235 protein-coding genes, 2 pseudogenes and 1 riboswitch (2 of these 238 running past the window's edge) are annotated in these 230,686 nt (G+C 40.8%); of the genes and pseudogenes, 112 read left to right on the forward strand and 125 right to left on the reverse strand.

What is annotated here, in order from left to right; translation table 11 throughout:
• Together MKY20_RS17650 and MKY20_RS17655 are read left to right on the forward strand one after the other, a co-directional pair.
• On the forward strand, positions 1–204 hold the 3' portion of the coding sequence (locus MKY20_RS17650; protein WP_026041563.1) for a hypothetical protein. The gene continues 39 nt to the left of window position 1, outside the view; the window shows 204 of its 243 coding nt (coding positions 40–243); its start codon lies off the left edge, out of view; the stop codon is at positions 202–204.
• A gap of 46 nt (positions 205–250) precedes the next feature.
• Positions 251–454, forward strand: coding sequence for a DUF6501 family protein (locus tag MKY20_RS17655; protein ID WP_019379842.1), 204 nt, complete (start codon positions 251–253; stop codon positions 452–454).
• A gap of 41 nt (positions 455–495) precedes the next feature.
• Here MKY20_RS17655 and MKY20_RS17660 read toward each other — a convergent pair whose 3' ends face one another.
• Both MKY20_RS17660 and yidC read right to left on the reverse strand, forming a co-directional pair.
• Positions 496–1,050, reverse strand: coding sequence for a YhcN/YlaJ family sporulation lipoprotein (locus tag MKY20_RS17660; protein ID WP_019379843.1), 555 nt, complete (start codon positions 1,048–1,050; stop codon positions 496–498).
• 115 nt (positions 1,051–1,165) lie between these two features.
• Entirely contained in the window at positions 1,166–1,954 is a 789-nt protein-coding gene (gene yidC / locus MKY20_RS17665) for a membrane protein insertase YidC (protein ID WP_019379844.1), read from the reverse strand.
• A gap of 539 nt (positions 1,955–2,493) precedes the next feature.
• Here yidC and MKY20_RS17670 point away from each other — a divergent pair.
• On the forward strand, positions 2,494–3,423 hold the full coding sequence (locus MKY20_RS17670; RefSeq protein WP_251175633.1) for a lysylphosphatidylglycerol synthase domain-containing protein: 930 nt from the start codon (positions 2,494–2,496) through the stop codon (positions 3,421–3,423).
• A gap of 246 nt (positions 3,424–3,669) precedes the next feature.
• On the opposite strand, the gene MKY20_RS17675 is transcribed toward MKY20_RS17670, so the two are convergent.
• Positions 3,670–4,746: a glycoside hydrolase domain-containing protein gene (locus MKY20_RS17675; RefSeq protein WP_034297049.1), complete on the reverse strand. Its 1,077-nt coding sequence runs from the start codon at positions 4,744–4,746 to the stop codon at positions 3,670–3,672.
• A gap of 414 nt (positions 4,747–5,160) precedes the next feature.
• Here MKY20_RS17675 and MKY20_RS17680 point away from each other — a divergent pair, with 414 nt between their 5' ends.
• Positions 5,161–6,618 carry a nicotinate phosphoribosyltransferase gene (locus MKY20_RS17680; protein ID WP_341002201.1) on the forward strand — a complete coding sequence of 486 codons (1,458 nt, stop codon included), beginning with the start codon at positions 5,161–5,163 and terminating at the stop codon, positions 6,616–6,618.
• A 27-nt stretch (positions 6,619–6,645) separates the two neighbouring features.
• Positions 6,646–7,467, forward strand: coding sequence for an ammonia-dependent NAD(+) synthetase (gene nadE / locus MKY20_RS17685; protein ID WP_341002203.1), 822 nt, complete (start codon positions 6,646–6,648; stop codon positions 7,465–7,467).
• Positions 7,468–7,506: 39 nt separating this feature from the next.
• Here the strand turns inward: nadE and MKY20_RS17690 are convergent, their stop codons facing one another.
• Together MKY20_RS17690 and MKY20_RS28715 are read right to left on the reverse strand one after the other, a co-directional pair.
• On the reverse strand, positions 7,507–8,568 hold the full coding sequence (locus MKY20_RS17690) for a hypothetical protein (protein WP_341002204.1): 1,062 nt from the start codon (positions 8,566–8,568) through the stop codon (positions 7,507–7,509).
• A 533-nt stretch (positions 8,569–9,101) separates the two neighbouring features.
• Positions 9,102–9,342: pseudogene (locus MKY20_RS28715) on the reverse strand (pyruvate formate-lyase-activating protein); the annotation flags it as partial.
• Between the two features lie 76 nt (positions 9,343–9,418).
• On the opposite strand from MKY20_RS28715, the gene safA reads away from it, so the two are divergent.
• Positions 9,419–10,045, forward strand: a complete 627-nt coding sequence (gene safA, locus MKY20_RS17700; protein WP_157380239.1) for a SafA/ExsA family spore coat assembly protein — start codon at positions 9,419–9,421, stop codon at positions 10,043–10,045.
• A gap of 236 nt (positions 10,046–10,281) precedes the next feature.
• Here safA and MKY20_RS17705 read toward each other — a convergent pair whose 3' ends face one another.
• Entirely contained in the window at positions 10,282–10,734 is a 453-nt protein-coding gene (locus tag MKY20_RS17705) for a hypothetical protein (RefSeq protein WP_019379850.1), read from the reverse strand.
• A 148-nt stretch (positions 10,735–10,882) separates the two neighbouring features.
• On the opposite strand from MKY20_RS17705, the gene MKY20_RS17710 reads away from it, so the two are divergent.
• The 8 genes from MKY20_RS17710 to MKY20_RS17745 all read left to right on the forward strand — a co-directional run bounded on the left by MKY20_RS17710 (position 10,883) and on the right by MKY20_RS17745 (position 21,801).
• Entirely contained in the window at positions 10,883–12,367 is a 1,485-nt protein-coding gene (locus tag MKY20_RS17710; protein WP_252246421.1) for a response regulator transcription factor, read from the forward strand.
• 172 nt (positions 12,368–12,539) lie between these two features.
• A complete protein-coding gene (gene hutU / locus MKY20_RS17715) occupies positions 12,540–14,201 on the forward strand; it encodes a urocanate hydratase (protein WP_009334564.1) in 1,662 nt (553 codons plus the stop codon).
• 221 nt (positions 14,202–14,422) lie between these two features.
• Positions 14,423–15,709: an imidazolonepropionase gene (gene hutI / locus MKY20_RS17720; protein WP_252246419.1), complete on the forward strand. Its 1,287-nt coding sequence runs from the start codon at positions 14,423–14,425 to the stop codon at positions 15,707–15,709.
• Positions 15,694–16,674: an agmatinase family protein gene (locus MKY20_RS17725; protein WP_252246418.1), complete on the forward strand. Its 981-nt coding sequence runs from the start codon at positions 15,694–15,696 to the stop codon at positions 16,672–16,674. Before hutI ends, MKY20_RS17725 begins: the two co-directional genes overlap by 16 nt.
• 46 nt (positions 16,675–16,720) lie before the next feature.
• On the forward strand, positions 16,721–18,064 hold the full coding sequence (locus MKY20_RS17730) for a YjiH family protein (protein ID WP_341002213.1): 1,344 nt from the start codon (positions 16,721–16,723) through the stop codon (positions 18,062–18,064).
• A gap of 102 nt (positions 18,065–18,166) precedes the next feature.
• Positions 18,167–19,357, forward strand: coding sequence for a DHH family phosphoesterase (locus MKY20_RS17735; protein ID WP_019379855.1), 1,191 nt, complete (start codon positions 18,167–18,169; stop codon positions 19,355–19,357).
• A gap of 101 nt (positions 19,358–19,458) precedes the next feature.
• A complete protein-coding gene (locus MKY20_RS17740) occupies positions 19,459–20,415 on the forward strand; it encodes a hypothetical protein (RefSeq protein ID WP_019379856.1) in 957 nt (318 codons plus the stop codon).
• 216 nt (positions 20,416–20,631) lie between these two features.
• A complete protein-coding gene (locus tag MKY20_RS17745; protein WP_251175639.1) occupies positions 20,632–21,801 on the forward strand; it encodes a D-alanyl-D-alanine carboxypeptidase family protein in 1,170 nt (389 codons plus the stop codon).
• A 60-nt stretch (positions 21,802–21,861) separates the two neighbouring features.
• Here MKY20_RS17745 and MKY20_RS17750 read toward each other — a convergent pair whose 3' ends face one another.
• Positions 21,862–22,107 carry a YkuS family protein gene (locus MKY20_RS17750; protein WP_009334572.1) on the reverse strand — a complete coding sequence of 82 codons (246 nt, stop codon included), beginning with the start codon at positions 22,105–22,107 and terminating at the stop codon, positions 21,862–21,864.
• 103 nt (positions 22,108–22,210) lie between these two features.
• Here MKY20_RS17750 and MKY20_RS17755 point away from each other — a divergent pair, with 103 nt between their 5' ends.
• Positions 22,211–22,348, forward strand: a complete 138-nt coding sequence (locus tag MKY20_RS17755) for a YuzL family protein (protein ID WP_019379858.1) — start codon at positions 22,211–22,213, stop codon at positions 22,346–22,348.
• A gap of 42 nt (positions 22,349–22,390) precedes the next feature.
• Here the strand turns inward: MKY20_RS17755 and MKY20_RS17760 are convergent, their stop codons facing one another.
• Positions 22,391–24,010 (reverse strand): ABC-F family ATP-binding cassette domain-containing protein, encoded by a 1,620-nt coding sequence (locus tag MKY20_RS17760; RefSeq protein WP_019379859.1) that lies wholly within the window; start codon positions 24,008–24,010, stop codon positions 22,391–22,393.
• A 180-nt stretch (positions 24,011–24,190) separates the two neighbouring features.
• On the opposite strand from MKY20_RS17760, the gene MKY20_RS17765 reads away from it, so the two are divergent.
• The 4 genes from MKY20_RS17765 to MKY20_RS17780 all read left to right on the forward strand — a co-directional run bounded on the left by MKY20_RS17765 (position 24,191) and on the right by MKY20_RS17780 (position 27,647).
• Complete coding sequence (locus MKY20_RS17765; RefSeq protein ID WP_251175640.1) at positions 24,191–24,637, forward strand: FAS1-like dehydratase domain-containing protein; 447 nt, start codon at positions 24,191–24,193, stop codon at positions 24,635–24,637.
• Positions 24,637–25,020 (forward strand): MaoC/PaaZ C-terminal domain-containing protein, encoded by a 384-nt coding sequence (locus MKY20_RS17770; protein ID WP_251175641.1) that lies wholly within the window; start codon positions 24,637–24,639, stop codon positions 25,018–25,020. The genes MKY20_RS17765 and MKY20_RS17770 overlap by 1 nt, the downstream gene beginning before the upstream one ends.
• 30 nt (positions 25,021–25,050) lie before the next feature.
• Entirely contained in the window at positions 25,051–27,408 is a 2,358-nt protein-coding gene (locus MKY20_RS17775) for a penicillin acylase family protein (protein ID WP_251175650.1), read from the forward strand.
• Between the two features lie 104 nt (positions 27,409–27,512).
• Complete coding sequence (locus MKY20_RS17780; protein WP_256816508.1) at positions 27,513–27,647, forward strand: hypothetical protein; 135 nt, start codon at positions 27,513–27,515, stop codon at positions 27,645–27,647.
• Between the two features lie 39 nt (positions 27,648–27,686).
• On the opposite strand, the gene MKY20_RS17785 is transcribed toward MKY20_RS17780, so the two are convergent.
• The 3 genes from MKY20_RS17785 to MKY20_RS17795 form a co-directional block, all read right to left on the reverse strand.
• On the reverse strand, positions 27,687–28,286 hold the full coding sequence (locus MKY20_RS17785) for an SCO family protein (protein WP_251175642.1): 600 nt from the start codon (positions 28,284–28,286) through the stop codon (positions 27,687–27,689).
• Between the two features lie 142 nt (positions 28,287–28,428).
• Complete coding sequence (locus MKY20_RS17790; RefSeq protein ID WP_009334578.1) at positions 28,429–29,913, reverse strand: aldehyde dehydrogenase family protein; 1,485 nt, start codon at positions 29,911–29,913, stop codon at positions 28,429–28,431.
• Positions 29,914–30,132: 219 nt separating this feature from the next.
• The gene (locus tag MKY20_RS17795) at positions 30,133–31,350 is read right to left on the reverse strand and encodes a NupC/NupG family nucleoside CNT transporter (protein WP_009334579.1); all 1,218 of its coding nucleotides are present in this window, start codon (positions 31,348–31,350) and stop codon (positions 30,133–30,135) included.
• Positions 31,351–31,722: 372 nt separating this feature from the next.
• Between MKY20_RS17795 and MKY20_RS17800 the strand changes: the two genes are divergently transcribed.
• The 3 genes from MKY20_RS17800 (at position 31,723) to MKY20_RS17810 (ending at position 32,365) form a co-directional block, all read left to right on the forward strand.
• The gene (locus tag MKY20_RS17800; RefSeq protein WP_019379865.1) at positions 31,723–31,824 is read left to right on the forward strand and encodes a YjcZ family sporulation protein; all 102 of its coding nucleotides are present in this window, start codon (positions 31,723–31,725) and stop codon (positions 31,822–31,824) included.
• A 146-nt stretch (positions 31,825–31,970) separates the two neighbouring features.
• Positions 31,971–32,180 carry a YozQ family protein gene (locus tag MKY20_RS17805; RefSeq protein WP_009334580.1) on the forward strand — a complete coding sequence of 70 codons (210 nt, stop codon included), beginning with the start codon at positions 31,971–31,973 and terminating at the stop codon, positions 32,178–32,180.
• 23 nt (positions 32,181–32,203) lie between these two features.
• On the forward strand, positions 32,204–32,365 hold the full coding sequence (locus MKY20_RS17810) for a hypothetical protein (protein WP_009334581.1): 162 nt from the start codon (positions 32,204–32,206) through the stop codon (positions 32,363–32,365).
• Between the two features lie 128 nt (positions 32,366–32,493).
• Here the strand turns inward: MKY20_RS17810 and MKY20_RS17815 are convergent, their stop codons facing one another.
• Positions 32,494–33,552: a sulfite oxidase gene (locus MKY20_RS17815; protein WP_019379867.1), complete on the reverse strand. Its 1,059-nt coding sequence runs from the start codon at positions 33,550–33,552 to the stop codon at positions 32,494–32,496.
• Between the two features lie 143 nt (positions 33,553–33,695).
• On the opposite strand from MKY20_RS17815, the gene MKY20_RS17820 reads away from it, so the two are divergent.
• The gene (locus tag MKY20_RS17820) at positions 33,696–34,445 is read left to right on the forward strand and encodes a YqjF family protein (protein ID WP_019379868.1); all 750 of its coding nucleotides are present in this window, start codon (positions 33,696–33,698) and stop codon (positions 34,443–34,445) included.
• A 41-nt stretch (positions 34,446–34,486) separates the two neighbouring features.
• Here the strand turns inward: MKY20_RS17820 and MKY20_RS17825 are convergent, their stop codons facing one another.
• Positions 34,487–34,624: a hypothetical protein gene (locus MKY20_RS17825; RefSeq protein ID WP_019379869.1), complete on the reverse strand. Its 138-nt coding sequence runs from the start codon at positions 34,622–34,624 to the stop codon at positions 34,487–34,489.
• An 89-nt stretch (positions 34,625–34,713) separates the two neighbouring features.
• Here MKY20_RS17825 and MKY20_RS17830 point away from each other — a divergent pair, with 89 nt between their 5' ends.
• Entirely contained in the window at positions 34,714–34,896 is a 183-nt protein-coding gene (locus MKY20_RS17830) for a cold-inducible protein YdjO-related protein (RefSeq protein WP_026041562.1), read from the forward strand.
• Positions 34,897–34,952: 56 nt separating this feature from the next.
• Here MKY20_RS17830 and MKY20_RS17835 read toward each other — a convergent pair whose 3' ends face one another.
• A complete protein-coding gene (locus MKY20_RS17835) occupies positions 34,953–35,195 on the reverse strand; it encodes a transcriptional regulator SplA domain-containing protein (RefSeq protein WP_009334586.1) in 243 nt (80 codons plus the stop codon).
• A 17-nt stretch (positions 35,196–35,212) separates the two neighbouring features.
• A complete protein-coding gene (locus tag MKY20_RS17840) occupies positions 35,213–35,401 on the reverse strand; it encodes a hypothetical protein (RefSeq protein ID WP_019379871.1) in 189 nt (62 codons plus the stop codon).
• A 129-nt stretch (positions 35,402–35,530) separates the two neighbouring features.
• On the opposite strand from MKY20_RS17840, the gene MKY20_RS17845 reads away from it, so the two are divergent.
• Positions 35,531–36,808, forward strand: a complete 1,278-nt coding sequence (locus MKY20_RS17845) for an erythromycin esterase family protein (RefSeq protein WP_251175644.1) — start codon at positions 35,531–35,533, stop codon at positions 36,806–36,808.
• A 186-nt stretch (positions 36,809–36,994) separates the two neighbouring features.
• On the opposite strand, the gene pepF (MKY20_RS17850) is transcribed toward MKY20_RS17845, so the two are convergent.
• Together pepF (MKY20_RS17850) and yhfH are read right to left on the reverse strand one after the other, a co-directional pair.
• Positions 36,995–38,809, reverse strand: coding sequence for an oligoendopeptidase F (gene pepF, locus MKY20_RS17850; protein ID WP_251175645.1), 1,815 nt, complete (start codon positions 38,807–38,809; stop codon positions 36,995–36,997).
• 191 nt (positions 38,810–39,000) lie between these two features.
• Positions 39,001–39,135, reverse strand: a complete 135-nt coding sequence (gene yhfH / locus MKY20_RS17855) for a protein YhfH (RefSeq protein WP_009334590.1) — start codon at positions 39,133–39,135, stop codon at positions 39,001–39,003.
• Positions 39,136–39,308: 173 nt separating this feature from the next.
• Here yhfH and MKY20_RS17860 point away from each other — a divergent pair, with 173 nt between their 5' ends.
• The 4 genes from MKY20_RS17860 to MKY20_RS17875 all read left to right on the forward strand — a co-directional run bounded on the left by MKY20_RS17860 (position 39,309) and on the right by MKY20_RS17875 (position 43,186).
• Entirely contained in the window at positions 39,309–39,470 is a 162-nt protein-coding gene (locus MKY20_RS17860) for a hypothetical protein (RefSeq protein ID WP_251175646.1), read from the forward strand.
• Positions 39,467–39,664, forward strand: a complete 198-nt coding sequence (locus tag MKY20_RS17865) for a hypothetical protein (RefSeq protein ID WP_251175647.1) — start codon at positions 39,467–39,469, stop codon at positions 39,662–39,664. Before MKY20_RS17860 ends, MKY20_RS17865 begins: the two co-directional genes overlap by 4 nt.
• 129 nt (positions 39,665–39,793) lie before the next feature.
• The gene (locus MKY20_RS17870; protein ID WP_251175648.1) at positions 39,794–41,950 is read left to right on the forward strand and encodes a PAS domain S-box protein; all 2,157 of its coding nucleotides are present in this window, start codon (positions 39,794–39,796) and stop codon (positions 41,948–41,950) included.
• 285 nt (positions 41,951–42,235) lie between these two features.
• The gene (locus MKY20_RS17875; RefSeq protein ID WP_009334592.1) at positions 42,236–43,186 is read left to right on the forward strand and encodes a LysM peptidoglycan-binding and 3D domain-containing protein; all 951 of its coding nucleotides are present in this window, start codon (positions 42,236–42,238) and stop codon (positions 43,184–43,186) included.
• A 40-nt stretch (positions 43,187–43,226) separates the two neighbouring features.
• On the opposite strand, the gene MKY20_RS17880 is transcribed toward MKY20_RS17875, so the two are convergent.
• Complete coding sequence (locus MKY20_RS17880; RefSeq protein ID WP_251175493.1) at positions 43,227–44,264, reverse strand: hypothetical protein; 1,038 nt, start codon at positions 44,262–44,264, stop codon at positions 43,227–43,229.
• A 292-nt stretch (positions 44,265–44,556) separates the two neighbouring features.
• On the opposite strand from MKY20_RS17880, the gene MKY20_RS17885 reads away from it, so the two are divergent.
• Positions 44,557–45,045: a hypothetical protein gene (locus MKY20_RS17885; RefSeq protein ID WP_019379879.1), complete on the forward strand. Its 489-nt coding sequence runs from the start codon at positions 44,557–44,559 to the stop codon at positions 45,043–45,045.
• A 50-nt stretch (positions 45,046–45,095) separates the two neighbouring features.
• Here MKY20_RS17885 and MKY20_RS17890 read toward each other — a convergent pair whose 3' ends face one another.
• Positions 45,096–45,998, reverse strand: coding sequence for an aldo/keto reductase (locus tag MKY20_RS17890; protein ID WP_019379880.1), 903 nt, complete (start codon positions 45,996–45,998; stop codon positions 45,096–45,098).
• Positions 45,999–46,148: 150 nt separating this feature from the next.
• Positions 46,149–47,078 (reverse strand): 3'-5' exonuclease, encoded by a 930-nt coding sequence (locus tag MKY20_RS17895; protein WP_251175495.1) that lies wholly within the window; start codon positions 47,076–47,078, stop codon positions 46,149–46,151.
• A gap of 246 nt (positions 47,079–47,324) precedes the next feature.
• On the opposite strand from MKY20_RS17895, the gene MKY20_RS17900 reads away from it, so the two are divergent.
• From MKY20_RS17900 to MKY20_RS17915, 4 genes are all read left to right on the forward strand, one after another.
• Positions 47,325–47,906: a TerD family protein gene (locus MKY20_RS17900; protein ID WP_009334597.1), complete on the forward strand. Its 582-nt coding sequence runs from the start codon at positions 47,325–47,327 to the stop codon at positions 47,904–47,906.
• Between the two features lie 116 nt (positions 47,907–48,022).
• Complete coding sequence (locus MKY20_RS17905; RefSeq protein ID WP_009334598.1) at positions 48,023–48,601, forward strand: TerD family protein; 579 nt, start codon at positions 48,023–48,025, stop codon at positions 48,599–48,601.
• A gap of 152 nt (positions 48,602–48,753) precedes the next feature.
• Entirely contained in the window at positions 48,754–49,440 is a 687-nt protein-coding gene (locus tag MKY20_RS17910) for a hypothetical protein (RefSeq protein WP_009334599.1), read from the forward strand.
• Between the two features lie 223 nt (positions 49,441–49,663).
• Positions 49,664–50,926, forward strand: a complete 1,263-nt coding sequence (locus MKY20_RS17915; RefSeq protein ID WP_019379881.1) for a glycosyl hydrolase family 18 protein — start codon at positions 49,664–49,666, stop codon at positions 50,924–50,926.
• Between the two features lie 6 nt (positions 50,927–50,932).
• On the opposite strand, the gene MKY20_RS17920 is transcribed toward MKY20_RS17915, so the two are convergent.
• The gene (locus MKY20_RS17920; protein ID WP_019379882.1) at positions 50,933–51,106 is read right to left on the reverse strand and encodes a hypothetical protein; all 174 of its coding nucleotides are present in this window, start codon (positions 51,104–51,106) and stop codon (positions 50,933–50,935) included.
• A gap of 179 nt (positions 51,107–51,285) precedes the next feature.
• Between MKY20_RS17920 and MKY20_RS17925 the strand changes: the two genes are divergently transcribed.
• The 5 genes from MKY20_RS17925 to MKY20_RS17945 all read left to right on the forward strand — a co-directional run bounded on the left by MKY20_RS17925 (position 51,286) and on the right by MKY20_RS17945 (position 57,857).
• A complete protein-coding gene (locus MKY20_RS17925; RefSeq protein WP_251175496.1) occupies positions 51,286–53,523 on the forward strand; it encodes an AAA domain-containing protein in 2,238 nt (745 codons plus the stop codon).
• Positions 53,524–53,754: 231 nt separating this feature from the next.
• Positions 53,755–54,729 carry a ring-cleaving dioxygenase gene (locus tag MKY20_RS17930; RefSeq protein WP_019379884.1) on the forward strand — a complete coding sequence of 325 codons (975 nt, stop codon included), beginning with the start codon at positions 53,755–53,757 and terminating at the stop codon, positions 54,727–54,729.
• Positions 54,730–54,860: 131 nt separating this feature from the next.
• Positions 54,861–56,939, forward strand: coding sequence for a transglycosylase domain-containing protein (locus MKY20_RS17935; protein WP_009334604.1), 2,079 nt, complete (start codon positions 54,861–54,863; stop codon positions 56,937–56,939).
• A 177-nt stretch (positions 56,940–57,116) separates the two neighbouring features.
• A complete protein-coding gene (locus tag MKY20_RS17940; protein WP_071159139.1) occupies positions 57,117–57,311 on the forward strand; it encodes a hypothetical protein in 195 nt (64 codons plus the stop codon).
• Positions 57,312–57,332: 21 nt separating this feature from the next.
• Positions 57,333–57,857 (forward strand): HD domain-containing protein, encoded by a 525-nt coding sequence (locus MKY20_RS17945; protein WP_009334606.1) that lies wholly within the window; start codon positions 57,333–57,335, stop codon positions 57,855–57,857.
• A 346-nt stretch (positions 57,858–58,203) separates the two neighbouring features.
• On the opposite strand, the gene MKY20_RS17950 is transcribed toward MKY20_RS17945, so the two are convergent.
• Positions 58,204–58,860 (reverse strand): MtnX-like HAD-IB family phosphatase, encoded by a 657-nt coding sequence (locus MKY20_RS17950; RefSeq protein WP_251175497.1) that lies wholly within the window; start codon positions 58,858–58,860, stop codon positions 58,204–58,206.
• Between the two features lie 164 nt (positions 58,861–59,024).
• On the opposite strand from MKY20_RS17950, the gene MKY20_RS17955 reads away from it, so the two are divergent.
• The 5 genes from MKY20_RS17955 (at position 59,025) to MKY20_RS17975 (ending at position 62,430) form a co-directional block, all read left to right on the forward strand.
• A complete protein-coding gene (locus tag MKY20_RS17955) occupies positions 59,025–59,462 on the forward strand; it encodes a peptidylprolyl isomerase (RefSeq protein WP_019379934.1) in 438 nt (145 codons plus the stop codon).
• A gap of 100 nt (positions 59,463–59,562) precedes the next feature.
• On the forward strand, positions 59,563–60,075 hold the full coding sequence (locus tag MKY20_RS17960) for a mismatch-specific DNA-glycosylase (RefSeq protein ID WP_019379935.1): 513 nt from the start codon (positions 59,563–59,565) through the stop codon (positions 60,073–60,075).
• Positions 60,076–60,274: 199 nt separating this feature from the next.
• Positions 60,275–61,240 (forward strand): S8 family peptidase, encoded by a 966-nt coding sequence (locus MKY20_RS17965; protein WP_251175498.1) that lies wholly within the window; start codon positions 60,275–60,277, stop codon positions 61,238–61,240.
• A complete protein-coding gene (locus MKY20_RS17970; RefSeq protein WP_251175499.1) occupies positions 61,237–62,046 on the forward strand; it encodes an endonuclease I family protein in 810 nt (269 codons plus the stop codon). The genes MKY20_RS17965 and MKY20_RS17970 overlap by 4 nt, the downstream gene beginning before the upstream one ends.
• Positions 62,047–62,112: 66 nt before the next feature.
• On the forward strand, positions 62,113–62,430 hold the full coding sequence (locus MKY20_RS17975; RefSeq protein ID WP_251175500.1) for an MGMT family protein: 318 nt from the start codon (positions 62,113–62,115) through the stop codon (positions 62,428–62,430).
• Between the two features lie 49 nt (positions 62,431–62,479).
• Here MKY20_RS17975 and MKY20_RS17980 read toward each other — a convergent pair whose 3' ends face one another.
• The gene (locus MKY20_RS17980; RefSeq protein ID WP_009334613.1) at positions 62,480–62,737 is read right to left on the reverse strand and encodes a YpbS family protein; all 258 of its coding nucleotides are present in this window, start codon (positions 62,735–62,737) and stop codon (positions 62,480–62,482) included.
• A 261-nt stretch (positions 62,738–62,998) separates the two neighbouring features.
• On the opposite strand from MKY20_RS17980, the gene dacB reads away from it, so the two are divergent.
• Entirely contained in the window at positions 62,999–64,483 is a 1,485-nt protein-coding gene (gene dacB, locus MKY20_RS17985; protein ID WP_009334614.1) for a D-alanyl-D-alanine carboxypeptidase/D-alanyl-D-alanine endopeptidase, read from the forward strand.
• A 185-nt stretch (positions 64,484–64,668) separates the two neighbouring features.
• On the opposite strand, the gene MKY20_RS17990 is transcribed toward dacB, so the two are convergent.
• On the reverse strand, positions 64,669–65,202 hold the full coding sequence (locus tag MKY20_RS17990; protein ID WP_009334615.1) for a YceI family protein: 534 nt from the start codon (positions 65,200–65,202) through the stop codon (positions 64,669–64,671).
• 207 nt (positions 65,203–65,409) lie between these two features.
• On the opposite strand from MKY20_RS17990, the gene MKY20_RS17995 reads away from it, so the two are divergent.
• The gene (locus tag MKY20_RS17995; RefSeq protein WP_251175501.1) at positions 65,410–67,986 is read left to right on the forward strand and encodes a DEAD/DEAH box helicase; all 2,577 of its coding nucleotides are present in this window, start codon (positions 65,410–65,412) and stop codon (positions 67,984–67,986) included.
• A 3-nt stretch (positions 67,987–67,989) separates the two neighbouring features.
• Entirely contained in the window at positions 67,990–68,847 is an 858-nt protein-coding gene (locus MKY20_RS18000; RefSeq protein WP_009334617.1) for a deoxyribonuclease IV, read from the forward strand.
• 45 nt (positions 68,848–68,892) lie between these two features.
• Here MKY20_RS18000 and MKY20_RS18005 read toward each other — a convergent pair whose 3' ends face one another.
• On the reverse strand, positions 68,893–70,026 hold the full coding sequence (locus MKY20_RS18005; RefSeq protein WP_251267424.1) for a zinc-dependent alcohol dehydrogenase: 1,134 nt from the start codon (positions 70,024–70,026) through the stop codon (positions 68,893–68,895).
• Between the two features lie 209 nt (positions 70,027–70,235).
• Between MKY20_RS18005 and MKY20_RS18010 the strand changes: the two genes are divergently transcribed.
• Positions 70,236–71,228, forward strand: coding sequence for an LLM class flavin-dependent oxidoreductase (locus MKY20_RS18010; RefSeq protein ID WP_019379942.1), 993 nt, complete (start codon positions 70,236–70,238; stop codon positions 71,226–71,228).
• 86 nt (positions 71,229–71,314) lie between these two features.
• Entirely contained in the window at positions 71,315–71,776 is a 462-nt protein-coding gene (locus MKY20_RS18015; RefSeq protein WP_009334620.1) for a CoxG family protein, read from the forward strand.
• Positions 71,777–71,822: 46 nt separating this feature from the next.
• Here the strand turns inward: MKY20_RS18015 and MKY20_RS18020 are convergent, their stop codons facing one another.
• Complete coding sequence (locus MKY20_RS18020) at positions 71,823–72,347, reverse strand: ribonuclease H-like YkuK family protein (RefSeq protein WP_009334621.1); 525 nt, start codon at positions 72,345–72,347, stop codon at positions 71,823–71,825.
• Between the two features lie 206 nt (positions 72,348–72,553).
• Here MKY20_RS18020 and MKY20_RS18025 point away from each other — a divergent pair, with 206 nt between their 5' ends.
• The 5 genes from MKY20_RS18025 to MKY20_RS18045 all read left to right on the forward strand — a co-directional run bounded on the left by MKY20_RS18025 (position 72,554) and on the right by MKY20_RS18045 (position 77,523).
• Positions 72,554–72,997, forward strand: coding sequence for a YndM family protein (locus tag MKY20_RS18025; protein ID WP_009334622.1), 444 nt, complete (start codon positions 72,554–72,556; stop codon positions 72,995–72,997).
• Between the two features lie 176 nt (positions 72,998–73,173).
• Positions 73,174–74,565 (forward strand): DEAD/DEAH box helicase, encoded by a 1,392-nt coding sequence (locus MKY20_RS18030; protein ID WP_009334623.1) that lies wholly within the window; start codon positions 73,174–73,176, stop codon positions 74,563–74,565.
• A 22-nt stretch (positions 74,566–74,587) separates the two neighbouring features.
• Positions 74,588–75,169 carry a hypothetical protein gene (locus MKY20_RS18035; RefSeq protein WP_009334624.1) on the forward strand — a complete coding sequence of 194 codons (582 nt, stop codon included), beginning with the start codon at positions 74,588–74,590 and terminating at the stop codon, positions 75,167–75,169.
• A gap of 115 nt (positions 75,170–75,284) precedes the next feature.
• Positions 75,285–76,643 (forward strand): IS1182 family transposase, encoded by a 1,359-nt coding sequence (locus MKY20_RS18040; protein WP_009336809.1) that lies wholly within the window; start codon positions 75,285–75,287, stop codon positions 76,641–76,643.
• A gap of 223 nt (positions 76,644–76,866) precedes the next feature.
• Entirely contained in the window at positions 76,867–77,523 is a 657-nt protein-coding gene (locus tag MKY20_RS18045) for a spore coat protein (RefSeq protein WP_019379943.1), read from the forward strand.
• Positions 77,524–77,578: 55 nt separating this feature from the next.
• Here MKY20_RS18045 and MKY20_RS18050 read toward each other — a convergent pair whose 3' ends face one another.
• On the reverse strand, positions 77,579–77,863 hold the full coding sequence (locus MKY20_RS18050) for a hypothetical protein (protein ID WP_009334626.1): 285 nt from the start codon (positions 77,861–77,863) through the stop codon (positions 77,579–77,581).
• A 257-nt stretch (positions 77,864–78,120) separates the two neighbouring features.
• Here MKY20_RS18050 and MKY20_RS18055 point away from each other — a divergent pair, with 257 nt between their 5' ends.
• The 3 genes from MKY20_RS18055 to MKY20_RS18065 all read left to right on the forward strand — a co-directional run bounded on the left by MKY20_RS18055 (position 78,121) and on the right by MKY20_RS18065 (position 80,992).
• A complete protein-coding gene (locus tag MKY20_RS18055; RefSeq protein WP_019379944.1) occupies positions 78,121–79,164 on the forward strand; it encodes a fatty acid desaturase in 1,044 nt (347 codons plus the stop codon).
• Positions 79,165–79,259: 95 nt separating this feature from the next.
• Complete coding sequence (locus tag MKY20_RS18060) at positions 79,260–80,396, forward strand: sensor histidine kinase (protein ID WP_251157023.1); 1,137 nt, start codon at positions 79,260–79,262, stop codon at positions 80,394–80,396.
• Positions 80,393–80,992: a response regulator transcription factor gene (locus tag MKY20_RS18065; protein WP_009334629.1), complete on the forward strand. Its 600-nt coding sequence runs from the start codon at positions 80,393–80,395 to the stop codon at positions 80,990–80,992. The genes MKY20_RS18060 and MKY20_RS18065 overlap by 4 nt, the downstream gene beginning before the upstream one ends.
• Positions 80,993–81,029: 37 nt before the next feature.
• On the opposite strand, the gene MKY20_RS18070 is transcribed toward MKY20_RS18065, so the two are convergent.
• Positions 81,030–81,335, reverse strand: a complete 306-nt coding sequence (locus MKY20_RS18070) for a hypothetical protein (RefSeq protein ID WP_009334630.1) — start codon at positions 81,333–81,335, stop codon at positions 81,030–81,032.
• A 434-nt stretch (positions 81,336–81,769) separates the two neighbouring features.
• Between MKY20_RS18070 and MKY20_RS18075 the strand changes: the two genes are divergently transcribed.
• The 3 genes from MKY20_RS18075 (at position 81,770) to MKY20_RS18085 (ending at position 84,289) form a co-directional block, all read left to right on the forward strand.
• The gene (locus MKY20_RS18075; RefSeq protein WP_009334631.1) at positions 81,770–82,867 is read left to right on the forward strand and encodes a branched-chain amino acid aminotransferase; all 1,098 of its coding nucleotides are present in this window, start codon (positions 81,770–81,772) and stop codon (positions 82,865–82,867) included.
• 115 nt (positions 82,868–82,982) lie between these two features.
• Positions 82,983–83,249, forward strand: coding sequence for a DUF1292 domain-containing protein (locus MKY20_RS18080; RefSeq protein WP_251175502.1), 267 nt, complete (start codon positions 82,983–82,985; stop codon positions 83,247–83,249).
• A gap of 128 nt (positions 83,250–83,377) precedes the next feature.
• A complete protein-coding gene (locus MKY20_RS18085; protein ID WP_034297065.1) occupies positions 83,378–84,289 on the forward strand; it encodes a CBASS cGAMP-activated phospholipase in 912 nt (303 codons plus the stop codon).
• 47 nt (positions 84,290–84,336) lie between these two features.
• Here MKY20_RS18085 and MKY20_RS18090 read toward each other — a convergent pair whose 3' ends face one another.
• Complete coding sequence (locus MKY20_RS18090; protein ID WP_251175503.1) at positions 84,337–85,500, reverse strand: glycosyl hydrolase family 18 protein; 1,164 nt, start codon at positions 85,498–85,500, stop codon at positions 84,337–84,339.
• A gap of 209 nt (positions 85,501–85,709) precedes the next feature.
• Here MKY20_RS18090 and MKY20_RS18095 point away from each other — a divergent pair, with 209 nt between their 5' ends.
• Positions 85,710–86,741 carry a DUF438 domain-containing protein gene (locus MKY20_RS18095; RefSeq protein WP_009334635.1) on the forward strand — a complete coding sequence of 344 codons (1,032 nt, stop codon included), beginning with the start codon at positions 85,710–85,712 and terminating at the stop codon, positions 86,739–86,741.
• Positions 86,742–86,768: 27 nt separating this feature from the next.
• On the opposite strand, the gene MKY20_RS18100 is transcribed toward MKY20_RS18095, so the two are convergent.
• Positions 86,769–87,566: a hypothetical protein gene (locus MKY20_RS18100; RefSeq protein ID WP_019379952.1), complete on the reverse strand. Its 798-nt coding sequence runs from the start codon at positions 87,564–87,566 to the stop codon at positions 86,769–86,771.
• Between the two features lie 132 nt (positions 87,567–87,698).
• Between MKY20_RS18100 and pepF (MKY20_RS18105) the strand changes: the two genes are divergently transcribed.
• The 9 genes and pseudogenes from pepF (MKY20_RS18105) (at position 87,699) to htpG (ending at position 98,231) form a co-directional block, all read left to right on the forward strand.
• A complete protein-coding gene (gene pepF, locus MKY20_RS18105) occupies positions 87,699–89,486 on the forward strand; it encodes an oligoendopeptidase F (RefSeq protein WP_009334637.1) in 1,788 nt (595 codons plus the stop codon).
• A gap of 406 nt (positions 89,487–89,892) precedes the next feature.
• Positions 89,893–90,609, forward strand: a pseudogene (locus MKY20_RS18110) (glycosyltransferase); the annotation flags it as partial.
• 78 nt (positions 90,610–90,687) lie between these two features.
• On the forward strand, positions 90,688–91,737 hold the full coding sequence (gene selD / locus MKY20_RS18115) for a selenide, water dikinase SelD (RefSeq protein WP_226280773.1): 1,050 nt from the start codon (positions 90,688–90,690) through the stop codon (positions 91,735–91,737).
• Between the two features lie 344 nt (positions 91,738–92,081).
• Positions 92,082–92,984, forward strand: coding sequence for a phosphate/phosphite/phosphonate ABC transporter substrate-binding protein (gene phnD, locus MKY20_RS18120; protein WP_009334640.1), 903 nt, complete (start codon positions 92,082–92,084; stop codon positions 92,982–92,984).
• 11 nt (positions 92,985–92,995) lie between these two features.
• Positions 92,996–93,751: a phosphonate ABC transporter, permease protein PhnE gene (gene phnE, locus MKY20_RS18125; protein ID WP_019379953.1), complete on the forward strand. Its 756-nt coding sequence runs from the start codon at positions 92,996–92,998 to the stop codon at positions 93,749–93,751.
• Positions 93,752–93,763: 12 nt separating this feature from the next.
• Positions 93,764–94,537, forward strand: coding sequence for a phosphonate ABC transporter ATP-binding protein (phnC, locus tag MKY20_RS18130; protein ID WP_009334642.1), 774 nt, complete (start codon positions 93,764–93,766; stop codon positions 94,535–94,537).
• 38 nt (positions 94,538–94,575) lie between these two features.
• Positions 94,576–95,187 carry a polysaccharide deacetylase family protein gene (locus MKY20_RS18135; protein WP_019379954.1) on the forward strand — a complete coding sequence of 204 codons (612 nt, stop codon included), beginning with the start codon at positions 94,576–94,578 and terminating at the stop codon, positions 95,185–95,187.
• Positions 95,188–95,299: 112 nt separating this feature from the next.
• Entirely contained in the window at positions 95,300–96,235 is a 936-nt protein-coding gene (locus MKY20_RS18140; RefSeq protein ID WP_251175504.1) for a phosphotransferase, read from the forward strand.
• A 118-nt stretch (positions 96,236–96,353) separates the two neighbouring features.
• The gene (htpG, locus tag MKY20_RS18145) at positions 96,354–98,231 is read left to right on the forward strand and encodes a molecular chaperone HtpG (protein WP_251175505.1); all 1,878 of its coding nucleotides are present in this window, start codon (positions 96,354–96,356) and stop codon (positions 98,229–98,231) included.
• A 49-nt stretch (positions 98,232–98,280) separates the two neighbouring features.
• Here the strand turns inward: htpG and MKY20_RS18150 are convergent, their stop codons facing one another.
• The gene (locus tag MKY20_RS18150; protein ID WP_019379956.1) at positions 98,281–98,661 is read right to left on the reverse strand and encodes a hypothetical protein; all 381 of its coding nucleotides are present in this window, start codon (positions 98,659–98,661) and stop codon (positions 98,281–98,283) included.
• A 184-nt stretch (positions 98,662–98,845) separates the two neighbouring features.
• Here MKY20_RS18150 and MKY20_RS18155 point away from each other — a divergent pair, with 184 nt between their 5' ends.
• The 3 genes from MKY20_RS18155 (at position 98,846) to MKY20_RS18165 (ending at position 101,161) form a co-directional block, all read left to right on the forward strand.
• A complete protein-coding gene (locus MKY20_RS18155; RefSeq protein ID WP_251175506.1) occupies positions 98,846–99,298 on the forward strand; it encodes a YndM family protein in 453 nt (150 codons plus the stop codon).
• A 33-nt stretch (positions 99,299–99,331) separates the two neighbouring features.
• Complete coding sequence (locus MKY20_RS18160; protein ID WP_009334648.1) at positions 99,332–99,673, forward strand: hypothetical protein; 342 nt, start codon at positions 99,332–99,334, stop codon at positions 99,671–99,673.
• A gap of 123 nt (positions 99,674–99,796) precedes the next feature.
• Positions 99,797–101,161, forward strand: coding sequence for an amino acid permease (locus tag MKY20_RS18165; RefSeq protein WP_019379959.1), 1,365 nt, complete (start codon positions 99,797–99,799; stop codon positions 101,159–101,161).
• 218 nt (positions 101,162–101,379) lie between these two features.
• Here the strand turns inward: MKY20_RS18165 and MKY20_RS18170 are convergent, their stop codons facing one another.
• The 3 genes from MKY20_RS18170 to MKY20_RS18180 all read right to left on the reverse strand — a co-directional run bounded on the left by MKY20_RS18170 (position 101,380) and on the right by MKY20_RS18180 (position 102,736).
• The gene (locus MKY20_RS18170) at positions 101,380–102,237 is read right to left on the reverse strand and encodes a DUF421 domain-containing protein (protein WP_217034967.1); all 858 of its coding nucleotides are present in this window, start codon (positions 102,235–102,237) and stop codon (positions 101,380–101,382) included.
• A 20-nt stretch (positions 102,238–102,257) separates the two neighbouring features.
• Positions 102,258–102,464 carry a DUF1657 domain-containing protein gene (locus MKY20_RS18175; protein WP_009334652.1) on the reverse strand — a complete coding sequence of 69 codons (207 nt, stop codon included), beginning with the start codon at positions 102,462–102,464 and terminating at the stop codon, positions 102,258–102,260.
• Positions 102,465–102,532: 68 nt separating this feature from the next.
• Positions 102,533–102,736 carry a DUF1657 domain-containing protein gene (locus MKY20_RS18180; RefSeq protein WP_009334653.1) on the reverse strand — a complete coding sequence of 68 codons (204 nt, stop codon included), beginning with the start codon at positions 102,734–102,736 and terminating at the stop codon, positions 102,533–102,535.
• A gap of 252 nt (positions 102,737–102,988) precedes the next feature.
• Here MKY20_RS18180 and MKY20_RS18185 point away from each other — a divergent pair, with 252 nt between their 5' ends.
• The 3 genes from MKY20_RS18185 to MKY20_RS18195 all read left to right on the forward strand — a co-directional run bounded on the left by MKY20_RS18185 (position 102,989) and on the right by MKY20_RS18195 (position 105,052).
• On the forward strand, positions 102,989–103,546 hold the full coding sequence (locus MKY20_RS18185) for a YkoP family protein (protein ID WP_009334654.1): 558 nt from the start codon (positions 102,989–102,991) through the stop codon (positions 103,544–103,546).
• 77 nt (positions 103,547–103,623) lie between these two features.
• Positions 103,624–104,445, forward strand: a complete 822-nt coding sequence (locus MKY20_RS18190) for a metallophosphoesterase (RefSeq protein ID WP_009334655.1) — start codon at positions 103,624–103,626, stop codon at positions 104,443–104,445.
• 205 nt (positions 104,446–104,650) lie between these two features.
• A complete protein-coding gene (locus tag MKY20_RS18195; RefSeq protein WP_341002269.1) occupies positions 104,651–105,052 on the forward strand; it encodes a hypothetical protein in 402 nt (133 codons plus the stop codon).
• Between the two features lie 70 nt (positions 105,053–105,122).
• Here MKY20_RS18195 and MKY20_RS18200 read toward each other — a convergent pair whose 3' ends face one another.
• A complete protein-coding gene (locus MKY20_RS18200) occupies positions 105,123–105,755 on the reverse strand; it encodes a TVP38/TMEM64 family protein (protein ID WP_009334657.1) in 633 nt (210 codons plus the stop codon).
• 160 nt (positions 105,756–105,915) lie between these two features.
• On the opposite strand from MKY20_RS18200, the gene MKY20_RS18205 reads away from it, so the two are divergent.
• The gene (locus MKY20_RS18205) at positions 105,916–106,143 is read left to right on the forward strand and encodes a hypothetical protein (protein WP_034297074.1); all 228 of its coding nucleotides are present in this window, start codon (positions 105,916–105,918) and stop codon (positions 106,141–106,143) included.
• 93 nt (positions 106,144–106,236) lie between these two features.
• On the opposite strand, the gene MKY20_RS18210 is transcribed toward MKY20_RS18205, so the two are convergent.
• From MKY20_RS18210 to MKY20_RS18335, 26 genes are all read right to left on the reverse strand, one after another.
• Entirely contained in the window at positions 106,237–107,802 is a 1,566-nt protein-coding gene (locus MKY20_RS18210; RefSeq protein ID WP_341002271.1) for an alkaline phosphatase family protein, read from the reverse strand.
• A 740-nt stretch (positions 107,803–108,542) separates the two neighbouring features.
• Complete coding sequence (locus MKY20_RS18215) at positions 108,543–108,680, reverse strand: hypothetical protein (protein WP_019379966.1); 138 nt, start codon at positions 108,678–108,680, stop codon at positions 108,543–108,545.
• 111 nt (positions 108,681–108,791) lie between these two features.
• Entirely contained in the window at positions 108,792–109,265 is a 474-nt protein-coding gene (locus tag MKY20_RS18220) for a staygreen family protein (RefSeq protein ID WP_019379967.1), read from the reverse strand.
• 78 nt (positions 109,266–109,343) lie between these two features.
• Positions 109,344–110,105 carry a hypothetical protein gene (locus tag MKY20_RS18225; RefSeq protein WP_251175508.1) on the reverse strand — a complete coding sequence of 254 codons (762 nt, stop codon included), beginning with the start codon at positions 110,103–110,105 and terminating at the stop codon, positions 109,344–109,346.
• Positions 110,106–110,211: 106 nt separating this feature from the next.
• The gene (locus tag MKY20_RS18230) at positions 110,212–111,657 is read right to left on the reverse strand and encodes an alanine/glycine:cation symporter family protein (protein ID WP_251175509.1); all 1,446 of its coding nucleotides are present in this window, start codon (positions 111,655–111,657) and stop codon (positions 110,212–110,214) included.
• A 271-nt stretch (positions 111,658–111,928) separates the two neighbouring features.
• Entirely contained in the window at positions 111,929–114,379 is a 2,451-nt protein-coding gene (parC, locus tag MKY20_RS18235; protein WP_341002278.1) for a DNA topoisomerase IV subunit A, read from the reverse strand.
• Positions 114,376–116,358 carry a DNA topoisomerase IV subunit B gene (parE, locus tag MKY20_RS18240; protein WP_009334671.1) on the reverse strand — a complete coding sequence of 661 codons (1,983 nt, stop codon included), beginning with the start codon at positions 116,356–116,358 and terminating at the stop codon, positions 114,376–114,378. The genes parC and parE overlap by 4 nt, the downstream gene beginning before the upstream one ends.
• A 314-nt stretch (positions 116,359–116,672) precedes the next feature.
• On the reverse strand, positions 116,673–117,086 hold the full coding sequence (locus MKY20_RS18245; RefSeq protein WP_251175511.1) for a CoA-binding protein: 414 nt from the start codon (positions 117,084–117,086) through the stop codon (positions 116,673–116,675).
• Positions 117,087–117,157: 71 nt separating this feature from the next.
• Complete coding sequence (locus MKY20_RS18250) at positions 117,158–118,018, reverse strand: GNAT family N-acetyltransferase (RefSeq protein ID WP_251175512.1); 861 nt, start codon at positions 118,016–118,018, stop codon at positions 117,158–117,160.
• Between the two features lie 72 nt (positions 118,019–118,090).
• Positions 118,091–119,428: a 5'-deoxyadenosine deaminase gene (locus MKY20_RS18255; protein ID WP_251175513.1), complete on the reverse strand. Its 1,338-nt coding sequence runs from the start codon at positions 119,426–119,428 to the stop codon at positions 118,091–118,093.
• A complete protein-coding gene (locus MKY20_RS18260; RefSeq protein ID WP_251175514.1) occupies positions 119,425–120,597 on the reverse strand; it encodes a M20 family metallopeptidase in 1,173 nt (390 codons plus the stop codon). The genes MKY20_RS18255 and MKY20_RS18260 overlap by 4 nt, the downstream gene beginning before the upstream one ends.
• The gene (locus tag MKY20_RS18265; RefSeq protein ID WP_019379973.1) at positions 120,597–121,220 is read right to left on the reverse strand and encodes a DUF1989 domain-containing protein; all 624 of its coding nucleotides are present in this window, start codon (positions 121,218–121,220) and stop codon (positions 120,597–120,599) included. Before MKY20_RS18265 ends, MKY20_RS18260 begins: the two co-directional genes overlap by 1 nt.
• 20 nt (positions 121,221–121,240) lie before the next feature.
• Positions 121,241–121,924: a cyclase family protein gene (locus tag MKY20_RS18270; protein WP_192908569.1), complete on the reverse strand. Its 684-nt coding sequence runs from the start codon at positions 121,922–121,924 to the stop codon at positions 121,241–121,243.
• Between the two features lie 66 nt (positions 121,925–121,990).
• The gene (locus MKY20_RS18275) at positions 121,991–123,802 is read right to left on the reverse strand and encodes an adenine deaminase (protein WP_251175515.1); all 1,812 of its coding nucleotides are present in this window, start codon (positions 123,800–123,802) and stop codon (positions 121,991–121,993) included.
• A gap of 3 nt (positions 123,803–123,805) precedes the next feature.
• On the reverse strand, positions 123,806–124,081 hold the full coding sequence (locus MKY20_RS18280; RefSeq protein WP_009334684.1) for a EutN/CcmL family microcompartment protein: 276 nt from the start codon (positions 124,079–124,081) through the stop codon (positions 123,806–123,808).
• Between the two features lie 13 nt (positions 124,082–124,094).
• Positions 124,095–124,802, reverse strand: coding sequence for a hypothetical protein (locus tag MKY20_RS18285; protein WP_341002283.1), 708 nt, complete (start codon positions 124,800–124,802; stop codon positions 124,095–124,097).
• Between the two features lie 26 nt (positions 124,803–124,828).
• On the reverse strand, positions 124,829–125,113 hold the full coding sequence (locus tag MKY20_RS18290; protein ID WP_009334686.1) for a BMC domain-containing protein: 285 nt from the start codon (positions 125,111–125,113) through the stop codon (positions 124,829–124,831).
• Positions 125,114–125,136: 23 nt separating this feature from the next.
• Positions 125,137–125,550, reverse strand: a complete 414-nt coding sequence (locus tag MKY20_RS18295; RefSeq protein WP_306576774.1) for a BMC domain-containing protein — start codon at positions 125,548–125,550, stop codon at positions 125,137–125,139.
• Positions 125,551–125,655: 105 nt separating this feature from the next.
• The gene (locus tag MKY20_RS18300; protein WP_217025004.1) at positions 125,656–126,615 is read right to left on the reverse strand and encodes a hypothetical protein; all 960 of its coding nucleotides are present in this window, start codon (positions 126,613–126,615) and stop codon (positions 125,656–125,658) included.
• Between the two features lie 16 nt (positions 126,616–126,631).
• Positions 126,632–126,895, reverse strand: coding sequence for a BMC domain-containing protein (locus MKY20_RS18305; RefSeq protein ID WP_009334689.1), 264 nt, complete (start codon positions 126,893–126,895; stop codon positions 126,632–126,634).
• A gap of 25 nt (positions 126,896–126,920) precedes the next feature.
• A complete protein-coding gene (locus MKY20_RS18310; RefSeq protein ID WP_251175516.1) occupies positions 126,921–128,258 on the reverse strand; it encodes a UbiD family decarboxylase in 1,338 nt (445 codons plus the stop codon).
• Positions 128,255–128,800, reverse strand: coding sequence for a UbiX family flavin prenyltransferase (locus tag MKY20_RS18315; RefSeq protein ID WP_009334691.1), 546 nt, complete (start codon positions 128,798–128,800; stop codon positions 128,255–128,257). Before MKY20_RS18315 ends, MKY20_RS18310 begins: the two co-directional genes overlap by 4 nt.
• Before the next feature lie 34 nt (positions 128,801–128,834).
• Positions 128,835–129,425, reverse strand: coding sequence for a cysteine hydrolase family protein (locus tag MKY20_RS18320; protein WP_256814591.1), 591 nt, complete (start codon positions 129,423–129,425; stop codon positions 128,835–128,837).
• A 27-nt stretch (positions 129,426–129,452) separates the two neighbouring features.
• Positions 129,453–130,913 (reverse strand): allantoinase AllB, encoded by a 1,461-nt coding sequence (gene allB, locus MKY20_RS18325; RefSeq protein WP_341002295.1) that lies wholly within the window; start codon positions 130,911–130,913, stop codon positions 129,453–129,455.
• A gap of 71 nt (positions 130,914–130,984) precedes the next feature.
• Positions 130,985–132,313: a nucleobase:cation symporter-2 family protein gene (locus MKY20_RS18330; protein ID WP_009334694.1), complete on the reverse strand. Its 1,329-nt coding sequence runs from the start codon at positions 132,311–132,313 to the stop codon at positions 130,985–130,987.
• Between the two features lie 254 nt (positions 132,314–132,567).
• Complete coding sequence (locus tag MKY20_RS18335; protein WP_009334695.1) at positions 132,568–132,918, reverse strand: Na-translocating system protein MpsC family protein; 351 nt, start codon at positions 132,916–132,918, stop codon at positions 132,568–132,570.
• A 164-nt stretch (positions 132,919–133,082) separates the two neighbouring features.
• A riboswitch (purine riboswitch) is annotated at positions 133,083–133,180 on the forward strand.
• A gap of 179 nt (positions 133,181–133,359) precedes the next feature.
• Between MKY20_RS18335 and MKY20_RS18340 the strand changes: the two genes are divergently transcribed.
• The 8 genes from MKY20_RS18340 (at position 133,360) to ade (ending at position 141,982) form a co-directional block, all read left to right on the forward strand.
• Positions 133,360–133,848, forward strand: a complete 489-nt coding sequence (locus MKY20_RS18340; protein WP_341002298.1) for a (2Fe-2S)-binding protein — start codon at positions 133,360–133,362, stop codon at positions 133,846–133,848.
• A gap of 3 nt (positions 133,849–133,851) precedes the next feature.
• Positions 133,852–134,436, forward strand: a complete 585-nt coding sequence (locus tag MKY20_RS18345) for a nucleotidyltransferase family protein (RefSeq protein WP_217025009.1) — start codon at positions 133,852–133,854, stop codon at positions 134,434–134,436.
• A gap of 16 nt (positions 134,437–134,452) precedes the next feature.
• Positions 134,453–135,328 carry an FAD binding domain-containing protein gene (locus tag MKY20_RS18350; RefSeq protein WP_341002301.1) on the forward strand — a complete coding sequence of 292 codons (876 nt, stop codon included), beginning with the start codon at positions 134,453–134,455 and terminating at the stop codon, positions 135,326–135,328.
• Positions 135,325–137,613: a xanthine dehydrogenase family protein molybdopterin-binding subunit gene (locus tag MKY20_RS18355; protein ID WP_341002303.1), complete on the forward strand. Its 2,289-nt coding sequence runs from the start codon at positions 135,325–135,327 to the stop codon at positions 137,611–137,613. Before MKY20_RS18350 ends, MKY20_RS18355 begins: the two co-directional genes overlap by 4 nt.
• An 8-nt stretch (positions 137,614–137,621) precedes the next feature.
• Positions 137,622–138,455: an XdhC family protein gene (locus MKY20_RS18360; protein ID WP_009334700.1), complete on the forward strand. Its 834-nt coding sequence runs from the start codon at positions 137,622–137,624 to the stop codon at positions 138,453–138,455.
• Positions 138,434–138,748 (forward strand): XdhC family protein, encoded by a 315-nt coding sequence (locus tag MKY20_RS18365; RefSeq protein ID WP_009334701.1) that lies wholly within the window; start codon positions 138,434–138,436, stop codon positions 138,746–138,748. Before MKY20_RS18360 ends, MKY20_RS18365 begins: the two co-directional genes overlap by 22 nt.
• Positions 138,749–138,838: 90 nt before the next feature.
• A complete protein-coding gene (locus tag MKY20_RS18370) occupies positions 138,839–140,206 on the forward strand; it encodes an NCS2 family permease (RefSeq protein WP_341002305.1) in 1,368 nt (455 codons plus the stop codon).
• Positions 140,207–140,245: 39 nt separating this feature from the next.
• Complete coding sequence (gene ade, locus MKY20_RS18375) at positions 140,246–141,982, forward strand: adenine deaminase (RefSeq protein WP_192908564.1); 1,737 nt, start codon at positions 140,246–140,248, stop codon at positions 141,980–141,982.
• 475 nt (positions 141,983–142,457) lie between these two features.
• On the opposite strand, the gene MKY20_RS18380 is transcribed toward ade, so the two are convergent.
• From MKY20_RS18380 to MKY20_RS18390, 3 genes are all read right to left on the reverse strand, one after another.
• A complete protein-coding gene (locus MKY20_RS18380; RefSeq protein WP_256814598.1) occupies positions 142,458–144,179 on the reverse strand; it encodes a glycosyl hydrolase family 18 protein in 1,722 nt (573 codons plus the stop codon).
• Between the two features lie 129 nt (positions 144,180–144,308).
• Positions 144,309–145,751 (reverse strand): phospholipase D family protein, encoded by a 1,443-nt coding sequence (locus MKY20_RS18385; RefSeq protein ID WP_009334706.1) that lies wholly within the window; start codon positions 145,749–145,751, stop codon positions 144,309–144,311.
• A 131-nt stretch (positions 145,752–145,882) separates the two neighbouring features.
• On the reverse strand, positions 145,883–146,206 hold the full coding sequence (locus MKY20_RS18390) for a DUF3243 domain-containing protein (RefSeq protein ID WP_341002312.1): 324 nt from the start codon (positions 146,204–146,206) through the stop codon (positions 145,883–145,885).
• 196 nt (positions 146,207–146,402) lie between these two features.
• Here MKY20_RS18390 and plsY point away from each other — a divergent pair, with 196 nt between their 5' ends.
• The 4 genes from plsY to MKY20_RS18410 all read left to right on the forward strand — a co-directional run bounded on the left by plsY (position 146,403) and on the right by MKY20_RS18410 (position 150,532).
• Positions 146,403–146,987 (forward strand): glycerol-3-phosphate 1-O-acyltransferase PlsY, encoded by a 585-nt coding sequence (gene plsY, locus MKY20_RS18395; protein WP_009334708.1) that lies wholly within the window; start codon positions 146,403–146,405, stop codon positions 146,985–146,987.
• A gap of 273 nt (positions 146,988–147,260) precedes the next feature.
• Positions 147,261–148,337, forward strand: coding sequence for a sensor histidine kinase (locus tag MKY20_RS18400; RefSeq protein WP_071159003.1), 1,077 nt, complete (start codon positions 147,261–147,263; stop codon positions 148,335–148,337).
• A gap of 157 nt (positions 148,338–148,494) precedes the next feature.
• A complete protein-coding gene (locus MKY20_RS18405) occupies positions 148,495–149,652 on the forward strand; it encodes a CapA family protein (RefSeq protein ID WP_251175525.1) in 1,158 nt (385 codons plus the stop codon).
• Between the two features lie 67 nt (positions 149,653–149,719).
• The gene (locus tag MKY20_RS18410) at positions 149,720–150,532 is read left to right on the forward strand and encodes a CPBP family intramembrane glutamic endopeptidase (RefSeq protein ID WP_071159001.1); all 813 of its coding nucleotides are present in this window, start codon (positions 149,720–149,722) and stop codon (positions 150,530–150,532) included.
• A 95-nt stretch (positions 150,533–150,627) separates the two neighbouring features.
• Here MKY20_RS18410 and MKY20_RS18415 read toward each other — a convergent pair whose 3' ends face one another.
• Positions 150,628–150,888 carry a hypothetical protein gene (locus tag MKY20_RS18415; RefSeq protein ID WP_071158999.1) on the reverse strand — a complete coding sequence of 87 codons (261 nt, stop codon included), beginning with the start codon at positions 150,886–150,888 and terminating at the stop codon, positions 150,628–150,630.
• A gap of 98 nt (positions 150,889–150,986) precedes the next feature.
• Here MKY20_RS18415 and MKY20_RS18420 point away from each other — a divergent pair, with 98 nt between their 5' ends.
• Positions 150,987–151,280: a HesB/YadR/YfhF family protein gene (locus MKY20_RS18420; protein WP_009334713.1), complete on the forward strand. Its 294-nt coding sequence runs from the start codon at positions 150,987–150,989 to the stop codon at positions 151,278–151,280.
• Positions 151,281–151,308: 28 nt separating this feature from the next.
• Here the strand turns inward: MKY20_RS18420 and MKY20_RS18425 are convergent, their stop codons facing one another.
• From MKY20_RS18425 to acnA, 9 genes are all read right to left on the reverse strand, one after another.
• Complete coding sequence (locus MKY20_RS18425; protein ID WP_009334714.1) at positions 151,309–151,608, reverse strand: hypothetical protein; 300 nt, start codon at positions 151,606–151,608, stop codon at positions 151,309–151,311.
• 33 nt (positions 151,609–151,641) lie between these two features.
• Positions 151,642–152,079, reverse strand: a complete 438-nt coding sequence (locus MKY20_RS18430) for an acyl-CoA thioesterase (protein ID WP_009334715.1) — start codon at positions 152,077–152,079, stop codon at positions 151,642–151,644.
• 2 nt (positions 152,080–152,081) lie between these two features.
• Complete coding sequence (locus MKY20_RS18435; protein WP_341002317.1) at positions 152,082–154,394, reverse strand: AAA family ATPase; 2,313 nt, start codon at positions 154,392–154,394, stop codon at positions 152,082–152,084.
• A 143-nt stretch (positions 154,395–154,537) separates the two neighbouring features.
• Entirely contained in the window at positions 154,538–154,780 is a 243-nt protein-coding gene (gene tlp, locus MKY20_RS18440) for a small acid-soluble spore protein Tlp (protein ID WP_251266505.1), read from the reverse strand.
• A 153-nt stretch (positions 154,781–154,933) separates the two neighbouring features.
• Entirely contained in the window at positions 154,934–155,077 is a 144-nt protein-coding gene (locus tag MKY20_RS18445) for an acid-soluble spore protein N (protein WP_009334718.1), read from the reverse strand.
• Positions 155,078–155,139: 62 nt separating this feature from the next.
• Positions 155,140–155,271 carry an FbpB family small basic protein gene (locus tag MKY20_RS18450; protein WP_026041570.1) on the reverse strand — a complete coding sequence of 44 codons (132 nt, stop codon included), beginning with the start codon at positions 155,269–155,271 and terminating at the stop codon, positions 155,140–155,142.
• A 233-nt stretch (positions 155,272–155,504) separates the two neighbouring features.
• Complete coding sequence (locus tag MKY20_RS18455; RefSeq protein WP_009334720.1) at positions 155,505–156,026, reverse strand: peroxiredoxin family protein; 522 nt, start codon at positions 156,024–156,026, stop codon at positions 155,505–155,507.
• A gap of 55 nt (positions 156,027–156,081) precedes the next feature.
• On the reverse strand, positions 156,082–156,498 hold the full coding sequence (locus tag MKY20_RS18460) for a hypothetical protein (protein WP_019380002.1): 417 nt from the start codon (positions 156,496–156,498) through the stop codon (positions 156,082–156,084).
• Positions 156,499–156,598: 100 nt separating this feature from the next.
• Positions 156,599–159,307, reverse strand: a complete 2,709-nt coding sequence (acnA, locus tag MKY20_RS18465) for an aconitate hydratase AcnA (protein WP_009334722.1) — start codon at positions 159,305–159,307, stop codon at positions 156,599–156,601.
• A gap of 353 nt (positions 159,308–159,660) precedes the next feature.
• On the opposite strand from acnA, the gene sspO reads away from it, so the two are divergent.
• Positions 159,661–159,810, forward strand: a complete 150-nt coding sequence (sspO, locus tag MKY20_RS18470) for a small acid-soluble spore protein O (protein ID WP_009334723.1) — start codon at positions 159,661–159,663, stop codon at positions 159,808–159,810.
• Between the two features lie 157 nt (positions 159,811–159,967).
• On the opposite strand, the gene MKY20_RS18475 is transcribed toward sspO, so the two are convergent.
• On the reverse strand, positions 159,968–160,225 hold the full coding sequence (locus tag MKY20_RS18475) for a hypothetical protein (protein ID WP_009334724.1): 258 nt from the start codon (positions 160,223–160,225) through the stop codon (positions 159,968–159,970).
• 264 nt (positions 160,226–160,489) lie between these two features.
• Here MKY20_RS18475 and MKY20_RS18480 point away from each other — a divergent pair, with 264 nt between their 5' ends.
• On the forward strand, positions 160,490–160,636 hold the full coding sequence (locus MKY20_RS18480) for a small acid-soluble spore protein P (protein WP_009334725.1): 147 nt from the start codon (positions 160,490–160,492) through the stop codon (positions 160,634–160,636).
• Positions 160,637–160,682: 46 nt separating this feature from the next.
• Here MKY20_RS18480 and selA read toward each other — a convergent pair whose 3' ends face one another.
• On the reverse strand, positions 160,683–162,086 hold the full coding sequence (gene selA, locus MKY20_RS18485) for an L-seryl-tRNA(Sec) selenium transferase (RefSeq protein ID WP_341002331.1): 1,404 nt from the start codon (positions 162,084–162,086) through the stop codon (positions 160,683–160,685).
• 93 nt (positions 162,087–162,179) lie between these two features.
• Here selA and MKY20_RS18490 point away from each other — a divergent pair, with 93 nt between their 5' ends.
• Entirely contained in the window at positions 162,180–162,581 is a 402-nt protein-coding gene (locus MKY20_RS18490) for an Hsp20/alpha crystallin family protein (RefSeq protein ID WP_009334727.1), read from the forward strand.
• A 240-nt stretch (positions 162,582–162,821) separates the two neighbouring features.
• On the opposite strand, the gene MKY20_RS18495 is transcribed toward MKY20_RS18490, so the two are convergent.
• On the reverse strand, positions 162,822–163,055 hold the full coding sequence (locus tag MKY20_RS18495; RefSeq protein WP_341002335.1) for an Rdx family protein: 234 nt from the start codon (positions 163,053–163,055) through the stop codon (positions 162,822–162,824).
• 131 nt (positions 163,056–163,186) lie between these two features.
• Here MKY20_RS18495 and MKY20_RS18500 point away from each other — a divergent pair, with 131 nt between their 5' ends.
• Complete coding sequence (locus tag MKY20_RS18500) at positions 163,187–163,930, forward strand: arylamine N-acetyltransferase family protein (RefSeq protein ID WP_341002337.1); 744 nt, start codon at positions 163,187–163,189, stop codon at positions 163,928–163,930.
• A 33-nt stretch (positions 163,931–163,963) separates the two neighbouring features.
• On the opposite strand, the gene MKY20_RS18505 is transcribed toward MKY20_RS18500, so the two are convergent.
• Positions 163,964–164,908, reverse strand: coding sequence for an L-threonine 3-dehydrogenase (locus MKY20_RS18505; RefSeq protein WP_009334730.1), 945 nt, complete (start codon positions 164,906–164,908; stop codon positions 163,964–163,966).
• 54 nt (positions 164,909–164,962) lie between these two features.
• Positions 164,963–166,153, reverse strand: a complete 1,191-nt coding sequence (locus MKY20_RS18510) for a glycine C-acetyltransferase (protein ID WP_071157747.1) — start codon at positions 166,151–166,153, stop codon at positions 164,963–164,965.
• 348 nt (positions 166,154–166,501) lie between these two features.
• Between MKY20_RS18510 and arcA the strand changes: the two genes are divergently transcribed.
• From arcA to MKY20_RS18535, 5 genes are all read left to right on the forward strand, one after another.
• Positions 166,502–167,737: an arginine deiminase gene (arcA, locus tag MKY20_RS18515; protein WP_071157749.1), complete on the forward strand. Its 1,236-nt coding sequence runs from the start codon at positions 166,502–166,504 to the stop codon at positions 167,735–167,737.
• 295 nt (positions 167,738–168,032) lie between these two features.
• Positions 168,033–169,490, forward strand: a complete 1,458-nt coding sequence (gene katA / locus MKY20_RS18520) for a catalase KatA (protein WP_341002342.1) — start codon at positions 168,033–168,035, stop codon at positions 169,488–169,490.
• Positions 169,491–169,694: 204 nt separating this feature from the next.
• Complete coding sequence (locus MKY20_RS18525) at positions 169,695–169,892, forward strand: hypothetical protein (RefSeq protein WP_341002344.1); 198 nt, start codon at positions 169,695–169,697, stop codon at positions 169,890–169,892.
• Between the two features lie 225 nt (positions 169,893–170,117).
• On the forward strand, positions 170,118–171,671 hold the full coding sequence (locus tag MKY20_RS18530; protein WP_009334734.1) for an ABC-F family ATP-binding cassette domain-containing protein: 1,554 nt from the start codon (positions 170,118–170,120) through the stop codon (positions 171,669–171,671).
• Between the two features lie 308 nt (positions 171,672–171,979).
• The gene (locus MKY20_RS18535; protein ID WP_341002347.1) at positions 171,980–172,834 is read left to right on the forward strand and encodes a DegV family protein; all 855 of its coding nucleotides are present in this window, start codon (positions 171,980–171,982) and stop codon (positions 172,832–172,834) included.
• Between the two features lie 43 nt (positions 172,835–172,877).
• On the opposite strand, the gene MKY20_RS18540 is transcribed toward MKY20_RS18535, so the two are convergent.
• The 29 genes from MKY20_RS18540 to MKY20_RS18680 form a co-directional block, all read right to left on the reverse strand.
• Positions 172,878–174,032: a homogentisate 1,2-dioxygenase gene (locus tag MKY20_RS18540; protein WP_009334736.1), complete on the reverse strand. Its 1,155-nt coding sequence runs from the start codon at positions 174,030–174,032 to the stop codon at positions 172,878–172,880.
• Positions 174,033–174,042: 10 nt separating this feature from the next.
• Positions 174,043–174,966: a fumarylacetoacetate hydrolase family protein gene (locus MKY20_RS18545; RefSeq protein ID WP_019382978.1), complete on the reverse strand. Its 924-nt coding sequence runs from the start codon at positions 174,964–174,966 to the stop codon at positions 174,043–174,045.
• Between the two features lie 4 nt (positions 174,967–174,970).
• On the reverse strand, positions 174,971–175,591 hold the full coding sequence (locus MKY20_RS18550; protein ID WP_019382977.1) for a flavin reductase family protein: 621 nt from the start codon (positions 175,589–175,591) through the stop codon (positions 174,971–174,973).
• A gap of 5 nt (positions 175,592–175,596) precedes the next feature.
• Positions 175,597–176,691 carry a histidinol-phosphate transaminase gene (gene hisC, locus MKY20_RS18555; RefSeq protein ID WP_071157761.1) on the reverse strand — a complete coding sequence of 365 codons (1,095 nt, stop codon included), beginning with the start codon at positions 176,689–176,691 and terminating at the stop codon, positions 175,597–175,599.
• A gap of 149 nt (positions 176,692–176,840) precedes the next feature.
• Positions 176,841–177,956: a 4-hydroxyphenylpyruvate dioxygenase gene (gene hppD, locus MKY20_RS18560; RefSeq protein ID WP_341002354.1), complete on the reverse strand. Its 1,116-nt coding sequence runs from the start codon at positions 177,954–177,956 to the stop codon at positions 176,841–176,843.
• 114 nt (positions 177,957–178,070) lie between these two features.
• Positions 178,071–179,513: a dihydrolipoyl dehydrogenase gene (gene lpdA, locus MKY20_RS18565; protein WP_341002357.1), complete on the reverse strand. Its 1,443-nt coding sequence runs from the start codon at positions 179,511–179,513 to the stop codon at positions 178,071–178,073.
• Positions 179,514–180,737, reverse strand: a complete 1,224-nt coding sequence (locus tag MKY20_RS18570; RefSeq protein WP_341002360.1) for a dihydrolipoamide acetyltransferase family protein — start codon at positions 180,735–180,737, stop codon at positions 179,514–179,516.
• Between the two features lie 11 nt (positions 180,738–180,748).
• Positions 180,749–181,744: an alpha-ketoacid dehydrogenase subunit beta gene (locus tag MKY20_RS18575; RefSeq protein WP_341002362.1), complete on the reverse strand. Its 996-nt coding sequence runs from the start codon at positions 181,742–181,744 to the stop codon at positions 180,749–180,751.
• Positions 181,744–182,811, reverse strand: a complete 1,068-nt coding sequence (gene pdhA, locus MKY20_RS18580; RefSeq protein WP_019382973.1) for a pyruvate dehydrogenase (acetyl-transferring) E1 component subunit alpha — start codon at positions 182,809–182,811, stop codon at positions 181,744–181,746. The genes MKY20_RS18575 and pdhA overlap by 1 nt, the downstream gene beginning before the upstream one ends.
• A 74-nt stretch (positions 182,812–182,885) precedes the next feature.
• Entirely contained in the window at positions 182,886–183,995 is a 1,110-nt protein-coding gene (locus tag MKY20_RS18585) for a Leu/Phe/Val dehydrogenase (RefSeq protein WP_009334746.1), read from the reverse strand.
• A gap of 87 nt (positions 183,996–184,082) precedes the next feature.
• On the reverse strand, positions 184,083–184,472 hold the full coding sequence (locus MKY20_RS18590) for a thioesterase family protein (RefSeq protein WP_009334747.1): 390 nt from the start codon (positions 184,470–184,472) through the stop codon (positions 184,083–184,085).
• A gap of 166 nt (positions 184,473–184,638) precedes the next feature.
• A complete protein-coding gene (locus MKY20_RS18595) occupies positions 184,639–185,433 on the reverse strand; it encodes an ABC transporter ATP-binding protein (protein ID WP_009334748.1) in 795 nt (264 codons plus the stop codon).
• Entirely contained in the window at positions 185,408–186,439 is a 1,032-nt protein-coding gene (locus MKY20_RS18600) for an ABC transporter permease (protein ID WP_251175232.1), read from the reverse strand. Before MKY20_RS18600 ends, MKY20_RS18595 begins: the two co-directional genes overlap by 26 nt.
• Positions 186,440–186,633: 194 nt before the next feature.
• Positions 186,634–187,644, reverse strand: coding sequence for an ABC transporter substrate-binding protein (locus MKY20_RS18605; RefSeq protein WP_009334750.1), 1,011 nt, complete (start codon positions 187,642–187,644; stop codon positions 186,634–186,636).
• A gap of 260 nt (positions 187,645–187,904) precedes the next feature.
• Positions 187,905–188,855 (reverse strand): NAD(P)H-dependent flavin oxidoreductase, encoded by a 951-nt coding sequence (locus MKY20_RS18610; RefSeq protein ID WP_251175231.1) that lies wholly within the window; start codon positions 188,853–188,855, stop codon positions 187,905–187,907.
• A 144-nt stretch (positions 188,856–188,999) separates the two neighbouring features.
• The gene (locus MKY20_RS18615) at positions 189,000–189,500 is read right to left on the reverse strand and encodes a hypothetical protein (protein WP_341002370.1); all 501 of its coding nucleotides are present in this window, start codon (positions 189,498–189,500) and stop codon (positions 189,000–189,002) included.
• Positions 189,484–189,966: a hypothetical protein gene (locus MKY20_RS18620; RefSeq protein WP_251175229.1), complete on the reverse strand. Its 483-nt coding sequence runs from the start codon at positions 189,964–189,966 to the stop codon at positions 189,484–189,486. Before MKY20_RS18620 ends, MKY20_RS18615 begins: the two co-directional genes overlap by 17 nt.
• A 130-nt stretch (positions 189,967–190,096) precedes the next feature.
• Positions 190,097–190,972 carry a phenylacetic acid degradation operon negative regulatory protein PaaX gene (gene paaX / locus MKY20_RS18625; RefSeq protein ID WP_009334754.1) on the reverse strand — a complete coding sequence of 292 codons (876 nt, stop codon included), beginning with the start codon at positions 190,970–190,972 and terminating at the stop codon, positions 190,097–190,099.
• A 189-nt stretch (positions 190,973–191,161) separates the two neighbouring features.
• Positions 191,162–192,358: a thiolase family protein gene (locus MKY20_RS18630; protein WP_009334755.1), complete on the reverse strand. Its 1,197-nt coding sequence runs from the start codon at positions 192,356–192,358 to the stop codon at positions 191,162–191,164.
• The gene (locus MKY20_RS18635) at positions 192,355–193,221 is read right to left on the reverse strand and encodes a 3-hydroxyacyl-CoA dehydrogenase (RefSeq protein WP_019382969.1); all 867 of its coding nucleotides are present in this window, start codon (positions 193,219–193,221) and stop codon (positions 192,355–192,357) included. Before MKY20_RS18635 ends, MKY20_RS18630 begins: the two co-directional genes overlap by 4 nt.
• A 114-nt stretch (positions 193,222–193,335) precedes the next feature.
• Positions 193,336–194,109 (reverse strand): enoyl-CoA hydratase-related protein, encoded by a 774-nt coding sequence (locus MKY20_RS18640; protein ID WP_251175228.1) that lies wholly within the window; start codon positions 194,107–194,109, stop codon positions 193,336–193,338.
• Positions 194,110–194,127: 18 nt separating this feature from the next.
• Positions 194,128–194,907 carry an enoyl-CoA hydratase-related protein gene (locus MKY20_RS18645; RefSeq protein ID WP_251175227.1) on the reverse strand — a complete coding sequence of 260 codons (780 nt, stop codon included), beginning with the start codon at positions 194,905–194,907 and terminating at the stop codon, positions 194,128–194,130.
• The gene (locus tag MKY20_RS18650) at positions 194,900–195,208 is read right to left on the reverse strand and encodes an EthD family reductase (protein WP_009334759.1); all 309 of its coding nucleotides are present in this window, start codon (positions 195,206–195,208) and stop codon (positions 194,900–194,902) included. Before MKY20_RS18650 ends, MKY20_RS18645 begins: the two co-directional genes overlap by 8 nt.
• Before the next feature lie 184 nt (positions 195,209–195,392).
• Entirely contained in the window at positions 195,393–195,890 is a 498-nt protein-coding gene (gene paaD / locus MKY20_RS18655; protein WP_019382966.1) for a 1,2-phenylacetyl-CoA epoxidase subunit PaaD, read from the reverse strand.
• A 21-nt stretch (positions 195,891–195,911) separates the two neighbouring features.
• Entirely contained in the window at positions 195,912–196,733 is an 822-nt protein-coding gene (gene paaC / locus MKY20_RS18660) for a 1,2-phenylacetyl-CoA epoxidase subunit PaaC (protein ID WP_019382965.1), read from the reverse strand.
• A complete protein-coding gene (paaB, locus tag MKY20_RS18665; RefSeq protein ID WP_009334762.1) occupies positions 196,726–197,076 on the reverse strand; it encodes a 1,2-phenylacetyl-CoA epoxidase subunit PaaB in 351 nt (116 codons plus the stop codon). Before paaB ends, paaC begins: the two co-directional genes overlap by 8 nt.
• A 25-nt stretch (positions 197,077–197,101) precedes the next feature.
• Positions 197,102–198,061 (reverse strand): 1,2-phenylacetyl-CoA epoxidase subunit PaaA, encoded by a 960-nt coding sequence (gene paaA, locus MKY20_RS18670; protein ID WP_009334763.1) that lies wholly within the window; start codon positions 198,059–198,061, stop codon positions 197,102–197,104.
• 34 nt (positions 198,062–198,095) lie between these two features.
• A complete protein-coding gene (locus tag MKY20_RS18675) occupies positions 198,096–199,403 on the reverse strand; it encodes a phenylacetate--CoA ligase family protein (RefSeq protein ID WP_341002386.1) in 1,308 nt (435 codons plus the stop codon).
• A gap of 345 nt (positions 199,404–199,748) precedes the next feature.
• Positions 199,749–203,135: a hypothetical protein gene (locus tag MKY20_RS18680; protein ID WP_285856472.1), complete on the reverse strand. Its 3,387-nt coding sequence runs from the start codon at positions 203,133–203,135 to the stop codon at positions 199,749–199,751.
• 360 nt (positions 203,136–203,495) lie between these two features.
• Between MKY20_RS18680 and MKY20_RS18685 the strand changes: the two genes are divergently transcribed.
• Together MKY20_RS18685 and MKY20_RS18690 are read left to right on the forward strand one after the other, a co-directional pair.
• On the forward strand, positions 203,496–204,680 hold the full coding sequence (locus tag MKY20_RS18685) for a processed acidic surface protein (RefSeq protein ID WP_009334766.1): 1,185 nt from the start codon (positions 203,496–203,498) through the stop codon (positions 204,678–204,680).
• Entirely contained in the window at positions 204,677–205,273 is a 597-nt protein-coding gene (locus MKY20_RS18690; protein WP_009334767.1) for a class D sortase, read from the forward strand. The genes MKY20_RS18685 and MKY20_RS18690 overlap by 4 nt, the downstream gene beginning before the upstream one ends.
• 53 nt (positions 205,274–205,326) lie before the next feature.
• On the opposite strand, the gene MKY20_RS18695 is transcribed toward MKY20_RS18690, so the two are convergent.
• The 3 genes from MKY20_RS18695 to MKY20_RS18705 all read right to left on the reverse strand — a co-directional run bounded on the left by MKY20_RS18695 (position 205,327) and on the right by MKY20_RS18705 (position 207,757).
• Complete coding sequence (locus tag MKY20_RS18695; protein WP_009334768.1) at positions 205,327–205,518, reverse strand: hypothetical protein; 192 nt, start codon at positions 205,516–205,518, stop codon at positions 205,327–205,329.
• 374 nt (positions 205,519–205,892) lie between these two features.
• Positions 205,893–206,612 carry a YebC/PmpR family DNA-binding transcriptional regulator gene (locus MKY20_RS18700; RefSeq protein ID WP_251175224.1) on the reverse strand — a complete coding sequence of 240 codons (720 nt, stop codon included), beginning with the start codon at positions 206,610–206,612 and terminating at the stop codon, positions 205,893–205,895.
• Positions 206,613–206,803: 191 nt separating this feature from the next.
• Entirely contained in the window at positions 206,804–207,757 is a 954-nt protein-coding gene (locus tag MKY20_RS18705) for a Gfo/Idh/MocA family protein (RefSeq protein WP_009334771.1), read from the reverse strand.
• Positions 207,758–207,925: 168 nt separating this feature from the next.
• Between MKY20_RS18705 and MKY20_RS18710 the strand changes: the two genes are divergently transcribed.
• Entirely contained in the window at positions 207,926–208,156 is a 231-nt protein-coding gene (locus tag MKY20_RS18710; protein WP_009334772.1) for a hypothetical protein, read from the forward strand.
• A 268-nt stretch (positions 208,157–208,424) separates the two neighbouring features.
• The gene (locus MKY20_RS18715; protein WP_251175223.1) at positions 208,425–209,678 is read left to right on the forward strand and encodes a cytochrome P450; all 1,254 of its coding nucleotides are present in this window, start codon (positions 208,425–208,427) and stop codon (positions 209,676–209,678) included.
• A gap of 115 nt (positions 209,679–209,793) precedes the next feature.
• On the opposite strand, the gene MKY20_RS18720 is transcribed toward MKY20_RS18715, so the two are convergent.
• The 5 genes from MKY20_RS18720 to MKY20_RS18740 form a co-directional block, all read right to left on the reverse strand.
• Positions 209,794–210,909: a thermonuclease family protein gene (locus MKY20_RS18720; RefSeq protein WP_251175222.1), complete on the reverse strand. Its 1,116-nt coding sequence runs from the start codon at positions 210,907–210,909 to the stop codon at positions 209,794–209,796.
• A 113-nt stretch (positions 210,910–211,022) separates the two neighbouring features.
• Positions 211,023–211,898 carry an L-serine ammonia-lyase, iron-sulfur-dependent, subunit alpha gene (gene sdaAA, locus MKY20_RS18725; protein ID WP_251175249.1) on the reverse strand — a complete coding sequence of 292 codons (876 nt, stop codon included), beginning with the start codon at positions 211,896–211,898 and terminating at the stop codon, positions 211,023–211,025.
• 34 nt (positions 211,899–211,932) lie between these two features.
• On the reverse strand, positions 211,933–212,595 hold the full coding sequence (gene sdaAB, locus MKY20_RS18730; protein WP_009334776.1) for an L-serine ammonia-lyase, iron-sulfur-dependent subunit beta: 663 nt from the start codon (positions 212,593–212,595) through the stop codon (positions 211,933–211,935).
• 85 nt (positions 212,596–212,680) lie between these two features.
• Positions 212,681–213,385 (reverse strand): helix-turn-helix transcriptional regulator, encoded by a 705-nt coding sequence (locus MKY20_RS18735; RefSeq protein ID WP_009334777.1) that lies wholly within the window; start codon positions 213,383–213,385, stop codon positions 212,681–212,683.
• A 142-nt stretch (positions 213,386–213,527) separates the two neighbouring features.
• Positions 213,528–213,761, reverse strand: coding sequence for a hypothetical protein (locus MKY20_RS18740; RefSeq protein WP_009334778.1), 234 nt, complete (start codon positions 213,759–213,761; stop codon positions 213,528–213,530).
• 161 nt (positions 213,762–213,922) lie between these two features.
• Between MKY20_RS18740 and MKY20_RS18745 the strand changes: the two genes are divergently transcribed.
• From MKY20_RS18745 to MKY20_RS18755, 3 genes are read left to right on the forward strand one after another with little or no spacing between them, the layout of a single operon-like run.
• On the forward strand, positions 213,923–215,317 hold the full coding sequence (locus MKY20_RS18745; RefSeq protein WP_019382957.1) for a sensor histidine kinase: 1,395 nt from the start codon (positions 213,923–213,925) through the stop codon (positions 215,315–215,317).
• Positions 215,295–215,972 carry a response regulator transcription factor gene (locus MKY20_RS18750; protein WP_071157798.1) on the forward strand — a complete coding sequence of 226 codons (678 nt, stop codon included), beginning with the start codon at positions 215,295–215,297 and terminating at the stop codon, positions 215,970–215,972. The genes MKY20_RS18745 and MKY20_RS18750 overlap by 23 nt, the downstream gene beginning before the upstream one ends.
• Positions 215,973–215,975: 3 nt before the next feature.
• Positions 215,976–216,536 carry a TVP38/TMEM64 family protein gene (locus MKY20_RS18755; protein ID WP_009334781.1) on the forward strand — a complete coding sequence of 187 codons (561 nt, stop codon included), beginning with the start codon at positions 215,976–215,978 and terminating at the stop codon, positions 216,534–216,536.
• Between the two features lie 40 nt (positions 216,537–216,576).
• On the opposite strand, the gene MKY20_RS18760 is transcribed toward MKY20_RS18755, so the two are convergent.
• The 3 genes from MKY20_RS18760 to MKY20_RS18770 form a co-directional block, all read right to left on the reverse strand.
• Positions 216,577–217,176 carry a YdhK family protein gene (locus MKY20_RS18760; RefSeq protein WP_341002395.1) on the reverse strand — a complete coding sequence of 200 codons (600 nt, stop codon included), beginning with the start codon at positions 217,174–217,176 and terminating at the stop codon, positions 216,577–216,579.
• Positions 217,177–217,365: 189 nt separating this feature from the next.
• A complete protein-coding gene (locus tag MKY20_RS18765) occupies positions 217,366–217,695 on the reverse strand; it encodes a four-helix bundle copper-binding protein (protein ID WP_009334783.1) in 330 nt (109 codons plus the stop codon).
• Positions 217,696–217,825: 130 nt separating this feature from the next.
• Positions 217,826–219,793 carry an LTA synthase family protein gene (locus MKY20_RS18770; RefSeq protein ID WP_019382952.1) on the reverse strand — a complete coding sequence of 656 codons (1,968 nt, stop codon included), beginning with the start codon at positions 219,791–219,793 and terminating at the stop codon, positions 217,826–217,828.
• 329 nt (positions 219,794–220,122) lie between these two features.
• On the opposite strand from MKY20_RS18770, the gene MKY20_RS18775 reads away from it, so the two are divergent.
• Positions 220,123–220,749 carry a YczE/YyaS/YitT family protein gene (locus tag MKY20_RS18775; RefSeq protein WP_009334785.1) on the forward strand — a complete coding sequence of 209 codons (627 nt, stop codon included), beginning with the start codon at positions 220,123–220,125 and terminating at the stop codon, positions 220,747–220,749.
• Positions 220,750–220,783: 34 nt separating this feature from the next.
• Here MKY20_RS18775 and MKY20_RS18780 read toward each other — a convergent pair whose 3' ends face one another.
• Complete coding sequence (locus MKY20_RS18780) at positions 220,784–223,075, reverse strand: ATP-dependent DNA helicase (protein ID WP_341002399.1); 2,292 nt, start codon at positions 223,073–223,075, stop codon at positions 220,784–220,786.
• Between the two features lie 159 nt (positions 223,076–223,234).
• On the opposite strand from MKY20_RS18780, the gene MKY20_RS18785 reads away from it, so the two are divergent.
• Together MKY20_RS18785 and MKY20_RS18790 are read left to right on the forward strand one after the other, a co-directional pair.
• The gene (locus MKY20_RS18785) at positions 223,235–223,669 is read left to right on the forward strand and encodes a hypothetical protein (RefSeq protein ID WP_009334787.1); all 435 of its coding nucleotides are present in this window, start codon (positions 223,235–223,237) and stop codon (positions 223,667–223,669) included.
• A gap of 105 nt (positions 223,670–223,774) precedes the next feature.
• The gene (locus MKY20_RS18790; RefSeq protein WP_009334788.1) at positions 223,775–223,960 is read left to right on the forward strand and encodes a hypothetical protein; all 186 of its coding nucleotides are present in this window, start codon (positions 223,775–223,777) and stop codon (positions 223,958–223,960) included.
• A gap of 71 nt (positions 223,961–224,031) precedes the next feature.
• Here MKY20_RS18790 and MKY20_RS18795 read toward each other — a convergent pair whose 3' ends face one another.
• The gene (locus MKY20_RS18795; protein WP_192908548.1) at positions 224,032–225,066 is read right to left on the reverse strand and encodes a mechanosensitive ion channel family protein; all 1,035 of its coding nucleotides are present in this window, start codon (positions 225,064–225,066) and stop codon (positions 224,032–224,034) included.
• Between the two features lie 138 nt (positions 225,067–225,204).
• On the opposite strand from MKY20_RS18795, the gene MKY20_RS18800 reads away from it, so the two are divergent.
• Positions 225,205–226,290: an AI-2E family transporter gene (locus MKY20_RS18800; RefSeq protein WP_341002405.1), complete on the forward strand. Its 1,086-nt coding sequence runs from the start codon at positions 225,205–225,207 to the stop codon at positions 226,288–226,290.
• A 111-nt stretch (positions 226,291–226,401) separates the two neighbouring features.
• Positions 226,402–227,451, forward strand: a complete 1,050-nt coding sequence (locus MKY20_RS18805; protein ID WP_009334791.1) for a M42 family metallopeptidase — start codon at positions 226,402–226,404, stop codon at positions 227,449–227,451.
• A gap of 44 nt (positions 227,452–227,495) precedes the next feature.
• On the opposite strand, the gene MKY20_RS18810 is transcribed toward MKY20_RS18805, so the two are convergent.
• The 4 genes from MKY20_RS18810 to MKY20_RS18825 form a co-directional block, all read right to left on the reverse strand.
• Entirely contained in the window at positions 227,496–228,053 is a 558-nt protein-coding gene (locus tag MKY20_RS18810) for a M15 family metallopeptidase (protein ID WP_019382948.1), read from the reverse strand.
• 128 nt (positions 228,054–228,181) lie between these two features.
• On the reverse strand, positions 228,182–228,649 hold the full coding sequence (locus tag MKY20_RS18815; RefSeq protein WP_009334793.1) for a Mov34/MPN/PAD-1 family protein: 468 nt from the start codon (positions 228,647–228,649) through the stop codon (positions 228,182–228,184).
• Positions 228,609–228,812 carry a hypothetical protein gene (locus MKY20_RS18820; protein ID WP_009334794.1) on the reverse strand — a complete coding sequence of 68 codons (204 nt, stop codon included), beginning with the start codon at positions 228,810–228,812 and terminating at the stop codon, positions 228,609–228,611. The genes MKY20_RS18815 and MKY20_RS18820 overlap by 41 nt, the downstream gene beginning before the upstream one ends.
• A 28-nt stretch (positions 228,813–228,840) precedes the next feature.
• Positions 228,841–230,268 carry a hypothetical protein gene (locus tag MKY20_RS18825; RefSeq protein ID WP_019382946.1) on the reverse strand — a complete coding sequence of 476 codons (1,428 nt, stop codon included), beginning with the start codon at positions 230,266–230,268 and terminating at the stop codon, positions 228,841–228,843.
• 124 nt (positions 230,269–230,392) lie between these two features.
• Here MKY20_RS18825 and MKY20_RS18830 point away from each other — a divergent pair, with 124 nt between their 5' ends.
• Positions 230,393–230,686, forward strand: the start of a protein-coding gene (locus MKY20_RS18830; protein ID WP_009334796.1) for a hypothetical protein. Its footprint extends 309 nt past the window's final position; the window shows 294 of its 603 coding nt (coding positions 1–294); it begins with the start codon at positions 230,393–230,395; its stop codon lies off the right edge, out of view.

Genomic DNA, 230,686 nt, shown 5'->3' on the forward strand with positions numbered 1-230,686 from the left:
TATGATAACGAACATTATGACAATTTAGAGTTTGTACGAATAGACCAAATCTGTGAAATTAACTATGTAACAATGAAAAACACAATAACGGGAGAAGTGTATACCTTTGAAGCGGATAAAATCAGGAGATTCCGGAAATTAATGAAGTTAATGCCAGAAGTTAAAGAGAATCTTATTGCAGACAGCAGTTCGTATTCTTTATAATAAATACTAATCAATAAAGTATGCAGACTGTGAAGGAGTGGCAATTATGATTCATTTAAAATGGCATGAACGAGAAACATTGAAAAAAGTAAAATGCGTGCATACAGATGCAGCAAAATACATTGTAAACCGGGCTTTAACAGCAGGGAATATCTATAACGTAAAAAATGAAACTGAAGAATTCTATTTCATCGAAGACAATTCCGGAAAAGTAAGCGGATTTTATAAAGACTATTTCCAGGATGCTTAATTCATTAAAGAAAACGGCCTTATGAAGGCCGTTTTCTTTTTTTACCTTTGTGCAGGGAAAATTCTGCGGACAGTTTCTGTAAATTCATCAAAAAATCCTTCGATTGGCTGACCAGCTCGAATGTCCTCTGTATATCCTGTCATTCGATCATAAAAGTCGGGGTTAACAGAAACGTATACATTATCAATATCCTGATCGACTGCTTTAACCTGATCTGAAATCTTCCCCTCGACATCCTTAGTCAAATCTCCATTTCCATCACTCAAGCGTGCGGCAACATAGGCATTATTATCTGTCACGATTACATTCGCAGTCTCAACCTCTGGAATGGAAGTAATTTTATCGGCAGCTTTATCAGCAACCTTCATTCGCGGGGATTCATTTTGATTTTCATTGTCCGTTCCTGTGCGGGTAAGATCAATCCCCGGTTCAGTTGTGCGTCCATTTTCGCCATAGTTGCTGTCGTTTACTTTTGTAGGCTCTGTCAAGTCTCTGTTTCTTTGAGCTGTTTCATTCATATCCGCGTCATTCATGCCGCAGCCTGCAAGCAATGCAGCTGACAAGGCCCCTGCCAAAAATAATTTCCTCTTGATCATTCACTTTCCTCCTTCCGTTTTCCCCCTTATCTTTCCATGAATAGGTGCTCTTATACAGATTCTTTAATAAAATAAACAAAAAAGGAGCAGGGCATTAAGCCCGCTCCTCATATAATTATGATTCTGACATGATCTGCACAGCATCAGGTTTATCTTTTGTATATAATCTTCTGCCAAGCCATGATTGAAAAACTAAAAATATTCCGCCCGCAGTCCAATATAGCGGCAAAGCTGCAGGTGCATTTAAAGAAACCAGCATAATCATTACAGGAGATAATAAACCAATCAATTTCATTTGCTTTGGCGTTTGAGCAGTCATATTAGTTAGAGTGAACCGGTACTGAAGATAGTACACAATTCCTGCAATGATTGTGATCCAAATATCAGAATGACCAAGATTGAACCAGAGAAACGAATGTGCAGCAATTTCCTGATTTCCTCTTATGGCATAATAGAACCCCATCAGAATGGGCATTTGTATAAAGATTGGCAGACATCCTGCAGCATTCAAAGGATTTACTCCATGAGATTGATACAAACCGAACATTTCCTGCTGCAGCTTTTGCTGCTCCTGTGGTTTTTTCGCTGTTTTCAGCTTTTGCTGGATTTTTTCAAGTTCAGGTTTTAACTTATCCATTTTTTCTTTCATTAAGCTTTGATTTTTATATTGTTTGAGCATTAATGGCATTAATATCAGCCTAATCATTATGGTAATGAAGATAATAGCCAGGCCGAAATTGCCATGAAAGAAAACAGCTGTTCCATGTATTGCCAATGCAAACGGATCGACAAAATAATGATGGAAAAAGCCTGTTCCTTCTCCTCCTTGTGCCTGACAGGCAGATAAGAATATAGGCAGTACAGTAATCATGGTAATGGCTAGCAACAGTTTAATTTTTCTCATACAGGTCAAACCTCCCGCTATAATTTTTTTAAAATAGGGGAGAGACCTTCTGGCTCATCACTTTGTTCACCTTTTTTCAGTATAAGTTTTGCAATCCAGGACTGAATCGAATCGCAAATAAAGCCCCGATCCATGCGGAACTCTGGAAGGCTTTCATATTCTCTTTGTTCATTCTCAATATATCTGCTACTGTATAAAGTCGGCTCTATTTTCCAAATGATTAACAGCTTGGCAGCTAAACCAATGATATATGTTAAATACAGAGTATATTCTGATGAAATAAAAGACGATTCAGTTATTATTTCAAAGATATTATTTCACCTCTATTCACAGATTTAAGTATAATTGAATGCTCTATTGAAAACAATTGCAGATGTAACCAATTGCAAAAAGTTATCGTTTGTCCATTCTATTGTACCTATACAGGAATATAATAGGAGAAAGTATATATATTATCGGCTTAGTTTGATACACTCTATCAGGGAGATTAATTAATCATTATCTCTAGTTCAATACATGAATGGTGGGGTATTTTGTCTTTGTTAAAACAAAAAACAATTATAACACTTTCCAAACTCCTCGTACCCTTATTCATTTTGCTGATTGTCATGGTGGAGGCAAAAGGGATATTCATTGATTTTAATTGGGCTCTCCTTGAGCTTTATATTGACCGGCTAACCTTCCAAAGGCTATTTTTTATCGTTTTATTGGGACTGGCTGCACTTTTTCCAATGTATTTTTATGATGAAATACTCCAAAGGCTTTTCAGAATTAGAGTGCCTAAAAAAAAGCTATTATTTTATTCTTTATCTGCCAATGCATTCTCTAACTTTCTCGGATTTGGGGGTGTGGCCGGAGCTACACTCAGGTCCTATTTTTATAAGGATTACCTGACTGCCAATACTCCGTATATCAAAATAATTGCCAAGCTGTCGCTTTTTTACCTAACCGGCTTGTCCATATTGTCATGGATCGTCCTTTTTACAGATTTACATTTATACGATGATGTTAAACTTATAAAGATTGCAGTCTGGGCCGTTGCAGCTTATACACCTCTGCTGCTGTGCGTTTACTTTTTTAAGTCGTCTTTTTGGAATACGAAGCACATCAAAAAAGGATTTGCAGGGGAATTGCTGGCTGTTTCTTTATCAGAGTGGCTATTTATCATCATTTGTATCTGGGGAATAGCCCGGGCACTTGAAGTATCGATTTCATTTTTTGTTCTGTTTCCCATTGTCATCATTTCAGCTTGCGCTGGCATTGCGAGTATGATCCCTGGAGGAATTGGTTCATTTGATTTTGTATTTTTGATCGGACTGGAATCACAAGGTGTTCCCACCGAATTGGGGCTCTTGATTCTCATGTTCTACCGTCTCAGCTATTATGTAGTTCCTGTGTTTATTGGCACTCCCTTTGTCATGAACCAGTTTTGGAATAACAGAATGCCGAAAAACAGCTTCAAAATATAAAAGAGCCTTTGTGGGCTCTTTTTTTGCTGTCTAGCTCCAGCGGCTCCTAGAAACTCGGGATCATAAGCCGATTCCTTTCAGAAGGAAAAACGCCTTCTCACAGGGAGCGGCTTATGCCTGAGGCACGCAGGACAAGGAAGGCTTCGTCAGCATAAACATCGCACAACCGAAAGCGGCAGCTTTTGGGAGGACGTCGCGATCTTAGTCTGCATTCCTTCGTGGGCAAGGCGCTTCCGCTTTTCTTACTCACCAAAGAACATCAAGTATATCTTTGTTGAATAAATTTGTATCAATATTGCATGCCTTCGCATCAATTCCGTACTGCCAGCCTGCAATCAATGAATTTGCAGGAGCTTCTGGTTTATATCCAGGCGCCTGTTCCTGCTTAGTAATTCCTGCATTTGGCGCAGCTGTCCATATGAATGTATTTTCAAGAAGGGAAGAATTTTCGGCTGCTGCTTGACTGAAAGATTTAGTCAGGTCCTGTTCCTTATCAAAAATCCCATATATGCCAGGATGATAGGGTGACTCCTCCATTGCTTGATACCAGCCTTCAATGAAGGCAGAATCAACAGGATAATCGGGCTCAATATCCGCGAAAATCGCTACACCCTCCGGGATTCCCAGCTCCTTTGCCAATTGGACAGCTGCATTCGCCTCACTCTGTCCATTTTCCAGGCCAGTTGCCTCATTAAATCGATTCCAAATCACGAGTAATTTAATATCATTCCTTTGCAGAAGTTCAGCCTCTTGGGGTGTAATGCCTGCAGATACACCTTCTTTTTCACCTAAATAGCGTCCCCACACTTTAGGTGACCCGAAGTTTTCCCGAACGCATGAAAGCAAGTCGCTTGTGGTGAGACTTGCAGAGTCTACACCCCAAACGACTTCATCATCCTCTGACTTGCCATCCTGGTCATTTTTCGCACCTTTATCTCCGCTGCTGTCTTTGGTGCCGCTATTTTCATTTCCATTACCTGTTTGATTGGAGTCCTGATTTTTATCAGCCTTATTTTTGATTGTATTTGTTACATTAACATCCACATTTACCTCAATGTCATTCGTAACATTATTGTCGATTTGACTATCTTCACCATTATTCAAATCGTTGTCGATTGAGTTATTTACATTAGCTTTATTTCCTTTTATATTATTTTTTACTTGATTACTGATATCACTGTCATTGCTTTTGCTTTGGCCATCTGTAGTAGTCTGGGTTTTTGGCGCGTCATCCTTTGAATCCATGAGGGAGAAAGCAAAGAGCGAAATCATTACGGCAAAAAATGCGGTCACAACGAAAGGCAAAAGGCCCCGTCTTTCCATATCCCACAGTCCTCCTTGTCAGTTCATGACATCCTATGCGGAGGGCAGAAAGTTGGTGATTGCCTAATAGGCAAGTGCAGTCCGAGGGAATATTCCTGCATCTTATCTCAATATAATATCCCAGCATGTGACACTCGGGAAATAATTTCAAAGCGTTATAACAGGATAATATCATCATTCAATATAACGAACAGCCGCAGAAGAATGTGTAAAAAAATCCTTAACGGGTAAATAACCGTATGCCTGGAGGTTGAAAAATTTGATAAAGACGGTAAACTTCACTACTATAAAAATAATAGCCAAATTTTTCATCCATTTAAGAGGATAAAAAATTGAATGGGGGATAATGGGGATAATAGCAGATAACAGATTTTCAAAAGGAATTGTTATATTTGTCACAGGAGGTTTTCGATAATGCAGAGGGAATTTGCGGATGATAGTATAGCCTTGCATACTGATCTGTACCAAATAAATATGGCCCAGACCTACTGGGAAGACAACATACATAATAAAAAGGCGGTCTTTGAAGTGTTCTTCAGGAAGCTGCCCTTTGGCAACGGCTATGGAATTTTTGCCGGCCTGGAAAGAGTTATAGAGTATATAGAAAACTTTAGATTTACAGACAGTGATCTGCAGTACTTAAAAAACGAATTGAATTATGAAGAAGGTTTCCTCGAATACTTGAAAAATATGAGGTTTTCAGGGACCATCAAATCAATGGAAGAAGGTGAGCTTGTATTCGGCAATGAGCCCATTTTGCGTGTAGAAGCCCCGCTGGCTGAAGCACAGATTATTGAGACAGCTATTTTGAATATCATTAACTACCAGACATTAATTGCTACAAAAGCAACCCGAATCAGAGAAGTAATTGGCGATGGAACAGCCATGGAATTCGGTTCAAGAAGAGCCCATGAAATGGACGCAGCTATCTGGGGAACAAGAGCTGCCTATATCGGCGGCTTTGACGCAACATCTAATGTTAGAGCAGGCAAGAAGTTTGGCATTCCTGTTGCAGGGACACATGCCCATTCATTTGTACAGGCTTACCGGGACGAGTATACAGCTTTTAAGAAATATGCCCAGACCCATAAGGACTGTGTTTTTCTCGTCGATACGTATGACACTCTTAAATCCGGAGTACCGAACGCAATTAAAGTGGCGAAGGAAATGCAAGGTCAAATTAACTTTAAAGGTATAAGGCTTGATAGCGGGGACTTGGCTTATCTTTCTAAAAAAGCAAGAAAAATGCTGGATGATGCAGGTTTTCCTGAAGCAAAGATTATTGCTTCAAATGATCTGGATGAATACACCATCATAAACCTGAAAGCTCAAGGAGCGAAAATCGATATTTGGGGCATTGGCACAAAACTCATTACAGCGTACGAACAGGCTGCATTAGGGGCTGTTTATAAACTCGTTTCAATAGAAGATGAAAATGGCAAAATGGCTGACACCATAAAAATAAGCGGCAACCCAGAGAAAGTGACAACTCCCGGATTAAAGAGGGTTTATCGGATTATTAACAGAGATAACCATAAATCAGAAGGGGACTACATTGCTCTGGATCATGAAAATCCTCAAGCTGAGCCAAAGCTTAAGATGTTCCATCCTGTTCACACATTTATAAGCAAGTTTGTTACAAATTTCGAAGCCAGGGAACTGCATAAAGTGATATTTCAGGAAGGCAAGCTTACCTATAAAATTCCATCTTTAAAAGACATGCAAATCTTTGCAAAGGATAATCTCAATGTATTATGGGATGAGTACCGCCGTTCCTTAAATCCAGAGGAATACCCAGTCGACCTTAGCCAGGAGTGCTGGGATAATAAGATGAAAATGATCAGCCAGGTGAAAGAAAATATAAAAGGCTGAAGCTTTAAGAAGAGGGAGGAACCTGCAATGAATCTGCAAAAAGAAATTATGGAAAGTTTAAATGTAAATCCGAATATCGATCCAAAGGAAGAAATAAAGAAAAGAATTGAGTTTCTAAAGGATTATCTTGTTAAAACAAATTCAAAAGGTTATGTACTAGGCATAAGCGGCGGCCAGGATTCCACTCTTGCCGGAAGACTTGCGCAGCTTGCGGTTGAAGAGCTTCGAAAAGAAGGGAAGGAGGCAACATTCATAGCAGTCCGCCTTCCGTACGGCGTTCAGCAGGATGAGAAGGATGCACAGCTTGCCCTTTCCTTTATTCAGGCCGACAAAGAAGTGGTCTTTAATATTAAAAATGCAGTCGATGAAGTGAAAACCGAGTATGATCGTATAATTCCGGAAGAACCCCTGAAGGATTATCATAAAGGCAATGTTAAAGCCCGCATGAGAATGATTGCCCAATATGCAATTGGCGGCCAATACGGCTTGCTGGTCATTGGCACGGATCATGCTGCAGAAGCAGTGACTGGATTCTTCACAAAATACGGCGATGGCGGCGCAGATGTCCTGCCGCTGTCCGGACTGACAAAAAGACAGGGAAAAAAACTTCTTAAAGAGCTTGGGGCAGAAGAAAGACTATACTTAAAAGTACCTACAGCCGATCTTCTTGACCAGAAACCCGGACAGGCTGATGAAACTGAATTAGGTATCTCATACGATGAATTGGATGACTACCTTGAAGGGAAATCAGTAAGTCCGGAAGCTGCAAAAAAAATCGAAAAACGCTATATGGTTTCTGAACACAAGCGCCAGCTGCCTGCATCGATGCACGATAACTGGTGGAAATAAGCACACTTAAAAAGGAAAATCCATTTAGGGATTTTCCTTTTATTTTTGGTTCAGCCTATTCAGCATTTCCCGATAAAACCGTTCTGGTTCATCCACATTCAGCACGATGCGGCTGGCCTTTCTTTTTAAGCCATACATTAATTCATAAACCTGGGGATCTTTCAGCAGAATTTCTAACATCGGCTTTTCTTGAATTAAATCAGGCACTCTGGCATCAAATAGATCATTCATTTCTTGTCTGCTGAACTTTTCAGGGCCATCATAGTACATGATTTCTTTAACATTTTCCAATGGAAGGTACATGCTTTTTGAGAATCCGGACTGCAGCAGCAAGTGAGAATCAGTAAGCACGAAAGGTGTTAAGCGAGTGGCGTTTATCTCGGCCAGAAAGTACAAAATACCATAAATATTTGCTATTAATACGATAAATGCTGCAATAGCATTCCATGAATGAAGCCAATAATGCAGTCCGATTGATTCAATGGCAATCGCATGGATCAGCATGATATAAACGGCATTCACACTTGTTTTTTGATGGTAGGTAAAAGAATCGCCATACTTTATCGAAGTTTTCTTTTTCCATGAAAACAGGGCGTAATTTACCATGGCGAATTCAGTCACAAAAACAGACCCTATTTTATGGTTGGGTAAATGCTTTTCCGCAGATCTCTTGGCATTAAAGAGAAAAAGTGAATTGTTTCCACTCAGCCTGCGATATTCTCTTAAAAGTCCTGGCAGTTTAGTTAGAATCTTATAGGCAATAAACAGCTCCAACCCAATAAAAAGCATTTCGAAAAAAACAATTAAATAGGGCAAAAAGGGAAATTGCGGGAAATGCCTGGCAGGGATAATAAGATAAGCGGCAGCGTATCCTGCTAAAATGACTGCTCCTAAATACTTCAACGAATATCTCTTGCGCAGTACGAGGAAATACGCCAATAGCGGTACAACGACCAGAAAATCAAGCAGGGAGCCCAACGCCGCTACGTCTGGAACCGGATCAAAAAGGGTGGTTCTATATAGAGTATAGTTGGAAAGCAGAATCAAGCATGTAAGTACACCAAACCATAGCCATTTAGGCCTTTCCAAGGAATTTGTCATAATTATCCACCTCAATTAAATTATAGCTTAGAAAGAGGGTGAAATGATACTGAAATCAAGCTAAATTCGGACTCAGCGTGTATCTGATTACGATTTTGTGTCCGAACACCAGTCAATTTCGGACTCAACGACCAGCCGTTTGCGGTTTTGTGTCCGAACACCAGTCAACTTCGGACACTACGACCATCCCTTCGCGATTTTGAGTCCGAACACCAGTCAACTTCGGACTCAACGACCATCCGTTCGCGGTTTTGTGTCCGAACCCATGCCAACTTCGGACTCAGCGAGCATCCGTTCGCGATTTTGAGTCCGAACACCAGTCAACTTCGGACTCAACGACCATCCGTTCGCGGTTTTGAGTTCAAACACCAATCAACTTCGGACTCAAAGACCATCTGTTCGCGATTTTGAGTCCGAACCCGACACCTATACTGCAAAAACCAACAAATACAAGATACAAACAAAGCCCCAACAGCAATTGGGGCAACCCACGTAAAACGCTGTATCTAAAATCATAAATCAAAACCAACTTTTTAAAACCCAGTCAAAAGCTGATATGCCCATTCTGCCATTTCCTCACTTGGCGGCTGAATCTCCTTCAGCGGATATTCCAATCCGAGTGCTTACCATTTGTATACACCAAGCTTGTGATAGGGAAGGACCTCAATTTTTTTTACATTCTTCAGCTTTTTAATGAACCCCCCCAGCTGTTCCAGATCACTATGATCATCAGATATTGCAGGCACAAGAAACGTGCCGGATCCATACAGGCACCTAATGAAGAAATTCTTACAATCAGCGCCAACAATTACCTGTTTAATAGAATAAGAGATTTTGATTAAATATAAATATGAAAACATTATCAAAAATTTCATTCATTCTAATGTTGTCTGTCGCACTTGTCTTTGGATTCAATTTCGATGCAAAAGCATCAACAGTACATACCGTTCAGCCAGGGGATACAATGTGGAAGATCGCCCTGAAGTATCAGGTGGGAGTTCCTGAAATCATTAATGCCAATGGGCAGATTTCGAATCCGAACTTCATTTATCCTGGGCAAAAGGTGAATATCCCTGCATTATCAAAAGCTACCACAAGTGTGGAAGAGCAGGTAGTTCAGCTTGTAAACCAGGAAAGGGCAAAGTATGGATTAAAGCCCTTAAAATCAAATTGGGAGCTTGCGAGAGTGGCAAGATACAAATCTCAGGATATGATCAATAAGAAGTATTTCGATCACAACTCTCCTACATACGGAAGCCCGTTTGATATGATGAAGAGCTTTGGAATTACTTACAGAACCGCTGGAGAAAACATTGCTGCAGGTCAAAAAACACCTCAGGAAGTTGTAACAGCATGGATGAACAGCGAGGGCCACCGCAAGAACATCCTATCAGCCAATTTCACAGAAATCGGAGTGGGATATGCACAGGGCGGTTATTATGGACATTATTGGACACAGATGTTTATTGGGAGGTAAGAGAAGAAGAAAAGCGGAAGCGCCTTGCTCACGAAGGAACGCAGACTAAGAACGCCACGTCCTCCCAAAAGCTGCCGCTTTTGGTCGTGCGATGATTATGCTGACGAAGCCTTCCTTGTCCTGGGACCTCATCCCGAGGGGACAGGCTGCTTGCGCTAGAAAGTTTTCGAAGTACAAAGTTTTCTTTTTATTTAGAAAAGCACCGGATTATCCGGTGCTTTCCCTTTTCCCATTAGTTAGTCTACTACAATATAAGCAATCATTGGTCCGCTATTATCCTTATCCGGATGAGTAAGACACACTAGACGGTAAACGCCCTCCTTATCAAATTGAAGTGGGACAACCGTTTCTTCTGCTTTTTTTACCACACCTTTAATATCAGTCCCTTCTATGATGTATGGATGTTCCATTCCATTAACTCCCCAAATCTTCAAATTTACCTTTTCATCTTTTTCCAGAAAAATAGTTCCCGGATCCCAGCGATAAGCTTCAAATTCTTTGCCATCAGGCAGCTTGGCTTTAAATTCTCCTGTAACCATATGAATTTCCCGGACTTTTTCGCCCTCCGTCTGGTTGAATACTGTCAAACTATCAGATTTTGAAAAAAACCATACTGATGCAGAAACGATGACTGAAAATATGATGACAAATGCAATGATGCTGCGTTTCTTTAATACAAGAAAAGGCATGCTCATACTCCTTCCTAATTGGTTGTCCATATATAGATATGCAGGAAGGGCATCATAACTTGTCTAATATTTCTGAGATTTTTACGATAATTTCTTTACAACTGTCAAAATATTATTTCATAATAGAATTAAAAAAGGATGTGGCAGCATGTACAAAGTACTTGTGGCCAATCGGGATGAGTACGATACGAAAGGCATAGAGTGGCTTCTTAAATCTTCTATGAACGCATGGCAGGTAGAGTCAGCACAAAATGAATCAGGGCTTATTAAGAAGCTTGAAACTTTTCAGCCAGACCTATTGATTTTTGAACTTGATCTGATAAATGAAGAAAGTTATGGTTCATTTTTAAAAACCACTCAGATCATAGGGCCGGATTTGATTGCCTTAACAATGGAAGCGACCTTTTCACAAGCAAAAAGAGCCATCGACATGGGTGTATCTGATTTAATACTTAAGCCGATTTCAGCAGATATTTTATTAAAATCAGCGCGAAAGATTCATAGGCGCAATCAGATGATTAGTCGGACTGCAGCAAAAAAATCCAGTCAGAAAGCTGAAAAAGACTTCAATTACCAGGATTTATTTATAGAAGAATCTAATTCGGCTGAACCACTTGTATCTATCGGAATTAAGACCAAAAATCCTCTGGAGCTTCCAAAGCTGTTTAAATTTCTTGAAAGCTATACTTTCCAAAAAACAGTTCACTATTTTATTTTGAATGATATGATTTTGATTATTGCTGAGAAATCTGATGTGGCCTGGAAAGAGGAGAGCCTGAGATTTATGAGAGATTGGCAGGAAACGTCGGCAGAACAAATTGCGATCAGCATTTATACTGGTAAGGAGGGCAGCGGAACCGTCAGAAGCCACTATCTTGCGAACAGGAAGCTGATGGAGTTAACTTTTTACAGGGGATTTAATCAGGTAATTGAGGAGAGCTCATTGCCTAAATGGCTATCAATTGATCCATTCTTAACCCCCGAGGAACAGAGCAGGTGGATTGATTTCCTGAATCAGTCTGATTTAGAAGCACTGAAGTCATGGTTTTACGAGGAGTTTCTTATTTTGGCAGACCCTTATCCGGAACCAGGACTCATCAGAATTCGGCTGACCAGTATTCTTGCGCAAATTCGCAGGCATATGAAGACTTTCCGGCTGGCAGACGGGGATATGGAGAAAGAATATCTTCGTTTATTCCAGACTATCCTTTATTCCCCCTTGATCTACCAGGTCATTAACGAAATGATTAGCTTCATTTCCTTTGTTTTTGAAACCATACGCTCTGATAAAAAGCTGAAGCTGGAACTTACTGACAGAGTCCTATTCTTTATTGAGACGAATTACTGGGACCCTAAGGTTACTCTTGAAAGGGCAGCTGAATATGCAGATCGAAACCCGAATTATATCAGCTCCATGCTCGCAAAAAAATGCGGCAAGTCGTTCCGGGAGCTGCTTAATGAAACCCGGATTAGGCAATCTGCGAAGCTTTTGATGGAATCAGAAATAAGCATTAAGGAAATCGCATCTGTCTGCGGTTTTCGCAATCAGCAATATTTCAATAAAGTTTTCAGTAAGATTAAAGGAATGCCGCCAAATCAATTTAGAAAGAGCATGCATAAAACCTCCGTGTAACCGGAGGTTTATTTTTTTGTTCTAATTATAAAAATACTAATATTTATATAAAATTCATAAAAATACACTATGAAAATATAACAAAATTATAAAAAATCAAACTTAATTATTATACTTTTCAGATAGTTCTCATTATAAAATCTAAATATGAGATAACATTGGAGGGATAACAATGAAAGCGGAAACAAAAAGAGAAATAAAAAACTATCAAGGCAGTGAGCTTCATGCTAAGGGCTGGATTCAGGAAGCAGCACTCCGCATGCTTATGAATAACTTAGACAAAGAAGTTGCAGAGATTCCTGAAGAGCTGGTTGTTTACGGTGGGATTGGGAAAGCAGCACGAAATTGGGACTGCTATGACGCGATTGTCAAAACATTGCATGAATTAGAAGACGATGAAACACTTCTTGTCCAATCCGGCAAGCCGGTTGCGGTCTTTAAATCACATAAAGATGCACCGAAGGTATTGATCGCCAATTCGAATCTTGTGCCTGCCTGGGCGAATTGGGATACCTTCCATGAGCTTGATAAGAAAGGCTTGATGATGTACGGCCAAATGACAGCTGGAAGCTGGATTTATATCGGAAGTCAGGGAATCGTGCAAGGAACCTATGAAACCTTTGCTGAGCTTGGCAGACAGCACTTCTCCGGTTCACTGAAACAGACCATTACTTTAACAGCAGGACTTGGAGGAATGGGGGGCGCTCAGCCGCTTGCAGTAACAATGAATGATGGTGTCTGCATTGCTATTGATGTAGATGAACACCGCATTGACCGCAGACTTGAAACCAAATATCTGGATACAAAAGTTTATTCAATTGAAGAGGCTATTAAATTAGCAACAGAGGCAAAACACGAGGGCCGCCCGCTTTCTATCGGCCTCTTAGGCAATGCAGCTGAAATTCTGCCAAAAATGCTGGAAATGAACTTCATCCCGGATGTCCTGACTGACCAGACTTCTGCACATGATCCTTTAAATGGCTATGTTCCAATCGGCTATTCTTTAGAAAATGCAGCTGTTCTGCGAAAGGAAAATGCTGCTGAATATGTTCAGAAGTCAAAGGCCAGCATGGCTGTCCATGTTCAGGCTATGCTGGACATGCAAAAGAAAGGTGCAGTCACATTTGATTACGGAAACAATATCCGTCAGGTGGCAAAAGATGAAGGTGTTGAGAAAGCATTTGATTTCCCTGGATTCGTGCCTGCCTATATCCGGCCGCTATTCTGTGAAGGAAAGGGACCTTTCCGCTGGGTAGCACTATCGGGAGATCCTGAAGATATCTACAAAACCGATGAAGTGATCCTGCGCGAATTTGCTGATAACGAACACCTTTGCAAATGGATCAGGATGGCACAGGAGAAAATCCAATTCCAGGGCCTGCCTTCAAGAATTTGCTGGCTTGGATATGGGGAGCGCGCCCGATTTGGAAAAATAATTAATGATATGGTGGCAAAAGGTGAATTGAAAGCACCTATCGTTATTGGCCGCGACCATCTCGATTCTGGTTCCGTTGCATCACCGAACCGTGAGACAGAGAGCATGAAGGACGGCAGTGATGCAGTGGCAGACTGGCCGATCCTGAATGCACTGATCAATGCGGTCGGCGGTGCAAGCTGGGTATCCGTCCACCATGGAGGCGGTGTAGGAATGGGCTACTCACTTCATGCTGGAATGGTCATCGTGGCAGACGGCACAAAGGAAGCAGAACAGCGCCTTGAACGGGTGCTTACATCTGATCCGGGCATGGGAATTGTGCGCCATGTTGATGCAGGCTATGACCTTGCTATCAAAACAGCAAAAGAAAAAGGCGTAAACATTCCGATGATGAAATAAAGATTTTTTAATGTATTTTATAAACTTTGCAAATGATGGCGGAAAACAAGCAAAGAAAACACCAAATCAGCAAATAAGCCATGCAATTTGCAAATAAGCCAGTCAATTCAGAAAAGAAAACTCTTAAACTGGCAAATAGCCTTTTATATTTTCTAATAGGAAGCACTCCAATCCGTTATTATTTCGGATTGGAACTTCCATTTTTTAAGGAGGAGCACATTATGCACTCAAAACCTATTTTTATCAAACATGCAAATCAAATGATTACATTAAAGGGCAGCTCCGCACAGCCCTTGACGAAAGAAAAAATGAGTGAACTTCACATCATAGAAGACGGGGCGGTATGGATCGAAGAAGACATTATCAAATCAGCAGGTACAACAGCGGAACTGGAAGCTGACTATCAAAGCCGGCTTCATGATGCTGAAATCATTGATGCCTCTGGGAAAATTCTTCTCCCAGGACTTGTTGATCCGCATACACATCTAGTTTATGCAGGCAGCAGGGAAGAGGAGTTCAATATGCGCCTGAACGGGGCGACGTATATGGAAATTATGAACAATGGCGGCGGAATTCACGCCACCACTTCAATGACCAGAAAAGCATCTGAAGAGGAATTGGTAGAAGCGAGTCTTGTCCGTCTGGATCGCTTTCTTAAACACGGAGTAACAACAATAGAGGCAAAAAGCGGATATGGCCTGGATTGGGAAACGGAGCGCAAGCAGCTGACTGCAGCCCAGAAAGCTGATGAACTGCATCCGGTGGATATTGTCCGCACCTTTATGGGTGCACATGCGGTTCCTGCAGAATACAAAGAGAATCCAGACGCTTTTGTTGATTTGGTCATTGAAGAAATGCTTCCGAAAGTAGCGGAAGAAAAGCTTGCCGAATTCAACGATATTTTCTGTGAAAGGGGCGTATTCACTCCAGAACAGTCCAGAAAGCTGCTTGAAGCAGGGAAGAAGCTTGGCCTGATTCCAAAAATCCATGCTGATGAAATCGAACCATATGAGGGAGCGGAACTTGCCGCGGAAGTCGGTGCCATTTCTGCAGATCATTTGCTTAGAGCATCTGATAAAGGCATGGAAATGATGGCTGAAAAGAGAGTAATCGGTGTGCTTCTTCCAGGCACAGCTTTCTTCTTGATGGCCGAAGCCGCCAGAGGACGCCGGATGATCGATAAAGGTGTGCCGGTTGCTTTATCAACGGATTGCAACCCCGGCTCTTCTCCAACCTGCTCCATGCCTTTTATGATGAATCTTGCTTGTATGCACATGGGTTTAACGCCGGCAGAAGCCATTACTGCCGCTACAATTAATGCAGCACATGCCATCAATCGGGCAAAAGAAGTGGGAAGCATTGAAGCGGGGAAAAAGGCTGATCTGCTGCTGCTCAATGTACCAAACTACATGCAAATGCAATACCACTACGGAATGAACCATACAGACACCGTGATTAAAAATGGGAAAGTGGTCGTTAAAGGAGGAAGCTTATGCTGCCAACAATAAATTCTCCCGGGTTCTTTTGGCCGCAAGCCGAATTAGGAACTGACGTTAAGGTTAATGAATGGATACGCCAAATCCAGAGGGAAGAGGAGTTGAAAAAAGAAAAATGGGATGTCGTGCTATTTGGTGTCCCTCTTTCCCGCTCATCCATAAGCCCATCAGGAGCATCTGAATTCCCTGAATCATTCAGGAGATCCTGGAAAGGCTTTTCCACATACAATCTGGATTTTGAAAGTGATCTTCAAAAGATGAAGGTTGCAGATCTTGGCGATGTAAAAATGCATTTCACGGATATTCCGCAATGCCATTCCAATATCAAACAGACAATGAAAGATATAAGAAAACAGTTTCCTGATTCATTTCCAATTGCGATTGGAGGAGACCACTCCATTACAGCCATGCTTGTCAGCGGTCTGAAAGAACTGGAGCCAGAAAAAGAAATCGGCATACTTCAGCTCGATACTCACCTTGATCTCAGAAGCCTTGAAGACCATGGGCCGACTAATGGGACACCAATCCGCAACCTGATTCAGAACAGCATGATTAAAGGGGAAAATGTCTATAATATTGGCCTTCATGGCTTTTTTAACAGCCAGTCACTTATCAGTTATGCAAAAGAGCACAAACTCAATTATATTACGCTGAAAGAAGCCAGAAGACGGGGAATTGAAGAAACGGTTAAAGAAGCACTTTTACAGCTGGAGTCAAAAGTGGATAAAATTTACGTCACGATTGACATGGACGTGCTTGATATCGGCTTTGCTCCTGGGGTTCCTGCATCCACACCAGGCGGCATGAGCACCGAAGAATTATTCAGTGCGGTATATGCTGCAGGACTTTCTTCCAAAACTGCAGCCATGGATATAGTTTGCCTCGATCCAACAAGAGATCACCAGGCACAGCCAACGGTGAAAGCAGGCACTTACACTTTTCTGACCTTTTTGACAGCATTAATGAACAGGAGGTAAGGGGCTGATTTTGCTCCTTACCGCTAAATTACTAGGGGGAATGAGAATGGAAAAAGAAACTGCAGTGTATCAATCTCACCAGCCTGAGCTCAAGAATCCAAATGCAGCTTTGAAAAATAAGGTTAAATTTTTTCTTTTCAGCGCAATTGGCCTATTTATGTTTTTTGTTCCCGTCACCGTTAATGAGAAATCCTCCATTATGCTTGACCATATTGTCACAGCCATTCAGACTTCCATACCTGCAGCTGTCCCTTATTATGCCTTACTCGTCATCCTGCTTGGCGCCATTTATCCTTTCTATACAAAATCCTGGAACAAGAACAAGGTAAATATTGTATTTTCCATTTTTAAAGTGAGTGGGTTATTTGTCGCCATAATGATCGTCTCCGGCTATGGCCCTGACTGGCTATATGACCCGAGTATGGGGCCGTTTTTGTTTGACAAACTCGTCGTGCCTGTCGGGCTGCTCGTTCCAATCGGCTCCGTTTTTCTTGCACTGCTGGTTGGATATGGTCTCCTTGAATTTTTCGGTGTCATAATGCAGCCGATTATGAAGCCGATCTGGAAAACACCCGGGAAATCTGCAATCGATGCAGTGGCTTCTTTTGTAGGAAGCTATTCAATCGGGCTGCTCATTACAAACAGGGTATTCAAAGAAGGAAAATACAGTATTAAGGAAGCTGCCATTATAGCTACCGGATTCTCAACGGTCTCCGCAACGTTCATGATTGTTGTTGCCAAAACACTTGGATTGATGGAAATCTGGAACACATATTTTTGGACGACCTTTGCTGTAACCTTCATCGTAACGGCTATTACGGTAAGAATCTGGCCTCTTAGATCAATGAGCGAAGAATATTACAATGGACAGCTGCCTCCAAAGGAAACCTTTTCAGGGAGCCGTCTGCAGGCAGCCTGGAAAGAAGCGATGGATACAGCCGCTCAGTCCCCGGGATTATGGAAAAACATCAGAGATAATTTAAAAGATGGGTTTGTCATGACGATGTCCATTTTGCCATCCATTATGTCAGTAGGTTTATTAGGCTTGGTTCTTGCAGAATTCACTCCTGTTTTCGACTGGCTTGGATATATCTTTTATCCTTTTACGGCTCTAGTGCAGCTGCCTGAGCCATTATTAGCAGCAAAAGCAAGTGCAGTGGGGATTGCTGAAATGTTTTTGCCGGCATTGCTTGCAGCAGAGGCAGCACTGGCCACTAAATTTGTTATCGGAGTCGTTTCAGTATCAGCTATCATTTTCTTTTCTGCACTTGTCCCGTGTATTCTATCAACAGAGATCCCGATCACCATTCCTCAGCTGCTTGTCATCTGGGCAGAAAGAACAATTCTAACGATACTGATTGCTGCGCCTCTGGCCTATATATTGCTTTAACTGGAAAATCCCCGATTAATGCAGCGGGGATTTTCCGCATAGAATTTTCCTGCACAACCAAACTAGTAGAGGAATGAGTCTAAGAATAGCAGGTGATTGATATTGTACAGGCTGTATACACATAATGACCTTGATGGCGTCGGATGCGGCATCGTTGCAAAGATTGCTTTTGGAAAAGATGTCGAGGTACGCTATAACTCTGTAATGGGACTTGATCATCAGATTGAAAAATTGTTTGAAAATGAAAAGAAATTGAAGGATGACTTTTTAATTATCACGGATTTATCTGTTAATGATGAAAACTTGATAAGGCTTGATGATCTGGAAAAAGGCGGCGGCAAAGTCAGATTAATTGACCATCACAAAACAGCCCTGCACTTTAATGATTATAACTGGGGCAGAGTGAAGGTTCAATATGATGATGGCAGGCTCACAGCTGCAACCTCTTTGCTGTATGAATATCTCTTGGAACATGAACTGATTAAATCATCCCAGGCCCTGGACGAATTCGTTGAACTTGTCCGCCAGTATGATACTTGGGAATGGGACCAAAATGATAATATTAAAGCAAAGAATCTGAACGATCTATTCTTTATGGTTTCCATTGAAGAATTCGAAGAAAAAATGACGGAAAGAATCATAAACTCAGATCATTTCGAATTTGATGATTTTGAACAAAAATTACTGGAAATGGAAGAGGAAAAGATTGAGCGTTATGTTAGACGGAAGAAGCGGGAAATTGTCCAAACGTTCATTGGTGAATATTGTGCTGGCATCGTCCATGCTGAATCCTATCATTCTGAATTAGGAAACGAACTTGGCAAAGATTTTCCCCATTTGGATTATATCGCTATCTTAAACCTTGGGGGCAAAAAAATCAGTTTCAGGACAATTCATGACCACGTTGATGTATCTGCCGTCGCCGGAAAGTTTGGAGGAGGAGGACATGCAAAAGCGTCAGGCTGTTCGATGGGAAAAGATGCTTATAAACTATTCGTTCAGGATATTTTCCCTCTGGATCCCATGAGGCAGGATGCATTCAGGAACAAATACAATAATAAAAGTTCTATGCAGGGATCACTATACGAAAATAAGAAAGGAGACAAATTTTTTATTTTTGCTGCAGGCGAGGACAATTGGATTCTGGAAATGAACGGAAAGCCCGTCCGCGAACCCTATCAGAACTTTCAGCAGGCAGAAAATTATATTAAAAGAAAATACCAGGCATGGCTTGTTCATGATGATATTTATGTAGAATTTTTAAAGCGTTATTATATAAAGACAAAAAATTAGCTATCCCGCCTTATTTGGCGGTTTTTTTTGAAAACTACCCCTGCTAAATATTGTAAATTTCATATATAATTGAAACATATATATAGATTGGGGGAGGTTCTATGGAAATATTTTTGTTTATTTTTGGTGTGATTTTTGCTGCCATTTTCATTAAAGTTATAGTTACTGGTTCGAAAAGAGATCCATTTATTAAAGATGAGCCATTTCCTGAACATTTGGGAATTCAGTCCGACGACTATCTTCCAATGATTCGAAATTTAGAAAAATCATTACCTGAAGGGTACAGGGAGAATATAAAAAATCGTGTACTGAGGGAGCACCCCAAATGGAAAGACTACGCATATGATTGGACATTTTTTGAACTAAAAAGATATTTTGTGATGAATGCCATACTGAAAACAGTGCCTATGTTCAGCAGTAAAGCGGATGATATTTGGCATGAAATGCTCATGTTCACCCGTGATTATGAGCATTTTTCAAAAAACTTCTTTGGTGAATACCTGCACCATTCCCCAAATATGGACAGCACCCCTATACCAGGTGAAAGGGCTTTTTTTGACTGGGTGTATTTAAGTCTTTTTGAAGCAGGCCATAATAGCAGAAGAATTTGGGGAAGCTTTTTGCAAAATCCGATTAAAAAGGAAATACTTGATGATTTTAGAAGCATGAATGAGACTGAACTGTTAAATAAGTATTTCAGGGCAGGAAATGATTGGCTTGAACTGAAAAAGAAAATGATAGAAAAACTGAAGCATGAAATTTCTGAATCAGAATCAATGAAGCTTGGGAAGAAGGCGCTGGAATTTACGAAGCCCGCATCTGTCAGCCAATATTCCTATCTGTTGTTTCCAGCCGTGTATTTTTCGGTTTATGAACCAGATGGGTTCGAGGACAATATGAACGAACTTCTTCCCCCCGAACTCGCAAAAGACAGTGCTTCCGGAATGGTTTACTGCTCCGGCTTCTCTTGCAGCAGCCATAGTGATCATGATTCAGGAGGAGGACATGATTCAGGCGGCTCCAGCTGTTCGAGCTGCGGAGGCGGATGCTCTAGCTAAAAAGCAGTCCAATTGGATTGCTTTTTTGTTTTTCAAAATTTTAAGTTCTTGTTGTTTTGGAAAAGATAAAAGCAGGTCATTTCCTTTCATTATCAATCTTCTCAAATTACGGCATTAAATTTTCAATTATGTAACAATTGATAAACACCATATAAGTATGCATGAATTGTCTGGTACAATCAGTAATGATTATCGGTTTGAATAGGATGTGTATTCATGAAGAAATTGCTTGTATTCATCCTGCTTTTATTCAGTTTTCCAACTGCATATGCAGCAGCAGAGGAACCAAAAGACCCTGCAATTATCAGTGAAGCCGCAATTGTAACAGATTCTGAATCAGGTGCAGTTCTGTATGCAAAAAATGCGGATAAAAAGATGTACCCGGCCAGTTTGACGAAAATAGCAACTGCCATATATGCCATTGAAAATGGAGACTTAAAGGACATAGCAACTATAAGCAAAAAAGCAGCAGAGGTTGAAGGAACACGAGTTTATTTGGAGGAAGGAGAAAAATTGCCTTTAATAAAACTCGTTCAGGGAATGCTGATTAATTCAGGAAATGATGCTGCATGGAGCATTGCTGAGCATCTGGACGGCAATATGAAAGCATTCTCAGAGAACCTTAATCACTATCTTGAAGAGAGTGCAGGCTTAAAAAATACTCACTTTGTTAATCCTCACGGTTTGTTTGATGAAAACCACTATACAACGGCAGGGGACCTTGCAAAATTAACTAATTACGCCCTGAAAAATGAGACCTTCCGAGAAATCTACGGAACAAAGGAAATGAAGTGGGCAGGAAAGTCATGGGACACCACCATCTTTACTCATCACAGGATGCTTAAAGGTGAGGTTCCATTCGAAGGAGTGACAGGGGGAAAAACCGGTTTCGTAGATGAAGCTAAGCAGACCCTCGCCACTTCTGCCGAAAACGATTCAATAAAGTTAACGGCCATTGTATTAAAAGCTGAATTCAAGCGGGATATTTATAATGATACAAAAAACCTTTTGAACTATGGGTTCAGCAACTTTGAAACCTCGACACTGAGCAGCACTGACGTTTTTCCTTCTGATGGAAAAACCTATACAACTGGCGGTGAAAATGTAGCCATAACATTGCCAAAAGGAATCTACGAAGAAGACATTACATCAAAAGGAAAGCTGCAGATTAAGAATGAAAACGGAAGGATCATTCAATCTGTAAAGCTTCTGGAAGACAAACAGGATGAAGTGGTTTCCAGCCAGCTGAAAACAGAAAAGGAGACTGGGAAAGAGACAACTGGATACTATGGCAGAGCAGGCTTAATAATATTTTTATTTGTAATCTTTATACTAATATTAAGGAAAAATCTAAAAGCAAAAGCCAGAAGAAGAAGACGGGTTTAATGCATGTCTTTTTTTATGAAAAAAGACTAAAGAAATTCTCTTTAGTCTTTGGACAATCTTTTATTGCATTCTTTGCTCCACCTGACGGCATACCTCATCAGCCGATAGGCCGCTAGCTTCAATGACAGAAGCTTTTGTAGAAACATCCTGCATACCCATCACATTTGAATCAACACCGCTCACTACACAGCAGGAGCAGTTCTCAGCATCATGCGCCGTCTTCATATCAACCACTTCATAACCTTTTTCGCGAAGCGCTTCCGAAACATTTGTTAAGGATTGTTCAACCGCTACTCTTTTCGTCAATGTTAACACCTCCTCCGTTTGTTAGATTGGCTTTTGTACTCCATTTTTATTCCATGGATAAAATTAGCCATAACACGAAACAGTAAGAAAGGAGGTGTTTAACATGAGCAAACGCAAAAAAGACCCTTCAAAGGCTGGACTAAGTTCCCCAAACATCGAAGGTCAAGGTACAACCAATATGGAAACGGGCAGCAGAACAGCTTCTTCTGCACGCCATAAAAAGAAAAAACAAGACTTTTAACAAAAATTAAAAGCAGGAGGTTATTCCTCCTGCTTTTACTGTCTACTGATACATATCAGCAACTTGTTTTTGAATGGATGAATCTTCTAAATACTCATCATAAGTCATTTGCTTATCGACGATGCCAGCCGGTGTAATTTCAATAATGCGGTTGGCAATGGTTTGAATGAACTGATGGTCATGTGATGCAAAAATCATAGACCCTTTGAAGTTAATTAGCCCATTGTTCAATGCTGTAATGGATTCCAAATCAAGGTGGTTGGTTGGCTCATCCAGCATAAGTACATTTGCACCGCTAAGCATCATTTTGGAAAGCATGCAGCGGACTTTTTCTCCACCTGAGAGAACGCTTGCTTTCTTTAGAACTTCCTCACCAGAGAATAGCATTCTTCCAAGGAAACCTCTCAGGAAGCTTTCACTATCATCAGCAGGTGAGAATTGGCGCAGCCAGTCTACAAGATTCAAATCAGAGTTTTCGAAGAACTCCGAGTTATCTTTCGGGAAATAGGATTGAGATGTTGTAACACCCCACTTATACGTTCCTTCATCCGGCTCCATTTCACCAGTCAATATTTTAAATAATGTAGTCTTCGCCAATTCGTTTGGGCCAACTAACGCAATTTTATCATCTTTGTTCATGATAAAGCTGACATTATTCAGAACCTTTACGCCATCAATTGTTTTGCTGATGCCGTCTACTCTTAGCAAATCATTCCCGATTTCACGGTCAGGCGAAAATCCGACATACGGATATTTTCTGGAAGACGGTTTGATGTCGTCCAAAGAAATCTTATCAAGAAGCTTTTTACGTGAAGTTGCCTGCTTGGATTTTGATGCGTTCGCACTAAAGCGGGCAATAAAGCTTTGAAGTTCCTTGATTTTTTCTTCCTTTTTCTTATTGGCATCCTGAGCCATCCTTTGTGCAAGCTGGCTCGACTCATACCAGAAGTCATAGTTCCCGACGTAAATCTGAATTTTCCCAAAGTCAAGGTCGGCAATATGAGTACATACTTTGTTTAAGAAGTGACGGTCATGGGATACAACAATAACAGTATTTTCAAAGTTGATCAGAAATTCCTCAAGCCATTGAATTGCTTTGATATCCAAGTGGTTTGTCGGCTCATCCAGCAAAAGAACATCCGGCTTGCCGAAAAGGGCTTGCGCAAGAAGAACTTTCACTTTTTCAGAACCGGAAAGGTCAGCCATTTTTTTGTCATGAAGTTCTTCTTCGATGCCCAGCCCTTTCAGCAAAATAGCTGCTTCAGATTCCGCTTCCCATCCGTTCAGTTCTGCAAACTCACCTTCAAGTTCAGCAGCCTTCATTCCATCTTCATCAGTGAAATCGGCTTTCATATAAATCGCATCTTTTTCCTGCATTACTTCATACAGGCGGGCATGTCCCATGATGACTACTTTTAATGCTTCAAACTCTTCGTATTCAAAATGATTCTGTTTCAGGACAGCAAGGCGCTCGCCGGGACCTAAATGAACACTTCCCGATTGTGCCTCGATTTCACCGGATAAAATCTTTAGAAAAGTTGATTTACCGGCACCATTTGCTCCAATCAAACCATAGCAATTGCCAGGTGTGAATTTAATATTAACATCTTCGAATAGTTTGCGGTCGCCGTATCGAAGACCTACATTACTGACAGTTATCATATTATTTTTATTCCTCCAAATACATAATCCTTAAAAGTATACCACTTTTAGCGCTTAATCGCGAATTCTTCATAATGCAATTTGCCGTCTTCTTAAAAGTTCAGAAAATTAAAAGGAAGCAGAAGGTAAAAGTCGAATACATAAAGATTATAAACATGATGAGAGGAAGTGCTTTTTGTAATGGAATCTCTTTTAAAAGAAGATGTAAAACTAAAACCTTTCCGCTTCACAATTGAGAGGGGGAAAATCAAGGAATTTGCTATGGCAATTGGAGACAGAAATCCTATTTATTTTGATGCGGACATCGCGAGAAAAGAGGGATACCGTGACATCCCCATTCCGCCTACATTTCCGACGGCCATAGAGATGTGGGGAGGATTGGATTTCGAAACCCTAATCAGCCTATTCGGCCTTGACCCGCTTAAGGTTCTTCACGGAGGACAGGAATATCGCTATATGGGGGAATTATGCGCCGGCGATACAATAACTGCCGCTCCTCAGTTAATCTCAGCATTTGAAAAGAGGAATCTGCGTTTTATCACTATAGGAATTCATTATAAAAACAGTGAAGGAATCAAGGTTCTATATTCGGAATCTACCATTATCGAAAGAAGGAGAACAGAATAATGAGCGAATTAACAGTGATTCATAAACCCGAGATCACACATACACAGCTGGTCAAGTATGCAGGCGCATCCGGGGACTTTAATCCAATTCATACAGTAGTACCGATTGGGGAAAAAGCGGGATTGGACGGTGTGATTGCCCATGGGATGCTCATTATGGGAATGGCAGGCGAAGCACTGGCTGATTGGTTTCCGAGAAAAAACCTGAAAAAGTTCAAAGTGCGCTTCAGCAAAATGACGCGTCCTGGCGAGAAACTGACAATAGAAGGAAAAGTGACAGGGGAGAGAATGGAAAAAGATGAGAAGAGACTGACAGGAGAAGTTTCAGTTAAAAATGAAGCTGGTGAAGTGAAGCTTTCCGGACAGTTCGAAGTAAAAATATAATATAAAGGAAGGATTTCTATGGGAGGTCATATTGGGGTCCAGCTCAAGCCAAAATCAAAGTGGAAGAAATATTCACTATGGACCTTTGCAATCATATTAGTGTTATTGGCTGCGGCATTTTTCGTTATGTTTGGTTATTTATCGCGCTCAATCCCTAAAACTGAAGGAGAGATCAAAATTGGATCCATCTCTGCTGATGTCAGGGTGAATCGCGACGGCAATGGCGTTCCCCACATACTTGCGGATAATGAACGAGACCTTTTTATTGCACAGGGATATGTGCAGGCTCAGGATCGCCTATTTCAAATGGATTTAAGCAGGCGGCAGGCATCTGGCAGATTAAGTGAAGTGATCGGGGAAGGGGCGGTTGAAAATGATAAATACTTTAGGACACTTGGACTGAGAAGGGCCGCAGAAGCATCCTATGAAGCATATTCCCCGGAAGCAAAAAAGATTTTAGGCTGGTTTGCGGAAGGAGTAAATCTTTATATTAAAGAGGTGAAAGATACCGGAAAATGGCCGCCTGAATTTTCCATACTTGGCTATAAGCCTGAAGAATGGACTCCCGTGGATTCACTTACTATCGGCAAATATATGGCATATGATCTTGGAGGACACTGGGAAAGCCAGGCATTCCGATATTATCTCCTTCAGCATTTTCCGGAAGATAAAGCGTATGAATTATTCCCCTCATATCCGGAAGAAGCCCCTTACATAATAGGAAAACACAACTTAAATATTGAAGAAAGCTTTGCAAATGCAATCACTCCACCGGAATTCAACGGAAGCAATAACTGGGCTGCAGCAGGCAGCAAAACGGCATCCGGGAAGCCAATTCTTGCGGATGATCCGCATTTATCACTCAGCACACCTTCCATCTGGTATCAGATGCATTTGCAATCCCCGGAGATGAACGTCAGCGGAGTCATTTTTGCCGGTATTCCGGGCATTATTCTCGGTCACAATGAGAACATTGCATGGGGAGTAACCAATACAGGACCAGATGTCCAGGATTTGTATATTGAAAAAAGGAATCCTGCCAATAAAAATGAGTTTCTATTCAATGAAAAATGGGAAAAGGCAGAAATAATTGAAGAACCAATTAAGGTAAAAGACAAGGAGACAATTAGCTATCAAGTAACGATTACACGCCACGGACCTGTAATTTCGGAATTTGCTGCAGACAGCGGCAAAGATACAGTTCTTTCTTTGCAATGGACTGCCCTTGAACCTTCAAAAGAACTGGAAGCCATTCTAAAAATGAATAAATCATCGGACTGGCATCAATTTGAAGAAGCATTGGAGTTATTTCATACACCCGCACAGAACTTTGTATTTGCCTCGCCAGATGGAACAATAGCTTATAAAGCAAACGGTAAAATCCCCATCAGAAAGAAAGGAGACGGGCTACTGCCAGTACCTGGCTGGTCGGATGAATACGGCTGGGAAAGCTATATACCTTATGATCAACTGCCAAAAGCGATTAATCCAAGAGAAGGATACATCTCAACTGCAAACAATAAGGTTATGGATGACAGCTACCCTTACCATATAAGTCATGATTGGGCACAGCCGTATAGGCAAATGCGCATCCAGGAATTCCTGAAAAGCAAGGATGAACTTACAGCAGAAGACATGATGTCTCTGCAGATGGATCAGAAAAACCTGCAGGCCGAGGAATTTATACCCATTTTCCTGTCTAAAATTAGAGAACCATCTTCCAATCTTGAAAAGGAAGCTTTATCCGCCCTGAGTAAATGGGATTATAACGACAGCAAAGATGGAGCAGCCCCTCTCATTTTCAATCTTTGGATGAAAAGCATATCCGATGTTCTTTTTGAAGATGAGATAACACCAGAAATGAGGAAGCTCTTTAAAGGACAAAAGCAGGCAGTGGATGAATTATTGAGAAATGCAGCAAAAGGCAGGGTAAGCCGCTGGATAGAAGAAAAGGGAGGACTGGAGGAAGTCCTTTCACGATCATTGAGTTCAGCCGTAAAGAAAGCTGCAGATCTTCAAGGAAACAACCTGTCTGAGTGGAAATGGGGAGACTATCACCAATTAGCCTTTTCCCATCCGCTTTCAAGTGTAAAACCTTTAAACTTCTTGTTTAATAGAGAAGGGCGGATTCCTGTTGGAGGAAGCTCAGTCACTGTCCAGGCAGCAGCTAATAAAGAAGATGGCACAGTAAATCATGGGGGCTCGTGGAGATTTGTAATGGATACGCAAAACATGAATACTGCCTATCACCTTGTGGGACCAGGACAATCAGGACATCCTCTAAGCCAGTGGTATCATGACCAGATGAACGGCTGGGCAGAAGGGAACTATCATAAGACAGCTCTCAATGAAGAGAGGACCAAGCATACACTTTTATTAAAACCTTGAAAAAGCTTCCCAAAAATCATAAAATGTTCCTTTTTGTTCATAGTTTTTTCATATTTTTCATGTACAATATTAATCATACAGGCAGGGAAAAAGGAGTTTTTCAAATGGCTAAAAAGCAGCTGGTTGATTTGGTAAACAGATTAAAGAAATCCGGTATTAAAGTAAGCTTTTCAAAGCCAAGATCAAAAACTTTAATACTCATTAACCAAAACAAAAATTTATCTTCTTCTGCGAATTAGGTTAAAAAAGTGGCGGATCCAGAGTCCGCCACTTTTTTATTATATTTGCTTCATAATCTTATTGAAAACATCATTCTTATCAAAATCTTCTCCCATTGGGAACTTCTTAATAAACTTATTATTTTCGTCAAGCAAATAGACAAAGGTGCTATGAACGTAGAAACCATCACCGGGATCACGGTATTGAAATTGAAACGTGTTAGCGAGCTCCTGAATTTCAGACTGATCTTTTTTCAGTTTATCAGGCTCTGCAGTAAGAAAGACCCAATCCCCATCATTTTCGACTTCAAAGGTATTTCTATATTTTCGAAGGACCTCTGCGGTGTCTCTATAGGGGTCGATCGTTACAGTAATGAATTGAACCTTCTCCCCAAAAACACCCTCTTTGCTAAGATCACCTTTCAGCAGATTCATCCTTTGTGTAGTAGTCGGACAGATATCCGGACAGTGCGTATAAATAAATTCAACAAGCTTCAGCTTTTTATCCGATTCCGCAAAGTCATATAACTTCTCATCATCGGTTAAAAGTGTAATATGATCAGGAATCTTGGCTGTCATATCACGAATAATAAAAAAAGAAATTCCGGCTGCTATGCCTAATATTACAATAATCGCGGATATAATATAAACTTTTTTCATTATTTCCCCTCCCAATATAAGGATAAATAATATCCATCAAAATTCCTATGGATAATCTGTGAACTTATTCTTAATACAGGGGAAATTAAAGTGAAGCAACCAAAAAAAGGAACCCCGCAAGGTTCCTTTTTTGGTTCGGCTATTATTTCATTGAAATCCAAACACTCTTAACTTCTGTATAGTTATCCAGAGCGTATGATCCCATCTCACGGCCGATTCCGGATTGCTTGTAGCCGCCAAATGGAGATGCAGCGTCAAAGGCGTTGTAGCAGTTCACCCAAACTGTACCTGCGCGGAGTTTGTTGGCCACATAGTGTGCATTTGCCACATCACGAGTCCAAACACCTGCAGCTAAACCATATTCACTGTTATTTGCCCGGTTAATTAATTCGTCTAAGTCATCATAAGGCATGGCCGAAATAACCGGTCCGAATATTTCTTCCTTCGCAATCGTCATTTCGTCACGAACATCAGCAAAAATAGTAGGGGAGACGAAGTAACCTTGCTCTTGCGGTTTGTCGCCTCCTGCTACAAGCTGGGCACCTTCGCTAAGGCCTTTTTCAATGTACCCAAGAACGCGGTTTTGCTGCTCAGCAGAAACAAGCGGGCCAATTTCTGTGTCAGCATGAATACCGGCACCTTGTTTAATTTTTTTGGCATGTGAAGCCATGTCAGCTACAACATTATCAAACTGCTTTTTTTGTATGAAAACACGGGAGCCGGCACAGCACACCTGACCCTGGTTGAACATAACACCGTTCAGAGCTCCTGGAATAGCCTTTGATAAATCAGCGTCTGGCAGAATGATATTTGGAGACTTACCGCCAAGCTCAAGCGTAACGCGCTTTAAGGTTTTTGAAGCATTGGACATAATCAGTTTGCCTACTTCAGTAGAACCAGTAAACGCTATTTTATCTACTAAGGGATGATCGACAAGCGGCTGGCCAGCTGTTTCACCGAAACCTGGTACAATATTGACAACCCCTGGAGGGAAGCCGGCTTCATCCATTAGTTCAGCAAGATATAGAGCAGAAAGAGGTGTTTGCTCTGCTGGCTTAAGAACAACCGTACATCCTGTTGCAAGGGCAGCACCCAGCTTCCACATTGCCATAAGAAGAGGGAAGTTCCAAGGGATGATTTGTCCCACCACACCAACTGCCTCATGGCGAGTATAGTTGAAGAATGGCCCGCTGACAGGAATAGTCTGGCCGACAATCTTCGTAGACCAGCCTGCATAATAGCGCATATGTTCAACAGCCAGAGGAATATCGGCATTAGTTGTTTCACGAATCGGCTTACCATTATCCAACGTCTCAAGCTGTGCTAATTCTTCACTGTTTTCTTCCATAAGATCAGCAAGCTTATACATCAGGCGGCTGCGCTTAGAGGCGCTCATTTTTGACCATTTGCCTTCATCAAAAGCCTTTCGGGCTGCTTTTACTGCAAGATCAATATCTTCTGCACCGGCTTCAAAAACAGAAGCAAGAACTTCCCCTGTAGCCGGGTTATACGTATCAAACGTTTTCTGTGATTTGCTTTCAACAAATTCACCATTGATATATAATTTCTTCTTTCCGCTTAAAAACTTTTCCACCTTTTCTTTTAAACCTGCAGTTAGCTGACTCATATAATTCCTCCTTAAAATAGTAGTCTATGTATTTCCATGGTGCAAAACTTTTAGAAGAATACTTATGGTAACGCTTACAACAATACTTTAACATTAACAAAAATATAAAATCAACTCTGAATTAAAATAATTTTCAGATAATGTTCGACAATTCTCGCCTGTTCCCAAATTTTATCAATAAAAAAGCATACCGGATTAATCCAGTATGCTATAAAACTATTAAATTAACATTCCTGCAATTGCTGCACTTAATAGAGAAGCAAGTGCTCCAGCTATTACTGAACGAATTCCAAGCTTAGCTATATCGTTCCTGCGGTCAGGGGCAAGGTTGCCCAGTCCGCCCAGAAGAATGGCCATAGAGGAAATGTTGGCAAATCCGCAAAGCGCGAAACTCACTACTGCAACAGTCTTAGGAGACAGGCTGCTGATTTCCGGTGCGAAAGCTGAATAAGCAACAAATTCATTCAATACGAGCTTTTGGCCGATATACCCGCCAGCCTGTACAGCTTCAGCCCATGGAACACCTACTGCAAATGCAAGAGGGGCAAAAACAAAACCAAGAATGGTTTCCAGTGTAAGATTTTCAAATCCGAAAAGCCCGCCTGCAAATCCGATAATTCCATTGATAAGAGCAACCAGAGCGATAAAAGCTAGAAGCATAGCACCGATGTTTAATGCAAGCTGAAGTCCCACACTTGCACCGCGTGCCGCAGCGTCTACCACATTTACAGATTCAGTATCTTTTTCAATAGTTATGTCGTTTGTTGTCTCTGATACTTCTGTTTCAGGTATCATAATTTTAGCGAGGACAAGGCCGGCAGGTGCAGCCATGAAGCTTGCAGCAAGCAAGTATTCCAATGGTACCCCAAGAAGGGAGTATCCTATAAGTACTGAACCGGCAACTGATGCAAGGCCTCCGGTCATAACAGCAAACAGTTCAGATTTCGTCATTTTATTCAGGAAAGGGCGGACAATTAATGGAGCTTCCGTTTGTCCGACAAAAATATTGGCTGCTGCAGACATGGACTCTGCCTTGCTTGTTCCAAGCAGCTTGGACAAACCTCCGCCAATGACCTTTATAATTATCTGCATAATCCCGGTATAATAAAGAACAGAGATAAGGGAAGAAAAGAAGATAACTGTAGTCAGCACCTGGAAGGCAAATACCATTCCTACTCCTGAACCTTCCTGGAACAAGCCTCCGAATAAGAAATTTATTCCTTCATTGGCAAATCCGACAATATCATTTACTGCAAATGTCATTTTTTCTAATACTTTTTTTCCAAGTTCCCATTTGAGAACTGCAAAGGCAAATGCAAACTGGATAGCCAATCCGCCTAAAATTGTACGGAGATTGATTGCCTTTCGATTTGATGAAAGGAGGAAAGCAATCCCCAATACAGTAAGAACTCCTAATAAACCCCATATAAAACTCATGTTGACACCTCATTTGTTGAATTTAGAATAATGAAAACGTTTTTACGAAACGCCAAAAATATAGACCTCTCTTCTAAGAGGTTTGTGAATAGACGTCAGACATCTAACTTGATTACATGTCCATTTTACCATGAATCCGTTTGCAGTAAAGAGTTTTTTTCCTGCTAATTAAAATTTGTTGAATAACCTCCTATTTTTGTTCAGATTTTAAATGATTTAATCTCTTCCAAGAGGGCAATAACTGAAAAACATCTTATAGAGCCAAATTAAATAAATGAATCTTCGATTTTATTTTCATCCCTCCGTTATAATTGCCCATTCGGGACAAACATCATTTTCATACACTGTCACTAGATGTCAGGAGGTGTTGGAATGGGTGCAGGAGCAGGGTATGGCGGCGGTTTTGCTTTAATCGTTGTCCTGTTTATACTTCTAATCATTGTTGGTGCTGCTTTCGTTGGCGGAGGCTACTAATTATCTAAAAAAATGACAGCGCAAAAGATCTGCCCGTATTTGGGCAGATTTTTTGTTTTCAGCCTTCCTGTTTGCAATGGAACAGTATGATAATCAGTTAAATGTCCAAAATAAAGATAGTTCTAAATTAGAAGGAGGGATCCCATATGAATAAAAAGGACAAAAATGATGGCACAGATATTGCCGGCAGATATTATGAGACTGAAGATTATAACAGGAATGATCAGCTTTCATCCGGCCTGGCGACAACACATGAACAAGTGAGTGACGCATACATGGAAGGACAGGCAGATGCGGTAATTGAAGACGTTGTCGGGGTGGATATTTCCATTCCGCGCAAAGGGTATGATGAATAACACAATAGCAAGGAGGCAATGCAATGGCACCAAAAGATGCTCAAGATGATCTGGGCCAGTACAAAATGCCAGAAGTTCTCAGAAAAAAGAGGACTTCCTCCTATCGGGTGGGATACCAGGCTACAACAGGGAACCAGACGCCTGGTGAACCTGAAGCAGGTAAGAGAACAGATCAAGAAAATTAAAATCTGGTCCGCATGGATTGCTGATTGAGGATTGCAGCGGTGATAAAATTTAAAATTAAAAAGAGAGGATGCCAGGTCATCTTCTCTTTTGTTTATGACTATATTTGGGGCCTGCACCTGAAAAAAGATTATTCCACTCGAATTTTTATTTTTTGCACAGCATTATATCCATAACCTTTTCTGTTCCAGTAAGGCTTTATTGGCTGGATATTGCCCTCTGAATCACTGGCCCTCACAAGAATGGTATGCTCACCCTTATATGCCTCCCAATCAAAATGCCACTTAACCCAGGAAAACTTCTCGTTTTCCCTGTGTTTGAGTGAGGTCTTTCTCCATGTATCCCCATGATCAATGCTTATTGCCACCTCATTAATTGCTCCAGTGCCAGTCCAGGCAATCCCTCTTATTGTGTGAAATCCTTCTTTAATAATGGAATAATTCAATGGCTGCTGGATTGTGCTATTAACATTAATGGCTGTAACAGGCCTTTTATCCAGATCGCTGTCTTTATAAGGATAATATACATAATCTTTTGATTGAAAAGGCCCATTAAATTCATGCTGAATAATAAAAATATTCCTAAGCCACTTAACGGAGGCCATTGCATACCATTGGGGCACGATTAGCCTGAATGGATAACCTTGCTTATACGGTAGGGGCTTGCCGTTAAACTCATAAGCTACTATCGTATCTTCGTGGAGTGCCTTTTCAATTGGTAGGCTTCTGGCAAAGTAAAAGGATTCATTCAAATCTTTTCGCTCACCAAAATCCAATCCTGCGAACACAGCTTCTTTGCTTCCATCCAAAAGTCCGGCTTTATTCAGCAGTTCCTTCAAAGGCACTCCCTTCCATTTCCCCTGACTGACTGCTCCTTCTTCCCATTGCTCACCAAAAACCTTTGGTTTAAATTTCGCTCTGTTATTGCCAGCGCATTCCAGAGGGACCAGAATGGTTTTGGATGGGAAGCGGTAAAGTTCACTTAAAGATATTTCCATCGCTTTATTCACGTTCCCGCTAATGGACAAAAATAAATTCTGAGGGTTAATTAGCGGGTAGGAAAAATGGTTTCTTAAATAAAAATATTCTTGCGGTGTTTTCCAGCACTCCAAAAAATGAATGGGAGACTCCTGATTTTCAGGAGACAGACTTAGTGTTTTCAGATAAGGTGCTGAAAGCTGATTATTCATGAACCATCACCTCCATTCATAAATACAATGCAATCCCCAAGGATAGAACTATAAACATCAACAATTCATTTATACCAGCTAAGTTTAATACTCGCATTATGAGGAATAATCATTTATATAACATACTGAAGGGCGGTAAGGGAATGAAAGAAGAATTGAAGATAACAGGACACAGGCCATTTCCGCTGCCTGATAAACCCTGGGTTATGGAACAAATATGGAATGATGTTTTATTTGCTCATTGGCCAGTGCCAGCAGAAATATTGGAAAAACACATCCCTTCACAGTTAACATTAGATACATACAATGGTACAGCATGGATGGGGGTAGTACCTTTCTGGATCAGTAAAATGAGGGTGCGCGGCTTTCCGCCATTGCCGATTATGAAATCAATGAATGAATTGAATGTAAGGACTTATGTGGAATATGAGGGCATGAAAGGCGTATATTTTTTTAGCCTGGATGCAGACAACTTTTTAGCCGTAACAGGGGCCAGAATGTTGTATTACCTTCCGTATATGAATGCCGAAATGCAAGTTAGTAAGTCTCAAGGACTAGTTAATTATGAAAGCAGGCGAACACACGGCCATTCAGAGAACGGCCAATTCAAAGCAAATTATAAGTCAATATCAAGCCCCTTCAACTCAAAACCCGGAACACTTGATGAATGGCTGACTGAAAGGTATTGCTTATGGGTAACAAAAGGTGAAAAGGTTTTTCGCGGGGATATTCATCATACAAAATGGCAGCTGCATGAAGCTTCTTGCACGATACATCAAAACACTTTAGCTTCATTTTTGCCCCGAATTTACTTTAAAGGCGAACCGATCTTACACTACTCTCCGGAAAAACATGCTTATTTCTGGCCTTTAATAAAGGTTTCTTCATCATAACTAAAGAGTAATCCTATTAATGATGTAACCCATTCACTACCTCATTTCTTAAAGTAAATTTCTGCAAGCAGTTTTTTTGCTTCGTTATATGAAAGCCCTGATTGACTGTTCAGCCTTTTTACTTCATCAATATCAGTTCCTGCTATAGTAAGGTTTCTCTTTTTCTCTCGGCGGTCCATTGAATCACCTCCTATTCAAAATTGTTTAAAACATTTTCAATAATTTTTACCTTTCTTGTCCATACTAAGAAAAAAAGGGGGCGTTTCCTATTTTTTTCAATAAAAAAGGCCAAGATGACAAGCCGGAAGTTGTAATGCTGGATACAGAGGTGTATTCCTGCAATAGCTGCAATGGCTGGATGAGAAAAGATTTTGCCTCTTCAGATTTAAAATGCCCATTATGCGGTGATGAAACAACTGCCGAGATGCGGGAATTGCCGCAAATTTTGTGATAATTAATTTTAGAAAGACTGTTGTCACCTGATAACAGTCTTTCTTATTTAATGATCTAAAAGTCTCCATACAATTCATGAAAGGCCTGTTCTGCATCATGTTCAGACGAAAACAACGCATCATCTTCTTCTATTAAATGGAAGGATTCATTAAGGAAGAGGGCCACTGCATTAGGGTCTTTAGGATGCGGTACAATTTCTGCCGGCCTGACATTTGCAACACTTGGAGTATGAGGGTTATGATAAATAACAAAAACCTCATCACCAGATTTAACCTTTTTAGGATCGATTGTCTCCATTCCATTCACTCCTTTTATTACAGGTTTTCGTTTTGCTGTCCAATTTCTTTCGCACCTATAATAGCATTTGCCGTTTCCTGCTGTTCATGTTCATCAACTGAATCCCCAGCTGCATGTTTTAAATTTGGAAAACTGCCACCCGTTTCAATGGTTACCATCTCTTCTTTTGGTGCATATGTCAGGTATTTTTCATCGTTATCTTTCATTATTAAAACTCCTTTTGTTATAGATATTCGAGCACCTTTCTTTAAAGTTTTCTCTCCGCATAGGTCTTATATTCAACCATATTAATCCTAATTCAAATGGGCAAAGTAACTATATAGGTCTTAAATGAGGTGATAAAAATAAAAGAAAATAAGGACTTGATAACAGCTATTCAAAAAGAAGCATTCTCTTTCACCGATTCATCCGGGCTTGACCGGATTATTCAAGCAGCCGGGGAAGCGAAATTTGTTTTATTGGGGGAAGCTTCTCATGGAACATCAGAATTTTATACAGTAAGAGCAGAAATATCCAAAAGACTGATTGAACAAAAAGGGTTCAACTGTATCTCTGTTGAAGGAGACTGGCCTTCCTGCTTTACCATCAACAGGTATGTTAAGGGTTATGTGCATCTGAATCCCCTTGATGCACTCAAAAATTTTAACAGGTGGCCGACATGGATGTGGGCAAATGAGGAAATTAAAGATCTAATAACCTGGCTTAATAATCACAATCAGCTGATTGATAAACATGGCCTAAAGGCTGGTTTCTATGGCATCGATATATATAGCTTATGGGAATCGATGGATGAAATAATAAAACTTCTGGAGACAAAGGAAGCTGCAGAACTGGAAGCTGCTAAAAAAGCATTTGCCTGCTTTGAGCCTTTTCATCGGACACCTGAAAATTATGCAGTTTCTGCGGCATTTTATGGGGAAGGCTGTGAAAAAGAAGTAGCCGAACTTTTACTTAAAATAAAAAACAAGTGGGGGCATACCAGGAGCTACGAAGAAGAATCACTGAACCTTATGCTAAATAGCCTTGTTGCTGTAAATGCAGAAAACTATTATCGAGCAATGGTAAAAGGCGGGCCTGATGACTGGAATATTAGGGATCATCACATGGTAAGTGCCATAGAGGAGATCTCCAAATATTATGGAGAAGATGCCAAGGTCATCGTATGGGAACACAATACTCATATCGGAGATGCAAGAGCAACAGATATGAAAGAAGAGGGACTTGTTAACGTTGGGCAAATCCTTCGCGAGAAATATGGGGAAGATCAGGTTTTCGCACTCGGGTTTGGTACACACTCAGGCACTGTTATCGCAGCGGAACAATGGGGGAATGAGCTACAAGTTATGGAAGTACCTCCAGCACAGACAGGAAGCTGGGAGGATACGCTTCGCAAGGCTGGCCCTGGAGATAAAATTTTGTTGTTCACCGATGATAACAGGGAATTATTTAATGAATCTATCGGTCATCGAGCCATTGGAGTCGTATATAACCCTGAATATGAACAATACGGGAATTATGTGCCTACGAAAGTCTCACTCAGATATGACGGTTTCATTTATATAGAGAAAACCCGTGCCTTAAAGCCAATTAATATACCAGTAACAATATTATAATTGCAATTACAAACAAAAAGACCCACTATCTCATATTTACCCTCCATGAATTCGAGGATGTGCTTAGAGGTTACTGATCCTCATATAAACCGATTATTTCTATATAGCCAGAGATCAAAAAAAGCCTCTAATGGAGTATGTATATTTAACCTGAAAACCCCTCCGGAATATCGGAGGGGCTTATTGCTACATGTAGCTGTTTTCCAATTCATCCACTAAGGTCCCCACATAGCTTACGGCTTTGCGGATTGGATCTGGCTTGGACATATCAATGCCTGCGCTCTTAAGGAGATCGAGCGGCTTTTTCGTTCCGCCAGCTTTTAAAACATCAAGCCAGCGTTCAATGGCAGGCTGGCCTTCCTCTTGAATGCTCTGTGCCATAGCTGTGGAAGCAGTCAAACCAGCTGAATAAGTATATGGATAGAGTCCCATATAATAATGAGGCTGTCTCATCCAGGTTAAAGCCGCCTTATCATCCAGTTCAACCGTATCACCCCAGAATTCAGCAAGTGTTTCCATCTTTTGATCTGAAAGTGTTTTTGCCGTTAACGGAATCCCTTGATCAGCAAGATTATATATTCTTCGCTGATATTCTCCCTCGAGAAGGTGTGTGACAAAGTTGTGATAATAAGTTCCCAGCAGCTGAAGAATTACCCAGCGCTTCATTCTCATATCCTCAGTGCCTGCCATTAAATGCTGTCCAAGCAGCAATTCGTTAAGTGTTGAGGGAGCTTCTACAAAGTAGGTTGATGGGCGGGTATTCATTATACGCTGATATTTATTGGCCAAATAGAAATGACCCGCATGCCCAAGCTCATGAGCGAGAACAAAAGCACCGCGCATCGTGTCTGTCCATGTAATCAGGATGAATGGATGCGATCCATATGGACTTGAACAAAATGCACCTGTAGATTTCCCTACATTGTCAGCCAAATCAACCCAGCGTTCAGTCAAGCCTTTCTTCATTATATCCGTATACTCAGGTCCCATTACTTTGAGAGCCTCTAATATGACTTTTGATGCTTCTTCAAATGTTGTTTCAGGATTGAACTCCGGATCAAGAGGAGCCTTCAGGTCACAAAAAAGCATCTTATCCAATCCCAGAACTTTTCTCTTTAACTGAGCATATCTGCGCATATGGGGGGCAAGCTCTTTTTGGATAATATTCAGCTGATTGTTGTACATTTCCTCTGTAACATGCTGGGAATCCAGGAGCATTTGTGTGGCTGAACTGTACTTCCTCAGCTTAGCAAGTGTTACCTGTTTTTTCACCTCGGCAGAATAGGCAGAGGCAAATGTATTCTTATAGTTTTCCAGTGAATCTGTAAATGAGACATAGGCATTCCTTCTGATGGCAGTATCTGACGAAAACTCATAACGATCTTCGTAAAGAGCAAAAGAGTTTGGCAAATCGTTTCCTTTACTGTCTTTAAAAAAGGAAAATGGCATGTCAGCAAGTTTTGCAGCCTGATACATATTATACGGAGCTCCAAATACTTCCCCCAATGCTGCCAGGGCTTCTTCCGTCTCTGGAGAAAGCCTGTGCGTCTTCGATTTAAGAAGATCTGTCAGCTGTTTTCTGAAAGGTTCAAGGCCGCTTTCATCGTCTATGTATTTTTCAATCGTGCCTTCAGGTAAGGACATTAATTCAGAGTCAATAAACGAAAGAGCAGAGGCTGCTTTTGCTTTTAAAGATGCAAGTATGGATGAATTTGCCTGATTGCGCGGATTTGTTCCATCCTCCGACTGGCGCAAGCTAGCATACGTTCCAGCTTGAACCAAACGGATGGAGAGCTTTTCCTGAGCGGAAAGGCAGCCCAGTAATATTTGCGGGCCTTCATGGAGCTTTCCCTTGTACTGCTCAAAAACAGCAAGGTCTTCATCTATACTTCTCACTTCTTTATGCCAATCTTCCTCTAAAGCAAATAAATCCTCCACTTTCCATGTACGATCTTCCGGTACTTCAACACGCTTTAATCTGGTTACTGCTGTTTGAACCATTTAGCGATCCCTCCTATTTCGATTCTCTAAATATAGAGTTTATGGAACAATTATACAGGATGGCCTTGTAAATTTATAGACTTTTCAAACATTTTAAGTTTCACTGTACTATAACATCCTGAGTTTTCTTGTTAGTGGCCATATAGCAGTAAATAAAAAAGCGGAGGGCCTGAAGCCTTCCGCTGATTGTGCTATTCCATTTTTTTTGAAAGACAGCGATCACATTCCATCAGATAAGATTCGGCCTGTTCCTTGACTGTTTGGCCGCACTCCGGACATACCTTTTTGGGAAGAGTTCTAAAAAATTCAACTGGACTTTTAATCATGAAATTTCCTCCTTTTTATAATACAGTTAATCGTGTTTTCATCTGTTGTAGTACAGTATATACCAAACAAAATTAAATGTGAAGTGGTTTGATTAAATTTTTTAAAAATTTTATCTATTATATTTATTGGTGCAAATTAAGATTTTGGATCGATTTGGACAGAGGGGATATGAATGACGAGTCCGAAGTTGATCATCATTCAGACAGAAGAAGGGGTAATCCGGAGGTATGAGTCCGAAGTCAGTAACCATTCGGACAGGAAAAGCGAAAATCGGAGGTACGAGTCCGAAGTCGGTCCCTATTCGGACAGGAAAAACGGAAATTCGGAAGTATGAGTCCGAAGTTAGTAACCATTCGGACAGAAGAAGCGGAAGGCTGGAGGTACAAGTCCGAAGTCGCCACCCATTCGGACAGAAGAAGGGGTAATCCGGATGAGCAAGTCCGTAGTTGGTCATCTTTCGGACAGGAAAAGTGGATATCCATTGGGGAGAGTCCGAAGCATGAGGTAAAGTCATCTAATAATTTCTAGCCATACAGCAAAAGGTCTATCTGTACTAATGAACTTCTGACTTTATTTCGCCGGGCCTCTTCCAAGGCTGTAATGATTGCATTACAATCATATTTAATACAGTAATAATGAGGAGGCTAACAGCCTGCGATGACTGAGATAATTGAATCTTTTAATCCAATATTAATATTTGTAGCGGTTATACTGACCATTATGGCTTCCTATACAGCATTAGATTTATTTACATTGATTAAATCATCTGAGAGAAACCAGAAGTTTTTGTTCTTAGGCGGAACTTTTTCCCTTGGAATCGGGATATGGATTATGAACTTTATTGGCATGATCGCCATCAACATAAACGCTTCAGGAAGTTATAATATTCCGCTTACCTTATTGTCCATGATTTTTGGCATTTCATTTACCGGTATGGCCTTTAATAGAGTAATCGACAGGCAGCTGAAAACAGGCAATCTATTTGCGGGAAGCTTCTTTTTAACTATGGCAGTCCTATCTATCCATGTAACAGGTATGTTTGCTGTGGGGATGAATGTGCAGTTTTCCCCCAGCATATTCCTCATTTCAGCACTGATCATTTTTGTTTCTTTTTTATTTTCACTATGGATGCTCTTTTATTCGAAAAGTCTTTCGTACTCCAGACCTATCTGGATCAAGCCCTTAAGTGCACTCATATTCACCGGAGCCATTGTGGAGGGTTATTTTCTGCTGATCCGATCGTCATCATTCTATTCAAATGGGGAAATTAGCAGGGGAGGCTCTCCGGAGACTTCTCTGATTTATCTTGTATTTTTTGCAGGGATTCTTATCCTGAGCGGGCTTATTGCTTCAAGCACTTTAATCAGCAAGAGGCTGGAAGCAAGCGACACCCATTTACATGATATTCAGGCTGCTCTTGATGAATCATCTATAGTGGCTATTACAGATCCAAAGGGCGTTATCACTTATGTGAATGATAAATTTGTTGAGATATCTAAATATGAAGAACATGAACTGCTTGGCAAAAATCACAATATCTTAAATTCGGGTTTTCATCCGCCGGAATTTTTTCAAGATCTATGGAAAACAATTGGATCAGGGGAAATATGGAAAGGGGAAATACGCAATAAAGCGAAAGACGGAAGCTTTTATTGGGTTGATACTACAATTGTCCCTTTTCTCAATAAAAAGAATAAACCCTATCAGTATGTTTCCATCCGGACAGATATATCGGCATTGAAATCTGCTGCAGCCAGCCTTAAAAGTTCCCTGAAAGATGTAAACGATATTAAATTTGCGCTTGATCAGTCTTCTATTATTGCCTTTACAGATGAAAAAGGAACAATAACCAATGTAAATGAGAAGTTTTGTGAAATCTCCCAGTACAGCAGGGAAGAACTGATAGGACAGAATCATTCCATCTTAAATTCAGGACTTCATTCAAAAGAATTCTTTAAGAACTTATGGAAAACAATTGGCCAGGGAGAAGTCTGGAAAGGAGAAATACGCAATAAAGCAAAAGACGGATCTTATTACTGGGTTCATACTACGATTGTGCCGTTCCTGAATGCAAACGGAAAACCTTATCAATACTTATCAATAAGAAACGATATAACTGAGAGGAAAAAAACTGAAGAAGTATTGCATCAACAGGATAAACTGGCAGCAGTGGGCCAGCTTGCTGCAGGGGTTGCACATGAAATCCGCAATCCGCTCACAACCATGAAAGGATATACAGAATTCCTGAAGCTGGAAGAGACACATGAAGAGCGGCAGGAATACTTAAGCATCATTTTGGATGAAATTGACCGGGTAAATAATATAGTAGAAGATTTTATGGTTCTCGCTAAGCCGAAAGCCGCAGAACTGGAAGAAAGAGATATCATACCCATTATAAAAAATGTCGTTTCTTTTTTGGAATTTGAAGCCCGAAATAGAAACGTGAAAATTGGTTTCGAATATCAACAGGATATCATTCAAATTGAATGTGACGAAAATCGGCTAAAACAAGTCTTGCTTAATTTTATCAAAAATGGAATTGAAGCGATGCCTGATGGAGGGAACATCACCGTTAGAGCTGGTATCATAAATAACCAGGTTCAAATTGCAATAAAGGATACAGGAGTAGGAATCCCGCAGGAAAAACTGAAAAATATCGGAGAACCTTTTTTTACAACCAAAAAAAATGGGAACGGCTTAGGCCTGATGGTCAGCTTTAAAATTATCGAAAGCCATAACGGAAAAGTATTTATCGAGAGTGAATTAAATAAAGGTACAACATTCAATATTGTTCTGCCTGCGAAATCTGCATAGCCAATCCCAAAAGGATTGGCTTTTTTGTTAGAAAATAATTCCTGTCCTGTTTAATAATTGATTTTCCAATATATAGGAAAAATATCATAACATTGGAGAGATTCCCATGATATCAAGGAAAAACATGAATTTGGCTTTATAGTGCCCTTTTCTCTGAAATATGTTTGTTATCGTTCTGTTATGTGCGTAACGGGATTATTATCTGTTTGTTCTTTTTTAGTAAAGATTCCATGTTATTATTAATCCCGTTAGCTAAAAACGAGCTATACGGGAGGTTTTAACAACATGAAAAAATCAATTTTATCTTTTGTAGCTGCTGCGGCAATCACCGGAACAGCAGGTGCTAATGTACAAGCAGAAGAAGTGACAGTCAAAAAAGGCGATACTCTTTGGGATTTTTCCCAAACATATAATACACCAGTTGATATGATAAAAGAATGGAATGGGTTGTCTTCTCATATCATCCATCCAGAAGATGTACTTAATGTATATCCGGAAAAGAAATACATAGTATCAAAAGGCGATACTCTTTGGGATATAGCAAGAGAACATAACGTCACAGCAGAGGCAATCAAAGAATGGAACAACTTAAGCTCTGATTTAATTCTGCCTGACAATGAATTAATCCTTTACCCGAATGCTAAAGCTGTTAACGCTGCAGTTGCTGAGGCTCCATCAACATCAGCTAAACCTGCAAAAACGGTTTCAGCTCCTGTGCAAAAGTCTGAACAGACTGTAGCAAAAGAAACACAGCCAGCTGAAAAAGCTGCACAGCCGGCGCCAGAAGCAAAGCCACAAGCAAAGTCAAATCCAGAACCAGAGCCTGCGAAACCTGCTGCGGAAGCTAAGCCTGCAACAGAGCCGGCCAAGGCTGAAGCGGAATCCAAGCCTGCTGCCGAAGCTGAAGCAGAAGCACCCGCTGAAACTGCAAATAATGAAACAGCTCAAAATGTGCTGAATATGGAAGCAACAGCCTACACAGCCGATTGTGAAGGCTGCTCAGGAATTACTGCTACAGGAATCAATTTAAAAGAGAATCCGGATCAAAAAGTAATCTCTGTGGATCCTAATGTGATACCACTGGGAACTAAAGTCCATGTTGAAGGTTATGGTAATGCTGTAGCAGGTGATACTGGCGGAGCCATTAAAGGCAACAAGATCGATATCTTCATGCCATCTCAGGAAGACGCAATCAATTTCGGCAGAAAAACAGTTAAAGTTACAATTCTAGATTAATACTAGAAAAGAAGGCACCTTTTTGGGTGCCTTCTTTTCTTTACTCTTTATCATTACTTCCTCTTGCTTTTTCCTCCTGATTTACAAAGAAACTATGGACTGGTTTTGCCAGCTGTTTAAAGCTTTTTTCAAATCGTTCAGAAAGGTGAGAGGCCCGCTCGTAAACAACCGATTTAAGATTGTCTAATTGCCTGCTGATTTTTTCTGTGATTGCTTCCTGCCGGTTTAAGCGTTCCATTATCGACTTGCTGGCCTGTTCCTGTACACCAAGCTTCTTGTTTAATTCTTCTTTCATTTGCTCCTGTGTATTTAACTTTTTCTCAGCTTCCTCTGAAAATGCTGCAAACTGCTGCTCTAGACGTTCTATAACCTTATTATGATAAACTTCCTGTAAACCAAAGTTTTTATTTATTTCTTCTTTTATTTGCTCCTGTATTCCATAATTCTCAGCTTTTTCCTCCGAAAATGCAGAGAACTGCTGTTCTAAACGTTCCATTACTGTATTATGAAATACTTCCTGAACATCAAGCTTTTTGCTTAATTCTTCTTTCAGTTCTTCCTGAGCTTTAAAATTTGAAACAGCTTCCTCAGTAAAAGCGTCAAATTTATCAAACTTCCGGGAAAGTGCCTGAGTTGCCGCTTCCTGGAATGATACTTGTTCTAGTATCTTCTGATTTACCTGCTCTTCATTTTCAAGAGTTTCCATTATTGCTTTATTTAGTTCCTCCAGTGCAGCCAGCCTTTTATTCAAAGTATCATTTTCCTTTTCGCACTTGTTCATCATTTCCATAAAACTTATTAAAAAAGCATCCTGCTTTTCAAGCTTAGCTGTCAAATGCTCAATATGATAATTTTGTTTTCCAGCTGCTTTTTTTACAAGTTTACTCAAGTCAGAAAAGGAATCATCGAGCTGATTTTTCATATTTTCATATGTTTCGGATATACGGGTATTAACAGTTTGCTGTTCTTTCAGTACTTCCTGGAGAAAGTTCAGCCGATAAGTACCCTGATTGGAAACAGTGTCAGAATGGCTTAGATAAAGCTTAGGGTTTCCATCCGCATTTGATTGTTTGGCCATAGGAACACTCCTCAGTTTTAACTTTTATAATAGCCTATGCCAGCCCTTTTGAGAGGGATGGGCACTATCCTATAAAACCTGAACAATTCAAATTTGATGCTGATAAGCATAGTGAGCATGAGGGTCCCGATTCCACGAAATTTCGCAAATCGTAGTAAAAAGTGTTGCAAAAAATTGAAAAAATAGGTAAATTATTAATTGTCAGTAAATTGGCAGGCGATGTCATGGATCTGAATACATAGGGAGTCAACCAAAACTACCTCTAAAACAAAAAGAAAGAGAGGACCATCACATGAAGAAATTATCTTTCTTGATTTCAGCAGCTGCACTGACATTAATGCTTGGAGCATGCTCAAACGAAGAGGCTTCTAAAGGGGATGAAAAGGAAGAGGCCACAGCTGAGACGACTGAGGCCGCTGATGAAGGCAAAGAAGTGCGCTCAGCTCTTTTAAGCTATCAGGGAGAAGTGACAAAGGTAATTCGAAACACAGATGCAAACTTGACCGCTGAAGGTCAGGATCCAGCTGAAGCAGCTGCAGCTTTTGAAAAGGAAGCGAAAGCCGTGTCTGTACCAGAAGAATTAACAGACTACACTAAGGATATTGAGGCGGCGGTTGATAGCCTTTCTCAATACTATGCTAAAAAAGCTGAGCTGGTAAAAGCAGGATCCCAGGATATGTCGGAAGCAGAGCCATTTAAAGAGGAATATATCAATTCAATGACTAAAGTTTTTGAAGAAGTGGAACTATCTGCTCCAGCTTTTAACAGCGTTTTCCAATAAATGCCCAGCAAACAGCCCTATTCGATTTTGAATAGGGCTGTTTGTATATATTAAGGCACATCATGCCCCATTGAACTTTGAAAAATCTCAAACCACTGATCCCTGTTAAGTTTGTAAGACAATGAACCGGCTGCACGTTCAATTCTTTCAATCTTGCCGGACCCGACAATTGGCATGATTCGGGCAGGATGATTTAAGAGCCAAGCAAATAAAACTTCATCAATATCACTTGCCCCGATTTCCTCTGCGACTTTATGTAATGCCGCTTTAAGGCGTTCCGGTTTTTCTTCAGTACCGCTGAAAATTTTCCCGCCAGCCAAAGGGGACCAGGCCATCGGTGCGATTCTTTTTTCCATGCACAGATTTAATGTGCCATCCTCATAGTTCTCCAGATGATAGGCAGAAAGTTCAATTTGATTTGTAATCAGATCCATATCAAGATATGACTGAAGCATCGTAAACTGATGGCGTTTAAAATTGGATACCCCAAAATGCTTTACCTTACCAGCAGCCTTTAAAACTGAAAATGCCTCAGCAACTTCTTCCGGATCCATAAAAGGATCAGGACGATGAATGAGCAGGGTATCTATGTAATCTGTTCTCAGATTTTGCAAAGATTTCTCAACCGAAGCAATAATATGTTTTTTTCCTGTATTGTAATGATGGGATTTATGCTCAGGGCGATTTGGTGACTGGAGTACAATCCCGCATTTCGTTACAATCTCCATTTTTTTGCGGAGCTCCGGCTTTTTCTCAAGAGCCCTTCCAAACAGGCTTTCACATGTATAGCTGCCATATATATCGGCATGATCAAATGTCGTTATTCCCAGCTCCAAACACTTTTCTATTAAGGTGATTAATTCTTCATCTGATAATTTCCATTCAGCCAGTCTCCATAGACCATGTACGATTCTTGAAAACGACAGATCCTCTGCCATCTGCACTCTATCCAAAAGTATCATCTCCCAATTTTTTTCGCACTGTTATTATCTCTGAAAATGCAAAGAATACCAAGTTAAACGTTCTTCGGCATTGCAAAGGGTGCTGGATCATCATAAATTAGAGGCATAAAAATAAGAGGCAACTGTTTTGTCACCTCATTTTTATCCGCATATTTTCTGCAGCGGTTCAACCATTTGTTCATGCAGAATCATAATTTTTGATGGGTATGAACAATGCTCTCTATAAGCTGTTTGAAGTTCGTGATAAAAAGTGGTTAATTCCTCAACATTGGAAATCAATTCTTTATCAAAAACGCCTGACCGGCTGAGAAGGATATTCTCATATTTTTCAACAAGCTTTTTAGTTTTCTTTATCAATTTCCAAGCATCTTTCATACGAAAAGCATCATTTAAATGGGAATAGAATTCTATCAAGTCTTTTTGGAAAATATTCTTAAGTTCCTGGCTGAGCCTTTCAATAGGAGGAAGTTCAGCTTCCTGAAATATAAACTGCTGCAGCATAATGAAATCGGTCTTTACATTCTGTTCTTCAAATGACTGATATATCCGTAAAGTATTATAGGCGTCATACATGGGATGATGGGGTTCTCCAATAAAAGAAAGGTCATAGAAAGACAATGCTTTTTCCACTGAAGCTGCAGTCCGGGAAGCTCTTTTTGTGAAAATAGCCTGAAAATCGACATATCTTTTGGTAATCTTATCAATCGTAGCTTGGGGAAGATTATGCCTGAAAGCATCGGCTTTTAATCTTAAGATGTCACTGGTCGACCAGGAATAGAATCTTGCTTTTTTAACTCCGCCGACCCAAAAGAGAAAATCTTTAAACACCTCAGAAAAGTCATCTGCTGTTTTTAAATCAGAATCGGATATCCCCGTCAATTCTTTGCAGAATGGGCTAAGCGGCGAGTCCTGCTGCGGACGAATGAACCTGTCAAATCCAGTTACCTTACCTGTTTCAAGTTCAACTTTTACAGCACCAAGGCGAATGGCTTCCATATCTTCAAAAAGCATACCATTTTTGCTGCATAGCATTTCAAAATCAAAGAATATCAGCTGTTTTAGCTCGGCCATACGCCTTCCCCCCTTTATAATATCCAGCTATCCAACAAGATATTATAAAGAATGACGGGCAAAAAAGGAAGGAACAGAATTATCCATCAAGATATTTGGCAGGAATGAAACTTTTTTCCCAGTGCAATGGCAAATCGGTTTACGATTTCTTTTGAAACGTTTACACTTAAAGGGTACATAGTTTTCAGTCGCAAATATGATAGCGATTTCTCTAAAAATTATTGAACTTGAAAGGATGGATGAAGGATGGGTATTTCTTTATCGAAAGGGCAAAAAATTGATTTAACAAAAACTAACCCCGGGTTGTCTAAAGTAATAGTAGGACTCGGCTGGGATACGAATAAATATGATGGTGGCTTGGATTTCGACCTCGATGCCAGTGTGTTTTTATTAGATGCAAATGGCAAGTGTGCATCTGATAAAGATTTTATTTTCTACAACCAGCTTGAAGGCGGCGATGGCTCAGTCCTGCATACAGGTGATAACAGAACAGGTGAGGGCGATGGCGATGACGAGCAGGTTAAAGTTAACCTTAGTGCTGTTCCTGCCTCCATTGAGAAGATTTCTTTTGTCATTACGATCCATGATGGGGAAGGCCGCGGTCAAAACTTTGGTCAGGTCTCAAATGCATTTGTAAGAATCATTAATGAAGAAACAAATGAAGAATTAATCCGTTATGATTTAGGAGAAGATTTCTCCATTGAAACTGCCATTGTTGTAGGAGAATTATACCGTCATAATGGCGAATGGAAATTTTCTGCCGTGGGTTCAGGCTATCAGGGAGGACTTGCCCGTATTGCGACAGACTTCGGTTTGCAGGTAGGTTAACTTCCATTATTCCAGGCAGAGCAGCAGCTTTTCCCTGGCTTTCTCTTTAGGGTGTATTCCCCTCATATTGATGACCTGCCTAAAAAAAGGACCTGTGTTATGAAGGAGTGATGATCTTGGGTATACAATTATCAAAAGGTCAAAGAATTGATCTGACTAAAACAAATCCTGGCCTGACTAGAGCCATTATCGGGCTGGGCTGGGACACGAACAAATATAGCGGCGGTCATGATTTTGACCTTGACGCATCTGCATTTCTTGCAGATGAAACCAGTAAATGTGTAAATGACCATGATTTTATTTTCTATAATAATCTGCAGCATCCAAGCGGAGCAGTTATACATACAGGAGACAATCGTACAGGTGAAGGAGACGGAGACGATGAGCAGCTTGTTGTCGACTTTACCAAAATACCTTCACATGTTCATCGTATTGGCATAACTGTAACTATTCATGATGCAGAATTAAGGCAGCAAAATTTCGGCCAGGTTTCCAATGCATTCGTAAGATTAGTGGATGAATCCAATAATCAGGAGCTGCTGCGTTTTGATCTAGGAGAAGATTTTTCAATTGAAACAGCAGTCGTTTTCTGTGAATTATACCGCCACGGGAATGACTGGAAGTTCAATGCCATTGGCAGCGGCTTCTCAGGCGGCTTGGCAGCTCTTTGCCGCAACTATGGACTGCAGGTTTAATTTTCCTTCATGGCACCCAAATGGTTTGGGTGCCTATTTTGTTTGTCAAGTGAGAACCCTCAGCCAATGCTGATGGTTATTAATCCCATACTTAAAAAATTGCGAATGGGCAAAATAGGTGTGAGAAAAACCTTGAGAGGAAGGGATGCAGTATGTCACTTGAATGGTTTGACAGGGTAAGCGGTGAGTTGCAGGACCATCTTGAATCGATTTGCAGTAAATATGATCAGATTGGCCATATGTCGATTGACCGGGGTGCCAAGCATCCCAGAATGGAGTTTTTTATTGAAACCAGTGATAATGACAGAGAGTATTTTTGCACTCTATTCTTTGATCCGCATAATGAAGAATTCTATGTAGAAGACTTTGATTTTGAGCTGGGACATACTTCTAAAACCATGCTTTTTGATATTGAAGACATAATCGATACAGTCCACGAAAGCCTTCACGATTATATGAATGGCGAGGATGAAGATCATTTTGCATTTGAAGATGATGAAGAAATATATGTTTCAGAAGAGGAAGATTTCGACATTGACGACGAATATGACCTTGATGGCGAAGATGATATCTTTGAAGAAGTAGATGTAGAGTGGGAAACTCCTGAAGTAACTGCCTTTTTCAAGGAAGACGAAGTGGAGGTATCCTATCAGTTTGGAGTGGTCCAGGAAACCGGTGATGGAGTCCTTCGCAGGGTTAACCGCATTTGGACAGATGACGAAGAAATGATCAAAGATGAAGATCACTTTATCTTCAGCAAAGAAGAGGCAAGCACAATCATTGCCATGATCGCCAGCCACATGGATTCCCTGAGCGGGCATGAGGCTGATTATCAGTAATTATTCATACCGAAATGAACAAGTGGCTATCAAGAATTCTTGAAGCCACTTGTTTTTGTCATCAGCAGAAAAAGAAAAAACTCGTTCACCCTTCAGCCAGCACCGAATCACTCCCCTAATAAAAATCTTTTAAAATTTTACAATTGACTGTATTTCTCTGTTGGTACTAATCAGGCTTGACTCCCCCATAAACTGATTAAAAGCAGGTGAAAAGAGGTGCATCATGGGGATTCATATCGTTCAGGCAGGCGATAGCCTTTGGGCCATTTCTCAAAAGTATAATGTTCCTACCCTGGATATAAGAACGGCTAATGGCCTTGAGAACGGACCTGGTATCATCCCTGGTTTAGCGCTGTACATTCCTGAAAGCGGACCAGTTATCAGGTCTTATCTGGTAAAGCCGGGAGATACATTATGGAGCATTTCCCAGCGTTTTCAAACTACAATTAATCTTATCCTGTCAGCAAACCCGGAAATAAGGCCGGAGGGTCTATATATCGGGCAGAAGTTAAATATTCCATCACCAAGCAGATTAGTCATGAAAACATTAGGGTTCATAGTCCCGTATTCTCCTGATACTTTTTTACCCGCTTTCAGGGAAACAGCAAAGAACTTAACCTACATCGCCATTTCTGCCTATTCTTTAACAAGGGAAGGTTACGCATATATTGAACTTGACGATTCAGCCATATTGGCAGAAAGCCGCCGGCTGGATGTCATTCCGCTGCTGATGATCAGAAATCTTGCACAAGGTGAATTTAATGCAGAACTGATTGGCGGGGTGCTTGAAAGTCCGGCAAATAGGAGGAACTTAATCTTAAGCCTGATGAATTTTGTCACTCAAAAAGGTTATGGAGGCATCAGCCTGGATTTTGAATTTATCCCGCCGCCAAGGCGCCAGGATTTCAATTCATTCATTAGAGAATTAAAAAATGCCTTAGGTCCAAAAGTGCTTCATGTCAATGTACATGCTAAGACAGAAGATCTCCCGGCAAACCGGATAATAGGGGCATATGATTATAAAGCAATTGGGGAGGGCGCCGATATTGTTGCAGTCATGACCATGGACTATGGTTATCCCACTGGTCCTCCTAATCCCGTCGCTCCACTATGGTGGGTTGAAGAAGTCATTCAATATTCGATCACCCAGATTGACCCGAAAAAACTGCAAATAGCTTTGCCGTTATATGGATATGACTGGAGAACTGCGGATAATCTAACCCGCTCATTTTCCATGCAAGCCATTCAGAATTTAGCACTAAGCAGAGGAGCAGTTATTCAATTCGATGCTTATGCAGCATCCCCATGGTTCCGATATTGGAACGGAGAAGAAGAACATGTAGTCTGGTTTGAAGATATCCGCAGCATTACTGAAAAATATAAATTAATTGACCAGTATAATCTTTTAGGGATGACATACTGGCAATTAAGCTTGCGATTTCCTCAGAACTGGGCATTTGCGGATAAAAATTTTACTATTCTATAGCCCTTTTTAAAGAAGCTCCTTCATTTCTTCTTCAAAATAAAACATTTTTGGTTTTTCTTTAATCGTATATGTGTATTTCTTCATTTTCGCCACATAACAGGTTTTGTTGATCGTAACTTTCTCTCCCGTGTCAATCAGAATAACAATATCATTATGCTCAAACTTATTTCTGCGCTTCACACTGATCCCTCTTTCTTTACACATATAAAGTGTTATTAACACATTATCTCATACTTTTGTGGAATTAACCCTATTGATGTTAATGGAATCATTCAGGTTCCATTATTTTTTTTGCATATCGCCAAGTAAATGATATATTAGTCTAATTGAATACCATAGTGAACAAAGGAAGATACAAAATGACATCAACACTTGGCTTTATAAGAGAGTGGCAAAAAGCCATCCAGGCTGAGATCTTACATTTAAAAAAATATGGGAGTTCCCGCTACTTAATAATAAATGGACGGCAGCTTTCAAAATCAGATGCATATACCTATTTTTTTGATACACTTTCTGCCATTAAAATTCCAACTGGATCGTCCATAAAAATCGAATGGGGAAGAAAGAGAGTGGAAGGAAGAGTCCTATCTGCGGAAGGAAATAATGTCATAGTGGCATTAGAAGAGGATATTGGAATCGAGCTATCGGAAGCATATTTGCTTCATGATCCCTGGGAGCTATTGGATCAGCTTTTTCAGCGCTTAGAGGACATAAAAGACAGTAAAAGAAAAAGAAATAGGATAAAAAAATTGATGAATCCTTCCATGCCACCAAAGCACCCTGCCGATAAGGTAAAGACTGGTGCCCATGAATTGATTTTGCGTTCTAAGTACAATCCAGCCACTTATGTCTGGGGACCGCCAGGCACAGGAAAAACCTATACACTGGCACGTGTGGCCGCTAACAAATACTTTAAAGGACAAAGTGTTCTCATTCTGGCCCACTCAAATCAGGCAATAGATGTCCTAATGGCAGAAATTTCATCCTTTGCATCATGCAAACGAAAAATTCCTGATGGAGATCTGCTTCGTTACGGGTCACAAGTCGGTCCAGCACTATTCGATCATCATTCATTAACAGCCGAATATCTTTTAAATAAGCAGCATACAAATCTCTCGGAGCAAAAAGCTGCTCTATTTGAGGAACGCCGCCTGCTTAAACAGGATTTATCCCGATCCTTCAGCAAGAGAGATTCCGACCATCTTATTGAAATAGAAAAGAAGCTATCTGGAGTACTTGAAAAGATCAGGCAAAAAGAAATAGAGTTTGTAAAAAATGCTTCTATTATTGGAACAACACTGGCAAAAGCCGCAAGTGATCCGTCAATTTACGAGAAAAATTTTGATTTAGTCATCATCGATGAAGCCAGCATGGCTTATGTTCCACAGGCTGCCTTTGCAGCTTCACTTGGCAAAAGAGTCATCATTTGCGGGGATTTCAAACAGCTTCCTCCTATTGCTGCATCAAGACATAAATTGTCCGAAAAATGGCTAAGGGAGGATATCTTTCATCACTCTGGCGTGTCAGACGCAGTTAAGGATGGACACTTGCATCCGCACCTTTTTCTATTAAAAGAGCAGCGCCGTATGCACCCGGACATTTCAGCATTTTCGAATAAACATATCTATCATTCTCTTGTTGGTGACCATCCGGATGTTTTGGCTGCAAGAGCTGATATCGCTGCCTGCACGCCTTTTCCCGCCAAAGCCTCGATCCTGCTCAATACAGCCGGATCAGGTGAATATGGCATGAAAGATGGCAGTTCGAATTCAAGAATCAATTTATGGGATCTTTTGCTGGGATTTCAGTTAATACATGAAGCTTATACAGGAGGAAGCAGGTCCATAGGTTATGTCACCCCGTATCGGGCACAGGCATTATTAATGGAACAGCTTCTGGGTGAGCTATACGAGCAGGAAAGGTCTGCAGCTGATATTATCGCTGCAACAGTTCACCGTTTTCAGGGAAGTGAACGGGATGTCATGATTTTTGACTCTGTAGATGCTCCGACCCATGAGAGAGCTGGAATGCTATTAATCGGGAAAGAAAGCGAAAGATTATTGAATGTTGCCATAACTAGAACCAAGGGGAAATTTATTCATATTTGCGATTTGGAATTTATACACAACAACGTATTTAAAAACAAAACGTGGCGGAAGCTGGCAGACCACCAGCTGCACAATGGACAGGCCATTCATCCTGATCAGATTGGCAGATGGATCAAAAATCAGCATCCACGCCTCCAATGGGTGCATGCAAGAAAGCTGGAAAAAGTGTTTGAGGATATTTCTAAAGCTAAAAAGGAGATTATTATTTCCCTGCCTGATGGCAAGGAACTGGGGAATGAGTGGGGTCAGGCACTTTCAGGGAGGCCTCCGCAAACGAAGCTTACCATGCTTGCCGAGCATTCTATCCCTTCCGCTGCTCCTGATGAAATATTGCCAAACGGCATTCCATTTCCCTGCGTCATAATTGACGGACATATTTTGTGGCTGGGCATGCCGGCAGAGAGCCATAATAGCGCACGGCCCCCATATGTAGCTGCAAGGCTTCAATCAACAGCTGTATGCTCGTATCTTACATCTCAATTAAAATAAAAAAGACGCCCCAGAGAGGCGTCTTTTTATACGTATTGCGGCGACCCGACTGCACTCCACATAGTGCATTGCCAGTTAGGCTTGTCAGTCGTCTTATGCAATTAGCTCATCGCTTTACTAATATAGCATTATTCTATAAAAGAAACAAGAGTTTTTTGTGCTCTTCCGTTGCATTCCTTTCATTGTTCAATCAAAATATACCTAAAATACATTGATTAGGGTTGTGATCATATGAATATGAAACCATTAAAAGGCCAGCATCATGTCTCTGCCATAACAGCCAATGCTCAGAAGAACTATGAATTTTTCACCAGAATCCTTGGAATGCGGCTTGTTAAGAAGACAGTAAACCAGGATGATACCACGATGTATCATTTATTTTATGCGGATGAAAGGGGTAACCCTGGCACTGACTTAACGTTTTTTGAAATCAAAAATGCTGGCCGCACTTACAGGGGGACTGACAGTATAACTTGTACATTTCTGCGTGTGCCATCTGATGAATCGCTTCTTTATTGGAAAAAGAGACTATCAGAACAAGAAGTTTTACATGGAGAAATAAGAGAAGCAAACGGAAAGAAGATGCTGTTCTTTGAAGATTTCGAAGGGCAGCGTTTGGCCCTGATTTCCGATCAAAATAATAAAGGAGTAAAAGGCGGGAAGCCATGGGATCGAGCTGCTGTTCCTCCAAACCACGGTATAATCGGGCTTGGACCCGTAATGCTCACCGTCTCTGAACTCGGACCCACCGCAAATCTGCTTACAGAAGTAATGGAATATCGGAGAATAGGAGAATATTCTTTGGATGAAGATACTGTAGTTGTATTTGAAACCGGTGAAGGAGGAAACGGGGCAGAAATTCATATTAAAGAAAGCCATGACTTGCCCAAGCAGCGTCCAGGCCGCGGAAGTGTCCACCATGTTGCTTTTCGGGTGGAAAATGAAGATGAATTAAGAAACTGGGTACGAAAACTGAAAGAATTACGGATTGCAAGCTCCGGTTTTGTGGAGAGGTATTATTTCAAATCTTTATATTTCCGGGAACCAAACGGTATTCTTTTTGAACTGGCAACAGACGGACCTGGATTCGAAGCAGATGAACCTTTCGAGCAATTGGGAGAAAAGCTGGCACTACCCCCATATATTGAAGACAGCCGGGAGGAAATCGAGGCAAAGATTACACCACTGGACACGAAAAGTGAATAGAATAGTGTTTAGGGATGAACAAAAGTGTTCGTCCCTTCCTTTTGAAGTTGAAACTTTTTATGGAGTTTGTTCGTTTAATATATAATAAGGGGATATAATAATGGAACTTAAAGAATAGAGAAGGAGTCATCATGGAAAAATTTCAGCGTTTCAAAGAAGCTTTTGCTGGGTTTTGGCGAAAAAAACACCTGACACAAATCCTGCTTCTTTTAACACTAACAATAATACTTTTAACCATTCTATTTTTTGCATTTCTGGCAGCTACAGCAAACGTGGAGACCTTAAAAGAAGGTTTAAGGCAGTCAACTGTTATTTACGATAAAGATGGCGATGCTGCTGCAGGACTTGCCGAGAATAGGGCAGAGGGTGCAAATATTGAAGAATTGCCGGATCATGTAGGCAATGCCGTAATTGCGATTGAAGATGAACGCTTTTATAAGCATAACGGATTTGATATTAAAGGAATTGCCAGAGCCTTTTTTGGCAATTTATTTGCTGGTGGCATAACGGGCGGGGGAAGTACGATTACTCAGCAGCTGGCCAAAAATGCTTTGCTTTCCCCTGAACAGACGTATAAGCGAAAAGCTGAAGAGCTGTTTCTGGCCGTAGAAATCGAAAAAAATTATAAAAAAGATGAAATCCTGCAAATGTATTTAAATCAGGTATACTTCGGAAGCGGTTCATGGGGAATCGAACAAGCATCCAATAAATATTTCAGCAAAACCCCAAAGGAACTGAGCATAAGCGAAAGCGCACTGCTTGCAGGGCTGCTCCAATCGCCTTCTGCGCTCGATCCTTACAATCATTACGAACGGGCAATGAAAAGAAGAAATGTTGTACTTGGAAAGATGAAAGAGCACAAGATGATTTCAGCCGAAGAGTATAAGGACGCTGTAAATGAAAAGATCCAATTAAAGGAAGGGACACGAAGCAAGCAAGAAAGAAAATACCCCTACTATGTTGATGCCGTACTGGATGAAGCTATAAATAAGTACGGATTAACCCAGGAAGAAATCTTTACTAGAGGATACAAAATATATACGGAAATGGATCAAAATCTGCAATCAAGCCTGGAAAATGTTTATGAAAAGGACTCAATCTTCCCTCCAGGAATGAACGGAGAGATCGTCCAGAGTGGAGCTGTCCTTCTTGATCCTGCTTCAGGGGGTGTCAGAGGGCTTGTCGGAGGCAGAGGTGAACATGTATTCAGAGGATTCAACAGGGCCACACACATCAAGGCCCAGCCTGGATCAACACTTAAGCCACTAGCTGTCTACACACCAGCACTTGAAGAAGGCTACTCACCAACATCCATGCTTAAAGATGAAAAAGTGACATATGGAGATTACACACCAGCTAATGCATCCGGACAATACGCGGGCGAAGTGTCCATGTATAAAGCTGTGGAAGACTCTATCAATGTCCCAGCGGTTTGGCTCCTTAATGAAATTGGACTTGATAAAGGTCTGGATGCACTTGACAGGTTCGGCATACCGCTTGAAAAAGAAGATGAATATTTAGGGATTGCCTTAGGCGGGATGAGAAAAGGCGTCTCACCCTTAAAGATGGCAGAAGCATATGCTGCATTTCCAAATGGCGGAAAGCGGCAGGATGCCCATTTAATTACGAAAATAGTAGGCCCAACAGGCAGCATCATTGCCGAACGCGACAAAGAAACAGTTAAGGTTACGACAAAAACAGTATCGAATCAAATGACTTCCATGCTGTTAAATGTGGTTGAAACGGGTACAGGAAGCGCAACAAAGATAGAAGGAGTTCAAATTGCCGGAAAAACGGGATCAACCCAGCTCCCATATAAAGACATTAACGGAACGAAAGATCAGTGGTTTGTTGGCTATACGCCGAATTTGGTTGGCGCCGTTTGGCTGGGGTATGACCAGACTGACAGGGAACATTATCTGTCAAAAAGCAGCTCTGAAACAGCAGTACCTGTATTTAGAGCGATTATGGAATCAAGCCTGCCATATATGCAGGAAGAGGAATTTACTACTAAATCGATAAATGAAAAGCTGGAAAAAAAGGAATTAACAGAGGAAATTGGACAAACCATTAAAGAACAGGCCGAAAAATTTGAAGGCAAATTGAGGGAGGATCTTCCCATTTGGAAGGAAAAATTGAGCGAAGGCAAGCAGGAACTTGAGGAATTCGGCAGATACCTGAAAGACAAATGGGATCAATTCAGCAATTAAAAGAAAAGAGAGAATGGCCAAAATAGCCATTCTCTCTTTTTGTGCCTCAAGTAAACTTTATACTGGAATAATTCAGGAAAACAGTGTAATCTAAATATTTATAGCACACACTAACAAAACGACAGCATATGCTAGCGCGTTGCTAGCTTTCAGATATTAATGGCTAGGAGGATTCAAATGAGTGGAGAAACCCGTATTCAGCTTAACGTCCGCATAACAAGAGAGACTTCAAATATGCTCGATGAAATTGTTGATTATTATCAGGAAAACACGAAACTCGGCAGGATTTATAAAGGCGACGTTTTAACAGATATTATTGAAAAATCATATGAAGTAATGAATAAGCAAAAAAAGCTCAATAAGAAATTTTAATCCTGATTGGAGGGGGATTACATGAGAGATGTAAAACTAACCGACATATATCAGCATCGGATCGCACAGAAATATATTACACGCTCCGGCATCGCTCATGCTATTGCAGTTGCCTATCATGCTTTCCAGCTCGCACAAGAATCCGGAGAAGACGTTGATTCTGCGGCTAAAGCAGGTTTCATGCATGACATTGGCCATTATACCTGGTACAAAAATGGAAAGTGGGATTACGACCTTTACCGGCTGAATGACATTCATGCCATTAAAGGTGCTGAGCGGGCACACAAACTCCTAATCAGGCTTGGAGAAAACCCGATTAAAGCTAAAGAAATAGCCTTAGCCATCCTTTTTCACACGGATTCATTTCTGCCTGGCGGTGAGGTTGTAAGAACTCCGCTGCAATCCATAGTCAAATTGGCAGATGAAAAAGATGAAGAACCCGGAGGAGCGCATCATTATCGTGAACTCGATTTTGGGCGGGCTATGAAAAGCCTCGAAATACTCGATAATAAGATTGATGATTACCTTAAGAAAAAAGAAGAATAACCTAAATTTCTGTCATGTTATGCGCTTCCCCAGGAAATCCGTTACTTATGAACTGTTATTTTTTGAAGGGAAGCGCCTATTTCATGAAGAAATATAATTTATGATAGAAATAATCCGATTATCAATATTATTATGTCCAGGGATGGTGTTGCGGCAGTGAGAGCAAGGACTCGAAGACAACAGTCATTTAATGTGGAAGAAATCAAATTTAAATTAACAACTGTATTTCTGCATCTCTCATTTTATGCATTTATCATATTTATCCTAATATTATTCTTGGAGCTATTTGGTTAAGTACATACAAACATGCCAGGGCAATAAAAGCGGATTTGCCCTGGCGTGAAGATTATGGATTTGGCAATATGCCTTTTTCCTTTAAATAATTTTCCACTTCTCTAAATTCTTCTACCGGCACAAATGCTATGTCTTTTTTCCGAAGAAGATCCTGAAGCCCATTTTTGGCAAAAGTAATGTCAGCATACTCCGCCGGGTGGGAATCCGGTTCACTGTCCCCAATAAAAAACACAGTTTCATATTCCTTCTTTAAGTCCTGAATGACCTTCGATTTATCAATGCCATATCTTTCAGAGTAATGCTGATGATTCTCATCTATATTCATGTGCACATTCTTCTCATGATAATGCCCTTCATTCGAAAAAACCTTTACATGTTCCACTCCATATTTTTTTAATAGGTGATAAATATAATAGTCTGTGCCAGCACTCAAAATATAAAAATCTCCGCCGTTCTGCTGAACCTTTTTGATAAAGTCAGGTACATATTCATCAATTTCTATTGAATAAATATCGTTTATAATTTGTTCTTCATCCTGATTGATGGAAGTGAAGACTTTATTCAAAAAGTCGATATCCTTTATCTCCCCAGCCTTCCATTTGGGCATCAGCTTGCGCCCCTCCGGAAAATATTTATCCATCATAATCAAATAGAAGTCTCTTTTTGATATTGTTCCGTCAAAATCTGAGACAAAAGCCCACTTTTTCATTCTATAAACCTCCAATAAGACATTTCTGCTTTTTATGCTGCTATGCTATTTTAACTTTACCCTTTGTTATTTATTTTCAATCAGTGAAAAAACGTCTTTTAATTTTATTCCTGGAGAGATTAATGGTATTATTAATTTGATTTTTACATAAGGAGATGATTAGTATGGCAGAAAAAGGATACATATTAATGAAAAACGGTGAAAAGGTTGAATTTGAACTATATCCTGAAGCGGCACCAGGGACAGTTGAAAATTTCAAAAAGCTTGCGAACGAAGGCTTTTATAATGGTTTGTCTTTCCATCGTGTAATTCCTGGGTTTGTAAGCCAAGGAGGCTGCCCTAATGGAACAGGAACTGGCGGACCTGGATATACAATCAAATGTGAAACAGAAGGCAACCCTCATAAGCATGAAGAAGGTTCACTATCTATGGCACACGCGGGCCGCGATACAGGCGGAAGCCAGTTCTTTATCGTTCATGAGCCACAGCCTCATCTAAACGGTGTTCACACTGTTTTTGGAAAAGTAACTTCAGGCATTGAAGCAGTCAAAGCGATGAGAAATGGCGATGTTATGGAGAAAGTTGAAATTTTTGAAGGATAAATAGTTCAGCAAAAAGAGCCGAAATGGCTCTTTTTTGTTTTATACCCAGGTGATTTTATATAATATAAAAGTACCTTGCCAATAATGAAAGGATGATTATATGGAGCCTATAAAAGATCATTTAAAAGAAAATCTTGATTTGCTTTTTGTCGGCTTCAATCCGAGTATCCGTTCAGGAGAAACAGGTCATCATTTTGCAAATCCTAATAACCGGTTTTGGAAAATTCTCCATGAATCGGGGTTAACTCCCAGAAGATACAGCGCAGCGGAGGACTATAAATTATTGGATCTGGGATATGGGATGACAAATATTGTTTCCAGGCCAACTAAAGCAGCGGACGAAATAACAAAGGAAGAATATAAAGAAGGCAGAGAAGAACTGATTAAAAAAGTAGTTGAACTTAAGCCAAAAGTCATTTGCTTTGTTGGAAAAGGAGTATATCAGGAATACAGCCGCAAAAAGAAGCTGCCATGGGGAGTACAGGAGGAATCTGTGGTTCCCGGAACAATTGATTTTGCTGCTCCTTCGTCTTCTGGACTGGTCCGAATGAAAATGGATGAAATCATTCAAATCTATGCGGAGATTCCGAAGCTATTAAAAACTCTCATATAAAACCAGTTACTTGAATGGTTTGCCGCCTGGTCAGCCTAATGCCATTTCATAGGGCAAATAGCACACATTCTTCCTTTTTCACAAACATTATTCTAGTAATTTCCCCTACCAACGGTACTGTTAATTAATATTCAGAATTGTTAAAATAGATTCAACAGCAAGAACCAGCTTCAATTTAATCTCTTAAGGAGGGAAAGAAATGGAGCAATATGTTCGTGTTATTCCTTTTAAGGTGATTCGTCAGGAAGAGGAAGTTTTGGAAGTTCCAAAAGGCGTGGATTTAATACAGGCGCCAAAAATGTGGAACGAAACAAAAGGAAAAGGAATTAAAATTGCTGTTTTGGACACCGGATGCGACCTAAGCCATGCTGATCTGAAGGATCGAATAACAGGAGGACGGAATTTTACAGATGACGATAACAGCGATCCAAATATTTTCAAAGACTATAATGGCCACGGCACACATGTTGCTGGAACTATCGCTGCGCATGAAAACGATGCTGGTGTCATTGGGGTAGCTCCTGAAGCAGATCTCCTTATTGTGAAGGTCTTAAATAAGGATGGTTCCGGCCAATATGAATGGATCATCAATGGCATTCATTATGCCATCGAACAAAATGCTGATATCATTTCCATGTCACTTGGCGGACCAGCCGATGTTCCTGAACTGCATGATGCGATAAAAGCGGCTGTTAAAAAGAATATCCTTGTCGTCTGCGCAGCAGGAAATGAAGGGGATGGGGACGATTCTACAGACGAGTTTGCTTATCCTGGCTGCTACAATGAGGTGATTAGTGTGGGTGCTGTAAACCTTGAGAGGGATTCTTCCGAATTTACAAACTCACATAATGAAATTGATTTGGTGGCACCTGGTGAAGAGATATTATCTACCTTCTTAAACGGGAAATACGCAACGCTTAGCGGCACTTCAATGGCAGCACCACACGTTTCAGGTGCGCTGGCCCTAATCAAAGATTTAGCAAACAAGCAATTTGAAAGAAAGCTTTCAGAACCAGAACTATATGCACAATTAATCAGAAGGACAGTTCCATTAGGCAATTCGCCTAAACTGGAAGGAAACGGTCTTGTTTATTTAACCGTACCTGAGCATTTAGCCGGGATCTTTGTCCAAAAATTCAAATCCATGGTCCATAATGCTATATGATTAAAGTGAACAATATTTCAGCCGCATGGGCAGAGGCTCAGTCAAAGTATATTGAAAATGCTCAGAATGAACCCTATTACGATGCTCAGAAGGATAAAATCAATCTGGAGGATTACTACAGCACCCTTGATTTAGAAAAAGAAGACATCCCAGAACAAATCCATACTCTGGTGGTTCGTACCCATAACCGGCAATTGGATTACTCACCCCACCAGTATGTATATCCATGGGTGGATCTGCAGGAAAATCTCAAGCTAAAAAGTTTATATTCCGGGAAAGGGATGGACCCGCTTAAAGCCATTGACCAGGATCTCAAGCTTCTGCAGTCGATTCAGGAAAGCGGCTATAGCAGCATTGAAAGAGTAATTTTTAATACCGAACATGTCGTTCCACAATCCTGGTTTGAGGAAAGGCAGCCAATGAGAGGGGATCTCCATCACCTGTTTGCCTGTGAACCGGCATGCAACAGTATGAGAAGCAACTTCCCCTACTTTGATTTTGAAACCTATGCTCCGGATTTCGAGGCTGAGAGTATCAGGAACGGATGCGGAATGGCAGAACAGGAAAAGTTTGAGCCTGAATATGGAAAGGGTATTGCCGCAAGAGCAGTATTCTATTTTGCTGTCAGATATAAAAAAGTAATTAAAATCGAAGAAAAGATGGATATGCAGATTTTACTGAGATGGCATGCAGAATATCCAGTGACTGTATATGAAAAGCATAGAAACGCTGCCATTCAAGAACTCCAGGGAAACCGCAACCCATTTATTGATTTTCCGGAACATGCTAAGAAAATGTTAGGATAATAAGAGAGCCCGCCTGAAACTCAGGCGGGTTTGTTTTATAATATAAAATAAAAAAGGAGCAATCATGTGCAGGCATTCACAGAAAAAGTTATAAAAATCATTAAAAACATCCCAAGAGGAAAAGTCATGACATACGGGCAAATCGCAAGGCTGGCCGGGAGCCCCCGAGGAGCTAGACAGGTGGTCCGGATCCTTCATACCCAAAGTGAAAAGCATCAGCTTCCGTGGCATCGGGTTGTGAATGGGAAAGGGGAAATTGGGTTTAAAGACGGAGATTTGCATGACATTCAGAGAGAACTATTAGAAAATGAGGGGATACATTTTAATATAAATAAAAGACTTGATTTGCAGGAATTTGCCCACGAATCCTCACAGCAAAAATAAAGAAGCGTGCATTCAATTAGAAGTCACGCTTCTTTATGATCATAAATACCTATTTTGTCTTTGATGCATATTCCTCAATCATCTCAATTGTTACATACTTTCTAGCAGGTATAATTCCCTGTTTAGAAAGTTCATTGATTTCAGCAGTTACTTCATTTATCTTATCCGCAGAAAAAGGAAGTCCTCGCCTGCATAGATCCAATGCTTGCTCAATATAGTATTCGCGCTGCTGTTCCAGGGCAGCAAATTTCGTTATAATCTTATTCTGCTTTCCTACATGTTCTGAAATTGCTTTATGTACACTCATACTTTCCACCCCTTAAAAAATTCACCTGCTTTTATCATACCATTTTCTAATACCATTTTAAGAATAAATCTTCTTAGTAGCATAATATTTATTTTAGAAAAAATTAGAAATAATAGCCAGTCCTCATAACTTCTGCAGTGGAGAATAAAATAGTTAAGTAAATTAAAAATTGATTCTTTTTCCTCATTATGGAAATAAAGGAAACACACCTTTCTAAGGAGAAAAGGTTAAGAAACAAAAATGGAAGGTGGTTTAATACATATGAAAAAGAGTGTAAAAATAAATATCAGTTTATTGCTGGTATTTATGCTGGCACTTGTTCCTTTTGCTCAGCCTGAATCGCCTCAAGTCCAAGCAACGGAAGAAGGCAGCGAACTTGTACAGCAGTTAAACCAAATGCTTAATAATGATCCAATTCTTCAGGGGGGGCTTGCAGGAGTCAGTATCCGCAATGCAGAAACAGGCGAGCTGGTATACGACCATATCGGGGATATACGTTTAAGACCGGCTTCTAATATGAAGCTTCTGACAGCAGCAGCGGCTCTAGAAACATTGGGAGAAAATTATCAGTTCACAACAGAACTTCTTCATACAGGTTCAATAAAGGGAAAGACACTTCAAGGTGACTTGATCTTAAAAGGAAAAGGAGACCCAACCCTTTTAAAGAAGGATTTTGATTCATTTGCCGTTAAAGTAAAAGAAGCAGGCATTAAAGTTATTCATGGCAGCCTGATCGGTGATGACACGTGGTATGATGATATACGCTATTCCACCGATCTATCATGGAGCGATGAATCATGGTATTATGGCGGACAAGTTTCGGCACTTACAGCCTCCCCCAACGAGGACTATGACGCAGGCACAGTAATTGTAGAGGTTTATCCCGGAGAAAAAGCCGGGCAGGAACCGATTGTAAAAATGGAGCCGGAAACAGATTACATAAAGATCGTCAATAAGGCTAAAACCGTCTCTAAAGACGAAAAGAAGGATATCCATATTGAAAGAGATCACGGTACGAACACAGTTACAATTGAAGGAGAAATTCCAGTTGAAGGCAGCCGTTCAAGGGAATGGATCGCTGTATGGGAGCCTACTGGCTACGCATTGGATCTATTGAAGCGCTCTCTCGCTGAACAAGGCATTAAAATCAAAGGGAAAACAGAAGCTGGCACTGCTCCAGAAGGCGCAAAACTATTTGCTGAGCATAAATCCATGCCTATCAAAGATTTGCTCATACCATTTATGAAATTAAGCAATAACGGCCATGCGGAAACATTAATCAAGGAAATGGGCAAAGCTGTAAAAGGAGAAGGCAGCTGGGAAAAAGGGCTCGAGGTATTAGAAGAACAAGCTGAAGCCCTTGGAATGAATAAGGAAACCCTCGTGCTCCGGGACGGTTCCGGAATCTCACATGTAAACTTAATTCCGGCAAATGAAATCTCAAAACTTCTTTTCGAAGTCCAGGACGAAGAATGGTTCAGCTCCTATTTGAACTCATTGCCGATTGCCGGCAATACAGACCGGATGGTGGGGGGAACTCTTAGAAATCGCATGAAAAACACCAATGCCGACGGAAATGTCAAAGCAAAAACAGGTTCCATCTCAACAGTCAGTTCATTATCAGGATATGTTAAGACGGCCAGCGGGGAAGAACTTATCTTTTCTGTTATTCTGAATAACTTAACTGATGGCGGTCAAGGTAAGGTTATAGAAGACAAAATTGCCACGTTATTAGCCGATCAATAAACAGTATAGAAAAGCTGAAGCCGTCCGCCTACCGGCTTATGACCTCAAGCTTTTAAGAGCCCGAAACTAGACACGCTTAGACCCGGGAGCCGAGACAATTATCTAACTTCAGAATTTGCACATTCTTAACTATTAAGAAAAAGGGCAGGTTACCATTTCGCCGGTTTACCTGCCCTTTTTCTGTCTTATTCTGCTTTTGCTGCCTGTATCTGCAGGTCAATTTTCACTTTATCTCCAACAAGTACTCCGCCTGTTTCTAGGGCTGAATTCCAGGTTAAGCCATAATCGCTTCGTTTGATTGCTCCAGCAGCAGTAAAGCCGACTTTTTCATTACCCCATGGATCTTTGCCTGATCCTTCATATGTCACAGTGAAGGTTTCTGTTTTTGTTGCACCATGAATTGTAAGATCGCCGGTAACATCATATTCATCATCACCCTTGCTTACAATGCTTGTTGATTTAAAGGTCATTTTCGGGTGGTTCTCAACATCAAAGAAGTCCGCAGAACGCAGGTGGTTGTCACGATCTTCATTGCGTGTATCAACACTTGAAAGTGAAACATTGAATGTAATATCAGCAGTTGTTAAATCTGCAGGATCTGCAGTTATTTCTGCATCAAAGCTATTAAAGCTGCCTTTCACGTTTGCGATCATCATATGCTTGATAGAAAAATCCACACTGCTGTGCGCAGGATCAACTGCCCATTTTGTTTTAGCCATATTTTTCTCCTCCAATAGTTCGAATTCATTTGTTTTGAATTCAAGATATTTTAATTCTAGATAAATTATATGCCGGTTTAAGTTTTATGTCAATGATATTTTTTCAAAAGATGGTAAAATGAAGACTACTTAAATTATCAATATCATACATAACCTAAGTCATAATCATTACATTACGGTTTAGTGATGTTTAAAGGGGAACGAACCATGAATCAGCTTGAACAGATTTACAATAATGCTGCAGAGCATACAAAAATAAAAATCCTGGAGGATGCCGACCGCTATCTGGGCAGTAAAGAGTCGATGCCCTCCTATAAGGAATATCTTTCTGAAAGATTTCATTATATCGATCAAATCTGGGTAAATGTATGGCTGAATAAAATCACTGCCAAAATATCCAAGCATGAAAAAAAGAAATATCTAAGTGAAAAAGGGTACGACACCGAAAATGTTGACAGGAAAATAATCAATCACTTATTCCGGACTGAAATGAGGGATTATCAGCCTTTTAACAGTTTGGACTGGCTTAATGACCTCTTTGAAAACAATAATGAAGCATGGGCTGGGCGCTATGAGAATGCACGGGCTCATTATCTGCATAAAGCAGAAGAGGAGCTGCTTCAGCGAAAGAAGTATCGAATCCGCGAAGATATTGAAAAGAATATTGATGAAATTATTGAAAGAGATTATAGCCTTCTTTATCTTCATGTCAGACATATGGCTTCAAAGCAGCTGGTTTCCGATTTTAGAAACAAGATAAGATATCAAAAAGCGGATACCTTTGCTCTGGAGGAAAAGCTTGAAGAGACAGGCAGCTTTGATGCAGGTGATTATACTGTAATGGGGGAATTCCTTGATGAGCTGACAGGAAATATCCATAAAGCATTGTATGGAGGTAAAGGTTACTTTGAATATGAAGCCTATTACTATGTCTATAAGAACCATATATCAGGATATCTGTCCGATTCTCTGCAATCGCTCGTCCTGCAGAACCTTCCGCATCATTTATTCGAGGAATATGAAGACGCTTATCAGAAACCGCTGACCGGTAAGTCGGTGAAGAAGTTAATGGCCCATACCCTTCAGGATCTTGATGAAAGCTTTTTTGAAAGCATTCAGGAGGAATATATTGAAGATCTGCTGAGGCTTGCGGATATACCGTTTGACCCTGAAGTCCATAAAGATCTGCTCGAGAAGGATATTGCTGACAGAGAAAGAAAAATAGCAGAAGAATTGGCTGAGCAGCAGCGGAAGAAAGAAGAAGAGGAACGCATGCTCGAATATATATTCGGGCAGGAATACAGCCCCTCTGTGGAACGGGCCAAAAGGTATGTACTTCATATTGGTGAAACCAATACAGGGAAAACACATCATGCCCTTGAAGGAATGAAATCAGCCCAAAGCGGCATGTATCTGGCACCTTTAAGGCTGTTGGCACTGGAAGTATATGATAAACTGAACCGCGAAGGTATACCCTGTTCTTTGAAAACCGGTGAAGAGGAAAAGGCAGTTGCCGGTTCTGAGCATCTTTCCAGCACGGTTGAAATGTTCTACGAAAAGGACTATTACGACGTCATTGTCATTGATGAAGCCCAAATGATCACGGATAAGGACAGAGGCTTCTCTTGGTATAAAGCCATTACCAAGGCAAATGCAAATGAAGTCCATATCATTGGCAGCCGCAGCGCTAAAAGCATGATGCTCCAGCTTCTTGGCGAAGCAGATATTGAATTGAATGAATACAGCCGGGATATACCTCTTGAAGTCGAAGCAAAGGAATTCAAATTCAGTCATGTACGAAAAGGCGATGCACTCATCTGTTTTTCAAGAAAGAGAGTGCTTGAAACTGCCTCAAGGCTTCAGCAGGAAGGGCACTCAGTAAGCATGATTTATGGAGCGATGCCTCCTGAAACCAGAAAAAAACAAGTCCAGCGTTTTACAAAGGGAGAAACTTCCGTCATCGTATCCACTGATGCCATTGGGATGGGACTCAACCTGCCTATCCGGAGAATTGTTTTTTTGGAAAATGATAAGTTTGACGGAACGAAAAGGAGAACCCTTACTTCACAGGAGGTTAAGCAAATTGCTGGAAGGGCAGGGCGAAAAGGGCTTTATAACATTGGAAAAGTTGCTTTTACAAAAGATATCAAAAGAATGAAGGCCTTGCTTGAAATGGAGGATGCCCCGGTCCACAGCTTTGCCATAGCCCCAACAAATACAGTATTTGAAAGATTCCAAAGGTATTACCGCGATCTCGGATCATTCTTTGAGCTTTGGGATAAGTTTGAGAGCCCCAGAGGAACCAAAAAAGCGGCATTAACAGAGGAGAGAGACCTATATGAAAGGATACGCGGAACAGAAATTGAAGCAAAGCTTGGACTAATGGACCTGTATGGTTTTCTCCATCTGCCATTCTCAAAAAAAGAACATGATCTTGTCCGTCAATGGGAAGAGACCATGTATGCCATTATTGATGGCGAGGAGCTTCCAGAGCCCAGAATTAAGAACCGTAATCTGGAAGAGCTGGAATTGACTTATAAAGCAATAGGCCTGCATTTGCTGTTCCTGTATCGTCTTGAGCAGAGAACAGAAGCGTTATATTGGGAAAGATTAAGGGAAGAAATCAGCGATCATGTTCACGAAAGACTAAAAACCGATATAAAAGAGCTCTCAAGAAAATGCAGAAAGTGCGGCAAAAAACTGCCCTGGGAACACGAATATCAAATCTGTGATGAATGTCATTCTTCACGTTCAAGGAGAAGATATAATTATTATAGAAGGTAATGAATGGATGGGATCAGGATGTTATTTGGCTGTCACGTAAGCATAAGGGAAGGATATTTAGGAGCTGCAAAAGCTGCAAAGGCCATGAATGCTTCTGCCTTTCAGTACTTTCCGAAGAATCCAAGAAGCTTGAGTGTAAAGGATTTTAATCGGGAGGATGCAGCTCTTTGCAGGGCGTTTTGCAAAGAGCATGAAATCTTTTCGATTGCACATACTCCATATCCAACCAGCCTCACACCGCAGCCGGAGAAGCAAGAGCTGACGATTAAGTCTTTGCTGAATGATCTGGAAATTGCCAGTGCCTGTGGCTCGGCAGGAGTGGTTGTACATTTCGGAAACCCAATCAACAAAAAGGATCCGCTTGCAGGATATCATTTAATGATCGAGATGCTTAATCAAATCCTCTCTCACTGGGAAGACCCTTGCTTGATCCTGCTTGAAAACACTGCTGGCCACCCCGGGTCAATGGGTACAACGATGGAGGAGCTTGTTCAGGTTCGGAGCCTGTGTGAACACCGGGATCAGATTGGTTTTTGTCTGGATACTTGCCATGCCTTTGCCAGCAATCTCTGGAATGGAGAAAATCTAAATGATTTTCTTAAAAAAGGGGAAGAGTTGGGCTATTTCAATCATCTTAAAGCCATTCACTTAAATAACTCCAAATATCCTGCAGGCTCAGGTAAAGACAGACATGCCAATATATTTAACAAAGGTCATATTACTGCGAAACAATTTGATCAGGTTGTCAATACCGAACCATTTCAAAGATTGCCATTAATTCTGGAAACACCTTCTGGTGAAGGAATTGAACATCATGAAGAAGTTGAACTTCTAATTAAAAGATGGGGAAAACAGCCATGACTAAAAAAGCCTGCTATTATACAGCAGGCTTTTTAGTCGTGTCAATTAAGGCTTTAATACTACCTTGATGCAGTCGTCCTCATGTCCATTGAAAATTTTGTAGCCATGGCTCGCCTCTTCCAGGTTAATCTTATGAGTAATAATGTCTTTCGGATCAAATTCTTTATTAACAATTTTCTCATAGAGCATTGGCAAAAATGGTATGACAGGTGCCTGTCCCATCTTAAGTGTAATGTTTCTGGTGAAGAAGGCACCGAGAGGGAACATATTATAGTTTGCTCCATAGACACCGGTTATTTGGACTGTTCCTGTTTTTCTTACAGCCTTTGTCGCAATTTGAATGGGACCAAGAGTGCCGCCTTGAAGCTTTAATTTTTGCTCTATAAACTCAAGGGGCGACTTTTTCCCGTCCATGCCTACACAATCGATTATTACATCAGCGCCTCCATGGGTAATTTCCTTTAAATGCTCCCCCATATCAGGATATTTGGTGAACTCGAAGACTTCCACTTTGTTTGCTGCCTTTGCGTGATTGATCCGATAATCAAGGTAATCAACTGCAATAACACGCTCCGCGCCTTCCATCCATGCAAACTTCTGCGCCATTAACCCAACAGGGCCACAGCCAAGGACAATTACTGTATCACCCTTTTTAACACCGGCGTTAACAACACTCCAATAGGCAGTCGGAAGTACATCTGACAAAAATAATAGAGATTCATCTTCCAATTCACAGGATTCAGGAACCAGAAACGGCGTATAATTGCCAAAAGGGACTTTTAAATATTCCGCCTGCCCGCCTGGATGATTTCCGAATTTCTCTGTGTATCCAAAGTATCCCCCTGAATCATAATGGGGGTTGGAATTATCACATTGGCTGGTTTGATTCTGCTGACAATAAATGCACTGGCCGCAGGATACATTGAAAGGGATTACGACTCTGTCCCCTTTCTTTACTTTTGTTACATCCGGTCCTGTTTCCTCCACAATGCCCATTGGTTCATGGCCAATAATATAACCCTCTGGAAGAGGCATGTTGCCCTGATATAAATGCAGGTCAGAACCGCAGATCGCTGTGGATGTAATTTTAACGATAATATCATCTTTCTTTTCTAGCTTAGGGTCATCCACATTGGTAACAGCTACACGATTAGGGCCCTGATAGGTGACCGCCTTCATATTCAACACTCCATTAATTAAGATTTTTTAGCAGTATAAAATATCAATAAAACGATAAAGAAAATTTGGTTTGTTATACTTTTTAAAGATTCATCTTATACAAAGAGGCCATAATATAAGTTTCACTCATCAGCATTTTATTATTCGTTTTACATTTTAAAATGGCCGCAGTCTTAGGAAACAAGCACATTTGAAAGAGGGGATAAACCTTGAAAATAAGCATTTTGGATCAGGCTCCCATTTCATCGGGATATTCACCCAAAGAAGCATTGGAAGCCTCTGTACAGCTGGCACAGTCAGCAGAGAGGCTGGGCTACACAAGATATTGGATTGCAGAACATCATGATTTATCAGGCTTTGCCTGTTCAGCTCCTGAAATCATGTTGAGCTATATCGGTGCTAAAACAAAAAATATACGGATTGGTGCAGGTGCCATATTGCTGCCGCATTATAAACCATACAAAATTGCGGAGTCGTTCAATATGCTTGCTACATTATTTCCTAACAGAGTGGATCTGGGAATCGGAAGGGCACCAGGAGGATCAGCAGAAGCGTCTATGGCACTTTCCGATAATTTCTTGGAAGGTGTCCGCAAAATGCCGGATAAGGTGATGGAACTTCTTCAATTTTTATATAATCATTTTCCTGAGGATCACATGTTTGCTAAAATATCCGCTTCACCTCTACCTGCAATTAGCCCGGAACCATGGTTATTGGGAACAAGCAGGAAAAGTGCTTTAATGGCTGCTGAGTCTGGAACTGCTTATGCATTTGGCCAATTCATGAGTGAAAAAGATGGGGACGACATCATAAAACAATATAGGGAAAACTTCATTGAAAGGGGAATTATACAGAAACCAAAAGTCATTTTAACAGTCTCTGCTATATGCGCTGACTCAACACAGGAAGCTAAGGAGCTGGCACTCAGCAGTATGCTTTGGAAGATAAGAGCAGAAAGCAGGGTACGCAATGAGGGGATTCCTTCGATTGAAGAAGCAAAACACTATTTCCGCAGCCTGGATGTGGAGCCATTTAACAATAGAAACCGCGTTATTATTGGAAATCCGAAAGAAGTCTCCGAGCAGCTGAAAGATATGAAGCAGCGGTACCAAGCAGATGAGATTATGATTGTTACCATTGTTCACCGTTATGAGGACCGTTTGCGTTCATATGAATTGATCGCCAAAGAATTGATCAAATAAATATAAAATTAATGAATCTTGCCCTATAAATTTGAATACATATTCATGGAAACCAACTATGAAATTTTTCAAAAGGGGCGGTAAAAATGGCAAGCTGCACACATCAGGCAGAAGTGAACGTTCCAATAACGGCAATATGGAATTTTGTCAGTAATATTGGAAACTGGGCTCCCTTAGTACCCGGTTATATTACACATGAGGTACTAAGTGAAAAAGAGTCTACCTGGAGCTTTAAAAGCGATATGGGGATCATTAAGAAAAAAATCGAATTGAAGGTGGATATAACAAGCTGGCAGGAACCAACCAAGGTAACCTTTCAATTAACAGGGCTTAATGAGAAATTTACCGGCGATGGGTATTTTCTTGCTTCCAAAGGAAGGAATAATACTAACTTGATGACAGGCGCTCTTCAAATTACCGCTGAGGGTATGATGGCTAAAGTGGCCAATTCATTGCTTAATACATCTCTTCCGGAAATTACTGCTGAGCTTACAGAAGCTGTTGCTTTGAAGCTGGAACAGAATTATAAAGAGCATGCAGGCGTATAGTTTTAAGTGCAATGCAAAGAACTCATTAACTTGAGTTCTTTTTTCCTTATTTCGTATATCGATTGGCATAGCTGGATGCAACGAATGCTTCCGGCTTAATTTTTGGCTCGAGACCGATCGATTCTATTCTCGATACCATTTCACTTACAAATTCCCTGGTCTTATTCCTTTTCCCAGAACCGATATCCATATGTCCTTCCATGGAGAAGGAACCGCCTTTATAAAGAAATGGAAGTACGATATCAAACATTTTATCTTTGCATTCCTCAGTAAATAAAGAGACGACTTCTTCCGTCAGCGAGGTTTCAAATGAGATTCTCTCATGCAGATGCACCATTTTCCTTGGAATGATGGTTTTCCTAATACATGCCCAGGCGCCCTTCCGTTCATTTTGAATAACTATTCCGGTTATGAACACTGTTCGATTGCAATGAACCTGTGAATCAGTCCCAATCATTAAACGGAAGTTCCCATCAGGATTTCGCCTCATAAAAAGTAAAATACGATCGAATACCTGCTCAAACGTCAAATTGCGCTCCTGGAGATTTTGAAATTTATATTCAGCACTCACTTATTATCACCACATTAAGTAATTTGTCTGGGAGTAACACTCTTCCACAACCTTTAACTTAAGATGTTAGACTTTTACTACCATTATATTGAGAGGCTCCGAACAAGTTGTTTATTTTTTGAAAAAATTATACTTAGCATTGTTTAAAGGCTGGATGAATGGGAATGCGCAGATTGATAAAAACTATGGGCAAAGGAGGATCACATATGAATAAAACATTAATTTTTGTACTTAAATTTGTATCAAGCATGATTGCTTTTGCCATAGCACTTGATTTATTTTTCGATGCAGCATTTGCCGATATTGTTTCTTTCAGCCTGCTGGTAACGGTTATGTCATATATGCTTGGTGATCGGATTATTCTCCCCCGCCTGGGAAACCGGAATGCCCTCATTGCTGACTTTTTCCTGGTTTATGCATCTGTATGGGTTTTTGGGAGTGTATTGCTTAACAGTTACTTGCAAATAGCGTGGGGAAGTGTCATTGCAGCAGGAATTATCACTCTTTCCGAAGTCTTTGTGCACCGCTATCTGCAGAAAGGGGCCGATGTCAGCCAGGAGGAAAATCGCAAAGAAGCGGCCTTGAATCCGCGTCTGGCGTATGGAATGGAAATGGCCGAAGAAAAAGAGCCAACAAGGGACTGGGATTGACTGAATAATAAGCAACTAAACCCAATGCAGACTTATCCGTCGGTATTGGGTTTTTTAAAACAGAATAAGAATACCTTGCTATTTTGCCATCAAACATCCAATATTAATAAGGGTGAAATTTCTTTAAAACTTCACCTGAGCCTCTAATAAAGAAAGTGAAGAAAGCAGGGAATTATTTGCAGGATTTTTTAACACTGGGTATTTCAAAAAAACTAACAAATATATTGCTGAGCCATGGCATTGGAAAACCAACTCCTATTCAGGAGCAGGCAATACCCGCCGTGATGGAGGGCAGGGATATTATTGCACAGGCACAGACTGGAACTGGCAAAACATTTGCCTTTATTCTGCCGATTCTTGAGAAGCTTGACCCGGATGCTGTCCATATTCAAGCTCTCATTGTGACACCGACAAGAGAATTAGCTCTGCAGATTACAGATGAAGTTCAAAAACTGACTGCAGGCGATGATGATTTAGAGGTATTAGCCGTTTATGGGGGCCAAGATGTGGACAAGCAGCTTAATAAGCTTAAGAAAAAGGTTCAAATTGTCGTTGGTACGCCTGGCCGGCTTCTCGATCATATTAAGAGGAAAACAATTGATTTATCACAAGCAGATTTTTTAGTATTGGATGAAGCCGATCAAATGCTCCATATTGGCTTTTTGGATGAAGTGGAAGATATTATTAAAGAAACACCAGGCAAAAGGCAGACCATGTTATTTTCTGCAACGATTCCAGCAGAGATCAGGAATCTGGCAAGGAAACATATGAAAGAACCAGAGTATATGCAAATCGAAAAAACACAAGGGCCAGCACAATCAGTCAAGCAAATCGCCATACATACGATCGACCGTGCCAAGCAGGCCACACTCATGCAATTAATTCAAACTCATAGACCTTATTTAGCCGTCATCTTTTGCCGGACCAAACGCAGGGTCAGCAAGCTTAATGACGTACTAAAATCAAATGGCTTCCAATGTGATGAGCTTCACGGAGATTTGTCTCAGTCCAAACGGGAACAAGTGATGAAACGATTCAGGGATGCCGAATTACAGCTATTAGTAGCAACTGATGTAGCAGCAAGGGGACTTGATGTGGAAGGTGTCACACATGTATTTAATTATGATATTCCACTGGATCCGGAAAGCTATGTTCACCGAATCGGAAGAACGGGAAGGGCTGGCATGAAGGGGATGGCAATCACTTTTTATTCATCCGCAGACAAACCGCTTCTTGAAGCAATTGAAAAAGGACTGAACATTACGATCTCCAAGCAGAACCTTGGCAATAGCCAGGAAAGGCAAAAGCCTTCCAGGTCATCAGAAAAAAACTCTCAAGTGCAAAAAATCCCAGCTTCATCCGGAAGAAAGAAAAATGATAATCGGGAAGATGCAGACAGAAAAAAGACTGAAGGCAAAACCTCCCCAGCAAAGGGCAGAAAAGGGCAAAGGAAAAACTCAAAACCATTGAATTCAGCTGGTCATGTAAACCGCAGTAAATCACCATCAAAAAAGAAGACTTCAGCGCCTAAATCTGTGAGTAATAGGTCAAAAAGACGCGGAAGGTAACCATAATTAAAGGAGTAGCGAAATGTTAAAAGAACGGATTGAAAACCATCTCAAGGAACCAGGAAACGAAATATACAAAGAAGAAAAAGAATTTGCTGAAAAGCATCAGCTATTATCAAATGCTGAATCTTTAATAGTCAAAAATCCTGAAACCCGCTTTGCAAATGCTTATATAGAGAGAGGAAACAAGGAAACAGAAGAAGTCCTCTCACAGGAGACACCCGAATTTCTAAACCAGCCTATTGATTATTTTGTGAAAAATATTAAAGAGTTTATGTACCTTGAGTCTGAATGGTTTGGGATTATTGGTGCAGACGCCATCTCTTTTGAATTCGATGATCTGTTCCGAACCTATGATGTCATGCTTGGACTTAAATTGCCTAAAAAGAAAGCAGAAACAATAAGGTCATATTTAAAAAGAACATTACAAGGTGATTCAGCAACATTTGACCTAATGTTTAACCAGCAAGATGGGTTATGGGAACTCAATTTTGCTTTGGATGACTTGGAGGGCTTTAAAGAAGACATGACCATAAACGATGCTTACATTCTAATTTACAGATATCTATTCTTACTGGCAGAAACGATTGAGGAAGTCAACTAAAAAAGCAGTTCAATCGAACTGCTTTCAGACTGTCGACAAACTCGATGAAAATCGTGCTTGTCTGCAGTCTTTTTTATTTTAAAATAGAAGTAATACAATGCTTGAGGTGATTTAAATGCTTTCAAAACATAATCCAATTCAACGGGATCAAATTGAAATGGTTGCTTTAGACGAACTTGTACCGGCGGACCATTTGGTCCGCAAAATTGAAGCGGCGATTAATTTCTCATTCATCTATGACTTGGTAAAAGATAAGTATTCAGAAAAAGGCCGCCCAAGTATTGACCCTGTAATATTAATTAAACTCACATTTATTCAATATACCTTCGGTATTCGCTCCATGCGTCAAACAATTGAAGAATTGAAAACGAATATGGCTTATCGATGGTTTTTAGGATATGGCTTTCACGATAAAGTTCCTCACTTCTCAACTTTCGGTAAAAATTATGAGCGCCGATTTAAAGACACCGATCTCTTTGAACAAATATTTTACCGAATCTTAAAAACCGCAGCTGAAAAGAATTTAATTAGTGCTGAACACGTTTTTGTAGATTCTACTCATGTAAAAGCGAGTGCAAATAAACGCAAATTTGAAAAGAAAGTTGTTCGAAAAGAAACCCGTGCTTATCAAGAACGCCTTCAAGAGGAGATTAACCAAGACCGCGAGGATCATGGAAAAAAGCCGTTTCCACCTGATAAGTTTGATAAAGAAGAATACAAAGAAATCAAGGAAAGTACAACAGATCCAGAGAGTGGCTACTATGTAAAAGATGAGCGTACAAAACAGTTCGCTTATTCTTTCCATGCGGCTGCAGACCGCAACGGCTTCGTGTTAGGCGCAATTGTAACCCCTGGTAACACGCATGATAGTCATATTTTAGAGCCATTGGTAGAACAAGTCATTGAGAAAGTTAGTAAACCAAAAGCTGTTGCGGCAGACGCAGCCTATAAAACACCTGCTATCACGAGCTACTTATTGAAAAACGACATCACACCTGCTTTACCTTACACACGACCTCGCACAAAAGAGGGTTTCTTCAGAAAACATGAGTATGTTTATGATGAGCATTTTGACTGTTACATTTGCCCAACTGGTGAGATATTAAAATATACTACAACTACAAAGGAAGGCTATCGTCAATATAAATCAGATCCTCGAATTTGTGCTGGATGCCCTTTCTTGTCTCAATGCACACAGAGTCAAGCACATCAAAAACTGATTCAACGTCATGTGTGGGAGGAACATGTGGAAGAAGCAGATCATCTTCGCCACCATCAAGACGTCAAACCGATCTATGAAAAACGCAAAGAAACAATTGAACGAGTATTCGCAGATGCAAAAGAAAAGCATGGCATGCGTTGGACAACCCTCAGGGGACTTAAAAAAATGTCGATGCAGGCGATGCTTACTTTCGCTGCCATGAATTTGAAGAAAATGGCCAACTGGACTTGGCAAGGTCCAGAAATGGCCTAAATGATAACCTCGGAGAGGTCTGCAATTCTCTGTAACTACTTGAAGTCCTACAAAAAATCAAAAAAAGAGTTCGGAATGAGACTATTCCGAACTCTTTTTGTCTACAAACTGAAAGCAGTTCAATCGAACTGCTTTTTTTTATTTATTTTTTTTACCATCCCATGGATATTTCTATTTAAAAATCTGCATGATAAAGATTGTTATTAAAAAAGGAGGAATCGAAATGGAAAATCAGCCTAACCAGATGCATCAAAATATGCATACAGGAAATATACCCCAGCAGCTCAACCATGGAGCACATGAAGTTCTTGATGTTCAAGAGGTTTTATCAGGTACAGTCGGCACCTTAAACACATACTCATTATTGCGGCAGCACGTACAAGATCAGGAACTGGCAGGTATAATGGACCGCCAATATCAATTTGTGCAAGAGGAATACAATACTACACTGGAATGCTTCCAGACAGGTAAAGATCCTTCTAAACCAACACAGAGCTATAAAATGAACCAGGATAATGATTTTATTTATGGCTTAAAGCCTTCTCAGCCAAAAAAGCCAATCCAATCTGTCTCCGAAATGAATGAAGAAACAGTTTCCGGCTGCCTTCTGGGAGCATTAAAATCGACCGCTTCCATGAAAACAATGGCTGCACTCGAAACAACAAATCCAGTTGTCCGGAGAGTACTGGCTGATTCTGTCCCAAATTGCATTGAGATGGCTTATGAACTTTCGATTTATCAAAACAAACATCATTATTACCAGGTACCTCAGTTTACACAGCAGGATATGCAGCAAATGTTAAATGCATATGCTCCTGCACAGGGGCAAATGCCAAATGCTGCTCAAGGGCAAATGCCAAATTCTAATATTCCTCATTAAAAGAGAGCCCCTTGGTAATATGCCAAGGGGCTCTTGCATTCTTTTGCATATGTGGTTATTTAAAGGTCTCATTCGATAATGGAGAGCCAGCAGCTGTATGCTGATTCATCCAATCAAGAGACACTCTGGAAACCGCCTGCCAATCCGGAATCTTATCTTTATATTTCTCAACCCAGCTCATTGCGAATTGGGAATCAATGCCTTTTTCCTCACATTGACTTAAGAAATCCAGTACGGCTGATTGATTGAATTGATCCCAGCCTCTGCATATATTCTGCCAAATCTGCTCAATTGAAGCTTGGATGGGTGAATCGATATCTGTTTTGCCGTGTTGATTCATACAAAACTCTCCTTTTAATTTAATATCAATTTCATGATGTCCTAAGGAATTAGAAGTCATGTGTAAGGCAAAATAATCCTATAAAATAAAAAAATTTTTAGGGAAACATAAAAATTATAGCCTGTTTATAGGATCTCATCTTAATTTTTTCTGCAAACCATGACATTTATCATGGTTTGGACATGACACTCATGTCTACAAAACCTTCTGAAAACCCTTTATCATAAAGTTAACGTCATGAAGAAGGGAATTAAAAAATGACTTCTAAACAAAAACAACTCAACTTAAAAAAACAAATGGCACCCTATGAAAAATCCGATTTAACACGCAGCATCATGCAGCTGGTCAATACTCTGGGACCTTTTTTCCTGCTATGGTTCCTTGCTTATAAGAGCCTGAGCTTTTCTTACCTGCTGACGCTTGGCATATCTGTCATTGCAGCTGGCTTCCTGGTCAGGATCTTCATCATTTTCCATGATTGCTGCCACCATTCCTTTTTCAAAAATCGCAAAGCAAACAAAATTGTTGGCACATTCACAGGGATACTTACCATTTTCCCTTATCACCAATGGCAGCATGACCACAATGTTCACCATGCAACAAGCGGTAATCTGGACAAGCGTGGTACAGGAGATATCTGGACACTGACAGTGAAAGAATACCAGGATGCGGCTTGGTCGACACGCGCAGCCTATCGCATCTACCGCAATCCGTTCGTCATGTTAGGTTTAGGCCCGATTTATGTATTTTTGTTAAAAAATCGATTTAACAGAAAAGGGGCAAGAAAGAATGAACGCATCAATACTTATCTTACAAACGCAGCCATCGCTGGTTTGTATGCGTTCATGTGCTGGGCCATCGGATGGGAAGCATTCCTGATGGTGCAGGGACCTATCTTTTTAATTTCCGGAGCAGCGGGGATTTGGCTTTTCTATGTACAGCATACATTTGAAGACTCCTATTTTGAAGAAGATGATAAGTGGGAGTATGTAAAAGCGGCAGTAGAAGGAAGCTCCTTTTACAAGCTTCCAAAAGTACTTCAGTGGCTAACCGGGAACATCGGGTTCCATCATATTCATCACTTAAGCCCGCGCGTGCCTAACTATAATCTCGAAAGCGCACATTATAATACAGCTGAGCTTCAGAATGTACCGACGATTACTTTTTCGACCAGTCTAAAGTCACTTCGATTCCGCTTATGGGATGAAGATGCCCAGGACTTCACTGGATATGGAGCAGCCAGGCAGTCTGCCCTCAGCAAAAAACAGAGCAGAGCGAAAACGGCATCTGTGAAGCCATAAACTAAGTCTATAATCTACTGAAGAACAGCTCCTTTGTGATATGATAACAAAGGAGCTGTTTCATTATTTTACGAATAAAAAAGAGGGTACCTCACATGTTTAAAAAGTATTTCACCACATTGAAAAGTTCAGGCATTTCTCCTTATATATGGAGTGTATTCAGCATTTTGCCGTTTTATTTCATCTTCAGGTCCACCTCTAAAATCGCCATAGCCGTAGGCATTATCCTGACCATTTTATTTTTTATATCATTGCGTTTTGCCTTTATATCGCGGAAGTGGCCTGTCTATCTATGGACTGGCATCTTAATCAGCATATCGATTACGATGACCATTCTGTTTTCGTTTATTTATTTTGCTTTTTATATTGCTTATTACAATGGCCATATCAAAAACAGGATTGCATTTTTAACGTTATATGTCATCCATCTTGTTGCAACCACCATCTCAATAAACATTAATTTTGTCACACAGAAGCCATTATTTCTCGAGCAGATACCTTTTATCATTATCATCTGGATCAGTGTGATTTTGCTTCCTTTTAACATTCACAATAAGAAAAAGCAGGAAATGCTTGAAGAACAGCTCGAAGATGCCAACAAAAGGATTGCGGAGCTTGTCAAACAGGAAGAAAGGCAGCGGATTGCCCGAGATCTTCATGATACACTCGGACAAAAATTGTCTCTGATCGGGTTAAAAAGCGATCTGGCCCGTAAGCTTATCAGCAAGGATCCTGACCAGGCAAAGGAAGAACTTATAGACGTTCAGCAAACGGCCAGAACAGCATTAAACGAAGTAAGAAAAATGGTTTCCCAGATGAGAGGAATCAGGCTGAAGGAAGAAATTATACTTGTTAAGCAAATCTTAAAGGCAGCCTCAATCGAATTCATCGGGGAAGAAGATATCAAATTAAAGAACGTGTCGCTATTCCTTGAGAATATTCTAAGCATGTGCATGAAAGAAGCTGTGACAAATGTAGTAAAACACAGTAATGCTACAGAATGCCGCATCAGCATTGAACAAACCTGGAATGAAGTTAGCATTACTGTCCAGGATAACGGGGTCGGCATGAATCCCGCAACAGATGTCGGCAAGGGGTCAGGACTGCTTGGATTAGGAGAGCGGCTCGACTTTGTCAATGGAAGTCTTGATATCGAATCTGAAAATGGAACAACGATTACAATGAAGGTGCCAACAGTCGTAAAAGAAACAAATAAGGAGGAAAAGGCATGATTAAAATCGTCATAGCTGAAGACCAGCGGATGGTGCTTGGTGCTTTAGGATCCCTGTTAAATCTCGAAGACGATATGGAGGTCATTGGCAAAGCATCGAATGGCAAGGAAGCCATATCTCTTGTCCAAACGCTCAAACCGGATGTATGCATCATGGATATTGAAATGCCGGAAAAGAGCGGCTTGGAGGCGGCGGAAGAATTGAAGGGCATAGGCTGCAAAGTTATTATTCTGACAACCTTTGCAAGGTCAGGGTATTTTCAGCGTGCCCTTAAGGCCGGTGTAAGGGGGTACTTATTAAAAGACAGCCCAAGTGAAGAGCTCGCCAGCTCAATCAGAAACGTCGTAGAAGGAAAGCGCATCTATGCACCTGAATTAATGGATGATGTATATGGAGAAGAAAACCCGCTGACCGACCGTGAAAAAGAGGTGCTTGAGCTGATTGCCGACGGCAAAAACACCAGAGAAATTGCCGACCAGCTCAGCATTAAAACAGGAACCGTCCGTAACTATATCTCTGCTATTCTAGACAAGCTCGAAGTTACGAACAGGATTGAAGCCATTACCCAGTCCAAAGAGAAGGGCTGGTTTAAATAAAAGTGTTTCTTGCATAAAAGGGCAGCAGCCAATTGGCTTAGCTGTCCTTTTTCATTTTCTTTAATTCTTCCATAACGACGAAGGCCAAATCATCATTTCCGAACATTGAGAGAACACCAAGCAATGTCTCATCAGGCACATCGCCCGCTTCTTCTTTTGGAACTGTCAGCTCCAGCGCTTCCTGCAGTGAATTATTTTTGCTTTGATCAGGATATGCCTTTAAATAGATTTCCTCGGGATCTAAATTGTGATTAATGCACCACTGGGCAAAAACGAGAATCATCATTTTTTCTTCGCCCTGATAGTTTTGAATAATTCTTTCTTCTAGCTCTTTGCTGTTCATCTTCATAAATCTCCTTATGTATTTATATATTGATTATAGATTTAAATCCATGATTTTTCATCTAAATTGCCATTTCTTTTGCAAATAGAATTTTCAGTAATTCGAATTAATTCTAAATTTATTGTTAATTCATATTGACAATTAAATAGGAGAATATCATAATATTAGAAAAACTTATAAAAACTTTAACAGATAACTGCACTACTGCCTTGAAGTAGAAAAGAGCGAATGGCAACCTTTTCAAAAACAGCATATGAGTCTTAATATAATGACTATAAGCAGCTGTTGAACATCCATATTGGTTGTTGCCGGGAAGCAAGCCCTTTCGTCCACGCTCGGAGGATGACTGGGCGTTTTTATTTATCCTCTATTAAGAGCAGCAGGAAAAGCAGGCATGAGGTTTTTAAATCATCTACAGATAGGGAGTTTTGACAATGAATGAATTTAAAATTGAAATCAATCGCACACCTGAGAAAAAACAAAAACCTGCATTTGATAACCTGGAGTTTGGCAAAAATTTTACCGATCATATGTTTGAAATGGATTATACTGCCGGCAGGGGATGGCATGATCCAAGAATTGTACCTTATCAGCCGCTTTCACTTGATCCCGCTGCAATGATTTTCCATTATGGGCAAAGTGTCTTCGAAGGGTTAAAAGCATATCTTACAATCGATAATGAGGTATTGCTGTTCAGGCCAGAAAAGAATATGGAGAGATTGAATAAATCCAACTCCAGATTATGCATTCCTGAAATTGATGAAGAGCTTGCTCTTTATGCCTTAAAAGAATTAATATCACTCGATCGTGACTGGATTCCCAATGTTGAAGGAACTTCACTGTACATCCGTCCATTTGTCATTTCAACTGAGCCATACCTTGGAGTGGCACCATCAAAGAAATACAAATTCATCATTATTCTTTCTCCAGTAGGCGCCTACTATAAGGAAGGCATCAACCCTGTTAAAATTGCTGTTCAAAACGAATATGTCCGTGCCGTAAAAGGGGGAACAGGCACCGCTAAAACCGGAGGAAACTATGCAGCGAGTCTGAAAGCACAGGAGCTTGCCAGCTTAACTGGATATTCACAGGTTCTATGGCTGGACGGAAAAGAAAATAAATATATTGAAGAAGTGGGAAGCATGAACATTTTCTTCAAAATTAACGGTGAAGTTGTAACACCTGAGCTTAATGGAAGCATCCTAGAAGGAATCACCAGAAACTCTGTACTCGAGTTGCTGAAATACTGGAATATCCCAGTGGCAGAGCGCAGAATCTCCATTGAAGAAATCTACCAGGCACATGCGGATGGACAGCTTGAAGAAGCATTTGGAACTGGCACTGCTGCTGTTATCTCTCCAATTGGCGAATTTTTCTGGGACAATAAGAAAATTGAAATCAGCGGCGGGATCACCGGCGAATTATCTAAGAAAATCTATGATACTTTGACAGGCATCCAAAAAGGAACCGCGCCAGACCCGTTTGGATGGAGTGTAAAAGTGGAAAAAAAAGAGGCAGCAGGCATTAAGTAATCCTCAATGCAGGCAAGGATCGGCACATAAAGCCGATCCTATTTTTATTTTAGGCATGAAAATCTGCTAAAACGGGAAAATATAGAAAGAACCTACTATAGAGAGGAGATAAAAAATGGACAAGATAGAAGTTGGAGAAGTATTTACAATCAGTGATGAAAATGATCAGGAAATGGAAGTGGAGGTCCTCGCTTCTGCAGAGGTGGATGGCCATCAATATGCTGCTGTCAGCTTCGTAGAAGATCTTGAAGAAGACACAGAAGAAGATATCGACGTGTTCTTCTTAAAACTGGATGAAGACGGCGACTTTACCCCCATTGAAAGCGACGAAGAATTTAACAAGATCTCTGCTGTATTCGAGGAAATGATAAACGAGGAATAGAAGAGAAGGAATCATTCCTTCTCTTTTTTTACATAGGAAGAGGCATTAGCTCCTAATCTTCAGATAACGTAATTTCCCCAATAGTAATGGGCAAATATCACAAAAGGAATGAAACAGCAGGTGATCCAATGAAAATATTATGCATCGATGGCGGTGGAATACGCGGTGTCTTTGCTGTCAGCATTTTAAAAGCTCTCGAAGAGGAACTGAATCTGCAAGCCGGCGACTATTTTGATATGATTGCTGGCACAAGCACCGGATCTATAATTGCCGCTTCACTGATCCTGAAGAAAGATATGAGCGAGGTCTTGAAAGGATACGAGTCATTCGGGAAAAAAATATTTGTAAAACAGGCAAAGGTTGGCCTCTTTAAAAGTGTATACAGTGATAAGTACCTGCGGCGTTTTATCCGCAAAGCTTTTGGTGAAACAGAGCTTTCCGATATTAAAAAGCCGCTTTTAATTCCTGCTGTCGATGTGACCCATGGCAAGCCATTTATCCACCGTTCCAATTACGGCAGTACTGGAAATGAAAGTTTATCAATGAAGCTTTGGGACGCAGTACTATCCTCCTGTTCAGCACCTGTATATTTCCCTCCTAATAACATCAGCAACAGTTATTTATCGATAGACGGAGGGCTTTGGGCGAATAATCCATCACTCGTCTGCATTACGGAGGCTATGCATCACTTCAAGGAGGAGCTGCAAAAAATAAAAATCCTTTCCCTTGGAACCGGTCTTCAAAAAATTGACTTTACGATTGACAATAATAAATACTGGGGTGTAAAACATTGGCTGCCTTTCCAGCTCCCGTCCATGAAAGTGACGCCGAAGCTTTTGGACCTGGCCCTTCATTTATCCTCCGAATCTGTTACCTACCATTGCAAGCATCTGCTCGGAGAAAATTACTTGCGCATAAATGAAGAACTGGGGGAAGAAATGCCATTTGATGAAATAAAGTTTGTGGAGGAATTGGTTATGCTTGGAGAGAAGGTCTATCAGGACCGGCGGGAGGAAATAAAAAAGTTTATACTATCGTGATTTGAAATAAGAAAAAAGAGCATGGGTGCTGCCCATGCTCTTTTTTCTTATTTGGTATTTTTCAAGGAATAATACTTCACGGGTTCTTCTGTATTTTGGAGAGCTTCAGCAATCGTTCCCATAAGGCTGTATGGTCCTTTGGCGTCATGGCCCACTTCCCAGATCATCATTCCGCCGAATCCGTGATTGAGAGCCAGGGCTGTTTTCTTTTTCATCGTTTTGGCACCATTATAGTAGTAGTCGGTGCCATTTAGGCTGATCTTATCCTTTTCTGCGTTTTCAGGGTTATCGTTTATGACTGCATTATATGATACCGGCTTAATAGCAGGATCTGCTGGCTGAGCATAAAGCGGAACCCCCAGAACCAGCTTATCTTTTGGAATACCCTGTGAATCAAATAATTGTCCCCAATAGTTTGCTATATTCTCTGTAAAGGAGTACGGAGAAAGATTGCGAGCATTGTAACCGCCATCCCACTGGCCATCATAAGCCATAATATTTACATAATCAACCTTCATGAACATAGAAGGCTCATATACGACATAGCCCGTCTCTGTCCCGGTTACACTATGAATTTTGGCATGGACCGCAACAGACAGCACTTTGCCGTTTGCATGAAGCATTTCGCTAAGCTTATGGATAAAGACTGCCAGGTATTTTGCATCCTCTTTAGAACGCGGATGCTCAAAATCAATGTCAATGCCATCAAGGTTTTCGTTTTGAGCCAGTCCCGCCAGTTCTTTTACCAGCCTATCTCTCGAGGATTCATCAGCTATGGCTTGTTTAAAATAATCATAAGATTCCCCGCCATTGATATGAAACCATCCCCCTACGGCAAGTATAGCCTTTACATCTTGCCGGTGTGCATTTCTTACCACACTTCTCAGATTTTTCAGGGCTGAATCACCATTTAAAGAAATGCTGCCGTCCTTCTCAGGATGAGCGAAAGAAAATAGGATATGTGTCAGATTTGAATAATCGATCGATTTTGGATCACGGTAATCCTGGATATAACCCATCAGCACTTTTTCGGGAATCTCCGAAAGCTCCGGGATTCCTTTTTTGACCAGAAGTTTGCTGGATTGTGAAACCGGCACAGACTGTTTTAAAGGCTGGCCTTGATCGGTGATGTTTGTATAGTAAATGCCTGCAGCAAAACCGCTGGAAAATATAAAAACAATCAATATCAGCATTTGGTGTATTCTTTTCACAAATAGTAAACCTCCATCATTCAATCCTTTAAAAGTGTATCAAAAAAGAGAACAAGGAGGGGGTGGTAATTTATTGCTTGCATTCCATTCTTAAATAAACCAATAAACTTTCAATAAAATATGATTCTCATCACATCCCAAACTTTTCCCCCATGGTACATTCCTTATAAGCAATTTATACAGCCTGGAAAAAGAGGAGGAAATGTACAGTGAGCGAATTGATTAATAACCGTGAACATCAGGACCATCACAGCAGTCCTGCTCAGGACAATAATGGCGAAACCGCTCTTCCCAAGCCGGAAGAACAGCCCGGACACCCCATACATACATTTATCCGGGAGAATAAGGCAATTGATAAGCATCTGAGGGAAAAGGTAAAAGTCCATCTCGAAGCGTTCATCCAGGAGGATAACGGGGAAAATGCATATAAACTATTGGAAGACTGCATCCTGCTGCTTGATCTTGATAAGCATTACAGCCGGAAGGAAAATCTGCTTTTCCCATACTTGGAGAAGTACGGAATCTATGGACCAACAAATAATATGTGGAGCATCGATGACTATATCAGGGATGGAATCAAGGATGCCAAAAACCTGCTCGAGGATTACGATGGGGACAAGCAAAAGGTCACCAATGCCGTGCGTTTCATTTTCAATGAAATAAGCGCTATGATTTACAGGGAGGAAAATATCCTTTTCCCTATGGCCTTAAAGAATCTTACAGAAGATGAATGGGTTAAGATTGCCCATGAGAGCGATGAGATTGGCTTCTGCCTGACCGGCCCGCAAGGAGAATGGAAGCCCGAACGCAAAGGGATTGCTGGGAAAGCAATATCAGAAGGCTATATCAAAATGGAAACTGGCATTTTATCATTGAAACAGCTGGAGCTATTATTCAATCATTTGCCTGTTGATATCACATTTATTGATCATGAAGACGTAGTCCGCTATTTCTCTCACGGAAAGGAAAGAATCTTTGCCAGAACCAAAGCCGTGATAGGGCGAACCGTGCAGAATTGCCATCCTCCCCGCAGTGTCCATGCTGTGGAAGAATTGCTGAAGGATCTTAAGGCAGGCCGAAAGGACTCTGAAGATTTCTGGATAAAATTTAAAGATAAATATGTTTATATCCGTTATTTTGCTGTAAGGGATGAAAACGGAAGCTATGCAGGAACCCTGGAATTCACACAGAATATCAATCCAATCCAGGAAATCGAGGGAGAAAAAAGAATTCTTTTATAATCATAAAAAAGCTAAGAGCGTCCACTCTTAGCTTTTTTTGATTTTTGAAGGATTATTAATCTTATATGTCACTGCTTCTTCTACAATGAATTCCTCGTCACAGTCTTTCCCTTTAGGCAGTTTCTTTTTAACAATTTTCCCATCAAATTCAAGGCTTTCCCCTGGCTTAAGTTCGAATTTCTTCAGCGTTTTTGAGTGGGAGCACCAGCCAAGTCCCACTTCAATCGGTTCATTCTCTTCAATGACAACATCTTCTAAGACGATGACTTCATCATTTTCTTCATTGAAATGGTTCCAGCTCAAGGCAAATTGTTTTACTTTAGCAGTAAAGTGGGCCTTTTCTGCTGGCAGTTCCAATGCAGGCTGTTTTTCCTTCTTGGCTTTTTTTGCTGAAGGCTTTGTCTTATTGCTGTTTTCAGACGGATTCTTAGTAACGTCTTCAGACTTCTCACTGTCTTTTTTAGGTGCTTCCTTTTCAGAAGGAGCAGAGAAACCAGCAGTCAATGCTTTTCCAAAGCTTGGCGACTGCATCTCTTTAAGATAAGCCGGGTGTATGCAGCTCAGATTTCCGTCCTGAAATTCGATTATGATTGTATAATAATCATCAGACTCACCGTATGCCTGATAACCTTTCACAGTTACAAGCCGCTGCTGTGATTTTTCTTTATACCAGAATTCCTTCTTAACTTCCCTTGTAGTTGATAAGCCCCATTCCCTGACTTTCTCTTCATAATGAGCATCATCCTGAAACGTTTCAAATTTCCCCACTGGAGGAAAATATACCGTATTGTTTGAGTCTTCAATATGAGGCAGAGTTATTGCCAATCCGTCCACATCCTTTCAAGATTATTTTAATGGCCGTTCATGATAAAATCAAAAATGAGGAAGGGTTTTTCCGATAACTTTTGAATATAGTTAATAAATGAATGACAGTTTTGCTGTAAAGGAGGCTATAAGATGAAGACATACAAAAACAGAAATGATGTTCCGCTAAATGAAAAATGGAATCTGGAAGACATTTATTCCAGTTTGGAAAAATGGGAGGAAGATTACCAGAGGATTGAACAATTAGCTGATAAGCTGAAGACCTTTGATGGGCAGATTCAAGATGGTTATTCCCTGTATCAATATCTTGAGCAAAAAGAAAAACTTTCTTACATATTTAATAAGCTATATGCATATGCGATGCTAAAAACAGATGAAGACACACGGGTGTCTGATTCACAGGCTTTTGTGGACAGGGCAAAGCAATTAGGCGTTAAAATCAGTTCTTCCACTTCTTTTTTTATGCCTTTTCTTTTAAGTCTGGATGAAGAAACCCTAAAAAGCTATATTGCTGAGGAAAAGGGCTTGAAATACTTTGAGGAAGATCTGCTCGAATCTTTCCGCTATAAGCCTCATGTCCTTAATAAGGACCAGGAAGAAATTCTGTCCCGCCTTGGCGAAGCACTTTCGGTTCCAAGTCATACATTTGGAATGATGAATAATGCTGATATAAAGTTTGGCGATGTAACAAAAGACGATGGCGAAAAGGTTGAACTGACACGCGGCATGTATGCAAAAATTATGGAAGAGGAAGACCGGGAAAAGAGAAAAGAAGCGTATAGGGCCTATTACCAGCCTTATGTGCAGCTAAAGAATTCCATTGCTTCCACCCTTTCTGCTGCGATAAAAAACAATGTGAGCATGGCCAAAATCCGGAATTATCCTTCAGCCCTTGAAAAAGGATTATTTGGAGATAAGGTGCCCAAGGAAGTATATGTAAATCTTATTGAGACCACTAAAAAAAATATCGGGGCAATGCATCAGTATACCAGGATCCGCAAGAAACAGTTAGGCCTTGACGAGCTGAGGCAATATGATTTGAGTGTTCCATTAGCAGAGGGTGTAAAACCTGATATATCATATGAAGAAGCTTATGAAACGATGTGTAAAGCATTGGAGCCTCTTGGAGAGGATTATATTAATATTCTCAAGGAGTTTAAGTCAGGGCGCTATATTGATGTGCGGGAAACTCCAGGGAAGCGGTCAGGGGCGTATAACCTGGGCATCTACGGCGTTCATCCCTATATCCTCCTGAATCACCGGGATGATCTGGACAGCCTTTTCACACTTGCACATGAATGCGGACATGGTGTCCACAGTAAGCTGAGCTCTCAGCACCAGCCGCAGATTACCGCCCGATATAGCATCTTTGTAGCGGAAGTGGCTTCAACAGTAAACGAAGTGCTGCTGATTAATTATTTGCTGAACAGGGAAAAGGATAAACAAGTCCGCAGGCATCTCCTTAATCATTTTATTGATCAGTTTAAAGGAACCTTCTTCACTCAAGTCATGTTTGCTGAATTTGAGATGAAAACGCACGAATTAGCTGAAAAGGGAGAACCGCTTAACGCTGAAGTTTTCAGCGGAATCTATGAACGCTTATTCCGCGAATATAATGGGGATGAAATAGTCTTTGATGAAGAGGTAAAATTCGGCTGGGCTAGGATCCCTCATTTTTACCGTCCATTTTATGTTTATAAGTACGCTACCGGATTTGCGTCTGCCATTCATTTGGCAGCGAAAATTCTTGAAGGGGACAAAGAAACGCTGCAAAGCTATCTTGAGTTCTTAAAAAGCGGAAGTTCCGATTATCCGCTTGAGCTGTTAAAGAAAACCGGAGTGGATCTGACTTCCCCATATCCAATTGAAAACTCACTTCGGAAATTCAGAGAACTTGTAGAAGAATTCGGAAACCAATAGAAGAATCCGGCCTGTTTCTTGCCTTAGAAACAGGCTTTTTTACTGTCATAATTAAAAGAACAGCTAGCTGAAATACAATTAATGGACAGGATGAAATATTCCTGCAATAATTGATGCAAACTTTAATTAAAACGAAGATAGTGCAAATATAATTGTGAAGGATGAAAGGATGAAAGTAATACTGGCAAGCCCAAATTTTCACCAGGCAAGAGGAAATACGGTTACCGTTCAGCGTATTTCTGATGGACTTAATAAGCTTGGCATCGAGACTAAAATCATTAATATCACAAACGATTACGAATTCACTTACCTGCCAAAAGCTGATATTGTGCATGGCTTTAACGCTTACAGGTTTGGCCAATTTATTAAAAGGCTTGCTAAAAGGCCTGAAAGATATGTCGTAACCATGACAGGGACGGACTTAAATATCGATCTTTATGATCCGGAAAAAAAAGCCGTTGTTTCGGAAACCATCCTCCATGCCGAAGCTATACACGTATTTGATGATGAAGCCAAGCTGGTACTCTCAAAAGAACTTCCCGAAGCAAGAGATAAAATCAGCGTTATCCATCAGGGCACTGTAATATTTCCTGAACCTGGAGGTGATTATAAGAAAGAACCTGGCACTTTTTTATTTTTGCTGCCGGCAGGGATCCGCAAGGTGAAAAATATTCCTTTTGCCATAGAAAAGCTTAAAATCATTTACGAAAAAAATCCTGAGATACGACTTTGGCTGGCGGGCCCTATTATTGAAGAAGAAGAGGGGTATATTGTAAAGTCCCTTGCAGAAGAGAATAAAGAGTGGATTCAATATCTTGGTCAAATCCCCCATCATCATATGGGGGAACTATACAGGCAAGCTGATGCCGTATTGAATACATCCCATTCTGAAGGCCAGCCTGCTGCTATTTTAGAAGCAATGGGATATTGCCTTCCAGTACTTGCAGCCAATAACCTGGGAAATCGAAATATCATTGACCATCAGGAAACCGGTTTAATCTATACAAATCCGGTCGAATTTCTTGATTATGCAGACAAACTAGTGAATAATTACGAGTTGAGGATAAAATTGGGGCGTGCTGCCAAATTCTATGTTGAATGCAGCCATTCTTCAGAATATGAAGCTAAAACACTTCAAAAAATGTACAAAACCATTTTAGAAAAGTCCCAAGTAAATAATCATAGGCAAGGAGAGAGAAATATGTCGAGAGAAGAAATCATAAAACTAACTTCTTTATCTACAAAAGGCGGCTGAGGATGCAAAATTGGTCCTGAAGACCTGGCGCAGGTTCTGCGTCATTTGCCAAAGTCTGTACCTGACCCCAACCTTTTAGTAGGACTGGATACTTCTGATGATGCAGGTGTATATAAAATAAATGATGAAACTGCCCTGGTGCAGACACTTGATTTCTTTACTCCTATCGTGGATGACCCGTATATGTTCGGGCAGATTGCCGCAGCCAATTCACTTAGCGATATTTACGCTATGGGCGGAAAGCCGATAACCGTTATGAATATTGTAGGTTTTCCAATCAGCAAATTGGATAAAAACATCCTTGCAGACATTCTGGCTGGCGCATCCGATAAAGTTAGAGAATCCGGTGCTGTTTTAGTTGGAGGGCACTCCATTGATGACCAGGAGCCAAAATTCGGTTTATCTGTGACTGGAACAGTACATCCTGAACGAGTTAGAACAAATGCAGGAGCCAAACCTGGTGACAAACTGATTTTAACCAAGCCGATTGGCGTGGGCATTCTTACTCAAGCGATTAAAAGGGATATGCTGGATCAGGAAGGAATTGACCGTGTAATGGAAGTCATGGCTGCCTTAAATAAAGACGCAGCTGAAGCTATGGATAACTACCAGGTCAATGCCTGTACAGACATTACCGGTTTTGGCCTTCTAGGCCACGCAATGGAGATTGCGGAAGGAAGCGGCACAGGCATTACCATTGAAAGCAAAGCCGTTCCAATCCTTCCAAAAACAAGAGAGCTTGCTGAACAGAATATTATTCCTGGAGGCTCCAAAAAGAATCATAAATGGCTGTCCGGCCGGATTCAATATGAAAATATTGATGATGTGGACCAGGTGATCCTTTGTGATGCCATCACTTCAGGGGGACTTTTAATAACCGTTCCTGAAACAGAAGCTGAATTGCTCCTTAAAGATCTTAAGGTAAAAGGAGTAGAATGGGCTTCCATCATTGGGACTGTCACAGATCAGAATCCTGGAAAGATTACTGTTATCTGAAAAAAGGACTCGAAAAGAGTCCTTTTTTACCTTTACAAAATTAAGGCTGTTTTCGTTAGAGTTTTTACTTGCAACTAAATCTAACAATAGAGTTGATTGTAGCGGAGGGCATTTGATCCTCGAAAATGCATCCGCATTTCTTCGTGCGGTGTTGATTCAGGGAAGTTTATTCAATGTCCTGCGGGAAGCCAGGGAAGTGAGAGGTGCAGGCGTAGCCGAAGAGGATCTCATCTCTCCCCGCGGGTTCGCTGCGTGCATGCAGCCAAAGATCAACGAACAATATTCACAAGCTAACCGACATTTTATAGCAATAGAGCCAAAATCAAAAACAAGGAAGTGCAAACATGAAAAAATTCTTAATGCTCATAACTATCTTTTCACTGATGCTTTTGTCAGCATGCGGCGGAAATGAAACAGATAACACAGACGGAAACGGAAAAGAACAATCGAAAGAAACGTTCACCATTGGGGTCATTCCAGTTCAAACAGAGGGATCCATGGAAGCTGCCATGGAGAAACTTCAGTCCACTTTATCTGAAAAACTCGATAGGGATGTAGCTGTCGAAGTATATCCGGATTATAACGGGGTAGTGGAAGCCATGAACTACGATAAAATTGATATGGCTTATTTCGGCCCGTTAACATATGTTGTTGCACATGAGAAGAGCGGCGCAAAAGCCATCATTACACAGCTGATTGATGGAGAGCCATTCTATTATTCATATATCATCACACATAAAGACAATCCATGGAATTCACTTGAAGATTTACTGAAAAACAGCAGTGAATCTGACTTTGCTTTCGGTGATATCAATTCAACTTCAGGATCTCTAATCCCATCCATTGAATTGAAGGACCGCGAAGTTTACAAATCAGAGGACGACCACAGCTTTAAGTCCGTCAGATTTACAGGCTCGCATGATGCTACTGCATTGGCAGTTCAAAATAAGCAGGTTGATGCAGGTGCGATCGACAGCGCCATTTACAATCAATTAGTGGATTCAGGAAAAGTAGATGGAGATCAGATTAAAACGATCTGGAAATCAGAAAAGCTTTTTCAGTACCCATGGGCTGTACATGAGAACACCGATGAAGAAACGATTAAAGCATTAAAAGAAGCATTTCTGGCGATTGAAGACCCGGAAATTCTGGATGCTTTCGGGGCAAGCGGATTTACAGAGGCAAGCAATGAAGATTATGAAAGCATCCGCCAGGCTGCCCTAAAAGAGGGACTTATTAAAGAATAGGGCTGATAAGATTGTGGTTTAAAAAACGCAGCATATTAACATATTTCGTGTTGGCTTTATTCGTTTATCTTAGCATGAGGCTAACGGAATTCGATTTATCGAAATTCAAAGACTTCCGCAATATGATTGACTTTCTGTCCCATTGGTTCCCGATGGATTTTTCTCTTCTTCCAAAGATACTTGAAGACAGTCTGGAAACATTGGCCATGGCTTTTTTGGGAAGCTTTTTCGGGCTTATCATCGGACTCCCCTTAAGCTTTATGGCAGCCAAAAACACGTCCGGCTCTAAACTTATTTACCATTTAACCAGAGTCGGCCTCAGCTTTGTCCGTTCCATCCCTGAAATTGTTTTCGGTCTGATTCTTCTTACGGCTCTTGGACTTGGTCCTTTTCCTGCTGTCCTGGCCATTATGTTTCATAATATTGGGGTTCTGGGAAAACTGATCTCAGAACTCATTGAAGCATCCGATCCCGGCCCGCAGGAGGCCATGAAAGCAGTTGGTGCTAAAAGCTGGTTTGCTTCCCTGTTCAGCATCCTGCCTCAAATATGGCCAAATGTATTGTCGAATTACTTCTACCGGTTTGAGGTTGCCATTCGAACTTCTCTTATATTGGGGTTTATTGGCGGTGGAGGTATTGGCCAGAGACTTTTTAATGATTTTAAAACATTCCAGTACAGTTCAGTTTCGCTCGATGTACTGGTTATAATGATCATCGTTGTTCTTGTGGATCTTTTCGGAAGCTATGTTAGGAACCGAGTGATATAAAGGAGGCCTGAAATGCTTGAGATTCGAAATATAACAGTCCGTTATCCCGGCATGAAGCATAATGCCCTGAATTCTATAAACCTGACCATTCATCCTGGTGATTTTGTTTGTGTGTTAGGTAAAAGCGGTGCTGGAAAATCCACTTTGATCCGCTGTTTAAACGGCTTGCAGACACCATCATCCGGGGAAATCATCTGGGATGGCCAATCCTTTTCTGCACTGAGTGATGAACAGCTTCGAAAAATCCGCAGGGAGATGGGAATGATCTTTCAGCATTTTAATCTAATTCCCCGATTGACTGTACTGCAAAATGTTCTGACAGGCATGTTCGGCTTCAGGAGCAGCTTCAAGAATCTTATTGGATGGTTCACAGATGAAGAAAAGGCACAGGCTAAACAAGTCATTGCAGAGGTGGGCTTAGCCGATTTTGCCGATCGCAGGGTCGAGCATCTTAGCGGAGGGCAAAAACAGAGAGTTGGCATTGCAAGGGCTCTCCTTCAAAATCCAAGTTTCCTTCTAGGCGACGAGCCTGTTGCAAGCCTGGATCCTGGAACTTCAGACCGGATATTCAGCTTGCTTCAGGAGATGCATGAGCGGCATAAGCTTCAAACCATTATTAATGTCCATGATGTTCAGTTAGCTAAACGATATGCAACCCGCATTATCGCTTTAAAAGATGGGGAAGTCGTTTTTGATGATAAACCAGAGCAGTTTACAGACGATATGTATGTATTTACATATGATGCAGAAAGTTATGGCGAGAAATCATATATCCGTTCTACTTAAAAAAGGAGGCAGAGGAAATGGCCAATTGTCCATGAGTTGTGGATAGCTCGAACGTCGTGTACGTTTCGAATGACCCTGATATCAAACTATTTAATGAGGGCCATGCATCCAAGAAAACAGTGGTGTTGACCTTTGATGATGGACCCGGTAGAGTTCTTCCGGAAATATTGGATATCTTGAAGAAAGAGAATGTTCCAGCTGTATTCTTCTGGCAATCCAGGCTTTTATACCCTCAGCGTCCGTGGAAAAGAGTCATAGAAGAAGGTCATCAGATAGGTACCCACTCTTCAAAGCATTCCAATTATGTTAATTTGAGTCCACATGAACAAGTCCAGGATCTCAGCAGCAGCAAAACTAAGATTGAGTCGATCATCGGCCAGGAAGTGAAGCTATTTCGGCCCCCATTTGGGCAGTACAATGAACACACTATAGCCGCAGCCAAACAGCTTGGGCTATCAACCATCATGTGGAGAATCTCGGCAATGGACTGGGAGCTAAAAGAACAGCCTGAACAAATTATCGCAAACGTCATAGAGAACCTGGAAGAGGGAGCGATCATTCTTTTGCATGAATTAACCCAGACTGTTGAAGCTCTCCCTGCTTTAATTGCTGAGATCCGAAATAAAGGCTATGAATTCAGTTTGCTCTAAAAAGTATCCTTGCGCAGGATACTTTTTTTGTGCAGTGAAAAAAGCAGTATTTTTTTAAAGCAGATTGATATATATTGTGGAGATAGGATGCCTATTAAGGGGGAGCTCCAGCTTGTTTACTAATATTGTGACTGAAAACGGGACTCTAAATGACCGTTACATTTTAAGAAGAGAGAACTTATATCAGGGAGCGAACGGCCGGTTTGTCGAGCGTTTTTTTATTGATGCGTCAAAAAGCTTTATTTTCAAACCTCTGACAAACAATACTCAGCTGGGAAAAGAAGTGTGGATTTTTGAAAATGTACTGTCAGAACTCCCGCTAAAGTTTCCAAAAATCCTGTCGTACTCCGTCCAAAACAAACTAAGCGATAATTGGATTATTTTAGAAGACCTTGGCACCATTACACATACATTTGATTCAAATATTGCACTGGAACTAACTGCATTAATGGCCAAATGGCACTCTCTGCCCGCTGAGCGGTTTTCCCATGCACAGCTGAAAGGTCCTAAACCGCCTATTGAGGAGATGGCAGACCAAATCCTGCAGAACAAAGAGAAAGTGTTTTCTATTTTCAAGTTACATAATATTTCAGATCGTTTAGGCAATAAAATTTTCAGCGCATTTACCAGTAAACCCTTTTCCACTGTGAGAGTTCTTTGCCATGGGGATTTGCACCAGGGGAATTATGGGTATGCGGGCGATAAGACGGTGGTTCTGGACTGGGAACATTGCCACATGAACACACCTTTTTGGGATTTGTTTCATTTAATCGATATTTCACATCCGGATTTCCCTAAGCCTAATAACCATACTATGCGAAATATGATTCTGGACTGTTATTGTAAAGAAATTCAAATTTCTGCTCCAGACAGGGAGAAGTTCAAACAGGAATATTATGTGTTTTCAGCTGTTTTTTCGGTTTGGATGATGATGCTAATACAATCAGATCTGGACAATCAGAGAGCGAAATGGACTCCAGAACAGCTGTCGAGGCAATTAAAAGAGACAATACACAATCTTGTTGAATGTGCAGAAGAAATCATTTAGAACGAAAGTCAGTTCATGCTGATTGACACAAATTGACTAATATGATATTTAAATATTGTTTAGCACTCTTAAGGTTTAAGTGCTAATGTAATGAAAATTTGAAAGGGGAGAGACTAACATGGAAACGAAACAGTTTAAGGCAGAATCCAAGAGATTATTGGAAATGATGATCAACTCCATTTACTCTCAAAGAGAGGTGTTCCTGAGGGAGCTTATTTCCAACAGCAGCGATGCGATCGATAAGATCTACTATAAAGCACTTACAGACGATTCCTTAACGTTTGACAAAGAGAGTTACTACATAAAGGTCGTTCCTGATAAGGAAAACAGAACATTAACAATCAAAGATACTGGCATTGGAATGACAAAGGAAGAGCTGGAAAATAACCTTGGCATCATTGCTAAAAGCGGTTCTCTCGCTTTTAAGAAAGAACAGGAGATTAAAGATGGCCATGATATTATTGGCCAATTCGGAGTAGGATTTTATGCGGCATTCATGGTCGCTGATGTTGTAACTGTGATCAGCAAAGCCCTTGGCAGTGAACAGGCCTACAAATGGGAATCACATGGGGCGGAAGGATATACGATTACGCCATGTGAAAAAGAGGCAGTCGGTACTGATATTATCCTTAAAATAAAAGAAAATACGGAAGATGAAAGCTTTGATGAATACCTCGAAGAGTACCGCTTAAAATCGATCATAAAGAAATACTCAGACTTCATCCGCTATCCAATTAAGATGGATGCAGAAATCAAAGAACCAATAGAAGGTGCTGAGAATGAATATAAAGAAAGCACCGAAGAGCAGACCATCAATAGCATGGTTCCGATTTGGCGGAAAAATAAAAGTGAACTGACAGACGAAGATTATGAAAAATTTTATCAGGAGAAGCATTATGGCTTTGACAAGCCGGTAAAGCATATCCATATTCATGTGGATGGCACAATCCGCTATAATGCAATTTTATATATTCCTGAGAATATTCCATTTGATTATTATTCAAAGGAATATGAAAAAGGCCTGGAGCTTTATTCAAATGGCGTATTAATTATGAATAAGTGCGGAGACCTTCTTCCAGATTATTTCAGTTTTGTAAAGGGGATGGTGGACTCTGAAGATTTATCACTTAACATTTCAAGAGAAATGCTCCAGCATGATCGGCAGCTGAAGCTCATTGCTAAAAACATCAGCAAAAAGATAAGAAACGAACTTCACAGCCTGATGAAAAATGAGCGGGAAAAATATGAACAATTTTATAAGTCGTTTGGAAGACAATTAAAATATGGTGTATACAGCGATTTCGGAACCCATAAAGAAATGCTCCAGGATTTATTGATGTTCTATTCTTCAAAAGAAAAGAAACTGGCATCACTTGATGAATATATATCAAGGATGAAGGATGACCAGAAATATATTTATTACGCAGCAGGAGAGTCACATGAAAGAATAGAAAAACTACCGCAAACTGAACTTTTGGCTGACAAGGGTTATGAAATACTATATTTTACAGAAGATATTGATGAGTTTGCCATTAAGATGCTTATGACCTATAAAGACAAGGAATTCAAGTCTGTATCAAGCGGCGATCTCGGCATAGAGAATGAGGATGAAAAGGTATCCGAATCAGAAGAAAAAGAACATAAGGAATTGTTCAGCAGCATGAAAGAAATTTTGTCAGGAAAAGTGACGGATGTACGAATTTCCAAAAGGCTTAAAAGCCACCCGGTTTGCTTGACAGCTGATGGAGAAGTTACCATTGAAATGGAAAAAGTCCTTAGCAGCATGCCGGATAATCAAGACGTAAAAGCAAATAAGGTTTTGGAAATCAATTCAAACCATGAAGTCTTCCAAGCCTTAAAAAATGCTTTAGAAAACGATAAAGAAAAATTAAATCTGTATACAAACCTCCTATATAACCAGGCTTTGCTGATAGAAGGCCTTCCGATCAGTGATCCTGTTGAGTTTACGAATGATATTTGCAAAGTAATGGTTTAACATACCGTTTTAACAGCCCGAATCAATCGGGCTGTTTTTTTGTACTCAATTATTTCTGGCGGAAAGTTCCTGCATAATTGAATTGAGAACCAGTCTGAAATTGGCTCTGGCTATTAAAAGGCTGCTGCATTGCTGAAAGACTTCCTCCAGCCATTTCTTGCCCAGTAAGCTGTCCCTGCATTTGATTGCAAATGTGTACGACTTCCTGGCATCGCTGAATGGCTAAGTCATGGCTTTGCAGGCTTTGTTCAATTAATTGGGCAGCCTGCTTTTCACGCTGAAGAATCTGCTCAAGCATCTGAATGTTCTGCTGTTCCTGCAGCATCATCATACGATATTGCTGGCTTCCTTGCTGTGTCTGCTGAATCAGCTGCTGAGCTAGCTGCCTGGCTTGATTTGCCTGCTGTACTCCATGTTGAGTTGTATGCATATTAACAGCCTCCTAATAATTATTCAGGGACATTTGCCCCTTTGATCTATTTCTCTTTGCCCATCACCTTCACACTAGAAAATTAAATCAATAAAAGGAATCTTTTTCTTAAATTGATGTACAGCTATATATGGGAATAATTTTTGTGCTAATAAACAAACTAACAATGTAAAGGAGGGAGATTATGCAGCATTTCAAGGCATTGGCTCTAAAATTTCTCGCAAGTGTTGTTCTCTTATATATCATTCTCGGAATATTCTTTGGAATGAGCTTTGTAAATGTATTTATAATAACAGCCATTCTGGGCATTACAGCTTATATCCTTGGTGACATGGTGATACTCCCAAGGAGCAGCAATATGATCGCAACGGCAGCCGACTTTGGATTGGCTTTTTTGCTCATTTGGTTTTTGAGTTCAATTCTAACCAATGGTGATAATCTTATTGCAATGTCAATAGCCGCAGCTCTTGGAGTCGCATTATTTGAATATCTATTCCACTTATATTTGCTTAGAAATATGACAGAAGCAAGTAATGAAAAAGGCACTATTAACCAAGGAAACCTTCGCTATAATACTGAAGTTTCCGAGGATTTAACACCTGTAAGACCGGATGTAAGAAGCGAAGAGGATAAATAACACATTCTGAAAACTCTTGGGAAGGGGATTATTATGTCAGTTTTCGTTTACCAGACATTTGAAGTGAAGCAGGACAATTTTGTTGAAGCGTTAAAAAACGTGAGAATGATCCAAAGCTACCGAAACGAGAATTATCAGCATGAGGTTGAGCTATTATCGCCCATTTCAGGACAAGACCATACCTATGCTTTTCTTTCCAAATATGAAGGTCTTGCTGAAATGGAGCTTCAAAACAGGAAGATGTTTGAAGATGAAGAATATAAAAAGCTAATCGAACAATTCTTCCTTGAGGATATTGTCCAGGGCAGCATGAACACACAGCTATTCAGATCTGTTACAGGATTAAAAAGCGACAGTTCAGAACAAAAGAAATAAATGCTTTGGCACCATCCTTTGCAGATTTGAACGGAAGCCGATCACCAAAAGGAATCGGCTTATTTATTTGAATGAAAGCAATAGCACGTTTAACAGCTATAGGAGATAAACAGGAGGTACACCATGGACTTTTTTCTTCCCAGCGGAAATTCCTCAAAAAAAAGTGAATCCGGTGACCTAAAATGGTGGCAATTATCATTAATTGGTGTTGGCTGTACCATTGGGACCGGTTTCTTTCTCGGTTCAGCCATTGGCATTAAGATCACCGGACCTTCCATCGTTTTTTCATTTATGTTAGCGGCACTTGGAACCTATATCGTCTATAACCTTTTGGCTAAAATGACAGCTGAAGACCCTCAGGAAGGATCTTTTTGCTATTACGCCAATAAAGCCTATGGAAAGTGGGCAGGTTTTAGCTGCGGCTGGAATTACTGGTGCTCAAATATACTTATCATGGGAAGCCAATTAACCGCGCTCTCCATTTTGACAAGATTTTGGTTTCCTCATGTGCCCCTTTGGGTTTTTGCAGCGGGTTATGCCATACTCTCCATTATAGTGGTATTAACAGGAAACAAAGGCTTTGATAAGGTGGAAAACCTGTTTGCAGTTATTAAAACAGCAGCCATTATTATGTTTATCATCCTCGCAGCAGCTGCTTTGTCCGGAGTGATTAATGGAGATGCCAGGCATCCCGGATTCCCCGGTTCTTCTGGGGAATGGTTTCCTGAAGCCTTTAGGGGCTTTTGGTCATCGTTGATTTATGCTTTCTATGCATACGGAGGAATTGAAGTGATTGGGCTAATGGCAACAAGATTAAAAAAGAAGGAGGATGCACCTAAGGCGGGCATCATCATGCTTATCGTCCTTGTCATCATCTATGTCATTTCCCTTGGCTTAGCCGTTTATATGGCTTCACATGGTGCTTTTAATGAAAAAGAGAGCCCATTTGTAACTGCAATGGATAAGTATAATCTGGCCTTCTTCCCGCACGTTTTTAATGCAGCAATCATTATTGCCGGCTTCTCTACGATGACAGCTTCACTGTTTGGAGTAACTGCATTACTGGTTACGTTGGCTGATGACGGCGATGCTCCAGCGGTATTTTCAAAAAAGATAAAGAAGTGGAAGGACCTTCCTTTACCTTCGCTGGGACTGGCTACAGCGGGTTTAATTGCATCCATCGTAACCGCCTTATTGCTGCCTGGCAAAATATATGAGTATATCACTACTGCTGCTGGTATATTAATTTTATTCAATTGGTCATTCATCATCATTTCAGCTCTTCGGATTTTGGAAAATAAAGTGTTCGGAAAGATAATGGCTGCGGTGGGATTGCTTCTGATCCTGGCTGCGGTAAGCGGCACATTAATTGAAAAGTCCATAAGGTTTGGATTTTTTGTCAGTTTAATATTTGTGGCATTAATAGCGATTGTAGCCTTAATCATGCAAAAAAAAGTATGGAAAAAAGAAGGCGGGAGCAGCTGTTAACAATAAAAAACAAACACCAGTCTTCATTCTGGTGTTTGTTCAGTTTTTAGACGCTGTAATTAAGTTTTTTCTTATTCCTTTTTAAGGAGCCCTATAAATAGGCGGTCGGTTTATTTAAAATCAGCAAGGACCAAAAGGGTGATTAAAGGAATTCACTGCAGAATTCTAATATAGGGAGAGTGCGGACTATGTTTTTGAAGTCCTGCTGATGGACAAGCTTACTTTAAATATGGGGATAATTTCTGTATGATTTGATTCAGCTTTTGAGTATTTTTTTCATACATTTCCTGTGCCTTTTTGGAATCAGTCTGCAGGGAAAACACTTCAAGGTCAGCAGCACACTTTTTTATCATTGCCATAAGCAGAGGACGCTGCTGTGGTGCAGGAACCTTAAGTGAATCATCAAATATATCTACAGTCAGTTCTCCATAAGAATCAATTTGACCCAAAAAAATGTTATCAATGGTCAAACCCAGTTTTTCTATCTCCATGTCAAGCCATTTTCTCGATTTCCCTGACTCAGCAAGGGGATCGTTTAGAATTTTCCCATCCATAATAACCGTTTGCGGCTCTTTTTCCTGAGGTAAATTCAATTGAAGATCCTTTGGGGTAAGCGGCTGGTTTTCTTTCTTCAGCATGATGCTAAGATCTCCGCGCGGCTCTAAAACAGCAAACTCCACATCTGCTGTTTTAAAGACATTTTTTTGGCGAAGCAGGGAGGATAAATCATCAATCGAGTATCTTTCTTTTTTTAAATTATCTTCTAATATTTTCCCATCTTTAATAAAGATTGTTCCTTTTCCTTCAAAGAAATCACGGAAGCTTTTACTCTTAAGCGAAAGAATATCAGCAAATAATGTAACAAGACCAAAAATCAAAATAGAAAGGATTCCGCTGGCCCAGTGGTTATCAAGCCCCATAATTATTTCACCGGCTATACTTCCGATTGTAATTCCTGATACATATTCAAAAAATGAAAGCTCTGATATTTGTTTTTTTCCTATCAGTTTGGTTATAGCGAATAAAACACCTGCGAATAAAATAGAACGTGCACCAATAAGAAGCCATTCAGGCATATTTTCATCTCCATGTTCAGTTAATTTGGTTTATATTGGGGTTCCTCAAACTCTATAACCTTTTTTCGGTGTTCAAGATCAGTTTTTATCTCGCTAATTTCCAGCATTGATTCATGGAATAGGCGCTTTGCTTCTTCATCCATTGAGGTTAAAGCCAGGTTTGATAACTGTGCTTCTATAGAACGAATTGCTGCAAGACATTGATTTACATTCGAAGCAATTGTCATTGAGATCACACCATTTCAAGATTTAAATTTATAATTGTAATAGGGCTGGCATATGCCAGCCTGAATGTCTATTGATTATATTGAGGTTCCTCTTGCTGAATCTCTTGAAGCCTTGGTTCAAGGCTGTCAATGATCGATTGTGTTTGCTGTGCGGCATTCTGGTACAGCTGTTTAGCATTTTGGTTTTCCGTAGCAAGTGCAAACGTTTCAAAGCTGGCCTGAGCGCTCTTCAAGCCAACAATTGCTTGCTTTACTTGAGTTCCAACTGTCATATTTAATTCCTTCTTTCAAATGAAAAATAAACTACACAATGTATTATTACTTTTTATTGAATGCTTATGTAATAAACTTCATACCAAATTCAGTAACTTATCATATAAGGTGATCTGGATCTCGCTTTGTATGACCCGGCTGCGAGCTGCCATATTTAAAAAGGCACTATATCCGTTCATTTCCATAATTAAAATTTCCATTAGATTAACATCCTATTTACTATAGCGCAGGAAGGAGGAGACCTAAAAAACATGTTCCGCAATATTTTATTATCAATATGGGTATTCCTGGATCCTCTTTATTATCCTTTTACCCGGCTACAGCATCTTACAGCAGATCCGGAAAAGGGAGGAGTTTTTCGTGTAAGGCTGACAAAATATAAAGGAAATGACATTCAATTATCTGACGGAGTTATCATAAGAAAAAATGATCTTTTACTTAAAATCCATCTGCATAATGTCAGGCTGTTAAAAGATTTTAACTATATGAAAAATGAGTTATTAAAAGGGAGAGCCATCTATAAACGTGTTAAGGAATCTATGCCGCTTTTGACTGCATTTATCCTCAGCCATCCGGAAGAAACGAAAATAAAAGGGGTTATTGGCATCACCCTTATAAACAAGGGATTCAGCACGCTTGGATTTGAATGTATATCTCCAAAAAATAAATTATACTGCTGGTTTAAAAAAACATTTCAATTGCCTATATATTTTTTATCGTGTTCAAAAATTTCTGCTGCAAATTTAAAAAAGCATCGCACTGTTTACTTATTGATGTCTAAAGAAAACCTGATTAATAAATATAAATAAATGATGCAGACTGTTTCCTCTAACTCCCACTAGGACTGTCCCCTCAATCCCCTTATACTTTGAAGGAGGGAGGGGATATGAATATGGCATTATTTTTCACCTTAATCTTGTTCACCGTTTTCTGTTATCTTATTTACAAAGCCAATAAAAACACTAAGAATGTAACTATAAATTCAATTTCTGTTTCCCGTCCTAATATCTCAGTTTCGGGAGATAACATAAAAATTCTTCATATATCTGATATGCACCTCGAAAATATTTCTGTCAGTCCGGATGAATTATTTGAGATGATCTCAAAGCAACCAGTGGACCTAATTGCCCTTACAGGCGATTTTCTTGACCGCAAACGAAGTATTCCTAAGCTTGCGGGCTATCTCCATGCACTGAACAAGACAAATCCAAAGCATGGCATCTATGCAGTCTTTGGCAATCATGATTATGTCTTAAAAGGTCATAACTTTGAAACATTGAAAAACACTCTAGAAGAAAATGGCTGTAAAACACTTCAAAATGAGCATGTGTCGATACAGGTTAATGGGGAAAAATTAAACATCATTGGAATTGATAATTACAGCACCAGACACAGTGATGTAAAAAAGGCCTATGAAGGAGTAATTGAAGGCTGTAATCTAGTTTTGACCCATGATCCCAATGTTGTATTAGAGATGGAAAATGTTCCTTTTGATTATTTATTATCAGGGCATTTTCACGGCGGACAGATTCATTGGCCAAAGCCATATCATTTGATAAAAATGGGCAGGCTTGTCCGGATGAAAATGGTGAAAGGCCTTCATTATCATAGCGGAAAACCTTTTTATATAAGTGAGGGACTAGGCCAGACAGGGGTCAATATCCGTATCGGCAGCCGACCTGAAATCACTTATCATGAAATATCATAATACATTCTAAAACCCTTGCCATTGCAATAGCAAGGGTTTTAGGCGTATAATAACCATGTACAATCAGTACTATATAGGTATACACAAATATTATTTACAAACCCAATAAAATTTTTGCCAGCATATTCGAATCCCTAAAAGTAAAAATTATATAAGGGAGGAGACATATGATTCCTTCTTATTACTTAAAGGGGAGTGCTTAAACTTGAATAACTGGATAAATGCGATTTTTAATACGGGCAAAATGCAGCCGTTTTTAAATATGTTTGGCAAAAAGAAAAGAAGAAACAGAGGAATGCTGTGGGGATCTTTAATTAGCCTGGGTTTAAGTGCAGCTGCATATGGCTTTACTAGAAATCGCGGCAGAAATATGGCTCGCCCGTTTCAAAATTTAATGAATAATACAGCCCAAATGACAAATTTCCAGAAGCCAAATATGGCGGGGTTAACTGAGTTTGCAGAGGAATTAACATCAAATAAGAACCCGATAAACAACAAATTCAATAATACAGCCCAAACGAAAAACTTCCAGAAGCCAAATATGGCGGGGGTAACTGAGTTTGCGGAGAAATTAACATCGAATAAGAACCCGATAAACAACAAATAACGCATAGTAGCCCACGTATTTTGTGGGCTTTTTTTTATTTTCATAATTTTTATTTCAGCATTCGATCAGATCATCTTTTTGATTGATCCAGCTTGTTATGGAACCATAATTTATAACAAAGGAACAAGCAGAGGAGAAATAGAAGGTACCAAATTACTCCCAGCAAAAAATTATGAAGTGATAAAAACAATTGCTCGCCGCTATATGCAAGCATAAACATAGGAGGCAGCATTCCAATTGCAGTAGCTATAAAAAAATGCCTAAATGGAATATCTGCTATTCCACAATAGATATTAAACACCTGAGGAGGGATGATAACAATCATTCGGCCAAACAAAATTGCCATAAATGCATTATTTTCGAACAGGTACTGAAATTTATTAATGGCTTTATACTTTCCCAAGTAGGCGGTGAAATAATTCCTGAAATAGTATCTTGATAAAAAAAAGTAAATTAACGAAGTCAAAAGAATGCCAAACCAATTGATCAGCAGACCAACCATCGCACCAAATTTGACTCCCATTATTCCTGCAAAAAGAGTAAATGGCAAGAAAGGAATAGACGCAATCAGTACAGAAAGTAAAAACATTGCAGGAAGCCAAGATGGATCACTTGTTCGCAGCCATTCTAATAAGTAATCTTTATTGGTCATTCCAACGATCAATAAAATGACATATGCTAATCCAATCCACCATCTGCGCATAAAATTGCTCCTTGCCTATATCCCTAATCATTCGCGGCTGCCTTAATTTCAGTATGCTTATATTTTTGAAAAGAAATGTATTCACCTGGACAAAAATCATTTCTGAAGAATCCAACATAAAATAACATCAAGGTAAAAAATGGGGGAGGCAGCTGTAAAAATGCACTATATGAATTATGGTTACTATATTCCATACAGAGATATAAAAAACGAAACCTTAATGATGGTAAAGCCATTTGTGAATTATGGCTTAACAGAAGCAAAATTCACTTCAGTTTCCCATGCAATGACTGAGGTTGCAGCCATTGCGTACTTGCTGGGAAAAGGCTATAATCCGCAAACAGCATATAAACTGGTGGAATCCTGGGAGGTTAATGAATCATTTTAAATTTAGCATACTGAACTGATTCAAAATAACTGGTGATTTAAACTAAACATAAACCTTCGCTCAGGTATTTGCTGAGAGCAGGTTTATGTTTTTTCAATTCCAAAAATCCATAATCCATTGTTTCAAATCTACAATCCGCAGGTGCTCGATACTTTTATTGGTTCCTGTAACAATGATGGGGATTAGTGAATCATCTTTATGCATGGAGCCATGGGCACCGCCACCGGAATGTTCAGGTGAACTTTCACCAATGAATTCATACCCGGGTTTTGCGTCAACGACAAGAAATTCACCTTCCTGAGAATACATAGCTCCATATAGCCTTGCTAATCCATCAGGATAATCCCCATAATGAATATTCTTGTTCTTTAAGGTTAAATCGAGAATGGAGGTATTTCCTTTTATAGACCATGCTTGATTATAAACATCACGATAGGTTCCACCTGAATTAAAATCGAAGGAACCCTCATGATCCCCAGATATCACATGTATTAATTCTTTTTCCTTCCATGCAATCCAGGCAATCCTCTGATCTTTTTTTAACCTTTCGGCAATGTTTTTTACTGAAATACTTCCATTAATTTCATAGACATAAGCCATTCGTTCATTTGCTGTAATGACAATTTCATCTTCTTTTCCAGCAGGCTTGCCGAGCTTTAAAATCCTATATTCAGAAAGGATTTCTTTTAAATCGATTAAAGCTTCTTTTTTCGATTCAATGACAGGTGATTGTTTACTGTCTCCAACAATAACCCAATTATAATTTTTAAGGGCATCCTCCCATTTCGGAAAACTATTCAAGACCTCCTGAAGATACTTATCAAGTTTTTCAATTCCTTTTATTGTTTTTGGCCCTTTCCTATGTACAGTAAAGTCATTTCCTGAAATATACAGGATTGTAAATTCAGGGATAATATTTTTTCCCAAAAGGTATTTTAATTCTTGAACCGCGAAGGCATCATTAAGTCCTAAACGATTCACAATGTGATTATTCTTTTTGTCCTGTTGAATAAATGTACCTAAAGACAGCATTTTCGGCCCAGCAGTTTCGTATTCCCCAGGTAAATTACTCACTTTTGTTATCAACTTGGGTACTTTAAGGGTATGATGATAATTTCCCCGATAAATAAATGCGTTAATGGATGCTGATTCCTTTTTAATTCTGTCCAGATCCTCATGGATGGTGCTTACATTTGGACTGAGGTCAACATTATTATATTGATGCATGATACTTTCAGCAAATTGGGAAACCCCAATTTTCATTATTTCAAAAAGCCCATTTCCATAAGTGATGATTTGCTTCTTATCATTATTAAACCAAACGAGTCCAGGAATCTTAGTCTCATCCGGGTAAGCACCAGTTATTAAAGAACTGTCGATTGTAACCGACATGGTTGGATAGGAACTTACTACATTTTTACTATATTGTCCGTGTTTTAAAAAGAAGGCCAGAGCAGGAGCTTTTTTCTCTTGTATTGCTTTTTTTAAAGGCTCATCCATCAACGAATCGATAACAAGAAGTATAACTTTAGGTGAAGACTGACTTTCTGTTTGAATAGCAGCTGCTTTCTTATCCTGTTCATTTGAATTTTGACCACTGCTGGCGCAGCCGAATAGGAGAATAGAAATAGCTATTATACAAGGAAGCAAACGAATCAACAATTTTCACCTGCGCTTTGAAATATAGTCTATTTTAACTTTATGCAATAAATAAATTGAGGCGGGAGCATTTGATTCTCAATTGCTATTCAAAGAAATAATAATGAGACAAAAAGGAAATAACAGAGGAGAGGGCGGCAAGGTATAGAAATCACTAACCAGCATCGAATCATTTTTCATTCCCATTATTTATCAAAACATAAACACAAATTTTTGGTTATAATACCAACAGAAACTTTACTATCAGTATGCTTATTTTTTTGTAATTAATGTATTCTTTTTAAAATCCATCATTATCGAAGGGTTAAAACATTGGGATTGATCCAAGAATTTATTGTCAGCATGGAGGAGAGTAATGCCCAATAAAGATTTAAGAGAGATTTATGTGGGACAATAATTTTTTTCTAGTTTACATAATATATATTATAGGAAGTATCGGGTTTAAATGAAATTGTTGTCTCATTATCTAAGTATACTTAAGATAGTGAGACAACATGAAAATTTTCAGTCAAATATTACTTAAATGGTTTAATCTGCGAAAATTGAATTGAATCATTTTCAAATTTATTTTTAAAGAACTAATTCATGTTTTTCTTGCTGAAGCTATGGATAAATATTTGTTCAATCAATTCTTAAAAAACGATATTTCAAAGATATTCAATGATCCCTCTTAACTGATACTTTTTTCATCTAGTTTACATAACATTTTTATACAAACCATATGTCTAAATCCATTTAATTTATTCACTATCCTGTGTAATATTAAAAAACATATCATCTTGTTCTTTATTATCCTTAATATTGCTTTTGTTTTTTTCCCCCATCTCTCCATCCGATTCATAACTCAATCCAAATGTTTTCTCCTGTTCTTTCTTCATTCTAATCGCTCCTTTGCTTTTATGATAAAATACAGCTTCTTTTACATTTGTTGCTGCGTTTAGAGCCATTTTTCACAAAACGGAACACACGTTCCATCACGCGCATTTTTTTCATACTGGCTGCAATGCAGCACTTAAATATTTTCTGGGAGTTCCGTAATAAAGCAGCTTGCTGAACTCCGGGTAAACGGATTCAAAATATATAAAGATTGGCGAATCGAGCAGCCAGGGATAATTGGTAAAAAAGCATCTATCTCCATAAACCATCGCTGTCAGCGCCAGATCCAATTCTTTTTGGAAGATAAGAAACCTTATTTTTGCGTATTGCTGATCGAATTCTCCGCCGCTGATATACACCCTTCCGCTCAGAACATACTGCCCCATTTGGGGAATCCATTCAGCAAATGCTTCATCGCGGAACTTACGATTGACTGCATTAAAATCATAGCATTCACCTATCGCCAAAAATAATTCTCCTGTTGCATCTGAGTGTGTAAGTGTATATTTCCTGCTGTCTACGGGCCTGAATTCCGTCGCAGGAGGCAAATATTTAACCGACAGCTTAGATGGATTAAAATTACTCATAATAAGCGCCCCCATATACAAATTTCCATATGCCCAGTATATGGGGTGCTGAAAGAAACGTGACAAATGCCCATATCGTTAACGCTTGCGGGAATTCATTTTCATCACTTTGGTGTCTTTTAACATCCATTTCCCTTCTTCATACAGCCAGAAAGATTCTACAAATGCGATTGTATCTGCATTATAAGCACCGCTAATTCTCTGAACTCCCAATAATCCGTTTTGTCCTTCAACAGGGATGATCTTCAGCGTGCTATAAGGGTTTACCATTAGTTCAGTAGGTTCACTTAGTTTTCCGTTTAAATACAGACCAAGCCGTTCATATTCCTCGCTCCGGTCCCTTAAATCAAACGTATATGATTGTTTGGTGTCTTGAATGCTAATATTGGCTTTGTAGCCATTTTCGAATTGGCTATTGATCACTAAAGGGTCTGGAACTGCCAGTTCTGTTAACATGAAGTCCTTTAACGTATATAAATAAAAATTCGACAGACCGCCGCTTCCCCCTGTTGGAATACTTATAAACATATCTTTAATGGAATCATGATTTAAATCCTCAAACTGTATTTGAGGTTCATAGCCTCCTGCAAGCTCTGCTTTATATATTTTACCGTCTGAAGCCTTTATTTCGAGTGATATTTCCTTTAAAAAGGACGCGCCTTCCTCATAATAAACACCCTTAATATAGACGGTATCCGCCTTATTATCACCTGTTACATCCACTTTATCTTTTGACACCGTTACAGCTCTTTGTTCTTCCTCACCAGCATATACACCTGTTATGGCGGATAGAGACATAAAAAAGAAAGCCGCAAACGCAAAAAGCAATTCTTTTTTCATTTACTAATCCTCCCTAGTTTTTTATTATCTTGCCCATTTATGGAAATAACATGTAAAATCACAAAAAACCTCCTATCCTAAGGATAAGAGGTTTTGCAGAAATAAATTATTTAGCTGCCTTCTTCTTTAATGCATTTTCCTTGGTTTCCCATGATTCAATCCCTTTTAGACCCGGAATAGAGTCAGCATAGAACACAGGATCTTTTCCTTCTTTTCTCTGTGCCTTATAGTCCTTGAGTGCAGCGAATGCAATTTTCCCGAGCATGGTAATAGCAACCAGATTTATTAAAGCCATAATGCCCATAAATAAATCTGCAAGGCCCCAAACTGTTGCCAGGTCGACTAAAGCCCCAAAGATGACCATGCCGATAACGCTAATACGATAAATGAAAATTGCCAATGGGCTTTCCTTAATGAACTCAATGTTCGTTTCCCCATAATAGTAATTGCCGATAACAGAACTAAATGCGAAAAGAAAGATTGACACAGCCACAAAAATAGGAGCCCATGTGCCAATATGAGATGACAATGCTGTTTGAGTTAATTGTATACCTGAAAGATCTGGTGATGTATAAGCTCCTGAAAGGATAATCATAAAGGCAGTCGCAGAACAAATTAAAATCGTATCTACAAATACACCTAAAGTTTGTATTAACCCCTGTTTAACAGGGTGAGAAACAGCAGCCGTTGCAGCAGCGTTGGGTGCACTTCCCATTCCGGCTTCATTGGAGAATAAGCCCCTTTTAATACCCATCATGACAGCAGCGCCCATTGCCCCGCCAAAGGCCTGATCCATACCAAATGCGCCTTTAACAATCGTTGCAATAAGATTTGGTACTTCAGTTATATTCATAATTACTATTACAATGGCAACAATTAAGTAAATGACCGCCATAATCGGAACAATAACTTGTGATACATAGGCTATTCTCTTAATTCCTCCAAAAATGATAATAGCCGTTAAGGCAGCAAGAATCAATCCAATTGTCATGCGGCTTGTGCCAAATGCTTCATTGAAAGCTAATGAAATGGTGTTGGACTGGACTGAGTTGAATACAAGTCCAAAACAGAAAGTGATGATAACAGCAAACAAAATGCCCATCCAGCGTTTATTAAGTCCTTTTTCCATATAATAAGCAGGACCGCCGCGAAAACCGTCTTTATCTTTGACCTTATAGATTTGTGCTAAAGTACTCTCCACAAAACTTGAGGCGGCGCCTAAAAAGGCAATGACCCACATCCAAAATACGGCACCTGGTCCGCCTGCCGCTATTGCTGTAGCAACGCCAGCCATGTTGCCGGTCCCTATCCTGGAAGCAGCACTGATTGTAAATGCCTGGAAAGATGAAATCCCTCTTTTTCCTTCTGCAGAAACCATGGTTTTATCGCCAAGTATCCGAATCATTTCTCCAAAATAACGGAATTGTACAAATTTGCTTTTTAGACTGAAATAGAGGCCTAAAATGATAAGTACTGCAATTAAAATATAAGTCCAGACAATATCATTTAGAAAGCCGACAGCCGAATTTAAACCTTCTAAAAATAAATTCATTCATTTCCCCCCTGTTTCTTAATTTACGGCATTTATTATCTCACAAAAATAACACCTCTTCTAATCTATCAAAAGAATTTTTAATAGACAAGACGTATATTCATTCCAATGCCTTAAAAAACACAATAAAATCTTGTTTTAAAAGAAAAATGCCAAAATTTATATTCCCTTGTAATCGGTTCTTTAAACGTTTTCAAATAATATTTTATTCGTTATTTATGCAAAAATATAAAATGAATCCCCCTGTCATTATCAGGGGGATTCAAAAGGATTATTCGGCAGGGGCATCTGAATCATTTTTAGGTTCTTCAGCCCTCCAGATGCATTTTGCTTTACCGCTTTCGGATTCGTCAATGATGAACGATCCATTGGAATATCTGTCATTAAAGCGGATGGATGAAGCAATAACTGCTTCAATATGGCCTTTTTCCGTTTCAATGTATATTTCATCTTTGCTTCTGACAATCACACACCCAACAATACGGTGAGGGTTAGATTTCAATTCACGAAGCATCACTACACCGCGCTTGGCACGGGAAGTCCGTTCAAATTCGCTCATCTTCATTTTTTTTATAGATCCTCGCTGTGTAACAATCACGACAGACTGCTCTTTCTGATCCTCAATTAGCTGAGCACCTGCGACAAAATCGCCGTCTTTAAGGTTAATGCCTTTAACGCCTGCTGCCCGGGCACCAACGATACTTACTTCCTCTTCATGGAACCAGAGGCCGAATCCCTGGTGAGTGGCAAGGAATATTTCCTTCGTGCCATCTGTTAAATAAACGTCATGAACTTCATCAGTGCCTTTTACATTAACTGCCACAAGCGGCTTGGAATATCTTTGAGCTTTATAAGCTTTTAGCTCGGTTTTCTTTACCATTCCATTTTTCGTCATAAAGAGCAGGTATTCTTCCGTTTCAAAATCTTTAACTGGAATAGCCCGGACAATCGATTCATTCCGGTCGATCGGTATGATATTGGCAATATGCTGTCCAAGGTCCTTCCAGCGGATATCCGGCAGCTGATGTACTGGACAGTATAAATAGTTTCCTTTATTCGTAAACACAAGGAGAACATCGGTCGTATTCATATCAAGCTTTGCAATCAGCCTGTCTGAATCCTTCATGCCAAAATCCTGTCCGTTTGAGGCGGCAAACGACCTCTGGCTTGTGCGCTTGACATAGCCTTCCTTTGTTACCGTTACAATCACATCTTCACTGGCTACCAGAACTTCAAGATTGATCTTGATTTCTTCGATCTCCGCTTCAATTCTCGTACGGCGTTCATCGGCAAAACGCTTTTTGACATCTCTTAGCTCTTTTTTTATAACAGAGAATAGCTTCTTCTCACTTTCCAAAATGGATTTCAGTTCGCCGATTAGCTTAGCAAGATCCTCAGCTTCTGCTCTTAAGGCAGTAATGTCTGTATTGGTTAAGCGATAAAGCTGGAGGGAAACAATTGCTTCAGCCTGAGGTTCAGTGAACTCAAACTTTGCAATCAGATTATCTTTTGCATCCCGCTTATCTTTAGATGCCCGGATTGTAGTAATCACTTCATCCAGGATGGAAAGAGCCTTCATCAGGCCTTCAACGATATGCTGACGCGCCTCAGCCTTTTGCAGTTCAAACTGAGATCTGCGTGTAACAACTTCTTTACGATGGCCGATATAGGCATCCAGAAGCTCTCTTAAACCCATTAATTTCGGGTGACGATTGTGGATAGCAACCATATTGAAGTTATAAGGGATCTGCAAATCACTGTTTTTGTACAGATAATGAAGGACGCCTTCAGGATCTGCATCCTTTTTTAACTCAATCACAATCCGAAGGCCTGTCCGATCCGTTTCATCACGGACTTCGGCGATGCCTTCGACTTTCCGGTCCAGTCGGAATTCATCAATCTTCTTTACCAGATTGGCTTTATTCACTTCATAAGGAATTTCAGTTATGACAATTTGCTTTTTGCCTCCGCGCAAATCTTCGAATTCGGCCTTTCCGCGGACAATAATTTTTCCTCTTCCTGTTTCATAAGCTTTTTTAATTCCATCGACTCCCTGGATGATGCCTCCAGTAGGGAAATCAGGTCCTTTAATATGCTCCATCAGATCATCGATAGAACAATCCGGCTTATCCATCCGTAAAATAACCCCATCAATAATCTCATTTAAATGATGAGGCGGAATATCCGTTGCATATCCAGCAGAAATACCTGTTGAGCCATTGACTAGCAAATTCGGATAGACAGCGGGCAAAACGGTTGGCTCACTGGAAGTATCATCAAAGTTCGGGATAAATTCAACGGTTCTTTTCTCAATATCTCTCAGCAATTCGGAAGAAAGGGCCGATAATCGTGCCTCTGTATAACGCATGGCTGCCGGAGGATCTCCATCGATGCTCCCATTATTGCCGTGCATTTCAACAAGAAGGTTTCGAACCTTCCAATCCTGGCTCATCCGCACCATGGCGTCATATACAGAAGTATCGCCATGCGGATGATAATTGCCGATTACATTTCCGACTGTTTTAGCAGACTTTCTAAAGCCCTTTTCGTGTGTATTGCCTTCTACATGCATGGCATAAAGGATCCGTCTTTGAACAGGCTTTAATCCATCACGAGCATCGGGAAGGGCACGATCCTGAATAATATATTTACTATAACGCCCAAAGCGGTCGCCTAATACATCTTCAAGAGGAAGGTCCCGGAATTTTTCAGCAGAACTCATGATTCATCACCCTCCTCCTCTAGCACTGAAATATTCTCATTTTCAAGTATGCTTCCATCTTCTTCAAGGCCGAATGCCACATTGGACTCGATCCATTTGCGGCGCGGTTCAACCTTATCACCCATCAATGTGGTCACACGGCGTTCAGCTCTTGCTGCATCATCAATCTTAACGCGGATCAGTGTGCGCGACTCTGGATCCATAGTCGTCTCCCATAGCTGATCGGCGTTCATTTCGCCAAGACCTTTATAGCGCTGAAGCATATATCCCTTACCCACTTTTTTAATGGTATCCTGAAGATCATCATCACTCCATGCATACTCAATCACTTCTTTTTTGCCTGAACCTTTGCTGACTTTGTATAAAGGAGGCAGCGCAATGAATACCTTGCCCGCTTCAAGCAGCGGTTTCATATACCTGTAAAAGAAAGTAAGCAAAAGCACCTGGATATGTGCTCCATCGGTATCGGCATCTGTCATGATGATTACTTTATCATAGTTGACATCTTCCAGATTAAAATCTGAGCCAACGCCTGCTCCGACTGCATGGATAATGGTATTGATTTCTTCATTTTTAAAGATATCCTGGAGCTTTGCTTTTTCCGTGTTGATTACTTTACCTCTAAGCGGGAGCACAGCCTGGAAGCGCCTGTCCCTGCCCTGTTTAGCAGATCCCCCGGCAGAATCGCCCTCAACCAGGTACAATTCGTTTCTTTGCGGGTTGCGCGACTGTGCTGGTGTAAGTTTTCCTGAAAGCATGGCTTCAGATTTTTTCCGCTTCTTCCCGCTTCTTGCTTCCTCACGTGCTTTGCGGGCTGCTTCTCTCGCCTGGAAAGCTTTTATCGCTTTTTTAATTAATAGAGAGCTTGTCTCAGGGTTTTCTTCAAGGAAATAAGACAAATGCTCGGAAACAACTGAATCAACAGCCGACCGTGCTTCACTGGTCCCCAGTTTGCCTTTCGTCTGGCCCTCAAACTGCAAAAGCTCCTCCGGAACACGAACAGAGACGATAGCCGTGAATCCTTCCCGCAGATCCGCTCCATCCAGGTTTTTATCTTTTTCCTTCAGAAGATTCACTTTGCGGGCATATTCATTAAAAGCCCTTGTCATCGCTGTTTTGGACCCAGCCTCATGCGTACCGCCGTCTTTTGTGCGGACGTTGTTAACAAACGAAAGGACATTTTCCGAATATCCATCATTGAATTGAAAAGCAAAATCCACTTCAATTCCATTGCTCTCGCCTTCAAAGCTTACTACAGGGTGAAGAATATCCTTTTCTTCATTTAAATATTCAACAAATGCTTCTATGCCATTTTCATAGTGAAAAACGTCATGAAAGTCATTACGTTCATCTATGATTTCTATTTTCATTCCTTTTAGAAGGAATGCAGACTCACGAAGCCGCTCGCAGAGTGTTTCGTAATTATACGTTGTAGTCGAAAAAATCGACGGATCTGGCTTAAAGTGGATGGTAGTTCCTGATTGATTTGTCTTGCCCACTTTTTCGAGCGTTGTAACCGGCTTTCCGCCCAGCTCGAAACGCTGTTCATACACAAAGCCATCACGTTTAATTTTAACAACAAGCCACTCTGAGAGGGCGTTGACTACGGATGCACCAACACCATGCAGCCCGCCGCTTGTCTTATAGCCTCCCTGGCCAAACTTTCCCCCTGCATGAAGGACAGTTAATATGACTTCTGGAGTCGGCTTGCCCATTCTGTGCATACCTGTAGGCATACCGCGTCCTTTATCTTGAACACTAATTGAATTATCTTTATGTATTTTGACAATGATATGATCCCCGTAACCTGCCAGCGCTTCATCGACAGCGTTATCGACAATCTCATATACAAGATGGTGCAAACCCCTTGCATCCGTACTTCCAATGTACATCCCAGGGCGTTTTCTAACAGCTTCAAGCCCTTCGAGTACCTGTATGGCATCATCATTGTAGTCAAAAGCTTCCTGATTTCTTGCCACGAACATACCCCTTTCATTTCCTGCAAAAACACATGCCGTCAAAATCTCGGCACTAAGAACACCCGTATGAGAATTCGGCTTTTAAGTCCATTTCCTTTGATATCCCAAGGCTAGAACAGATGTTCTGTATTCATATTTTACCATATAATTTAGGATGGTCTATGCTTTATTTTATCTATTTATTTGGTTTTGGCAAATAAGATCTTGGGATTTAAAAGATTTATCCTGATTATTTCCGTTACACAAACCCTTTATTTACAGGGATTCTATAAAAAATAAAAAACATGAGATCTTAAGCAGACCTCATGCTGAGTTTATTTCGTTAGTGCGTGTTCAACTTTAATGCAGCGGTCCATGATGACAGTGCAGCCTTTTTCTTTTAGAAAATCATATGCTTCCTGGTTTGCCACTCCAAGCTGAGCCCAGAAGATATCAGCATCTATTTCGGCAAACTCCCGAGCAATTTCCAGAAGAAACTCTGAACGCCTGAATACATTGACGATATCTACATGCCCCTCGATCTCTTTAAGACTTGCTACAGCCTTTACACCAAGTACCTCATCAACAGCGGGATTAACCGGGATAATTTCATAGCCGGCTTTTTGCATCGCCTCTGACACCATATAGGATGTGCGTTCAGGATTTCCGCTTAACCCCACAACAGCAATCCGCTTTGCCTTTTTTAATAGAACACCGATTTGGTCCCTGCTTGGATTTTCAATAGCCATTTTGTTCCCTCCAATTTTTCTGGTTAATTATATTTTACCTAAAATCTTAAAAGCGCACTAACTTATTGCTCTTATTCCCAAATATACAGCTTATAAAAACTCAATGACCTTTCAACTTTAAATCCTGCTTTTTTATAAAGAGACAGGGCTTTCTGGTTGGTTGTTCCCACACAAAGCTTAATGCTTGCGGCTCCAGCATTCACAAAAAGGTCATGAACCGCCATATCAAGCAATTTTCGTCCAATGCCCTTCTTGCGTTTACAGAATTTCACACCAATGAATTCAATGCTTCCTTCTTTTTCATCACGATTGTATTCTGCATATAAATAGCCATTTAATCCATCCGCATCACCAGATGTATAAACTTTGTGTTCGTCACTCAATCTTCCGATAATCTCTTTTCCTGAATAATATGTATGGGGAAACAATGTATCATGCAAATGGATAAACTTGCTATGGCTGTGAGGCGGCAATAAACTGATATCTCTTAATTCATTACTGGGATTTCCTTTCAGTTCCATGTATGTCTGAGCAGATTGCGGCTTGAATCCGTTACTTAAAGCAAATTCGGCAGCAGTATGGTTGGCTGTATCCGCAAACAGAAAGTAAGAATGCAGGTTTCCTTCAAAATAATGAAGTGCTTTTTCCCATAAAAGTCTCAAAAATTCAAATTCCTGAACAAAAGGACCCCATAATTCTGCTGTCCCTTTATTAAGATCAGCATCTACTCCCAGAAAGCCTGCAATTGCGCCATCCTTCCAGACAATAAATGCAGCTGATTCGGCATCACTATTCATTTCTTCCAGACTATGAAGAATATCGTTTTGGCTGGTCCCCAAATACCCTATATGACACTGGCGCAGAGAGTTCATTCCTGCAATAAACTCGGATGCCTGCACTAGATTTGCATGATCCAAAATGCCGGCTTTCACATCATCACTCCTCTTTACTATATTTTACCATAAAAAAAAAACGGCTGATTTGCTTTCAGCCGAAATAGAAGATTAATAAACGGCTGTCTCTAATCTTTTAAGCAGCCTCTTTATGCTGATGTTCGCTTCTCTTAACACCATTTCTTTATCAACCGTTTTTAGCTTCCTATTTTCCATGACGATTTTCCCGTTTACAATGGTTGTTTCTACATCTGCTCGAGTGGCTGAATAGACAATCCTCGAGATGGTGTCGATATCAAATGACGGATACACATGAAAATCATTCAGATTAAGAATAGCAAGGTCTGCTTTCTTTCCGGGCTCAAGGCTTCCGATTTCCTTTTCCATTCCAACTGCTTTAGCTCCGCCGATCGTAGCCATTCTGAAGACTGTTCTGGCATTCATTGCTGTTGGTCCATGTACAGGCTTCTGAATGATTGCAGCCAATCTCATTTCATTGAACATATCCAGATTGTTATTGCAGGGAGCACCATCAGCACCCAGGCTGACAAAAGCCTGCTGATCCAATAAAGAAGGAATTTCTGCTACACCTGATGCCAGCTTTAAATTGGATCCCGGACAATGGCTGACCTTTACACCACGCTCTTTGATGATCCTTCTTTCTTCTTCATCTAGCCAAACACAATGCGCAAGAATCAGCCTTTCATTGGCAAGCCCAATGCTGTCCAAGTAAACTACATTCCGCATGCCTAATTCTCTTTCAACAAGCAGAATTTCATTGGCATTTTCTGATGCGTGCGTATGGACTCTTACATTGTACTGTGCAGAAAGATCCCTGACACTTTTCAGCAATTCCTCTGTGCAGGAAACTACAAAACGGGGACAGAAGGCATATTGTATTCGTCCATTATCGCTGTTATGCCATTTCTCAAGCAGATCTGCGCTTTGCTGGATGGACTTTAAGGTATTTTCCCTTAACGGAACTGGAACTTCATCCCCCTTATCCATCATGACCTTTCCGGCAAGTGCCCGTATGCCGCTCTCGGCAATGGCCTGAAATGCATATTCGGTATGATTGACCGTTTCCATGTCCACCACAGTTGTTGTTCCGCTTTGAAGCAATTCACCAATCCCCAGCATGGCAGAATAATAGATGGATTCTTCATCATGCGAAGCCTCCAGCGGCCAGATTTTCTGTTTCAGCCAATCAAGCAGTTCAAGATCATCAGCCTGTCCTCGGAATAATGTCTGGCATAGATGTATATGTGTCTGGATAAATCCCGGTATGATTGTTTTTCCTGAAGCATCCATTACTTTATCAGCTTTATGTGTTAAACTCTGGCCAATTTCCATGATGCGGTCATCCACAATATAAAGGTCGCCGAAAACGATTTCTTCAGCTGCGTTCATCGTGATGATTTCAGCATTTTTTATCAGTATACTGCTCAACTTCTTCCTCCCCCTTGTACAGGACTTGCTTCTCCGGGCTCCAGTTTTCCATAAGTCATGATAAGCTGCTTGTAAAATTGAATGGAGCGCTGATAAGCCGCCAGACTCACGCTCTCATTTGGCTGATGGGCAAGCTTTTCGTCTCCTGGGCCGTAAATCAAGGTAGGAATTTCACTCCTTGGATTAAGAACGGCACCATCTGTATAGTAGGACACCCCGTAATGGTTTGCTGGCGATTCGCCCTTAATCATTTGCGCTATTTGAATAATGTCCTCAGCAGGATCCGTTAAAATAGATGGACGGTCCAGGATGGTTTCAACACTGTATTTATAAATCTCTTCCTGATCCATCAGCAGATCAAGTTTGGATTTAAGCATGTTTATAAAACTGGAATGGGATTGAGGAGGGACGGTTCTTATATCTGCTCTGATGCTGCATTTATCTGGAATGACATTGGTCTGCACTCCGCCTTCAATCATGGTAACAGCCAGGCTGCTTTGTCCGAGTGGCTTCCTATCTGTCATCCATTCAATTTTCATTTCATCCAATAGCCGGACTATTTTAAGCATGTGATCTACTGCATTTATTCCCTGTTCGGGCATCGAACCGTGAGAGGTTTTTCCATATGCTGTTATTTCAAGCCAAAGAGCTCCCTTATGGCCAATCACAATTTTTTCATTTGTCGGTTCGGCAATGATTAGTGCATCGATTTTTCTGCAGTCATTCTCCTTTATAAAAGCCCTTGCCCCGCAGCTGTCGACTTCCTCCCCGGCTGTTGCCAAAAAAGTAACGCCAGCAGGGGGTACAGTACTCGTGAGATACAGCTCTTCCAATGCCAGGAACATCGCTGCAAGACCGCTTTTCATATCAGATGCTCCTCTGCCATATATGCGTCCATCTGCGATTTCACCTGAAAATGGAGAGTAAATCCATTCTCCCGTTCCAGGAGAAACGGTATCCATATGGCCGCATAAGACTAGCTGTTTACCGCTTTTTCCCGGAAGCGTAACTTCAAAATTGCTTCGAGTCTCATCAAGTATTGTCACTTTAAACGGCAGACCATTTTGTTTGCATCTGTTAATAAAAGCTTCAGTCACTAAATGTTCGTTTCCTGGCGGATTAGAGCTGTCGATTTGAAGCAGCTGCTGAAGAAACTGAATGTCATTCATTAATCCGCCTCCACTATTTGCATTTTAATAGGGGTCACTTTAAACCCATTAACCGGTGCCATGTCCTGGGAACAGGTTGTACAGGCAATGACAACATCGCACAATGCTTTCAGCCTTATGTAATCACCAGGCTTGGAAAGAGGCTCGGTAATGACATAATCACCAGCATCATCAAGGACATTATTCATAAATATATTGATGGGATCCGGAATGACAGGGGGGTGAATATCATACTTTTTCAAAGCAGCCGCAATATTATCATGGCAATTTGGGTGATCCTCCTTGCCAAAATCAACTTTATAGCGGTAATAATCACAAGCAGGAAAGAAGAAATCATGTTTTCCAACAGTGTCTTCCACTAGCTGCATCAGCGGGCGGCGGCGGTTGCTGTAAAGCCAATCTCCCGTTTTAAGCCGAATGCTGCTTAATGAGGCACGCATATGAACAGGTGAAACATGTTCCTCAGGATCTTTATAGTTAAAACAGACAAAATCCCCCACTTGTTTTCCTTCCATATCAATAATTATGAGCTCTTCTCCTTTGTGAATCAGGGCGCTTCTTCCTTCATAAGGGGGGATAATCATTTCGTCTCTGATCTTCCCCTTGTTAAAAACCTCTTTCATTTGATCACCAACCTTTGTTGTTATTCAATGAAAACGGCTACAGCACGAACTGGAGATCCCGTTCCTTTTCGAATCCTGAGCGGCAGTCCGAAATATAGAAATCGCATTCCTGCAATCTGATCGAGATTACAGAGATTTTCCGTATTGGTTATCCCATATTCCCGGCAAATGAGGTGCCCGGAATACTTCGGATCATCCGGATGGTCAATGGCCGGGGCATCGATGCCTATATTGACCGCACCTTTTTCAGCCAGCCATTTGGCTGCTTGATAATTCAGGCCCGTGTAGGTTGTGAGCCATTTGTCTGTACCATAAGAGCGATTATAGTGGCCGGTATAGAGGAGAACGATATCTCCTTTTTCAATAAACTGCTGTGATTTTCGCAATGCCTCCTCGAGATCACGGTCTGTAATATATCGATCAGGCTGGATGTGGGACACATCCAGGCAAACTGCGGGCCCGTAAAAATATTCAAGCGGCATTTCATCGATGTATTTGCCGTTTGGATCATATTCATAGGTTGCATCGCTATGGGTAGGGCCATGTTCATTGATTAATAGATTATTGGTTGCAAACATAAATCCCACTTGCTTTTCACTTTCTTCGTGAGAGATATTTGGGAAGATCATTGTTTTTTGATGAAGGGGAAAAACAGGCATTCCCTGATAAATTTCCTGCGTTAAATCGACTAATTTAACTCCCATGCTATTCCTCCTTGCATGCTAATTTTTTTACTATATGAAAAGCGGCAGAGAACGCCGCTTTTAAGTTCAATTAATAATGGTCGGAATGACCTCAAATTTATCTACATCGATCAGTCCCATATCTGTAATTTTCCACTTAGGGCTTGTTACCAGTGACCAGAATGATAAATGCATAAACGGAACCTCCATGCCACAGCCAAGAACATCTTTTGCAAGCTGCGACAATTCGTCTACCTTTTCACTCATTTCTTTTCCAGTTAATTCGTCTGTCATTAAACCGCCAATCCTCAATGGCAGGTCACCGACTACTTTGCTATCCTTTATCATCGCTATTCCGCCATCCATTGCAATTACACGGTTCACCGCAGTTACCATATCTTCGTAGTTTGTCCCTGTTACGATGATATTGTGTGTATCATGGGCGACGCTTTCTGCAATGGCACCGCTTTTCAAATCGAAGCCATGCAGGAAAGTCTTACCGATTTTTCCTGTTCTGCCGTGGCGTTCTACAACCAGAAGCGGCAGCACATCCTGCTTAAGGCAAGGCAGCACAATGCCGTCTTTGACATTCAGAGTGAACTCGCTTCCGCCAGTTAAGTTCTGAAAAGGTATAGCTTCAATTGCCCTTACTTTTGCTCGGCTGCCTGAAGCCTCAATAGCCAGCTCCTTGAGTGTTACAGGTTTTCTCCTCACTGACTTTTTCACACTTTCCGGATATATGTAAGGAGCAATATCTATGGTTAATTCGCCTTTTTCAGCTGCTTTTTTTCCTGCAAGATATACCTGGTCAACGGTCATATTGTTCAGGTCGCTGATCACGACAACGTCTGCCCGTTTGCCTGGTGCAATTACCCCAACATCTTTAAAGCCAAAATGGGAAGCCGGATTTATGGTCGCCATTTGGATGGCCTCCACAGGATCAATGCCTACAGCAATAGTTCTGCGGACAATATCATTCATATGTCCGTAATTTAACAGATCAGCAGGCACCATATCGTCTGATACAAGGATTGCACGGCGGGAATCGAGCCCATCCTCTGTTATGGCACGGATACAGTCTGCCATATTTCTTTGGGAAGAGCCTTCACGCATGAACACACTTACACCATTGCGCAGCTTTTCGACAGTTTCTTCTTTTGTCGTAGTCTCATGGCAGGACACATGGTTCCCGCCACTGATAATATGAGCGGCAAGCTCTTTGCTAAACAATCCTGGTGCATTCCCTTCAACCGTTTTTCCTATACTGTTTGCATACGAAACTGCGGCAACAAGGTCGTCTATTAATTCCGGGGCATGCTCATATACCGGCCTGATATTGCTGAAGCTCTGTATCTCTCCAATTCCCTGTACATTTGGGTCAGCCAATAGCTCTTTCATATCCTTGGAAGTCACATCAAATCCGGAGGTTTCAAGTCCGGGAGCATCAGGCACCGCGCATGGAACCGTGAAAAGGATCCGGTTTGGAAGTGTCTTTGCTTCTTCAATCATCGCCTGCATCCCGTGAACCCCCAGGACATTTCCAATTTCATGCGGATCTCCAATCAGCGTGGTGGTCCCAGTCGGAATGGAAAGCTTGGAGAATTCCGTGCAAGTCAGCATTGCACTTTCAAAATGCATATGAGAATCAATAAACCCGGGACATACGAATTTCCCCTGAATGTTTTCCACTTTCGTTTTTGGCCCGATTAAGTCTTTTGCATCTCCCGCCATTAAAATATATTCACCTTTCATCGCAACGTCTGCTTCATAGATCTCCCGGGTGATGACATTGATGAAGTATCCTCCTTTCAGGACTACATCAGCAAACTGGCTGGAATCAAGCAGCACGTCAATAAGCTTGCGGTATTGCACTGCCTTTTTTATGTCTATTGCATCCATTTATTAACCCCCTGTCTCCCCTTCTACACTGTCAATAATTCCGATAATGGCCGCATCTATAGGAGCATCTTTATTTTGGACGGCTCTTGATGCCATGCTTCCAGTCACATATATGACCTTCTCTCCTATTCCGGCACCAACAGTATCAACGGTTATAATGGGGTTCGGTAACAGCGTGCCGTCCAATCCTACAGGCTGGGTAATTAATAATTTTGTGCCCACAAGATTATTATCTTTTCTTGTGGCAGTTACACGACCAACCACTATTCCCATTTGCATAAAGACCTTCTCCTTAATGTAGAATGATTTCGATCTTCAGTTCCTTTGCTGTATCTCTTGCAAGGGGGGTAATGATAGCCCCTTTTGGAACAGCTATTTGATCAAGCTTACTAAAGCGGGCAAACCGGACTGATTCATCGGTAATAACCGTTTTCTTCACATGCTGAACATCAAATTCTGCTTGTTGATGGAAATCTATTAATCTGATTCCAAGCATCTTCAGTTCTGTCATCTGCTCATTGAGCTTCCTTTTTAACAGGTCGGGGCCTTTATCCATTCCTTTCAGTTTCCAATATTGGCTGAAGGGATCACCTCCAGCCTTTAAAGCCGTGATCCGTTTTCCCTTCAATAAGCCCTTTAGGATGATCTGCACAATTGGTCTCTTTTCGTTAAGGGACAGTATGTCTGTTATTAAAGAAAAGGATAGAATAGGCAAAAAGATCTCATCGAATTGATCAATTGGCTGGGCATGAAACGCTGTCGGAGAGATCCAATCGTCATTTCCAGTCAGATTAACTAACTCCTGAAGCGGAAATTGTTTTAGCATTTCCTCCTCAGCAGCCATTCTGAGTGTAATATCTTTCTTTGTTAACTTTTTCAAGTAAGAAAATCCTGGTTCCATCCCTATCATATGAGAGGTTAATAGAGCCAGGATGTAAGGTTTTCTGTCTCTGCAGCTGTCATTTCGCAGGTAAAGCTCCTGCAGAGTGTTTTTTGCCATAACACTCTGCTTTTTGCTGCTCATGCTTATTCACCGATATTTTTTGATAAAAGAGCTCTTTCAACTTCGCTGTGCGGCCTTGGGATGACATGTACCGAAATGAGTTCTCCAACTCTGCTGGCCGCTTCCGCACCTGCATCGGTGGCTGCTTTAACTGCTCCAACATCTCCTCTGACCATAACCGTTACAAGACCAAATCCCACTTTTTCATATCCGCAGATCTCCACATTAGCTGCTTTAACCATTGCATCCGCTGCCTCTACTGCGCCTACAAGACCTTTTGTCTCGATTAATCCCAATGCTTCACCCATTGTGTGTTTCCTCCTTAAATTTATTAACCTGATGATTTGTCTGTATCGTTAACATTAAAGTTGCTGCTCTCTTTTGCTTGCTTTTTTCTATTCGGGTTAACCTCTAGTCTGTTACCCCCTTGAGCATCATTTCCAGGATGCATATCTTCCAGCTTAAAATTCGGAAGCAGCTTCCCTGCTACTTCACTGTGGGCACGCGGGATGACATGAGCAGAAATTACTTTTCCAGTTCTTTCTGCAGCACTAACACCAGCATCGACAGCAGACTTCACTGCCGCTACATCCCCGTTAAAATGGATTGTAACCCCCAGATAGCTCTCCACTCCTATTACTTTTTCAATTCCTACAATTTCTACATCTGCTGCTTTTACGGCTGCATCTGCTGCAGAAACTGCTGTTGAATAACCAACGGTTTCAATCAGTCCCAATGCTTGCAACTGGTAAATCCCCCTCCTATGAAATAGACAAATCATCTCTCCATGCCTATAAGATGCTTCCGGGGTGAATAGTTTCTGATCTGTGACAGAGATGCTGGCTTACAACTAATTAATTCTGTCGAATTCCTTATGAAGCTGATCAGAGATGCGTGAAACATCATCATAGTGTCCATGAAGCAGCAAGTATTTCTTCTCTATTAAAAAATTGAAATGTTCAGAAGTGCTTTTTTTCATGTAACGGTCAAGGATCAAAATACCCGAATAATAGTCGATACCTTCAATGACAGCCACACCGCCGATTGAAGAGTTCAGCCCCAATTGTTTTGTAAGCCATGGACTGGGGGATTTTTCTCTATAGATTTGAGTAGTTTTAAAGGATCTTTGGGAAAGTTTTTTAAAGAAGCTCTTTAAGGCGTTTAATAGTGTCCCATGATTCTCTTCATATAGCTCCAGCGAAAAAGATTTCCCGCTGTTTTTGTCCCATGTCAGGCAATATCTTAAAGAAGGAAACTCTCTTAAAAGGTCATTCAGCATAAATAACTGCCCGGGCGTGCATTTTTCTGAAATGACTACACCGATTGAGGCTGTTTTTAATTCCCGCTGAAAAGAGCTTTCAAGAGCTGGATGAAGCTCTGAGAACAGCCAGACTTTTACACCCTCCGGCGTTTGTCCGATAAGCTGGCTTTCTCTTGCATTACGGTCAGGTTTTATATCAGCAAAGCCAGCATTGGAAGAAACCGGATGTTTCCCCTGTACCAGGGATAGGGTTTGAAGCTGTGCAATTTTTTCCTTAGCTGAAGACTTGGGTGCAGAATGAGAAACTGGTTGCCTTTTAAGGTTTTGATGTGGCTCTGCAGTCTTGACCGGTACTGAATGATGAACTGATATTCTTTTATTCATTTTTTCCTTCTGGTAATTAGGCCGGCTAATGCCCGGTATATTCTTCTTCGTTCCCTGCTGCCTGCTTGGAGGGGACTGGTTGGAAACCCCATTAATAGGATTTACTTTTGACTTGCCGTAAGGCTTCATCACTTCTTCTACAACACTTTTAATAAAGTCAGACACACATTATGCACCTCCTTTAAAGAATTTTGCGAAGTTCTGAATGAGGGCGGGGAATAACATTAGCCGAAACCAGTTCTCCTCCTGTCATGGTGTGTGCAGTCTTCCCAACCTCAACAGCTGCAGACACTGCTGCGACATCGCCCTCAATAATGACGGTGACAAGGCCGGATCCGACTCTCTTTAAATCAACTAAACTGACATTTGCCGCTTTTGCCATTGAGTCCAGCGCTTCAATAGCCGCTGTCAAACCCCTAGTTTCAATCAAGCCTATTGCCTTCATTTTTGACCTCCTCTACTGCAGAAGCTTAAAGATAGTCTTCGAGATTCACTTCAATGGGGATTGAAGTCCTTTTAAATAACTCCTCTTTTCCAAGAGGATAGGTTGCGTCGATGCCCATCTTATCACTGACTCCTTTTAGATGATGGGAAGACTCGAGCGGCGATCCCTTTGCACCCTGAACGATAAATATGTCATCACCAGCCTGGACTCTTGTCGCAATGGCCCATTCAACATCATCTGAATCAAAAATATCGACATCATCATTCACGACAACCACATGCTTTAAATCCTTATCGCTTGCAAAAGCTGCAAGTGCTGCCTGCTTGCCGTCACCATCATGCTTCTTCTCAATTTGAATGACTGCATGATAGCGAGCCACCCCGCCCATCGGGATATGTACAGCTTTTATATTTGGAACCACTTGCCGGACGGTGCTTAAAAGCGTAGCTTCCCTTACAAGCGCCATCGGCAGCCTTTCTTCATAGCTTGATGGAAAAATAGTCTGTGAGATAGCATTATCACGATAAGTAACGGCTGAAAACTCTACAACCGGCTGAGGCGTTCTGGTGCCATAATAACCTGCCAGTTCGCCAAACGGTCCTTCCAGTTCTCTTTCATATGGCAGCATTCTGCCTTCCAAAACGATTTCCGCCTCAGCCAATACTTCCAGATCGACCGTTTTGCATTGAACAACATCAAGGGATTGGCCGAGCAGTGCACCGGCAACATCCAATTTGTCGGTATGATACAAATGTGTACTAATCTGAGAACTTAATACAACTGCTGGAACCACTCCAAACATAACAGCCACTTCCATCGGTTCGCCAATGCTTTCATAATGGGCATATTGCTCCATCAGCTCTGGGGAGGTTATGAGAATATTTGTTCGATTCCCGCCAAGATATTGCATTCTGCGAATGGAGGTATACCTTTTTCTCCCCGATAAATCTTTAACCACCAATATTCCTGAAACATAATAGGCACCTGAGTCTTCCGCGTGATAGGTTGGGATAGGAAACAAGTCTGCAAGATCGAATTCCCCGCTCACCAGATTCTCCTGAACAGGGCCAGTTTGCCTTAACGTGGTTGGAATAGGGTTAACAATTGAGTCGATGATTTTAGGAATAAGTTCGGCAGACTGGATTCCCATGCTGTCAGCCATCAGCTCTCTGTCACCTCCCAAACCGGCCGCCATGAAAGATTGATAGCCTTTAATTTTTTCAAATAAAAAAGGCTCTTTTCCTTTTTTGGCATTAATCACTGCCCCCAGCTCGTGCATCGGATCCACTTCTTTTTTCACCCGATGAAGAAGTCCCATGCTTTCCCATCTATCCAGCAATGCCCTCATTGTTACAGGGTTCATGCCTTTTCCCCCCATCTCTCCAGCAGCTCATGGTCAATATCCAGCATGTCCAAGATCCTCGCCACCATAAAGTTGGCCAGCTCCCATATTTCCGTCGGCTTATGATAGAAGCCTGGTGATGCAGGCATTATACATGCTCCACTCTCAGCAAGAAGAGTCATATTGCGCAAATGAATCAAATTAAAAGGTGCTTCCCGAGGAACAATAATGAACTTTCGATTCTCCTTCAAGACAACACTGGCAGCCCTGCTTAGTAGCGTATCACCGACCCCATTCGCAATAGCTCCCAATGTATTCATCGAACATGGCACGATAACCATTCCGTCTGTCTTAAAGGATCCGCTGGCAACCGCAGCGAAAAGATTTTGGTTGCTGTGGATAGTGGCATACTCCTTCAGCTCGTCCATCTTGACCCCGCATTCAAATTGCATTACTTTTTCTCCCATCTCCGTAGCAATTAAATGCGTTTCGATCTCTAATTGATGAAGAGCGCGGATCAATGTATAAGCATACAATGATCCGCTTGCTCCGGTAATGCCCACTAAAATCCGCTTTTTCCTAGTACCCAGCGAGGAGTTAGACAACGGATTCGTCTTGGGAGAATTTCTTTTTAGCAAGCATTTTGTAATTTTCTGTTGATAATATATCTCCGAAGATATCAATGTCTCTTAAACCTGATACATGCATATCTTCATCCTGAGAAGCGGTAGCATCTGAAATGCAAATGACATTGTAGCCGTGATACAAAGCATCAGAAGCAGTACTGCGAACACATACATTGGTCCAGACTCCAGTCAGCACAACGGTATCAATTTCTTCTTCTCTCAAGAAGAGATCAAAATCGGTGTAGCTAAACGCACTATGCCGCCTCTTTTGGACCACATAATCCCCTTTGCTCTCATCAGGCTGAAGCTCTGGAATGAATTCCGAACCCCAGGTTCCCTTAACTGCATGGACAGGCCTCACGCGAAAATCCCGGTCATTTTTTCTGTGTGCTTCCTGAACATGCACAACCTGGATATTGTGCTCATGAGCGAATTGAATAAGCTCTTGAATTTTGGGAACTATTTTTTCGCCATTTTCACACCTTAATGCTGCTTTTTCGCCGATAAAGTCGTTTAACATATCAATAATGACCACACAGTGCTTTTTTCCCCTAAGTTCCAATCCGGTCAGCCTCCCTCTATTAACTATTTATTGCTGTGCTACTGGGTCTTTTGTTTTTGCTTTTACCGCTTCGTATTTTTCATACTTGAATGTTCTCTCAAGCCTCTGAATGCTTTGGCGCGGAACATACTCACCATAGCCCGCTTCTCCTACGATGCCTTTATCTTCATCGAAAATCACGTTTCCGCGAATGATCGTTTGGACTGGCTTTCCTTTAAGCTTCATGCCATGCAGAGGGTTATATTTAGCCATTGATTCTGTTTTTTGCTCGTCTATTACATATTCTTTCTCAAGATCAATAACAGTGAAATCAGCATCACTGCCAATTTCCATTGATCCCTTTTTAGGGTAAATGCCATAGTGAATGGCGGCATTGCGGCTCGTTACCTCGACAAATCTTGATAGAGATAAACGGCCTTTATTTAAACCTTCACTGACAAGGATCGGCACCATCGTTTCTACCCCGGGTATGCCAGGAAAAGTGTTCCAGATCGTTGCCCCAGGATAATCCTTTTCTGTGGCAATTTCATATGGAGCATGATCTGTACCGACAAAATCGATGGTTCCGTCAGCCAGAGCCTGCCAGTGAGATTCGTTATCCTCTTTTCCTCGTAAAGGAGGAGCAATCTTTGCATAGGAACCGCGCTCTGACATGGAGTCCTTTGCATTAAGTACAAGATAGTGAGGACAGGTTTCTGCTGTAACCTTAACACCACGCTTCTTGGCTGCTTTTACCAGCTCGACGCCTTCTTTTGTGCTCATATGTACCACATGTACACGTGCGTCTGTAGCTTCTGCAAAGCTGAGAATCAATTCAATGGCCACCTTCTCAGCGAGGCTTGAACGCGCTTCCGCCCATGCTGGTCCGTCAAGGCGCCCTTCCTTTTCAAGTTTTTTGGAATAGAATGTGCAGATATCATAGTTTTCAGCATGTACACCAATTGGGAGTCCGGTTTTTGCAACGTTACTGAAAATTTCCAGCATCTCTGCGTCCGATACTTTAGGGAAGGTAGGTACAGAAGGAGTCATGTAAACTTTAAAGGCAACCACTCCCTGGTCAATCTGCGGATAAATATTATCAATCCAGCCTTCACGAGCATCTTCTCCAGTCATGCCTCCCCAGAAACAGTAATCAATATAGGCCTGATCCCTGATTGGTCCGATTTTTTTATTGAAACTCTCCCCATCACGAACGGATGGCTTGCTGCAGCAAGGCATATCTATAATGGTTGTTAAGCCTCCGGCTGCTGCAGAACGGCTGCCAGTAGCAAAGGTTTCTCTATGAGTGAAGCCTGGATCCATAAAATGAGTATGCGGATCAATACAGCCTGGAACGACTAATTTTCCTTTAATATCAATTACCCTGGCTGCATTTAGAAAAGAAATGTCATTAGTGTAGCCAACAATTTTTCCTCTTTTTACCAGAATATTTGTTAAAACCTGACGATTTCCCTGGGGAATGCTTGCATTTTTCAAAATTAAATCCATTTCTCCTGCTCCTATCTATTATTTGGATTTCTGCCTCCCGAAGAAGAGGCAGATGGTTTCAGCAATTGCATTTAAATCGCTTCAGCTGAATGATCTCCTTTCAGCTGTTCGATTCTTTCACTTTCACTTATATTTAAATCTTTATAATTAAATACCAAATTTAATAAAATTGCTGTGATGCTTCCCAGCACGATCCCATTTTCAACCAGCAAGCGTGCGCTTGTTGGAAGACTTTCAAAAATTTGCGGGACAACTGCCGAACCAAGTCCGATTCCTATGGAACAGGCAACGATAAGCAAGTTTTCATTTTTGCTGAAATCAACAACAGAAAGCATTCTGATTCCGGATGAGATAACCATTCCAAACATTGGAATCATTGCTCCGCCAAGAACAGCCATAGGGATAATCGTGGTCAGAGCTGCCACTTTAGGCAAAAGCCCCAAAATCATTAATATAACGCCAGCTGCGATAACTACATTTCTCGTTTTTACTTTAGTTAGCGCTACAAGTCCCACATTCTGTGAAAAGGACGTATAAGGAAATGCATTAAAGATTCCTCCTATTACCACAGCCAGCCCCTCTGCACGCAGCCCTTTTTTTATGTCTTTGGAGTCCAGCTTTCTCTCGCAGACATCTCCGAGGGCCAGAAATACCCCAGTAGATTCAATCATGCTCACAATAGCTACTAAAGTCATTGTAAGTATGGCCGAGGCATTGAATGTCGGGAATCCGAAATAAAATGGCTGAACGACATGAAACCAGGAAGCCTGGCTGACTTCGGCAAAGCTGACGAGCCCCATAAAATAAGCAGTGATCGTTCCGGCCACCAATGAAAGCAGCACAGATATAGCTCTCATATAGCCTTTAAAGAACCTGTTCATTAAAATAATGAGAACGAGTGTAAATGCAGCCAGGAATAAATTCTGGGCACTCCCATATTCTGGGGAACCAAGTCCTCCTGCAGCATTATTCATTGCAACAGGGATCAAGGAAACCCCGATAATAGCTACCACTGAACCGGTTACGACCGGCGGGAAAAATCTCATTATTTTACTCATAAATTGAGATAAGATCATTACGATGATTCCCGAAGCAATAATGGCCCCGTAGATGGCTGTAATGCCCTGCAAATTCCCGATGGCAATCATGGGTCCGACTGCTGTAAAAGTACATCCAAGAATCACCGGCAGCCTTATGCCAAAATGCCTCCCCCCTATTACTTGAAGCAATGTAGCAATCCCGCAAGTAAATAAATCAATTGAAATTAAGTAAGCAAGCTGCTGGGCCGTGAGCCCTATTGCCGGTCCAACAATCAGTGGAACAATAACAGCACCTGCATACATGGCCAGCACATGCTGAAATCCCAAAGTCCCTACTTTCCAAGGATTTAGCTTTTCCAAAGACTTCCCCTCCAGGTTTAATTCTTTGTTATGCCTCAGCCTGACTCCAGCGGATAAAAACAGGCATCACCTCCCAAAAGAAAAATGAGTATAAAAAAAACCGCAGCAATAGATAACATCAAAGTACACATAGATGCTCTATTACTGCGGTTTCATTCAGCTTCCGTTAAACAAAAGGCAAAGGAACCGCTCCGATATTCAGGTTTAAGAAAAACTGCGGCATGCACAGCTTCCCCAAACATATTGTAAAACTGCTATTCTTCAAAATAAATAACTGTGCATGCTTCTTCGGTATCAGGATCGTAATCTTTTAAAATCGTTTTGACTTTCAAATGGAGAGAATTTTCAATCAGACCCTTTAAAAGCGATTTAAATTCAACAATTAATGCTGAATCAACCGATATGGTCAGGTGATGAAAATTCTGGCTTAGCATATGCAGTGCCTGTACACGCTTATGCTGAGCAAATATGATGACTCTATCATCAAAAGTTTCAAGACGCTGTTTCTTTACGCCTGTACCGTAGATCTCCTGATTGACACGATTATAAAGAAAAGCGAGATCTTTTTTTAATGATTGATGGAATTTTGAGGTTATTACAGTCATGTAGTCCTCCTGTTATTCACTATATTAAACAAGGCAGTTTTATAAGTCAATACCATTTATCAGAAAATTCTCACTTGACAAAATATTAGCTTAACTATTACACTACAAATCAACTCCCCCTCTATTTCTATAATTGTCTTGATAATACCTCCCTCCAGCACACTGAAAAATCAAATAGAATTTTTCGTATAACCTCAATAATCGGTTTGAGGGTTTCTACTGGGAACCGGAATTCCTATCTACGAAAGGCTTTTTCCTGTGGACAGCATCCAGGAACCTTTTGTGCAGGAATTTTTTTGTGCTTATTAGTCTATTTAGAAGAATATGCATAATATCATAATTTAAATACCTCTGCTTGCTCGCCAGACTATTATCCCTTAATACTCACACAATTTCTCATTGTCATTTTTAAGTTTCAAAGCTCTATGAGGAGGCGAAGATTTGAAAAGTATTAATTTTATTGTTAATGGAAAGGAACGTACGGTCGTTTGCCCGCCTGCTAAAACACTCCTGGATGTCTTAAGGGAAGATTTAGGATTGACTGCCAGCAAGGAATGCTGCGGTAAGGGAGAATGCGGATCATGCTCTGTACTAATCAATAAAGAGGTTGTATGCTCCTGTCTAGTCCTCACTGGCCAGGCGGAAAACCAGGTGATCACAACTTGTGAAGGAGTCGGCCTATCACCAAATCTCGATGTAATTCAGGAATCATTTATTGCTGAAGGGGCAACACAGTGCGGTTACTGTACTCCGGGTATCATCGTATCAGCTAAAGCATTTTTAGATAAAGTTGACACGATCCCATCTGCAGAGGAAATTAAAACAGCATTAGGCGGCAATCTATGCCGCTGTACAGGCTATACAAAAATTATTAAGGCAGTGCAGACAGCTGCTTCAAAAAAAATATCCGAACCGGAAGCAGCCAAATAGTCCATGACACATACAGCTATTGTTCTTGCTGCAGGCCGATCCAGCAGAATGGGCACTTTAAAAGGACTGCTGCCGTGGCAAGGAACGACATTATTCGAGCATCAGCTGCAAAACCTCATGGAATCCGTGTTTTCTGACATTGTTGTCGTTTTGGGTTACAAAGCCGAAGAATTTATTCCTATCGCAAAGAAATACCCTATCAAAATCATAATGAATGAACAATTCCATGAAGGAAAATGCTCATCAATCATTTCCGGAGTTAAAACCGCAGTCAAGTCAGCAGAAACGATTCTTATTACATCTGTTGACCAGCCGCTTCAGTCTTTCACCGTTAACAGGCTTGCAGAATCTCTTGCAAAAAGCGGCGGCCTGATTGCAGTTCCCAGCCATCAAGGCAAAAGAGGTCACCCTATCCTCTTTTCCGCCCAATTGAGAAGCGATCTTTTATCTATCAAGGAAGAAAGAATGGGCCTGAGATTTGTAATTCAAAAGCATGAAAAAGCTCTTCTTGAAGTGCCCGTTGAAAATGATGAGATTCATCTCAACCTGAATAAACAGGCAGATTATATAAATGCCCTAAAAAAATGACTTGGGAGGTAAATCAATGCTCGTTTCAGAAATTGATATGATTACCCCTTCCTCACTATCCGAATGTCTGACCCAGCTATCAAAGGAAGACAGGAAACATAGATTGATAGCCGGCGGGACAGATGCAGCAGTCCGGATGAAGGAAGGCAAATGGCGGCCTGATACATGGATAAATATTAAAAACTTAAAAGAGCTGCGCTATATCAAAGAAAGTGAAGATTTTATCCATATTGGCCCCTTGACCACACATACCGATATGATTCAATCACCGCTTCTGCAGAGAAAAGCGGATGTTCTCGTGGAAGCAGCCCGTGAAGTCGGAGCCACCCAAATGCAGAATATGGGAACAATCGGGGGAAATATTGCTACTGCTTCCCCTGCGGGCGATACCCTTCCGGCTTTGTATGTTCTCGGTGCCATGCTCGAACTCACCTCGCTGACGAATAAACGGACCATTCCAATCGAAGAGTTTATCACTGGTCCCGGCAGGACAGTTTTAAAAGAAAATGAAATGATTACAAATATCCTAATAAAGCCGCAAAAACCAAATGGTATAGGCATTTTCCAAAAGCTCGGCCCCCGAAAAGCACAATCCATTTCCATTGTGAATGTAGCCATTTCACTCACAATGGACAATGACCGCAATTGCACGGAAGGAAAAATTGCCTTCGGTTCTGTGGCGCCGACTATTATCCGTGCACGTAAGTGTGAATCAATGCTTACCCTGGGGCAGCTTAACGAGGAATTAATCCAGAATATCGCCAAAATTGCCTGGAAAGAGGTCATGCCCATTTCAGATGGAAGAGCAACTGCTACATATAGAAGAGATATGGCAAGCGCTTTACTGGAAAGAGGGTTATATCGTCTAATCAGGAGGTGGGAAAACCAATGAACACCAAATGGGTTGGAAAAAGAGTCCAAAGAATTGATGGCCCGGAAAAAGTAACAGGAGAATTAAAATATCTGACCGATTACCAATTTGACAATATGGTTTGGGGCAAAGTCCTGCGGTCTGAATATCCGCATGCCAAAATAAAATCCATTGACACTGAAGCAGCTAAAAACCTCCCAGGTGTTATTTGTGTACTTACCCATAAAGATATTCCCGGCTTTAATGGATTTGGGATTGTTGTTCCCGATCAGCCTGTTCTGTGCTCAGATGTCGTACGGTGCACAGGTGATGCTGTAGCACTGGCTGCAGCAGAAACTCTGGAAATCGCCGAACAGGCACTGACGTTAATCAAAGTGGATTATGAGCCTTTGGAAGTTGTTGCTGATGCTGAATATGCCTTAACCGATTCTGCTCCAAAGCTTCATCCTGATGGCAATTTGCACAGCCATGTGAAAATAAAAAACGGAAACATTGATGAAGCCTTCGAAGAAGCTGACATCATTGTTGAGAATACCTTCTACTCCCCCCGCCAAATGCATGCATTTATTGAAACAGAAGGCGGCTGGGGAGTTATGGATGAAGAAGGATTCCTCACGATTCGCTGCCCTGGCCAATACGCGTACCGTGATCGAATGCAGATTGCAAGGTCCCTGGCTTATAACCCTGAAAGAATCAGAGTCATTTCAAGTCCTATTGGAGGAGCATTCGGCGGGAAGGATGAGATTACGGTTCAAATTTATCTGGCTCTCCTTGCCATGCATACAAACGGGCGGCCGGTAAAAATTCATTTAAGCCGTGAAGAGTCTGTCATTGCCGGCATAAAAAGGCATCCATTTAAAGTCAAAATGAAAACAGCTGCCAAAAAAGACGGCACATTGATCGCTAACCAGGTAACTGCCATAGGAGATACCGGGGCCTATGCTTCCCTGGGTGGGGCAGTCATCGCTCTGGCAATCGAGCATTCTTGCGGCCCTTATAAAATTCCAAATGTGGATCTCGAAGGCTTCTGTGTTTATACCAATAATGGCATTGCCGGTGCCTTCAGAGGCTTTGGTGTCAACCAGGTATGTATGGGAATTGAAACCCATATGGATATGATTGCAGAAAAACTGGGAATGAATCCAATTGAACTTCGCAAAAAAAATGTCTATCATCAGGGCGAAGTTTCAAGTGTCGGCCACATTGTCAAATCCAGTGTGGGCACCTATAAAACACTTGAAACCGCAGAAAATTGCGATCTGTGGAAGAACCGTGAAAAATATAAATCCGAAGTGAGTGAGCCATGGAAAAAACGGGGGGTGTCCCTCGCAACTTCCTTTCATGGCATTGGAATGGGTATTGGCCTGCCTGATTATGGAGCCGCCTCTATCGAACTTCAGTCAGACGGTAAATTTCTTGTAGGTGTCGGATGCGAGGAAATCGGCGGAGGCAATAGCACTGTGTACGCCCAGATAGCGGCTGAGATGCTGAACTGTGATATCAGCAATATTATGGTCGTTCAAGGAGATACACAGAAGACACTTGATGGCGGTACTGTAACTGCCTCCCGCTCCACCTACACCGGCGGAAGAGCTGTTGCGGCAGCAGCACCTAAGATGACTGAGCTTCTTATCCAAACAGCTGCTGAAATGCTGAATTTACAAGCATCAAGAATTGACTTAAGACCAAACCATATTTCAGCCGATGGACAAATCATACCCTATAAGTCTATATATAAGTACCTTTATGATCAACATCAGTCTGCCAGAGTAGAAGGACACTTCTACCTTCCAAAAGAAAAGGAAGAAATCAAAGGCTCAGGCGGCGCCCCCCATCATTTATACGGATATTTAACCCATGTCGTGATGGTTGAAGTAGATACTTTAACTGGTGAAACGGATGTTTTGCGGGTTGTTTCCATCCCTGATGCAGGAAAAGTCATTAATCCGCAGGGGTTAGAGGGCCAGGCTGAAGGCGGAGCAGTAATGGGAATCGGCTATACCCTTTTTGAGGATGTGCTGATAGAGAATGGTTATCATAAGACACGGAATTTCACTGATTATATCATCCCCACTATTCGCGAGACGCCTTTAATTGAGACCTTCCCTGTTGAAGAGCCCGAACAATCAGGGCCTTTTGGGGCAAAAGGAATTGGTGAAGTAGTGATGATTCCGATTATCGCTGCTATCATGTCGGCCATATATGATGCAACAGGAGCTAGAATCTTTCAACTGCCTGCTACTCCTGAAAGAGTTTTTAATGCATTGAAAGATCTAAAAAAACAAAAAGTCCAATCTGCAAGGTGATGCAATTGATGAGCCGCAATTTATTTGCCAAATTAGAAGAGTCCATCAATAACCGAAAAGACACATATCTCCTTACCATTACAGACTATCCTGATAACAAAATCCTCGGAGCAAAAGCGTTATTATGGCCAGATGGAGGCCTCTGTACTGAAAACTCACTGCTGCCGCAGGATGTGAAGGATCTATTAATAGCACAATGCAGTATACTTGTCGCCAAAAAGCGGTCCGGCGCAGTGAAATTTGTGTGGAAGGACAGCATAATTGAATGTTTTGCAGAATACTTCCCTGCTCCGCTCCATTTAATAGTCGCCGGGGCGGGCCATGTGTGTGAACCCGTGGCAGAAATGGGGCGTATGCTGGGATTTTTCGTCACAGTAATAGACGATCGGGAAGAGTTCGCAAACAGGGAACGCTTTCCATTTGCCAATGAAGTGGTTTGCCAATCCTATCTGCATTATTTCAGGGATGTGGATATTTCGGAAAAAACCTATATTCTCCTTCTTACCAGGGGACATAAATATGACGTGCTCAGTTTGAATGAACTTTTAAAAAGAAACAGTCAGGCAGGATATATAGGCATGATTGGCAGCAGAAGGCGCATTTCAGGTGTTTTTAAAGAACTTCAGCAGGATTTTCCGGATGAAAGCTTTGACAATTTATACACCCCTGTAGGACTAGATATCGGAGCAGAAACACCTGCAGAGATAGCAGTCAGTATTATGGCAGAAATTCTGAAAGTAAAAAATCAAAAATCTGGAAATTCTTTAAGTACACAGATTAAAAAGTATGCGAAGATGGGTTTCCATGAGGGGGCCGGCAAATGGACCAAATGCAGCTCATAAAGCGAGCCATGGAAGTCAGGAAGGGAGGTGAGAAAGCAGCGCTTGCCACAATTATTCGCACCAAAGGGTCCACTCCGAGAAAAACTGGAAGCAGAATGATTGTGTTTCCGTGCGGAAGAATTGAAGGTACAATTGGCGGGGGCTGCGGTGAAGCAGAAGTGATTGAGAAGGCCTTCGAAATCATCCAATCGAATACTCCAAGTCAACAGCGCGTCGATTTAACGAAAGGGCTACTTTTTGAAGATGGAGGAATCTGCGGCGGAATTATGGATGTCTTTATTGAACCAATTTAACCAAAATAATGTATAACTCCCGCCTATTCCATGGTCAAGTCAGTTTGTATGGCAGAATGGACATTTACCATGAAGAAGGAGTGACTTTTCATGTCGATAATCGAAAAGGATCTTGGTTCAGGCCTCCCGCCTGCCTCTGGCGCGAACCTCTTAGAACGGCTCTTTAAGCTATCCGCACGAAACACCAATGTAAAGACAGAACTTCTTGCGGGCGTTACTTCGTTTATGACAATGAGTTATATTATCTTTGTCAACCCGATTATCTTAGCGGACGCAGGAATACCAAAAGAAGCCGCACTGGCTGCAACCATATACGCAAGTGTCTTCTGTACTCTTCTAATGGCACTGTGGGCAAATTTCCCTGTTGCGGTTGCCCCTGGCATGGGGCTGAATGCTTTTTTTGCTTATACAGTAGTCCTTGGTCAGGGACTTTCCTGGCAAACAGCCCTTGGAGCTGTATTTATATCGGGAATTGTGTTTTTAATTTTAACAGTTACAGGAGTCCGCCAAAAGATCGTAGATGGTGTCCCGGATGTTTTAAAGTCAGCTATAGGTGTTGGGATTGGATTATTCATTGCTTTTATTGGCTTAAAAAATGCAGAACTTGTGGTCGCAAATGAATCTACATTTGTCGGCTTAGGAAGCATAACAAGCCAAGGCCCGCTTCTTGCCCTTTTTGGATTAATTATTGCCGCCCTCCTCATGGCGAAAAAAGTAAAAGGCGCGCTGCTGATTAGCATATTGGGTACAAGTGCGCTGGCCATGATTGTTGGCTTTATTGCCTATCCAAAGGCCGTAAGTGATATCGTATCCCTAAGTCTTCCAAGCATGTCTGACACGTTTTTAGCTATGGATATTATGGGAGCAGTAAAATATGGCATCATCTCAGTCATTTTCTCCTTTACTATTGTAGAATTATTTGACAATTTAGCTACCCTCATCGGATTATCAAGAAAAGCTGGCCTCACTGATGAAAATGGAAAAATTGAAAATCTGGATCGTGCACTTCAGGCAGATGCAGTTGGCACGATGGCAAGTGCAGCCTTTGGAAGCACTGCCTTAAACGCATATGTGGAAAACGCAACCGGGATCTCGGAAGGCGGTCGCACTGGCTTAACTGCTTTAACTGTAGCTGTTTTATTTTTTCTGTCGCTCATTTTTGCTCCGCTCATTTATTTCATACCGTCTGTAGCCACAGCACCTATCCTTACCCTCGTTGGTGCCTTAATGCTCAGTGAAATAAAACATATAAGCTTCGATGACTTCACTGATGTCATACCTGTTTTTTTAACAATCGTTCTTATGCCTTTAACTTTCAGTATCGCCCAGGGGCTGGCATTCGGCTTTATCTCTTACACACTGCTTAAGCTTCTTACAGGCAAGCATCATCAAATTCACTGGATCATGTATTTTGTCAGTACAGCCTTTATCATTAATTTCATTATGGGCGGACATTAAAAAGATGTTTGTCATTTTCAAAAAAAGCGAGGAGTTTACATGAAGCTAACCATTGAAAATTTACGAAAAAGAATAGACGTGGCAGCCAAAAGGACTCCTGCCGATCTGGTTATTAAAAACGGGAAGGTAATAAATGTATTTACACACGAAATCATTGAGGAAGACATAGCCATTGCCGATGGAATCGTAGCTGGCTTAGGAAGCTATGAAGGGAAGGAAATCATTGATGCTGGGGGCACCTATATAGCCCCCGGGTTCATTGATGGGCATGTCCATATTGAGTCAGCGATGGTTACCCCTGCTGAATTCAGCAATGTTGTTCTCCCGCACGGAGTAACGACTGTCATTGCAGACCCTCACGAAATAGCCAATGTCAGCGGAACAATAGGCATTGATTTCATGCTGGAATCTTCAGAAGAGATCCCGCTTGATGTATTTTTTATGCTTCCATCCTGTGTGCCTGCAACTCCATTTGAAAATGCCGGCGCTTCTCTCAGTTACAAGGATCTTGAAAAATATTACGGTCACCCGAGAGTGCTCGGTCTTGGTGAAGTAATGGATTACCCTGCTGTTATGAACAATGATGCAGAAATGCTAAAAAAACTGGAAGACGCTCATAGCAAAGGAAAATGTATCGATGGGCATGCAGCAGGACTTAATGCAGATGAAATTAATATATACATGGCCGCCGGGATTAGAACGGACCATGAATGCATAAACCCTGAAGAAGCGCTGGACCGAATGCGCAAAGGGATGTATGTTATGCTGAGGGAAGGATCGGCGGCCAGGGACTTATTAGCACTTCTCAAATCTGTCAGCGAACATAACGCACGGCGCTGTTTATTTGTAACGGATGACAAGCATCTGGATGACCTGATCAATGAAGGCAGCATTGACCATAATGTCAGAATGGCCATTAAGGAAGGGATGGATCCTATTCTTGCCGTCCAAATCGCTACGCTTAATGCAGCAGAATGCTTCGGCCTGAAAAATAAAGGGGCTATTGCTCCCGGTTATGAAGCCGACCTGATATTTCTTAGTGATCTTAGGAATGTAAAGGTTGAGAAAGTAATGAAAAGCGGAATACTTGCTGCAGAAAACGGGGTCATTAAGGATCCAGTTCCTGAGAGCCTCGAACCTGTAACTGCCATTTTGGACAGTGTCAAAATCGGCAGCCTAAACGGTGAGGATTTAAGCATAAGAATGGGAACTGGGAATGCCAATATTATTGGCATTATACCAAACAGCATTGTGACCAGGCACCTGGTGGAAAAGGCCGATTCACTTAATGGCTATTTCCAGCCTAATTCTGATAAAGATTATTTAAAATTGGCTGTGGTGGAGCGGCATCACCTCACTGGAAGCATCGGGCTTGGCATAATTAAGGGGCTGGGGATTACAAGAGGAGGGATTGCCTCAACGGTTGCCCACGATTCCCATAATATTGTGGCAGCAGGAACCTCTGATGAAGATTTACTGGCGGCAATTAAGCATACGGCAGCAATGAAAGGCGGCCTGGCTGTTGTCCAGGATGGAAAAATCCTTGCGGAACTCCCCCTGCCTATTGCAGGGCTCATGAGTGATCGGGATTCTTCATTTATTTACGGACGTTTGTCTGAGTTGAATCATGCACTTAGAACAGTCGGATGCAGCATGGAATTCAACCCGTTTTTGACGCTTTCATTTTTAGCGCTTCCAGTAATACCTGAGCTCAAGTTAACTGATAGAGGATTATTTTCCGTCAGCTCCTTTAGCCACATTAATGCAGAATCATAGAAAAGCGGAAGCCGCCCGCCTATAAAGGAACCCAGACTTAAAGCGCTACGTCCTCCCAAAAGCTACCGCTTTCGGTCGTGCGATGTATCGCTGCCGTAGCTTTCCTTGTCCTGTGGCAGCGTCTGCATGACCCGCATCCTCCCAAAAGCTGCCGCTTTTGGTCGTGCGAAGATTACGCTGACGAAGCCTTCCTTGTCCTGCGGGCCTCAAGCATAAGACGAGCCGGCTAAATGGCTGTACTTAAACCATTTGGACGGATTGATAGAAATGTTGAGGCGACTGTCCAGGGACGACAAGCATAAGGCGGTTTTTCCTTCTGGAAGGGAACGGCTTATGACCTAGAGTCCCTAGGAGTCGAAACTAGACACGCTTAGACCCGAGACCCGCTGGCGCATGGAGCTAGTCAATTATCTAACTTCAGAATTTATACATTCTTATATTTTAAAATAAGGCCGGGGTTTTCTCCAGCCTTATTTCATTTCTTAGTGACTTCCTTATTATCTAATGTTAATGCTGCCCAAGCTGTTTCATCTGCAAAGTACCTGCTCCAGCTTGCCACACCGGCCAAATTATATTTCTTTGCCAATTCAGTCCGTTTGGTTAATGATAGTTCATCTTCAAGCCACACTTTATATGTGATTTTATCTTTTTCTGAAAAATGCTCAGCATAATTTTGCCCGCTTTCCGGATCATATACTGGAGTAACGTTATTCTGACTGAGCCACTCTTTTACTTTGCTCATAGAAAGTGCTTTAGAAGAAACATCCCCGTTTGATTTTTGTTCCCACAGTCTTGTATATAAAGGCACTCCCAATATTAATTTTTCATTAGGAACAATCTCCAGCAGATGTTTCAGGTTTTCTTCAACCCACGGCAGGCTCGCTACGCTTCCTGCAACCTGCGAGCTTCCCCAATGTTCATCATAAGCCATGACAACCAAATAATCTGCTATCCCGGCAAGTTTATCCCTTTCATAAAAAGCCGACCAATTACCGCTCGATGAAATGAATGTGATATCCATAGACACAACTAAACCTGCTTCATGAAAGTACGGAGTGGCTTCCCTCACAAACTGTGTTATTAATGGCCCATCCTCCGGATTAACATTTTCAATGTCCAGATTCACCCCATTTAATTCATACATTTGACTGAAATGCATAAGCTGCCGAATCATATTCTTCCTTGATTCAAAAGAACCAAATGCTTCATGTGTTAAATCAGGGTCAAATGCATTTGAAAACAAGCCCCATATTTGGTATCCCTGTTTTCTTGCCCACATTGAATATTCTTTCGATCCCAGGTTTTTGATGGAACCTTTTCCGTCCGCAAGCTCAAACCATGTTGGAGAAATGACATTAATACCCGGCATCTTCGGTATTTTTGAAGTATTAGGGTTCTTTGTATATACCGCTTCCCAGGTCAGCTGTATAGGACCTTCCAGTTCCGGCACTGTATACGCAGATTCTTCAAGGGAAATAGCAATTTGTTTGTTCTCACCCTTTTTTATGTATTGTTTCTTCAAATAACCAGCTGTACCGTCTTCTTTTCTAATAAAATAGTAGTCTCCTTTTTCTTGTTCTACTAAAACTTCTTCATTTGGAGATACTGAAGCCGTGTACGGAGATTCCAGACTGTCTTTCGTCCTCAGCCGAAGCAATTCTTCATGAATATCTTTTTCCTTCACCTTGCCGGAAACCATTGACTCTCCATCTTTGTGAACCCATATTGCACCTGTATCAGAGAGAATTGAATAAGTAATAGGATAGAAAGCCAAAAGCGGCTCGATAGCCAAATATCTGTCTTTTCCTATCTGTTTAGCAGCTGTAAAATCCAGTTTCATAGGCTTATCATTCACATAATAGCTCAAAGATTCCAATGGCATCTGCACTACTTTATTTTTTGTGGCGATAATGATGGATTGTGAGTGTTCATCAAGAATAATGCCTTCATCGACAAATTCCTGCAAAAACGTTAATGGCAGGTAGATCGATTCACCTTCTATATAAGCATTGCCCGCCTGTTTGCCCATAAACAATATCGGATGTTCTCCTTTAAAGTAAGACACCTTTTCCTTTGAAGCAAAAGGATATAAAATCATGAAAATGCTTGAAATTATCAGTGTAAAAGCAAACAAAAGCCCCGCAAAGATAAGTTTTTTAACGGCAGGCTTTTGTGGACTTGTTTCAATTTTATACATTCCTTTTCCTCCCTTAATTCCATCGTATCGAAATAAACAGAAAATGGGAAGAAAATTTAGAATACCTACAACTTATTTCCACCCCTCCTATATTAACGGAATGAAAACAGGAAAGGTTTCAGGTTTTTATCAATATGTTGTAAAGTGAGTAAGATTCTGCAATCTGTAAGTAATATATTTTACCAAAGGCATTTTTTCATTGGAAGGATAGTTTTTCGTATAAATTGCACCGTTATTATTCCAAAGCTTATTAAAGTAGCTGTCGACATCCTTCATAACCTGGGATTGGTCAGGAGCGCTGATTTTTAAATTTGTCTCCAGGTTTAAATCATCCAGATTTCTCTTTGTAAAATTGGCTGAGCCAGCAATGATCATACTATTTTCTTTGCCGGTTACATACATGATTTTCGAATGGTATTGCTCAAATCCCGTATTGTACCATCTGATTTTTATGTTTTCGTGGCCTAATTTGTCTAATTCAGCAGCGACAGGTATATTCGGAAGCCCAATTTTCTCAGAGCCGAAAGCATTCTGATTTGGATCCAGGATCATTTTTACTTTCACTCCCCGATCAGCTGCCTTTTTTAGAGAATCAACCACTTTCCGGTCAGCAAGATAGAACATGCCGAGCCAGATGGTTTCACCTTTGCCGGATTTATTGATTTCTTTAATAATGTGTTTATAGATTTTCCCTTCAGTCAGCACCTGGGCCTTTACAGTCCCAGTTTTTTTGCTGTCTTCAGGCTTAAAATCTGTCAGTTTGCCTGATGCTGAATAATCGACCACCGCCTGCTCGGTTTTAACGAGATCAGCCAGGATTGGCCCTTTTACTTCAAACGCGATATTAGAATGATACCCACTGGCATTGTGGGGATTTCCGGATGTTACAATCCCTGTTTTCTCCGTTACAAAAACCTTCCGGTGATTTGCTTTAATATTCATGAGATCGAGATATGACCGAAATGTCACTTCAGGAGCATTTTCTGCGAGCGGATTGGGAAGCCAGCCATTGCCTCCCTGTCCAAACCACTGTATAAATACACGCCAAAATGCCGAATAAATTGGATTAGAATCTCTCAAAGGGACTAATGAAGTATAAACTACATTTATTCCATTCTCCTTCAGCTTCTTGAATTCGGGTACATCATGTGATCCATATGTGCTGTTAATCCGATCTGTGATCACTGTAATATCCATATTGGGGTGGCTCTGTTTTTGTTCGATGAGCTTATCAGTTATTTTACCGCTAATATCCGGATAATCTTTATCCCCATCAGTAAAACCATTGAATAAAAACATATCCATCACGATAAAATCCTCCGCCTCACCAATGGCTTCTAATATCCGCTTAAAGATCTGATGATCGCTTTCTCTTCTGCCGTTACCTTTTTCAAAATTCAAATCGTATAAAAACTTAATATCTTCTACAGTGTAAACTTCGCCTTCGAAAGAAAGGCCTTTTGGCAATGGTTTATTGGACTGATAGATAATAGTTGCTGCCAATACCAGCACAAGGCTCAAAATGGGTATCCATACCGTTTTTCTATTTAACTTTCCCAGAACCTTTTTCACCAGGACTCCCCCTACCCGCTAGACTGCGATAACTATATATAGACCATTTTTGACTATTGTAAACTCATCTATACGCCTTCACTCAATATAAAAGACGAAGGCCTGCGCCTTCGCCTTTAAAGATATATATTTTAACCTACAAGCTTTACAAGCATATGAGATAGATTATGCTTTTCTTCTTCAGTTCCTACCTTCCACAATTCCTGCAGAAGCTTTTCTTCCCTGTTTCTTGGATCTTCTTTGGAAGCCAGATAATCGCCTACCTTTTGAGCTGTGTTCGCGAGCTGTTCCTCATCCATGCCCATTTTCTGGCCCAGGGAGACCTTTCCGCTTAAATATTCTTTAAAACCGTCAAAGCTTGATAGAATTTCATCTTTCTTTTCGCTTCCCATATTACTGAGTTTTTCCTCTACATTGCCTGCTTGTCCATTTACGTTATTCATATTCTGTTCCATGCTTGAATCTCTCCTTTATATGGATTTGATTGCTGTGACAGTCTACTAATACCCGCTGTTAATCATGTCAAACACAAGCCAGAGAGTTTGAAAAACCTCCCTGAAATAAATTGGACAACTTTTTATTTGCACATGGTATGCAGGTTTGCTCACATGGTACAATATACTAACATAGAAAGTATGAAGGAGAGTTTTTATGATTTATGGAATTATCATTATTTTAGCTTACTTACTGGGCTCCATTCCTTCTGGTTTAATAGTAGGAAAACTTTTTTATGGAGTGGATATCCGTGAGCATGGCAGCGGAAATTTAGGCGGAACTAATACTTTCCGGACCCTTGGTGTTAAGGCCGGCATGATTGTGACCATAGCTGATATCTTAAAAGGCACCCTTGCTGCATCCCTGCCCTTTTTCTTTGGATCGGACATGCATCATCTTGCTGCAGGAGTTTTTGCAGTTATTGGGCACATGTATCCGCTGTTTGCCGGCTTTCGCGGTGGTAAAGCAGTCGCTACATCGGGGGGAGTGCTGTTAGCCTATGTTCCCTTAATGTTTCTTATCATATTGGGTGTTTTCTTTCTAAGCCTTTACATAACCAAGTACGTGTCCTTGTCCTCTATTCTGGCAGCACTGGCATCCATCATTTACGCACTAATTATATGGGACATTCCACTAATTATAGTAGTATCTATACTTGGCATCTTTGTTATTTACAGACATAGGGAAAATATTAAACGAATCAGGGACAAAACCGAGCCCAAAATAAAATGGCTTGGCTGAAAACCAGCCAGCCTGCAATGCAGCAGACTAGATCTGCTGTATTTTTTTGTCTAATTTTCTAATTCTTAAATTATTTTCTGATATTTCAGTCTAGTTTATTTGAATAAAGTGTTAAAGGAATATTATACTGATTACATAGGCCTAGAAACATAATACTATAAAGCCTATATAACAATTTTTATACATAAAGAAACATAAATTGATATCTTTCGCCATACATTAGTTTAGGCTAAAATTTCAGCCAAAAACGTTAAAGTTAGGATGAAGAAATAAATGGATAAAACTCAAGGTCTGCTGGAAAATGTTTCCTTCCCATACTTTTTCATTGATCATAACCTAAGAATACTCACTTCATCATTAATAAGTGCTGAAGGAGTGTTTACTGAATTTTTGGCAACAGAAGATATTAGCAGATTCAACAATCTATTAAAGAAAAATGAATCTGGCATTTTTAAACTTAAAATAGGTAATAGCATTCTTCCATATAGAATTCATCTAGAAAAAAGTGATGCTGCGCACTATCATCTTTTTTGTTTTCCCCTCTCTTCAGAAGATGAGGAATTAAGAAAGATGGCGGAGCACATGCAAAAAAGGCTGCACCGCGTTAATTACCAATTAAGAGAAAAAAAGAAACACTTAAATAAAGCAGTGAAAGAGAATAAAGAAACTGTTTTGATATCTGACTATTCAGCTGATGCTGGACAGTTAGCGGGGATTGCACATGAGATCCGGAATCCGCTAACAACTGTAAAAGGATTTTTACAGCTTTTGAAGCCTTATTTATTAGAAATCGGAAAAGAACAGTACGCTGAGATTGCAATTGAAGAAATTAATCGGGCAAATGATATAATATATGAATTCTTAAATGCATCAAAACCTCCTCAAAACAAAAGAACGGAAATAGAAGTCAACAGATTAGTTAAGGAAATGAAAATATTCTTCGAAAGCGAGGCGCATATTAGAAATATTAACCTTTCTGTATGCCTTTGCCCTAATAATCCCATTTTCTATGGTGATGTGAAGCAGATAAAGCAGGTCCTCATCAATATTATTAGAAATGCAATGGAAGCATGTGAAAGCATTCCTGCTCCAGAAGGAAAAATAGATCTTAAAGCAAAAGCCCTTAACCAAAAAGTATCCATCACCATCCAAGATAATGGATTGGGAATGTCAGAAAAAACAATAAGCAAATTGTTCGTCCCATTCTATACAACAAAAGAAAAAGGAACCGGCATCGGTCTATCCATATGCCAAAAAATAATTGAAGAGCATGATGGCAAGATAAATGTCCATTCGAAAATGTCACAGGGCACTGTCTTTGAAATTGAATTTCCGATGATTATCAACTGAAGTTATTAATTATTATTTTGTAAACAGTTATCAATGGAAATCAGATTATGACATTTAAAATAAAAAAATAGCAGAAAAATGATGAAAATTGAAAAAATTCATATTAAAATTAGACTATTAATATATCTTTATACTCTATATTAAGGGGATAATTTTTATGAAATTCAGTAATGCCTTCTTACTATCCACAGTCATCTGTACAATGTTAATTATTTGTTCGGCTTTATTCATCTATCAATTGCACACAGAGAATAAAGCGGAGGCAGCTGAAGCAAAACCTGCTCAATTGCATATGGAAAACAGAGAAACCACCGCGGTTAATAAAATGCTTATAGAGAAGGCGACATTGGGAGCAATTGGCGACATCCTTATTCATGACAGGGTATATAATGTTGCACAAACAAAAACAGGCTATGATTTCAAACCAATGTTTGAACATGCAAAAACGCTATTAAAAACGCCCGACATCCTGCTTGCCAATCAAGAAACTATTTTGGGAGGTCCGGAAATAGGAATTTCCAGTTACCCCATGTTCAACAGCCCTCAGGAAGTGGGAGACGCCCTCATTGAGGCTGGTGTTGACATAGTTTCAACTGCCAATAACCATTCACTCGATAAGGGAGAAAAAGGATTGAAAACATCCCTGGATTATTTGGATCAGATAGGATTGCCGCATGTGGGAACAAACAGAACACCCAGCGAACAGCAAACCTTGAAGGTAATAAACAAAAACGGAATTAAAGTTGCTTATCTTTCTTACACATATGGTACAAACGGAATTCCCGTTCCGGCAGGAAAAGATTATCTCGTTAACCTCATTGATAGAACAGCAATGAAAGAGGAAATTAACCGGGCAAAAGATGAAGCTGACGTAGTTGTTATGAGTATGCATTGGGGAAATGAATACCAGCTTCAGCCCACAGAGGAACAAAAGGAACTGGCAGAGGTCCTCGCAAATGATGGTGTGGATATTATTTTCGGACACCATCCACATGTACTGCAGCCAATGGAATGGATTGACAGGAAAGACGGACGGAAATCTCTTGTTGTATACTCTCTAGGCAATTTTTTATCCGGCCAGATTAATGATTACAAGGACATAGGCGGTATTGCAACTGTGGAGATTACGAAATATATTGATCAAAACGGGGTCGATATTGAACTTTCCAATCCGGGGTTCATCCCGACATACGTAAGTAATAAACAGCCAAAATATCGGGTAGTACCATTGAAGGATGCTGGCGGCTATGGCCTTCCCAATGCAGAGTCGAAATACAGCGAAATTATGGCACATATGCTCGATCATGTTCAATAAAGCGCTTTTTGGCGCTTTTTTTGTGTAAAAAATGGTAAAATATTTTGTAGGCAAAGGAGGTCTGATCATGAAAACCGCTTATGTTAATAAGTCTTTTCCTTATTTGCAATTATGTATATTCACAGCTGCAATATTGCTTTTTCAATACAAACTTTTTGCTTTCGCTTTCATACTTTGTTTTGGGCTTATCATTTTTTTACTATTCACTTCAGAGCAGGAACGTGTTTTTCCCTGGATCATTGCAGGGTATTTAACAGGCAGTCTACTGTTTCTTTACGGCGATAAAATGCTAGATGCACTGTCTTTTCAACACTCCATTTTAATGATTTTCAATCGGATTCTACTGTTGATCCCTATCCTTCTTCTTGTTTATATCTCAAAAAAATTTAACAAAACTGCCATTCCTTTTTGGCGGAAGCCGGATTGGAATTCCCAAATATTTTTTCCATTCATATGGAGCGGCTTCCATTCATTAAAAATAAAACATTTTCTTGTGGTTGCTATCATGATTAATTTTGCTTCATTTGCGTATTCAATTTTTTTAGCTGAAAACTCCTTAACCAGGGACTTTATCATTTTCCTGATTGGTTTCTCCATCATTAATGGAATGATGGAAGAGCTCTTATGGAGAGGAATCATCTTATCCAGAATGTCGGAGCTTTCAGGAGAAAAGACAGCTGTCCTTTTTTCTGGGCTGGCGTTCGGTTTTTCCCATATAATGCTAGGCTACTCTTTTATCTCATGTCTGCTGTTTGCTTTTGGCGGAGTTTTTTATGCCGCCATTACAGTAAAATCCCGAAGCATTTTTCCGGCTGTCATATGGCATATTGCCATGAATGTATTTATGATTCTAAGCGGATTCATCCCTTTTCCAGGTTAAAAGCAGGACTTCTGACAGCAGCAAGTCCTTTTTATGTATAGGATTAAAGTAGCTTAATAAGCATAGCTGGATACACATCCTACTTTGCCAAATTATTAATGTCCTCCTCCAAATACCAGCTCCTGAAGAAAAACCATGCCAACAGAAAGCAGACCCAAAACTGCCATCAGGGGGACGAAAAGATTTTTGCTTTTATGAAAGATAAATGTAAGGGCAAAATACAATAGAGCTGATACAGTTAAAAAAATCCCTGATTCAGTTAATTTTTTAGTACCATCCGTTTGAATGAACACCTGGAGGGCTATGCCTGTAAACAGAGCGGCACCTAAGATATTAAAAAAACGAAATGAATTCATCTAATCACCCCATCAATTCATTTTATGAAAACATTATATTCGCGCATAAAGAAAAACTAGCCTATAATATGACTATCACCCAGGAGGAGGAATTTCAAATGAACATACATATTGAAGATCAGGCTGCCCAATGGTATCAGGAGGAAATGCTCTTGAATAAGGGTGACTTCGTCCGCTTTTTTGCAAGATATGGCGGGTGCAGTACTGTCCAGCAGGGATTTTCATTAGGAGTCTCTAATGAACACCCACATAACGCAGGAGTCCAGACTGAAAAAAACGGAATTACTTATTTTATTGAAGAAAAGGACTTATGGTACTTTGATAATCATGATTTATTGGTGACATTTAATGAGAAAGCACAGGAACCTGAATTCAAATATAACAATGGGTAAAAGAAGCAGATCCGGCCTGCTTCTTTTTTCATTTCAGCCTTTCCAGCTGCTCCCAAAGCTTTTCCTTTTCAAGGATTTCTTTCTGCCTGGCACCAATCAAATCATAGTGCGAGTACCCATCATTCCGATAATCAATCCACTCAGGCTTTAGGCCATGTGTTTCTCCCCATTCTATCAATTTCTTCAGATCCGAACATCCGACCTTTGTGACCGTTTTACAGCCTGGGAAACGATCATCTATCCAATAATGGGTTAAAAAAGCAATTTCTCCACGATCAATTTTCATCTTCCATTCCTGAAGATCTTTTCTGCGAAGACCGAATGCCATATATTTTCTCCATCCTTTAAGCAGCAGGCAAAATTATTTGACAGCACTCTCAGGCTGCTTTTTAGCTTCTTCATATGCTTCATGCCAATCAGGATATTTCTTTTTAATTGATATCGGCCGGAAATTATCCTTTTTGACGCAAACATGCTTGGACAAGCCTGTTACTGCAAGGTCTCCTTCATCATTGTATATTTCATATCCATAGCTGACGCGGAACCCGTCATACTCTTCAATCCACGTTTTTATCGTCGCGGTTTGACCGTAGCGCAATGGTTTCTTGTAGGAAGCCAGGATATCCAGAACAGGCGAAATGATGCCATCCTTCTCCATTTCAGCATAACTGAATCCAAGGTCTTTTATGATCTGTGTCCGGCCAAGCTCCATCCAAACCAGATAATTGGCGTGATACACGACTCCCATTTGATCTGTTTCTGCATACCTTACTTCTATTTCTTTTGTTGAAATGAGCATACCTATTCCCCTTTGCTTATCTTATTTAAAGCGATTTCGAAATCTTCTTTTTCCAAAATGCTAACCTGCTCAATATCCTCATCAATTGCTGATACAATTCTCATTGCCTGTGCCTGAATCGCCTCATCCGCAAGGTTGGCGGCAAAACGTCCGTTCCCATTTATTTCGATCTTTGATAAAGTGCGGTTAAGGTAGTCCCTCGCTTCTTCCGTAGGCGTATATTCATATTGTCCAGCATACGAAATGATTATTTCCAAGAGCTCTGCCGTTGAATAATCCTTAAAATGAAAGAACTTTTTAAATCGGGACTTTAACCCGGGATTGCTTGACAATAGCTTCTCCATTTCATTTGGATAGCCTGCTAAAACAACGACAAGATTTTCGTTATGTTTTGTCATTTCATCCACTAATGTATCGATGACTTCTTTTCCGAAATCTCCTGATGTCTGGGAAAGAAGTGAATAGGCCTCATCGATGAATAGGACGCCACCTAATGCCTCTCTTATCTTTTTCTTTGTTTTGATGGCGGTTTGGCCTACATAGCCAGCTACAAAATCCGCACGGCTCGCAACCATCAAATGTCCTCGTTTAAGAAATCCGCATTCCTCCAGCAATTCTGCATAAATCTTGGCTACAGTCGTTTTCCCTGTCCCCGGATTACCGGTAAATACTGAATGCAGCTGGATAGGGACTACAGGTAGCCCTCTTTCACGGCGCAGCTGCTGCATCTTAACAAATGACACTAAGTTTTGAACTTCTGTTTTGACTGTTTCAAGTCCGATTAACTGGGCAAGCTGCTCTTGAGGATTCATTACCTTTTCTTCTTCTTCACTTTCAAAATCTTCTTTTTCCAGGAGTGTATATGACATGATGTTTTCGTTCATTTTAGCTTGGGAGCCTTTTCTAAAAATGGCATCAAGAACAATGTTTCTGACTGTCCTGGCATTTCCGAACGTATCATCAACCCGCTCTTTTTCAATTCGTTTGCCCAGTTCCTGCTTTGCTCCTTCCGTCAGGACATAATCATTATCCGCAGACAGCTTTTCAGCAATCTGGAGAAGCTCCACATTAGAATAATCAGGCAGTGCAATAAAATTTGACTCTGGAAAACGGCTCCGAAGGCCAGGATTGCTGTCCAGAAATTGTCTCATCTCTTCTGGATAACCGGCCATGATAACCGCAAACTTCCCCCCATATTCAGTCCCGGTCATCAGCGATACAAGAGTATCAATGGCTGTTTGTCCATAATCGCTGCCTGTCTGTCCCTCACGCTTTAAGCTGTACGCCTCATCAATGAACAGCACCCCACCGATTGCCTTTTCAACTGCCGCCCTGACATTTTCCTCTGTTTGCCCGACAAATCCGCCAACCAGCTGTGACCGATCTGCTTCAATCACTTCTTCCCGCGGCAATACACCCAGGCTATGATAAATCTTTGCTAAAAGCCGGGCAATAGTTGTTTTGCCTGTACCTGGATTGCCAGTTAGTATCATATTGAGGCTAAGTTCATCTTTCGTTTGAAAACCAAGTGACTTACGTTCGTTTTGATATTTTAAAAAACGGTAAAAGTCATGAACTCTGCTTTTGACCGAGTGCAGGCCAACCATTTCATTAAGTTCATCCAAGGGATCTTTTGATAAATCAGATTCTTCTTCCTCCGCATCAAATATCTCTTTCCATTCACCTTTAAGTCTGTTAATGGCATTCAAGTGCTTTTTCATATCGGTGTAGTAGGTTGAAGTATGAAAAACACCGGATATAGATTGCTCATATTCTTCAGATGCTTTTAAAAGAAAAGCTGTTTCTTCAATAGCTTTTTCAAGTATTTCAGTCAGCTTCCGGTATTGCACATCCTCATAGGCATGCTGCTTTTTCTGCAGATCTTCTAACTCATCATCTGATTTGTTGATAAAGCTTCTGCAAATTTCTATAAATTGCTCAGCTGTCTTCTTTTTTGCTGCCCTGTTATCGGTCTCCCGAATCGGCGGGAAAGTCAGGGTTTCAAGAAGATTGCTTTTATTTTTCCATTCCGATTTTCCCAATTGGGCAGCCGCCATACTATTGCCATTGTCCAGTTCAACAGCTTTTTGCAGCCATGCACTGGCAAGAGTATCATCTGTATACCTGCTTAACCGTGAAATAGCGGCAATGGTCAGTAATTCCGAAAGCAGTCCGGGATCTGCCTTTTCATTGATGTTTTTAATAACATTAAGCAATTCTGCTTCATTTTGTATGTATCCGTATTGATCAAGCTCATTTTTCCAATGATATGCCTGACCCTCTGCCGGTTTTGCCTGTCTTTTCTGCTGTGTCATCGATTATCACTTCTTCTTCTTAGTTTCCACAACTTATCTTACCATATTTCTGTAATTATCTATAAGGATGAGCTTCTTATCATGATCTTCCAGCAGAAAAAGACCTAATCACACTGGATCAGGTCTTTATAGGATGCTAATAATTATTGTTCAACGTCATTGCCGTTCTGCTGTGCCTGATATTCGTCCTTTATTTCTGAACGGAATGAAGCAAGGCTTTCCCTGCGGCGTTCATTTTTTGCTTCAATCCTTGCAAGATCTTCTGCATTTGCATACTTCATTGATTCTTCAGCTTCGTCCATATTCTCGATAGTATGAACGATCATGGATTGAAGCTTTTCAACGTTATCGCTGCGGTCATCTGGATTTGGTCTGTTATGTGCCATGGTTTGTTCCTCCCTTTATTAGGTGATGGTACAAAATTAGTTTGTGAAAGAACAAGAAAAATATTGGCGGTAATGTGTGGGCAGCTTGCCTGTGGTATGCCTGAATTTTGAAACAAAAAACCTGCCGAAAATGAAACGGCAGGTTAATTACAATTATTCGCCTTTAGTTTGAATTACTTGTGCATGCTGTCCGGATTTGTCCTGCATTTTTTTGCCTTTGTTGCCGCCAAATCCGCGTGATTGTGTACCTATATGGTTCGGAGCAAAATGATTAGGGTGTCTTTTTTGATTACTCATTGATATCCCTCCTCATTTTAAGTATGGTCAAATGCAGAGAGTTTCATGAATGGCAAGTAATTCTATTCGGCCTTATTAAGACGTTTAAGCTCGAGGCGTTCTTCGATTTTTTCCATTGCATCTTGGTCTTTAAGAAGCTGGCGTTTATTTTCTGAAACTAATTCAGCAAAGGAGCGTTTTCTAGGCTTTCTCATAAATCTTTCACCTTCCTTTAATACCATTGTAACAGTCATTATCTCCAGAAACTCTTTAAATTATTACAACTTTTCGAAAATTTAATCCGCATATATCCACAATACGTGAAAAAAGTACATAAGGTTCGATTTTATTGGTAAAATATTCATAAAAATCACTCTTCTAATTTCATTTCCTTTTTTATAGCGGTGTAAACCTATACATAAAAAACATCTGCTCTTTGCAGATGTTTTTACATTTCATCTATATACTGATTCATAATCTCCAGGGACATTGCACTTAAGTATTTATTCCGGATAATTCCTTCTTCATCAATAAAAAAAGTGGTAGGAATCGTCATTATCTGATAGGCATTAGATACTTTTTCATCTACATCAAGCAGTATGGGAAAATTCACGTGCATTTCTTCCGCAAAACCGGCAACATCAGATTGTGGATCAATGTTCACTGCTAAGATAGCAACTTGATTTCCCTTTTGAGTATAGAATTTTTGGATGTCAGGCATTTCAGCTTTACATGGAGGACACCATGTTGCCCAAAAGTTAAGCATAACTTTCTTTCCTTTATAATCTGAGAGCTTTACTGTTTCCCCCTGAAGGTTTTTCAATTCAAAATCTGGGGCTTTCAAGCCAATTCCTAAACCAGTCTGATTAACGGGATGACTCTCGACTTCATCTTTTTCAACTGCCTGCACTACAAATATTGCAGTAGTAATTATTAATAACACAGCTGCTGCAAATAATTTTTTGAACATGCTGTTTTCCCTCCCGGCTATTAAAACCTTTTTGCTTCCTTGATTGTATTTTAACCTAGAAAAGCAAAATTAATAAGGTTCTGAACAGCCAATAAGACAGCATAAATGTGACAGATCCGTAAACAATTCCATACATCCATTTTTTGAACGGATATTTGTATTTCTTAATTTCCATTACTATATAGATAAGTGCCAATAAAGTCCCTAAAATGGCTCCTTTCCTTCCACCTGAGAAATATAAAATCCCTATAGGGCTGCTTAGAATATTTTCGGTTTGAAAGAGAATTGAACTAAACTTATAAGTGAAAAAGCCAAAGAGCATTGAATTGAGCATGACATTCAGAAAGATTTTTTTATATTCCTTTTGGTCTCTTAATACATTTGCAATAGTAAAATAAGCAACGATACCTGATAGCAGGACTAAAACCCATTCATACTTTACTATTAAAGGTCCAATCAAAAAAGCATCCAATGTCAACCCCCCAAAGTTAATATACATTTAAGATACCTAAGCCCGTATATTTTGTAAATAAAAAACCGCTATGTGAACGAGCACATAGCGGTTTTTTAAATTAATTTGCCAATTTATCACGAAGAACCATTTGCAGGATTCCGCCGTGACGGTAGTAATCAATTTCAACTTCAGAGTCGAAACGAACAAGAGCTTCAAAAGTAGTCTGATTGCCGTTTTCATCTGTAGCTGTAACCTTAACAAAGTCACGCGGTCTAACATTTTCGTCGATTTGAACATCGATCGTTTCTTTACCTGACAAGCCAAGAGTTTCTGCACTTTCGCCTGCCTTGAACTGAAGCGGCAGAACACCCATTAGAACAAGGTTGGAGCGGTGGATACGCTCATAGCTTTCAGCAATAACTGTTTTAATTCCAAGCAAGTTCGTACCTTTTGCAGCCCAGTCACGGGAAGATCCCATTCCATAGTCTTTGCCGGCAAGAACTACTAAGCCAGTTCCATCTTCCTTGTATTTCATGCAAGCATCATAGATGGAAGTTACTTCGCCAGTTGGCCAGTATGTTGTGAAGCCGCCTTCTGTACCTGGTGCGATCTGGTTGCGGATACGGATGTTTGCAAATGTACCGCGCATCATAACTTCATGGTTACCGCGGCGGGATCCATAAGAGTTAAAGTCGCGTGGTTCAACACCGTTCTCGCGAAGGTATTTTCCTGCTGGTGTATCCTTGCCGATCGCACCTGCCGGAGAAATATGGTCAGTTGTGACAGAATCACCGAACTTGCCAACAACACGCAATCCTGATAAAGGTTTAACTTCATCAGCATTAGGAGTTAAGCCTTCAAAGAACGGAGGATTCTGGATATATGTTGAATTATCATCAAATGAATATAACGGCTCATTGCTTGTCTGGATTTGGTTCCAGCGGGCATTGTCATCAAATACATGCGCATATTCTTTACGGAACAATTCAGGTGTAACAGTCTGTTTAACCACTTCATTAACTTCAGCAGTAGATGGCCAAATGTCGTTAAAGAAGACATCGTTGCCATTCTTGTCTTTTCCGATTGGCTCGTTTTGAAGATCGATATCGACTGTTCCAGCTAGTGCATAAGCGACTACTAATGGCGGAGAAGCCAGGTAGTTAGCTTTTACAAGCGGATGGATACGCCCTTCAAAGTTACGGTTACCGGAAAGAACAGATGTTACAAGAAGATCGCTTTCAGCTACAGCCTTTTCGATTTCTTCTCTTAATGGGCCTGAGTTACCGATACATGTTGTACAGCCATACCCTACAAGGTTGAATCCAAGCTGTTCCATGTATGGAAGAAGTCCTGAATCACGCAGGTATCCAGTAACAACCTTAGATCCAGGAGCCAAGGAAGTTTTTACGAACTTAGGAACTTCCATTCCAAGTTCAACTGCCTTTTTCGCCACTAAACCTGCACCAACTAAAACATAAGGGTTTGAAGTATTTGTACAGCTAGTGATTGCCGCAATGGCAACAGCACCCGTTTTCATCTTGGTTGAATCGCCATTTGCAAACTCAACAGTGATTTCTTTGTCGATTTCTTTCTTATCCAAACCGAATCCCTGGTTGCCTTGAGGAGCTGTGATAGCGTCATTGAATTCCTTTTTCATAGCTGAAAGCGGAATTAAGTCCTGTGGACGCTTAGGACCTGAAAGGTTCGCTTCGATTTCGGCAAGATTGATTTCAACTACATTCGTATATACTGGCTCTAGAGCTGGATCAAAGAACATTCCATTTTCTTTGCAGTATTTTTCCACAATTTTGATTTGCTCTTCTGGACGTCCAGTCAGGCGCATGTAATCCAGAGCTTCCGCATCAACAGGGAAGAATCCGCAAGTAGCTCCGTATTCTGGTGCCATGTTAGCAATTGTAGCACGGTCAGCCAATGGAAGCTGTGTAACACCAGGACCGAAGAATTCTACAAACTTGCCAACCACTCCCTGGCTGCGCAGTACCTGGGTTACCTTTAATGCAAGGTCAGTAGCAGTTGTTCCGTTAGGAAGCTCGCCAGTAAGCTTAACCCCTACAACTTCAGGAACAGGGAAATATGAAGGCTGTCCCAGCATACCTGCTTCAGCTTCAATACCTCCTACACCCCATCCAAGAACGCCGATACCGTTGATCATGGTTGTATGGGAGTCAGTACCTACAAGAGTGTCAGGGAAAGTTTCAAAATCACCTTCCGTTGTTTCAAGAGCATGAACAACATTCGCAAGGAACTCAAGGTTTACCTGGTGAACAATACCTGTTGCAGGCGGAACTGCACGATAGTTGTCAAATGCCTTTTGTGCCCAGCTTAAGAACTGGTAGCGCTCAGCATTGCGCTCGAATTCAAGCTCCATGTTGGCTTCAAGAGAATCAGGTGTACCATACTTATCTACCTGTACAGAGTGGTCGATAACTAGATCAACCGGCTTCTCAGGATTGATTTTGTCAGGGTCCCCACCCATGTCAGCCATTGCCTTACGCAATGAAGCCAGGTCAACTACTGCCGGAACTCCAGTGAAGTCCTGCAGAATTACACGTGATGGTTTGAAAGGAACATCTACTTCTTTTACTTCAGAAGTTCCCCATTTTGCAAGGTTTTCAACATGCTCTTTTGTAATTACACGGCCGTCATATTGACGAAGTACTGATTCCAATAATACCTTAATAGAATAAGGCAATTTGGAAACATTACCTACTCCAGCTTCTTCCAGAGCGCCTAAATGATAGTAATGATAGCGCTTCCCGTCCAGATCAAAGGATTTGCGGGAATTGAACACATCATTCTTTGCCAAATGTATTACCCCCTCTTTCAATAAACATCATATACCAAGTGTTAGGTAATTGTCGAAAAGTTTGAATTTTCATCCATCCTTACTTTTCTCACAATTCCTATATTAATACAACCTGTTATATAAGTAAATAACAAGAAAGTTATTGTTTTTGATAAGTTTTTCTTATCACAAATTCTTATTTACTACAATTAGCCTTTTAAACGCCCTAATTGATAGCGTTTTTCAATTAGAGGATAAAACCCGTTCTAGCTTGGTTATTATACTGATAAAACGAAAAAGAGAAATCTCTTGTCTAAAAAACAACATAAATTGACATCATTCACGGAAAAATAATAATACGGAGGTGATTCGCTATGGCTAAAAGAAAGGCTAATCATATTATAGAGGGTATGAATGATGCAAAAGGGCAGGGCATGGGCACCGGATACAATGAGGAATTTGCCAATGAACCCCTAACAGAAGCGCAAAAGCAAAATAATAAAAAGAGGAAGAAGAATCAGTAAATAAGGAAAGCGGAAACGCCTTGCCCAACTCAGGACACCTCGAGAAGGCAGGCTCTTTGCGAGACCAAAATGTTGTATCTGATTTTAAATTAAATTACCCGGCTGGTCGCAGCCGGGTTTTTAGGAAAAAATTTTATTCCCTTCAATTCATAACATTCTAGTATTGGTTCACATCATCAACCATGGATCGCAAGTCCTGCTGGAATCTCTCCAATTGTGCCCGCTGATGATCGGATGCAACCTCAAGTGCATTTTCAATTTGAGCGTACGCTTCATTTACCTCCTGCTTAAGATGTTTAAGCTGATGGCCGTAACTGGCAGAATCTTTTACAATTTCAGCATAAAGCTCCTGTGCATCTTCCATTCCCTGCTGCGCTGCCTGAAATGCCTGCTGTTTATCTTTATGATATGGCATGCTTTTTCACTCCTAATAAAATTTGTACCATTAAATTGCGCAATAGAACCATAAAATATTCCGCCAAATCACTCAGGTGGAAATCTTGAATTTCAGCCACAATTTGCAAGGCAATTTTCCATGGAAAAGAGCCACACTAACACATGAGAGGAAGATGAGTTTCACCTTCTATCTTGGTTACCCAGAGCCTTAAGACGGCAGCACAGTATGGACGCTGCCTGGAGCGGAAGTCAGCATCCTATATTATGAGGAGGGCATCAAAAAATGAATAAAAACAACGGCAAAGACATGCGAAAAAATGCACCCAAAGGGCATAATAACGATGGACAGCCTGAACCTTTAAGCGGCTCAAAAAAAGTGAAAAACCGGAACCATACCAGACAAAAACATAATTCCCACCATGATATGTAAAGTTTAATCAAAAAGCAGCTGCCTTAAAATCAGGCAGCTGCAAGAATTAAATAGCAGTTAATGCTTTTATAATGATGTCCTCTTCATTTACAGTTACTGCCCGCAGGTCAATCAGTACTTCTTCTTTATGTATCCTCACTATTATGGAAGGAGTACAATTAATTCTTAACTGTCGGCCAATATGTTCCGGTGAGTAACGCCAGTGCTTTAAAACGGCAACCCAGGAAGGCAGTTCAACATCAGGCATTGTTCCTCCCCCAACTTGCCCTGTGCTTTTTCTCATAGAGCATTCATAATCCTTCGCAGCTGCTTGTAATCTGTGAAGAAATTGTGCAGTTCTCGTTTCGAGTTCCTCACTTGTCGTCATTACATCATGGACTACCGGAATATTTTTCAGCCCCTCTTCCCCTTTTAAGTAATCAATAAGCGTGCCTTCGAGCGCTGCAATTGTCATTTTATCAACTCGAAGTACCCGGGCAAGCTGGTGTTTCTTCAGTTTTTCGATTAAGTCCTTTCTCCCGGCAATAATGCCTGCCTGCGGGCCGCCTAAAAGCTTGTCCCCGCTAAAAGAAACGATATCTGCCCCCATTTTTATCACATCACTTACGGCTGGCTCATTACCGATTCCTTTGCTTTTAAAATCAAATAGTGCACCGCTGCCCAAATCTTCATAGAATATGATATTTTTTTCTTTAGATAGCTGGGCTAGTTCGTCAGTTCCAACTTCTTTGGTAAAACCTATTATTTTAAAATTGCTCGTATGTACCTTCATAATCATGGCTGTATCTTCATTGATCACTTGTTTATAATCTTCTAAGTGGGTTTTATTCGTTGTTCCCACTTCAACAAGCTTTGCACCGCTCTCTTCCATTATGCTTGATACCCTGAAGGAGCCTCCGATTTCAACAAGCTGACCGCGGGAAACTATTACTTCTTTTTCTTCTGCAAGAGCTTTTAGGATGATATAAACGGCAGCAGCATTATTGTTAACTGCCATCGCTGCTTCTGCTCCTGTCAGTTCTTTGACCAGGCTTTCCAGGTGACTATGCCTGGATCCCCGGGCTCCTTCGCCCAGGTTATATTCCAAATTGGAATAGTTCATGGCAATTTCAAGCATATGTTCAGCTGCTGATTTGCTTAAACGCGCTCGGCCAAGATTAGTGTGAAGTATAGTGCCAGTGGCATTGATAACCCTTTTAAGAGTGTATCCATACCGAACATTGATTACCTCTTCTGCTTTTTTAAATATATCTTCCGTAAATTTTTCCGTACCAGGCTCCTCGCCCGTCCAATTCCCGTCAAGAATGTTATTCCTGATTTCAGAAATTACCTCTTTTAAAATATTTGTTGTATGTATAAAGTCAAGTCCATACTGTTTCATTAAATGGGTAAAACGCCGGTCTTTTTGCAGTTCATGAACCGGTAAAATATTTCTGACTGTACTTTTCATTAAGATCCCTCCAGCACTTGCCTGATTATTATATCATTTTTCACTATTTTGCATGAAATGAATACTATAGATTGAAACAAGGGGGTTTTGAAATTGAACAAAAAGGAAGATTTCCATCCGTTTAATTTGGATGAATTGGAAAAATGGATGGAGGATTATTATCTGGACCCGCTGTCATCGTATTTGGATCAAATTACTTTTCGCATCGACTTATATGATACGGAAGCGGAAATTATTGTTGAGGCGCTCTTAACAGGATGCGTTTCAAAAGATGTAACCGTTTCCTTAAAGGAAAACACGGTGATCATTAAAGCGGTTAAAATAGATGAAACTGACCCGATTCGCTGCGGCCAGCCATGTATGCGGAAAGTTAAGCTGCCTTTTTCAGTTATTAAAAACAGGGTAAGTGCAAATTTTTCCAATGAGATATTAGAGATTTTTATAAATAAAAAGGAAGCTGGGCCAGGATGCGATAGGGATATCAGCATCAATTGAAAACTGAGATAGAGGTAGCCTTTCTGCCCTTTGTTTACATATAGTGAAACTTCAATCAGTGGGGTTTTATCCCCCACTGATTGTTAGTTGAACCAATCGGGCCTTTACGGACAGTTTGACCCCCACTTATTCTCCATGATTCCTCTGAGTCTTGAAGTGGGAGTCTCACTGCCCGTTAGACTGCGATAAAATGTTATGGATCAGTAAAAAACCTCCTCCCTGGGGAGAAGGTTTGGCAGGTTATCCCTGCATCTTATCAATAATTTCTTTGGTTTTAGGAAAGATGCCAGTATCGAGCTTAGAATAAAGCTTTTCTCCATTTACTGTCACTTCAAAAGCTCCGCCTTTACTTGGAACCAGTTCCATTTTTGAAATATCAGAGCGAAAATGTGTAAAAAGTTCTTCCGCGAAACTCGCGGCTTTTGGTGCGTAGTTTCACATCATGCAAAATTCAACAGTTACTTCATATGCCATATTTAAACCCCCGTGTGTAATTTGCTAAAATGTAAATATAATGACATTTTAGTATAACTATTTCATTACTGCAAATTGATTTGTTTTTCCTTCTTAATTGCTAAAAAAGAAAAAATTTATGGAGTGATCTTATGGATGCAGAGAAATACTTAAAACGCATTGCAGTATCGGCTGAACGTAATCTTGATCTTGAATATCTGAAAGAACTTCAGAGCAGCCATATGCACAAAATTCCTTTTGAAAACTTGGATGTAACAAGAAAAATTCCTATTATGCTTGACACAGATGCGTTTTTTGAAAAAATTCTTGAAAGAAGCCAGGGAGGCTTTTGTTATGAATTAAACGGTCTATTTCAACATCTGCTGTCAGAACTGGGATTTCAATCCCACTTGATTTCCTGCACCGTCAAAAAGCCGGATGGATGGGTCAGAGAAGATTCCCATGCAGCCATACTGGTTTTATTAAACCAAATTCCTTATTTGGTGGACGTAGGATTTGGTGATTCCGTCAGGCAGCCTTTACCTTTAACGGGTGAGGAAAAAACAGATGTAAGCGGAACTTACCGGATAAGAGAGTCCGGTGAAGGAATTTATGATCTTCAAAGACTTGAGGATGGTAAATGGAGAATTCTTTACCGTTTTTCTGATAAGCCAAGGCAGCTGAATGACTTTCATGATGCATGTTTTTTCAATCAGACTTCTCCTGAATCCCATTTTACACATGGCGACCTGGCCACTATTGCGACAAAGAATGGCCGTGTTACACTCTCAGGATTGACTGTCACTAAGTCTGAAGCGGGCACAAAAGAAAAATATGAAATAACCGAGGAGGAAAAAAGGGAATTCCTCCGCAAGCAATTCAATATAAAACTATAAAAGGGACAGCCATACGGCGTCCCTTTTGCTTTATCATAATTTTGTTCTTAGTTTATCAAGCATATCAGCAGTCATCTTGGCTAAATCGAAGTCTGCTTTAAATCCCCACTCTTCTTTTGCTGCACTTGCATCAATCGAATTTGGCCAGCTGTCGGCAATCGCCTGGCGCACAGGATCAACTTCATAGGAAATTTCAAACCCAGGAATATGCTTTCTGATCTCTGCAGCAATCTGTTCAGGTTCAAAACTCATTGCAGTTACATTGAAGGAGTTGCGGTGACTGAGTTTATCTGCATCGGCTTCCATTAAATCAACGATAGCATTTAATGCATCCGGCATATACATCATATCCATATATGTGCCCTGGTCGATATAAGAAGTATAGCGGCCATTTTTAATCGCTTCATAGTAGATCTCAACAGCGTAATCAGTCGTTCCGCCCCCTGGAGGAGTAACATAGGAGATTAAACCAGGGAATCGCAGGCCTCTAGTATCAACACCAAACTTGTAATAGTAGTAATCAGACAGTAATTCGCCCGCAACCTTGTTCACGCCATACATAGTAGTTGGGCGGTGAATAGTATCCTGCGGTGTGTTGTCTTTTGGCGTAGAAGGACCAAATGCGCCAATGGAGCTCGGCGTAAAGAATTGTGCGCTGCACTCTCTAGCCGTTTCAAGTGCATTCATAAGCCCCCCCATATTTAAATTCCATGCAAATACTGGGTTGGCTTCAGCTGTTGCTGATAACAGGGCTGCCATATGGATAACTGTATCCACATTATATTTTTTAGCCGTATCCAGCATTGATTTTGCATCAGTAACATCAACCATTTCAAACGGTCCTGATTGGGCAGCTTCAGACTCATTTTTTCTGATGTCTGTTGCAATAACATTGTCTGTTCCATAGATTTCTCTTAATTTCAAGGTTAGTTCAGAGCCAATCTGACCTAAAGCTCCAGTAATCATAATTCGTTTCATTTTATTCCTCCAACATTTCCTCTTTGCCTTATAGATTTTGCTTTATAGTCAAACTTAAATAATTCCCATTTCTTTGCCGACTTTTTCATAAATTGCAATAGCCTGATCCAGCATTTCTTTCGTATGTGCTGCAGAAGGCATATTTCTGACACGTCCCGTTCCCCTTGGGACAGTCGGGAAGACGATTGATTTCGCATAAACGCCTTCTTCATTGAGTTTTTTGCTGAATTCCTGTGTTTTTACTTCATCTCCAACAATACAAGGAGTGATTGGTGTTTCACTGTCGCCAATATTAAATCCTAATTTCTCCAGACCATCCTTAAGGTAATTGGCATTTTCCCATAACTTTTCATTCAGCTCTGTGCTTTCCATCAGCAGCTCAATGGCTTTCGTGCTTGCTGCTACATCAGCAGGTGTTAAAGATGTTGAGAATAGGAATGGTCTGCTGCGGACTTTCAGCCAATCAATCAAATCCTTTTTGCCGGCCACATATCCACCAACAACACCTATTGCCTTAGAAAGTGTTCCGATCTGGAAATCGATTTTATCGGAAAGGCCGAAGTGCTTTACAGTCCCTGCTCCTTTTCCAAGTACTCCTGAACCGTGCGCATCATCCACATAAGTGATCAGATCAAATTCTTCGGCGATCTCCACGATCTCAGGAAGCTTTGCTATGTCCCCATCCATTGAGAAAACGCCGTCAGTAATGATCATGATTTTGTTGTACTGTCCAGATTCTTTTGCTTCCTTCGCTTTTGCCCGTAAATCTTCCATATCAGAATGATTTACTCGAATAATCTTAGCTTTCGATAGACGGCATCCATCAATAATGGACGCATGGTTTAATTCATCAGACAGAATAGCATCATTTTTATCCATAACAGCTGAAATAGCCGCCATGTTACAATTAAAACCAGATTGGTATGCGATGGCTGCTTCTGTTTGTTTGAACTCAGCAAGCTTTTCTTCAAGTTTTGTGTGAAGTTCAAGCGTTCCATTTATAGTACGGACAGCACCTGCTCCAACCCCATATTTCTCAATTGCTTCGATGGCAGATTTTTTAAGTCTTTCATCAGTTGCCAAACCTAAATAGTTATTGGATGAAAGATTGATTAGTTCTCTTCCATTGATTTTGATTATAGGGCCATTTGGGCTTTCAAGAGGGTCGATTACGTTGTAAAGTCCTCTATCCTTTAAATCCTCCAGGTTTTCCTGTAAAAAAGAATCTAAAATTTTGCTGGTCATCTCAGTATCCCCCAGTTCATTTTTATTGAATGTCGCCAACTCATACACAACTGTATTTTCAGCACGGACATTATTTCGTTAAGCAAATAAAGCTATGTAAAGGTTTTTCAATTTATACTTTAACACATTTTTTCAATTTGTACACTTATGAAGGACAGATTTTCTTTGAGTTTCATTAAGAATGCCTGATATGTAGTTTGCCCTTTTAATTTGAAAAAATTTACCCGGCACATTTTTGCTGCATTGAATAAATATGCGCAAAATTGATCTGTTTACTCTATGAATACACAGGGAACCAATCAAACATAGAACAATAGGTCAGGCATTTAGCCTTTGGAGGTATTAATAATGAAACATCCGTTAAATGTAACTTCGGAAATTGGAGAATTAAAGACGGTCCTTCTGCATAGGCCGGGTAAGGAAATTGAAAATCTCACACCTCAATATTTGAAAAGACTTTTATTCGATGACATCCCCTTTTTACCTGCCATTCAAAAAGAACATGATTATTTCTCCAATATACTAAGCAATCGGGGAATTGAGGTCTTATATCTCGATAAATTGATGACAGAAGCCATACAGCTAGACGAGACAAGAATGTCTTTTATTGAAAAGGTCTTATGGGAAAGTCAATCGAATATAAATGGTTCCTACGAAACTGTAAAAGATTATCTCTTATCTCTTCCGCCTGATGAGCTGGTAAAGAAAGTGATGTCAGGTGTCGTAAAATCGGATATTGATCAGGATAAGAAAATTCATCTTCATGAACTGATGCCTGATCATTATCCTTTTTATCTGGACCCAATGCCCAACCTTTATTTTACCCGGGATCCTGCTGCGGTTATAGGTGAAGGCATTACCATTAATCGAATGCATGAACCTGCAAGGAGACGGGAGTCCATTTTTATGGACTACATCATGAATCATCATCCCCGTTTTAATAAACATGAAATTCCTGCTTACTTTAAACGTGATGATCTTTACTCACTAGAAGGCGGAGATGAACTGATATTGAGCGATGAAGTAGTCGCCATTGGCGTCAGCGCAAGAACTTCTGCACAAGGGATAGAAAAACTTGCAAGGGAACTATTCACCCGCCAGAAATCCATTAAAAAAGTTGTGGCAGTTGAAATCCCCAAAATCCGTGCATTCATGCACCTGGATACTGTATTTACAATGATTGACCACGATAAATTCACCTACCATCCTGCTATTGAAGATAGAGATGGCAGTATGAAGATTTACATACTGGAACAGGAGGAGAATTCAGATCTTCTTAAAATTACAGAGAAAAACTCTTTGAAGGAAACATTAAAAGAAGTTCTTCATCTTGATGAAATAGTGTTAATCCCTTGTGGAGGAGGCTGCCCGATTGCATCGGCACGCGAACAATGGAATGATGGATCCAATACACTCGCCATCGCTCCCGGTGTAGTTGTAACTTATGACCGGAATTATGTCTCAAACGACATCCTCCGTCAAAATGGGGTTGAGGTCATTGAAATTCTCAGCTCAGAACTCTCAAGAGGACGGGGTGGCCCAAGATGCATGAGCATGCCGATAATAAGAGAAAATATTAGCTAGTAAATCGGGCGGTTCCTTATACCGCCCGATTTTTTCATATGGATCCTCTAAATTCACATGAACATCCCCCTTCTGCTCCCATCCTTCCGAAAAAACCAGTTCTTTTAAGAAAAAACGCAAATATAAATATACTAATGCCGTTAAAAACAAGCATTCTCCTCCTCTTTTTATAAGAGCTTCTTCTTAAGAACTTATCTTTATTTATAATAATTATAAAAAAGTATTGATTTTACATTGAGAAATGTTATCATTATGAATGTAGCAAGCTATTAAACTTTTATGAGGTGATTATAGAATGGCAAATAAGAATAATCTAACTACAAGCTGGGGCGCCCCTGTTGGCGACAACCAAAATTCAATGACAGCTGGCTCTAGAGGGCCTACTTTAATTCAGGATGTACACTTGCTGGAAAAACTGGCCCATTTCAACAGGGAACGCGTACCTGAGCGGGTAGTTCACGCCAAAGGTGCTGGCGCACATGGCTATTTTGAAGTTACTAATGACCTCACTAAATATACAAAAGCCGCATTCCTATCAGAAGTAGGCAAAAAAACTCCTTTATTCGTCCGTTTCTCAACTGTTGCGGGTGAATTGGGCTCAGCTGATACTGTACGCGACCCACGCGGTTTTGCGGTTAAGTTTTATACAGAAGAAGGCAACTACGACCTTGTAGGGAACAATACGCCTGTATTCTTTATTCGGGATGCAATTAAATTCCCTGACTTCATTCATACACAAAAGCGTGATCCTAAGACACATTTAAAAAATCCGACAGCCGTTTGGGACTTCTGGTCCTTATCACCTGAATCGCTGCACCAGGTAACCATCTTAATGTCAGACCGCGGCATACCTGCAACCCTTAGACATATGCACGGATTCGGCAGCCATACATTTAAATGGGTAAATGAACAAGGTGAAGGTGTCTGGGTAAAGTATCACTTTAAAACGGAACAGGGCGTTAAAAACCTTAGCGTGGACGCTGCAGCGAAAATGGCTGGAGAAAACCCTGATTACCATACAGAGGATTTATTTAATGCAATTGAGAATGGCGATTTCCCATCATGGAAGCTATGCGTGCAAATCATGCCGCTTGAAGATGCGAATACTTACCGGTTCGATCCATTCGATGTAACAAAGGTATGGTCACAGAAAGACTATCCATTAATCGAAGTAGGACGCATGGTACTGAATAAAAACCCTGAAAACTACTTTGCTGAAGTTGAGCAGGCTACTTTCTCTCCTGGAACGCTCGTGCCGGGGATTGATGTTTCACCTGACAAGATGCTCCAGGGCCGTCTGTTCGCCTACCATGATGCACACCGCTACCGCGTAGGTGCGAACCATCAGATGCTGCCAATCAACCGACCTAAGAACGAAGTGCAAAACTATCAGCGTGACGGTCAGATGCGCTTTGACAACAATGGCGGAGGCTCTGTTTATTACGAGCCGAACAGCTTTGGAGGACCTACTGAGGCACCGGAGCACAAGCAGGCTGCATACCCTGTTTCCGGTTTAGCCGAAAGTGTTGCATATGATCATAACGATCACTACACACAAGCCGGTGATCTATACCGCTTAATGAGTGAAGAGGAACGCTCCCGTCTTGTGGCAAACATTGTTGCTGCCATGAAGCCTGTAGAAAAAGAAGAAATTAAGCATAGCCAGATACAGCATTTCTTTAAAGCGGATCCTGATTATGGTACACGTATTGCTAAAGGTCTTGGCCTGGCAGTTCCGCAGGGAGTTAAGTGAACAATTAAAATTAGCGAAAGGTGCCAATAACCTAATTGGCACCTTTTTTCCGGGTGAAGTGTTAGTGTGCCCCCCCTATTTGCTGATCCCCAACATAACTTCCTTCCTGGTTATCCTTTGTCTTCCTTGTGTAAGATTGACTTCATGTCCATCTAAAGAAGCTTCCTGTCCCCCCTGCCCATTACAAGCAAGAGGAGGAACTAAATGAAGGAACAGCCAAAATGGCAGATGCCACCCCTTAAGAGCATGAGGAGCATCTTGAAAAAATGGGCGAAGTCCAGGAGCATCTTGATGATGGCGGCTTTTTATTCTCTGGATATTAAAATTGAGAAAGCAGCGCGGGTGGTCTCCCTTTGGAAATGGTCCTTCAAGGTTATCTTGGGAAATAGAAATAATAGCTAAATCAGGGAATTATATGGATTCCGTGATTTAGCAGATTCTTTCCACCTATATTTCAATGCCTTAAAATCAACATCCAGCTATAATAGAGCCTTTAATTAAGAAAGGGCAGACTCCAACTTATCCCAATAATCGAATTACATTTTTCACAAGAAATAACTTTAGATAGAAAAAACAGTATAAATCTAGTAAGATATCCACATGGAATATTAGAGAAGGGGTAAAAAAATGAGCGTATTAAATGTACAAAATTTAAGTCACGGTTTCGGTGATCGTGCGATTTTCAATGATGTGTCTTTTCGACTTTTAAAAGGTGAACACGTTGGACTAGTTGGGGCAAATGGTGAGGGTAAGTCTACTTTCATGAATATTGTTACCGGGAAGTTACAACCCGACGAGGGGAAAGTTGAGTGGTCACGAAAAGTTCGTGTTGGTTACTTAGATCAACATGCTGTACTTAAAAAAGGCACTACGATGCGTGACGCTTTGAGTACTGCTTTTCAATATCTTTTTGATGCTGAATCAGAGATCAATGAACTTTATGCAAAAATGGGTGATGAAGGTGCTGATATCGATGCATTACTTGCAGAAGTTGGCGAGCTGCAAGAAACTTTAGATAGTAATGATTTCTATCAAATTAATTCAAAAGTTGAGGAAGTTGCTCGTGGCCTAGGATTAGACGATGTTGGACTTGATCGTGATATAGATGATCTCAGCGGTGGGCAGCGTACGAAAGTTTTACTAGCAAAGCTTTTGCTGGAAAAACCTGAAATCCTATTACTAGACGAGCCTACAAACTATTTGGATGAACAGCATATCGAATGGTTGAAGCGCTATTTACAGGAATATGAGAATGCATTTATCTTGATTTCACATGATATTCCATTCTTGAACAATGTTGTTAACTTGATCTATCACATGGAAAACCAAGAGTTAAATCGCTATGTTGGTGACTATGATAACTTCTTAAAAGTATATGAAATGAAAAAGCAGCAACTAGAGGCTGCATACAAGCGTCAACAACAAGAAATTGCTGATTTAAAGGATTTCGTTGCTCGCAACAAGGCAAGTGTTGCGACTCGTAATATGGCGATGTCTCGTCAAAAGAAGCTCGACAAAATGGAAATTATTGAATTGGGGAGAGAGAAGCCGAAACCAGAGTTTATTTTCAAAGAAGCTCGTGCAGCTAGTCGCTGGATTTTCACGACTGAAGATCTTGTTATTGGTTACAATGAACCACTTTCACGCCCTCTGAATTTAAAAATGGAACGCGGACAAAAAATTGCATTCGTGGGAGCTAACGGTATTGGTAAGTCTACTCTTTTAAAAAGTATTCTTGGATTGATTAGTCCCATTTCGGGTAAAGTGGAACGCGGTGAGTATCAATACATCGGTTACTTCGAGCAGGAAGTTAAGCAGGCCAACTACAACACTTGTATTGAAGAGATTTGGAGCGAGTTCCCAAGTATGAATCAGGCTGAAGTTCGTGCTGCTCTGGCAAAATGCGGATTAACGACGAAACATATTGAAAGTAAAATCGAAGTCCTTTCTGGCGGCGAAAAAGCCAAAGTTCGATTGTGTAAAATTTTAAACACAGAAACGAATTTATTAATTCTAGACGAACCTACCAACCACTTGGATGTGGAAGCAAAAGAAGAGTTAAAGCGAGCTTTAAAGGCATATCGCGGAAGTATCTTGATGGTATCCCACGAACCTGATTTCTATCGTGAAATTGCGACCGATATTTGGAATTGTGAGGATTGGACTACGAAAGTTTTTTAATTTCAATAAACAAGTTTAAATGGTATTAGGTCAATAAAGTAGATACAATCACAATCCCCTGCGGCGCAGGGGATTTTTTCATTTCAGGTCGCCATTTTATCAGGTTCAAACATTGTTCACAAAAAATTCTTATTTACCTTCAAGTGCTACATATAAACATTCTATTAAGATACTCTGGCCATTTCCTATATATGGATCACTCAAAAGCAATACAGGCAATGATTTCTTCGTGTATAATAAGGGAAGTTTTCAATAATGGAAGCGGTTAATTTTGGTGAAAAATAATTGGCAAAGGACTTATAACATCCATGACAAAAAAGAAGATTGCCTGGATTACAGACAGCACTGCTTATATTTCTGAGGAGCTGCTCGAACACCCTGATGTTTATATTGTGCCTCTATTAATAACATTCGGTGAGGAGTCATTTGAAGATGGTATTGATTTAAACACAGATCAGCTGTACAGCCGGATCCGGACTGGAAAAGAAGTTCCTAAAACTTCACAGCCTTCTGCCGGGAGATTTGCTGAACTATTTGAAACATTGAAGATTGAATATGATGCTGCGGTCGCTGTACATGTTTCCAGCAAATTAAGCGGTACGAGGAACAGCTGCCTGGCCGGATCTGAGCTGGCAGGGTTCCCTGTTTCGGCAGTTGATTCAAAATGCATGTCTTATGCTATTACGTCTTTAATCTATAAAGGATTTAAGCTTGCTGAGAATGAAATGCCAGTACATAAGATTGCTGAAATCCTTCAAAGTGAGGCAGACAAATCTGAGAATTATATCTTGCTTGGCAGCCTTGAGCAATTTTATAAAGGCGGCAGAATGTCAGGAACACAATATCTGCTGGGAAGCATATTAAAAATAAAGCCAATAATCCGCATTAACCGGGACGGTGCGTTTGAATTGTTTGATAAAGTCCGTTCGGATAAAAAAGCAATTAAAAGAATGATAGAATTGCTCGGGGATGCTTACGAAAGCCACACCATTCCTCAGGTTCAAATCATGCATGGGAATGTGCGGGGCAAAGCGGAGGAACTGGCAGAGGAAATCAAATCACACTTTCCCCGCCTCGATATTATCATTGGTGAAATAAGCTCAACCATTGCTGCCCATGCAGGCGAAGGTACAATCGCCATCATTTGGCAGAATGAAAAGTAAAAAAAAAACACTCTCCCTACGGAAAAAGGGAAAGTGCTTTTTTCTATTCAATCCATGTATACATGTACTTTTCATCTTCTATTAACTTAGCTTTTTTCACCAATTTTAATGGCCTGAATGTATCAATCATAACAGCAAGCTCAAGAGTTTCCTTTTTGCCAATGCTTGCTTCAGTCTTCCCGGGATGAGGGCCATGGGGAATCCCGCTCGGATGAAGAGTGATGGAGCCTTCCCTGATACCCTTTCTGCTCATAAAGTTGCCTTCCACATAATAAAGCAGTTCATCACTATTGACATTGCTGTGATAGTAAGGGGCAGGGATGGCCTCTGGATGGTAGTCATATAATCTGGGAACAAAAGAACATACAACAAAATTATGTCCTTCAAATGTCTGATGAACTGGCGGGGGCTGATGGACCCTTCCAGTAATCGGTTCAAAGTCTTCAATATTAAATACCCACGGATAGAGATAGCCGTCCCAGCCTTCCACATCAAGCGGATGATGATTCAGGATATGAGAATGCAAATATCCCCTTGTTTTCGTAATGACTTCATGTTCCCCTTTTTGATCATATGTTTCCAAGGTCTCTGGTCCCCGAATATCTCTTTCACAGAAAGGACTATGTTCGAGCAGCTGCCCATATTCATTTCGATATCTTCTTGGTGTTGTAATTTGGCTGAAGGACTCCACCAGGAGTACTTTTGTCAATTGCTCATTGTCCGGAATCACCCGGTAAATAGTGCCTATCGGAATTATGACATAGTCCCCCGGACGATAGGTTAAGGTTCCGAACATAGTCTCAATTTTTCCTGTTCCATAGTGAATGTAAAGCATCTCATCGCCATCACCATTCCGGTAAAAGCTCTTCATCGGCTCTGTAATATTTATAGTGCCTATTAAAAGATCATCATTACCAAGCAGATATTCCCGTGCTGAAAGTGCATTTCCTTTCTTTTCGATTTGATCTGTAAACAAATGGCGGTGCTTCAAGCTTTCCTGTTCCTCATACTCGGGAACATATTTTCCTATCAGCTCAGTACGTGCTACTTCTGTCGGCATGTAGTGATGATAAAGAATGGATTGGGTGCCGGAAAAACCTTTTGTCCCCATAACCTGTTCCCTGAAAAGGGTTCCATCCGATTTTTTGAAAGTCGTATGCCGTTTGTGCGGGATTCTTCCCATTTGGCGATAAAACATGTTTTCCACCTCACTTGTTTGCAATTCGATTTTTTAAGACCCCCAGATTTCCAATCTCAAGCTCAACTTCATCCCCTTGTTCAAGCCAGCGGTGCACATCTGTGCCAAGCTCAAGGATGCAGCCGCTCCCAACAGTCCCAGAGCCTATCATTTCACCAGGGCAAAGGGTTACACCATCAGAAGCCCGCTCAATCATTTCGTAAAAAGAATAGTAGAGATCCTGCATATTCCCCTCTGAGAGAAGAGTTCCATTTACTTTTGCTGTCATCGGCAAATCATAGCCGTTTTCAACACGGAAATGCTCCAGCTCATCTTTTGTAACGATATATGGCCCTGTACTAGTGGCAAAATCCTTCCCTTTTGCAGGGCCAAGACCTACCTTCATTTCTTTGCGCTGAATGTCTCTTGCGCTCCAATCATTCAAGATGCAATAACCGAAAATATAATCATCCGCTTCAGAAGCTTTGATATCCCTTCCTTCTTTTCCAATGATACAGGCAATTTCCAGCTCATAATCAAGCCATTTGCATTGACTGGGGCGTGAAATTTCTTCATTCGGCCCCTTGATGCTTAAATGATTTGAGAAATAAAAAACTGGTATGTCATACCATTCGGGTATCATATCAAGTCCGCGGTTAGCTCTTGCCGTTTTTACATGTTCCTCGAAAGCATAGAAATCCCGGAAGCTTTTTGGATTTGGAAGCGGTGCTTTTAAGGTGACTTCCGATAAAGAATATACCCCTCTATCAGTGTCCTTCAGTTTTTTGCTGGTTGATAAGTATTCCATAAAAAATTCATGGTTCTCCAGGAATGCCAGCATGGTTTTGGGAAGAACACCATTGGTCGCTTCATGCATATCAACGGCATACTCCTTATTCTTCAGCCAGCCAGCTCTAATGGATCCATCTGATTTTTGAAAAGTTATGAATTTCATAGCATCACCTTGGCTCTGTTTTTCGGATTAATTCAAATACATCCGTCATCGGCCTGGTATAAATATGTCCTGCCATTCGGCCAACTGGCTTTAGTTTCTCAGAATTAATCCTTCCATTTTCATATAGCTCTTCAGCAACATGCACATGCTCCACTTTACCAATCACCAGGCTTCCTGAGCCAGGTCGTTCTCCAAAATGAAGTACCTGATGGAGACTGCATTCCAAGTGAACTTTTGATTCTTTCACCCGAGGAGGATTCACAGCGGCACTTTTTTCTTTAGTGAGCCCAGCGGCGACCAGTTCGTCTGTACCAGCCGGGTAATCCGCTGCACAAATATTCATCTTTTCGGTAAAGTCTTCACTGACTATGTTAATAACGAATTCCTTTGTTTCTTCGATATTGGCAAGCGTGTCTTTCTTAGAGCCATCTGTCCCTTTTCGCATCGGAGAAAAACAAATCAGCATCGGATCTGCACATATGGCAGTAAAAAAGCTAAATGGAGCTGCATTTACATTTCCATCCGCATCCATAGTGGTAACAAACGCAATGGGACGCGGCAGGATAGAACCAACCAGCAGCTTATAAGCGTCATTCCATTCCAGACTGGCAGGATTTAATTCCATACACCTTACACCGCCTTTTCATTTAGAAGTTTGTTTATCACATCCATGGCTGCTTCATTATCTTCCCTTGTGCCTAAAGTCATCCGAAAAGCATCAAGATATCCCTCAAGCTTCATTTGCCGGACAACTAAGCCATTGGCAATCAAGTTCTCCGCTATTGGATACTGACTAAAAATATAAATAAAGTTGGTTTGGGAAGGAAAAAAGCGAACCTGTAAATCATTTAACTTCTGACTCACAAATTTCATCTCTTTGGCATTTTTTTCAGCACATTCCCTTATAAAGCCTTGGTCATGTAATGCCGCTGCAGCGGCTGCCTGGGCAAGATGATTGACATTAAAAACATCTTTCACCTTATGAAGCTCATTCACTATCTCGGAATCCATGATTCCATAGCCGACACGGAGACCGGCAAGACCGTAAATTTTGGAAAAAGTCCGCAGAATGATCAAATTCGGCTTCTTTTCCAAAAGTGAAATAGAGTCAAGGTAATCTGATGATTGCACATATTCATAGTAAGCTTCATCTAGAATAATCAAGATATTCGAAGGAACTTTTTCGATGAATTGCAGAAGTTCTGTTTTACCGACTATGGTTCCTGTAGGGTTGTTGGGATTGCAGATAAATATCATTTTTGTTTTTTTGCTGACCTGCGCATACATGGCATTTAGATTATGTGTGCCATTTTGCAGCGGGACAGTAATAGCACTGCCTCCTTCAATCAGGACGTTTGTTTCATAGCGAGGAAAGGTCATCTGTGCCATAATAGCCTCGTCTCCAGTGCTTATGTATGCTCTAGTCAATAAACGGATGATTTCTTCTGATCCATTGCTTACAAGAAATTTATCTTGATTTATATTGTAGAATCCGGCCAGTTTGCGCTTGAGCAGGGAAACAGTTCCGTCCGGATAAAAATAAAGGCTATTCATCGCCTTGCTGATGCTGTTCTTTACTTCTGGTGAACAGCCATACACATTTTCATTATCAGACATTTTCCGGACAGCCATTAAATTGAACTTTTCTTTGATCTCTTCCGGCGAGCTGCCAAGCGGATAAGAAACAATCTTCTCCACGGCGCTTTTTGTCTGGATTCTGGCCATCTGTGTTGCCTCCTTCTTAATTATTAAAAAAGGGAGAAAGTATCTCCCCCTCAAAAATAAAAAATACATAATCTTGGAATTCCATTACTGTTTAACTGCTGCGCCTACCCCCCTCATGGTGAAGGGGGCGGGGCATTCCTCTTTTCTATTTATAAGTTTCCCCGTCTTTCCTGCTCGCGTTCAATTGATTCGAAGAGTGCTTTAAAGTTGCCTTCACCAAATCCCCGTGCACCTTTACGCTGAATGACTTCAATGAATAGGGTCGGACGGTCTACAATTGGCTTAGTGAAAATTTGAAGCAAATACCCTTCGTCGTCACGGTCGACGAGAATGTTTAATTCTTTCAATTTATCAATCTCTTCATCAATCTTTCCTACACGTTCAGAAAGCATTTCATAGTAAGAATCAGGTGTACTTAAAAACTCCACCCCATTCTTGCGAAGGATGCTGACAGTGCTGACGATATCCTCTGTCAGGATCGCCAGATGCTGCACACCAGGCCCGTTGTAGTATTCCAGATATTCCTCAATCTGGGATTTGCGCTTCCCTTCTGCAGGTTCATTAATCGGAAACTTTATCCTGCCGCCATTATGCATAACCTTGGACATCAGTGCGGAATATTCTGTTGTAATGTCTTTATCTGTAAAGTGTTTCATTTCCTTAAAGCCCATTACATTTGCATAATAATTAACCCATTCCTCCATCCTTTCTACGTTTCCAACCACATGGTCGATTCCGATAAAACCGGCATCTTCAAATGGAACTTCAGTTTGATAAGGCTCAAAGCCAGGCATAAATACCCCTTTATAGTCATTTCGTTCGACAAGTGTGTGAATTGTATCCCCATATGTACCAATAACTGCTTTTTTTACTGTGCCATGCTCATCCTTTATCTCAAAAGGCGGCTGTATTTCAATTGCGCCTCTTTCGACTGCAGCATTGTAGGCTGTTTCAACATCATCGACTGCTAAAGCAATATCTTTTACGCCATCCCCATGCTTTTTAATGAAATTCGATACTCTGGAACTGTCATTTAAAGTTCCGGTTATAACGAGGCGGATCTTTCTTTGCTGAAGAACATAAGACACCGTTTCCCTATTGCCTGTTTCCAAACCAGAATATGCAACTGGCTTAAAGCCGAAAGTCGTGCAGAAATAATGGCAGGACTGTTTCGCATTCCCAGAGTAGATTTCTAAATAATCTACCTCCTTCACTGGAAAGAAATCGGCTTTCTTTTGCTCCCTTAACATTTTTTCATCTTGCATACTAACGCCTCCATTTCAAATATTAGTAATATTTTGAATTTATCATATATGAAACCTGCAAACGTTCTCAAGAGTTCAAGTTAAAGCTATAATGCACTTCTGCATTAAAGTAAGTTACACTTTTAATTTTTGCTCATTTATGCTTTTGGGCGAGATGTGAATAGCCTGATTCCTTAAAGCTTCTACAGCTTCAAGCAAGCCTTCATTTACACTGGGATGGGGATAGTTCGGGAAAATTAGATCTTCATCCCTGGCAGCCATTTCCAATGCCGTAATGCCGGCTGAAATTAGCTCTATTGCCCCGGTGCCTACCATGTGGATTCCCAGAAGAACTTGCTTTTCCTTGCAGCTGATCACTTTTATAAATCCTTCTTTTTTTCCGGCCAAAGTGCTAAATCCGTTGGCAGACAATGAAAATTGGCCAATTTCAATATCGTTGCCCAAGTTAATTGCTTCCTTTTCCGTTAACCCGGCACTCGCAATAGCAGGCTGTGTATGAGCTACTATCGGGATGAAATGGAAATCTGATTGAGATTGAATCCCTGCAATCGCTTCTGCAGCTGTTTTTCCTTGTTTAATTGCTTTAACAGCAAGTGCAGGGCCTTCTGTAACATCGCCGACAGCAAAGATATGTTTCTGTGTTGTCCGGCTTTGAGCATCCACCTTAATAAACCCCGCTGCACATTGTTCAACCCCTATTCGGGAAAGACCCAGCTGATTGGTGTTTGGTCTGATTGTAGTTGAAACAAATAAATGTGTGCCTGAAATCGTTTCTATTTTTCCCTTCAATTCAAAAGTTACTGTAAACATGTCCTCCTTAAACTGTAATTCCAATACTTCCGAATTTCTTACAACGTCTATCTTTTTCTTTTTTAAAATCCTCTTCAGTTCCCGGCAAATGGATTGATCGAAATCAAAATCCTCTTTCCCATCATCAAGGATCATAGTTACTTTGGATCCCAGGGCCTGAAAAGCCATACCAATTTCAAGCGCAATATAGTCACTGCCATAGATTAATAGTTTATCGGGTATTTCACTCAAATCCGAAATGGAATGCTGATCAAATACCAGTTCACTTAACTCTCTGGTCCAAGGTGGTTTTTCTGGTGTTCCGCCGGTCGCAATGATTGCATTCCTGAATCTGAAAACATCAAATTTGTCTCCTTTTTCGATGCCAACCTTATCCTCAGACAGAAAAAAAGCTGACCCAATAAGTATTTCAATTTTATTGGCTTTACAGAGCGCTTCAACTCCTGTGCGGAGCTGTTCAATTTTCTTCTGTTTGTATTGCTGAAGCTTATTGAAATTAAACGATATATCTCCTCCTTCTAGCCCCCAATTTTCCCCCTCTAGAAATGAAGTGAATTTTTCTGCAGACTGTGTAAGGATCTTTGAAGGTATGCAGCCTTTATTTAAACAAATCCCGCCAAGCTGGTCCTGTTCAACCAAGGTAACACTGCGTCCAAGCTGAGCGGCACGGATCGCAGCATGATACCCTCCGGGGCCGCCTCCGATAATGATGACATCGCGCTCATGTGCCAGTTCTCCAACTACCATTTATACCATCTCCAGAACAAGCATTTTTGGATTTTTAATCAGTTCAGCAAACCGGTTAGTAAAGCGAACAGCTGTCGCCCCGTCTGCAACTCTATGATCAAAAGACATAGAAATATTCATCATTGACCGGATCACAATCTGGTCATCGTCTGTGACAACAGGCAACTTTTTTGTTTTATGAAATGATACCAGTGCGGTTTGCGGATGCTGAATAATCGGTGTCGCTCCAAAGCTTCCGCCCAGCGGTCCCACATTGCTGATCGTGAATGTCCCGCCAGATATTTCTTTTACAGAAAGCTTATTTTCCACCGCCTTTTCTGTGAGCTGTTTCATTTCCGCATGAATTTCTCTGATTGTTTTGTTCTCAACATGCTTAATGACCGGAACGATGAGCCCCTCATCCGTATCAACCGCAATACCGATATGGTGTACACTTGCTAAATGTATTTCTTCCTTTTCTTCATGCAGGACTGCATTGAACACAGGAATTTCTTTCAGGCATATTGACAATGCCTTCAGGAAAAAGGCTGTTGCAGATATATTTTGGTTTTGGTTTTTTAGTTCTTTTCTGAAAGTGATCAGCTCGGTTACATCGATTTCTTCAAAATGGGTGCAATGTGGAATGGTATAGAGGGATTGTGCCATTTTTCTGGCAATCTGTTTCCTTCTGCCCCTAAACGGAATGATTCCTTTTTCAGCAGGAGGGCTTAATATTGTATCCATCGAAACCGCTGGCTCCTGTTCAGCTGGGTCAGGCTTACTCTGTCCGGATGCTAAGTATTGATAGATGTCTTCATCCAAAATACGTCCGGCAGGACCTGTCCCTGTAATATTCTCAATGTCTATCGAATTTTCCCGTGCTATTTTTCTCGTAAATGGAGATGCAAGCACCCGTTTTCCTTTGAATGAGGCAAAAGATTGCAATGGCTCCTTCAGCTTATGAGAGTTTGCAGGATGAGAAGTGACCTTCACTTTCTCCATGCCATCATGTCCCGACGCCTCTAAAATTAAAATGGTCGTCCCCACTGTAATCGTCTCGCCGGGCTCCACTTTAAATTCCTTAATAATTCCCGCTCTGGGAGCAGGTATTTCAGCAGTCATTTTATCAGTCTGTACTTCAACTAGCGGATCATCGGCTTTCACTGCATCCCCTGGTTTGACTAAAAAGCAATTGATTTCTGCTTCTGTCATGCCTTCTCCAATATCGTGAAGTTTCACTTCCATGGCTTCTCCTCCTAAAACTTCATAACTTTTTCTATTGCTTGCTGGATCCTTGCCGGAGTTGGCAGGTAATGGTTCTCAAAACCGAAATATGGCACTGGTGCATCAAATCCAGTAACCCTTTCAACCGGTGCTTTCTGATATAAAAACGATGTATCATTAATGATGGCAAGCACATCATTTCCTACTCCACCGGTAGCATGAGCTTCATGGACAATGACTGTTCTCCCTGTCTTTTGGACAGATTCTGCGATCATATCTTTATCCAGAGGGAAAAGGGTCCTTAAATCAATCACATCACAATGAGTGTTCTTTTCTTTCATCAGCTCTGCCGCTTTCATAGCCTCAGGCACCATGGCTCCCCACGTAATGACCGTCACATCATCACCCTCCATGAGCTTATTGCCTTTTCCAATTTCAATGCTATACTTCCCTTCAGGAACTTCCTCCTTGGCCGAACGATAGCAGCGCATGGGCTCAAGAAACAGAACTGGATCCGGGTCTTCAATGGCAGCAATCAGCAGTCCTTTCGCATCATAAGGACTGGATGGGCAGACTACCTTAATGCCAGGCATATGTGTAAAAATGGCTTCCGTTGAATCACAGTGAATTTCAGGAGCCCTTACACCTGCACCATACGGAGCCCTTATAACCATCGGAACAGTAAAATGTCCCATCGTCCTCATTCGGATCCTCGAAGCATGAGTCATGATTTGTTCATATGCAGGATAAATAAAGCCCAGAAACTGAATTTCAATCACAGGTAAAAACCCATTTACAGCCATGCCAATCCCCGCTCCGACAAAACCCGCTTCACTTAAAGGAGTATCAATAACACGGCCTTCGCCATACTTAGCCTGAAGACCATCAGTTGCACGAAAAACACCACCGTTCTTTCCGATATCTTCGCCCAGCAGCAAAACCTCTTCCTTTTCATTCAGCATAATATCCAGGGCATCGGTAATGGCTTGAACCAATGTCATGGTTTTTGCTTCAACTGCCGTTTTCATTATTGGCCACCTCCTATCAGCTTCAGGTACTCTTCTTTCTGCTGCTTGATTTGCCATGTCGGCTCTGCAAAGACATGATCAAAGATAACTGCTGGATCGGCAGGAGGGAAATCTTCCATTTCGGCAATAGCCTTATCTATTTCATCTGCTGCTTTCTTTTCAATGGTCTGCACCCATTTCTCATCAAATCTCCCCATATTCTTCATCCAGCGCTCTAGTCTTAAAATGGGGTCAGTCTCCTGTCTTCTATTGCTGCTTTCGGATTGATCACGGTACTTAGATGGATCATCTGCAGTGGTGTGTGCCCCATACCGCCACGTAACTGCTTCGATTAGTGTCGGCCCTTCACCTTTACGGGCCCTTTCTAATGCATTTAAGGTTTCAAAATAAACCATGAAAACATCATTGCCATCGATTCTGACTCCCGGAATATCATATGCCAGGGCTTTTTGGGCGATTGTTTTTGAATTCATTTGCTTGTTAAAAGGAACAGAGATGGCGTATTGATTGTTTTGATTAAAAAAGACAACCGGCGCTTTAAAAACGCTGGCGAAATTCAACCCCTCATGAAAATCCCCTTCGGAAGTAGCACCATCTCCAAAATAAGCAATAGCAGCATTTGCTGTGCCTTTTTTCCTTTCTGCGAATGCAGCTCCTGCTGCATGAGGGATTTGTGTCGCAATCGGGATGGCCGGAGGAAAAATTTTCTTTCCGTCAGGCGGAACACACCCTTCATTTCTTCCGTTCCAGAACAACAGGATATTTCGCAGTGAGTGGCCAAAGGTCATAGCTGCTCCGTGGTCGCGATAGGTAGGAAACATCCAATCGTTCTCCCTTAGGGCAGCAGCAGTTCCGACCTGGGAAGCCTCCTGTCCTTCATAAGGTGCATATGTGCCTATCCTGCCTTGGCGCTGGAGTGAAATAGCCTTGCGGTCAAAAATACGGATTCTTACCATATTTCTATAAAACTCTTTTACAAGTTTTTCAGTTATTTTTTCTTCATAATCGGAATTGATGATGTTTCCATTTTCGTCCATTATCCGCCTGATCGGAAAGTGATTTTCCATCTTCTCACCCTTTGGCTATTTAATTATTTTTATCACTTTTATAAGGTACATATATTGTTATCCAAGTAAAAAAATTAGGTTCTTACTGACCACTTCGGGCGTTTCATATGGGAGAAAAAGCTATTTCTGCGTGTACGCGCTTCAATACGGCTCTCGCAGAATTGGTTGGATGCTTCCACGGTTGTTATACCATTTGCTTCAGCATGTTCGTAGATGTTCAGAAGAGAGTTATAAATAGCTTTTGTTTTGCGGAGTACCCTTTCTTTATTAGGTGTGTATAATTCGTCTGCGACCTGGATTAATCCCCCTGCATTCACAATATAATCGGGTGCGTATAATATGCCCTTATCTTTAAGGATTTGACCATGGCGCATATCCTTAAGCTGGTTATTGGCAGAGCCTACGATTGCTTTTACTTTAAGCAAACCGATTGTGTCATCATTAATGATCCCGCCCATTGCACATGGAACAAAAAAGTCTGCCTGGGCCTCATATATTTCATTGCCGGAAAGTACCTTCACCCCGGCACCAATTTCTTTCGCTTTACTGAGAAGCTGGTCGATTGCCTGCCGGCTGATATCTGTCACAAATAAATCTGCCCCTTCCTCCAGCAGTCTTTCTGCCACTTTATATCCAACTTTCCCCAGTCCCTGAATGGCATAACTTTTGCCTGAAAGGTCGTCTGTACCAGTCAGTGCTTTATTGGTTGCCTGCAGACCATAAATAACTCCATGCGCAGTTGGGACCGAAGAATCGCCGCTTCCTCCATAAACCTCATCAACACCTACAATGCAATTCGTTTCCTTTAGGGCATGAACAAAATCTTCTGTAGAAGTACCCATGTCTGTTCCTGTATAGAAGCGCCCGTTCAAGGATTCTACAAATTGGCCAAAAGCACGGAATAGTTCGGGTGTTTTATCTTTTAATGGATCCCCGATAATTACAGCCTTCCCGCCTCCAAAGTCACAATCGGCAGCTGCACATTTATAGGTCATGCCTTTTGATAATCGGAGGACATCTTCAAGGGCCTCATCCACACTGTTGTATGGAAACATACGGCATCCTCCCAAAGCCGGCCCCAATCTAGTGCTGTGGATTGCAATGATAGCCTTTAAACCGGTTGATTCATCGTTGCAGAAAACAACTTGTTCATGATCTTTAATTTTTTGAAACATATCTGTCATTTCATTCTCCCCTTTATTCATGATAGCGCTTACAATAAAATTAAATAAAAATGCCTTTTTTGTTTAGGCTCAGCTGCATCTAATCTTTTAATCTCTCTTTAACATTTCTGCAATCCTGCTTTTCTTCAGAATTACCTGTTTGACTTCACCTTCGCCAGCCAGTATTTTTCCATTATGGACTGTAACAGTTGAGTAAACTGAATTTCCATCCAGCTTGGATACGGTAGCCGTTATGATAATGGATGAGCCTTCAGGTGAAGGGGATAAATGCCTGGCAGAAACAGCTCCCCCGATCCCTTCTTCTTCCTCATCCAAGTAGGGGATGATCAGCAGGCGTGATGCCCATTCCATGTGATAGATCATCGTTACGGTTGAATAGGCAGGATGAATGACCTCCCCTTCAAACTGTGCGAACATCTCAGGGGAAACCACTGCATGGACAACTGCCTGGTTCCCAATTTGCAGCCCAGGTTTCATACCATCCCTCCTGTAATACATAAAATATGTATGACGTTTATTTAACGATATGATACCATTACGTTAAATAAATAGTCAATAAATTGTAAAAACTTTAAAAATTCTTTTGATTCCCTTCCATGCAAAAAGGATTAACCAGCAAAATTGGCTAATCCTTTTTATTTTTCTAAGAAAGCAAAGCACGATCACTTGCCATTTTTGTTCCGCGAATCCGCTGAAATTCGTTTAGCAGCTGTTCAATTGTCAGATGCTGTTTCTGTTCATCATCTACTTCAAGAATAATCTGGCCTTTATCCATCATAATCAGCCTATTACCTAAATCCAGCGCCTGCTGCATATTATGAGTGACCATTAAAGTGGTTAAATTGTACTTTTTAACAATTTCTTTTGTCAGATTCGTTATAAGCTCTGCACGAGCCGGATCAAGAGCAGCGGTATGTTCATCGAGCAATAGAATGGATGGCTCTGTGAAGGTAGCCATTAGTAATGAAAGTGCCTGCCGCTCTCCTCCTGATAATAAACCAACCTTTGCATTTAGACGGTTTTCAAGGCCGAGATGGAGGGTTTCCAGAACTTCTCGAAAATAGTCTTTGCGCTTTTTCGTAACTCCTTTTTTTAATGATCTTGTTTTATTTCTTGAATATGCCATGGCAAGATTTTCTTCAATTGTCATGGACGGAGCGGTACCAGCCATCGGATCCTGAAAAACCCGGCCTATGAGCTTTGCCCGATTATATTCAGACATGCCCGTGACATTTTGGCCATCGATATAAACGGAGCCGACATCAGGAATCATGACACCGGAGATAATATTCATTAAAGTGGACTTCCCTGCGCCATTACTTCCAATTACGGTGACAAAGTCCCCCTCATTTAATGTGAGATTGATCGTATCAAGTGCAATCTTTTCATCTGGAGTCCCTTCATTGAAGACTTTATGAATCTGATTTAATTGCAGCACCAGTCTCACCCTTTCCGCCTGATGGCAATTCACATATGTTCATGCTTCCTGCCAGTCTTTTGGCTTTCCGTTTCTTCTCCTTAGTGCGGTCAATAATCTTCGGCATTATTAAAGCAAGGATTACAATTGTTGCTGTAATCAGCTTCATATCACCCGGTTCCAGGAACTCTACCCTCAGTGCCATGGTCACTACAATGCGGTAGATAATTGCTCCGCCAATAACCGCGAGAGTAGTTCTGGCAATGGTTTTTGTGCCAAATAACGCTTCACCGATGATGACTGAAGCAAGCCCAATGATAATCATTCCGATACCCATACCAACATCGGCGAATCCTCCCTGCTGGGCAATCAATGCTCCGGAGAAAGCGACCATTGCATTGGAAAGGCCGAGCCCCAAAATCACCATCATGTTGGTGTTGGCAGAAAGACTGCGGATCATTCTCTTGTTGTCGCCTGTAGCCCTTAAAGCTAAACCAATCTCCGTCTGAAGAAATCGATCTGTCAAAAATTTTATTGCAAATGTTACAACTAACATAAATATGATAATGCCCCATGTTCTCGGGAGGCTGCCGCCAAGTCCCGCCATGGTCAATAGACTGTTGAAAAAAGAATCAATTCCTGTTTTATCCCAAAAATCCCTGACATGTGTAATAGCAGTTTCTGTGTTCAAGAGCGGAACATTTGATTTACCCATGATACGAAGGTTTATTGAATACAGAGCAATCATCATAAGGATTCCTGATAAAAGCGCATTGATTTTTCCGAAAGTATGAATAATACCAGTAAGGCAGCCGGCAATAAAACCTGCAAATAAGGCAGTAATCGTAGCCAAAAAAGGATTAGCACCGCTGACAATCATGGTTGCGGCTACCGCCGCTCCAGTCACAAAACTTCCATCGACTGTTAAATCAGGAAAGTCAAGGACCCTGAACGATAAATAAACTCCAAGTGCCATAATTGCGTAAATAATACCTGACTCAAACGCACCGAATATGGCTGTAAACACTAAGAATCACACCCTTTATAAATTGAATAAGAAATTAAAACATGCCGTCACTCGACTAAAAACGTTAGCTTTTAGTAGGAGCGCCGCCCCCCTCAAGGTGTTGAGGATCGGCAAGGCGCTTCCGCTTTTCTTCTTGGCTAATAGCTTAGAAAGCAGCCGGCCGGATATTGCATTGTCAGCCGGCAGATTTACATTTACTCTTCATGGAACTCAGCGAAATCAGCCCATTCTTCTTTTACTTCCAGTCCTTGTGCTTCAGCTGCTTTTTTATTGATCACCAGTTTGAGGCTTCCAGGAAGCTCAACCGGAATTTCAGATGGCTTTTTATTTCCTTTTAAGATCTCAGCGGCCATTTTGCCTGTCTGATAACCTAGATCGAAATAGTTGAATCCGCTGGCTGCAATAGCCCCGCGTTTCATGGAATCCAGTTCACCCACAAATAAAGGGATCTTTTTGCTGTCAGCGACAGAAATAACCGATTCAAGCGCAGACACAACCGTGTTATCTGTAGGGATATATATGGCATCTACCCTTCCAACAAGAGAGTCGGCCGCCTGCTTAACTTCAGCAGAGGTTGAAACAGATGCTTCAACAATTTTTGCTCCTTTTGGTTCAGCAAGTTCTTTTACCTGCTTAACCTGTACCTCGGAATTTTGCTCTCCAGAATTGTAAATGATGCCAATATTCTTAACACCCGCTTCATCAATCATAAAATCAATTGTTTTTGAAGTTCCTTCCGGGTGGTTATCTGTAGTACCTGTAATATTGTCTCCAGGCTGATCAAAGGATTCAACAAGGCCGGCTCCAACAGGGTCTGTAACAGATGTGAAAAGGATCGGAATGTCCTTCGTCGCATTTAGAGCACTCACGGCACTCGGAGTAGCATTTGCAAAAATCATATCCACTTTATCGCCGACAAAATTATTAGCGATCGACTGCGTGTTATTCATATCAGCCTGAGCATTTTGGAAATCGAATTTTACATTATCGCCTTCTTTAAAGCCTTCATCTTCCAATGCTTTTTTAAATCCCTCTGTCGCAGCATCTAAAGATGGATGTTCAACAAATTGTGTGATGCCAATTGTGTATTGCTTCTTCTCATCTCCTTCTGAAGAAGAACCACTGGATTTTTCCTCTCCACAGCCGCTCAAAACAAGCATTCCCGCAGCCATTAATAAGGAAAGAGCTTTTAACGATTTTTTCATTATATGACCCCCTATTCAAATTTATTAACTATCAGCGTGCTGATAGTTAATCCTGGTATGTATGCGCTTACATCTTGAAGTGGAAAACAGTACGCAAAAAGGTTTTTACCATTTATATGATATTTACTTTCAATATCGTAAATACAACGTTATATTATCACCCTAAGTATTTGAGTGTCAATAATATTCTAAAAATTTAATATATTTTAATAAGTTATGATGGCATAAAGAAAACAAGCAGGAATATAACTGCCTGCTTGCTAGTTTAATAGCTTTTTAGCCTTATGAAGCTGAAGTTTAGCATCCTCTATCATATTATCCAAAAGCTCCTTTACGCTTGGAAGATCAGCAATCAGGCCAGCTATCTGCCCGCTGTTCATAAACCCTTCATCACCGTTTCCATTTATCGCTCCAATTTTATGATAGTCTTCTGAAGTAAGTTTATTAAACTCATCAAGACTGATGCCCTGTTTTTCGTAATCCAGCAATTTATTGGCATACCCGGTGGAAAGCACTCTTCTTATTCTTCCAACTGAACGCCCCACTATAAGGGTTTCATGATCGGATGCTTCAATAATTTTCTGTTTATATTGCGCGTGGAATGGTGCTTCCTTGGTTGCTATGAATCTAGTGCCCATTTGCACACCGCTTGCCCCCAGGGCAAGCATGGCAGCAAGCCCTTTGCCATCACCGATACCCCCGGCAGCCACGACAGGGACTGACACCACTCCTGTAATCTGAGGGATTAATACGAGTGTAGTGGTTTCAAGAGAACTATTGATTCCTGCTGCCTCATACCCTTCGGCTGCAATTATATCCGCGCCGGCTGTCTCTGCTTTCAGCGCCTGTCTTACCGAAGCAGCTACAGTTATAACTTTCACACCTTTTTCATGCAGCTTAGGGATAAAGGGAGCCGGGTTTCCCGCCGAAAGAGATACGGCTGGAATCTTATGTTTAATTACAAGGGAAAGGATTTCTTTTACATAAGGGGAGACACTTAAAGCTACGTTAACAGCAAATGGCTTATTTGTTAAACTTCTTGTTTCCTCAATTATCTTCTCAACTTCCTCAGGAGGCATTGTTCCTGCTCCGATGGTGCCCAGCCCTCCAGCTTCTGAGACTGCCGCTGTTAAAATGGCATTGCTGATATTCCCCATGCCGCCCTGAATAATTGGATATTTAATATTTAAAATGTCCGTTAATATATTCAATCAAATTCCTCCTTCGTTAAAATAATGTTATACTAATTTTAATAGTTTGACAATTAGGAGCACATATACTTAACAATGAAGGATGACGTCAATGCCTCAGGTAAAATACCCTTTCATTCACATCGCCGTTTTGCAGACAGGCCTCTATTCATTCCCCTTTTCCATTTTCAGCGAAATTTTATAAAACATTATTTGCAGGGTCTGAACAAATGCATATATAGGGAAAGACCAGGCCATCTGATAGCCCTTTTCATAATGAAATATGCCGAGCTTAACAGAGAACCATTCAATCACTACAGCCAAAATAGACCAGAGTGTGACATACAGGATATTCATATATCCCTTTAGATTTAATTTCACATATAAATAAATGAAAAAGTAACTGTATGGCCCGTACATAATATAGCTTAAAAAATCAATGAATTGATATTTTGATGTACCATTGACATCATAATAATCCCACGCCCCGACACTTATGGTGTGATCGAAGAACATCCCGATAAATATGCCTATGGTGATATGTATTGCCGTTTCCAAGCCAGAAAATTTTTTAGGCAGTTTCCATATAAGAATTAGCGATACCAGTAAATTGGCCAATACAAACCATTCATTTGCGTCAAAAGCTCTTTCATAAACCTTTACCATAATTAGTAGACTCCTGCATTAGATACATTAACACCTTGGATAATCCGAGGCCGGCAATCAAGAAAGCCGTATTACCTATGCCAGCTTTGAGTAAATTCCAGTTTAAATTTGTAATTACTCCAGAAGTGCTGCTGAAAAGATCCATACCAAGAAGACAGATTAAGAATATGTCGAAGACAGTTATCCTTTTTACACCAGATGGAGTTTTCCAATAAATATTTATAAACATAAGAACTAGAAAGGGGCCAATAATTTCACGATGAATCAAGAATACAATAAATAAAATAGAATCTTCTGTAATATGAATCCACTTAAATTGAAGAGCAAGTATGGTTGTGTAATTTCGGGCTGCAATTGAAATTAGCATAAGAATCAGAGAGTTTTGCAAAAAGGAAAGCTTTTTTTCTATAAAGAAAAAGAAACTTAGTGTATAAAATGCAATTACAATTGCTGCAGGCAGAATCATTAAATCACCTTATGAGGCTTATTTTTAAATACTATCATACATTTACTATTGTTTTGGTAAGATGCATTTATTCATTAATCCTATGATTGTATAAATGAAAGAGCCATCCTGCCTGCAAGATGGCTCTTTCTCACTCAACCATATAGGGATGATTTAATGCGTCATAATCAGCATCCCTGTTTTTAAGTTCATTTCCTTCCTTAAAAACACTTTCAAAAAACCTTGATGCCGGTTCTGCCAGTTCTTTATAATATTCACTGAATAAAGCAGCAGCATGACCGCCCAGCCATTTATCAGGAAGAAGTTCTTCGGGAAGCCCCGGATCCACAAAAAGGAATTTCCGGTATTCATGCACAAGCTTTGTTCTTTCCACAAAACATTCTGCATCAGTCATATTCCCCTTCTGGATTTTATTTTTATCAATGATATATTTCTGGCTGTATTCCGAAATAAACTCCTGGTATCTTTCATTGATTTCTGTCAGGTTCCAGCTTTTTTCAACAATTTCGATATTCTTATGCGGACCTGCATACCTGGCAATAAAGAAATCAACATAGTCGGCAATTTCATATTTCTCAATCAAATCAAATACTTGTTTCTCAAGATTATTAGCTGAGATCCAGCAGCTGCTGGACATGGAGCCAAAACCGCTCCAAACTAGTTCCTTCCGCAATTCATCACGCACATTGCGGATTTCTTCCGGGATGGTATACATAAGCATTCGCCACTTGCCATCCCACTCTTCAGGCTTTAATTTAAAGATACGCTTAGCCGCTTCCTCAATCCTTTTCTGCCCTCTTGGCGTTAAGGAATAATAGCTTTTATTGCCGATCTTTTCTGCACTTACCCATCCCTGCTTATTCATTCTTGAAATAGCAGCTCTGACAGACTGATCATTATGCCCAAATTCGCTTAAAAGCTTGATAAGGCTGCCAATCCAAATGTTGCTTCCATAATGTGAAATATAATCGCCATAAAGTGTGAAAATCATTGACCTTGTATTCAACTTGCATTCATCCTCATTTCATCATGTGGGTTGAACGGAAAAAATTCGTTATATACAATTGTACTAAAATTAGATAGTTTTGAACAATACTTTTTCGGCATACTAAATAATTTGACTGCCTCTGCCTTCATTCTATACCGCCCAAGTCTTTATAAACCATAAAAACCATAGAGTAAAAAGTCTCTATGGTCATCGCTCGACGATTGTAGAAATCCCCTGCCCAACTCCCACACACATCGTTGCCAGGCCGTATTTTGAATTCCTGCGCTTCATTTCATGCAATAAAGTTGTCAGAATACGGGCACCGCTCGCCCCAAGCGGGTGGCCAAATGCAATCGCTCCGCCATTTACATTTACCCGCTCCGAATCGGCGCCAAGTTCTTTAATGCAGGCAAGGGATTGTGAAGCAAAAGCTTCATTTAATTCGGTTAAGTCTATATCATTCATCGTAAGACCAGCCCTCTTCAAGGCTTTCTGAGTGGAATAAACAGGACCTGCCCCCATAATCGAAGGCTCAAGCCCTGCTGTTGCGGAAACAATATAAGTTCCAAGGGGCTGTAATCCAAGTTCACTCGCTTTTTCCTCTGACATCAGCAGCAATACAGATGCACCGTCGTTAATACCTGAAGCATTGCCTGCTGTTACAGTTCCCCCCTGAAAAATGGGTTTTAAGCTTGAGAGCTTATCAAAAGTAGTTTCCGGACGGGGATGCTCATCACATGAAATCGTTATTTCATCCCCTTTTTTATCCATGTATGTAACAGGAATGATTTCATCGTCGAATTTGCCTTTTTCAATAGCTGATTTTGCTCTCTTCTGGCTTTCTAAAGCAAACAGATCCTGCTCTTCACGCGATATGCCATACTTTTCTGCAACATTTTCTGCTGTCTTGGGCATGCTTTCAGCACCGTACATTTTCTCAAGCCTGCTATTTGTAAATCGCCACCCGATGGTAGTGTCATACATCTCCATATTCCCTCTTGGAAACTCGCTGCTTGGTTTTGCCATGACAAATGGGGCACGTGTCATGCTTTCCGTACCGCCTGCAATAAAAATATCTCCTTCTCCGGCTAAAATGGCCCGTGCAGCATAATTAACAGCATCTAAACCAGACCCGCAAAGCCGGTTAACAGTTGAAGCAGCCACTTCGACAGGCAAACCGGCAAGCAAAGCTGCCATCCTGGCTACATTGCGATTATCTTCTCCTGCCTGATTGGCATTTCCCAGTATGACCTCTTCAATTTCTGCAGGATTCACCATCGGATTTCTATCCAGCAGAGCCCTAATGACGATAGCTCCCAAATCATCCGGACGAATATCCTTTAACCCGCCTTTATATCTTCCGATCGGAGTCCTGACAGCATCCACAATTACTGCTTTTCTCATTGCTTAACTCCCTCTCTGGCAGTGTAATCAAAAACACCCCTGCCCGACTTGCGTCCAAGCCTTCCAGCTTTTACATATTGTTCAAGGAGCGGTGCCGGCCGGTATTTTTCTCCCAGCTTACTGTGAAGGTATTTTAAATTATTCAGGCGTGTATCGAGGCCGACAAGATCGCCAAGCTCGAATGGCCCCATTGGATAATTCAGCCCAAGCTTAATTGCCTTATCAATTTCTTCAGGTGTGCCGAGACCTTCCTGCAGCATATAAAATGCCTCATTACCAACGAGCGCACTGATTCTGCTCGTTACAAATCCTGGAAACTCATTAATAACTACTGTTTCTTTCCCCATTTGCTCAGCAGCACGTTTAATTGACTGTGCTGTTTCTTCGCTGGTTTCAAGCCCTTTAATAATTTCAACAAGCGGCATTTTTTGGACGGGATTAAAGAAATGCATGGCAATCACTTTGTCCGGACGTTTTGTAAATGATCCAATCTCGGTTGGACTCATGGTAGAGGTGTTTGTTGCAAAACAGCAGTGCTCAGGTGCGTGCTGGTCAATCACCTCAAAAATATTTTTCTTAATATCCATCACTTCAGGGACTGCCTCAATAACAAGATCAGCTGCACTTACATGCTGAGCAAGACTTACAGAATAGGTAAGACGATTTTTGCCTGCTTCCATATCAGCGGCTGTTATTTTATTCCTGGCGAGTCCTTTTTCAAAGATGCTATCAATCTCTCTTTCCGCACGGGTCAATTGTTCCCGGCTGATATCTACAAGAGTGGTGTAAAATCCTCCGATTGCACTGACGTACGCAATCCCCCGCCCCATCACGCCTGAACCGATTACGACTATATTTTTCATGGTGTAATCCCCCTTTCAGTTTATAAAAATGCGAGCACCCGAAACGAGATGCTCGCAAGAAGAACATAAAACGGGCAAATATTTTAATAGGATTCTAATTTAATCCAGCAAAGTCTATTTCCCTTGAAACACAGGCTTTCGCTTTTGCATAAATGCGGCAACACCCTCTTTATGGTCAAGAGTAAGGCCAGCCAGCCGCTGTCCCTGTGCGTCTCTCTCCAAACATTCTTCTAAAGTGGATTCCCAGCTCGCTTTCAGGTTTTTCTTTATTATCGCAATGGCCGCTGTCGGCATGCTGGCAAGCCTTTCTGCAAAAGCAGTTATTTCATCCTGCCATTTCTCCATAGGAATTACCTTAGTAGCCAGGCCAAGCTCTTTGGCTTCCTGAGCATTAACCTTTTCACCGAGCACTGCAAGCTCCATGGCTTTCGCATGACCGATCAGCTTTGGAAGAAAGTAGAGATTCCCGGCATCAGGCACCAGCCCGACATGGACAAAAGCTTCTAAAAAACTGGCTTTATCAGAAAGAAGCCTGAAATCGCATGCTAATGCGAGACTCATGCCTGCACCTGCTGCCACCCCATTGACCGCTGCGATAACCGGCTTCTTACATTTATGAAGCTCCAATACCATTGGATTATAGAATCGGCGGAGTACCTCGCCGTGATCCATATCCTCATTTACTCCCTGAAGGTCCTGGCCAGAGCAAAATGCACGTCCTTCGCCTGTGATAACAAGACATCTGACTTCTTTATCCCGGCTTGCCTGTTTTATGGACTGCTGAACCTCTTTATTAAGCTGTTCTGTGAATGCATTCAGTTTATCCGGGCGGTTTAATGAAATCCAAGCAACACCGTTTGCGACCTCATATTTCACCGTTTCAAACATTTGCTATGTACACCTCCTCTACTTCCCTTTAAATTGCGGCTTGCGTTTTTCAATAAAGGCATTCATTCCTTCTTTTTGATCTTCTGTCGAGAATAATAAATAAAAATTCTTCCGTTCGAATTCCATTCCCTCATTTAATGATGTATCAGCTGCCTTAAGGACTGCTTCCTTTATGAGGCGTATCGCAATTGGCGCCTGATTGGAAATTTGTTCAGCCGCTTTTATCGTTTCTTCCAAAAGAAGCTCTTCTGATATAAGCTGGTTGACGATGCCATGTTGAAGCGCTTCTTTGGCCGTGATTCTTTTGCCGGTAAAAAGCCATTCCATTGCTTTCGTTTTCCCAACAAGCTTAGTAAGCCTCTGTGTGCCGCCTGCGCCAGGCATTACTCCCAGGTTTACCTCAGGAAAGCCAAATTCCGCATTATCAGCGGCAAAAAGCAAATCACAGCATAAAGCAAGCTCAAAGCCCCCGCCAAGGGCAAAACCATGAACCGCCCCTATAATCGGTTTCTTGATCATGGCAAGGCGATCCCAATCTTTAAATTGATTGCGAAGCTCAAAATCTATTGTCTGGTCGTTTGCCATCTCATCAATATCTGCTCCGGCTGCAAATGCCCTGCCCTTGCCGCATAAGACGATAGCCTTAATGCTGCTGTCAGCCTCAAACCCTTCCATCGCATCCAGAATCTCTGAAATCATTGAGCGGTTGATTGCATTTAAGACTTTTGGGCGGTTTAAAGCAATTAAGCCAAGCTTTCCATGCTGTGAAACTTCAATAGCTTCATAGCTTTTACTCATCTGCTTCCTCACCAATCATAAGAGTGATAATATCACCTGCAAATTTCATGGCGTCTTTTCCTGATGCCTTGCCTTCATCTGTTCTCATAGCCTCCTGTAAAGCTTCATGGCTGTCATAGTACATTTCGCACATCAAATAGTACTTCCCTTCGCCCCCCATAGGACTGCCAACAATTTTTGTAACCTCCATCTTGCGGAGACCCGGAATTTTGGCTGTAAGCGGCGCGTGCGTATTAAAATAATGGTCATCAAATGCCTCCTTATTTTCAGGGTGCTTATAAAGAGCGATTAATTTTACCATTTGTCAACTTCCTTTCAGGTTTAGTGGATTTGATTCATTTAATAGTATTCCTGGAGCCGGATTCATATGTTATTTGTGTTATCTCCAGGAATTTATCAATAAAGAATTAACAGTTTATCCAGCATCTTAAAATAGCATTAGACACAATTTGACCGGTTTTTATAACAGATTCGAAAGTCCTTATCTACATCATCGTTGATACAGGCTTCATAGCTTCAAAGGGGTTCCTGCAGGATTTGCAGTATAAAATACTGCGGCAGGCTGTAGGACCAAACAGGTTTTCCATTGTCGTATATGTGGATCCGCAAAAAGGGCAATCCACATGCCATTCACCTGTTTCACTTATTAATTTTGGAGGCGGCGCAATCCCGAATTCCTTTAGCTTTAACCTTCCTGTTTCTGTTACCCGGTCAGACGTCCAGGGCGGATGATAGATAAACCGAACTTCTATTTTTTCAAATATCCCTGCCTTGTCTATTTCGATTTCCACGTTTTTTCGAATGATATCCAGTGCAGGGCATCCCATAAAAGTAGGCAGGAGTTTCACCATTACTGAATTGCCCTCCACCTCAATATGCTCCAGCATTCCTAAATCAACAATAGAAATGGTATCTATTTCAGGGTCCATAACATTATGAAGCGCCTCCAACGCGGTTTTTATCAACATTTGATCCTGCTCCATTTACATCACCCTTTAAAGAACTTACCAGCTTGCAGCTGGATTTATATTATACACCTCGCTCAAAGTGGCTAAAGCAGCATCAAGGTCGGCTGTATGCTCTCCTATACGGCCATTGCCATTTTTCATTGCAAGGTCTGCCTCTGAGACTGCCAGATTGATAGATTCAAAAACAGGCTTCATGATAAGCAGCCATCGCTGCTTTAACACCTCTTCCGGTTCAATAAGACCATGTTCCGCCATATCTTTTGCCAGCGGTCCCAATGTTATAACTCCTTCAAAATCGGCTAAAACCTTCCCAATGGCTGATTCCATTCTCGTTCTGGCTTCCCCGCCAGCCTTCATCAGCTGGTTAAACCATGTTTTCCAGTGAAGGAGATGATAATAAAGCTCCATATTAACCTTTAATGCCACCTCGGCTAAAGGCTGATAAGAAGAATTTTTCAGAGAGTCCAATCTGATTTTTTTTGATTGGATATAAAAATAATTTCTTGCTACTGCGAATGCCCAGTCATATTGTGCTGTAGACAAGTAATGACCTGGACCATTTACCGCTTCCAAAAGGACAGCATTTCTCCTTTCGGCCGCTTTTCTCGCATGGGCAAGACTGTCTACAGTGCCTTCTCCAAGATCCTCCAGCAGCTGATAAAACATGGCGGCGTGACCCATGGTATCCTGGCTGATGGATGAAAAGGCGACATCCTCCTCTATATGAGGCGCCAGCCCAAGCCACTCTGAACCCCGGTAAGCAAGGATGAAGTCATCGTCAGCAAGCTGATATAATAATGATGTCAGTGCCGGCTTTATCCCAGCGCCGATTGGCATTTTATTAACTGGCTCAGTCATCTTTCTTCATCCCTCCCCATGATAGAATTTCCTTCTCATCAAGCATTTCCTGCTCGTAGTGGCGCCACTTTTTCTTCAAATATCCGTATCCTTTTGTCGTGCGGTACTCTTTGTTATCCAAACGCTGAAGTGATTGCTTTTCTTCCGGTGTCAGCTTCCGGATATCAGAGCGTTTGACGACCCAGATATCAGCAACCGGTTCTCTCCGCATAAAATTTTCCTGTGCCATGACGAGTGCAAGCTCGCGATTTGGTGCCAGCAGGGAAAATTGATATTGCAGAGGCGAGGTATCGGTTCTTTGACTAAAGACTTCGAATTCCTGATAAAATCCTTCGTTTCCCAAAGGAGACCCCTCCCATCTGAACGGTTTAGTTTGCAGTATTGAGAGCTTCGCGCACCCATCTGTTAGTCTCATAAGCTGTGCGGCGAAGCCCGAGTCGCTCCTGAGATTTTGGCCCATTATTTTTAATAATGTCCTTGAACTTATTCCAGTCAGGCTGCCTATAGACCCAAAGCTCCTGATTCTGGTCAAAATGCATTGTCTCATCCGGCAGTTTAAGGCCAAGCGAGAGAACGCGCGGAATATACTTTGTAAAAAAGTCCTGCCTTAAGTCTTCGTTCGTCTTTGTCCGGATTCTATATTTTATCGTTGTATCCTGTTTGGAAGTGCCGGTAGTAGAGGCATCACCAGGGCCAAAGAACATTAACAGCGCTTCCCACCAGCGGTTAACCGCATCCTGAACCATCGCTTTCTGCTCCGCCGTTCCTTCAGCCAGTGCCATGATGATTGCTTCACCATGCTGGGCATGAAAAACCTCTTCCGCGCAAATCCGTTTAAGTGCTCTTGCATAGGGCCCATATGAAGCATTAAGCATATTGGTCTGGGTAATGATAGCAGCACCGTCAACCAGCCAGCCGATCAGCCCGGCATCCCCCCATGTTGGAGCCTCCATATGAAAAACATTGTGGAATTTCAGTCTTCCGCTGAATAAATCCTGCATAATATCTTCGCGGGTTTTCCCAAGAGGCTTCATTAAATCCTCTGCAACACGAAGCAGCAGCTGTCCATGCCCCATCTCATCCTGCACCTTTGCCATGATACCCAGCTTGCGTTTTAATGAAGGGGCTTTCGGCACCCATTCCTTTTCAGGAAGTGCTCCCATAATTTCACTGATACCATGCATCGAAATCAATTTGATTAATGTCATTCGGTAATCTTCAGGCATCCAATCATCCGCTTCAATTTTCTCTCCTGCATTTATGCGTTTCATGAACTGCTCGTATTTTTGTTCTTCCGTCATCTCTTGAAAGAAAAGAGCCTCTGACATGTGATTCACCCCCGTCGAGTTAAAAATTACTGATTCAGGTTACCGCATTTTCCACTGCCGGATTTACAATTCTGACAGCTTTCCCATCCGATCTTGGCAGCGTTTTAGGCGGATGGAGAACAAGTCCAATGGTAATAAAGCAATTTTGCTTCACTGCTTCCTTGATCTTCTTTTTTACATGTTCTGCTTCTCCCATATCTCTATAAAACTCTTCGCTCCATTCAGCATGAAGCTCCAAAACTTTTAAACTTCCCTTGTTATACACTTGGATATGGTAGTGGGGAGAAAGCTCAGGCATCTGAAGAATGCACCGTTCGATTTCGGAAGGAAAGACGTTTACACCATTTACATTAAGCATATCGTCTATGCGTCCTTTCACACGGCTCATTCGAAGCGTTGTTCTCCCGCAAACACACTTCTCTTTAGAAAGGGAGGCGATATCACCCGTTCGGTAGCGAATCACCGGAAAAGCTTCCTTCGTTAAACTTGTAAAAACAAGCTCCCCTTCCTCTCCGTTTGGAAGCGGTGTCATTTTTTTCGGATCGATTACTTCTGCATAAAAATGATCCTCTGCAATGTGCAGGCCGTCCTGGGATTCATGGCATTCCATGGCTACACCTGGTCCAAGAACCTCACTTAGCCCATAAATATCGCATGCTTTAATCCCAAGCTTAGCTTCTAGTGTTTTCCTCATTTCTTCGGACCAGGGCTCTGCACCAAAAATACCATACTTTAATGATGTATCAGCCGGGTCCATTCCCCTCTCCTCCATCTTCTCTGCTAAATTAAGGATGTAGGAAGGAGTTCCGCAAATAACTTCAGGCTTAAAGTCTTGAATCAGCATAATTTGTCTGTCAGTATTTCCTCCAGAAACGGGTACGGTAGCCATGCCAAGCTGTTCGCTGCCATAATGCAGTCCCAATCCACCTGTAAAGAGGCCGTATCCGTAAGCATTATGCAATGTCTGACCAGGTTCGCCTCCTCCGATGGAGATTGCCCTGGCTATCAGATTGCTCCACATTTTGATGTCATTTCGTGTGTAGCCCACTACAGTCGGCTTTCCGCTCGTTCCCGATGAAGCGTGCAGACGGACAATTTCTTTTTTATCCACAGCAAAAAGCCCGAATGGGTAATGTTCCCGCAAATCTGCTTTAACAGTAAAGGGCAGCTTTTGAATATCATTCAGGCTGTTAACGTCTTCAGGTGCAATATTACTTTCCAAAAACTTTTTCCGATAAAAAGGCACATGATTAAATACTCTTTCCACTGTCTGCTTGAGCCGGTCCAACTGCAATTGTTCTATAAAATCGAGGCTTTCCGTTTCAATATCATGCAGAATCAAGACATGACCTCCCAGATTTTCATCATATTAAGATAGTAATTTTATATAACGTTAAAATATCGTTAGATGAAATAAGTGTTATATGTTTAACACAAAGATACCGTGTAAACAGGTAAAAGTCAACTTATTTTCTGAAAATTTACTCATTTTTTTTAAAAGCGGAAGCGCCTTGCTCACCACCGACAAGCACAAGACGAGCCTTCCGGAAAGGCGTTTTTTGCCTTTTTGGGAGGATTGGCTTGTGACCTCGAGGGGGTAGGCGCTGAAGCTAGACAGTTATCGACGTACAAATTTATACATTCTGAAGTAATAAAAAGACCTAGCCCGAGGGCTAGGTTAACTTTCTTAGGACCATTCTTTTAATTTATTCTTTATGCTATTTTTCCATTTAGATATTAAAGGCTCCTCACCTTTAGCTGTCTTTTGCTTCTGCCATTCATTATAGCTTGCTGCAGAAATGAGGATAGATCCTGCAATTAAAAGATACGCCCACCAAGGAAGATTTCCCCAATAAGGTCTTGTTTGCAGCAGCACATTCAGGAGCAGTACCCCAGATCCAACAAAGAAATAGGACTTTATTCTCCAGAAGGAGCCAGCTAGCATTGAAATCAGGGAGAGCGTGCCAACTATAAGTGCATCATAAACCGTATTGCTGGCAAGGCCATCCTGTACGAGCAGCAGGGAAACCGTTATTAGAACTGACCACTGAATTTTGTTAGTCGGTGCTGCGTATTGCCCTTTAAGCACTTTCTTGACAAAAATAATCAGGATAATCCATGGAAGCACGTATGCCTCCCTTATGAAAAGGTCCGGCAGCTCAATATTCTTTAGTAAACTATAATAAGGCTCCAGCAATACCGCTCCCGACAGCAATCCAGGCAGCCATACGTATTTTGATGCCATTCTGCCCCTCTGTAAAAATAAAAGTGTGCTGATCAGGAGGCCAGGGAGAACTTCCGCCCATAGGGAAACTGCCGGAAAAAGATAGGCGGTAAGGAAAAATAACAGCGAGAAAATAGTGTAGCTATCAGCTTTTTTATTCATAAGAATTTTGGCATATACCATTTTGCCGATGATTGCCGATGCCAGGCCGAAACCAGCTACAACCAAAATTTTCATATCTGGAGCGATTCCGTTAATGAACAGGAATTTGAGTACTGCCGTACATATTAATAACAATGGAACTGCAGTCAATATATCAAGTTTAGTTCTATGCAAATATACGATCAATCCTGCAGAATAGATAATAGAAACGAAAAACGGCACATCCCCAAAGGGATATGAAGTTAAAAATGCCAGGATCCCAATCACAGACCAGGGTATAAGAAAGTAAACACTTCTCATTTTATCTTGAGTTTTTCCGGTTAGCCAGAATAAGAATACGGCACAGCTGACTAAAAGAACGGCATACTCACTGAAGTTCTCTTCCCATACATGATTCATTCCCGTTAAGATTACCATGAACAAAGTTAAGAATGAGCTGTAGAGGAATATCTTTACCTTCCACTCTTTAAAAGAAACCCTGAAACTGATCCAATAGGCTGCCAGGGTGACCAGGAAGGACCAGAAACTATTTTCCCTATAGATAAAAAATGTCAGGATCATGGCAAACGGCATGAAAATATGGCCAATCCAGCTGAACCCTCTTGACAGGACAAAGTCTTTATTAGAAATATAGAAAGCCGCACCAAGCAGAATCCATGCCCCTAGGGGAAATTGCACCCAATTAAAAAATGTAAAGTTAAATGGCAAACCAATCAAGATCATAAAATAAGCAACAAGTGAAATCGATGCTGACACAAACGGAATCCAGCTTTGTTTATGGAATCGATACAGGGCAAGATACATCATAATGGCGCCTATAAATACTGCCGGTCTCATCCAGACTTCATTGATTGACAAAGCAACTGCTGTAAATAGTGAGATTGTATAAAATCCCAATGAGATTAAAAACACGTTTCCGGCTTGAGTTTTGTGCCCTTTCTTAGAAAGAGCGCCATAAAGGATAAGCAGGGCAATACTTGCCATTACGGTATTCATGGCCATACCTAACTCATTCTGATAAAAGCTTGAGCAGCTTCGCAGATGTTCACCATAAAACATAAAGGCAAACCCGATTGACAAAGGAATGGCCCAGGGAATTGCTTCTGTATAAAAAACCCTATTTTCAGCCTTATTCATGAGGTACATGACAAAGCTAAAGATTAATAGCATGGAGCCTGCAGCGAGCCAATCAAGTAATCCTGCTGCAGTCACAACTGAAAATAACATAATACTAACAGCCACATCTCGTGAGCTTGATTCCACCACTTTTAAGAGCGGATACTTCAGCAGATACCCTAAACTTATAAAAAGCACAAAGCCAATGAAGAAAACAGGTAAAGATAGATTATTGAACGGGGCGGCTTTATCCAGCATTAATACTAGTTCAAATAGAGCAGAGGCTAAAAACACGGGTGCCAAGTAAGCAAATAGCCCGTTTTCCATAACATTTGCCAAATATAGAAACTGCACCGCAAGAATAATGTAAGCCAGCAGCAGTGCTGCAGAGGGTTCGCCGGCCATTAACAGGAGACCTTCAACTGAAATATAGAGAAAAGCAAGTATGGAAACCGCTGCACTGGTCAGTCTAAATATCTTATCCCAGGAATAGTGCTTATCCATAACTCTAGGAACAAACAGAAAACCAATCCCTATAAGCGCAAATAAAACTGGTCCTGCCAAATGTAGAATCGTATTTTCAATCAGCTGATAGGCACCATAGACAATCAGTAAGCTGAAGACAAAATGAAACTCCTTCCTGCCTGTTACATACACCATTGATAAGTAAACGGCTGCCGTCAGCAGAATATTCAGACTGTATAAAACATGGCTATTGAAAAATACAAGCATCAATAATGTAGAGATTACTAAATTGATTTGAGCAAAGTAAATCAATTCTCCCGAAAACAGTTTAAGGGAAGCCTGTTTTTTCAGGCGATGATAGGCTGCAGATAGCAGCGCATTGAAAATTATCAAACCAAGATAAAAACTGTCATTTTCAAGATTGAATGCTGCCAGGGTATAACCTGCCCCAGCAGACAGGGCAATATAAGCAAACCATACAAAAAGACGTGAGCCCAGCTTCTGTGCAAATATACTGTATACTGGAACGACCAGTAAACTGCCAGCTGCTCCGAGTATAAAGCGTCCTTCCCCATAAAAAGAAAGATAAGGGCCAAGCAATTGAAACCAGCCTATGGATAAAATAAATATTGGCAAAAATAAACTCCCTAGCACAATAAAAGCAAACGACGTTCTTTCTATCTTTAATAACTTACCCGAAATAAAGGCAAAGCCATAGAAAATAAGTGAAACAACAGCAATGGATGCACTTTTCATGAAATTTGACATTGTATCCCAATTGCTTGTTGCCACAAAAAGTCCGCCGATAAGGAGCAGGATGACTCCAACATTCAGCAGCCAGGAAATGTTTCTTTCACGGATTTCTTCCTGAGATAATTTCTTTTTCACTGTTTTTTTTGCTGTCTGAATGGGCTTTTGCTTGATTTCTTCTGCAGCTTTTGCTGCCTTAACCTGCAACTGCTTCAGCTCTTCAAGGTCCTGATAGTACTGATGGTGGGCTTTCAAGGTGATTTCATAATGTTCTGATGTTATATAATCTTTATCTTTCAATTTCGTAAGTTCAACTTGAAATATGTTCTGATGATATTTTTCTGTTTCGGGCTTCAAGGGATCCACCTCTTTTAAATCGAATAATATTCGATTGTTTCTATTAGTGTAATTTTACACATTTTAAACTAATTAATCAATCCCTGTTTTGGCATTTGTTACTTCTCAAGGATGTTTATATAAATATTATTTAATTACAGGAAGAAATGGGATTTTAAGGAGATTCGCGCGCGCTTCTTGCCCAAATTATCCCACTCCAATTTTTAAACCCCTTGATTAACCTGCGTTTTCCCCGTCCCTTTCTGCTGCAAAAAAATCCAAATATTATATCTAATAAAATGTTAAATAACAATTCTATCCGAAAAATATTTTTTCCATTATATTATTCTAGAATTTATTACTTATATGGAGGAACTATCATTGAAAAGACTAAGTATAATTATTGCGTCCATCTTATTGTTAAGCTTGTTTCCGGCTGTCAGCCTTGCAGCACCAAGTGAAGATGAAGTGGCTGAATTCGTGAAGGAAACAAATTGGTCTGAAGAAGGATTAATTGACCACCTGGAATATTTTTGGGATATGAATATCGAAGATTTCGATACGTTGGAGGAAATGATCGAATATCTGGGTGAGCCTATTACTGAAGAAAATCTCCAGCAGCTCTTAGCTGAATATGATTTTGAAAATGAGGAAGAGTTAGTGGCACTGCTTGCGGAGAATGGAGAAATGGAAACGACTGATGATGTTCGGGATGTTTTCCGATATATTGATGCCCTAGATTCCACTGTATCTTTTTTAACATATACAGGCACTGAAATTAACGAAGAAACTCTTAAGCAGCTATTAAATGATTACGGGCTTACAAAAGAAGAGCTCATTTCCCTGCTTGAGGAGAACGATGACTCCCTTGAAAACTACGAATATATTGAGGACCTTGATATCATGGTTTCCATTTATTTAGGTGGAGATGAATTGCCTGGTGAAGACGAAATGAACCAAATACTCGCAGATATAGATCTTACCGATGAAGAACTTGAAGCATTATTTGCACATTTTATGACTTTGGATTTCGAGAACCCAGACTTGCTTGATAAAATGATGGACCTTGAAAGCCGTTTAATGGCATTTGGCGAGTTTGATAGTGCCGGGGATTTAACAGAAGCAGAAATAGCTGAACTTATCAGCATTATGCAGGAAATGATGGATCTATTCCAGCTTGATGCCGAGTTTTATCTTGTGAAAGATGGCGAAAAAACCCATTTAACAACAGCTGAAATGGTTGCTTTGGAAGAAACAAAAGGCCATGACCTGCTTATTGAACTTTATAATACTCAAGGCCAGTTCCTGGCAGATATGATTATTACAGCTGAGATGTTCAGTTCAGAGCTAATTGAAGACACAGTGACTGATTTGAATCAGGCGGAAACTGTTATCAAAAAGCAGGGTCCTGCTAAAGTCAAACCAGTTTCCAAACCCCCAAAAACTGTAAAAGGCGGAAAACTGCCAAACACAGCAGGCAACTATATTGAAGGAGTATTAGCAGGCATCGGTCTGATCCTTATAGGAATGGCCATTTTACACAGACGGAAAGTGAGAGATGCGTGAAAAGGAAACTTACATTAAAAGGAGCTATTGGTCTAACGTTTATTTTGGGTGGAATTTGGATTGCCGCTTCAAATTTTATGCCATATTTGAATAGCCAAAAAACTTCAGCCCATATAGATCCCTCCAGCACTGGAAAAACAGATGTGAAGACTGAACAAAAAACGGAACAGCATAGCCTATACACTGTCCGTCCTGAAATGGGAGAAGAAATGGGCGTACTATCAATACCTAAGATATCGGCCCATCTTCCAATCTTCCATGGTACGGACGAAGATGAGTTAGAAAAGGGAGTTGGCCATTATGCCGGCAGCGTCCTTCCAGGAGAAGAAGACAATTCAGTCCTTTCCGGCCACCGGGATACAGTCTTTCGCAAACTTGGAGAAGTAGACATTGGCGATTTGCTTGTCGTGAACACTTCTGCTGGTGAATTTACCTATAAAGTTCGTAAAGTAAGAATCGTCGATGCAGACGACAGAACCGTAATTGTACCTAAGCCGAGAGCAACTCTTACTGTCACAACCTGCTATCCTTTTGACTTTATTGGCGATGCACCACAGAGATATATCCTCATTGGAGATCTTGTAAGAAAATGAAAAACCCGCTAACCAGGCGGGCTTTTAGAGGGAGGCCGTTTTTGGCCTTCCTTTTATTCTGTAATTGTGACTAACTTTACATCTGCAAAATCAAATCGATGGTAGTGGCCTTCAGTACATGTTAGTTCTACAAATCCTTCCAGGTCTTTAATGCTTCCAATTACTTCGGATTTATTTTCTGCTTCAACCTCTTCTGTTACGGTAACACCTTTTTCAAAAGTATAAATAACCTTAAACGTATTCATGTGTGCTCAACTCTCCTTTCCCCATTCAAGTTCCCGTGTACACAGTATTTAAACACAGAAATTTCTATTGCAGTTATTTTCCATTAGTCAGACTTAACTCCAATGTATCTTTGGATGGGAAATTAGGGACAATACTTACATTCGGCAAGGAGATAGCACTTAATAGCAAATTGCTATTCGACAGATATCGGCTGATATCACCATAAAACCATATTTTTTTCAGCAGTTTTGCAAAAGAGAGTGAATTCAATTTGATAATCCAGTATTCCTTTTCTTCCATATGCATAATACTTTATACTGGATTTATTAGTTTACATAATAAAATTATTTTACAAAAAAGAAGTCCAGCAATTAAGTGGACTTCTCTTTCTCTATTATTCACCTAGGTCTGCATTATGATAAACTCTCTGGACATCTTCCAGATCTTCAAGGGCGTCAATCAGCTTTTCAAATTGAGCCTGTGCATCAGCCTCAAGGGTGACTTCATTTTGCGGGAGCATTGTTAATTCAGCAACAGCAAACTCATTGATGCCTGCTGACTTGAATGCTTCCTGAACTGCATGAAACTGATCGGGTTCTGCATAAATGATTACCGTATCATCTTCTTCCAGAATATCACGTGCATCTACGTCTGCTTCCATCAGGATTTCCAGGACTTCTTCCTCCGGTTTGCCTTCAATGCCGATAACTGCGGTTGAGTCGAACATATAGGAAACGGATCCGCTCACGCCCATATTCCCGCCATTTTTTCCGAATGCAGCACGTACGTTAGAAGCTGTGCGATTTACGTTATTAGTCAATGCATCGACTATTATCATGGATCCGCTAGGCCCGAATCCTTCATAGCGAAGCTCATCATAGTTTTCTTCCGCTCCGCCTTTTGCTTTTTCAATTGCACGATCAATGATATTTCTTGGCACGTTATATGTTTTTGCACGTTCGAGCACAAATTTTAAAGCCTGGTTTGCTTCCGGATCAGGCTCCCCTTGCTTGGCAACCACATATATTTCAAGTGCAAACTTGGAATATACACGGCTCGTATTTGCGTCTTTTGATGCTTTCTTTTCTTTAATATTGTTCCATTTACGGCCCATATGTCCCACTCTCTTTCAACTTTGGATCTATGAAATTTATGATTAGTAATAGAGTCTTCTTTACTGGGAAGAACTCTCACCTGATTATTATACATTAAAACACCTGATTTTTTCGAGTATTGTTTCATAAGAAGAAGCATGGGACTTCCAGGGTAACGATAAATAAAAAAGAGACACAAATGTGCCTCTAATTAGCTTAATAGGATTTTTTCCAGTACCTTCTGCACCTGATACCCTTCTTTAAAGGAAACCAATAATGCGTGTTCTCCTCTTATTGCTTTGCAGAGTTCTGCAGGCAGACTGTTTTCCGGCTCATCAAGCCTTAAAATTTCTCCGCTGTTTTCGGACGTACTCTGTACAAGAACACTCCAGTTCTGCATATCCAACGTGCCCTTTTCACCAAAAACCTTAAAAGACAGATGTTCTTTTTGTCCAATTCCCGCTATACCGTTTAATAGAACAGGAATGCCGCCTGAAAGCTTCAATGATGTGGTAAAGCTGGTTTCACATAGATGTTCATTATCCGGATATTCCACAAAAGAACGGACATGGAGCAGCTCTCCGAAGGTGTCCAGAATCATATGAACAAAGTGAGGAGCTACTTCCCGGATAAAGCCTCCCTGTTCCCTGCTGGAAATCCAATCGTTCTGCTGCCATTCACGCGGCCATTGTGTAAATTGCAGGTGCAGTTCTACCTTCTTAATCTCACCCAGTTCACCATTCTGTATCTTTTCCCTAAACATTTTAAAGGCTGGGCTGTATGCCATTGGAAAATTCATGGTATGGATGATTCCTGCATTTTCAGCAGCTTCATACATTTCCTTCGCCTCTTCAATGGAATTGGCCAGGGGCTTTTCACAAAGAAGATGCTTGCCGCTCTTTATAATATCCATGCTAATTGAATGATGCCATTTTGGCGGAACACCTAAATAGATGAGTTTTATCGTTTCGTCCTTGAGCAGATCGAAATGATTGGTATGTATCGCTGCATCTGGCAGCTCAGCTTTAAATTTATCTAATCGATCGGCTTTTCGATCACAAAGCGCTGCAATCTCAAACTCCTCATGCTGCCGAAATTGACGCAGTATCCTTTCCCCTACGGCACCCATTCCTATTAATCCAACTTTAATCTTTTCCTTCAACATACTTCACCTGCTTGTTTAATTTCATAGTTCTCAATTGAATTATACAGTTTATTATAAAAATTCTAAAGTTGCAAATTCTCTAATAAGTTAATAAACAAAAATATACTGGCCAATAATTGGATAGAAAAACAATGAATGGGGACATTAAAAATAATTAAGCATTAGGAGGTGTCATCATTGAACCTTGATAAGGATATGCAATTTGAAATCAAAAGTACTTTCGCGCCGAATCTTAACCGTTCCCAAACACTTAGAATTTTAGAGGTGACTCAGAACAGCGTTGTCATCCAGATGGACAGGTCAAATGGACGCGGAGTTTTCCCGGCAGATAATTTTCATTATTGGATTAAAAGAGGTTCCCTTATTAAATTGAATGACCATCATAAAAGAACCTCATAGAACACTGGGCAGGAGCCAGTGTTCTTTATTTTTTGGATCCGTCTATTAAAGCTTTATGACACTACCCTTATCTTTCTGCTTCAATCAGGCAGATCGCTGCCTGCAGGATAACCAGTTATCATTTACCTGCAGCCAAATCTATCCATTATCCCTCCTGTATACATATTTAATATTATAATGCTGGATCCTGAACAGGTTTAAAGAAATGAAATTAAGTAAATAGCCTAAAAGAATGGATTAATAATATTGAGACAAGGAGTATTGATAGATGACTAAACGTAACATCCCGCATGACAAAAACCTTGATAACAGCCTCACATTATTACAGGAAGGGTATCTATTCATTAAAAACAGAACAGAAAAGTACCAATCTGATCTATTTGAAGCACGCCTGCTGGGCGAAAAAGTTCTTTGTATAAGCGGAGAAGAAGCTGCAAAGGTATTTTATGATGACAGTCTATTCCAGCGAAAAGGTGCTGCGCCCAAAAGGATACAGAAGTCACTTTTTGGGGAAAATGCTATTCAGTCGATGGATGGTGAAGCACATATTCACAGAAAGCTTCTGTTCATGTCACTAATGACACCTCCACATCAAAAAAGGCTCACCAAGCTTGCCATACAGGAGTGGGAAGCATTAATCCCAAAATGGGAAGGAGCCAAGCATGTCGTTCTTTTTGATGAGGCGAAAAAGCTATTAACCCGCATTGCATGCAAGTGGGCAGGAGTCCCCCTTAAGGAATCGGAATTAGAGGAGCGTGCTGAAGATTTTTATGCGATGGTTGATGCTTTTGGTGCTGCAGGGCCTCGTCACTGGAAAGGCCGGAGAGCTCGATCCCGTACGGAAGAATGGGTAAAATCGATTATGGAAGGTGTACGCAATGGTACATACAGTGCAGAAAAAGGTTCCGCCCTGTATGAAATGGCTTTTCACAAAGAACTTAACGGCAGACAGCTTGATGTTCAGATGGCTTCGGTTGAATTAATTAATGTGCTGCGTCCAATTGTGGCCATTGCAACCTTTATCGTCTTCGCTGCCGTTGCTGTACATGAATATCCGGAAGTGAAACAGCAGCTGCAATCCGGGCCTCCGGAATATCTTGAGATGTTTGCTCAGGAAGTAAGACGCTATTATCCGTTTGGTCCTTTCCTTGGTGCAAGGGCCAGAAAGAATTTCACATGGAAAGAAGCTGAGATCACAGAAGGAATGCTTGTGCTGCTTGATATGTATGGTACAAACCATGATGAGCGGCTTTGGTTGTCACCGAATGAATTCAGGCCAGAAAGATTTAAAGATTGGGATGGAAGCCTTTTCGATTTTATTCCCCAGGGCGGTGGCGATCCTGCCAAAGGACACCGCTGTCCAGGTGAGGGCATTACGGTTGAGATTATAAAAACGAGTATAAATTTTCTGGTGAATTTTTTAGACTACAATGTTCCAGTTCAAAATTTAAACTTCAGCCTGTCCCGAATGCCTTCATTGCCAGAAAGCGGATTTGTCATGGATAATATTAGAAAGAAGTAAAAATAGGGGCATCCTGCTTATTAAAATGACAGGATGCCCTTAATATGGTTATTTCGCTATTAAGCAGTTGAACTTTAATATAAGTGGATGCAGGTTAATAATTGCTTAAAGTTAATCAGCGTTCACAGGCATAATTGTCCTTGTCTCTATCATGTTTTGAGTCATAGGCAGGATGTGTAGAAGGCACACCACTTGGATATACCTTCCTTAACTCGGTACAGTTTTGGTAGGACTCAGTGCTGCTGCCTGAACTGCTGGCTGTCCCACTGCTGTCATTCGACCCGCTTCCGCTGGCATTCCCCGAACTTGACGAAGAACTGCTGGCTGCTGCAGAATCCAGGTCCCCTTTAGTTGTTCCCTCATCCCCAAGAGCCCATAACCCTTTATTGGCTTCCCTTGCTTCCCTTCCAAATTCTCTGAAGTATTCACTGTATTTTACATCAGGATTATAGGTGGATGGCTCGGCATAACCATTCAGAACCAAGTGTGCATTGAACATTTTTTCACGTATTTCATTTTCGTCCATATCGTCAGTGGGGATGTCCACCCAAACAATTCTAAGCAGGCGGCCATACCGGTCTGTGTCAGTGACATCCTTTTGCATCCAGATTTTCTTGCCAGACAGCTCAGATGTGGTAAATTGGCTTGCTTCTTTTCCGTATTCTTCCACTCTCGTTGTTGATTCGGGAGTGTTCACTCCAATCAGGCGGACTTTCCTCCCGTCTGATGTTTCAATTGTATCACCGTCTACTACTCTGCCAACGGTAACTAGTTCCAGGCCCAAGCTCTCTGCAGCCTGATTTTGATCCTGTTCCTGTTTTTGCTTTTCAGCCTCTTCTTGTTTCTGTTTTTCTACCTGTTCTGCTTCCAGCCGGGCTTGCTCCTCTGCCTGCTTTTTGGCTTTCTCTTCTTTAGCCTTCTCTTCAGCAAGCTTTTCTTCTTCAGCCTTACCTGCTTCACCCTGATCTGTTACTATTTGTTTTTTCTCAGGCTCATTTACAGTTTCTGTTGCATCTGAATCTGCAGTTGCTAAAAAAATGGATAACACAAAACCTGCAGCCATAATCCAGCCAGATCTTTTGAAATTTATCTTATATTTTCGGTACTGATTATTTAAATATAATCCAATAAGAAAGACAGCTAACCCAATAAATGCGGCAGGAGCTGCAATTCCCAGTAACAGCATAAACACAATAGCAATAGTGATAATAGTCCATCTTATAACTTTCAAACTCTTTTTTCTCTCCCCTTTTTAAAGTTAACCTAAATTAGCATAAACTTTTTTCCACATAATTATAAACACCAATTCACTAAAGAATTGGTGTTATAACCCAATAAACTAATTTACTGTTTTTTCCCAAAAATCTCTTCCTGCAGTCTTCTTCCGGTTGGCGTGGCAGCCAGCCCTCCCTCAGCTGTTTCCCTGAGTGCTGAAGGCATGGATTGCCCGATAAGGAACATTGCGTTGATGACTTCATCACATGGAATTCTGCTTGTAATTCCGGCGAGGGCCATGTCTGCTGCTGTCATGGCGTTGGAAGCACCCATGGCATTTCGCTTTACACATGGAACTTCTACTAGTCCCGCAACTGGATCACAAACAAGGCCCAGCATGTTTTTAAGTGTTATTGCCATCGCTTCAGCCGCCTGTTTTGGTGTCCCGCCTGCCATTTCTACAATAGATGCTGCCGCCATGCCGCTTGCAGACCCTACCTCAGCCTGACATCCTCCTGCTGCACCGGAAATGGAGGCATTGTTTGCCACCACAAAGCCAAATGCTGCTGAAGTAAACAGAAATTCTATCATTTCCATTCGTGTTGGATTGAGAACTTCTTTTACAGCGAACAGTGTGCCTGGCACCACGCCAGCCGAACCTGCTGTAGGGGTGGCACAGATTATACCCATTGCAGCGTTCACTTCATTGGTTGCAACTGCTTTGCTGACAGCATCCAATAAAATATTTCCTGATAAAGCCTTTCCGCTCTGAATGTACTTTTGCAGAAGGACTGCATCACCGCCAGTCAGACCCGTAACAGACGTGACACCTTTCAGTCCTCTCTCGACAGCCTGTTCCATGACTGTCAAATTGCGGTCCATTTTGGCGATAATTTCATCACGAGTCAAACCAGTTACTTCTATCTCCTGCTGAATCATGATTTCAGCAATTTTTACACCTTTATTTTCAGCGAGCTCAACAAGCTCAGCAACATTTCTAAACAACATTAGACTTTCCCTCCTGATGACCAGCTAACTATTAGTCAACCATTCTGATAATTTGAGTGATATTCGGAAGCCCTTCAAGCTCTGTCATCACATCATGGCCGATCTTCTGATCCACTTCAATGACCATAATTGCCATTTTCCCTTTTTCCTTGCGTGAAACTTCCATATGTCCAATATTAATCTGGTGCTTTGATAAAATATTCGTAACAGCGGAAATAACTCCAAACTGATCGTTATGCACAACTAAAATGGCAGGATGTTCGCCAGATAACTTTAGTTCAAAAGAATTCAGTTCGGTTATTTCTATTGTCCCGCCGCCGATGGATATCCCCACAAGTTCAAGGTCACGATCTCCTTCGGTAAGCTTGACCCGTACAGTATTAGGATGGTCTGTAACGGTATCTTCAACTGTAAAAATGACTTCAATCCCTGCTTCTTCAGCTAATTGAAGAGCAGAAGGAATTCGCTCGTCAAAAGTATCAAAGTCGAGGATTCCGCCAACAATGGCAACATCCGTACCATGTCCTTTATAGGTTTTTGCAAAAGAACCGTATAAAGAAATCTCGGCTTTGGACGGCTGTTTTCCGAAAAGAGTCCGGGCAACACGCCCAATGCGTGCAGCTCCGGCTGTATGTGAACTTGAAGGTCCGATCATAACCGGTCCAATAATATCAAACGCGGATCTGTATTTCATTTTTTATGCCCCTTTACTTTTAAGGTCTTTTAATTCATATAGCTGCAATGAAAATTACAGCAAGCAGGCTTTTCCTCAAAATTCTTTATTTATGCTCCACAGCTTCCGGCTGCAGCTCATTAATCGTTCTGATTTTCTGCAGGTAATTATAGATGGTGAATTTGGAAACCCCAAGCACAGATGCAACATAATCAGTTGCCCCTTTAATGAGGAATGTCCCTTTATCTTCAAGCTGGCGGACACATTCAACTTTTTCTTCGAGCGTCATCAATGAAGGTGCCTTCCTAAAGCCTTGAAGTACTTGATCCACCATCTCGTGAATAACATCCTGGACGGAATTAAAAAAGGTCTCCGATTTAGAAGAATGTTCATCAAAGCTGATAAACTCTTCAATCTCTCCTCCAAATTGCATGAGCAGACTAATATCATAATTAAGGCACAATGCACCAATTACTTTATTTTCATCATCACGCAAAAAAATCGTGGATGATTTCATGACATTCCCTTTTTTGGATTGCGTTTTATAATTGGCTATATCATTAACTTCGTTTTTATGTTTGGCTAATTCATTCAATACAAGATCTGTAATGGGTGAGCCGATTTTCCTGTCCGTTATATCTCCTGCTATATGAATAAGCGATTTTTTTAAGTCGCTGAAATCGTGCACGGCCACTTCACAGCGGGAACCAAACATTCGAACCAGCATATCTGCGGTTCGGATCGCCAAGTCAAAAACAGGTCTATGGCATTCCTTCAACTTTGTCACTCCCTTTTGTGAAATCGCTTTCATTATTATACTACTCTATATTTCTTTATAATTTCATATTAACATAAAAACATACATTGTTAAAATAAAATTTTAATAGCTACAAAAAAATTGTAAGACACATAAAAAATTGCCGCAACAATAAATCAGATGCGGCAATTCTATATTATACATTTTTTAATACAAGATAAAGCCTGTTGACTCGCTCAGTTCGTTCCTCCTCGGAAGCAAGATCAAATTTTTTCAGTAAATGGAATACCTCATTTAAAATATCCTGTGTATGTTCCTCCTGAAAAAAAGATTGAAACAAAGAACTCATATCGTCCGGCAGAAATTCTTTCTGCTGTTCAAACTTATTTTGTACATCTTCCGGTGTGTGATCCAGTTTACATTCACTCATAAAAAAACCTCCAGTATGACTGTTACTTACTTTTTTCATTATGATAAATCATTATTCTATTTTACCTTCTACAGTCCTATTAAAACATATACCTCTTCTGCATAGTTTCTTCAAACATTTCGACTATAATAGAATTAATTGATTTGAAATGAGTGAGTTCTTTGAATAAACTTTCCATGAAGCTGGGCCTGTTGTTCTTTCTGATCCTTTTTGGGCTTGAAACAATTATGTTCTTCTTTTTACATAGTACCCTTGTTGAATCACGTGTGGAGGAAGAGCTGATAGCTCTGCAGACACGCGGCAATTCACACCGTGCTATACTCGAAAAGCATTTTGATGAAAATACGATTTCCCATGTGGCTCTGATGGAATCTGAAGCAAATACAGATGTAGTTATTACAAATACGAATAATGAGATCCTTGGTGCTTCTGTTGATAGCAGTTTGATCCAAAAGTACATAGAAAGGCCGCTAATATCTTCTATAAGGGAAGGCAAAACCATCGAGGACAATTGGAAAGAGGAAGATTATATCTCAACAGTCAGCCCGATCGATCAGAATGGAGTGCTGACTGGCCATGTATATATGTTTCAGGATACAGCTTGGATTCAGTCGTTAATTTCACGCTTAAATGAACAATTTTTAATCGCCGGTTTCATTGCCGTTATTTTTACCATTACTATCATCATCTTTTTATCAAAGGCACTGGCAAAACCGCTGATTAAAATGAAGGAAGCCACCTCACAAATTAGCAGCGGTGATTTTTCAGTTTCCCTTCCTAAAACCGGTGACGATGAACTTGGGGATTTAGCTCGGTCCATTCAGTTATTGGCGGATGACCTGAATTATCTCAGAGAAGAACGCAATGAATTTTTATCCAGTATATCGCACGAACTTCGCACTCCTCTTACTTATATAAAGGGGTATGCGGATATAGTTCAGAAGCGGAACCTGAGCCCGGAAGAAAGAAATCAGTATTTATCAATTATCCTGGAGGAAACCAACCGGCTTTCAGATATGGTTAAGAATCTTTTCGATTTGGCTAAAATTGATAAAAATACCTTTGATATAAAAAAAAGATCTATTGACCTGAAGGATTTTATGAAAAAAATTGAAACAAAATTCTCACCGGCATTCACCGAAAAAGGTATGCTGCTGTCTGTTATTTGCCGTGAATCAATCACTATTTCTGCGGATGCATCAAGGCTGGAACAGATCATATTTAATCTTCTGGATAACTCCATTAAGTATTCCACAGCTGGAGATAAAACAACAATTAATATAAACAGGACCAAAAAACATGTCATCATTAACATAAAGGATACCGGAAGAGGAATCTCTGAAGAGGAACTGCCCTTTATCTTTAACCGGTTTTTCCGAGTGGATAAATCACGTGCAAGAGCTCTTGGAGGGACTGGTCTCGGGCTTGCCATTGTTAAGGAACTTGTCCATGCCCATGGAGGGACTATATCGGTCTGCAGCAGAGAAGGTGACGGCACAGAATTCGAAATTGTTTTTAAGGGAGAAACGGAAAGTGAAAACAATACTTTTGGTTGACGATGAAACAAGAATGCTTGATCTAATTTCTTTATACTTAACACCCCTCGGCTACAATTGCATTAAATTGGCATCAGGCTCAGATGCCTTGCTTTACTTAGAAACCCATTCAGCAGATCTCGTCCTTTTGGATGTTATGATGCCTGAAATGGATGGATGGAAAGTATGCGAGGAGGTAAAAAAATATTGGGATATTCCCATCATTATGCTTACTGCGAAAAGCGAAAAGCCGGACATTGTAAAAGGATTGAACATCGGAGCAGATGATTATATTTTAAAGCCATTCGATGAAGAGGAGTTATCTGCAAGGATTGAAGCAGTTCTGAGAAGAAACAAAAAAGATGGAAAAACCAAAACCTTTAAAGGGCTGGAACTTAAAGAAGATTCTTTTGAACTTTGGTATAAAAATAAGGAAATCCTTTTGACTCCCAAAGAGTTTTCAATGTTAAGCCTGTTCCTCTCAAACCTGAACAGAGTTTTTTCACGTGAGCATTTAATAGGCTCTGTATGGGGTTATGGCGTTTCAATCGAAGACCGCACCATCGATTCGCATGTCAGAAATTTACGGGAAAAATTAAGAAAAGCCGGGTTTCCTGCAGATCAGTATCTGACGACTGTCTGGGGTTTAGGCTATAAATGGGCCGGAAAGGATTAATGGATGTTTTCTGATATCATAGGATGGCTTTCAGATGAACCGATATTGGCAGCTTTTTTTAGCATATCCATGAACATTGCTGCCGCGATAACGGGTTTCCTCCCAAGTGCCTTTATTACTGCGGGCACAGTTGCTGCTTTTGATCTGAAAATGGGGCTAATCCTATTAATCATCGGAGAAGCAGCTGGAGCAATTATAAGTTTTATTCTTTATCGTAAAGGAATCACTGCGCTTACCTCCTCTTTTCCTCAGCTTAAGAATAACAAATTATTTTCTAAGCTCCAAAATGCGGAAGGGCCGGCTGCCTATTTCATGGTTGTTTTGCTGAGGGTATTGCCGTTTGTCCCATCAGGTGCAGTCACACTGGCAGCAGCATACAGCAGGATGAGGCTTCTGCCCTTTGGCATTGCCAGCACCATCGGAAAAATACCTGCTTTGTTTATTGAAGCCTTTGCGGTTTCACATGCACTAAAATTAAAAATGGAGCTGCAAATAGCCATTTTCCTTTTTACTGCTTTTTCCTTTTTGGTTTACTATTTATTAAAAAAATATAAATTAAGTTAAGGAGCTTATCTTCGGCAGATAAGCTCCTTAACTTACAGTATTATTCAGATGGAGAAAGCTCGTTTTCTGTTACCCACATGTGGTTTTTTACTTCCTGACCGTCAGCTGTAGTAAAGTCAACTGTATAGACAGTTGTTTTCTGCACAGAATCGATTACAGCTGCTGCTCCGTCCATCCCCTCCATGTGACTTGCATTTATTTTTACCTCGGCGCCTTCTTTAAATGGCTCTTCTCCTGCATCAGCAATCTCTTCATGAATTACCCATTTATGATTTTCAACTTTTTTACCGCCAGTGGTTGGTGTATAAGAGACCGTATATACAGTAGTATCATATGCGCCTGTAATTGTTGCTTCGGCTCCCTCCATCCCTTCCATATGTCCTTCTGTTATAAAGGCCTGGCTTCCAACTTCATATTTTGGATTTTCAGCTTCCTTTATTCCTTCAGGAACTTCCCCGGAGCCGGAATGGTCCATGCTTGAATGGTCTCCTGAGTGGCCGCTGCTTTCATTATTCGTTGTGCTTTCTTCAGTGCTGGTGCCTTCCTGACCGGCATTCCCATCATTTCCGCCGCAGGCAGTTAATGTTATCGCTGCAGTTAGAGAAACCAGCCAAATCGCAAATTTTTTACTTGTCAGCATATCTATTCCTCCTTTTCTTCATGAAGTTAGTATGGCAATAAATTGTGCAGAAATTATGGAACAGGCATACAAAAGGCTAATTTAATTTCCCTTCAATAATGGAAAATATGTACAATTATTCATAACCGGGGATTGTAAATAAAAAGCATTGAAACAGACACCCTGCTGGATGTCTGTTTTGTCACTAAATTAAGAAGCCATTTTACGGCATTCCTCCGCACACTTAAAGCAGGCTTCAGCACAGCGCTTGCAATGGCCGTGATCATGTTTTTTGCACTCATTTCCGCATGCTTCACAAATTTCTGCGCATAGGATACAAATTTGCTTGGCAAATGGGCTGTTTGACTGCATCGTCTTAGCTGCAAAGGCACAGATATCAGCACACTCCCTATCCAGGCGGATACATTCCGCCATCATTTTAACATCCTCTTCTCCTAAGCATGCATCATAGCATACATTACAGGCTTTCATGCATTCTAAACAAGCCTGAATGCATTCTTCAAAGGATTGGCTATACATTCTATCATCCTTCCTTTTATCTCATTACAAAGATACTCTACCCGTGCCTTCTTTTAGTAAACTGCATATTTTCTGCATATATTGCAGGCTGCAAAAAAAGAGCAGAGAGTTATCTCTCTGCTCCTAAATCTTACTTCTGTATACCCGGCCCATTTCTTTCCTCTATAAATGGCACCTCTTTTTTTACATATGAGTAATCATTCCGGTTGACTGGAATAAATCCTTCCGGTTTATAAAAGCGCAGCAGGTCTTTGTAAACAATGTTGTCTGACATTTCAAGCTCTTTTTTCGCCTGATCGGAAAACGGCTTACAGGCATTAGCTTCAGCTATTTCGCCGGTTTCAGTAAAATAACAGGTCTCTTCAATCTGTGTATATTCAGGGGAAATGAAGTTGCCGTTTCGGAACGGGACTACTTCACGGTGCTTATCTGATAATAGATCTGATCCCATCTCCAGGTGATTTTTTGTATCAATGCCCAGCAGGTGAAGTAATGTCGGGCGCACATCCACCTGTCCGCCAACATTATGGACAATGCCGCCATCCACTCCTGGTACATGGATGAATACTGGCACTCTTTGAAGCTTGGCATATTCAAATGGTGTAATCTCTTTTCCGATTACTTCCGCCATAGCTTCATTGTGGTTTTCGGAAATTCCGTAGTGATCGCCATACAGAACAACGACTGTATGATCATACAGCCCGGACTCCTTTAAATCATCAAAGAACTGCTGGAGTGCCTGGTCCATATAATTCGCCGACTGAAAATAGTGGTTCACCACATCATTATCCGTTTCGCCAGAAGGGAAATCAGTATCCCACTCATCCATTTTAAAGGGGAAGTGATTAGAAAGAGTGATGAATTTTGTATAAAACGGCTGAGGAAGACTGGTCAGCATAGGCATGGATTCCTTGAAAAACGGCTTATCCTTCAACCCGTAGTTCTTAGTATTTTCATCGCTCATATTGTAATACTCAGCATCAAAAAACTTGTCATAGCCCATGGTTTTATACATTTCGTTACGGTTCCAAAATGTCTTGTAGTTTCCATGGAAAGCTGCTGAAGTATAGCCTTGAGACTTTAAAATAGCAGGTGTGCCATGGAAGGTATTTTGCGCTTTTGTTACATATACCGCTCCCTGTGACATTGGATATAGCGATGTATCCATGATAAACTCTGCGTCAGAAGTCTTTCCCTGCCCGGTTTGATTCACAATATTATCAAAATAAAATGTCTTGCCGCTGTGTGCAAGTGAGTTCAGGAATGGAGTAACTTCTTTTCCATTCAGCTTGTAGTCAATAATAAATGTCTGAAGAGATTCCATAGATACGTAAATAACGTTCATGCCCTTAGCTTTTCCGAAGTATTCAGGGTTCGGAGGTGCATACTTGGCTTTCACATAGTTCTCCACTTCAGTCACATCATTATTATCCGCAAGAGCCCTTTGACTGGCAGACTTCGCATTTTGCACAATATCATATACGGTGAAATTGTATGCTCCAAGGTATTTCACCAAATAATTGCGGTCGAAGGAACGTGTAAGCAAATCAGGCCGGTCATTCTCTGCAACCTCAAGATTGATGAAGAATACAATGATGCCTGCAGCGATTACAGCCAATGCGGGCTTTCGGCTCATTTTCTTTCCTGGTTTGTACCATTTCCTGACTGCCAGGAAAAGAAGCAGAAGCGTATCTGTAAAATAAAAAATATCCCAAGGAGACATTAAAGACAGAGCACTATCTCCCAGCTGCCCCCCATTAACTTTTGCCTGCATTAGTACGGGAACAGTAATAAAGTCGTTGAAGAATCTATAATAAACGACATTTGCATAAAGCAGGAAAGATAAAAATAAATTCAAGCCAATAAGCATGCCTGATTGCCATTTTCCTTTGAAAAACAAAGCAAATCCAAGGAATACCAATGTAGAACTTAATGGATTCAAAAACAGCAGAAATCGCTGTATGTCATTATTGATCCCTAAATTAAATTCGACGCGGTAGGCTATATATGTTTTTAGCCAAAAAAGGATAACAGTCAGAAAGAACACAGCAAGGCTGTTTTTCGCCAATTTCCTTGGCGATTTTAATAACTTTCCCATAAGTGTGGTTTCACCTCTTAAATTGTAAACATGCGAAAAACTTAGCAGCGGCTAAGTTTTTATACGTAAAAAATATGTAAAGCCAGCATTAATAAATGATGAAGGAATGTAAAATAATATAGCACAGTTTGAGATGAATGAAAACTGATATCATCTTAATATCTTTCGCCTTTTTCCTGCAAAATCCAACAACTTTTCATAATAATTTTCTGTTAACCCATGCAATCTGATGATAAAATGAATTTTCCCTTCATAATTTCTGTGCTGCAGGAGTATTGATCTTAAAAAGGGCAAGCTAAAAATTAAACATAGATGATTGGAGAGTCTTCATGAAAGAACGTTTCTTATTTTTTATTATTGGGATGCTTATCCTGACAATGGGTGTAGCCCTAATTATCAGGTCAAACCTTGGAGCTTCTGCATGGGATGCCCTGGCTGTTGGTGAATCTCAAATGTTTCACTTAACAGTTGGCACCTTTGTTTTTATAAATGGAGTCATTCTCATTTTTATAAACGCTTTTTTAATGAAAAAAAAGCCTGAAGTCCTTGCAGCCATTTCCATTTTGATTATTGGCGCACTAATTGACTTTTGGCTTCTCGTTATTTTTGGTGACCTTACCCCGCAAACATTGGCAGGTCAATCATTCATTTTGCTTTTTGGGATCCTTTCGATGGGTATGGGAGTGGCCATCTATCTGCAGGCCAAATTCCCCGCTAGTCCGATGGATACATTGATGGTGGCCATTCACACTAGATTTGGATTGAATTTAAGAAACTCAAGGATTATCAGCGAAAGCTTTGCCCTGCTCCTTGCATTCTTATTCAAAGGTGCAATCGGTGTAGGCACGATTGTGGTCACATTAACACTTGGTCTGGTTGTACAATTCTTTTACCCGGTTTTCGAAAGAACGCTTGAAAGAATGCAGGCGCCCAAAGGCCCGCTTATCACCAAATGATTACCCTCATCCTGCTCTTCCTGGGCAGGATGTTTTAACTTCTTAACAAAATAGAATCCTTCCATTCATCAGGCAGCAGGGTCTGATACTTTGCCTGTAAATACCTGTCATCCATTAAGACAATCATCCCTGTATCGTTTTCAGAACGAATAAGCCTGCCCCCTGCCTGAAGAACTTTGTTCATTCCAGGATAAGTATAGGCATAATCATAGCCGTTTTTCCCTTGCTGCTGGAAATAAGCTTTCATCATATCACGTTCAAACCCGATCTGGGGAAGACCCACACCAACCACAAATACACCATTCATTCTATCTCCCTGCAAATCAATTCCTTCTGAAAAAATCCCGCCCATGACGGCGAACCCCAACAGAGTACCAGAAGCATTTGGCTGAAATGCATCCAGAAACTCCTCCCTTTCTCTTTCATCCATTCCTGTCTTTTGAATAATTGCATGTACTGGCATTTCCTCATCGAGGAACCTTCCATAAACAATTTCCATATATTGATAGGATGGAAAGAAGATTAAGTAATTCCCCTTCTGTCCCTTTAGCATGCTCTTGATTGTTCTGACAATCGGTTCGATAGATCCTTCCCGGTCACGATATCTGGTGGAAAGCGGCTGTATGTAGACCTTAGCCTGATCTTTGGAGAAAGGGGAAGGAACGGATACAATGAAATCTTCCTCTTGAAAGCCAAGCATGTCCAGATAATAGTTAAGAGGCATTAAGGTAGCGGAAAAAAAGATAGCCGATTTATATCCTTTTCTGGCCTTGTGCAGAAGACTCGAAGGATCCAGGCAAAATAACTTGATGATCAGGTCATTCCTCTCCTTTTGAATATACGTTACAAACCTGTCATCATACAGTTTTCCTATTCTGATGAAATTCTGGGCAGCAAAGAATACTTCCAGCAATTCTTCTTCCGTATTGTTTCTGTTTTGCCCCAGGTAGTTTTCGGAGTATTGAACAAATTCTTCAAGAATCTCAAAAAGTTCTTCTGGGGGATTTTTTTCTGCGATTTCCTGATTTTCACCACATTTCTTTTTTAATGCAATAAAAATTCCATTAACCTGTTTTGCGCTTTTTTGAATCCCTTCATCCTTCCCCTTAAAGCTTCTGCTCAACTGAAGAAAGGCTGATTTCTCCAGGGAACTTGAATACATTTCCCTTCCGCGGTCCACCAGGTTATGAGCTTCATCGATCAATAGAGCCGTTTTCTTTTTCTCCTCTTCCAGTAATCGCTTAAGTGAGACCCTCGGATCGAAAATATAGTTATAATCACCAATAATGGCGTCAGCGGCATATGCGGCATCCAATGAAAATTCAAAAGGGCAGACTTTATGCTTCTTAGCATATTGTTCAATTGCCGTTCTGCTTATCATGTTCTCATTCTTCAGGAGGTCAAGTACGGCCTGGTTGATCCGGTCGTAATATCCATTGGCAAACTCACAGCTGTCTTTTTGGCAATTGGTTTCTTCCTTAAAGCAAATTTTGTCTTTAGCTGTGATTGTGACCGATTTAAGATTCAATCCATCATCCCCCATCATGGCTATGGCCCCTTCAGCAGCCTGACGGGTAATGGTTTTGGCTGTGGCATAAATGATCCTCTGAATATGGCCTTCCCCAATGGCTTTTAATGCTGGAAAAAGAGTGGAAATTGTTTTGCCGATGCCTGTAGGTGCGTTGGCAAATAAGTTTTTCCCCTCTGCAATGGTTTTGTATACTGCCCCGGCAAATCTTCTCTGGCCATTTCGGTAGGCAGGAAAAGGAAAAGCCAATTCTTGTATGCTCTTTGTTAATGCCTGTTGATGCTGAATCTTCCAGTCGGCGTATGGAAAATAGGATTCCAGAAGGTAAAGTATAAATTCTTCAAGTTCACGTAAAGAATAGCTTTGCTGAAATCTTTTCACTTCATCTGTTTTAGATTGTACATAGGTTAATTGAACTGTCATGTCTGGAAGATTATGATCTTTTGCATACATGAAAGCATAGCATTTAGCCTGAGCCCAATGGACTGGATAAGCAAATTCATCTATTTCAGATAGCGGGAGGGAAACAGACTTAATTTCATCGATAATGTGTTCTTCATTTCTGATGAAAAGCCCGTCACACCTGCCCTCAAGCTGAAAGTCTAGGTGATTGAAGGTTAAGACTGTGTGCAGATACACTTCTTTTTGGTCTTCTTCCCCATAAAGTTTTTGTATTCTTTGATGAATCCTTGTTCCTTCTGAAAGCGGCACTGCAGAACGGAAGCCTGTTTCAATGCTGCCGCTTTTATAAACATATTCAACTAACGATCTAACCGATATTTTTATCTTATTATCCATTGAAACGGCTCCTTAGTTTATTATTTCTCTATTATAGCACATACGTTCTATTGATAAGAAAGATTTGCATAATAAGGAAATGACCCTTTACAATTTAAGGAGATAAAAAATGGGAGGAGAGTGAGCGGATCTGTTCGTTGTTTGGGCAGGCCATAAAAATTGAAAAAAATTATTTTTTGGACAATTACCGGAGGATCTTTTATTTTATTGGGATTCCTCACCTATTTTGCTTCAATGGATCTGATATCAAATAAAGTAATGACAGAAGTTGCCGGCAGCATCACTAATGATGATCTGGAGATGCTTGCCGCTGATCCAAATGTAGAGGCCCTGCTCGGAAGCAGCCCGGAGGATTTAACAGCAGTAAATCTTGAAAAGACATCGTTGCCGATCAAGACAAAAGAAGAGGCTGTGAAGAAGATTTCAGAAAGCTTTTCGTTGAAGGAAATCCAGCAGAGTGTCTCAAAAGTAAAAGGCGGACTGACCGCTGAAGAGCAGAATGAATTATACAGCCTTTTAACAGAAAGGTTATCAGAGGAAGAATTAACTGCCCTGAAAATCATTGCTGTACAGGAAACAAATAAGAATCAATAGATAATTCTAAAGAACTGTTTTTTATCTTATTCGGAAGATTCGGGATATTAGACCAAGCAAGATTCCGCCCTTTTCATACCTTAGTATGGAAGGGAGGGATCTATAATGTATCAATTGGCATTATTATATCTTGCTTGTATGCTTGCAGGCTACGGATTGACAATGGTACCTGTTTCTGCAGTTATTACTTCAGGCATTGCCAGCTTTTTCACCATTGTCGGCAGTCTGGCTATGATCATCTTTGGTCTTGCCATTCTTTATCTTGGAGTGAAAGCTTTGTTAGGGAAATAGAGTGCACATTGGAAAACACCAGCCCTGAGCGGCTGGTGTTTTTCGCTTTATCTCCTTTTAACTAAAACCCGTCATTCGTTTGAAAGCAGCTGTGCTGTGGCAAGTTCGATCCCATTTTTATAAAACTTCTCAGCAATTACATGTCTTAACCGGCTTTCAAATTTCTGTTTGGCTTCAAAGTTTGCAACAGGGACTTCTATTAGAAAGTCCATGGCCTTATTGCGGAAATCCACAAAACGGATATCAGGTGCAGGTGCCGTTAAAACCCCTTCTGTTTTAGGCATTACAACCTCGACTGCTTCTCTAAGAAGCTTTTCAACTTTATCTGTATCAGTACCGTACGCTACGCTGATTAGGACCTGGGCAAGCATTTCTGAGCCTGTCCGGTTCTTGATGATTTGTTCGATGAAGTATTGGTTTGGGACGATGAGGGTTCCCTCTTTAGCAGTGCGGACGATAGTGGATCTGAGACGGATGCTTTCTATTTTACCGATCTTATTATTGATCTCGATTACTTCCCCAATTTCAATAGGCCGTTCGAAGAGGATGATGATGCCTGAAATAAAGTTACCGGCAATATTGCGCATGCCGAATCCTATACCAATGCCGAGAACACCCAGCATGGCAGCAGCCGCTGTTAAATCAAGCCCAACCGTTGTCAGGCTGATGGCGAGCGCTGCAATCATGACGGTATAATAGATCATTCTGTTGAATGAATAGCCGAGCCCCCGATCAACTCCATAGAATTCATAAACAGATGTTAATACATATTTGGTGAATACTTTTACGATCCGATTTGCAAGCGAGACTGTCAAAAACGCTACAATTATTAAATATAGCGTCACATCTACCTCCCCAGCTGTGAACAAGGTATAAAAAAGCCATTTCTCCCTCGAAAAATAAAACAAGAATAGAATGATAATTCCATAAAAAGCTGCCCAGTTCACGAGTGAAGAAATTCCCTGCATGATCCGGTCGTTTTGTGCTGACTTGCCCTTTCTCTTTTTCACGAGTAAGTTAACGGTCCATTTGGCAGCCAATATTACTCCTGCAAACAATAAAAACAGCATTGCTTCCTTAATGGTTACATTTTTTATAAACAGCATAATTAGACTCCCTTACCTGTTGCGTTTTTAATGTTTTACCTATTCCTCTTACATCGATTCTTAAACGGCTGTGTTTAACAATGTTTGAAAAAAGGAAAGGTGAATAGTAAATACATATCTTAAGGTTGGGGTATATGAATGTGGATCAATAAACCATTTTTTAAATATGCAGCAGGTACTATTTTCGTATTAATCATCATTTTCCTGCTTGGGAAGATTGATTACTTCCTATGGCCAATTCGGGCTTTAGTTGCCACTATTTTCTTTCCGGTAGTGATCTCCGGTATTCTTTACTATATATTGAGGCCCCTGGTAAGATTGGTTTCCAGGTCTTTACCCAAAACAGCCAGTATTATCGTCATTTTTGCCGTTGTGCTGGGTGCAGGGTATTTAGGATTTAACGCAATCGGCAATTTGATTGGCAACCAGGTTACTGAACTAAGCGAAAACCTGCCGGCAAAGATGGAGGATTTATCGGATGAAACGGAGAAAGTGGTTGAAAAAAACAATATGGGCATGTTTTCTTATGACCAAGTCAAAAACAAAGCCTTGAACTTTTTAGAAACCATCCTATCAGGCGCTGGCGAGAACGTGATGAAAGTCTTCTCCACCATTACAAGCATTGTGACTGTCATGGTTGTGGTGCCGTTTATCCTTTTCTACTTCCTTAAGGATGATCACAAGCTCCGCCCTTTTCTATTAAAATATCTTCCTGATAAACACGAGGAAGAAGGCAATAAAATTCTCGGAGATATTGATAAGACCTTATTTTCCTATGTTACTGGCCAGTTTATTGTGGCAGTCGTAGATGGTGTGTTAATGTATTTCGGATATAAGATTATAGGTTTGGAATATGCATTAACTTTAGCATTTTTTGCGATGTTCCTTACTGTCGTGCCCTTTCTTGGTCCGGTACTTGGCATCATACCCGCCATTTTCATCGGATTACTGCAAGGCCCCGGAATGGTATTAAAAATAATACTGGTATTGATCGCTGTTCAGCTGCTTGAAAGTAATCTCGTTTCCCCTCATGTGATGGGCAAAAGGCTTAATCTCCATCCCCTTACAGTTATTATTATCCTAATGGCTGCAGGATCAATTTATGGTTTTATCGGAATCCTCATTGCCATTCCGTTCTATTCTGTCGTTAAGGTACTTGTAAAAGACTTTAGAAGGTTTTACCGTTTAAGAACAAGGAAAAGCTTGCTTTCAGAAGAAATATAAAGTTACAAACTGCCGTTCTGGCAGTTTTTTTTATTTATAGGGCATGCTTATCCCAAGAAATAACAGTATAATAAGAATTGCGCGTGAATAATTTGAGAGGAGATTTTCTAATTGGCATACCCAAATACAAAAGAAACCATTAACTTGCTAAAAGAAATCGTTTCTATTCCAAGTCCATCCGGCAATACCAATGAAGTGATTACATATGTGGAAAAGTTTTTGAATGAGCTTAATATTGAAACAAAACGAAACCGCAAAGGAGGACTAATTGCTGCCCTTCCCGGTAAAGACCAAAATCGTCACCGGATGCTGACTGCCCATGTTGATACTCTGGGAGCGATTGTGAAAGAAATTAAGCCAAGCGGACGCCTGAAGATTGACCTGATCGGCGGATTCAAATATAACTCGATAGAAGGCGAATATTGTGAAATCGAGACATCATCAGGCAATAAATTCACCGGTACCATTCTGATGCATCAGACTTCAGTTCATGTATACAAAGATGCCGGGAAAGCTGAAAGAAACCAGGAGAACATGGAAGTCCGAATTGATGAAAAAGTACATAATGCTGAGGATGTCCGTGCACTGGGTATTGAAGTTGGGGACTTTGTTTCCTTTGATCCGCGTGTGCAGACGACACCGGCAGGATTCATTAAATCACGCCATCTTGACGACAAGGCAAGTGTCGCCATCCTTCTTCAGCTGATTAAACAGCTGAAGTCCGAGAACATTGAACTGCCGTACACAACCCATTTCCTTATCTCAAATAATGAAGAAATCGGCTATGGCGGCAATTCCAATATCACACCGGAGACAGTAGAATATCTGGCTGTGGATATGGGTGCTATGGGAGACGGGCAATCTACTGATGAGTATACCGTTTCCATCTGTGTGAAGGATGCAAGCGGCCCTTATCACTACGAACTAAGAAAGCGTCTGGTTCAGCTTGCAAAGGATAATGGAATTGGGTACAAGCTTGATATCTATCCTTTTTACGGATCTGATGCTTCGGCAGCCATACGTGCCGGACACGACATTGTCCACGGCTTAATCGGACCGGGGATTGATTCTTCCCATGCATTCGAGCGTACACATGAGGATTCAATTGAAAATACAGCTAAGCTGCTGTATCACTATGTACAGTCGGAAATGGTCCTATAACAAAAATAAGAAACTGCACATCTTGAGTGCAGTTTCTTTTATTATCATTCCGTTTCAGGCGGTCTCTTCCCTCTTTGCAGTTCCCAAATGGTAAGTCCAAAATCCATTTGGAGATGAGGATAGTCCTTAAATTGCGTCCAATCCCCGCCCCATTCAAAACCAAGCTCTTTTGCGATTTCGACGACCTCATCCCAATCTGCTTTACTGTTGCCGTTGCTGTCATAATTCATATCCCAGATAACCTGGCCGTCTACAGACATAAGGGCAAAGTCAATCGCCAGTCCGAAATTATGGTAGGACTCTCCCCCTTTTGCATGAGTAACAATACTCCCCTCAGCCGTGCGGCCTTTTTCATATAAAGCATCCTGTTCTTCTATGCTTCTGAAATCCTGGGTGATGACTACGTTAATGCCTTTGTCGGCAGCCTGGGAGATCAGCTGATCCTTTTTTTCAGCAACTGCAGGGTGAAGAGCAGTTGGGAGAGAAGTGTCCTCTAAATTAGGAGGGCCTATATAATATCTGCTATATTCATAAACTATTAAGCCAATGGCAGATAGTATGAGCAGAAAAACAACTAGTTTCAAAAGTGATTTTACTGGCAAGATTTTAAGTTCCTTTCTTAGCGGTATTCCCTATATGTATATTAAATCATAAAAAGCCTCGGATTTCCCGTATCCGAGGCTTATATGACGATCTACACAACACACCTGTTAAATTAGAAAGGATAATATTATCTTATAACTTCAAATTTCACTTGAAAAGCTTTATGGTCAATTATCTTAAAACACTTTACACTTGTCTTCCTATTTGCGAATGAAATAATAAAATAGGCTGCAGCAGGGTCATGAAAGTTCCTGATGTCATCTCTTGAAGGCAATGGGGCTGCGGAGGGATGTGAATGGTACATGCCTGTCATTGTTTGAGAGAGCTTTTTCATCCCAGATAGGGCAGCTGAGACCTGTTTCATATCCATTGCAAAAGAAGTCGGACTTTTTTCCGTGCTCCTAATTTTCCACATCATTTCGTTTCGGCCATGTTGACCGGAAAGAAGCCCGCATGCTTCATAAGGAAGATCTTCTCTGCAATGATTAATTATTTCATTCAAAACCGAACGATTTATATAAACAACATTTTTGTTGTAAAAGTCAAATTTTTGGTTAACGGCCGCAGCAGCTCCTGCGTCTGGGTTGAGTGGCACTCGCAGTTCCCGAAACATAGATTTTTTTCTTGCCATTGCTCGATGTTTGTTTTAATTCTTGATTTTTCCCTTTTAAAAGCCCTGATGCTTTCTTGGCTTTATTACCAGCTGGGAATTTTCTTGCTTTTTTAAAACTCTCATAAAATTTTTTCGGTGTTTCCACTTCAACCACTCCCGTTAGTTTTTTATTTTTAATATTTAAAAGGATTAAAAACGCTGCTCTGCGATCGAGCCTGAGGGTAGAATTTCTGGATTAAATCCAGTTTGTTCTGAGCTCGCTGCTGACTTGGATTCAATTGTCTTGGCTGATTATTCATATTCCTTGGCATTCCATTTACATTAGGGGTCCTGGACCTCCTAACGGAGCTTTGTTTTTGTTCAAATTGTCTCATTTCTGTTCTTTGGCTGCGTTGAGGAATTGCATTTTGCTGCTTCATCTTTTTCGATAATTTTTCCTTCTTCTGCATATTCTGCGGAGGTAATGAAGGTTGGTTATTCATATTTTCATATTCTTTTAACTGCTGGGATTTTGCATCCAGCTCTTCTTTCAAACGATCCAATTCTGATATCTTTTTTTCAAGACTAATATTTTTCTGCTTATATTCCTGAATCTCTTCTTTGAGCTGCTGGATTTCATATAGATACTCATCTTCACTGCCAGCTATGGCCTGCAGATTTTCCTTTAGGTCAACCATTTCCTGCAGATAAAGTTCCTCATTTTTTTCATACTGGTCAAATTGCTTACTAAGCTTCTCCAGAACTTCTTCATATGAACTAACCGTAGCTTTCAACTCATTGATGGTACTTTGTAATTCTGCTGTTTTTTCCAAATACTGAGTTTGTTTATCTCCATTAAGCCAATTCCAAGCCAACTCTAACCAACTCCCTCTCTTTATGTTATTCATGTCCATTTCATGATGAATAGGCATAATAATCTCTTTTATTGCCCAATTTTCATGGATTATCTGGTAATCGGTGCCCAACTTCTGTATCATCAAATAATCCTTTTTCTTTAACTCGGATAATTCGTTAATCTTTCTTTCGATCAGTTTAATGCTCTGCTTTTTATCTGCCCCTTTTTGAGTTACAGGGTATGAAGCCCCTGGTTCTAAGCTTCTTGCTTCATGCTTTAACTGGTGACGCACTTTTTTATTTCCGTTTCCATTTTTTCGCTGTAGTGCGTTCTTGTAAAACTGTGTTCTCTTTTCGTGAATAGCAGCCAAATGTTTATAATCGGATATTTCTTTTTTCATTTGTTTTTTTTGTAATACAAATTCTTTGATCATTAATTCTTTTTTCTTTTTATCTTTTCTCCATTTTCCCTCCTCGAGGCGAAGATGCTTTAAATAATGCCTGATTTCACCAATGATCATTTCTGTTTGGAGGAGAGCATCCTGCGGGTTATTAGATTTCTCCTTATGGACTGAAAAGCTGAGAGTCTTTTGATTTGTTATCTTATTAAAGGAAATCTTATTATCCTGGTCGTTTTGTAAACTTTTTCTGTTTGGCTGTATATCATGTTTGGAGGAAAAAAGTCTGCCTTGAAGATTTTTCATCTCACACGAGTATAGTTGCCAAGTGCCGTTCCTCACTAATACCATTTTGGCCCTTTTCAACATTTCACTCTCCTCCCTCTGCACAGATTCTTGATATATCTATATGTATTTATTTTTGTCACGTTACAAGCTTAAAGAACATTAAGTTATTACTACTGATGACAATGTTAATTCCGAGGTGTTAAGCATGGAAAAGATTTATCTTCTTGATGAGTTTTTAACTGTTCCCTATTTGAAGGAACTCGTGAAAAGCAATGGTTTGAAAATGGTAAATCCCCCGCCGCAAGAGCTTGAAGAGACCCTGAGATATTATAAACAGCGACTAAGAAGCTCATTAGACGAGCCATTTATCATGAATGATCACCAAAAAGCTAAAGTGAGAATCCCGCTAAACCAAGACGAGTACTATTGCATGGAATGGAACATGACGAAGCTGAAGTACCTTATAAACCGAGCACAAATAAAAAAAGTGGAAGTCACA

This window comes from Cytobacillus sp. FSL W8-0315, assembly GCF_038002905.1.
GTDB lineage: Bacteria > Bacillota > Bacilli > Bacillales > Cytobacillaceae > Cytobacillus > Cytobacillus pseudoceanisediminis.

What these genes read in the sequence shown, in the direction of transcription:
- MKY20_RS17655 (WP_019379842.1), top strand. Translation starts at nt 251, where the DNA reads ATGATTCATTTAAAATGGCATGAACGAGAAACATTGAAAAAAGTAAAA.
- MKY20_RS17660 (WP_019379843.1), bottom strand. Translation starts at nt 1,050, where the DNA reads ATGATCAAGAGGAAATTATTTTTGGCAGGGGCCTTGTCAGCTGCATTG.
- yidC (WP_019379844.1), bottom strand. Translation starts at nt 1,954, where the DNA reads ATGAGAAAAATTAAACTGTTGCTAGCCATTACCATGATTACTGTACTG.
- MKY20_RS17675 (WP_034297049.1), bottom strand. Translation starts at nt 4,746, where the DNA reads ATGGAAAGACGGGGCCTTTTGCCTTTCGTTGTGACCGCATTTTTTGCC.
- MKY20_RS17680 (WP_341002201.1), top strand. Translation starts at nt 5,161, where the DNA reads ATGCAGAGGGAATTTGCGGATGATAGTATAGCCTTGCATACTGATCTG.
- nadE (WP_341002203.1), top strand. Translation starts at nt 6,646, where the DNA reads ATGAATCTGCAAAAAGAAATTATGGAAAGTTTAAATGTAAATCCGAAT.
- MKY20_RS17690 (WP_341002204.1), bottom strand. Translation starts at nt 8,568, where the DNA reads ATGACAAATTCCTTGGAAAGGCCTAAATGGCTATGGTTTGGTGTACTT.
- safA (WP_157380239.1), top strand. Translation starts at nt 9,419, where the DNA reads ATGAAAACATTATCAAAAATTTCATTCATTCTAATGTTGTCTGTCGCA.
- MKY20_RS17705 (WP_019379850.1), bottom strand. Translation starts at nt 10,734, where the DNA reads ATGCCTTTTCTTGTATTAAAGAAACGCAGCATCATTGCATTTGTCATC.
- MKY20_RS17710 (WP_252246421.1), top strand. Translation starts at nt 10,883, where the DNA reads ATGTACAAAGTACTTGTGGCCAATCGGGATGAGTACGATACGAAAGGC.
- hutU (WP_009334564.1), top strand. Translation starts at nt 12,540, where the DNA reads ATGAAAGCGGAAACAAAAAGAGAAATAAAAAACTATCAAGGCAGTGAG.
- hutI (WP_252246419.1), top strand. Translation starts at nt 14,423, where the DNA reads ATGCACTCAAAACCTATTTTTATCAAACATGCAAATCAAATGATTACA.
- MKY20_RS17725 (WP_252246418.1), top strand. Translation starts at nt 15,694, where the DNA reads ATGCTGCCAACAATAAATTCTCCCGGGTTCTTTTGGCCGCAAGCCGAA.
- MKY20_RS17730 (WP_341002213.1), top strand. Translation starts at nt 16,721, where the DNA reads ATGGAAAAAGAAACTGCAGTGTATCAATCTCACCAGCCTGAGCTCAAG.
- MKY20_RS17740 (WP_019379856.1), top strand. Translation starts at nt 19,459, where the DNA reads ATGGAAATATTTTTGTTTATTTTTGGTGTGATTTTTGCTGCCATTTTC.
- MKY20_RS17745 (WP_251175639.1), top strand. Translation starts at nt 20,632, where the DNA reads ATGAAGAAATTGCTTGTATTCATCCTGCTTTTATTCAGTTTTCCAACT.
- MKY20_RS17755 (WP_019379858.1), top strand. Translation starts at nt 22,211, where the DNA reads ATGAGCAAACGCAAAAAAGACCCTTCAAAGGCTGGACTAAGTTCCCCA.
- MKY20_RS17760 (WP_019379859.1), bottom strand. Translation starts at nt 24,010, where the DNA reads ATGATAACTGTCAGTAATGTAGGTCTTCGATACGGCGACCGCAAACTA.
- MKY20_RS17765 (WP_251175640.1), top strand. Translation starts at nt 24,191, where the DNA reads ATGGAATCTCTTTTAAAAGAAGATGTAAAACTAAAACCTTTCCGCTTC.
- MKY20_RS17770 (WP_251175641.1), top strand. Translation starts at nt 24,637, where the DNA reads ATGAGCGAATTAACAGTGATTCATAAACCCGAGATCACACATACACAG.
- MKY20_RS17780 (WP_256816508.1), top strand. Translation starts at nt 27,513, where the DNA reads ATGGCTAAAAAGCAGCTGGTTGATTTGGTAAACAGATTAAAGAAATCC.
- MKY20_RS17785 (WP_251175642.1), bottom strand. Translation starts at nt 28,286, where the DNA reads ATGAAAAAAGTTTATATTATATCCGCGATTATTGTAATATTAGGCATA.
- MKY20_RS17790 (WP_009334578.1), bottom strand. Translation starts at nt 29,913, where the DNA reads ATGAGTCAGCTAACTGCAGGTTTAAAAGAAAAGGTGGAAAAGTTTTTA.
- MKY20_RS17795 (WP_009334579.1), bottom strand. Translation starts at nt 31,350, where the DNA reads ATGAGTTTTATATGGGGTTTATTAGGAGTTCTTACTGTATTGGGGATT.
- MKY20_RS17800 (WP_019379865.1), top strand. Translation starts at nt 31,723, where the DNA reads ATGGGTGCAGGAGCAGGGTATGGCGGCGGTTTTGCTTTAATCGTTGTC.
- MKY20_RS17805 (WP_009334580.1), top strand. Translation starts at nt 31,971, where the DNA reads ATGAATAAAAAGGACAAAAATGATGGCACAGATATTGCCGGCAGATAT.
- MKY20_RS17810 (WP_009334581.1), top strand. Translation starts at nt 32,204, where the DNA reads ATGGCACCAAAAGATGCTCAAGATGATCTGGGCCAGTACAAAATGCCA.
- MKY20_RS17815 (WP_019379867.1), bottom strand. Translation starts at nt 33,552, where the DNA reads ATGAATAATCAGCTTTCAGCACCTTATCTGAAAACACTAAGTCTGTCT.
- MKY20_RS17820 (WP_019379868.1), top strand. Translation starts at nt 33,696, where the DNA reads ATGAAAGAAGAATTGAAGATAACAGGACACAGGCCATTTCCGCTGCCT.
- MKY20_RS17825 (WP_019379869.1), bottom strand. Translation starts at nt 34,624, where the DNA reads ATGGACCGCCGAGAGAAAAAGAGAAACCTTACTATAGCAGGAACTGAT.
- MKY20_RS17835 (WP_009334586.1), bottom strand. Translation starts at nt 35,195, where the DNA reads ATGGAGACAATCGATCCTAAAAAGGTTAAATCTGGTGATGAGGTTTTT.
- MKY20_RS17840 (WP_019379871.1), bottom strand. Translation starts at nt 35,401, where the DNA reads ATGAAAGATAACGATGAAAAATACCTGACATATGCACCAAAAGAAGAG.
- pepF (WP_251175645.1), bottom strand. Translation starts at nt 38,809, where the DNA reads ATGGTTCAAACAGCAGTAACCAGATTAAAGCGTGTTGAAGTACCGGAA.
- yhfH (WP_009334590.1), bottom strand. Translation starts at nt 39,135, where the DNA reads ATGATTAAAAGTCCAGTTGAATTTTTTAGAACTCTTCCCAAAAAGGTA.
- MKY20_RS17860 (WP_251175646.1), top strand. Translation starts at nt 39,309, where the DNA reads ATGACGAGTCCGAAGTTGATCATCATTCAGACAGAAGAAGGGGTAATC.
- MKY20_RS17865 (WP_251175647.1), top strand. Translation starts at nt 39,467, where the DNA reads ATGAGTCCGAAGTTAGTAACCATTCGGACAGAAGAAGCGGAAGGCTGG.
- MKY20_RS17870 (WP_251175648.1), top strand. Translation starts at nt 39,794, where the DNA reads ATGACTGAGATAATTGAATCTTTTAATCCAATATTAATATTTGTAGCG.
- MKY20_RS17875 (WP_009334592.1), top strand. Translation starts at nt 42,236, where the DNA reads ATGAAAAAATCAATTTTATCTTTTGTAGCTGCTGCGGCAATCACCGGA.
- MKY20_RS17880 (WP_251175493.1), bottom strand. Translation starts at nt 44,264, where the DNA reads ATGGCCAAACAATCAAATGCGGATGGAAACCCTAAGCTTTATCTAAGC.
- MKY20_RS17885 (WP_019379879.1), top strand. Translation starts at nt 44,557, where the DNA reads ATGAAGAAATTATCTTTCTTGATTTCAGCAGCTGCACTGACATTAATG.
- MKY20_RS17895 (WP_251175495.1), bottom strand. Translation starts at nt 47,078, where the DNA reads ATGGCCGAGCTAAAACAGCTGATATTCTTTGATTTTGAAATGCTATGC.
- MKY20_RS17900 (WP_009334597.1), top strand. Translation starts at nt 47,325, where the DNA reads ATGGGTATTTCTTTATCGAAAGGGCAAAAAATTGATTTAACAAAAACT.
- MKY20_RS17910 (WP_009334599.1), top strand. Translation starts at nt 48,754, where the DNA reads ATGTCACTTGAATGGTTTGACAGGGTAAGCGGTGAGTTGCAGGACCAT.
- MKY20_RS17915 (WP_019379881.1), top strand. Translation starts at nt 49,664, where the DNA reads ATGGGGATTCATATCGTTCAGGCAGGCGATAGCCTTTGGGCCATTTCT.
- MKY20_RS17925 (WP_251175496.1), top strand. Translation starts at nt 51,286, where the DNA reads ATGACATCAACACTTGGCTTTATAAGAGAGTGGCAAAAAGCCATCCAG.
- MKY20_RS17930 (WP_019379884.1), top strand. Translation starts at nt 53,755, where the DNA reads ATGAATATGAAACCATTAAAAGGCCAGCATCATGTCTCTGCCATAACA.
- MKY20_RS17935 (WP_009334604.1), top strand. Translation starts at nt 54,861, where the DNA reads ATGGAAAAATTTCAGCGTTTCAAAGAAGCTTTTGCTGGGTTTTGGCGA.
- MKY20_RS17940 (WP_071159139.1), top strand. Translation starts at nt 57,117, where the DNA reads ATGAGTGGAGAAACCCGTATTCAGCTTAACGTCCGCATAACAAGAGAG.
- MKY20_RS17945 (WP_009334606.1), top strand. Translation starts at nt 57,333, where the DNA reads ATGAGAGATGTAAAACTAACCGACATATATCAGCATCGGATCGCACAG.
- MKY20_RS17950 (WP_251175497.1), bottom strand. Translation starts at nt 58,860, where the DNA reads ATGAAAAAGTGGGCTTTTGTCTCAGATTTTGACGGAACAATATCAAAA.
- MKY20_RS17955 (WP_019379934.1), top strand. Translation starts at nt 59,025, where the DNA reads ATGGCAGAAAAAGGATACATATTAATGAAAAACGGTGAAAAGGTTGAA.
- MKY20_RS17960 (WP_019379935.1), top strand. Translation starts at nt 59,563, where the DNA reads ATGGAGCCTATAAAAGATCATTTAAAAGAAAATCTTGATTTGCTTTTT.
- MKY20_RS17965 (WP_251175498.1), top strand. Translation starts at nt 60,275, where the DNA reads ATGGAGCAATATGTTCGTGTTATTCCTTTTAAGGTGATTCGTCAGGAA.
- MKY20_RS17970 (WP_251175499.1), top strand. Translation starts at nt 61,237, where the DNA reads ATGATTAAAGTGAACAATATTTCAGCCGCATGGGCAGAGGCTCAGTCA.
- MKY20_RS17980 (WP_009334613.1), bottom strand. Translation starts at nt 62,737, where the DNA reads ATGAGTGTACATAAAGCAATTTCAGAACATGTAGGAAAGCAGAATAAG.
- dacB (WP_009334614.1), top strand. Translation starts at nt 62,999, where the DNA reads ATGAAAAAGAGTGTAAAAATAAATATCAGTTTATTGCTGGTATTTATG.
- MKY20_RS17990 (WP_009334615.1), bottom strand. Translation starts at nt 65,202, where the DNA reads ATGGCTAAAACAAAATGGGCAGTTGATCCTGCGCACAGCAGTGTGGAT.
- MKY20_RS17995 (WP_251175501.1), top strand. Translation starts at nt 65,410, where the DNA reads ATGAATCAGCTTGAACAGATTTACAATAATGCTGCAGAGCATACAAAA.
- MKY20_RS18000 (WP_009334617.1), top strand. Translation starts at nt 67,990, where the DNA reads ATGGATGGGATCAGGATGTTATTTGGCTGTCACGTAAGCATAAGGGAA.
- MKY20_RS18005 (WP_251267424.1), bottom strand. Translation starts at nt 70,026, where the DNA reads ATGAAGGCGGTCACCTATCAGGGCCCTAATCGTGTAGCTGTTACCAAT.
- MKY20_RS18015 (WP_009334620.1), top strand. Translation starts at nt 71,315, where the DNA reads ATGGCAAGCTGCACACATCAGGCAGAAGTGAACGTTCCAATAACGGCA.
- MKY20_RS18025 (WP_009334622.1), top strand. Translation starts at nt 72,554, where the DNA reads ATGAATAAAACATTAATTTTTGTACTTAAATTTGTATCAAGCATGATT.
- MKY20_RS18035 (WP_009334624.1), top strand. Translation starts at nt 74,588, where the DNA reads ATGTTAAAAGAACGGATTGAAAACCATCTCAAGGAACCAGGAAACGAA.
- MKY20_RS18040 (WP_009336809.1), top strand. Translation starts at nt 75,285, where the DNA reads ATGCTTTCAAAACATAATCCAATTCAACGGGATCAAATTGAAATGGTT.
- MKY20_RS18045 (WP_019379943.1), top strand. Translation starts at nt 76,867, where the DNA reads ATGGAAAATCAGCCTAACCAGATGCATCAAAATATGCATACAGGAAAT.
- MKY20_RS18050 (WP_009334626.1), bottom strand. Translation starts at nt 77,863, where the DNA reads ATGAATCAACACGGCAAAACAGATATCGATTCACCCATCCAAGCTTCA.
- MKY20_RS18055 (WP_019379944.1), top strand. Translation starts at nt 78,121, where the DNA reads ATGACTTCTAAACAAAAACAACTCAACTTAAAAAAACAAATGGCACCC.
- MKY20_RS18060 (WP_251157023.1), top strand. Translation starts at nt 79,260, where the DNA reads ATGTTTAAAAAGTATTTCACCACATTGAAAAGTTCAGGCATTTCTCCT.
- MKY20_RS18065 (WP_009334629.1), top strand. Translation starts at nt 80,393, where the DNA reads ATGATTAAAATCGTCATAGCTGAAGACCAGCGGATGGTGCTTGGTGCT.
- MKY20_RS18070 (WP_009334630.1), bottom strand. Translation starts at nt 81,335, where the DNA reads ATGAACAGCAAAGAGCTAGAAGAAAGAATTATTCAAAACTATCAGGGC.
- MKY20_RS18075 (WP_009334631.1), top strand. Translation starts at nt 81,770, where the DNA reads ATGAATGAATTTAAAATTGAAATCAATCGCACACCTGAGAAAAAACAA.
- MKY20_RS18080 (WP_251175502.1), top strand. Translation starts at nt 82,983, where the DNA reads ATGGACAAGATAGAAGTTGGAGAAGTATTTACAATCAGTGATGAAAAT.
- MKY20_RS18085 (WP_034297065.1), top strand. Translation starts at nt 83,378, where the DNA reads ATGAAAATATTATGCATCGATGGCGGTGGAATACGCGGTGTCTTTGCT.
- pepF (WP_009334637.1), top strand. Translation starts at nt 87,699, where the DNA reads ATGAAGACATACAAAAACAGAAATGATGTTCCGCTAAATGAAAAATGG.
- phnD (WP_009334640.1), top strand. Translation starts at nt 92,082, where the DNA reads ATGAAAAAATTCTTAATGCTCATAACTATCTTTTCACTGATGCTTTTG.
- phnC (WP_009334642.1), top strand. Translation starts at nt 93,764, where the DNA reads ATGCTTGAGATTCGAAATATAACAGTCCGTTATCCCGGCATGAAGCAT.
- htpG (WP_251175505.1), top strand. Translation starts at nt 96,354, where the DNA reads ATGGAAACGAAACAGTTTAAGGCAGAATCCAAGAGATTATTGGAAATG.
- MKY20_RS18150 (WP_019379956.1), bottom strand. Translation starts at nt 98,661, where the DNA reads ATGCATACAACTCAACATGGAGTACAGCAGGCAAATCAAGCCAGGCAG.
- MKY20_RS18155 (WP_251175506.1), top strand. Translation starts at nt 98,846, where the DNA reads ATGCAGCATTTCAAGGCATTGGCTCTAAAATTTCTCGCAAGTGTTGTT.
- MKY20_RS18160 (WP_009334648.1), top strand. Translation starts at nt 99,332, where the DNA reads ATGTCAGTTTTCGTTTACCAGACATTTGAAGTGAAGCAGGACAATTTT.
- MKY20_RS18165 (WP_019379959.1), top strand. Translation starts at nt 99,797, where the DNA reads ATGGACTTTTTTCTTCCCAGCGGAAATTCCTCAAAAAAAAGTGAATCC.
- MKY20_RS18170 (WP_217034967.1), bottom strand. Translation starts at nt 102,237, where the DNA reads ATGCCTGAATGGCTTCTTATTGGTGCACGTTCTATTTTATTCGCAGGT.
- MKY20_RS18175 (WP_009334652.1), bottom strand. Translation starts at nt 102,464, where the DNA reads ATGACAATTGCTTCGAATGTAAATCAATGTCTTGCAGCAATTCGTTCT.
- MKY20_RS18180 (WP_009334653.1), bottom strand. Translation starts at nt 102,736, where the DNA reads ATGACAGTTGGAACTCAAGTAAAGCAAGCAATTGTTGGCTTGAAGAGC.
- MKY20_RS18185 (WP_009334654.1), top strand. Translation starts at nt 102,989, where the DNA reads ATGTTCCGCAATATTTTATTATCAATATGGGTATTCCTGGATCCTCTT.
- MKY20_RS18190 (WP_009334655.1), top strand. Translation starts at nt 103,624, where the DNA reads ATGAATATGGCATTATTTTTCACCTTAATCTTGTTCACCGTTTTCTGT.
- MKY20_RS18200 (WP_009334657.1), bottom strand. Translation starts at nt 105,755, where the DNA reads ATGCGCAGATGGTGGATTGGATTAGCATATGTCATTTTATTGATCGTT.
- MKY20_RS18205 (WP_034297074.1), top strand. Translation starts at nt 105,916, where the DNA reads ATGCACTATATGAATTATGGTTACTATATTCCATACAGAGATATAAAA.
- MKY20_RS18215 (WP_019379966.1), bottom strand. Translation starts at nt 108,680, where the DNA reads ATGAAGAAAGAACAGGAGAAAACATTTGGATTGAGTTATGAATCGGAT.
- MKY20_RS18220 (WP_019379967.1), bottom strand. Translation starts at nt 109,265, where the DNA reads ATGAGTAATTTTAATCCATCTAAGCTGTCGGTTAAATATTTGCCTCCT.
- MKY20_RS18225 (WP_251175508.1), bottom strand. Translation starts at nt 110,105, where the DNA reads ATGAAAAAAGAATTGCTTTTTGCGTTTGCGGCTTTCTTTTTTATGTCT.
- MKY20_RS18230 (WP_251175509.1), bottom strand. Translation starts at nt 111,657, where the DNA reads ATGAATTTATTTTTAGAAGGTTTAAATTCGGCTGTCGGCTTTCTAAAT.
- parC (WP_341002278.1), bottom strand. Translation starts at nt 114,379, where the DNA reads ATGAGTTCTGCTGAAAAATTCCGGGACCTTCCTCTTGAAGATGTATTA.
- MKY20_RS18245 (WP_251175511.1), bottom strand. Translation starts at nt 117,086, where the DNA reads ATGGCTATTGAAAATCCAAGCAGGGACCAAATCGGTGTTCTATTAAAA.
- MKY20_RS18260 (WP_251175514.1), bottom strand. Translation starts at nt 120,597, where the DNA reads ATGAATGACATTCAGTTTCTTCAGCAGCTGCTTCAAATCGACAGCTCT.
- MKY20_RS18265 (WP_019379973.1), bottom strand. Translation starts at nt 121,220, where the DNA reads ATGAAAGAGGTTTTTAACAAGGGGAAGATCAGAGACGAAATGATTATC.
- MKY20_RS18270 (WP_192908569.1), bottom strand. Translation starts at nt 121,924, where the DNA reads ATGGGAGTTAAATTAGTCGATTTAACGCAGGAAATTTATCAGGGAATG.
- MKY20_RS18275 (WP_251175515.1), bottom strand. Translation starts at nt 123,802, where the DNA reads ATGGATGCAATAGACATAAAAAAGGCAGTGCAATACCGCAAGCTTATT.
- MKY20_RS18280 (WP_009334684.1), bottom strand. Translation starts at nt 124,081, where the DNA reads ATGCAAATGGGAATAGTGGTTGGTCGTGTAACTGCCACAAGAAAAGAT.
- MKY20_RS18285 (WP_341002283.1), bottom strand. Translation starts at nt 124,802, where the DNA reads ATGGCAAAAAACACTCTGCAGGAGCTTTACCTGCGAAATGACAGCTGC.
- MKY20_RS18290 (WP_009334686.1), bottom strand. Translation starts at nt 125,113, where the DNA reads ATGGGTGAAGCATTGGGATTAATCGAGACAAAAGGTCTTGTAGGCGCA.
- MKY20_RS18305 (WP_009334689.1), bottom strand. Translation starts at nt 126,895, where the DNA reads ATGAAGGCAATAGGCTTGATTGAAACTAGGGGTTTGACAGCGGCTATT.
- MKY20_RS18310 (WP_251175516.1), bottom strand. Translation starts at nt 128,258, where the DNA reads ATGAACCCTGTAACAATGAGGGCATTGCTGGATAGATGGGAAAGCATG.
- allB (WP_341002295.1), bottom strand. Translation starts at nt 130,913, where the DNA reads ATGGATTTAATTTTGAAAAATGCAAGCATTCCCCAGGGAAATCGTCAG.
- MKY20_RS18335 (WP_009334695.1), bottom strand. Translation starts at nt 132,918, where the DNA reads ATGACTGTAATAACCTCAAAATTCCATCAATCATTAAAAAAAGATCTC.
- MKY20_RS18345 (WP_217025009.1), top strand. Translation starts at nt 133,852, where the DNA reads ATGACACATACAGCTATTGTTCTTGCTGCAGGCCGATCCAGCAGAATG.
- MKY20_RS18350 (WP_341002301.1), top strand. Translation starts at nt 134,453, where the DNA reads ATGCTCGTTTCAGAAATTGATATGATTACCCCTTCCTCACTATCCGAA.
- MKY20_RS18355 (WP_341002303.1), top strand. Translation starts at nt 135,325, where the DNA reads ATGAACACCAAATGGGTTGGAAAAAGAGTCCAAAGAATTGATGGCCCG.
- MKY20_RS18360 (WP_009334700.1), top strand. Translation starts at nt 137,622, where the DNA reads ATGAGCCGCAATTTATTTGCCAAATTAGAAGAGTCCATCAATAACCGA.
- MKY20_RS18365 (WP_009334701.1), top strand. Translation starts at nt 138,434, where the DNA reads ATGGACCAAATGCAGCTCATAAAGCGAGCCATGGAAGTCAGGAAGGGA.
- MKY20_RS18370 (WP_341002305.1), top strand. Translation starts at nt 138,839, where the DNA reads ATGTCGATAATCGAAAAGGATCTTGGTTCAGGCCTCCCGCCTGCCTCT.
- ade (WP_192908564.1), top strand. Translation starts at nt 140,246, where the DNA reads ATGAAGCTAACCATTGAAAATTTACGAAAAAGAATAGACGTGGCAGCC.
- MKY20_RS18380 (WP_256814598.1), bottom strand. Translation starts at nt 144,179, where the DNA reads ATGTATAAAATTGAAACAAGTCCACAAAAGCCTGCCGTTAAAAAACTT.
- MKY20_RS18390 (WP_341002312.1), bottom strand. Translation starts at nt 146,206, where the DNA reads ATGGAACAGAATATGAATAACGTAAATGGACAAGCAGGCAATGTAGAG.
- plsY (WP_009334708.1), top strand. Translation starts at nt 146,403, where the DNA reads ATGATTTATGGAATTATCATTATTTTAGCTTACTTACTGGGCTCCATT.
- MKY20_RS18400 (WP_071159003.1), top strand. Translation starts at nt 147,261, where the DNA reads ATGGATAAAACTCAAGGTCTGCTGGAAAATGTTTCCTTCCCATACTTT.
- MKY20_RS18405 (WP_251175525.1), top strand. Translation starts at nt 148,495, where the DNA reads ATGAAATTCAGTAATGCCTTCTTACTATCCACAGTCATCTGTACAATG.
- MKY20_RS18410 (WP_071159001.1), top strand. Translation starts at nt 149,720, where the DNA reads ATGAAAACCGCTTATGTTAATAAGTCTTTTCCTTATTTGCAATTATGT.
- MKY20_RS18415 (WP_071158999.1), bottom strand. Translation starts at nt 150,888, where the DNA reads ATGAATTCATTTCGTTTTTTTAATATCTTAGGTGCCGCTCTGTTTACA.
- MKY20_RS18420 (WP_009334713.1), top strand. Translation starts at nt 150,987, where the DNA reads ATGAACATACATATTGAAGATCAGGCTGCCCAATGGTATCAGGAGGAA.
- MKY20_RS18425 (WP_009334714.1), bottom strand. Translation starts at nt 151,608, where the DNA reads ATGGCATTCGGTCTTCGCAGAAAAGATCTTCAGGAATGGAAGATGAAA.
- MKY20_RS18430 (WP_009334715.1), bottom strand. Translation starts at nt 152,079, where the DNA reads ATGCTCATTTCAACAAAAGAAATAGAAGTAAGGTATGCAGAAACAGAT.
- MKY20_RS18435 (WP_341002317.1), bottom strand. Translation starts at nt 154,394, where the DNA reads ATGACACAGCAGAAAAGACAGGCAAAACCGGCAGAGGGTCAGGCATAT.
- tlp (WP_251266505.1), bottom strand. Translation starts at nt 154,780, where the DNA reads ATGGCACATAACAGACCAAATCCAGATGACCGCAGCGATAACGTTGAA.
- MKY20_RS18445 (WP_009334718.1), bottom strand. Translation starts at nt 155,077, where the DNA reads ATGAGTAATCAAAAAAGACACCCTAATCATTTTGCTCCGAACCATATA.
- MKY20_RS18450 (WP_026041570.1), bottom strand. Translation starts at nt 155,271, where the DNA reads ATGAGAAAGCCTAGAAAACGCTCCTTTGCTGAATTAGTTTCAGAAAAT.
- MKY20_RS18455 (WP_009334720.1), bottom strand. Translation starts at nt 156,026, where the DNA reads ATGTTCAAAAAATTATTTGCAGCAGCTGTGTTATTAATAATTACTACT.
- sspO (WP_009334723.1), top strand. Translation starts at nt 159,661, where the DNA reads ATGGCTAAAAGAAAGGCTAATCATATTATAGAGGGTATGAATGATGCA.
- MKY20_RS18475 (WP_009334724.1), bottom strand. Translation starts at nt 160,225, where the DNA reads ATGCCATATCATAAAGATAAACAGCAGGCATTTCAGGCAGCGCAGCAG.
- MKY20_RS18480 (WP_009334725.1), top strand. Translation starts at nt 160,490, where the DNA reads ATGAATAAAAACAACGGCAAAGACATGCGAAAAAATGCACCCAAAGGG.
- selA (WP_341002331.1), bottom strand. Translation starts at nt 162,086, where the DNA reads ATGAAAAGTACAGTCAGAAATATTTTACCGGTTCATGAACTGCAAAAA.
- MKY20_RS18500 (WP_341002337.1), top strand. Translation starts at nt 163,187, where the DNA reads ATGGATGCAGAGAAATACTTAAAACGCATTGCAGTATCGGCTGAACGT.
- MKY20_RS18505 (WP_009334730.1), bottom strand. Translation starts at nt 164,908, where the DNA reads ATGAAACGAATTATGATTACTGGAGCTTTAGGTCAGATTGGCTCTGAA.
- MKY20_RS18510 (WP_071157747.1), bottom strand. Translation starts at nt 166,153, where the DNA reads ATGACCAGCAAAATTTTAGATTCTTTTTTACAGGAAAACCTGGAGGAT.
- arcA (WP_071157749.1), top strand. Translation starts at nt 166,502, where the DNA reads ATGAAACATCCGTTAAATGTAACTTCGGAAATTGGAGAATTAAAGACG.
- katA (WP_341002342.1), top strand. Translation starts at nt 168,033, where the DNA reads ATGGCAAATAAGAATAATCTAACTACAAGCTGGGGCGCCCCTGTTGGC.
- MKY20_RS18525 (WP_341002344.1), top strand. Translation starts at nt 169,695, where the DNA reads ATGAAGGAACAGCCAAAATGGCAGATGCCACCCCTTAAGAGCATGAGG.
- MKY20_RS18530 (WP_009334734.1), top strand. Translation starts at nt 170,118, where the DNA reads ATGAGCGTATTAAATGTACAAAATTTAAGTCACGGTTTCGGTGATCGT.
- MKY20_RS18535 (WP_341002347.1), top strand. Translation starts at nt 171,980, where the DNA reads ATGACAAAAAAGAAGATTGCCTGGATTACAGACAGCACTGCTTATATT.
- MKY20_RS18540 (WP_009334736.1), bottom strand. Translation starts at nt 174,032, where the DNA reads ATGTTTTATCGCCAAATGGGAAGAATCCCGCACAAACGGCATACGACT.
- MKY20_RS18545 (WP_019382978.1), bottom strand. Translation starts at nt 174,966, where the DNA reads ATGAAATTCATAACTTTTCAAAAATCAGATGGATCCATTAGAGCTGGC.
- MKY20_RS18550 (WP_019382977.1), bottom strand. Translation starts at nt 175,591, where the DNA reads ATGGAATTAAATCCTGCCAGTCTGGAATGGAATGACGCTTATAAGCTG.
- hisC (WP_071157761.1), bottom strand. Translation starts at nt 176,691, where the DNA reads ATGGCCAGAATCCAGACAAAAAGCGCCGTGGAGAAGATTGTTTCTTAT.
- hppD (WP_341002354.1), bottom strand. Translation starts at nt 177,956, where the DNA reads ATGCAAGATGAAAAAATGTTAAGGGAGCAAAAGAAAGCCGATTTCTTT.
- lpdA (WP_341002357.1), bottom strand. Translation starts at nt 179,513, where the DNA reads ATGGTAGTTGGAGAACTGGCACATGAGCGCGATGTCATCATTATCGGA.
- MKY20_RS18570 (WP_341002360.1), bottom strand. Translation starts at nt 180,737, where the DNA reads ATGGAAGTGAAACTTCACGATATTGGAGAAGGCATGACAGAAGCAGAA.
- MKY20_RS18575 (WP_341002362.1), bottom strand. Translation starts at nt 181,744, where the DNA reads ATGAAAACGGCAGTTGAAGCAAAAACCATGACATTGGTTCAAGCCATT.
- pdhA (WP_019382973.1), bottom strand. Translation starts at nt 182,811, where the DNA reads ATGGAAAATCACTTTCCGATCAGGCGGATAATGGACGAAAATGGAAAC.
- MKY20_RS18585 (WP_009334746.1), bottom strand. Translation starts at nt 183,995, where the DNA reads ATGACAGATATGTTTCAAAAAATTAAAGATCATGAACAAGTTGTTTTC.
- MKY20_RS18590 (WP_009334747.1), bottom strand. Translation starts at nt 184,472, where the DNA reads ATGAAACCTGGGCTGCAAATTGGGAACCAGGCAGTTGTCCATGCAGTG.
- MKY20_RS18605 (WP_009334750.1), bottom strand. Translation starts at nt 187,644, where the DNA reads ATGAAAAAATCGTTAAAAGCTCTTTCCTTATTAATGGCTGCGGGAATG.
- MKY20_RS18615 (WP_341002370.1), bottom strand. Translation starts at nt 189,500, where the DNA reads ATGGTAAAGGTTTATGAAAGAGCTTTTGACGCAAATGAATGGTTTGTA.
- MKY20_RS18620 (WP_251175229.1), bottom strand. Translation starts at nt 189,966, where the DNA reads ATGATTCTGCCTGCAGCAATTGTAATTGCATTTTATACACTAAGTTTC.
- MKY20_RS18630 (WP_009334755.1), bottom strand. Translation starts at nt 192,358, where the DNA reads ATGAGAAAAGCAGTAATTGTGGATGCTGTCAGGACTCCGATCGGAAGA.
- MKY20_RS18635 (WP_019382969.1), bottom strand. Translation starts at nt 193,221, where the DNA reads ATGAAAAATATAGTCGTAATCGGTTCAGGCGTGATGGGGCGGGGGATT.
- MKY20_RS18640 (WP_251175228.1), bottom strand. Translation starts at nt 194,109, where the DNA reads ATGTTTGAAACGGTGAAATATGAGGTCGCAAACGGTGTTGCTTGGATT.
- MKY20_RS18645 (WP_251175227.1), bottom strand. Translation starts at nt 194,907, where the DNA reads ATGAGTAAAAGCTATGAAGCTATTGAAGTTTCACAGCATGGAAAGCTT.
- MKY20_RS18650 (WP_009334759.1), bottom strand. Translation starts at nt 195,208, where the DNA reads ATGGTAAAATTAATCGCTCTTTATAAGCACCCTGAAAATAAGGAGGCA.
- paaD (WP_019382966.1), bottom strand. Translation starts at nt 195,890, where the DNA reads ATGGAGCAGGATCAAATGTTGATAAAAACCGCGTTGGAGGCGCTTCAT.
- paaC (WP_019382965.1), bottom strand. Translation starts at nt 196,733, where the DNA reads ATGACTGAGCCAGTTAATAAAATGCCAATCGGCGCTGGGATAAAGCCG.
- paaA (WP_009334763.1), bottom strand. Translation starts at nt 198,061, where the DNA reads ATGTCAGAGGCTCTTTTCTTTCAAGAGATGACGGAAGAACAAAAATAC.
- MKY20_RS18695 (WP_009334768.1), bottom strand. Translation starts at nt 205,518, where the DNA reads ATGAATACGTTTAAGGTTATTTATACTTTTGAAAAAGGTGTTACCGTA.
- MKY20_RS18700 (WP_251175224.1), bottom strand. Translation starts at nt 206,612, where the DNA reads ATGGGCCGTAAATGGAACAATATTAAAGAAAAGAAAGCATCAAAAGAC.
- MKY20_RS18705 (WP_009334771.1), bottom strand. Translation starts at nt 207,757, where the DNA reads ATGTTGAAGGAAAAGATTAAAGTTGGATTAATAGGAATGGGTGCCGTA.
- MKY20_RS18715 (WP_251175223.1), top strand. Translation starts at nt 208,425, where the DNA reads ATGACTAAACGTAACATCCCGCATGACAAAAACCTTGATAACAGCCTC.
- sdaAB (WP_009334776.1), bottom strand. Translation starts at nt 212,595, where the DNA reads ATGAAATACAGATCCGCGTTTGATATTATTGGACCGGTTATGATCGGA.
- MKY20_RS18735 (WP_009334777.1), bottom strand. Translation starts at nt 213,385, where the DNA reads ATGAAAGCGATTTCACAAAAGGGAGTGACAAAGTTGAAGGAATGCCAT.
- MKY20_RS18740 (WP_009334778.1), bottom strand. Translation starts at nt 213,761, where the DNA reads ATGAGTGAATGTAAACTGGATCACACACCGGAAGATGTACAAAATAAG.
- MKY20_RS18755 (WP_009334781.1), top strand. Translation starts at nt 215,976, where the DNA reads ATGTTTTCTGATATCATAGGATGGCTTTCAGATGAACCGATATTGGCA.
- MKY20_RS18760 (WP_341002395.1), bottom strand. Translation starts at nt 217,176, where the DNA reads ATGCTGACAAGTAAAAAATTTGCGATTTGGCTGGTTTCTCTAACTGCA.
- MKY20_RS18765 (WP_009334783.1), bottom strand. Translation starts at nt 217,695, where the DNA reads ATGTATAGCCAATCCTTTGAAGAATGCATTCAGGCTTGTTTAGAATGC.
- MKY20_RS18770 (WP_019382952.1), bottom strand. Translation starts at nt 219,793, where the DNA reads ATGGGAAAGTTATTAAAATCGCCAAGGAAATTGGCGAAAAACAGCCTT.
- MKY20_RS18775 (WP_009334785.1), top strand. Translation starts at nt 220,123, where the DNA reads ATGAAAGAACGTTTCTTATTTTTTATTATTGGGATGCTTATCCTGACA.
- MKY20_RS18780 (WP_341002399.1), bottom strand. Translation starts at nt 223,075, where the DNA reads ATGGATAATAAGATAAAAATATCGGTTAGATCGTTAGTTGAATATGTT.
- MKY20_RS18790 (WP_009334788.1), top strand. Translation starts at nt 223,775, where the DNA reads ATGTATCAATTGGCATTATTATATCTTGCTTGTATGCTTGCAGGCTAC.
- MKY20_RS18795 (WP_192908548.1), bottom strand. Translation starts at nt 225,066, where the DNA reads ATGCTGTTTATAAAAAATGTAACCATTAAGGAAGCAATGCTGTTTTTA.
- MKY20_RS18800 (WP_341002405.1), top strand. Translation starts at nt 225,205, where the DNA reads ATGTGGATCAATAAACCATTTTTTAAATATGCAGCAGGTACTATTTTC.
- MKY20_RS18825 (WP_019382946.1), bottom strand. Translation starts at nt 230,268, where the DNA reads ATGTTGAAAAGGGCCAAAATGGTATTAGTGAGGAACGGCACTTGGCAA.